Source organism: Streptomyces sp. SCSIO 30461, assembly GCF_037023745.1.
GTDB lineage: Bacteria > Actinomycetota > Actinomycetes > Streptomycetales > Streptomycetaceae > Streptomyces.
In genome coordinates this window covers 746493-977178 of sequence record NZ_CP146101.1, presented here as the reverse complement: position 1 = coordinate 977178, position 230686 = coordinate 746493, and the positions used below count along the sequence as shown (strand labels likewise).

184 protein-coding genes, 2 tRNA genes and 6 pseudogenes (1 of these 192 running past the window's edge) are annotated in these 230686 nt (G+C 69.4%); 97 read left to right on the top strand and 95 right to left on the bottom strand.

From position 1 onward, the window contains the following. Window positions 1-338 precede the first annotated feature (338 nt). Together V1460_RS04485 and V1460_RS04480 are read right to left on the bottom strand one after the other, a co-directional pair. The gene (locus tag V1460_RS04485; protein WP_338672270.1) at window positions 339-2144 is read right to left on the bottom strand and encodes a hypothetical protein; all 1806 of its coding nucleotides are present in this window, start codon (window positions 2142-2144) and stop codon (window positions 339-341) included. 182 nt (window positions 2145-2326) lie between these two features. After that, on the bottom strand, window positions 2327-4135 hold the full coding sequence (locus V1460_RS04480; protein WP_338672268.1) for a hypothetical protein: 1809 nt from the start codon (window positions 4133-4135) through the stop codon (window positions 2327-2329). Between the two features lie 589 nt (window positions 4136-4724). Between V1460_RS04480 and V1460_RS04475 the strand changes: the two genes are divergently transcribed. The 3 genes from V1460_RS04475 to V1460_RS04465 all read left to right on the top strand — a co-directional run bounded on the left by V1460_RS04475 (window position 4725) and on the right by V1460_RS04465 (window position 7724). Further along, window positions 4725-6011, top strand: a complete 1287-nt coding sequence (locus tag V1460_RS04475) for an IS1380 family transposase (protein WP_338672266.1) — start codon at window positions 4725-4727, stop codon at window positions 6009-6011. Between the two features lie 53 nt (window positions 6012-6064). Next, the gene (locus V1460_RS04470) at window positions 6065-6547 is read left to right on the top strand and encodes a GNAT family N-acetyltransferase (RefSeq protein WP_338672265.1); all 483 of its coding nucleotides are present in this window, start codon (window positions 6065-6067) and stop codon (window positions 6545-6547) included. A 154-nt stretch (window positions 6548-6701) separates the two neighbouring features. Beyond that, a complete protein-coding gene (locus V1460_RS04465; protein WP_338672263.1) occupies window positions 6702-7724 on the top strand; it encodes a peptidase in 1023 nt (340 codons plus the stop codon). Between the two features lie 105 nt (window positions 7725-7829). On the opposite strand, the gene V1460_RS04460 is transcribed toward V1460_RS04465, so the two are convergent. After that, the gene (locus tag V1460_RS04460) at window positions 7830-9092 is read right to left on the bottom strand and encodes a helix-turn-helix domain-containing protein (RefSeq protein WP_338672262.1); all 1263 of its coding nucleotides are present in this window, start codon (window positions 9090-9092) and stop codon (window positions 7830-7832) included. 148 nt (window positions 9093-9240) lie between these two features. On the opposite strand from V1460_RS04460, the gene V1460_RS04455 reads away from it, so the two are divergent. Further along, complete coding sequence (locus tag V1460_RS04455) at window positions 9241-10425, top strand: lactate 2-monooxygenase (protein ID WP_338672261.1); 1185 nt, start codon at window positions 9241-9243, stop codon at window positions 10423-10425. After that, window positions 10422-11429 (top strand): NAD(P)-dependent oxidoreductase, encoded by a 1008-nt coding sequence (locus tag V1460_RS04450; RefSeq protein ID WP_338672260.1) that lies wholly within the window; start codon window positions 10422-10424, stop codon window positions 11427-11429. The genes V1460_RS04455 and V1460_RS04450 overlap by 4 nt, the downstream gene beginning before the upstream one ends. Window positions 11430-11686: 257 nt before the next feature. Here V1460_RS04450 and V1460_RS04445 read toward each other — a convergent pair. Continuing rightward, window positions 11687-11848: pseudogene (locus tag V1460_RS04445) on the bottom strand (nitrilase); the annotation flags it as partial. Here V1460_RS04445 and V1460_RS04440 point away from each other — a divergent pair. From V1460_RS04440 to V1460_RS04415, 6 genes are all read left to right on the top strand, one after another. Next, a complete protein-coding gene (locus V1460_RS04440) occupies window positions 11817-12080 on the top strand; it encodes a hypothetical protein (RefSeq protein WP_338672259.1) in 264 nt (87 codons plus the stop codon). The pseudogene V1460_RS04445 and the gene V1460_RS04440 sit on opposite strands and share 32 nt — an antisense overlap. Window positions 12081-12087: 7 nt before the next feature. Beyond that, window positions 12088-12576 carry a DUF4265 domain-containing protein gene (locus tag V1460_RS04435; RefSeq protein WP_338672257.1) on the top strand — a complete coding sequence of 163 codons (489 nt, stop codon included), beginning with the start codon at window positions 12088-12090 and terminating at the stop codon, window positions 12574-12576. Window positions 12577-12801: 225 nt separating this feature from the next. Then, a complete protein-coding gene (locus V1460_RS04430; RefSeq protein WP_338672254.1) occupies window positions 12802-13509 on the top strand; it encodes a YwqG family protein in 708 nt (235 codons plus the stop codon). Then, window positions 13509-14741, top strand: a complete 1233-nt coding sequence (locus V1460_RS04425; RefSeq protein WP_338672252.1) for a hypothetical protein — start codon at window positions 13509-13511, stop codon at window positions 14739-14741. Before V1460_RS04430 ends, V1460_RS04425 begins: the two co-directional genes overlap by 1 nt. 36 nt (window positions 14742-14777) lie before the next feature. Beyond that, a complete protein-coding gene (locus tag V1460_RS04420) occupies window positions 14778-15482 on the top strand; it encodes a hypothetical protein (protein WP_338672250.1) in 705 nt (234 codons plus the stop codon). After that, a complete protein-coding gene (locus V1460_RS04415) occupies window positions 15482-17299 on the top strand; it encodes a hypothetical protein (protein WP_338672248.1) in 1818 nt (605 codons plus the stop codon). Before V1460_RS04420 ends, V1460_RS04415 begins: the two co-directional genes overlap by 1 nt. A gap of 230 nt (window positions 17300-17529) precedes the next feature. Here V1460_RS04415 and V1460_RS04410 read toward each other — a convergent pair. From V1460_RS04410 to galU, 7 genes are all read right to left on the bottom strand, one after another. Further along, window positions 17530-17603, bottom strand: a tRNA-Ala gene (locus V1460_RS04410). A gap of 105 nt (window positions 17604-17708) precedes the next feature. Beyond that, window positions 17709-18737 carry a hypothetical protein gene (locus tag V1460_RS04405; RefSeq protein ID WP_338672246.1) on the bottom strand — a complete coding sequence of 343 codons (1029 nt, stop codon included), beginning with the start codon at window positions 18735-18737 and terminating at the stop codon, window positions 17709-17711. A gap of 142 nt (window positions 18738-18879) precedes the next feature. Further along, window positions 18880-19485, bottom strand: coding sequence for a GNAT family protein (locus V1460_RS04400; RefSeq protein WP_338672245.1), 606 nt, complete (start codon window positions 19483-19485; stop codon window positions 18880-18882). A gap of 17 nt (window positions 19486-19502) precedes the next feature. Beyond that, window positions 19503-20030, bottom strand: a complete 528-nt coding sequence (locus tag V1460_RS04395; protein ID WP_338672244.1) for a MogA/MoaB family molybdenum cofactor biosynthesis protein — start codon at window positions 20028-20030, stop codon at window positions 19503-19505. Continuing rightward, window positions 20027-20530: a cyclic pyranopterin monophosphate synthase MoaC gene (gene moaC, locus V1460_RS04390; protein WP_338672243.1), complete on the bottom strand. Its 504-nt coding sequence runs from the start codon at window positions 20528-20530 to the stop codon at window positions 20027-20029. Before moaC ends, V1460_RS04395 begins: the two co-directional genes overlap by 4 nt. 55 nt (window positions 20531-20585) lie before the next feature. Further along, window positions 20586-21932, bottom strand: coding sequence for a gephyrin-like molybdotransferase Glp (glp, locus tag V1460_RS04385; RefSeq protein WP_407077593.1), 1347 nt, complete (start codon window positions 21930-21932; stop codon window positions 20586-20588). Between the two features lie 103 nt (window positions 21933-22035). Then, window positions 22036-22947, bottom strand: coding sequence for a UTP--glucose-1-phosphate uridylyltransferase GalU (galU, locus tag V1460_RS04380; protein WP_338672241.1), 912 nt, complete (start codon window positions 22945-22947; stop codon window positions 22036-22038). A gap of 95 nt (window positions 22948-23042) precedes the next feature. On the opposite strand from galU, the gene V1460_RS04375 reads away from it, so the two are divergent. Beyond that, a complete protein-coding gene (locus V1460_RS04375; protein WP_338672240.1) occupies window positions 23043-23654 on the top strand; it encodes a 5-formyltetrahydrofolate cyclo-ligase in 612 nt (203 codons plus the stop codon). A 96-nt stretch (window positions 23655-23750) separates the two neighbouring features. Here V1460_RS04375 and V1460_RS04370 read toward each other — a convergent pair whose 3' ends face one another. Beyond that, on the bottom strand, window positions 23751-26561 hold the full coding sequence (locus V1460_RS04370) for a penicillin acylase family protein (RefSeq protein WP_338672239.1): 2811 nt from the start codon (window positions 26559-26561) through the stop codon (window positions 23751-23753). 258 nt (window positions 26562-26819) lie between these two features. Between V1460_RS04370 and V1460_RS04365 the strand changes: the two genes are divergently transcribed. From V1460_RS04365 to V1460_RS04345, 5 genes are all read left to right on the top strand, one after another. After that, on the top strand, window positions 26820-28334 hold the full coding sequence (locus V1460_RS04365) for a potassium/proton antiporter (protein WP_338677886.1): 1515 nt from the start codon (window positions 26820-26822) through the stop codon (window positions 28332-28334). Window positions 28335-28735: 401 nt separating this feature from the next. After that, complete coding sequence (locus V1460_RS04360; RefSeq protein ID WP_338672238.1) at window positions 28736-30007, top strand: MFS transporter; 1272 nt, start codon at window positions 28736-28738, stop codon at window positions 30005-30007. A 68-nt stretch (window positions 30008-30075) separates the two neighbouring features. Further along, window positions 30076-30402 (top strand): FmdB family zinc ribbon protein, encoded by a 327-nt coding sequence (locus V1460_RS04355; protein ID WP_338672237.1) that lies wholly within the window; start codon window positions 30076-30078, stop codon window positions 30400-30402. Window positions 30403-30536: 134 nt separating this feature from the next. After that, complete coding sequence (locus V1460_RS04350; RefSeq protein WP_338672236.1) at window positions 30537-31433, top strand: S-methyl-5'-thioadenosine phosphorylase; 897 nt, start codon at window positions 30537-30539, stop codon at window positions 31431-31433. Window positions 31434-31787: 354 nt separating this feature from the next. Further along, a complete protein-coding gene (locus V1460_RS04345) occupies window positions 31788-32399 on the top strand; it encodes a hypothetical protein (RefSeq protein ID WP_338672235.1) in 612 nt (203 codons plus the stop codon). A gap of 64 nt (window positions 32400-32463) precedes the next feature. Here V1460_RS04345 and V1460_RS04340 read toward each other — a convergent pair whose 3' ends face one another. Continuing rightward, window positions 32464-32676: a hypothetical protein gene (locus V1460_RS04340; protein WP_338672234.1), complete on the bottom strand. Its 213-nt coding sequence runs from the start codon at window positions 32674-32676 to the stop codon at window positions 32464-32466. Window positions 32677-32836: 160 nt separating this feature from the next. Here V1460_RS04340 and V1460_RS04335 point away from each other — a divergent pair, with 160 nt between their 5' ends. The 3 genes from V1460_RS04335 (at window position 32837) to V1460_RS04325 (ending at window position 36384) form a co-directional block, all read left to right on the top strand. After that, on the top strand, window positions 32837-34063 hold the full coding sequence (locus V1460_RS04335; protein ID WP_338672233.1) for a low temperature requirement protein A: 1227 nt from the start codon (window positions 32837-32839) through the stop codon (window positions 34061-34063). A 216-nt stretch (window positions 34064-34279) separates the two neighbouring features. Beyond that, window positions 34280-35308 carry a P1 family peptidase gene (locus V1460_RS04330; protein WP_338672231.1) on the top strand — a complete coding sequence of 343 codons (1029 nt, stop codon included), beginning with the start codon at window positions 34280-34282 and terminating at the stop codon, window positions 35306-35308. 191 nt (window positions 35309-35499) lie between these two features. Next, window positions 35500-36384, top strand: a complete 885-nt coding sequence (locus tag V1460_RS04325) for a DUF6227 family protein (RefSeq protein ID WP_338672230.1) — start codon at window positions 35500-35502, stop codon at window positions 36382-36384. Window positions 36385-36509: 125 nt separating this feature from the next. On the opposite strand, the gene V1460_RS04320 is transcribed toward V1460_RS04325, so the two are convergent. Further along, window positions 36510-38135: an MFS transporter gene (locus V1460_RS04320; RefSeq protein WP_338672228.1), complete on the bottom strand. Its 1626-nt coding sequence runs from the start codon at window positions 38133-38135 to the stop codon at window positions 36510-36512. 63 nt (window positions 38136-38198) lie between these two features. Here V1460_RS04320 and V1460_RS04315 point away from each other — a divergent pair, with 63 nt between their 5' ends. Then, on the top strand, window positions 38199-39191 hold the full coding sequence (locus V1460_RS04315; RefSeq protein ID WP_338672227.1) for a YafY family protein: 993 nt from the start codon (window positions 38199-38201) through the stop codon (window positions 39189-39191). Between the two features lie 265 nt (window positions 39192-39456). Here V1460_RS04315 and V1460_RS04310 read toward each other — a convergent pair whose 3' ends face one another. Beyond that, complete coding sequence (locus V1460_RS04310; RefSeq protein WP_338672225.1) at window positions 39457-40461, bottom strand: sigma-70 family RNA polymerase sigma factor; 1005 nt, start codon at window positions 40459-40461, stop codon at window positions 39457-39459. Between the two features lie 582 nt (window positions 40462-41043). Here V1460_RS04310 and V1460_RS04305 point away from each other — a divergent pair. Continuing rightward, window positions 41044-41490, top strand: a complete 447-nt coding sequence (locus tag V1460_RS04305; protein WP_338677885.1) for a MarR family transcriptional regulator — start codon at window positions 41044-41046, stop codon at window positions 41488-41490. Between the two features lie 200 nt (window positions 41491-41690). On the opposite strand, the gene V1460_RS04300 is transcribed toward V1460_RS04305, so the two are convergent. Together V1460_RS04300 and V1460_RS04295 are read right to left on the bottom strand one after the other, a co-directional pair. Beyond that, window positions 41691-43226, bottom strand: a complete 1536-nt coding sequence (locus V1460_RS04300) for an MFS transporter (protein ID WP_338672224.1) — start codon at window positions 43224-43226, stop codon at window positions 41691-41693. Window positions 43227-43448: 222 nt separating this feature from the next. Beyond that, window positions 43449-44135: a TetR/AcrR family transcriptional regulator gene (locus V1460_RS04295; protein WP_338672223.1), complete on the bottom strand. Its 687-nt coding sequence runs from the start codon at window positions 44133-44135 to the stop codon at window positions 43449-43451. Window positions 44136-44443: 308 nt separating this feature from the next. Here V1460_RS04295 and V1460_RS04290 point away from each other — a divergent pair, with 308 nt between their 5' ends. Further along, window positions 44444-45718, top strand: a complete 1275-nt coding sequence (locus V1460_RS04290; protein WP_338672222.1) for a M6 family metalloprotease domain-containing protein — start codon at window positions 44444-44446, stop codon at window positions 45716-45718. On the opposite strand, the gene V1460_RS04285 is transcribed toward V1460_RS04290, so the two are convergent. After that, entirely contained in the window at window positions 45707-47401 is a 1695-nt protein-coding gene (locus tag V1460_RS04285) for a class I adenylate-forming enzyme family protein (protein ID WP_407077397.1), read from the bottom strand. The two genes, V1460_RS04290 and V1460_RS04285, sit on opposite strands and share 12 nt — an antisense overlap. An 83-nt stretch (window positions 47402-47484) precedes the next feature. Then, entirely contained in the window at window positions 47485-47934 is a 450-nt protein-coding gene (locus V1460_RS04280; RefSeq protein ID WP_338672220.1) for a redoxin domain-containing protein, read from the bottom strand. A gap of 53 nt (window positions 47935-47987) precedes the next feature. On the opposite strand from V1460_RS04280, the gene V1460_RS04275 reads away from it, so the two are divergent. Beyond that, window positions 47988-48764 (top strand): MazG nucleotide pyrophosphohydrolase domain-containing protein, encoded by a 777-nt coding sequence (locus V1460_RS04275; RefSeq protein WP_338672218.1) that lies wholly within the window; start codon window positions 47988-47990, stop codon window positions 48762-48764. Beyond that, window positions 48755-48827 (top strand) — tRNA-Arg (locus V1460_RS04270). The genes V1460_RS04275 and V1460_RS04270 overlap by 10 nt, the downstream gene beginning before the upstream one ends. A gap of 47 nt (window positions 48828-48874) precedes the next feature. Here the strand turns inward: V1460_RS04270 and xerC are convergent. Continuing rightward, complete coding sequence (xerC, locus tag V1460_RS04265) at window positions 48875-50548, bottom strand: site-specific integrase (RefSeq protein WP_338672217.1); 1674 nt, start codon at window positions 50546-50548, stop codon at window positions 48875-48877. Then, on the bottom strand, window positions 50545-51231 hold the full coding sequence (locus V1460_RS04260; RefSeq protein WP_338672216.1) for a helix-turn-helix transcriptional regulator: 687 nt from the start codon (window positions 51229-51231) through the stop codon (window positions 50545-50547). Before V1460_RS04260 ends, xerC begins: the two co-directional genes overlap by 4 nt. Before the next feature lie 94 nt (window positions 51232-51325). On the opposite strand from V1460_RS04260, the gene V1460_RS04255 reads away from it, so the two are divergent. The 5 genes from V1460_RS04255 (at window position 51326) to V1460_RS04235 (ending at window position 57130) form a co-directional block, all read left to right on the top strand. Then, window positions 51326-51556 carry a hypothetical protein gene (locus V1460_RS04255; RefSeq protein ID WP_338677884.1) on the top strand — a complete coding sequence of 77 codons (231 nt, stop codon included), beginning with the start codon at window positions 51326-51328 and terminating at the stop codon, window positions 51554-51556. Between the two features lie 233 nt (window positions 51557-51789). Continuing rightward, entirely contained in the window at window positions 51790-53118 is a 1329-nt protein-coding gene (locus V1460_RS04250; RefSeq protein ID WP_338672215.1) for a DUF3631 domain-containing protein, read from the top strand. Window positions 53119-53587: 469 nt separating this feature from the next. Next, the gene (locus V1460_RS04245; protein WP_407077592.1) at window positions 53588-54514 is read left to right on the top strand and encodes a DUF2637 domain-containing protein; all 927 of its coding nucleotides are present in this window, start codon (window positions 53588-53590) and stop codon (window positions 54512-54514) included. 334 nt (window positions 54515-54848) lie between these two features. Continuing rightward, window positions 54849-55418, top strand: coding sequence for a MobC family plasmid mobilization relaxosome protein (locus V1460_RS04240; RefSeq protein WP_338677883.1), 570 nt, complete (start codon window positions 54849-54851; stop codon window positions 55416-55418). Further along, complete coding sequence (locus V1460_RS04235; RefSeq protein WP_338672213.1) at window positions 55415-57130, top strand: relaxase/mobilization nuclease domain-containing protein; 1716 nt, start codon at window positions 55415-55417, stop codon at window positions 57128-57130. Before V1460_RS04240 ends, V1460_RS04235 begins: the two co-directional genes overlap by 4 nt. A gap of 6 nt (window positions 57131-57136) precedes the next feature. On the opposite strand, the gene V1460_RS04230 is transcribed toward V1460_RS04235, so the two are convergent. The 7 genes from V1460_RS04230 to V1460_RS04200 form a co-directional block, all read right to left on the bottom strand. Then, window positions 57137-58270 carry a hypothetical protein gene (locus V1460_RS04230; protein WP_338672212.1) on the bottom strand — a complete coding sequence of 378 codons (1134 nt, stop codon included), beginning with the start codon at window positions 58268-58270 and terminating at the stop codon, window positions 57137-57139. Window positions 58271-58358: 88 nt separating this feature from the next. Next, a complete protein-coding gene (gene fxlM, locus V1460_RS04225; RefSeq protein ID WP_338672210.1) occupies window positions 58359-60440 on the bottom strand; it encodes a methyltransferase, FxLD system in 2082 nt (693 codons plus the stop codon). A gap of 21 nt (window positions 60441-60461) precedes the next feature. Continuing rightward, window positions 60462-61736 carry a lanthionine synthetase C family protein gene (locus V1460_RS04220; protein WP_338672208.1) on the bottom strand — a complete coding sequence of 425 codons (1275 nt, stop codon included), beginning with the start codon at window positions 61734-61736 and terminating at the stop codon, window positions 60462-60464. After that, window positions 61733-64687: a lantibiotic dehydratase gene (locus tag V1460_RS04215; RefSeq protein WP_338672207.1), complete on the bottom strand. Its 2955-nt coding sequence runs from the start codon at window positions 64685-64687 to the stop codon at window positions 61733-61735. The genes V1460_RS04220 and V1460_RS04215 overlap by 4 nt, the downstream gene beginning before the upstream one ends. Before the next feature lie 216 nt (window positions 64688-64903). Next, entirely contained in the window at window positions 64904-65083 is a 180-nt protein-coding gene (locus tag V1460_RS04210; RefSeq protein ID WP_016825826.1) for an FxLD family lanthipeptide, read from the bottom strand. Between the two features lie 189 nt (window positions 65084-65272). Then, window positions 65273-65401, bottom strand: coding sequence for a hypothetical protein (locus V1460_RS04205; RefSeq protein ID WP_407077396.1), 129 nt, complete (start codon window positions 65399-65401; stop codon window positions 65273-65275). Between the two features lie 287 nt (window positions 65402-65688). After that, the gene (locus V1460_RS04200; protein WP_338672205.1) at window positions 65689-66135 is read right to left on the bottom strand and encodes an ATP-binding protein; all 447 of its coding nucleotides are present in this window, start codon (window positions 66133-66135) and stop codon (window positions 65689-65691) included. A 246-nt stretch (window positions 66136-66381) separates the two neighbouring features. On the opposite strand from V1460_RS04200, the gene V1460_RS04195 reads away from it, so the two are divergent. The 3 genes from V1460_RS04195 to V1460_RS04185 all read left to right on the top strand — a co-directional run bounded on the left by V1460_RS04195 (window position 66382) and on the right by V1460_RS04185 (window position 69506). Further along, window positions 66382-67665 carry an XRE family transcriptional regulator gene (locus V1460_RS04195; RefSeq protein ID WP_338672204.1) on the top strand — a complete coding sequence of 428 codons (1284 nt, stop codon included), beginning with the start codon at window positions 66382-66384 and terminating at the stop codon, window positions 67663-67665. Further along, window positions 67662-68201 carry a GNAT family N-acetyltransferase gene (locus tag V1460_RS04190; RefSeq protein WP_338672203.1) on the top strand — a complete coding sequence of 180 codons (540 nt, stop codon included), beginning with the start codon at window positions 67662-67664 and terminating at the stop codon, window positions 68199-68201. Before V1460_RS04195 ends, V1460_RS04190 begins: the two co-directional genes overlap by 4 nt. A 204-nt stretch (window positions 68202-68405) precedes the next feature. Continuing rightward, a complete protein-coding gene (locus V1460_RS04185) occupies window positions 68406-69506 on the top strand; it encodes a DUF3644 domain-containing protein (protein WP_241714158.1) in 1101 nt (366 codons plus the stop codon). 428 nt (window positions 69507-69934) lie between these two features. Here V1460_RS04185 and V1460_RS04180 read toward each other — a convergent pair whose 3' ends face one another. The 3 genes from V1460_RS04180 to V1460_RS04170 are packed head-to-tail and all read right to left on the bottom strand — an operon-like array spanning window position 69935 to window position 76061. Continuing rightward, window positions 69935-73078 (bottom strand): type I restriction endonuclease, encoded by a 3144-nt coding sequence (locus V1460_RS04180; RefSeq protein ID WP_338672202.1) that lies wholly within the window; start codon window positions 73076-73078, stop codon window positions 69935-69937. Then, window positions 73078-74319 carry a restriction endonuclease subunit S gene (locus tag V1460_RS04175; RefSeq protein ID WP_338672200.1) on the bottom strand — a complete coding sequence of 414 codons (1242 nt, stop codon included), beginning with the start codon at window positions 74317-74319 and terminating at the stop codon, window positions 73078-73080. The genes V1460_RS04180 and V1460_RS04175 overlap by 1 nt, the downstream gene beginning before the upstream one ends. After that, a complete protein-coding gene (locus V1460_RS04170; RefSeq protein ID WP_338672199.1) occupies window positions 74316-76061 on the bottom strand; it encodes a class I SAM-dependent DNA methyltransferase in 1746 nt (581 codons plus the stop codon). The genes V1460_RS04175 and V1460_RS04170 overlap by 4 nt, the downstream gene beginning before the upstream one ends. 505 nt (window positions 76062-76566) lie before the next feature. Here V1460_RS04170 and V1460_RS04165 point away from each other — a divergent pair. Both V1460_RS04165 and V1460_RS04160 read left to right on the top strand, forming a co-directional pair. Further along, a complete protein-coding gene (locus V1460_RS04165; RefSeq protein ID WP_338672198.1) occupies window positions 76567-78222 on the top strand; it encodes a tyrosine-type recombinase/integrase in 1656 nt (551 codons plus the stop codon). After that, window positions 78212-78493, top strand: coding sequence for a hypothetical protein (locus V1460_RS04160; RefSeq protein WP_338672197.1), 282 nt, complete (start codon window positions 78212-78214; stop codon window positions 78491-78493). The genes V1460_RS04165 and V1460_RS04160 overlap by 11 nt, the downstream gene beginning before the upstream one ends. A 67-nt stretch (window positions 78494-78560) precedes the next feature. Here the strand turns inward: V1460_RS04160 and V1460_RS04155 are convergent, their stop codons facing one another. The 7 genes from V1460_RS04155 to V1460_RS04125 form a co-directional block, all read right to left on the bottom strand. Beyond that, on the bottom strand, window positions 78561-80966 hold the full coding sequence (locus tag V1460_RS04155; protein ID WP_338672195.1) for an AAA family ATPase: 2406 nt from the start codon (window positions 80964-80966) through the stop codon (window positions 78561-78563). A 66-nt stretch (window positions 80967-81032) separates the two neighbouring features. After that, window positions 81033-82532 carry a MobF family relaxase gene (mobF, locus tag V1460_RS04150; protein WP_338672194.1) on the bottom strand — a complete coding sequence of 500 codons (1500 nt, stop codon included), beginning with the start codon at window positions 82530-82532 and terminating at the stop codon, window positions 81033-81035. 866 nt (window positions 82533-83398) lie between these two features. Next, complete coding sequence (locus V1460_RS04145) at window positions 83399-83740, bottom strand: hypothetical protein (protein ID WP_338678377.1); 342 nt, start codon at window positions 83738-83740, stop codon at window positions 83399-83401. A gap of 132 nt (window positions 83741-83872) precedes the next feature. After that, a complete protein-coding gene (locus V1460_RS04140; protein WP_338672193.1) occupies window positions 83873-84016 on the bottom strand; it encodes a hypothetical protein in 144 nt (47 codons plus the stop codon). Window positions 84017-84057: 41 nt separating this feature from the next. Further along, on the bottom strand, window positions 84058-85569 hold the full coding sequence (locus tag V1460_RS04135) for an FG-GAP-like repeat-containing protein (protein WP_338672192.1): 1512 nt from the start codon (window positions 85567-85569) through the stop codon (window positions 84058-84060). Window positions 85570-85932: 363 nt separating this feature from the next. Further along, complete coding sequence (locus tag V1460_RS04130) at window positions 85933-87474, bottom strand: trypsin-like serine protease (protein WP_338672191.1); 1542 nt, start codon at window positions 87472-87474, stop codon at window positions 85933-85935. Between the two features lie 257 nt (window positions 87475-87731). Next, on the bottom strand, window positions 87732-88250 hold the full coding sequence (locus V1460_RS04125) for a hypothetical protein (RefSeq protein ID WP_338672189.1): 519 nt from the start codon (window positions 88248-88250) through the stop codon (window positions 87732-87734). Between the two features lie 415 nt (window positions 88251-88665). Between V1460_RS04125 and V1460_RS04120 the strand changes: the two genes are divergently transcribed. Continuing rightward, window positions 88666-92310 (top strand): hypothetical protein, encoded by a 3645-nt coding sequence (locus V1460_RS04120; RefSeq protein ID WP_338672188.1) that lies wholly within the window; start codon window positions 88666-88668, stop codon window positions 92308-92310. 566 nt (window positions 92311-92876) lie between these two features. Here V1460_RS04120 and V1460_RS04115 read toward each other — a convergent pair. Continuing rightward, window positions 92877-93095 (bottom strand): annotated as a pseudogene (locus V1460_RS04115) (ISAs1 family transposase); the annotation flags it as partial. On the opposite strand from V1460_RS04115, the gene V1460_RS04110 reads away from it, so the two are divergent. The 9 genes from V1460_RS04110 to V1460_RS04075 all read left to right on the top strand — a co-directional run bounded on the left by V1460_RS04110 (window position 93010) and on the right by V1460_RS04075 (window position 102237). Further along, window positions 93010-94707 carry a hypothetical protein gene (locus V1460_RS04110; RefSeq protein WP_338672187.1) on the top strand — a complete coding sequence of 566 codons (1698 nt, stop codon included), beginning with the start codon at window positions 93010-93012 and terminating at the stop codon, window positions 94705-94707. The pseudogene V1460_RS04115 and the gene V1460_RS04110 sit on opposite strands and share 86 nt — an antisense overlap. A gap of 191 nt (window positions 94708-94898) precedes the next feature. Then, window positions 94899-95477 carry an SMI1/KNR4 family protein gene (locus V1460_RS04105; RefSeq protein WP_338672186.1) on the top strand — a complete coding sequence of 193 codons (579 nt, stop codon included), beginning with the start codon at window positions 94899-94901 and terminating at the stop codon, window positions 95475-95477. 188 nt (window positions 95478-95665) lie between these two features. Beyond that, on the top strand, window positions 95666-96904 hold the full coding sequence (locus tag V1460_RS04100) for an IS701 family transposase (protein ID WP_338671805.1): 1239 nt from the start codon (window positions 95666-95668) through the stop codon (window positions 96902-96904). Next, the gene (locus tag V1460_RS04095) at window positions 96901-97155 is read left to right on the top strand and encodes a hypothetical protein (protein ID WP_338672185.1); all 255 of its coding nucleotides are present in this window, start codon (window positions 96901-96903) and stop codon (window positions 97153-97155) included. Before V1460_RS04100 ends, V1460_RS04095 begins: the two co-directional genes overlap by 4 nt. Window positions 97156-98329: 1174 nt before the next feature. Then, a complete protein-coding gene (locus tag V1460_RS04090) occupies window positions 98330-98854 on the top strand; it encodes an ALF repeat-containing protein (protein WP_338672184.1) in 525 nt (174 codons plus the stop codon). Window positions 98855-99002: 148 nt separating this feature from the next. After that, window positions 99003-99542 (top strand): DddA-like double-stranded DNA deaminase toxin, encoded by a 540-nt coding sequence (locus V1460_RS36225; protein WP_407077395.1) that lies wholly within the window; start codon window positions 99003-99005, stop codon window positions 99540-99542. Then, window positions 99539-100036 carry an Imm1 family immunity protein gene (locus V1460_RS04085; RefSeq protein ID WP_338672183.1) on the top strand — a complete coding sequence of 166 codons (498 nt, stop codon included), beginning with the start codon at window positions 99539-99541 and terminating at the stop codon, window positions 100034-100036. Before V1460_RS36225 ends, V1460_RS04085 begins: the two co-directional genes overlap by 4 nt. Window positions 100037-100353: 317 nt before the next feature. Next, window positions 100354-101703, top strand: coding sequence for an ISL3 family transposase (locus tag V1460_RS04080; RefSeq protein ID WP_338671528.1), 1350 nt, complete (start codon window positions 100354-100356; stop codon window positions 101701-101703). Between the two features lie 30 nt (window positions 101704-101733). Further along, window positions 101734-102237: an Imm1 family immunity protein gene (locus V1460_RS04075; RefSeq protein WP_338672182.1), complete on the top strand. Its 504-nt coding sequence runs from the start codon at window positions 101734-101736 to the stop codon at window positions 102235-102237. Window positions 102238-102589: 352 nt separating this feature from the next. Here the strand turns inward: V1460_RS04075 and V1460_RS04070 are convergent, their stop codons facing one another. The 3 genes from V1460_RS04070 to V1460_RS04060 form a co-directional block, all read right to left on the bottom strand. Beyond that, a complete protein-coding gene (locus V1460_RS04070; RefSeq protein ID WP_338672181.1) occupies window positions 102590-102748 on the bottom strand; it encodes a hypothetical protein in 159 nt (52 codons plus the stop codon). A gap of 189 nt (window positions 102749-102937) precedes the next feature. Then, window positions 102938-104362, bottom strand: coding sequence for an IS1380 family transposase (locus tag V1460_RS04065; protein WP_338672180.1), 1425 nt, complete (start codon window positions 104360-104362; stop codon window positions 102938-102940). Between the two features lie 112 nt (window positions 104363-104474). After that, window positions 104475-110060, bottom strand: coding sequence for an RHS repeat-associated core domain-containing protein (locus tag V1460_RS04060; RefSeq protein ID WP_338677882.1), 5586 nt, complete (start codon window positions 110058-110060; stop codon window positions 104475-104477). Window positions 110061-110637: 577 nt separating this feature from the next. On the opposite strand from V1460_RS04060, the gene V1460_RS04055 reads away from it, so the two are divergent. The 4 genes from V1460_RS04055 (at window position 110638) to V1460_RS04040 (ending at window position 116916) form a co-directional block, all read left to right on the top strand. Continuing rightward, entirely contained in the window at window positions 110638-113664 is a 3027-nt protein-coding gene (locus tag V1460_RS04055) for a VCBS repeat-containing protein (RefSeq protein ID WP_338672177.1), read from the top strand. 92 nt (window positions 113665-113756) lie between these two features. Continuing rightward, window positions 113757-113951 carry a hypothetical protein gene (locus V1460_RS04050; RefSeq protein ID WP_338672176.1) on the top strand — a complete coding sequence of 65 codons (195 nt, stop codon included), beginning with the start codon at window positions 113757-113759 and terminating at the stop codon, window positions 113949-113951. 336 nt (window positions 113952-114287) lie between these two features. Further along, complete coding sequence (locus V1460_RS04045; RefSeq protein ID WP_338672175.1) at window positions 114288-115235, top strand: hypothetical protein; 948 nt, start codon at window positions 114288-114290, stop codon at window positions 115233-115235. A gap of 151 nt (window positions 115236-115386) precedes the next feature. Further along, window positions 115387-116916 (top strand): amino acid permease, encoded by a 1530-nt coding sequence (locus tag V1460_RS04040; protein WP_338672174.1) that lies wholly within the window; start codon window positions 115387-115389, stop codon window positions 116914-116916. A gap of 120 nt (window positions 116917-117036) precedes the next feature. Here the strand turns inward: V1460_RS04040 and V1460_RS04035 are convergent, their stop codons facing one another. Beyond that, window positions 117037-118065 carry an adhesin gene (locus V1460_RS04035; RefSeq protein WP_338672172.1) on the bottom strand — a complete coding sequence of 343 codons (1029 nt, stop codon included), beginning with the start codon at window positions 118063-118065 and terminating at the stop codon, window positions 117037-117039. Between the two features lie 223 nt (window positions 118066-118288). On the opposite strand from V1460_RS04035, the gene V1460_RS04030 reads away from it, so the two are divergent. Next, window positions 118289-119182 (top strand): MerR family transcriptional regulator, encoded by an 894-nt coding sequence (locus V1460_RS04030; RefSeq protein WP_338672171.1) that lies wholly within the window; start codon window positions 118289-118291, stop codon window positions 119180-119182. Between the two features lie 131 nt (window positions 119183-119313). Here the strand turns inward: V1460_RS04030 and V1460_RS04025 are convergent, their stop codons facing one another. Beyond that, complete coding sequence (locus tag V1460_RS04025) at window positions 119314-121035, bottom strand: MFS transporter (protein WP_407077591.1); 1722 nt, start codon at window positions 121033-121035, stop codon at window positions 119314-119316. 163 nt (window positions 121036-121198) lie between these two features. Further along, window positions 121199-123439 carry a hypothetical protein gene (locus V1460_RS04020; RefSeq protein ID WP_338672168.1) on the bottom strand — a complete coding sequence of 747 codons (2241 nt, stop codon included), beginning with the start codon at window positions 123437-123439 and terminating at the stop codon, window positions 121199-121201. 338 nt (window positions 123440-123777) lie between these two features. Here V1460_RS04020 and V1460_RS04015 point away from each other — a divergent pair, with 338 nt between their 5' ends. The 3 genes from V1460_RS04015 to V1460_RS04005 all read left to right on the top strand — a co-directional run bounded on the left by V1460_RS04015 (window position 123778) and on the right by V1460_RS04005 (window position 126293). Next, on the top strand, window positions 123778-124497 hold the full coding sequence (locus V1460_RS04015; RefSeq protein ID WP_338672167.1) for a GPP34 family phosphoprotein: 720 nt from the start codon (window positions 123778-123780) through the stop codon (window positions 124495-124497). 501 nt (window positions 124498-124998) lie between these two features. Beyond that, window positions 124999-125856 carry a helix-turn-helix transcriptional regulator gene (locus V1460_RS04010; RefSeq protein ID WP_338672166.1) on the top strand — a complete coding sequence of 286 codons (858 nt, stop codon included), beginning with the start codon at window positions 124999-125001 and terminating at the stop codon, window positions 125854-125856. 236 nt (window positions 125857-126092) lie between these two features. Next, entirely contained in the window at window positions 126093-126293 is a 201-nt protein-coding gene (locus V1460_RS04005; RefSeq protein WP_338672165.1) for a DUF397 domain-containing protein, read from the top strand. 118 nt (window positions 126294-126411) lie between these two features. On the opposite strand, the gene V1460_RS04000 is transcribed toward V1460_RS04005, so the two are convergent. Further along, window positions 126412-127230, bottom strand: a complete 819-nt coding sequence (locus V1460_RS04000) for a hypothetical protein (protein ID WP_338672164.1) — start codon at window positions 127228-127230, stop codon at window positions 126412-126414. A gap of 102 nt (window positions 127231-127332) precedes the next feature. On the opposite strand from V1460_RS04000, the gene V1460_RS03995 reads away from it, so the two are divergent. Continuing rightward, the gene (locus V1460_RS03995) at window positions 127333-128115 is read left to right on the top strand and encodes an SDR family oxidoreductase (protein WP_338672163.1); all 783 of its coding nucleotides are present in this window, start codon (window positions 127333-127335) and stop codon (window positions 128113-128115) included. Window positions 128116-128230: 115 nt separating this feature from the next. Here V1460_RS03995 and V1460_RS03990 read toward each other — a convergent pair whose 3' ends face one another. The 3 genes and pseudogenes from V1460_RS03990 to V1460_RS03980 all read right to left on the bottom strand — a co-directional run. Beyond that, complete coding sequence (locus tag V1460_RS03990; RefSeq protein ID WP_338672162.1) at window positions 128231-129343, bottom strand: ADP-ribosylglycohydrolase family protein; 1113 nt, start codon at window positions 129341-129343, stop codon at window positions 128231-128233. Window positions 129344-129741: 398 nt separating this feature from the next. Continuing rightward, entirely contained in the window at window positions 129742-132354 is a 2613-nt protein-coding gene (locus V1460_RS03985) for a bifunctional FO biosynthesis protein CofGH (protein ID WP_338672161.1), read from the bottom strand. A gap of 56 nt (window positions 132355-132410) precedes the next feature. After that, a pseudogene (locus tag V1460_RS03980) lies at window positions 132411-132764 on the bottom strand (benzoate/H(+) symporter BenE family transporter); the annotation flags it as partial. Between the two features lie 220 nt (window positions 132765-132984). Here V1460_RS03980 and V1460_RS03975 point away from each other — a divergent pair. From V1460_RS03975 to V1460_RS03955, 5 genes are all read left to right on the top strand, one after another. Beyond that, window positions 132985-133404, top strand: a complete 420-nt coding sequence (locus V1460_RS03975) for an SseB family protein (protein ID WP_338672160.1) — start codon at window positions 132985-132987, stop codon at window positions 133402-133404. After that, a complete protein-coding gene (locus tag V1460_RS03970) occupies window positions 133401-134012 on the top strand; it encodes a hypothetical protein (RefSeq protein ID WP_338672159.1) in 612 nt (203 codons plus the stop codon). The genes V1460_RS03975 and V1460_RS03970 overlap by 4 nt, the downstream gene beginning before the upstream one ends. Then, window positions 134012-138697 (top strand): putative T7SS-secreted protein, encoded by a 4686-nt coding sequence (locus V1460_RS03965; protein ID WP_338672158.1) that lies wholly within the window; start codon window positions 134012-134014, stop codon window positions 138695-138697. The genes V1460_RS03970 and V1460_RS03965 overlap by 1 nt, the downstream gene beginning before the upstream one ends. After that, window positions 138694-138996: a hypothetical protein gene (locus V1460_RS03960; RefSeq protein WP_338672157.1), complete on the top strand. Its 303-nt coding sequence runs from the start codon at window positions 138694-138696 to the stop codon at window positions 138994-138996. Before V1460_RS03965 ends, V1460_RS03960 begins: the two co-directional genes overlap by 4 nt. A gap of 440 nt (window positions 138997-139436) precedes the next feature. After that, complete coding sequence (locus tag V1460_RS03955) at window positions 139437-140672, top strand: cytochrome P450 (protein WP_338672156.1); 1236 nt, start codon at window positions 139437-139439, stop codon at window positions 140670-140672. A 49-nt stretch (window positions 140673-140721) separates the two neighbouring features. Here the strand turns inward: V1460_RS03955 and V1460_RS03950 are convergent, their stop codons facing one another. Continuing rightward, complete coding sequence (locus V1460_RS03950) at window positions 140722-140937, bottom strand: hypothetical protein (RefSeq protein ID WP_338672155.1); 216 nt, start codon at window positions 140935-140937, stop codon at window positions 140722-140724. Between the two features lie 213 nt (window positions 140938-141150). Further along, the gene (locus V1460_RS03945; RefSeq protein WP_338672154.1) at window positions 141151-141570 is read right to left on the bottom strand and encodes an ATP-binding protein; all 420 of its coding nucleotides are present in this window, start codon (window positions 141568-141570) and stop codon (window positions 141151-141153) included. A gap of 136 nt (window positions 141571-141706) precedes the next feature. Here V1460_RS03945 and V1460_RS03940 point away from each other — a divergent pair, with 136 nt between their 5' ends. Both V1460_RS03940 and V1460_RS03935 read left to right on the top strand, forming a co-directional pair. Then, window positions 141707-142573 (top strand): helix-turn-helix transcriptional regulator, encoded by an 867-nt coding sequence (locus V1460_RS03940; protein ID WP_338672153.1) that lies wholly within the window; start codon window positions 141707-141709, stop codon window positions 142571-142573. Next, complete coding sequence (locus V1460_RS03935) at window positions 142570-142824, top strand: DUF397 domain-containing protein (RefSeq protein WP_338672151.1); 255 nt, start codon at window positions 142570-142572, stop codon at window positions 142822-142824. The genes V1460_RS03940 and V1460_RS03935 overlap by 4 nt, the downstream gene beginning before the upstream one ends. 25 nt (window positions 142825-142849) lie before the next feature. Here V1460_RS03935 and bla read toward each other — a convergent pair whose 3' ends face one another. Then, on the bottom strand, window positions 142850-143782 hold the full coding sequence (gene bla / locus V1460_RS03930) for a class A beta-lactamase (protein WP_338672150.1): 933 nt from the start codon (window positions 143780-143782) through the stop codon (window positions 142850-142852). 110 nt (window positions 143783-143892) lie between these two features. Here bla and V1460_RS03925 point away from each other — a divergent pair, with 110 nt between their 5' ends. From V1460_RS03925 to V1460_RS03915, 3 genes are all read left to right on the top strand, one after another. After that, entirely contained in the window at window positions 143893-144783 is an 891-nt protein-coding gene (locus V1460_RS03925; protein WP_338672149.1) for a LysR family transcriptional regulator, read from the top strand. After that, window positions 144780-145694 (top strand): serine hydrolase, encoded by a 915-nt coding sequence (locus tag V1460_RS03920; protein WP_338672148.1) that lies wholly within the window; start codon window positions 144780-144782, stop codon window positions 145692-145694. Before V1460_RS03925 ends, V1460_RS03920 begins: the two co-directional genes overlap by 4 nt. A 99-nt stretch (window positions 145695-145793) precedes the next feature. Further along, the gene (locus V1460_RS03915) at window positions 145794-145958 is read left to right on the top strand and encodes an excalibur calcium-binding domain-containing protein (RefSeq protein WP_407077590.1); all 165 of its coding nucleotides are present in this window, start codon (window positions 145794-145796) and stop codon (window positions 145956-145958) included. 40 nt (window positions 145959-145998) lie between these two features. On the opposite strand, the gene V1460_RS03910 is transcribed toward V1460_RS03915, so the two are convergent. Then, window positions 145999-146832 (bottom strand): LLM class F420-dependent oxidoreductase, encoded by an 834-nt coding sequence (locus V1460_RS03910; RefSeq protein ID WP_338672147.1) that lies wholly within the window; start codon window positions 146830-146832, stop codon window positions 145999-146001. A gap of 192 nt (window positions 146833-147024) precedes the next feature. On the opposite strand from V1460_RS03910, the gene V1460_RS03905 reads away from it, so the two are divergent. Beyond that, window positions 147025-148557 carry a CehA/McbA family metallohydrolase gene (locus V1460_RS03905; RefSeq protein ID WP_338672146.1) on the top strand — a complete coding sequence of 511 codons (1533 nt, stop codon included), beginning with the start codon at window positions 147025-147027 and terminating at the stop codon, window positions 148555-148557. Here V1460_RS03905 and V1460_RS03900 read toward each other — a convergent pair. Next, complete coding sequence (locus tag V1460_RS03900) at window positions 148554-149006, bottom strand: hypothetical protein (RefSeq protein WP_338672145.1); 453 nt, start codon at window positions 149004-149006, stop codon at window positions 148554-148556. The two genes, V1460_RS03905 and V1460_RS03900, sit on opposite strands and share 4 nt — an antisense overlap. 201 nt (window positions 149007-149207) lie before the next feature. Here V1460_RS03900 and V1460_RS03895 point away from each other — a divergent pair, with 201 nt between their 5' ends. Continuing rightward, entirely contained in the window at window positions 149208-149462 is a 255-nt protein-coding gene (locus V1460_RS03895) for a hypothetical protein (RefSeq protein WP_338672143.1), read from the top strand. An 86-nt stretch (window positions 149463-149548) separates the two neighbouring features. Here V1460_RS03895 and V1460_RS03890 read toward each other — a convergent pair whose 3' ends face one another. The 5 genes from V1460_RS03890 to V1460_RS03870 form a co-directional block, all read right to left on the bottom strand. Beyond that, window positions 149549-151018 (bottom strand): aldehyde dehydrogenase family protein, encoded by a 1470-nt coding sequence (locus tag V1460_RS03890; protein ID WP_338672141.1) that lies wholly within the window; start codon window positions 151016-151018, stop codon window positions 149549-149551. After that, a complete protein-coding gene (locus V1460_RS03885; protein ID WP_338672139.1) occupies window positions 151015-152754 on the bottom strand; it encodes a D-aminoacylase in 1740 nt (579 codons plus the stop codon). Before V1460_RS03885 ends, V1460_RS03890 begins: the two co-directional genes overlap by 4 nt. A gap of 154 nt (window positions 152755-152908) precedes the next feature. Continuing rightward, window positions 152909-154030, bottom strand: coding sequence for an LLM class flavin-dependent oxidoreductase (locus V1460_RS03880; RefSeq protein ID WP_338672137.1), 1122 nt, complete (start codon window positions 154028-154030; stop codon window positions 152909-152911). A 133-nt stretch (window positions 154031-154163) separates the two neighbouring features. Beyond that, entirely contained in the window at window positions 154164-154925 is a 762-nt protein-coding gene (locus V1460_RS03875) for an SDR family NAD(P)-dependent oxidoreductase (protein WP_338672136.1), read from the bottom strand. Window positions 154926-154942: 17 nt separating this feature from the next. Next, on the bottom strand, window positions 154943-155866 hold the full coding sequence (locus tag V1460_RS03870) for an LLM class F420-dependent oxidoreductase (RefSeq protein ID WP_338672135.1): 924 nt from the start codon (window positions 155864-155866) through the stop codon (window positions 154943-154945). Window positions 155867-156140: 274 nt separating this feature from the next. On the opposite strand from V1460_RS03870, the gene V1460_RS03865 reads away from it, so the two are divergent. Beyond that, complete coding sequence (locus V1460_RS03865) at window positions 156141-156953, top strand: inositol monophosphatase family protein (RefSeq protein WP_338672133.1); 813 nt, start codon at window positions 156141-156143, stop codon at window positions 156951-156953. 284 nt (window positions 156954-157237) lie between these two features. On the opposite strand, the gene V1460_RS03860 is transcribed toward V1460_RS03865, so the two are convergent. Next, entirely contained in the window at window positions 157238-157651 is a 414-nt protein-coding gene (locus V1460_RS03860; RefSeq protein WP_338672132.1) for a PaaI family thioesterase, read from the bottom strand. 207 nt (window positions 157652-157858) lie between these two features. Here V1460_RS03860 and V1460_RS03855 point away from each other — a divergent pair, with 207 nt between their 5' ends. Further along, on the top strand, window positions 157859-159022 hold the full coding sequence (locus V1460_RS03855) for an amidase family protein (RefSeq protein WP_338672131.1): 1164 nt from the start codon (window positions 157859-157861) through the stop codon (window positions 159020-159022). A gap of 19 nt (window positions 159023-159041) precedes the next feature. Here the strand turns inward: V1460_RS03855 and V1460_RS03850 are convergent, their stop codons facing one another. After that, entirely contained in the window at window positions 159042-160391 is a 1350-nt protein-coding gene (locus tag V1460_RS03850; protein ID WP_338671540.1) for an IS110 family transposase, read from the bottom strand. Window positions 160392-160628: 237 nt separating this feature from the next. Between V1460_RS03850 and V1460_RS03845 the strand changes: the two are divergent. Then, window positions 160629-160799: pseudogene (locus tag V1460_RS03845) on the top strand (amidase family protein); the annotation flags it as partial. A gap of 85 nt (window positions 160800-160884) precedes the next feature. Here the strand turns inward: V1460_RS03845 and V1460_RS03840 are convergent. Further along, a complete protein-coding gene (locus V1460_RS03840) occupies window positions 160885-162108 on the bottom strand; it encodes an amidohydrolase family protein (protein WP_338672129.1) in 1224 nt (407 codons plus the stop codon). A 225-nt stretch (window positions 162109-162333) separates the two neighbouring features. On the opposite strand from V1460_RS03840, the gene V1460_RS03835 reads away from it, so the two are divergent. Together V1460_RS03835 and V1460_RS03830 are read left to right on the top strand one after the other, a co-directional pair. Continuing rightward, window positions 162334-165345: a BTAD domain-containing putative transcriptional regulator gene (locus tag V1460_RS03835; protein WP_338672127.1), complete on the top strand. Its 3012-nt coding sequence runs from the start codon at window positions 162334-162336 to the stop codon at window positions 165343-165345. Between the two features lie 197 nt (window positions 165346-165542). After that, the gene (locus tag V1460_RS03830; RefSeq protein WP_338672125.1) at window positions 165543-165719 is read left to right on the top strand and encodes a sigma-like protein; all 177 of its coding nucleotides are present in this window, start codon (window positions 165543-165545) and stop codon (window positions 165717-165719) included. A gap of 229 nt (window positions 165720-165948) precedes the next feature. Here V1460_RS03830 and V1460_RS03825 read toward each other — a convergent pair whose 3' ends face one another. Beyond that, complete coding sequence (locus V1460_RS03825) at window positions 165949-167508, bottom strand: FadD3 family acyl-CoA ligase (RefSeq protein WP_338672123.1); 1560 nt, start codon at window positions 167506-167508, stop codon at window positions 165949-165951. A 62-nt stretch (window positions 167509-167570) separates the two neighbouring features. Between V1460_RS03825 and V1460_RS03820 the strand changes: the two genes are divergently transcribed. The 3 genes from V1460_RS03820 to V1460_RS03810 are packed head-to-tail and all read left to right on the top strand — an operon-like array spanning window position 167571 to window position 170049. After that, window positions 167571-168719, top strand: a complete 1149-nt coding sequence (locus tag V1460_RS03820; protein ID WP_338672122.1) for a lipid-transfer protein — start codon at window positions 167571-167573, stop codon at window positions 168717-168719. Window positions 168720-168736: 17 nt separating this feature from the next. Continuing rightward, complete coding sequence (locus V1460_RS03815; protein ID WP_338672121.1) at window positions 168737-169186, top strand: OB-fold domain-containing protein; 450 nt, start codon at window positions 168737-168739, stop codon at window positions 169184-169186. After that, the gene (locus tag V1460_RS03810; RefSeq protein WP_338672120.1) at window positions 169183-170049 is read left to right on the top strand and encodes an enoyl-CoA hydratase/isomerase family protein; all 867 of its coding nucleotides are present in this window, start codon (window positions 169183-169185) and stop codon (window positions 170047-170049) included. The genes V1460_RS03815 and V1460_RS03810 overlap by 4 nt, the downstream gene beginning before the upstream one ends. A 184-nt stretch (window positions 170050-170233) precedes the next feature. Here V1460_RS03810 and V1460_RS03805 read toward each other — a convergent pair whose 3' ends face one another. Further along, on the bottom strand, window positions 170234-172858 hold the full coding sequence (locus V1460_RS03805; RefSeq protein ID WP_338672119.1) for a PQQ-binding-like beta-propeller repeat protein: 2625 nt from the start codon (window positions 172856-172858) through the stop codon (window positions 170234-170236). A 232-nt stretch (window positions 172859-173090) separates the two neighbouring features. Beyond that, a complete protein-coding gene (locus V1460_RS03800; RefSeq protein ID WP_338672118.1) occupies window positions 173091-174035 on the bottom strand; it encodes a VOC family protein in 945 nt (314 codons plus the stop codon). Between the two features lie 290 nt (window positions 174036-174325). Here V1460_RS03800 and V1460_RS03795 point away from each other — a divergent pair, with 290 nt between their 5' ends. Next, complete coding sequence (locus V1460_RS03795) at window positions 174326-174973, top strand: TetR family transcriptional regulator (RefSeq protein WP_338672117.1); 648 nt, start codon at window positions 174326-174328, stop codon at window positions 174971-174973. Window positions 174974-175105: 132 nt separating this feature from the next. On the opposite strand, the gene V1460_RS03790 is transcribed toward V1460_RS03795, so the two are convergent. Together V1460_RS03790 and V1460_RS03785 are read right to left on the bottom strand one after the other, a co-directional pair. Next, entirely contained in the window at window positions 175106-175612 is a 507-nt protein-coding gene (locus tag V1460_RS03790; RefSeq protein ID WP_338672115.1) for a nitroreductase family deazaflavin-dependent oxidoreductase, read from the bottom strand. Further along, window positions 175609-176835, bottom strand: coding sequence for an acyl-CoA dehydrogenase family protein (locus V1460_RS03785; RefSeq protein WP_338672114.1), 1227 nt, complete (start codon window positions 176833-176835; stop codon window positions 175609-175611). The genes V1460_RS03790 and V1460_RS03785 overlap by 4 nt, the downstream gene beginning before the upstream one ends. 167 nt (window positions 176836-177002) lie before the next feature. On the opposite strand from V1460_RS03785, the gene V1460_RS03780 reads away from it, so the two are divergent. The 6 genes from V1460_RS03780 to V1460_RS03755 all read left to right on the top strand — a co-directional run bounded on the left by V1460_RS03780 (window position 177003) and on the right by V1460_RS03755 (window position 184058). Continuing rightward, window positions 177003-178181: a thiolase C-terminal domain-containing protein gene (locus V1460_RS03780; RefSeq protein ID WP_338672113.1), complete on the top strand. Its 1179-nt coding sequence runs from the start codon at window positions 177003-177005 to the stop codon at window positions 178179-178181. Window positions 178182-178312: 131 nt separating this feature from the next. Beyond that, complete coding sequence (locus V1460_RS03775) at window positions 178313-178738, top strand: pyridoxamine 5'-phosphate oxidase family protein (RefSeq protein WP_338672112.1); 426 nt, start codon at window positions 178313-178315, stop codon at window positions 178736-178738. Window positions 178739-178748: 10 nt separating this feature from the next. Then, window positions 178749-179474 carry a pyridoxal 5'-phosphate synthase gene (locus V1460_RS03770; RefSeq protein ID WP_338672111.1) on the top strand — a complete coding sequence of 242 codons (726 nt, stop codon included), beginning with the start codon at window positions 178749-178751 and terminating at the stop codon, window positions 179472-179474. A 536-nt stretch (window positions 179475-180010) separates the two neighbouring features. Continuing rightward, window positions 180011-181627, top strand: a complete 1617-nt coding sequence (locus V1460_RS03765) for an alpha/beta hydrolase (RefSeq protein ID WP_338672110.1) — start codon at window positions 180011-180013, stop codon at window positions 181625-181627. A 428-nt stretch (window positions 181628-182055) separates the two neighbouring features. Next, window positions 182056-183393 carry a radical SAM protein gene (locus V1460_RS03760; RefSeq protein WP_338672109.1) on the top strand — a complete coding sequence of 446 codons (1338 nt, stop codon included), beginning with the start codon at window positions 182056-182058 and terminating at the stop codon, window positions 183391-183393. 113 nt (window positions 183394-183506) lie between these two features. Beyond that, on the top strand, window positions 183507-184058 hold the full coding sequence (locus V1460_RS03755) for a GNAT family protein (protein WP_338672107.1): 552 nt from the start codon (window positions 183507-183509) through the stop codon (window positions 184056-184058). Here the strand turns inward: V1460_RS03755 and V1460_RS03750 are convergent. Beyond that, window positions 184042-184455, bottom strand: coding sequence for a Zn-ribbon domain-containing OB-fold protein (locus V1460_RS03750; RefSeq protein ID WP_338672106.1), 414 nt, complete (start codon window positions 184453-184455; stop codon window positions 184042-184044). The two genes, V1460_RS03755 and V1460_RS03750, sit on opposite strands and share 17 nt — an antisense overlap. Window positions 184456-184624: 169 nt before the next feature. Between V1460_RS03750 and V1460_RS03745 the strand changes: the two genes are divergently transcribed. The 3 genes from V1460_RS03745 (at window position 184625) to V1460_RS03735 (ending at window position 189032) form a co-directional block, all read left to right on the top strand. Beyond that, a complete protein-coding gene (locus V1460_RS03745; RefSeq protein ID WP_338672105.1) occupies window positions 184625-185887 on the top strand; it encodes an NAD(P)/FAD-dependent oxidoreductase in 1263 nt (420 codons plus the stop codon). A gap of 119 nt (window positions 185888-186006) precedes the next feature. Further along, on the top strand, window positions 186007-188229 hold the full coding sequence (locus V1460_RS03740) for an acetate--CoA ligase family protein (RefSeq protein WP_338672104.1): 2223 nt from the start codon (window positions 186007-186009) through the stop codon (window positions 188227-188229). Continuing rightward, window positions 188226-189032 carry an enoyl-CoA hydratase-related protein gene (locus V1460_RS03735; RefSeq protein WP_338672103.1) on the top strand — a complete coding sequence of 269 codons (807 nt, stop codon included), beginning with the start codon at window positions 188226-188228 and terminating at the stop codon, window positions 189030-189032. The genes V1460_RS03740 and V1460_RS03735 overlap by 4 nt, the downstream gene beginning before the upstream one ends. Before the next feature lie 279 nt (window positions 189033-189311). Here V1460_RS03735 and V1460_RS03730 read toward each other — a convergent pair whose 3' ends face one another. Together V1460_RS03730 and V1460_RS03725 are read right to left on the bottom strand one after the other, a co-directional pair. Next, the gene (locus tag V1460_RS03730; protein ID WP_338672102.1) at window positions 189312-190079 is read right to left on the bottom strand and encodes an NPP1 family protein; all 768 of its coding nucleotides are present in this window, start codon (window positions 190077-190079) and stop codon (window positions 189312-189314) included. A 176-nt stretch (window positions 190080-190255) separates the two neighbouring features. Continuing rightward, entirely contained in the window at window positions 190256-190894 is a 639-nt protein-coding gene (locus tag V1460_RS03725; protein ID WP_338672101.1) for a phosphoribosylanthranilate isomerase, read from the bottom strand. Between the two features lie 217 nt (window positions 190895-191111). On the opposite strand from V1460_RS03725, the gene V1460_RS03720 reads away from it, so the two are divergent. After that, a complete protein-coding gene (locus V1460_RS03720; RefSeq protein ID WP_338677881.1) occupies window positions 191112-191726 on the top strand; it encodes a flavin reductase family protein in 615 nt (204 codons plus the stop codon). A 1-nt stretch (window position 191727) separates the two neighbouring features. On the opposite strand, the pseudogene V1460_RS03715 reads toward V1460_RS03720, so the two are convergent. After that, window positions 191728-191953 (bottom strand): annotated as a pseudogene (locus V1460_RS03715) (MFS transporter); the annotation flags it as partial. Between the two features lie 2 nt (window positions 191954-191955). On the opposite strand from V1460_RS03715, the pseudogene V1460_RS03710 reads away from it, so the two are divergent. Beyond that, a pseudogene (locus tag V1460_RS03710) lies at window positions 191956-192309 on the top strand (helix-turn-helix domain-containing protein); the annotation flags it as partial. Here the strand turns inward: V1460_RS03710 and V1460_RS03705 are convergent. The 3 genes from V1460_RS03705 to V1460_RS03695 are packed head-to-tail and all read right to left on the bottom strand — an operon-like array spanning window position 192231 to window position 195370. After that, on the bottom strand, window positions 192231-193280 hold the full coding sequence (locus V1460_RS03705; RefSeq protein WP_338672100.1) for a Zn-dependent alcohol dehydrogenase: 1050 nt from the start codon (window positions 193278-193280) through the stop codon (window positions 192231-192233). The pseudogene V1460_RS03710 and the gene V1460_RS03705 sit on opposite strands and share 79 nt — an antisense overlap. Further along, window positions 193277-194455: an acyl-CoA dehydrogenase family protein gene (locus V1460_RS03700; protein WP_338672099.1), complete on the bottom strand. Its 1179-nt coding sequence runs from the start codon at window positions 194453-194455 to the stop codon at window positions 193277-193279. The genes V1460_RS03705 and V1460_RS03700 overlap by 4 nt, the downstream gene beginning before the upstream one ends. Window positions 194456-194464: 9 nt before the next feature. Then, entirely contained in the window at window positions 194465-195370 is a 906-nt protein-coding gene (locus V1460_RS03695) for an SDR family oxidoreductase (protein ID WP_338672098.1), read from the bottom strand. A 108-nt stretch (window positions 195371-195478) separates the two neighbouring features. On the opposite strand from V1460_RS03695, the gene V1460_RS03690 reads away from it, so the two are divergent. Then, window positions 195479-196423: a cyclase family protein gene (locus V1460_RS03690; protein WP_338672097.1), complete on the top strand. Its 945-nt coding sequence runs from the start codon at window positions 195479-195481 to the stop codon at window positions 196421-196423. A gap of 253 nt (window positions 196424-196676) precedes the next feature. Here V1460_RS03690 and V1460_RS03685 read toward each other — a convergent pair whose 3' ends face one another. The 3 genes from V1460_RS03685 to V1460_RS03675 form a co-directional block, all read right to left on the bottom strand. Further along, window positions 196677-197258 (bottom strand): ATP-binding protein, encoded by a 582-nt coding sequence (locus V1460_RS03685; protein WP_338672096.1) that lies wholly within the window; start codon window positions 197256-197258, stop codon window positions 196677-196679. Window positions 197259-197665: 407 nt separating this feature from the next. Further along, entirely contained in the window at window positions 197666-198598 is a 933-nt protein-coding gene (locus V1460_RS03680) for an acyl-CoA dehydrogenase family protein (RefSeq protein WP_338672095.1), read from the bottom strand. Window positions 198599-198603: 5 nt separating this feature from the next. Then, the gene (locus tag V1460_RS03675; RefSeq protein ID WP_338672094.1) at window positions 198604-199737 is read right to left on the bottom strand and encodes an acyl-CoA dehydrogenase family protein; all 1134 of its coding nucleotides are present in this window, start codon (window positions 199735-199737) and stop codon (window positions 198604-198606) included. Between the two features lie 143 nt (window positions 199738-199880). On the opposite strand from V1460_RS03675, the gene V1460_RS03670 reads away from it, so the two are divergent. Next, window positions 199881-201425, top strand: a complete 1545-nt coding sequence (locus V1460_RS03670) for an AMP-binding protein (RefSeq protein WP_338672093.1) — start codon at window positions 199881-199883, stop codon at window positions 201423-201425. 82 nt (window positions 201426-201507) lie between these two features. Here the strand turns inward: V1460_RS03670 and V1460_RS03665 are convergent, their stop codons facing one another. Both V1460_RS03665 and V1460_RS03660 read right to left on the bottom strand, forming a co-directional pair. Continuing rightward, entirely contained in the window at window positions 201508-202020 is a 513-nt protein-coding gene (locus tag V1460_RS03665) for an EF-hand domain-containing protein (protein WP_338672092.1), read from the bottom strand. 110 nt (window positions 202021-202130) lie between these two features. Continuing rightward, window positions 202131-202532, bottom strand: a complete 402-nt coding sequence (locus V1460_RS03660) for an STAS domain-containing protein (RefSeq protein ID WP_338672091.1) — start codon at window positions 202530-202532, stop codon at window positions 202131-202133. Window positions 202533-202742: 210 nt separating this feature from the next. Here V1460_RS03660 and V1460_RS03655 point away from each other — a divergent pair, with 210 nt between their 5' ends. Both V1460_RS03655 and V1460_RS03650 read left to right on the top strand, forming a co-directional pair. Then, the gene (locus V1460_RS03655; RefSeq protein WP_338672090.1) at window positions 202743-203348 is read left to right on the top strand and encodes a sigma-70 family RNA polymerase sigma factor; all 606 of its coding nucleotides are present in this window, start codon (window positions 202743-202745) and stop codon (window positions 203346-203348) included. Beyond that, entirely contained in the window at window positions 203345-204640 is a 1296-nt protein-coding gene (locus tag V1460_RS03650) for a maleylpyruvate isomerase N-terminal domain-containing protein (RefSeq protein ID WP_338672089.1), read from the top strand. The genes V1460_RS03655 and V1460_RS03650 overlap by 4 nt, the downstream gene beginning before the upstream one ends. A 51-nt stretch (window positions 204641-204691) precedes the next feature. Here the strand turns inward: V1460_RS03650 and purU are convergent, their stop codons facing one another. Both purU and V1460_RS03640 read right to left on the bottom strand, forming a co-directional pair. Then, window positions 204692-205543, bottom strand: coding sequence for a formyltetrahydrofolate deformylase (gene purU / locus V1460_RS03645; RefSeq protein WP_338672087.1), 852 nt, complete (start codon window positions 205541-205543; stop codon window positions 204692-204694). Window positions 205544-205616: 73 nt separating this feature from the next. Continuing rightward, window positions 205617-206063 carry an SCO4402 family protein gene (locus tag V1460_RS03640; RefSeq protein WP_338677880.1) on the bottom strand — a complete coding sequence of 149 codons (447 nt, stop codon included), beginning with the start codon at window positions 206061-206063 and terminating at the stop codon, window positions 205617-205619. A 181-nt stretch (window positions 206064-206244) separates the two neighbouring features. Here V1460_RS03640 and V1460_RS03635 point away from each other — a divergent pair, with 181 nt between their 5' ends. Continuing rightward, on the top strand, window positions 206245-207540 hold the full coding sequence (locus V1460_RS03635) for an ABC transporter substrate-binding protein (protein WP_338672086.1): 1296 nt from the start codon (window positions 206245-206247) through the stop codon (window positions 207538-207540). 126 nt (window positions 207541-207666) lie between these two features. Here the strand turns inward: V1460_RS03635 and V1460_RS03630 are convergent, their stop codons facing one another. Together V1460_RS03630 and V1460_RS03625 are read right to left on the bottom strand one after the other, a co-directional pair. Continuing rightward, window positions 207667-209283 carry a hypothetical protein gene (locus V1460_RS03630; protein WP_338672085.1) on the bottom strand — a complete coding sequence of 539 codons (1617 nt, stop codon included), beginning with the start codon at window positions 209281-209283 and terminating at the stop codon, window positions 207667-207669. A 111-nt stretch (window positions 209284-209394) separates the two neighbouring features. Then, a complete protein-coding gene (locus V1460_RS03625) occupies window positions 209395-210780 on the bottom strand; it encodes a transcriptional regulator (protein ID WP_338672084.1) in 1386 nt (461 codons plus the stop codon). A 325-nt stretch (window positions 210781-211105) separates the two neighbouring features. Here V1460_RS03625 and V1460_RS03620 point away from each other — a divergent pair, with 325 nt between their 5' ends. After that, window positions 211106-211801: a bifunctional DNA primase/polymerase gene (locus V1460_RS03620; protein ID WP_338677879.1), complete on the top strand. Its 696-nt coding sequence runs from the start codon at window positions 211106-211108 to the stop codon at window positions 211799-211801. A gap of 150 nt (window positions 211802-211951) precedes the next feature. Here the strand turns inward: V1460_RS03620 and V1460_RS03615 are convergent, their stop codons facing one another. The 3 genes from V1460_RS03615 to V1460_RS03605 form a co-directional block, all read right to left on the bottom strand. Then, entirely contained in the window at window positions 211952-212530 is a 579-nt protein-coding gene (locus V1460_RS03615) for a S26 family signal peptidase (RefSeq protein ID WP_338672083.1), read from the bottom strand. Then, complete coding sequence (locus tag V1460_RS03610; RefSeq protein ID WP_338672082.1) at window positions 212531-213148, bottom strand: hypothetical protein; 618 nt, start codon at window positions 213146-213148, stop codon at window positions 212531-212533. It lies immediately after the preceding gene. Window positions 213149-213228: 80 nt separating this feature from the next. Then, window positions 213229-214410, bottom strand: a complete 1182-nt coding sequence (locus tag V1460_RS03605) for a hypothetical protein (RefSeq protein ID WP_338672081.1) — start codon at window positions 214408-214410, stop codon at window positions 213229-213231. A 493-nt stretch (window positions 214411-214903) separates the two neighbouring features. Between V1460_RS03605 and V1460_RS03600 the strand changes: the two genes are divergently transcribed. The 3 genes from V1460_RS03600 to V1460_RS03590 all read left to right on the top strand — a co-directional run bounded on the left by V1460_RS03600 (window position 214904) and on the right by V1460_RS03590 (window position 218362). Further along, window positions 214904-215758, top strand: coding sequence for an ABC transporter ATP-binding protein (locus V1460_RS03600; RefSeq protein ID WP_407077394.1), 855 nt, complete (start codon window positions 214904-214906; stop codon window positions 215756-215758). Next, entirely contained in the window at window positions 215755-217410 is a 1656-nt protein-coding gene (locus tag V1460_RS03595) for a transporter (RefSeq protein ID WP_338672080.1), read from the top strand. Before V1460_RS03600 ends, V1460_RS03595 begins: the two co-directional genes overlap by 4 nt. 517 nt (window positions 217411-217927) lie before the next feature. Beyond that, a complete protein-coding gene (locus V1460_RS03590) occupies window positions 217928-218362 on the top strand; it encodes a subtilase-type protease inhibitor (RefSeq protein ID WP_338672079.1) in 435 nt (144 codons plus the stop codon). Window positions 218363-218457: 95 nt separating this feature from the next. Here the strand turns inward: V1460_RS03590 and V1460_RS03585 are convergent, their stop codons facing one another. Next, entirely contained in the window at window positions 218458-219327 is an 870-nt protein-coding gene (locus V1460_RS03585; protein ID WP_338672077.1) for an alpha/beta hydrolase, read from the bottom strand. Window positions 219328-219795: 468 nt separating this feature from the next. Then, the gene (locus V1460_RS03580; RefSeq protein ID WP_338672076.1) at window positions 219796-220488 is read right to left on the bottom strand and encodes a metal-dependent transcriptional regulator; all 693 of its coding nucleotides are present in this window, start codon (window positions 220486-220488) and stop codon (window positions 219796-219798) included. Window positions 220489-220671: 183 nt separating this feature from the next. Here V1460_RS03580 and V1460_RS03575 point away from each other — a divergent pair, with 183 nt between their 5' ends. Then, window positions 220672-221424 carry an SIS domain-containing protein gene (locus tag V1460_RS03575; RefSeq protein ID WP_338672075.1) on the top strand — a complete coding sequence of 251 codons (753 nt, stop codon included), beginning with the start codon at window positions 220672-220674 and terminating at the stop codon, window positions 221422-221424. Window positions 221425-221496: 72 nt separating this feature from the next. Here the strand turns inward: V1460_RS03575 and V1460_RS03570 are convergent, their stop codons facing one another. Together V1460_RS03570 and pdxH are read right to left on the bottom strand one after the other, a co-directional pair. After that, the gene (locus V1460_RS03570; RefSeq protein ID WP_338672074.1) at window positions 221497-222966 is read right to left on the bottom strand and encodes a PAS domain-containing protein; all 1470 of its coding nucleotides are present in this window, start codon (window positions 222964-222966) and stop codon (window positions 221497-221499) included. A 416-nt stretch (window positions 222967-223382) separates the two neighbouring features. Further along, entirely contained in the window at window positions 223383-224063 is a 681-nt protein-coding gene (gene pdxH / locus V1460_RS03565) for a pyridoxamine 5'-phosphate oxidase (protein WP_338672073.1), read from the bottom strand. 240 nt (window positions 224064-224303) lie between these two features. Here pdxH and V1460_RS03560 point away from each other — a divergent pair, with 240 nt between their 5' ends. Continuing rightward, window positions 224304-225404 (top strand): citrate synthase 2, encoded by a 1101-nt coding sequence (locus tag V1460_RS03560; RefSeq protein WP_338672072.1) that lies wholly within the window; start codon window positions 224304-224306, stop codon window positions 225402-225404. Between the two features lie 148 nt (window positions 225405-225552). On the opposite strand, the gene V1460_RS03555 is transcribed toward V1460_RS03560, so the two are convergent. From V1460_RS03555 to V1460_RS03535, 5 genes are all read right to left on the bottom strand, one after another. Further along, on the bottom strand, window positions 225553-226614 hold the full coding sequence (locus tag V1460_RS03555) for a 2-oxoglutarate and iron-dependent oxygenase domain-containing protein (protein WP_338672070.1): 1062 nt from the start codon (window positions 226612-226614) through the stop codon (window positions 225553-225555). 421 nt (window positions 226615-227035) lie between these two features. Then, entirely contained in the window at window positions 227036-227614 is a 579-nt protein-coding gene (locus tag V1460_RS03550) for a TetR/AcrR family transcriptional regulator (protein WP_338672068.1), read from the bottom strand. Beyond that, window positions 227602-228336: an enoyl-CoA hydratase family protein gene (locus tag V1460_RS03545; RefSeq protein ID WP_338672067.1), complete on the bottom strand. Its 735-nt coding sequence runs from the start codon at window positions 228334-228336 to the stop codon at window positions 227602-227604. Before V1460_RS03545 ends, V1460_RS03550 begins: the two co-directional genes overlap by 13 nt. Then, on the bottom strand, window positions 228336-229937 hold the full coding sequence (locus V1460_RS03540) for a 4-coumarate--CoA ligase family protein (RefSeq protein ID WP_338672066.1): 1602 nt from the start codon (window positions 229935-229937) through the stop codon (window positions 228336-228338). The genes V1460_RS03545 and V1460_RS03540 overlap by 1 nt, the downstream gene beginning before the upstream one ends. A 56-nt stretch (window positions 229938-229993) precedes the next feature. Then, window positions 229994-230686 carry the 3' portion of an acyl-CoA dehydrogenase family protein gene (locus V1460_RS03535; protein WP_407077589.1) on the bottom strand. It continues 453 nt past the right edge of the window, so only the last 693 of its 1146 coding nucleotides appear in the window; the start codon falls outside the window, past its right edge — the gene reads right to left on this strand; its stop codon occupies window positions 229994-229996.

Below are 230686 nucleotides of genomic sequence, written 5' to 3'. Positions count from 1 at the left end.
GCAGCACACGGCGGCCCGGATGCCGGCGCGGGTGCGGACATTCCTTCGCTTCCAGCGGCCGCAGCAGCTGAGGCCGGGGCGGCGGTCGCGGTGATCTGCCCGGTCAGGGCATGGTGGTGCCAGGGAAGATGGCAGGGAGGGTCTCTCAGTGAGAGGCGCGCGCAGGGGATTCCGTGACCGGTACGGAGCGGGAATTCCGGCCGTCCGAAGAGGGTCGGAGGCAGGAACCTCCGGTCCTCTCGCCATACCTCCGCGCGGTAGCCGCCCACAGGGCGTCGGAGCCGACGCCGCGGTGCAGGGCCTGAGGCTTCAGTTCTCACCTGCGCAAACGTCAGGATCTACCGGGCATCGCACGAGAGTTCGTCTGCATATATCGCGTCAGCGATGCGGATCACCTCCTGGGGGTGAAGCGTCGCCAACACCGGCAGCGGCGTCAGCCACGCCCCCAGCGCGAATGCTTCCCCCATCAAGTGACCGGCCCGCGGCAGACCGACTACCTTTGCCACCTCGGTCAGCGCCCAGGCCTGCTGGCCCGGGTCGGCAATGGTCCGGGCGACATGCTCGGCGCTGGTGGCCAGTTCGCAGGCCCGCGCAGGGTCACCGGCCGCGGCCAGCGCCCTCGCCACCCCGACCAGCGCCCAGGCCCGCTGGTCCGGGTCGGCAATGGTCCGGGCGACATGCTCGGCGTCGGTGGCCAGTTCGCAGGCCCGCGCAGGGTCACCGGCCGCGGCCAGCGCCCTCGCCACCCCGACCAGCGCCCACACCTGCTGATCCGGGTCGGCAATGGCGCGGGCAAGTGCTTCGGCCCGCGCAGGGTCACCGGCCGCGGCCAGCGCCCTCGCCACCCCGACCAGCGCCCACACCTGCTGATCCGGGTCGGCAATGGTCCGGGCGACATGCTCGGCGTCGGTGGCCAGTTCGCAGGCCCGCGCAGGGTCACCGGCCGCGGCCAGCGCCCTCGCCACCCCGACCAGCGCCCACACCTGCTGATCCGGGTCGGCAATGGCGCGGGCAAGTGCTTCGGCCCGCGCAGAGTCACCGGCCGCGGCCAGCGCCCTCGCCACCCCGACCAGCGCCCACACCTGCTGATCCGGGTCGGCAATGGTCCGGGCGACATGCTCGGCGTCGGTGGCCAGTTCGCAGGCCCGCGCAGGGTCACCGGCCGCGGCCAGCGCCCTCGCCACCCCGACCAGCGCCCACACCTGCTGGCCCGGGTCGGCAATGGTCCGGGCGACATGCTCGGCGTCGGTGGCCAGTTCGCAGGCCCGCGCAGGGTCACCGGCCGCGGCCAGCGCCCTCGCCACCCCGACCAGCGCCCACACCTGCTGATCCGGGTCGGCAATGGCGCGGGCAAGTGCTTCGGCCCGCGCAGAGTCACCGGCCGCGGCCAGCGCCCTCGCCACCCCGACCAGCGCCCACACCTGCTGGCCCGGGTCGGGGAGGTTGTGGGCCGGTGCTTCGGCCCGGTCGGGTTGGCCGAGGGCAGCCCACACCGCGGGGAGGCCGGCAGGGATGCGGGCGTTGCGAGATTCGAGCCGGCTGCGCTGGTGGGACAGTCTGGCCAGGGCGTACAGGTCCGGTTGCGGGCTGGCCAAGAGCAGGTCCTGGCAGGTTTTGATCTCGGCGAGGGCGGCGGTGTCGCCGCCGGAGAGCTCGAGCATCCGGTCGTGGCGTGCTGAGCCGAGGGCCAGCAGGGTCAGGCGGTGGCTGTCGCCGGTGACGGCCAGCATGCGCGGGTAGCTGGTCAGCAGGTATTCGGGTGTGTGCGGAGGCCACGGCAGGCCATCGGTGGGGGTGCGGTAGCTCTCTGCCCAGGCGTGCAGCCGGTCCCGGTAGTGGGTCAGGCGGTCGTGGCCGAGGTAGTGGCAGGCGGCGCTCTGGAGTTCTTCGTGGCCGAGCAGGTACACCTGCGGCCCGTCGTCCGCGAAGGCCGGGAGCCGGCGGGTGATGATGCGCCCGGCCACGGAGTGCAGGATCTCTTCCACGGCCACCAGGTCCGCACCGGTAAGCTCCCGCAGGTCGGGGATGGACAGACCGCCGCGGGCTGCGGTCAGCAGGCCTAGCAGATCCTGCTCGAGGGGGCCGCCCTTGAGAAGGCACGCAGCGACGGCGGCTTCCTCCGGCGACTCTGGGTTCCTGGTCATGGTGATGGGCCTTTTCACGTTCAGGAGGCCTGGTCCGCCCCCCCTCGGGGGACCGGCGGGGCGGACCAGGCTGTCATTGGGGCGGTCGGGAGCGACCGCCGAATGGCGGGCAATCAGTCAAGTCCCCCGGCAGCGGCCGGGTACGGACGACTCGGCCGCCTGTCCTTGCCGTGATGGCGGAATCACTTGGGTTCGAGAACGTGCTCTTCCAGGTGCATGTTCTTGAAGATTTCGTCCGCCCGGCCCAGCTGGGTCCGAGTGATGCCGCGGAGCCATTCGCCCTTCTCACCACTCTGATGAATGTACAGGTAATAGTGTTCGGAGGTTCCCTTGGGACGTACCCATCGTCCACCCTTCACTTCCGACATACCCTCTGTATAGCCGTCCTTGGTGATCCTGCGCCCGTTCCAATTGGCCGCACCCTCACCGTAGTCCGGCATGACCGCCTGCCAAACGGCGTTCTTCCCGTTCTCGGGCTTACGCAGCCTCCCCCACACTTTGGTGTCGAGAATACTGAAAGCCACGTACTGCTCGTCTTCCGTCGAAGCGCGTTGGTCCGAATCCACGACGTCACCCGCATGCGGGAAAAGCTTCTGCACCTGAGGACGGGCGCCGTCCGACTTGTCAGGATCTGACAGCACCTGATACAGGGAGGGAATCATCTGGGCCAGGTCGGCTCCCTTGACCCCGCCTGCCAGATCATCGCCGGTGACCAATTGAGCCGGGGTGACCGGAAGCCATTTCACCACCAGATCGGCGATCGGCTGAAAAGCGATCGCGATCAGGTCCTGGCCGAATTCAGGCTTGTATTCCATCATGCGGAACTGATCCGCCGCATTGCCCAGGAGTTCACCCTCCATGAGTGCATCCCGAAGGCTTTCCTTCGCATCCTTGGCGAACTCCGTGAGAGCTTCTCCCATCGCCTCCTTCAGGGGTTTGCTCGATGATGCCGCACTGCTGATGCGCTCCTTCATCACCTCTATCCGTCGATCCAGCCATGCGGATACACAGGACTGGATTCCCGCACTGATAAAGGTCCAACCCGGGATGGTCTCACCGGCGATTCCGATCGCCAGCATCGCCGTCTCGACATTCGCCTTGATCCTGACATTGAGGAACTTTGCCATCATCAGTGGATCACTGTCGAACTCCGCGAATACCGAATCCACCAGATTGTCTTCGGAGTACTTTTCCTTGGCGTCGGCCAGGTACTTCGCGACGGCAGCGCGGTCTGCCGCATCCCGCAGGAAATTGACCAGCCCCGGAATCCAGCCCAGGCCAGGCGGGGCGAACCCGCCGCCGAAGCCGACGGCAAACTTCGCCGCTGCGTTGATCTTCTCGACCCTCTCCATCTCGGAGGTCTTGTTCTTCGTGAAGTACGCATCCAGGGCCGCGCTGGTGATAAGCGCCGGGATCTCCTTATGGACGTCTTCCATGTCCTGAGAAGCCTGCCTGATGACTTCCATCCAATTGGCCGCATTCACCTGGGCATCGAGGACTTCCTTGCGCTTGGAAGCCAGGTCCCCGGCACTCTGCAGCCCCTGCTTGGCCCTCTCGAGCTGCTCCAGATTCTGCACGATCTTGGTCAGGTCATTTTCGATGCGCCCGACATAAGCACCGATACTGAGAAACTCGAAATCCTTGATACCGGCCAGGAAGAGCTGAGCCTGCTCCACGTGCTCCTTACGGTACTTGTACTGGTCCAGCACGTAGTCCATCACCGCGACAAGGGCATGCGCATCCTCTGTTAACCTCTCCGTCACGGCGGCCTCGGCTACACTCTTCGCCGACTCCGTCGAGAGCCCTTCATGGTCGTGCAGCAGCTGCGCGTACTCCGCGATTACGGCCTCGCTGTGCTTAGCGAGGGCGCCGGTCTTGTACTCCTCAGAAAGCCGCCTTACCATTTCGCGCCCGAGGTCGACCTTCTTGGCTTCTTCCACCTTTGGATCGAGATGAAAATTCGCCATCTCGATGCTGGAGTTTTCAGTCATGGGAATGCCTCTCCTTCGCTTCATGGCCGTTTTCCGCAGGCCGAGAGCCCTCGCAGGCCAGATAGATCGATTCCATTTGACGGAGATTCCGGAGCCAGCTTGTTTTCGCCTCTCCGCTTCGTCGTACGAACACGCTAACGCGAAGCTCCTTCCCGATGGAAGGAGGTCCCTATTAAGGATTGCCTGTGAAACCCTTCCGGCCGAGTACTGATCTATTGATCAGAAGCGGTTCGGTTTCCGGGTCGTTGAAGGGGGGAGCGATCTGGTGGGGGATGCGCGGCATCTGTCGTCGGCAGCGCAGGGGACCCTGCGGCTGCGGGCGATGGCCACGTGGGTGGCGGGGCGGGACCGACGCCACCGGAAGCGCCGGGCAGGCCGCCGCGGCCGGACGGCCCAGACCGCTCGGTGAACCCTGGCTATTCAGCGGAATTGGGCGACCTGACGCCCCGATAGCAGAAAGGTGCCGTTGACCTGCAAGGATGTGAGTGTCGAAGTCATATCCGCCGCAGAAGTCAGGGCACCTTTCTGGTGATTGAGCGTACCGGGTGGGACCGTCGGCTGTCCGTGGTGGCTGATTGGGAAGCGGCTGGTGGGGCATGCCGGGGCGGTGCTGCTGCGCCGGTGTGCGGACCGCACGGGACTGACGGACGCGCTGGCGAAGGTGCTGCCGTCCAGCACCGTGGCCGGCTGGCGGGATCGTGCGGCAGTGCTGGTCCAGCTCGCGGTCGCGATCGTGCTCGGGGCAGCGAGCCTGCCGGAGGCCGAGCAACTCCAGTTACATCACCGGCCGTTGTTCGGGTCCGCGGCCTCGGACTCCACCGCCCGCCGGATGCTGGCCGCACTCGACGAGGCGAGCCTGGCGGGGATCGCGAAGGTGCGGGCGCGGGTCCGCCGGCACGTGTGGAGCCTGCTGCATCTGCGGCCGGGCGGCTTCCCGTGGCTGACGGTGACGGGCAAGCGGCTGACCGGCTGGATCGTCATCGACCTCGACGCCACCGTCATCACGGCCGCATCGAAGAAGGCCGGGGCTGCGGTCACCTTCAAGAAGACGTTCGGGTTCCATCCGCTGGCCGCGTGGTGCGCGAACACCACCGAGTCCCTGTCCATGCTGCTGCGGCCGGGGAATGCCGGGGCGAACACGGTGGCTGACCACATCGCCGTGCTCAGCGAGGCGCTCGCGCAGATCCCCGGCTCCTCGGCCGCGAAGATCCTGGTACGGGTGGACGGCGCCGGGGTCACCCACGGGCTGCTGGAACACCTGGAAGCCCTGAACACCACGCGGCGCACGGTCCGCTACACCGTCGGCTGGAAGATCACCGACGCCGACGAGCAGGCCATCGCCAAGCTGCCCGAAAGTACCTGGGAGACCTCCCTGACACAGGACGGCAGCCTCCAGGAGGGCTACTTCGCCGCGGAACTGACCGGGCTGAACACCCGCGAGGGCTGGCCGGAGAAGGTACGGCTGATCGTGCGCCGTGTCCGCCCGTCCCGGCGGCATCTGAAGAAGCTGACCGCGTTCGAGCAGAAGACCGGATGGCGCTACTGCATCACCGCGACCAACATCCGCCACATGCGGGGCATCGCCGGCTCGGGCCACAGCCAGTTCCTGGACGTCCTGCACCGCTCGCACGCGGGGGTGGAGGACCGCGTGCGCACCAACAAGGCCATGGGCCTGGACAACCTGCCCTCCGCGGACTGGGCGGTCAACCGCGGCTGGATGCTCGCCGCCAACCTCGCCAGCGACCTCGACGCGTGGGTGCGGCTGCTGGCCCTGCACGACTTCGACGGCCTGTCCGGCGCAGCGCCGGACACCATGCGCTTCCGCCTCTACCACCTGCCCGCCCGCTTGGCGGACCACGCCCGCCGCCGCTGGTGAGCATCTCGGCACTGTATCCGAGACACCTCGTGCACAAATGTACGATCGCTTGCATGGAATTCCGGCCGACCGTCTTCGACCATCCCGACGCCGTCAAGCTCAACGACGAGGTCCAGCTCGAGTACGTCGCACGCTACGGCGGAGACGAAGGCGACGCGACTCCGCTCGCCGCCGAAATGTTCGTCCCGCCGCGCGGGCTCTATCTGCTCGCGTACGACGAACGGGGGCTGCCGGTGGCCACGGGTGGCTGGCGCAGCCAGGACGAGAACGACGAGGGGTACTCGGACGGCGACGCCGAGATCAAGCGCATGTATGTGGTGCCCGCGGCACGCGGCCTCGGCCTCGCCCGGCGGACGCTGGCGCTGCTGGAGGCCGACGCGCGTGCGGCGGGGCGCAACCGGATGGTGCTGGAGACGGGCACGGAGCAGCCCGAGGCGATGGCGCTCTACACATCGAGCGGCTATGAGGCATGCACGAAATTCGGCCACTATCGCCACACCGACCTGAGTCGCTGTTTCGCGAAGCCGCTCAGGTGAGACGCGCGCCTGAAGGCGCTCTTTGCGTGCATCGCCCACGAACCGAGAATGTGACGCGCTCCTGACAGAACCGGTGCCTCCGTGGCACTCTGCCTCACGCACGGCATTCCGCACCGCTCTCATCCCCCACCTGCCCCGGCAGAAGGAGACATGCGTGAGACGCCATCGCACAGCCGCAGGGATTCTGTTATCCGTCGGAGCTCTGCTCACCGGCGGCCTGACCACCGCCGCCACAGCCAACGCCGCCGACTCCGCCGCAGCCCCCGTGCCGGCCCGTGGCGCATCGGCCGCCGAGCAGCAGCAGGCCCGCGCCTTCTGGACCGCCGACCGCATGCGCGGCGCCACCCAGCTCGACCTGCTCCTCACCCCGAGCCAGGCGAAGAAGCTCAAGGCACCGAAGTCGACCGGTCATCCGACCGCCGTCGCCCCGACGGCCGCCACCGCCTCCTCCTCGGCATCCCCGCTCTCCCCGTCCGGCGCAGCCGCTCCGAACGCCTTCCCGCAGACGGGCGGCGCCTGGACCGGCGGCGGCGCCGTGGTGAAGACCTCGGGGCGGGTGTTCTTCACCTTCCAGGGCCGCACGGCATCCTGCTCCGCCAATGCCGTGACCAGCCAGAACGCCAGCACGGTCATGACCGCCGGGCACTGCGTCAAATACCAGGGCAGCTGGCACACCAACTGGATCTTCGTGCCCGCCTACGCCAACGGTCAGGCGCCCTACGGCCAGTGGACCGCCTCCAAGACGCTGACCACTCCGCAGTGGGAGGCCACGGAGGACATCAACTACGACATCGGCGCCGCTGTCCTCGCCCCGCTGAACGGCCAGAAGCTCACCGCGGTCACCGGTGCGCAGGGCCTCCAGTTCAACGGCGGCTACAACCAGAAGATGTACGCCTTCGGCTTCCCGGCCGCATCCCCGTACGACGGATCGAAGCTGATCTACTGCAGCGGCAACAGTTCGAAGGACTGGCTGTTCACGCAGGACCACGGGGTCGCGTGCAACATGACCGGCGGATCCAGCGGCGGCCCCTGGTTCGCCGGATTCAACGAATCGACCGGCACCGGCCTCCAGGCTTCAGTGAACAGCTTCGGGTATATCTTCATCCCGAACCGCATGTTCGGCCCGTACTTCGGCAACGACGCGAAGACGCTGTACGACAAGGCGCAGGTGTCCTGAGGACCTCGGCGCCCGAGGACGTGCGGACCTGAGAACCTCGGCAACCGACAGGCGCAGCAGGCCGGTGGGAATCCGTTTCCCGCCGGCCTCACCTTTGGGCAGGTGTCAGGCACCCGCCGGCGATCCGAACCCGGTCATCACCGTACGGGCGATATCGAGCGTGAGCCGCTGCCAGGGGTCACGCGGATCGCGCCCGGTGAGCTCGCGGATGCGGCGCAGTCGGTAACGCAGGGACTGCGGGTGCAGATGCAGGGCACGGGCCGCGGCGGTGGCCGATCCGGTGTCGACGTACGCGGTCAGGGCCACCAGCAGATGCCGCTGCCCGGCGTGGGCGAGGGGACCGAGGACGAGGCGGCCGATCCTGTCGGGGGCCGCAGCGGGGTGCCCGGCCAGCAGGGCGAGTACATGTGCGTCCGCCTCCGTCAGGATCCGTTCCGGATGATGGGCGTGCGCGGGAGCGGTGTCCAGGGCATCCGAGGCGAGGCGGTGGGCGACGGCGATCCGGTCCAGGCTCTCGCCCCCGACGGCGCAGCCGCGCCAACCGCGTTCGCGCAGGGCTCCGGGGGCGCCGCCGATGGCGTCGGCGGGCAGCAGCAGTACGGCGCGCGGCCCTCGGGTCGTCGCGAGCGACGTACTCCCGCCGGTGCGCGGCGTGGTGAGTGCCGCGAGCAACCCGCTCGCCGCGTCCTGAGTCAGGTACGGCCCGCCTTCCCGCACTCCCGACCCGCCAGGCCCGCCAGGCCCCGTCGGCTCGATCAGCCCCGTCGGTTCGACCGGCTCGGCCACCAGCAGGCAGTAGGGGTCCGGAAGTTGGATATCCAGCCGGACCGCCCGGTCGGTGAGCGCCCCGACCGACGCGTGGCGCCCGGCGATCAGATCGTCGAGCAGCAGCCGCAGGGCCCGGTCGCGGTCGCCCGCCAGATGCTCGCTGGCCGTCGCGTACGCCGTGGCCATCACCTCTGCCAGCGTGTCGAGCGCCGCCAGCAGCTGTCGGGTGAGCGCGAAGGCGTCCCCTGCCGTGAGCCGGGGCGCATGGGCGGCGATCTCGTCCACGACCACCGCTGCCGCCACCCGGTAGGCGCGCAGCACGGCCTGCACCGGACGGCCGTCGGCGGCGCGCGCCGCCGCGATACCGCGGAACCGCCTCAGATCCGCGGGCCCCAGCTCGCCGCCGTCGGCCCACAGCCGAAGCAGCCGCTCAAGCGCCCAGGCCGCGATGGCGCGCAGTTCAGGGAGTCTGCTGCCGTCGAGCGCGGTGTACGCGGGGACCTCCCGGTGCACCGCGTCGACAATCCGCTGCACCACCCGCTCGGCCGCCCGTGGATCGGCGACCAGCTCGGCCGCGACCCGTTCCCGCTCGCTTATCACCTGGTGATAATCGCAGCGGCTCGATGTGCGCACCACCCTGGCCGCGTATGGACGCCTCTTGTCACTGTCGCCAGGATCGGCATGCACAGCACCACGCACTTGCCCACCACCCTCAGCGGCTCTCAACGACGAGAGGCAGACCGTACATATGGCCACGCACTGGGCAGACTTCCAGTACGAGATCTATCTCAACGGCATGACGGGGGCCGTACCCCGGCTGCCCACCGATCTGAGCAGGCTGGAGGAACTGGCCGAACACCGCCTCGGCCCCGGCCCCTTCGGCTATGTGGCGGGCAGCGCGGGCAACGGCAGCACCGCCCGGGCCAACCGTGCCGCGCTGGACCGGCGGCGTGTCGTGCCGCGGATGCTGCGGGACGTGCACGAGCGCGACCTGTCGGTGGAGCTGCTGGGGCGGGAGATCCCGGCACCCCTGGCGCTGGCTCCCGTGGGGGTGCTGTCGATCATGCACCCGGACGCCGAGTGCGCCGCGGCCCGCGCCGCGGCCGCGCGCGGGGTGCCGTACATCCTGTCGTCGGCGTCGAGCACACCCATGGAGCAGGTCGCCGAGGTCATGGGTGACGGCGAGCGGTGGTTCCAGCTCTACTGGGCCAAGGACCGCGAGGTGACCGCCAGTTTCCTGGCGCGGGCCAAGGCAACCGGATTCACGGCGCTGTTCGTCACCCTGGACACCCCGCTGCTGGCCTGGCGTCCGCGCGATCTCGACCAGGCCTATCTGCCGTTCCTGCACGGGGTCGGCACCGCCAACTACTTCAGCGACCCGGCCTTCCTGGCAGGTCTCGCCAAGCCCGTGCACGAGGACCCGAACGCGGCCGTGACGCACTTCGTGGGCATGTTCGCCGATCCCGCCAAGACCTGGCCGGACCTGGCCTTCCTTCGGCAGCACTGGGATGGGCCGATCGTCCTGAAGGGGATCCTGCACCCCGACGACGCACGGCTCGCGGCGGACGCGGGCATGGACGGTGTGGTGGTCTCCAACCACGGCGGACGACAGGTCGCCGGGTCGGTGGCCGCCGCGGACGCGCTGCCCCGCGTGGCGGCGGCGGTCGGCGACCGGCTCACCGTGCTTTTCGACAGTGGCATCCGCACCGGTGACGACGTGTTCAAAGCCCTGGCACTCGGCGCCCGTGGGGTTCTGGTGGGCCGCCCGTACGCCTACGGGCTCGGACTTGACGGCCAGGCAGGTGTGGAGCATGTCATCCGCTGCCTGCTCGCCGAGTTCGACCTCACGCTCGCCCTGTCCGGTCATTGCCACCCCACCTCACTCAGCCCCGACGACCTCGTCTGCGACGACCCCGTGGAGGAATCCGCATGACCGCCACCACCCCGCCCTCTCCCGCCTCCGTATCCACCGGGAAGAACATCCTCGCTGTGGTCCCCCCTCATATGGGCGGCCGTGCCGCGGGAGCCGCGCTTGCCGGGCTCGTCCCCGGGGCCGATGTCAAGGTCGTGGAGGCCACGGACGAGGACCCCACCGCCCTGCACGAAGCGCAGGTCATCATCACCGGCCTGGCACCGGTCACCGCGGAGCACATCGCCGCAGCGCCCTCACTCGAACTGGTGCAGTGCGCGAGTCACGGCTACGACTACGTCGACAAGGACGCGGCACGCGCCCGTGCCATCCCCGTCTGCAACATCGGCTCCAGCGGCGCGGAACGGCAGAACGTCGCCGAGCAGGTCTTCGCCCTGATGCTCGCTCTGGCCAAACAGCTGGTCCCGGCCCACACCGCCCTTGCGGACGCCGACTGGGCCCTGCCGCGGCTCCAGCAGTCGATCACCGAACTGTCCGGCAAGACCCTCGGCATCGTCGGCCTGGGCCACATCGGCCAGGAAGTCGCCCGCCGCGCGCTCGCGTTCGACATGACCATCGTCTACACCGGTCCGCGCCGGGTCTCACCGGAGATCGAGACCCGCCTCGGCAGCGCCCGGCACGTCCCCTTGGACGAACTACTGCGCAACTCCGACTACATCAGCCTCCACGCGCCGCTGAACGACGAGACACGACACCTGATCGACACCGATCGCCTCAACCTCCTCAAGCCCACTGCCTTTCTCATCAACACCGCCCGCGGCGCCCTTGTCGACCAGGACGCCCTCGCCGACGCCCTGTCGGCCGGTGGCCTCGCGGGCGCCGGAATCGACGTCTTCGACCCCGAGCCCCCTACAGCCGCCCTGCGTCTGCTGAAGGCACCGAACGTGGTGCTGTCGCCCCACGTAGGCGGTGCCACCCGGGAGACCCTGGTCCGTATCGCCCTGGCGGCGCTCCAGAACGTCATCGACTACCTGGACGGCAAGCCACCGCGCGATGTGACTCCCTGACTCCAGTGGGGCGCCCACGTCACACGACCGGTCCCGGGGATCCCTGGTCGAAGCAACCCGAGCCGGTCCCGAGACCGCCCTGGTGAAGGAGCCGAGCCGGTCCGGGGGCCGCCCTGGCGGAGGGACCCGGGCCGGCCCCCGTGCGGGTCAGGGCAGCGGAACCCGGCGAGCCGCCGGCCGGATCGCACAGCAGTCGCCGGACCTCTGTGGCCGTCTTCGCCGTCTTCGCGGTCACCTCGTCCCCTCCGCTCCTCGCCTCAAACGCTGCCCATGGCACGGTCCAGCGCGATCTCGACGAGTATGCGATCGGGGTCGGGGCCCGGCGTACGGCCGTATCTCTCCGCATACCGCGCCACGGCATCGGCGACGGCTTCAGGCTCGGTGCGGATGCGCGCGACGCCTTCCAGTGTGGCCGACCGCGCCCAGGCCGAGAGCGGCTGGTACGGGCACTACATGCAAGTCCTGCGATGGTTCCTCGCCTACAACGGCATAGACGAGGGTCAGGCCCGGGAGATCGTCGAGAATGCGGTCGGCGGCCGGTTCGGCAGTTGGATCGCGCCTGACGTTCCGGTGGTCGACGCGGTGAGCTCTCGGTTCGCCAGCGGCATGGGCGAATATGGGCTCGCGGGCTCGTGGAAGTGGCGTGGATGATGGCGCCGTGACGAACATCAGTGACGACCACGTGAAGGTCCACTTCCGGATGGACATTGACGAGGACGGCTGGCCGCCGGCGAGCGTAGAGAGCCTGTGGGCCGTGGACCTCGGCGACGGCACCGTGCGGCTGGACAACACCCCATGGTTCGTCCGTGGCGTCGCCAGCGACGACATCATCCGGGTTGAGATCGACGATGAGGGCATCCGCTGGGCTGGAGAGACGGTCCGACCTTCGGAGAACTGCACGATCCGGCTGATCGTGCTCAAGGACGGCGGATCAGCCGCAGCCCGGCAGAGCGTTCTGGAGATCTTCCACAAGCTCGGCACGACAGGCGAAGGCATCGAGAGATTCCGGATGGTCGCACTGGATGTCCCGCCGGGGGCGGACCTGCCGCGGATCCGAAAGCTTCTGGAACACGGTGCGGCGGAGGGCTGGTGGCATTGGGAAGAAGGGTGCGTTACCGCTGCTTGGAGGTCCACGGCCACGGACTGAGCGGCCGCGTGTGCAGCCGGAGGGCCGCCGAGGTCTCTGTCAGCGGCGCCGTGGATGATCGGGCGCATGACATATGGTTCCCGAGAGGCCCTTCGATCCCTCGCCTTGCAGCACCTGTCGCCCGAGGATGCCGAGAAGTGGCTCGGTCTGCTTCGCCCTGGCGTGCGTCTTGAGGTAGCGACTGGCACTGACGACGCTGTGGGTCGACTTGGCGGCCTCCCCACCTTGCCGGCCATCGCGGAGTGGCCTGAGTGGGAGGGGCATGGGCCGCTCTCCTTCGTCGCCTCGATCGACTGCGCGCGTCTGCCGAGGGCCGCGTTGGACATCGATCTGCCCGAGGCGGGAACGCTGCTGTTCTTCTACTTCGACGGTCAGCTGGACGACGGCGAGGCCCTCGTTCTGACCGAGGACCAGGAGAGCTGGGTGGGCGCCCGTGTGCTCTACGTGACGGCCGACGAGGAGGTGGCGGAGCGTGGGGCGCCTGCCGGGCTGAAGCCGTATCCGATGGTGTCGCTGACCGCCCGGGAGGAGATGACGGCGACCATGCCCTGGCATCCGTCCGTCCGCGCTGCCTTCGCTCCAGGTGCCCCTCTTGGGAACCGCTACGACCATCCCGTCTGCTCGCAAGAGTTCCTGGACGCGCTGTGGGACCTCGACAACGAGGTAGGGCACCAGATCGGCGGCCACGCTCACTCGGTGCAGAACCCGGTGGAGATCGAGATCGCGGAGGCGGTCCTGGACGGTGAGGTGTCCTGGGACGACGCTCGGCTGTCCGAGGAGGCGGGCAACTGGGTGCTGCTGGCGCAATTCGACAGCGAGGACGCCGCGGACATGATGTGGGGCGATGCCGGAGCCCTGTATTGGCTGATCCGCCCGGAGGACCTGGCCGAGCGGCGCTTCGAGCGGGCGATGTTCACCTGGCAGTGCAGCTGATGGCCGCGATCCCTCCCGCCTGGGGAGTCCAGTACACGCTGAGCCTGCCGGATGAGGATGCTGCGCGGGCTGCCGCCGCCGAACTGGCCGGGATGGGTCACCGTCTGACGGCAGTACGGGTCCACGATCACTTCCGGTTCGTCCCGTCGAGCTTCTGGTACGGCAAGCCATCGATGGATCCCGAGTTGGAAGGGTGGTGGCAGGTCTCCTCGTTGGCCGTCTACAGCGGGCACGAACGCATGGTTCTCGAGCCGTTCCTTCGGAGTGAACGGATTCGGGTGGCGCAAGTGGCCCGTGCCCACGGCGGTTTTCAGCAGGGAGGCAGCGAGGGGCATGCCGCGACCCTGGAAGGCGTCTTCACACGGGACGGCCTGGTCCATGAGCAAGCCGGTGCCGAGGTCACCCCTCCCGTTCCTCTGCCCGAAGATCCCGCATCTCCTCCGGCCGGCCCGCCGTGGAAGTGCGGCGGAGTCGGTGCGCCCGCAACGGTGGTCCAGGCCGTGGTGGCGGTCGCAGAGCGCATGTACGGCAGCGCGGAGGACGCGCCGGATGCCGTGTCCTGGCTGCTCGATGAAGAGTTCGCGTTCGGCGAGCCCTACGGGACGACTGGCGAATTCCTCGGCGATCTCGCGGATGCCGTCGCTCACCAGGGCACCTGCACCGACACCACGGTCGAGGCAGTTCCCTTCCTCACAGAGCTGATCTGCGACAACGACATCGCTCCTGGCAGCCAATTGGTTCTGCTCTGCGACCTGTTGCGGTTCGCGGCTTCGGGGCCGGCGGCAGCAGTCTCCCTCGCCGACCGCATCACCGCGCTCGGGGGCATCTGGGAGGAGTCCGCTGCCGAGTACCTGACACGGCGCGCCATTGGCAGGGAGCTACCCAGGCTGTGGTCCCGCCGGGGCGACGAGAGAGATGCAGTTCAGTTCGCGCTCGCAGCCCTCACGGCGCTCTGTGGCGTCCATGACCAGTGCGTACTCTCGGATCTGGCCGCGTTCCCGGCTCCGGCAGGCAGCTCCCGCGCCGACATCGTGGCGCTCGTGGCAGCACTGCTCAGTGGGGACCGGGAAGGCTCGGTAGCTGCACTGGACCGGCTGGCTTCCTGGCGGCCGAGCGTTGCCGAGAAGGCCGCCAGCCCGAACGTGGATCTTCAGAATCTAGGCATGTCCATCCTTCCGGATCTCGTCCTCGAAGACGTGGGGCCAGGGATCAGAGAGGAACATAACCGCTGACAGCCGGCCAGTGACCGTTTCCTGTCAGCAAGCGGAGTGACCATCGACCGGTTCGTCCTGTCCGGGCTGGCCGGCCGGCCCGGAGGCACCATCCAGTCGTGCCGTTCCTGGCTTCGCCGTACGCGGGAAGCGGTGGTGTGGGTTCAGCGGGGCGAGGCCCCGCCGATCCGGATCAAAGCCGACCGTTCGCCCCGGCCCCCGTACGAGGAGCACGAGCTGGCGGCTCTGCGCCGGTGGGTCGAACTGCTACCGGGCAGGGCCCGGCTGGACGGTCTCGCCCTGACGGCTATGGCCGCCGGGTGCGGACTGGCCCCCGGCGAGCTCCGCGCGGTACGCGGCCGCGATCTGCGCGCCCTGCCGCAAGGTGTGGTGCTGGTCGACACGCCATGGCTGAACCGGCTGGTGGCCTGCCGCGCGGAGTGGGAAGAAACCCTCGCCGAACTCGGCGAACTGGCCGAAAATGCCTTCCTGTTCCGCCCGGGAAGGAAGGCCGAGGCCGCGAAGAACCTGGTCAGTTCGTGGTCGCTCCGGCACCGCCCGCACGCGGGGCTGCCCCGACTTGAGGCACGTCGGCTGCGGACCACCTGGATCGTGAGCCTGCTGCGGCAGCGCATCGACCCCGTGCTGATCGCACAAGCGGTGGGAATGGGCTCGGCAGCAGCCCTGGGCCCCTACTTCCACTGGGTCCCCCCGCTCTCCCCTGAACAGGCGGCCGACCTCCTGCGGAGCTCGCGCCCGTGATGCGGCGTCAGCAGGACCTGGGCGATGCGGACGCACGGATCCGGTTGCTGCGCCCCAAGCCGCCACTGAGCGGGGCGATGAGGATCCCCAGCTCCAAGGTGGGCCAGCTGCTGACCCTTCTGGACCGCTCGGGTGTTCCCCAGGAGTTGGAAGAGCTCTTGGGGGACCGGCCCGGCCCCAAGGGGATCCGCCCCCGTGTGGTGCTGGCCGGACTGCTGCTGTCGGTCTACTACACCGGCCGCGCCACCGTCACCGACGCATGGCGATGTCTGCACTACAGTCTGGAGCCCCGGGCCCGCTCGTGGCTGGACATTCCCGAACATCCGCCCAAGGGCCCCTACCAGCGCATTGCCACCAGCAGGCGCCTCTACCGGGGCCTGGACGCCATCACCACCGCGCTGGATCCGGTGCGCCACGACCGCCGCTCCCGACTGCCCCTGCGGCACGCCGACTTCCACGTCGCACTGTGGAAGACCCCTGAGAGCCGCGCCGCCGCCGACCGCCTTCAGCACCTGGTCAACCGCCTGGTCCTGCCCACCCTCCGCATGGCTCAGCAGCGCGGGCACCTGTGTGGCTGGAACGGCGACGTCGGCATCGACGCCACCGGCGTCCCCGTGATCGCTCGCCACGACAGCCCCTGGCGCGGCACCGCCTCCGTCGAGATCACCGCAGGCTGGCACGCCAAGGGCGGCACCGGAGAGAAGACCTTCGGCTACAGCGCCACCCTGGCCATCGCCGCCCACCACCGCGACACCGACGACAACCCGCCCAAGACGTACCCACAACTGTGCCTGGGCTTCGAGCTCGACACCCCCACCGTCCGCACCGGCCCCAACGCGGTCAACGTCCTCACCCAACTGGCCGGACTCGGCCTGCCCGCCGGCATCCTGGCCGCCGACCGCGCCTACACCAACTGCGCCGCCGCCACCTTCCAGACCCCCGTCCGACGACTCGGCTACCGGCTCGCCCTGGACTACAAGGTCAAAGAACGCGGACGACAGGGCAGCTGGCACGGAGCCCCGCTCGTCGACGGCTCGCTCATGTGCCCACTCACCCCCGCCCCGCTCATCGACGCCACCAACAGCGCCGACGACGACACCATCCGCGCCCCCAGCGACGCACTTGTCGAGAAGATCGAGGCCCGCGAGCCGTACCACTTCAAGCTCAAGCAGGGACCCGACGCCCGGGGAGCGATCCGCCTCCAGTGCCCGGCCGCCGGCCCGTCCCCCTCGGTCAACTGCGCCCGCCGCGACCGGCTGCGGCCCCGCACCCCCGCCACGATGCCCACCCGGATCGTCGACCTCACCACGCCCCGGGTTCGAACCGCCCACACGGCGACCCGCCCGACCGTCCAGATCCCCGACGCCGAACACTTCGCGCCGCCGCCGAAGAGGACGCTGCCCGAGGTGTGCTGCGTGGGCTCCATCACCGTGCCCGCCGACGCCGAAGCGGCCGACTGGCGCCTGGCCAAGTACCGCCAGGACGTCCACTACCTGCACACATCGTGGATCAACGCCTACCGGCCCATCCGCAGCCACAACGAAGGCGCCAACGGGCGCTTCAAGAGCGGGAAACTCGACATCGGCAACCCCAAACACCGGCCCGCCCCCGGCCAGGTCACCCAGGCACTTCTCCTCGCCGTCATGCTCACGATCGCCAACCTGACCCTCCTGGAAACCTGGCTCACAGAACGCGACGGCCCCGACGAACTCACCACCGTCGACTTCGACGCCAGCGGCCCCCTGCCGCCACGCACCGATCCCGATGTGCCGCATGCCCTGCCCACGGGACGCCCGCCACCGCCCCACACCCGCTGACCGAGCCTGCGCGGAACAACCCCACATCGTGGAAGCACGCCGATCACCACGATCGGCGTGCTTCATCGTGCCCGGAGACAGGTAAGCACGCGCAACACGCTCGCCACACCACCCCGCCACCCGCACGCAGACCTCCCGACGAGCCCAGAAACGACGAAATCCCGCCCGATCGAAGTGATCGGACGGGATCTCGTGAACCGTCTACGAGCTAACTCGTGAACAGCCCGTTGTGGACCTGAGGGGATTTGAACCCCTGACCCCCTCGATGCGAACGAGGTGCGCTACCAGTCTGCGCCACAGGCCCTTGCAACGAGTGAAACCTTAGCACCCCGATCGGGGTGCTTGGAAATCCGTTCCTGGCTGGTCACCCGAGGCCCGGTTCCCAAGGTAGCCGGGCCCTCGGTGAGGGTCACTCGTTGGCCGCGCGGGGGCGGTCGTCGTCGGCGTACTGGTCGAAGAGGGGGGTGCGGCCGTGGTCGCGGGTGCGGCGTGTCGCTGGGGTGGTCCGCTGGCGGGGCGGGGCGGGTGCGGGGGTGGGATCGGCCGTGGAGGAGCGGGAGGCGCTCCAGGTGTCCGGGTCCGTGACGTCGATTCCGCCGCCTGCACGCGGGGCTACGGGGGCGGTCACGTACGTGGGGAGCGGCACCGGCACCGGGTCCCAGCTGTCTCCGCGGGCGGGGCCCGGGTCGCGCTGCTGGTCGACCCACTCGGCGTGGTCGGTCTGCTCGACCAGGGCCCGGCGGCCCGCCTCCTGCGGGGAGATCCTGAGAGCCGGCTCCGGTACGGGGTGCTCCTCAGGCTGCTCGTCCACCTCCACGGCCGCGGGGGGCCGGAGGCGTGCGCCCTTCTCGCGCAGACGCTGCGCGGCTGCCTCGGCACGCCGGCGGTCCATGACGTAGACGTACCGGCGACGCTCCTGGGCCCGCAGATGGGCGATGTAGGCGCTGAGCAGGATCGCCGGAGCGGCGGGCGCCCAGAGGAAGCCGAGTCCGCCGACCGCCGCGACGATCGCGCCGATGGTGAAGGCGAGGAAGAGCAGCACCGTGGTGCGCCGACGACGCGCGAGGGCCTTCGAACGCCGGGCCCGTGCCGCGGCCGTCCCGCTGGGGCGCGGGCCACGTGCCGGAGGCTGGATGCGTGCCTCGGTGCGGGCCGGGGGCGCGGCGAAGGACCGGACGTCGACGGAACTCAGTGGGTCCGTCCCGGCGTCCGGTTCGGCGTCGGTGGTCGCCTCATCCTCCTCCGCGGGGCGATCGCGCAGCTCCTTGGCGTATCGACGCTCCATTCCCGCCCGCCCGGACAGGAGCCGGATGGCCGTGCTGAAGCGTTCCGTAGGACGTGCCTCGTTGAGCTCGTCCTGCCTGCGGAGCCACATGGGCACCAAGTAGGCGGCCCAGGCCCCGACGATGACTGCGTAAATGAGGCCGCTGCTGCTCACGCCTCTCACCGTAGAGGGGTTCGCGCGACGGCATCGGCCAATTGGCCCGGTGTGTCGCACGATCTGGCTGATATCACTGACTTTTTTTGTGATTCTTCAGATCGCATGACGATCGAGTGGCCCATAAATTCGAACAAGTTTTTTATTTCTCGCGGTGACTCATACGTCCCCGGTGCCAGCGGCGCAGCAGCCCCTCCGGCACCTCCTCGGCCGTGAGGGCGAAGACCAGATGGTCCCGCCACGCGCCGTCGATATGCAGATAGCGGGGCCGCAGTCCCTCTTCGCGGAATCCGAGTTTCTCCACGACCCTGCGGCTCGGCACGTTCTCGGGCCGAATACAGACCTCGATACGGTGCAGCCCGATGCCGCGGAAGCAGTGGTCGACAGCGAGCGCCACGGCCGTCGGCATCACCCCCCGGCCGGCGACGTCGCGGTCCACCCAGTAGCCGACATGCCCCGAGCACATCGAGCCCCAGGTGATCCCGGCCACCGTCAGCTGCCCGACCAGCCGACCCCGGTACTCGACCACGAAGGGCAGCATCCGGCCGGAGTGGGCCTCGGACCGCAGATGACGGACCATCTGTCGGTAGGTGGGGCGCTGTGCCATCGGCGCGCCTGGCGCGGGGGGCGGGATCGTCGCCTCCCAGGGGCGCAGCCAGTCCCTGTTGCGCTGGTTCACCTCGCGCCAGGCCCGTTGGTCGCGCAGCTTTATCGGGCGGAGGGTGACATCACCGTCCGTCAGGACCACGGGCCAGGTATGGGTGTTCAGAGCGAGCTCCCGGAACGGCCCGAGGTTCTCGCGTGGTCACCGCCGTGGATCTGGTCCACGGCGTGCGGCAGGATCCGGGCGAGGACGTCGAGCCCGTCCCGTACTCCGCCCGTCGAGCCCGGCAGATTGACGATCAGGGTCCTGCCGCCCGCGACACCGGCGATGCCGCGGGAGAGCGCCGCCGTGGGGACCTTGGCCAGTCCCTGGGCGCGGATCGCCTCGGGGATGCCGGGGATCTCGTAGTCGAGCACCCGGCGGGTGGCGTCGGGGGTTCGGTCGGTGGGGGAGACGCCCGTGCCGCCGGTGGTGAGGATGACGTCGTACGCCGCCGCGACACCTTCGCGCAGGGCCGCCTCGACCGGGTCGCCGTCGGGGACGACCGTGGGGCCGTCGACCGCGAAGCCCATCGCAGCGAGGCCCTCGGCGAGCAGCGGACCACCCCTGTCCTCGTACACACCGGCGGAGGCGCGGTTCGACGCTGTCACGACCAGTGCGCGCCTGCCGGGGCGGGGATCGGCGCTCACCGCCCGTCCTCCTCAGCGGCCTCCGGGCGCGACCAGTCGCCCGACTTGCCTCCCGTCTTCTCCTCGACCCTGACATCGGTGATGACGGCCGCCTTGTCCACGGCCTTCACCATGTCCACCACGGTCAGCGCCGCCACCGAGACCGCGGTCAGGGCCTCCATCTCGACACCCGTCCGGTCCGTCGTCTTCACGGTCACCCGGATCTCCACGGCATCATCGGCCACCGAAAGGTCCAGCTTCACGCCGGAGAGCGCCAGCGGATGGCACAGCGGAATCAGCTCGGGGGTGCGCTTGGCTCCCATGATGCCCGCGATTCGGGCGGTGGCCAGGGCGTCGCCCTTGGGTACGCCCTCACCGCGCAGCAGCTCCACGACGTGCGGCGCCACGAGGACCCGGCCGCTTGCGCGAGCGGTGCGCGCGGTGACGGCCTTCTCGGAGACGTCGACCATGCGGGCCGCCCCCGCCTCGTCGATGTGGGTGAGTCCTTGCTGCGCGCTCATTGCTGTGGCTCCCGGTCGCTGTGTGGTGAGACACCGTACCGCCACGATGCGGCGCTCAGCCGAGCAGCACTACCTCCGTCTCCGTGCCCGGCTCGACGGAGGTGACGGCCTCGGGGACCACGATGAGCGAGTCGGCCTGAGCGAGGGCCGCGACCAGATGGGATCCGCTGCCGCCGACCGGGGTGACGGTGCCCTTCTCCGCATCGTAGGCGCCCCGCAGGAACTGGCGCTTGCCGGCGGGGGAGGACAGTGCCTTGTCCGCGCGCAGCTCGGCCCGCACCCGCGGGCGGTGGATGTCGTCCAGGCCCATCAGGGTGCGAATGGCCGGGCGTACGAACAGTTCGAAGGACACATACGACGACACCGGATTGCCCGGCAGCGCCAGCAGTGGGGTGCGGTCGGGGCCGATCGAACCGAAGCCCTGCGGTTTACCGGGCTGCATGGCGAGCCTGCGGAAACTCACTCCCGTGTGCCGATGGTCCGTACCGTGCTCATCCGCGTCGGCCGGCCCGTCCGCGTCGGCGGTCCGGCCGGGCGTCGCGTCGCCGAGCGTCGACAGCGCCTCCTTGACGACGTCATACGCGCCGACACTGACCCCGCCCGTGGTGACCATCAGATCAGCGCGGACCAGTTGGTCCTCGATGGTGGCGCGCAATTCGTCCGCGTCGTCGGTCACCGCTCCGACGCGATAGGCGATGGCACCCGCATCCCTGGCCGCCGCGGTGAGCGCAAAGCTGTTCGAGTCGTAGACCTTGGCTTCGGCCAGCTCCTCCCCCGGCTGCACCAGCTCACTGCCGGTGGAGAGCACGACCACACGTGGCCGCGGGCGCACCCGGACGGCGCCTCGGCCGATCGCGGCGAGCAGACCGATCTGCGGAGGGCCGAGCACCGTGCCTGCCGGCAGGGCGAGGGCACCGGATCGCACATCGCTGCCGCGGGCCCGGACATGCGCCCTGGGGCCGACCGACCGGTGGATCCTGACCTCGCCACCGGCGCCTTCCGGAGCGTGCCCGGCCGGGCGCATGGCGGTGGCGGCTCCTTCGCCGGTGCCTCCGTCGGTCCACTCGACCGGTACGACGGTCTCGGCACCGGGCGGGAGTGGCGCACCGGTCATGATGCGGGCGGCCTGCCCAGGCCCCACTTCGCCACCGCCGCTGAGCCCGTCGCTGCCCGCCGCGACATCGCCGATGACCGTGAGGACGGCGGGGAAATCCTCGCCGGCACCCGCGATATCGGCCACCCGCACCGCGTATCCGTCCATCGAGCTGTTGTCGAAGGGCGGCAGATCGACGGGCACGGTGATGTCATCGACCAGGACGCAGCCCTGGGCATCGAGCAGTTGCAACTCGATGGGATCGAGCGGGCGGATCGTGGCGAGGATGTCCTTCAGGTGCTCGTCCACCGACCACACCGCGCTCGCGTCCCCCGCGCCCGCGGGCGCTCCCGTACGGTCCTTGGGGGCGCCACCCTGGCCGGCTGACGGCGTTGCCGTACTGCTCAAAGTGCTACATCTCCTCGGTGACGTAACGGCGAAGCCAGGCCCGGAAGTCCGGTCCCAGGTCCTCACGTTCGCACGCGAGTCTGACAATGGCACGCAGGTAGTCGCCACGGTCTCCGGTGTCGTAGCGGCGGCCCCTGAAGACGACACCGTGCACAGGACCGCCGAGCTTCTCGTCGAAAGCGAGCTTCTGGAGTGCGTCGGTCAGCTGGATCTCGCCGCCGCGACCCGGCTTGGTCTGCCGGAGTATCTCGAAGATGGCGGGGTCGAGCACATAGCGGCCGATGATCGCGTAGTTGCTCGGCGCCTCGGCCGGGTCGGGCTTCTCCACCAGTCCGGTCACCCGGACCACGTCGTCGTCTCCGGTGGACTCGATGGCGGCGCAGCCGTAGAGCCCGATCTGGGACGGCTCGACCTCCATGAGGGCGATGACACTGCCGCCCTCGCGCTCCTGGACTTCCACCATGTGGGACAGCAGCGGGTCGCGCGGGTCGATCAGGTCGTCGCCCAGGAGCACGGCGAAGGGCTGGTCCCCCACGTGCGGCGCCGCACACAGCACGGCGTGGCCGAGGCCCCTGGGGTCGCCTTGGCGCACATAGTGCATGGTGGCGAGGTCGCTGGACTCCTGCACCCTGCCGAGACGCTGGGCGTCGCCCTTGCGGCGCAGCGCCTCCTCCAGCTCGTAGTTGCGGTCGAAGTGGTCCTCAAGGGGCCGCTTGTTTCGGCCGGTGACCATGAGGATGTCCGAGAGGCCGGCCTCCACCGCCTCCTCGACGACGTACTGGATGGCGGGCTTGTCGACTACCGGCAGCATCTCCTTGGGAGTGGCCTTTGTCGCGGGCAGGAACCGTGTCCCCAGGCCTGCCGCGGGGATGACAGCCTTGCTGATCCTGGAGCTGTTCCTGTGCGACTCAGTCATGTGAAGCACCCTATCCGGTGACCTTGGAAGCAGGATGGGCGTCCCGATAACTTTCCCCTCATAAAGGCGTATTGACTGAGGTTTGCGAGGCCACCATGGAAGGCGATTCATCCGATCTGCCCGAAAAGGGCACCAAGAGCTCCTTGCGGCGCGAACTGCTCGACGCACGGCGCGGACTGACCCCCGAGGAAACGGGGGAAGCCGCCGCGGCTCTCGCCCGGCACGCGCTCGAACTCCCTGAGCTCACCTCTGCCCGAACCGTGGCCGCCTACGTGTCAGTGGGGCGCGAGCCTGGAACCCGCGCGCTGATCGACGCGCTGCGCACTCGGGGGGTACGGGTACTGCTCCCCGTACTGCTGGCCGACAACGACCTCGACTGGGCGGAGTACCGGGGCGGCGACCGACTGGCACCCGCCGGGCGCGGGCTGCTGGAGCCGGACGGGCCTCGGCTCGGGCCGGGGGCCGTCCGGGAGGCGGACGCCGTACTGCTGCCGGGGCTCGCGGTCGACGAGCGGGGCATGCGACTCGGCCGCGGCGGGGGCTCGTACGACCGCGTCCTGGAACGGCTCGAAGCCGCGTCCACGCACCCCGCCCTCGTCGTGCTCCTTTACCCGAACGAGGTGGTCGCCCGGGTCCCGGAGGAACCGCACGACCACCCCGTACACGCGGTGGTGACACCACAGGGCGTCCGCCGGTTCGCGGCGTGAGGTGCCGGCCGGCCCGGGCGGCACCTCACATGCCCAGGCCGCCCGGGCGGTCCGTCCGGGAGCCTGTGGCGCCCGGGCTCCGGGCTGAGCCCGCCGTCACGGACTCAGGGTCAGCGTGTCCTCCGTCTTGCCGGTGACCGCCTGCTCCCCGTACGCCCAGTCCAGCATCTCGCCCCTGGCCCACTTCTCCGTCTGGTCGGTGTAATACGGGCTGTAGGCGTGCCCGGAGGCCCCGGCCAGATTGATCCAGCGTGACTTGTCCCAGTCGCCGACGTTGACGATCATCCGCATCGAGGGCACCCAGATCACCTCGTAACCACCCGCCGCGTTCCAGCCGGTCGCGTTGACGGCGGCCTCGCCTCCACCGAGGTTCCAGGGGCCCCGGTTGAGCATCCACTGCAGCGCGCCCGGGCCGCTGGTGCCGAGGGTCTGGTTCTTGAGCATCAGTTGGTGCAGTCGGCCCCAGGTCCAGCCGGAGACGTCCTTGCCGAGCTTGGCCGTGAGTTCCCAGCGGGCGTCGTCCATGGCGCGCGCCAGCAGCTGGTCACGGGTCGCGGTGGCGGTCTCCTGGCGGTTCGGGGGGGTCTGCCACCATTCGCTCGCCTCGTCCCTCAGCAGCCCTCGGACCACCTCGTACCAGCGGTCGCCACCGTCCGGCTGGGCCGAGTCGGAGTCGCGCTGACCGCACTCGCGTACGAGGCGGCTCAGATCGTCCACCGGGCCCGTGCTGTCGGCCGGACGGACATTGAGGCACTCGCCCTTGACCCTGAGCTCCTTGGGCAGCTTGTTGCCGAAGGAGAGCTTGAGGACGTTGCGCCAGACCGCGTTGAAGTAGGCCGCGGCTCCGGAGTCCGACTCCTGCGTGTAGTCCCAGCCTTCGAGCAGCTTCTGCGCCTCGCGCACATAGGGGTCGGAGACGTCGACCTTGAGCAGGTACGGGGTGAGCAGCTTGGCGATCTCGCTGCTGTTGTCCATCTGCATGGTCCGCATGTCGTCCGTCGAGATCTTCCCGCCGTCCTTGATCTTCGACTCGATGAGAGCGTTGATCCGCTGGCTGCGGGAGCCGTAGCCGTAGTCCTTGGTGATCAGGTGCGGGTACGTCCTGGAGTCCACGACGGCCTGGTTGGCGGTGACGATGTAGCCGCGCTCCGGGTCGTACTCGTACGGCAGCTCGTCGAAGGGGACGTAGCCCTTCCAGTCGGATGTCGGGTCCCAACCGGGTGTCGGCATCGAGCCGTCGTACTTCTCGGAGCGTACGGGGATCCTGCCGGGCGCCTGGTAGCCGATGTGGCCCTTGGTGTCGGCGTAGATGAGGTTCTGGGACGGCACCTCGAAGTCCTTGGCCGCGGACCTGAAGCCGTTCCAGTCCTTGGCCCGGTTGATCTTGAAGACCGCGTCCATGGACTTGCCCGGGTTCAGCGCGGTCCACTTCAGCGCCACGGCATAGCCCTCACCGCGGTCCGGGGCGGCGCCGTCGATGGGGGCGCGCTTGCCGACGGCCTCCATCTCCTCGCTGCGGTCGGAGATCAGCGGGCCGTGCTGGGTCTCGCGGACCAGGATGGTGTGGCTCGCGCCGTCCGCGACCTTGATGGTCTCCTCACGGGTCGTGAACGGCTTGACCTTGGTCCCGGCGGTGTAGCCGTCCGCGGTGACGCGTTCCAGGTAGAGGTCGGTGACGTCGGCGCCGAGGTTGGTGAAGCCCCAGGCGATGTCCTGATTGTGTCCGATGATCACACCCGGCATGCCGGAGAAGGTGTAGCCGGCGACGTCGAAGGTGCAGGCATCGGAGACGGTGCGGCAGTGCAGGCCCATCTGGGACCAGATCGACGGCAGCTGCGGCGCGAGGTGCGGGTCGTTGGCGAGCAGCGGCTTGCCCGTGGTGGTGAGGTCTCCGGAGACGACCCAGGAGTTGGAGCCGATGCCGTTGCCGCTGGGACCGAGGGGGGTCGGGACCTCGTCGAGGGAGTCGGCGAGGGTGGACAGGGAGGAGATCACCGAGGCCGCGCTCAGCTGCGACTGCGCGCCCTCGCCCTGACCGCCCTGTGACGACCCGGAGGCGCCGGATCCCGCTCCCGCCCCGGTGCCGTCACCCGCCCCCGAGGACGAGTCCGCATCGGGGTCCCACTTCCCGCTTTCGCTGTCCACGGCGCCGCTCTGGACGATCGGCTGATGCAGCTCGTACGGGTAGTCGGGATACAGATCCTTGATCTGCTTGTCATTCAGCCTGCTGCTCATCAGCGACCGGTCGATCTCGTCCTGCATATTGCCGCGCAGGTCCCAGGCCATGGCCTTGAGCCAGGCCACCGAGTCGACCGGTGACCACTTCTCCGGCTTGTAGTCGTTGGCGAAGCCGAGCGCGGCGTACTCGACGGAGATGTCCTTGTTCTCCCGCCCTGCGAGATACGCGTTGACCCCGTCGGCGTACGACTGGAGGTACTTCTTGGTGTCGTCCGACAGGACGTTGTCGTACTCCTGCTGGGCCACCTTGCGCCAGCCGAGCGTCCGCAGGAAGGCGTCCGCGTCCACCTGACTGGAGCCGAACATCTCAGAGAGCCGCCCGGCGGTCACGTGGCGGCGGACGTCCATCTCCCAGAAGCGGTCCTGGGCGTGCACGAACCCCTGCGCGCGGAACAGGTCCTCATCGCTGCTCGCATAGATCTGCGGGATCCCGTTGCCGTCCCGCTTGACCTCGACATGACCCGACAGCCCGGGGAGCTTGATCGTCCCGGTCGTCTGCGGGAACGAGGCGCGCACCGTGCTCAGGCCCCAGTACGAGCCCCAGCCGACGGTCCCGATCAGCGCCAGCACCAGCACCAGCACGATCAGACGGGCGCGTCGCCCCTTCTTCTTGGCGGGCTTCTCGGCCGCCGGGGCGGCTGCCTCTGGGGCGGCTGTGGAGGAGGGCATCGCTGTCCTTCAAGGGGCAGGGTGGTCCAGGGGAGTGCTGGAGCAACCATAGGCGCAGCGCGAAACCTGCCCGGACGCGGTATCAGTAACGCCATATCGGCATCACCATCAGACCCCCTTCTATCGAACTGGCGATCCAGTTGATCGATGGGGCGTCAAGAAAGCGTTAACGATTAGGTAAGGTAACGAAGTGTCTGGCGAGATGTCGACCCCGAAGGAACGTTCCGGCGGGGCGGACATGAGGGGAAGGATCGGCCACTGACTGTCCACCAGCTCAATGAACTCCTGCTCGTCTGCTCGCTCGTCCTGCTCATCGCCGTGGCGGCGGTGCGCGTCTCGTCCCGGAGCGGGCTTCCGAGCCTGCTGCTGTACCTGGGCATCGGGATCGCCATAGGGCAGGACGGGTTCTTCCACGTCAAGTTCGACAACGCCGAACTGACCCAGGTGATCGGCTATGCCGCACTTGTGGTGATCCTGGCCGAGGGTGGCCTGGGCACCAAGTGGAAAGAGGTGAAACCGGCACTTCCGGCCGCCGCTTCGCTGTCGCTCGTCGGCGTCGCGGTGAGCGTCGGCATCACCGCCGCGGGGGCGCACTACCTGGTCGGACTGGAATGGCGTCAGGCGCTCATCATCGGCGCGGTGGTCTCGTCGACGGACGCCGCCGCCGTCTTCTCCGTGCTGCGGAAGGTGCCGCTGCCCTCGCGCATCACGGGCGTGCTGGAAGCCGAGTCGGGCTTCAACGACGCCCCTGTCGTCATCCTCGTCGTGGCCTTCTCCACGGCCGGCTCGGTGGAGGACTGGTACGTCCTCATCGGCAAGATCATGCTCGAACTGGCGATCGGCGCCGCGATCGGCCTGGCCATGGGATTCCTGGGCGCCTACGCCCTGCGCCGCGTGGCACTCCCCGCATCCGGCCTCTACCCGATCGCCGTCATGGCGATCGCCGTGACGGCGTACGCGGCCGGTGCCATCGCCCACGGCAGCGGATTCCTCGCCGTCTACCTGGCCTCCATGGTGCTCGGCAATTCCAAGCTCCCGCACTGGCCAGCGACCCGCGGTTTCGCCGAGGGGCTCGGCTGGCTGGCCCAGATCGGCATGTTCGTGCTCCTCGGTCTGCTGGTGACACCACACGAGCTCATGGACGACTTCTGGACGGCGGTCACCATCGGCCTGGTGCTGACCATGGTGGCGCGGCCGCTGTCCGTGTTCGTCGGCCTGCTGCCGTTCAAGATGCCTTGGCAGGAGCAGACCCTCATGTCATGGGCGGGCCTGCGCGGCGCGGTGCCCATCATCCTGGCGACCATCCCGATGGTCTACGAGGTCGAGTACAGCAGGCGGATCTTCAACATCGTCTTTGTGCTCGTCGTGGTCTACACCCTGGTGCAGGGGCCGACGCTGCCCTGGCTGGCGAAGGCGCTGCGGCTCGGCGACGGAAGCGAGGCGGCCGACCTCGGGATCGAGTCGGCGCCCCTGGAGCGGCTGCGCGGCCATCTGCTCTCCGTCGCGATCCCGGCGAAGTCGCGGATGCACGGCGTCGAGGTCGCCGAGCTCCGACTGCCCGCGGGTGCCGCCGTCACCCTTGTCGTACGCGAGGGCAAGAGCTTCGTACCGATGCCGTCCACCGTGTTGCGGCGCGGGGACGAGCTTCTGGTGGTGGCGACGGATCCGGTACGGGACTCGGCGGAGGCGCGGCTGCGGGCCGTCGGGCAGGGCGGAAAGCTCGCCGGCTGGCTGGGGACCGGGCGGGGGAACTCCGGGCAGGGCCGCAGCTGAAGTCCCCTACCCGCCGGAATCCGGGGCCGAGCCTGGCCCCAGTCCCGGATTCGTCCCGATCCTGTGCAGCGCCTGGTTCGTCCGGGCCCTGCGCAGTCCCGGGTTCGTCGGCCTTGTGCGGGGCCGGCTTCGTCCGGCCCCGTGCAGTCGGCGGCCCGGCCAATCCGAGGAATCCTCCCGATACATCAAATACTTCCGAGGAGGATCTCCTCTCAGCCCTGTATCATGAAGGCACACAGTACGACCAACTCTGCCTGACGCAGAGCTGGCGCGACCGTATGGCGACCGAGTCTCCCTTGCAGCGGGCACCGGTATCTACCGCAGTTACGCGCAAGAGGACAGCTCTCGGCTGCTCCCCGGCACCCCGGGTAGCGCTACCAGGCGGCAGAAAGGCAAGGACCGTGGCGTCCACGGTCTCCCCTGACGAGCGCCCCGGCTACGGGCAACTGCTCCGCACCCCCGGAGCATGGACATTCCTGCTTCCCGGTTTCGCGGCCCGGCAGCCTTTCGCGATGCTCACGATCAGCATCGTGCTGCTGGTCCAGCACACCACCGGTTCCTACGGCAGCGCCGGAGCCGTGGCCGCGGTCACCGGTGTCTCCATGGCGCTGTTCGCCCCCCAGAGCGGCAAGCTCGCCGACCGCCGAGGTCAGCGGGCCGTACTGCTGCCCGGGGTGGTCGTACACGCCGCGTCCGGCGCGACGCTGACCGCGCTGGCGCTGGCGGACGCTCCACTGTGGGCGCTGTTCGCGGCGGCCGTCCCGACGGGCGCGTCGGTACCCCAGATCAGCCCCATGGTGCGGGCTCGCTGGGCGGCGAAACTCGGCGGCTCACGCCTGATGCCGACGGCGGCGGCCTTCGAGTCCGTCACGGACGAGTTCACCTTCGTGGTCGGTCCCGTGCTGGCCACGGCGCTGTGCACCGGAGTCCACCCCGCTGCCGGCCTGATCACCGAAGCCGCGCTCACACTGGTCGGCGGAGTGCTGTTCGCCGCCCAGCGCCGCACCCAGCCGCCGTTCGGCCGCCCGGACGCCGGCGAGCAGGTGCGGCATGTCTCCGCACTGTCCGTGCCGGGCGTACGGGTGCTGGCCGTGACGTTCCTCGGTATCGGCTCCGTCTTCGGCGGGATGCAGGTTTCACTCGCCGCGTTCACGGAAGAGATCGGCCAGCCGGGCGTGAACGGCCTGCTGTACGGCATGTTCGCGGCCGGCAACATGCTGGCCGGTATCGCCGTGGGCGCCATCGCCTGGAAATCCGGACCGCGCCGCCGACTGGTGGTCGGGTATCTGGGCCTGACCGCGGCGGCGTCCGTGCTGTGGACAGCCGATTCGATCATCGCCCTCGGCGTGCTCGGCCTGGTCGTCGGCCTGTGCATCGCACCCGCGCTGATCGCCGGCTTCACGCTGGTCGAACCGCTGGTACCGGCCTCGGCCCGTACCGAGGCCTTCACCTGGTTGACCGGCGCGGTGGCCCTCGGCCAGGCGGCGGCGGTGACGGTCGCCGGGCAGTTGGCGGACGCGCACGGTTCGGGCACCTCGTTCCTGGTGCCGCTGGTGGGAACGGCACTCGCGCTGGCCACCCTGGTCGCGCTGCGCTCACGGCTGGTTCCGCAGGCGTCGAGCAGGACCGTCGCACGTGGCGTCGGTCACCGCGTGCCCGTGGCAGTGGACTGATCCGTCGGAATACGTCACTATGGATCGTCGTTAGCACTCATCGAGTGAGAGTGCCAGGAGGAAGACAAGTGCCGACCTACCAGTACCAGTGCACCGAGTGCGGCGAGGGCCTCGAGGCGGTGCAGAAGTTCACCGACGACGCGCTGACGGAGTGCCCGAACTGCAAGGGCCGCCTCAAGAAGGTGTTCTCGGCGGTCGGCATCGTCTTCAAGGGCTCCGGCTTCTACCGCAACGACAGCCGCGGTTCGTCGTCGAGCAGCTCGCCCGCCTCCTCGGCGAAGTCGGCCCCGGACTCGAAGCCCGCCTCGTCCGGCGACTCCGGGTCCTCCGGGTCCTCGGATTCGGCGGGCAGCTCCAACAGCACGCCCGCTGCCAGCGGTTCGTCCGCCGCTTAGCCACGCGCCGCGCCTGATCCGCTTCGGCGGTGCGCATACGGCCCACGGTCATTCCAAGGCCCCATCCGTTGTCGAGCATTCGTTTGCGACGGGTGGGGCCTTCGGCTTGTGGCGGCACGGCTACTGTGATCGCCATGGCCAACGCAGAGGACGCACAGCGAGCGACCGCCCGAGAGACATCCGTTCACGCAGAGAACGGCGTTCATGCCGAGATCGGTGTGATCGGCGGCTCGGGTTTCTACTCGTTCCTGGAGAACGTGACCGAGGTGGCGGTGCCGACCCCCTACGGCAGCCCGAGCGACTCGCTCTTCTTCGGCGAGCTAGCGGGTCGGCGCGTCGCGTTCCTCCCCCGGCACGGGCGTGGCCACCACCTGCCGCCGCACCGCATCAACTACCGGGCCAATCTGTGGGCGCTGCGCTCGGTCGGGGTACGCCAGGTACTGGCGCCCTGCGCGGTGGGCGGTCTGCGGTCGGAGTACGGGCCGGGCACGCTGCTGGTCCCGGACCAGCTCGTGGACCGGACGAAGTCGCGCACCGACACCTTCTATGACGGCGAGCCGCTCGCGGAGGGCCCGGTGCCCAAGGTGGTCCATGTGTCACTGGCCGACCCCTACTGTCCGGTCGGGCGGCAGGCAACCCTGGGGGCGGCCCGGGGACGCGACTGGGAACCGGTCGACGGCGGCACGCTGGTGGTCGTCGAAGGCCCGCGTTTCGGTACCCGCGCCGAATCGCGCTGGCACGCGGCCATGGGCTGGTCCGTGGTCGGCATGACCGGGCACCCGGAAGCGGCGCTCGCCCGTGAGCTTGAGCTCTGCTACACGTCGATGGCCCTGGTGACGGACCTCGACGCCGGGGCCGAGACGGGCGACGGCGTCTCGCACGGGGAAGTGATGGAGGTCTTCGCCGCGAACGTGGACCGGCTCCGGGGGGTCGTGTTCGACGCGGTGGCGGGGCTTCAGGCGACCGGTGAGCGCGCCTGCCTGTGCTCGAAGGCGCTGGGTGGCGTGGATACCGGCATAGAGCTGCCCTGACGATCCTTTGCTCACCCCGCGTTCACCCCCCCGGGGTGAGCGAGTTGTCCACAACTCTCCACCGATCCACAGGCCCGGACGGAACGGCGGTGGAACGTGGATCGTGAGGGGCGTGCGGAACGGCTCCGCAGCACCCTCGCATAAGGCGGTCCGATGATGACGCCGTTCTCCGACCACCAGGAGTACGAAACCTCACCGGCGGCACGGGAATCCCTGTCCGACCGGGGCACGCACCAGGAGGGCCACAGGCACGAACCGGTGCACGACCCCGGGCACAGGCACGAACCGGGACAGCGGCCTGGACACGACCCCGGACGCAAACGCGTGCCGCCTCACGGCTCCGATCAGGGGTCCGTGTCGTTGCCCGTACCCGGCTACGGGCAACGACATCGGCACCGGTCGGTGCTGGGCGATCCGACTCTGCCACCGCCCTCACCGGCGCCCGAGCCGCTGGGGATGCCGTGCTTCCCGCCGTTGTCGGTGCGGTCCGGTTGGCGGCGACCGCGACTGCGACGCGCGCTGCGCCGACGGCGGCGTGCACTGGCCGCCGGGCTCGCGGTGACCGCGGCGGCCCTCGCGGCATGGGGCCCCGAAGCCCTCGGCAACGCCGTCGGGCCGACACCGCACGCGGACGCGGTCATGGGGAACGCGACGCACCGGCCGCCTCCGGTGCGGTTCGTCTCCGCCCCGGTGCGGATCGCGGACGCGGAAGCCGTGCGCCTGCTGCGGCCCGGCGATCGCGTCGACGTGATCGCCGCCACCGAGTCCACCGGCTTCGGGCCGGGCGCTCCGCCTGGCGCCCGCGCCCATGTCGTCGCGACCGGCGCGACGGTGCTGCGGGTTCCGCGCCCCGAGACGGCTGTGCCGGACGGTGGCGCGCTGGTGGTGCTCTCGGTCTCGCGTCCCGTCGCCTCGGCACTGGCCGGCGCGGGTGCGACATCCCGCCTGGCGGTGGTGCTGTGCTGAGGGCTCAGCAGCCGAAGGACCGGACGCCGACGGCTCAAAGGCCGGGCACTCGGAGCTCGCAGCCTCAGATGTGGTGTGGAGGCTTCTCGTCGAGGAAGCGCGCGAGATCCGCGGCGCCGGTGGCGCCTGTCGTCGAGGGCCGCTCGCCCCATCCGCGGTCCGTGTCGTCGGATGACTGCTGGTCCAGCGGATCATCGAAGATCAACGCCGCTGCGGGACGGGGCTGCTGCCCCGGTGTGTTCGGATCGCGCGGTCGGGGGCTCGGAGCGGTGCTCATACGCCCAGAATATGCCGGGCGGGGATCCGGGAGCCGCCATGCCCATGACGGGCACGTTCCCAGAACGTGCTCGACGGGACCGCCGCGTGGGGAGAGCGAGCAGCCCGAGGGGAGCAGAGCCCAAGACTGCGAACTCAGCCCTTTCTGCTGTGCTGGACATATGACGTCCACACCCGCCTCGACCCAGGACGACCGGTTCAAGCCCGTGCGCCGTATGCGTGCACGCCGCCGGGACGAAGCTCATCGCTCCGCCACCCCCCTCGAGCTGTTCTTCGACCTCTGCTTCGTCGTGGCCGTAGGACAGGCCGGGATCCAACTGGTGCACGCGCTCGCCGAGGGCCATGTCAGCGACGGCATCATCGGCTATCTGTTCGTCTTCTTCGGCGTGTGGTGGGCCTGGATGAACTTCACCTGGTTCGCGTCCGCCTATGACTGCGACGACGTGCCCTACCGGATCGCGACGCTGGTGCAGATCTGCGGGGTGCTGATCTACGCGGCCGGTGTGCCCAGGGCGTTCGCCGACAATGACTGGGCCATCGCCGTCGTCGGCTATGTGGTGATGCGCATCGCGCTGACCGCACAGTGGCTGCGGGCAGCCGCCTCCGAGCCTCCGGGGCCTGCCCGACGCACCGCTCTCACATACGCCAGCGGCGTGATTGTCTGCCAGGCAGCCTGGATCGCTCTGCTGAGCGCTCCGGAGGACGCCAAGCGCTGGTTGTTCGTGCTTGCCGCCGCAGCCGAACTGCTCGTGCCGCTGATCGCGGAGCGCGGCCATCAGACGCCCTGGCATCCGCACCACATCGCGGAACGCTACGGACTGTTCACCATCATCGTGTTGGGCGAGACGATGTTCGCGGCCACGATCGGAGTGCAGTCCGTACTGGGCGAGGTAGAGGAGTTCGGCGAGCTGGTGCCGATCGCGGCAGGCGGCATCCTGATCATCTTCGCGGCCTGGTGGATCTACTTCTCGGTCCCCGTGCACGAAAGGCTCAGGGGCAACCGCGAATCCATACCGTGGGGCTACGGGCACTTCCTGATCTTCGCCTCCGCAGCCGCGATCGGGGCAGGTCTGGAGGTCGCCGTGGAGCAGTCCGCGGGCAAGGCGCACATCCCCGTGCTCGGTGCCGCGGCAGCGGTCACGGTGCCCACGGCGCTCTACCTGCTCACCGTCTGGTACCTGCACGCCCGGCACTTCAAGCGGACCACCGCACAGCAACTGCTGCTCCCGGTGTCGGTACCGCTCGTACTCGCCTGCACCTTCGCCGGTCACTGGGCCGTGCTCGCCACCGGGCTGGTGATGGCGGCGGTGGTGACGGTCGGTGTGATCCTGGCGAGCGGACACCCGGAGACGGCGGGCTCTCCGGGCCTACCGGAGCTGGAGGTGTGAGACCGGCCCGCGCGTATAGCCGACGACGGTCGACGGCACCGCCACCCCGCCCCCGGCCACGTGTCCAGGACCACCGTGTCCGAATCCCTTCCTTGGTTTCCCTTGCTTCCCTTGGTTCCACGCGCGCCTGGCTCCAAGCGCGGCTGGCCGACAGAATTCCGGCAAGGTGGGCACAGGGCAGGGCAGTTGGCCCGAGTCGCGTGATACGCAGAAGGCATGGCATTCAACGACGCACTCACCGACGTGCACGGCCTGCGGGTCGGACATGCCCGCCACCCCGGGCCGGGGGCGCTCAGCGGGACCACGGTCGTCCTGGCTCCGGAGGGCGGGGCGGTCGCCGCCGTCGACGTGCGCGGCGGCGGTCCGGGCACCCGGGAGACCGATGCACTCGACCCGCGCAATCTCGTGCAGCGCGTCGACGCGGTCGTGCTGACCGGCGGCAGCGCCTACGGGCTGGACTCCGCGTCCGGTGTCATGGCGTGGCTGGAGGAACAGGGCCGCGGCGTCCAAGCCGGGCGTGAGCCGGGGCAGGTCGTTCCGGTGGTACCCGCCGCGTGTGTCTACGACCTGGGCCGGGGAGGCGACTGGCGGGCCAGGCCCGGTGCGGAGACGGGGCGGGCCGCGGTGGAGGCAGCGGCGGACACGGAGGCGGGTGCCCCTGTTGAGGAGGGCTGCGTCGGTGCGGGAACCGGCGCGGTGGTGGGACGTGTCAAGGGCGGGGTCGGCACGGCGAGCACACGGCTGCCCGACGGGACGGTGGTCGCCGCGCTCGTGGTCGCCAATGCCGCCGGTTCCGCGATCGATCCGGATACGGGCGTGCTCTACGGGGGGTACTTCACGGGGCAGCGGCCCGACTACCCCACCGCGGAGACCCATGCGGCGGCCCTGCACCGTCTCGCCGGGGCGGCGGACGCGATGGGGGCGCCTCCGCTGAACACCACGTTGGCCGTCGTCGCCACCGACGCCGGACTGACGCGCGCGCAGGCGCACAAGCTCGCCGGGACGGCTCACGACGGAATCGCGCGCGCCGTGCGCCCGGTCCATCTACTCAACGACGGGGACACCGTGTTCGCCCTCGCAACCGGAGAGCGTCCGCTGGGCGACGCCCCGCTGGCCCTCAACCCCGTGCTCGCGGCGGGCGCGGACGTGGTGACGCGGGCGATCGTGCGCGCGATGCTGGCGGCACGGACGGCAACCGGCCCAGGGGGCGACTTTCCCTCGTACCGGGAGCTGTACGCGTGTTGAGCCAAGCAGCGGACCCACGTTGAGCTGAGGCGCAGCGGAGCAAACGAGAAGGAGCAAACAACGACACGCGGAAACTTTGCGCCATGCCCCGTTCGTTTTCCCGAACCCGGGACGCGATGTCCGACCCAGGGACTACGTTAAGCAGTCACCAAGTGACGTGTGGCAACGGCCTGGAGATCCGGAGAACCACCTTGAACGATCCGTACGAGACAACCGAGACGCAGCTCGAGCGGCTCCTGGGTCGGGCACTCAACTCCTTCGACCTTCCCGACACCATGGTCGATCGGCTCGAATCCGCGCTGGCGCACGCCAGTTCGCTGCATTCCTCGCTGCACAGCAGGGGGCTGCACCGGTCGACCTACCGACATACGTATCTGCTGGCCGACGGTTCGTCCCTCACTCTCTGGGAGCTCGTGCACAACAACGGGCGGGACGGCATCGAGCAGCACGAGGTGTACGCGGAGGAGACGGAGGCACGAGTCGCCGCGTCCCGGCTCAGGGCCATGCGTCCAGGGAGGTCCGACGGCGCGAGCGGCCCAGGAGGCTCGACCGGCGCGGACAGCACCGACGGTCCCGGGGGCAGCACCGGCGGCACGACCGGGCCTGGCGGCAGGTGCGCCGAGGGCGACGGCACCGCGGACGGCCCCGCCGACACGGACGGGGCGGTGGACGATCTGGACGCCGATCTGGAGCTGCTCGGCAAGTTGCTGGCCGGCCCCGGGGCCGCGCCGCCACGCACCTACGAGCCGGACAACTCCCCCGACCATGCCCGCCGGTTACTGCGCAGGGCCGAGAATCGCGATCGGCCGGGCGAGGACACGGCGCTGCTGCTGCGGTCCGCTTTCGCCCACCACATCAGCCAGGCCTTCGGCCGCCAGTGCTTCATAGGCGGCCGAGGCTCGGGCTTCACGCTCTACGAGCACGCGTTCCTACTGCTCGACGGGACCGAGCTGAGCCTGTGGGAAGTGGAGCACACAGCGACCCCGGACGGCCGCCATATGTGCGAGGTCTACAGCGACGAGCGCACGGCACGCGGCGCGATCGAGCTCCGTGCCGCCCGTGCCCGGGTGCGCTGATCCGGGACGGGACTCGACCGTTCCGGATCGCCCCACCACGGCAGCGGCCCGGCGCCGGAAGGAGTGCTCCCGGGGCCGGGTCCCGCGCGGCCCTCGGGTGAGCTTCGCCCACCCCGCTTCGCCGCTCAGCCGGTCTTGGTCGGCGACTGCTGCTTCTGCCTCTGCTCCGGAAGCCCGGTGGGCGCTCCCACCTCCGCATCGGCCGTGTCCTCCAGCGCCCCGGATTCCATGTGCTGCTTCGGCCGGGCCGGCAGGGCGAACATCACCAGGAAGATCACGCCCAGGACCGCGGCGACCCACCACAGCGAGTGCTGGAAGGCATCGGCGAAGGCAGTCCCGACCGCCGCCGGTGTCGTCGGCCTCGCATCGTCGATGACACCGAAGAAGACCACCGCGACCAGTCCGAGACCGAGCGCGTTGCCCGTCTGCATGGTGGTGTTGATCAGGCCTGAGGCCGATCCGGCGTGCTCACGCGGCACATCGGACAGCACCGCGTCGGTCAGGGGCGCCACGATGAGGCCCATGCCCAGCCCCATGACCACCAGCGGGGCAGCCATCTGCCAGGAGCTGATACCCATGCCGTACCGGTCGGCCTCCCAGATGTAGAGCAGCAGCCCGGCCATCATCGTCAGCGCGCCCGCCTGGAGCACCTTGCGTCCGAACCGCGGCACCAGCTGCTGCACCGACAAGCCGGCCGCCAGGGACACCGCGATGGAGAACGGCACCCCGGTCAGTCCCGCCCGCAGTGGGCTCCAGCCCAGGCCCACCTGCATGTACAGCGTCCAGACCAGGAAGAAGATGCCCATGACCACGCCGAAGGTCAGCTGCACCGCGATTCCCGCGGCGAAGCTCTTCACCCGGAACAGCGACAACTCCACCAGCGGTGAACCGTCCTTGCGCGTCTTGTAGCGCTCGTAGACCACGAACACGGCGAACATGAAGGGGCTCGCGACCATGCTCAGATGCCCCCACAGCGGCCAGTCCAGCTCACGGCCGCGCGTCAGCGGGTAGATCAGCATCAGCAGCGACACCGTGGCGAGCACGACACCGACCAGATCGAGTCGAAGGGCCTTCTCGGCGCGGGACTCGGTGATGAACTTCCGGCCCAGGATGACGCCCGCGATGCCGACCGGGAGGTTGATCAGGAAGATCGGCCGCCACTCCAGGCCGAAGAGGTTCCACTGGGTGAGCAGCGCACCGAGCAACGGCCCGGACACCGCGCCGAGCCCGACGATCGCACCGAACATCCCGAAGACCTTGCCGCGTTCGTGCGGCGGGAAGGTCACATGGATGATCGCGAGCACCTGCGGCACCATCATCGCCGCCATCGCGCCCTGGAGCAGCCGCGCCCCGACCAGCATCTCCGTACCCACGGCGAACCCGCAGAGGGCGGAGGCGAGGGTGAAGCCCGAGATGCCTATCAGGAAGAGCCGCCTGCGGCCGAAGATGTCGCCGAGCCGCCCGCCGGTGATCAGGCCCGCCGCGAACGCCAGCGCATAGCCGGCGGTGATCCACTGGATCGCCCCGAACGACGCCTCGAGGCTGCGCTCGATGCTCGGGATCGCTACGTTGACGATGGTGACGTCGACCAGGTCCATGAAGGCCGCGGTCATCACGATGGCCAGGGCGATCCAGCGACGCCGGTCAGCCGTTCGGTCGGCCGACGGATCCGGCGCGTGGCCGGATTGGGCTTCGGGATCGGGTGCGGAGTGGGACGTGGCCGTTGCGGGCACGGCGGCTTGGGAACTCATGCCGGGAAACCTACGCCCGATATAGGTCAGGCGATGTCCTAGACGACTGGCAGTGTGGCGCATATGACAGACACCCCGGCACGACTGCTGAATCTGCTGTCTCTACTCCAGACCCCGCGCGAATGGCCGGGCAGCGAGCTGGCAGAGCGTCTCGACGTCAGCCCGCGCACCATCCGCCGGGATATCGACCGGCTGCGCGACCTCGGTTATCCGGTCGAGTCCACGAAGGGGTCCGCGGGCGGGTACCGGCTGGTCGCCGGAGCGGCCATGCCTCCCCTGCTGCTGGACGACGAGGAGGCGGTCGCCATCGCGGTGGGGCTGCGGGCCGGGGCCGGTCATGCCATCGAGGGTGTTGACGAAGCGTCCGTGCGAGCCCTGGCGAAGCTGGAGCAGGTGCTCCCGTCGCGGCTGCGCCACCGGGTCTCCACCCTCCAGAGCGCGATGATCCCGCTCACCCGGGGCGACGGCGCCACGGTGGACCCGCACACGCTCACCGCCATCGCATCGACGGTCACCGGCCGGGAGCGGCTGCGCTTCGGCTACCGCTCCGGAGACGGGGCCGAGTCGAGAAGACTGGTGGAACCGTATCGGCTGGTTTCGACCGGGCGGCGCTGGTACCTGGTCGCGTACGACACCGCGCGGGAGGACTGGCGCACCTTCCGGGTCGACCGGATCACCGAGCCGTTCGCCACGGGCGCCCGCTTCACGGCGCGCACGCTGCCGGCGGAGGGGGACGCCCAGACGTTCCTGGCTCATTCCATGTTCCGCAACCAGCCCGAGCACACGCTCGATGTGAGCTTCGACGCCTCGGCGGAGCACATAGCGGGCCGGCTTCCGGGCTATCTCGGCACGCCGGAACCGACGGGCCCGGAGAGCTGCCGTCTCCACGCTCGCGCACAGGACTCGCTGGAGTGGCTGGCGCTGCGACTGGCCTTGTTGGACTGCGAGTTCACCGTCCACGGCCCCCCTGAGCTGTCCGGCCACCTCACCAGGCTCGGCGCCCGGCTGACCCGGGCCGCGGAGCGCGGTTCGCGAGCGTCCCGTGCACATCCATGAGACGACGTGCGCGAGCCGCCTGTCCACATCCATGAGAGGTGCGCGAGCCGACCGTACACGTACATGGGCCGCATGGGCGGTTCGCGATCCCCTCGCCGGCGCACCCGGCCGGGTGTGCGGAACGCGTACCCGCAGGGTGCCCGGCCAGAGGGTGAGGGCCGCACGGAAAGGACCCCGGCACCGGGGGGGAGGGTGCCGGGGTCCGCTCATGGGCTGCGCGCCGCCTCCTCGCGTCGCGCCACCGCGCTGTCACGGTGCCGGGCTGTCACGCCGCCGCGTCGAACCCGGTGTCCCGAGCCATCCGCTTCAGCTCCAGCAGCGCGTGCTTCTCGATCTGGCGTATGCGCTCGCGCGTCAGACCGTGCTCCTTGCCGACCTCGGTCAGCGTGCGCTCGCGACCGTCCTCGATGCCGTAGCGCATCCTGATGATCGAGGCCGTGCGGTGGTCGAGCCGGTCGATCAGGTCGTCGAGCTCCTCACTGCGCAGCAGCGTCAGCACGGACTGCTCCGGTGAGACCGCCGACGTGTCCTCGAGCAGGTCCCCGAACTGGGTCTCGCCCTCGTCGTCGACCGACATGTTCAGCGAGACCGGATCACGTGCCCAGTCGAGCACGTCCGTGACCCGCTCCGGTGTCGAGCCGAGCTCCCGCGCCACCTCCGCCGGCTCCGGTTCCCTCCCGTGCTCGCGGTTGAACTCGCGCTGCACACGGCGTATCCGGCCCAGTTCCTCCACCAGGTGGACGGGCAGCCGGATGGTGCGGGACTGGTCGGCGATGGAGCGGGTGATGGCCTGGCGGATCCACCATGTGGCATACGTCGAGAACTTGAAGCCCTTGGTGTAGTCGAACTTCTCGACCGCGCGCACCAGACCTGCGTTGCCCTCCTGGATCAGGTCCAGCAGCGGCAGCCCACTGCGCGGGTACCGCCGCGCCACGGCCACGACCAGGCGCAGATTCGACTTGATGAAGACATCCTTGGCGCGCTCTCCCTCGGCGACGAGCACCTCGAGCTCCTCGCGCGTGGCACCGCCCGCCTTGCTTTCGGCCTCACCATCGAGGATCTGCCTGGCGTAGACGCCCGCCTCGATGGTCTGGGAAAGCTCGACCTCCCTGGCGGCGTCGAGCAGGGGCGTGCGCGCGATCTCGTCGAGATACATGCCGACCAGGTCGCGGTCGGCGATCTCCCCGCCCACGGCGCGAACGCTGTTTGCCCCATCAGACCCAGCCCCGCTGGTGGCGGACTGACGACGGGCGACGGCACGGGTTGCCATGCGTGCTCCCTTACTGAGTAGGTACTGAGTAGGTCGCGGCACCCTTCAGAGCCTTCCGGGTGCCCTGCATCCGAGGGAGACAACGACTGGAAACCGGACAGAATTCCCATGCGCCTCAGGGATTTTTGTGATCTTGCAGTATCCTGCACCGCCGGAGGAGCGGGCCGATACTGCAACAGCACACGGATGCGCAGGTCAGAACAGGTTCGGAGGGCCGACCTCCCAGCCTTCGCCGAGCTTTGCGGCCGCCACGTGCACGAGGCGGGTCACCGCCTTCGACACCACCGCCCTCACACCCGAGCAGCGCCACCCCGGCCGCACTCCCACCCCTGAAGACGCCCCCCGTCACCCTCTGGTTGCCTGTGACACCCACCCCGTCCATTTAGTCAAACTTTCAATAAAAGTCTCGTAGACTGGATGCATGACCACGGCGTCCATCCCGGGTGAACCCCACTGACTCGACCCCGACGAGCAGCGTGTGTGGCGTTTCTACCTGCACGCCACCCGGCTCCTAGGGCGTGTTGCGAAAGTCCCTCCTGACCCGCGACGCCTGGCACGCACGCTCGCTGCGTTGTCGGAGTCATCCAAGTACGTCCACTTTCGCAACACGCCCTAGAGGACAGTCTCGATCGCCAGCTGCAGCGGGACGCGGGCATGCCGCACCTCTACTACGGCCTGCTCGTCCGGCTCTCCGAAGCGCCACGTCGGCGGATGCGGATGACGGAGCTCGCCAAGGACGCCAAGATCACCAGGTCGCGGCTCTCCCACGCGATCGCGCGCATGGAGAAGAACGGCCGGGTGCGCCGGGAGGACTGCGCCTCCGACCGCCGGGGCCAGCACGCCTGCCTCACGGACGAGGGATACGAGGTGCTGGGGAAAGCCGCACCCGGCCATGTGGCCGCCGTACGGCAGGCGATCTTCGACCGGCTCACACCGGACCAGGTGCGGCAGCTCGGCGAGATCACGCACATCATGTGCGACGGCCTTCAGCCCGACGGCAGCGGAGCCGACCTCCCCTGGCTGCGCTGACCCGCACCCGGCGCCAAAGCACCCCACACCGCCTCCGGCGGCAGCCCCTTCGACCCAGCACGCAGTCCCGGGCACGCCGAGCCGACACGCACAGCCTCCGCGGCACGCGGGACATGCCGGAACGGCACTGACCCGGCGGGCTCAGCCCCACCGGGTCAGTGCGCGTTCGGCTCACCACTCGCCCACGGCGGGGCGGCGGCTCAGTGCGCGACGACCGGGATCCTCACCTCGCCCTCGACACCGTCCACGCCGTCACCGGACGCGGCCCCCATCGGCGCCCCGCCGTCCGGCCGCCCGGCGTTGATCAGCACAAGGGCGATGACCGCCGCTCCCGTCAGGATGCCGACGGCCCACCAGATGGCGCTCGAGTAACCGTGCACCATGCCCTGGAGCTGGAGCAGCTTCTGCGCCCCTGGAGTCGTCGCGGCCGCCGTATGCGAGGTGATGTACGAGGTGGTCGCGGACGCGGCGATGGTGTTCAGCAGAGCCGTACCGATCGCGCCACCCACCTGCTGCGAGGTGTTCACCATCGCGGAGGCGACACCCGAGTCACGCGCCTCGACCCCGATCGTCGACAGCGACATCGCGGGCATGAACGCCGTACCCATACCGAGCCCGAGCAACAGCTGCGCGGGCAGGATCAGCGTGCTGTACGAGGAGTCGATCTCCAACTGCGTCAGCAGCAGCATGCCCGTCGCCGCGAGAAGGAAGCCCGGCCCCATGAGGAGCCGTGCCGGCACCCGGGTCATCAGCCGGGCACCGATCTGCGTGGAGCCCGTGATCATGCCCGCGATCATCGGCAGGAAGGCGAAGCCCGTCTTGACCGGGGAGTACCCCTTCACGACCTGGAGGTAGTACGTGAGGAACAGGAACAGGCCGAACATCGCGATGACCGCGAGCCCGAGCGACAGGTAGACGCCACCGCGGTTGCGGTCGGTCAGCACGCGCAGCGGAAGCAGCGGCGAGCGGACCATGTACTCGGTGACCACGAACGCCGCGAGCAGCACGACCGAGGCGACGAAGAGCCAGATCGTCGTCGAGTGCGTCCAACCGTCCGACTCGGCGCGGGTGAAGGCGTAGACGAGCGTCACCAGGCCGAGGGTCGACAGCACCACGCCGGGGATGTCCAGTGACGAGCGGTTGCGGCCACCGGCCGGTTCGCGGATCACGAAGTACGCGCCCGCGGCGGCGACGATGGCGAAGGGGATGTTGACGTAGAACGTCCAGCGCCAGTCGAGGTACTCCGTGAGGAAGCCGCCGAGGATCAGACCAACCGCGCCACCGCCGCCGGCGATCGCACCGTAGATACCGAAGGCTTTGGCGCGCTCCTTGGCGTCGGTGAACATCACCGCGAGCAGCGAGAGCGCCGCGGGCGCCAGCAACGCGCCGAACACACCCTGGAGGGCACGCGAACCGAGCAGCATCGCCTGGCCGGTGGCGGCTCCACCGAGGGCGGACGCGGCGGCGAAGCCGAGCAGGCCGACGACGAAGGTGCGCTTACGGCCCCAGAGGTCGGCTATGCGCCCACCGAACAGCAGGAGACCGCCGAAGGCGAGGGCATAGGCGGTGATGACCCACTGCCGGTTGCCGTCCGAGATCCCGAGGGCGTGCTGGGCTGAGGGCAGGGCGATGTTCACGATGGTCGCGTCGAGCACGACCATCAGCTGGGCGAGGGCTATGAAGACCAGCGCTTTCCAGCGACTGGGATCGGGAAGGGTGTCGTGCGTTTTTGACATGCGTGAAGCCACCTGTGGGTGCGTGAGCGTATGGAAGCCGGAAGTCGGATGGAGTGGGGGCCGGGAGGGAACTCGGGAAAACCAGGAGAAGAGAGTCGGGGCGAAGGCAGGCACCGGGGAGGGCTGGCCGATGCGGGAGAGAAGAGGAAGAGAAGGACCGGAAAGGGAGGGAGCCGGCAGGCCGCCGCCCGGTCAGACGGAGGACAGATCAGCTCCCGCGCCTCACGACACCGTCCGCAGATCCTCCAATGTCGCCGGTGAGCCCGGCAGTTCGGAGCGGGAGGGTGCCGCGAACCCATCCATCAGCAGCTGGACATGCCGGTGCACGAACCGGTCGAAGTCCGGGCACCCCGATCCGGGCAACGGACGGGTGAGCTGCGAGAGCGCCACCAGCAGGTCCCCGACCCCGACATCCGGCCGCAGCCTTCCCGCCGTCCGGGCCCGCTCGAAGAGCTCCTGCACGGACGTTTCGAGCCGGTGGCCTTCGGCGAGCAGGTCGGGGTGGTCCTTCTCGACCGCGCCGGAGAGGATCGGGCACAGTGCGCCGATCCGCTCGTCGGCCGCCGCGTGCACGAAGCGCACCAGCGCGGCGAAGGGATCCGCTTCGGCGGCGGTCGCCTCCTCCACCCGCGCGGTGGTACGCCGCATGACGCTGAGCACGACCTCGTGGACGAGGGCGGGCCGGTCGGGAAAGTTCCGGTAGAGGGTGGCGTTGCCGACGCCGGCGCGCCGGGCGACCTCGTCGAGCGGCACCTCCGGCCCGAACTCGACGAACATCTCACGCGCCGCCGCCACGATCCGCTCCCTGTTGCGCAGGGCATCGGCCCTGGGCCGGGTGGTGCGGCGTTCCGCCGTGACGGCAGTCGCAGCCGGGGTCGTGGCAGTAGCCGTGGCGCTGGCGCTGCTCATCGCCCGCCCCCTCCCTCTCGCTCTCCGAACATCACCGAAAGTCCCCTCGCCACCGCAACCGGGGACTGGCTCCCCGTTTCGCGGTGACACCGATGCAAACGGGGAGCCAGTCCCCGGTTATTTCGGATCGGCGGGGAATTCCCCTGTGATTCAGGTCACGTGTTCGAGTTCGCCCGCGCCCTCCCCCGCATCGGGCGTGTCCCACGATCGGCTCACCCGGCGCGCGCCCGACCCGCCCCCGACCCACGCTGATCGCACGGAGCGCAGCCGAGGACCGGCCGGCTGCCGCGTACCCGGAAGGCGATCGCATGCATCAGCCCCGCCGCCGGATACGCAGGCCAAGCACCCTCGGCGCCCTCGCGGCACTGACGCTCGGCGCCCTGGCCACGGCGAGCTCGCACCTTCCCGGCTCCCACCGCACATCGGCCGGCAGCCCGGTGACGACGGCCGAGGAAGCGGCGCTGGGTCCCTGCCGCATCACCGCCACCATGGGCGTGCAGATGTCGGAGGGGATGCCGACGCCCACGGGGTACGTCCGCTCGACGGGCGAGGTCCGAGCCCTCAACCTCATGATCGACTTCCCCGACGCGGAGGGCCAGGGCACGGCGCTGCAGCGCTTCGCCGAGTTCTTCCCCGCCACCCAGAAGTGGTTCGCGACCAGCTCGTACGGACGGCTCAGCTACCGCGCAGAGACCCCGCTGGCGACCTGGCTGCGATTGCCCATGCCATTCGCCGCTTACGGGATCGACCGCGGTTCGCCGTACGAGCCGGGCTATCGGCAGCTGGTGGAGGACATCATCACCACGGCCGATCCACACGTGGACTTCAGCGCGTACGACCTGGTCAACGTGCTGGTCACACCGAACGCCGGGCCGTCGGCGCTGGACACCGTGCTGTCCGTGACCTTCTCCGGGAACCACGACGCGCCCTACGCGGACGGGGTGCCGCTGGCGAACACCTCTTTCGTCTACAGCCGCCAGGACGACGGCTCCGGGTCGTTCGACAAGAACGGCTTCCGGGTGCTCCCCCACGAGAACGGCCATGTCTTCGGCCTGCCCGACCTCTACACCGCGGAGGGCGGCGGCGCGGTCGGCCACTGGGACATCATGTCCGAGGACTGGGGCGCCAACAACGATCTGCTCGGCTGGCACAAGTGGAAACTGGGCTGGCTGGACAACAAGCAGGTCAGCTGCGCCGCCGCCAGTGGGACCAAGGACTACGCGCTCACCCCGCTCGCCACCACCGGCGGCCGCAAACTGGTCTTCGTACCACTCGGCACCGAAGCCGGGTACGCCGTCGAGGTCCGCACCAGGGAGGGCAACGACGAGGCGGTCTGCGAGCCGGGCGTCCTGATCTACCGCGTCGAGTCGGACGTGGACACCGGACAGGGGCCGGTGCAGGTCGCCGACAGCGACCAGGACAGCGGGGGCTGCACCAGGCGCCCCAATGTGCACGCGGAGCTGTCGGACGCGCCGTACCGTCCGGGCGAGTCGTTCGAGGACGACCACAACGGCATCCGCATCACCGTCCTGTCGGAGGACAGCGGTAAGGGCACCTACCGGGTGCGGGTCTCACGCGCCTGAGCCGGGCGGCATTCCGGCCCGCAGTTCCCGCTTGAGGATCTTGCCGGTGGCATTGCGGGGAAGCGGATCGTCCCGGAGCACCACATGCACCGGCACCTTGAACGCGGCCAGGGACCGGCCGACGTGCGCGCGCAGTTCGTCAGGTGTCGGGGCCGCCCCGTCCCGTGGCACCACCACCGCCGCGACCTCCTCGCCGAGTACGGCGTGCGGCACCCCGAACACGGCCGCGTCGGCGACGTCCGGGTGATCGTGCAGTACGGCCTCGACCTCGACGCAGTACACGTTCTCACCGCCACGGATGATCATGTCCTTGATACGGTCCACGATCGTGATCAGACCGCCGTCCCGTACGGTCGCGAGATCACCCGTACGGAACCAGCCGTCCTCGGTGAACGCGGCGGCCGTGGCCTCCGGATCCCGCCAGTACCCGCGCACCAGTGACTGCCCACGCAGCCACAGCTCGCCGACCTCGCCCTCCGGCAGCGCCCGACCGTCCGGCCCTGCGATCCGCGCCTCCGTGGCAGGCGTGGCCCGCCCGACGCTTCCGGGGTGCCGGCGGTACTGGGCACCGAAGTTCGCCGTCACTCCGCCGCAGGTCTCCGTGAGCCCGTAGCCGTTGCGCGGCTCGACGCCGGGCCCGTAGCGAGCCATGAGCCGGGCGACGATACCGGGCGGAGCAGCGGCGCCGCCGGTGTTGAGGTGCGTGAGGCTCTCCAGCGCCACCCCGTGCCGCTCGGCGGCGTCGAGCAGTTGAAGCGCGGTGGTGGGCACGCCGGAGTAGTGGGTGACTCGGTGCCGCTCGATCAGTGACAGTGCCTGCTCCGCGTCCCACTTCCGCATGAGCACGGCCGTTCCGCCGACGGACATCAGCGCGTACACGGTGGTGAAGGCCGCCGCATGGAAGAACGGAAAGGTCATCAGGTTCACCGGCGCGGGCCCCTGCCCCGGAATCATGCCCTTGGCCAGCGCGGACACGGCGGCGGTGTACCGGGGGTTCATCACCGCACCGGCCTGCGCGAGCTGGGTGGCGACGGCACCCTTGGGCCGGCCCGTGGTACCGGACGTATAACTGATCGTCGCGTCGTCCTCGGGCCGTATGCCGACCGTCGGGGGCGCAGGAGTTCCGGCGGGATCGGGCACGGGCAGGTCCTCGTACCGCTCACAGCCCTCCCCGAGGTCCCCTACGGGTCCCTCGTGGTGGAACACCACGACCCGGGCCCTGCCCCGTGCCCACTTCTCGACGCGCGGCAGCCGCTCCCCGTCGACAAGCAGCACGGCGGGGGCGCAGTCGCCGAGGGCGTACGCGAACTCGTCCTCGGTCCACCAGGCGTTGAGCGGCACCGTCACCAGCCCTGCGAGCTGCGTCGCCCAGAAGGCGATCTGCCACTCGGGGTGATTGCGCATCGCGACCACGGCCCGGTCGCCCTGCCGTAGTCCGTACACGTCGATGAGGCGGTTGGCCAGTGCGGAGGCGGCGGCGAAGAACTCCCCGTACGTGTAAGTCCCGGTCTCGGCGACCAGGAACGGGCGCTCGCCGAACGCCCAGGTCGTCTCAACGAATTCGCGCAGCGTGCGAGGCCCCGACACATAGACGCCGTCCTCGACGGCGAAGGGCGCCCCGGGCGCGGTGAGGAAGCCGAAGTCGGCATCGGAATCGGAGTCCGCCACGCCAGCCCCCTCCATAGCGCCGACCAAGCGCTCGCTCGGCCCGGCGCTCGACCCTAGGCTCCGCTCAGCCACCCGGTCAAGAACCATGCACTGCCCACCTATCCGGCGATCCCGCTGTTCGGCCGGCCTTCCGCGAGCTCAAGCAGCCGCTCCAGCACGAGCGCAGCATGCCGCTCGGGTTCGGGTACCGGATGCACCAGTGACCGCACCCGCCCCGCACGGTCCAGCACGACGCCGGCCCGGGTGAACAGCCGCCGCTCCCCGACCCGCACCTCGGGCACACCCAGCGCCCGCCCGAGCTCCAGGCCCTCGTCACCCACCAGCGGGTAACCGAGCTCTCTGGCCGCAGCGAACTCCGCCAGACAGCCGGGAGCGTGCGCACTGACACCGAGCACCCTGGCCCCCGCCCGGGCGAAGGAGGCGGCCTCGTCCCGTACGGAACACAGACCCGTGGTACAGCCTGCGAGCTCCGGCAGCACCTCCCCGATGCCCGGTTCGGTGATGAAGAACAGCACCGTCCACGAGTGCTCGGCCGAGGGCACGGACACGGACCCCTCCGTGGTCTCGACAACCTTCCGCAGCACAGCGGCCCCCTCAGCCCATGATCGAAATCTCGCCGGACACCAGCATCGGCCGGATGCATCCCTCCGTCCAAGATCTCGTACGGGACTTCCACCGAGCCTTCGCCCTCTGCATCGCGCCCACACCTGCCGCTCCCAAGCGCCAACTGTCTCTGCACCGTCAGGACCTGATGTCGGAGGAGGTAGCCGAACTCGCCGAGGCATCCACGACCGGCGACCTGGCACACATCGCCCAGGAACTCGCCGACGTCGTCTACATCGGGTACGGCACCGCCCTGGTCCACGGCATCGACCTCGACGCCGTCATCGCGGAGGTACACCGCGCGAACATGTCCAAACTCGGCCCGGACGGCCACCCGGAACGCCGCGCCGACGGCAAGATCCTCAAGGGCCCTTCATACCAGGCCCCCCGACATCGCCGCCGTGCTCCACCGCCAGGGCTGGTCCCCCGAGGCCGGTACGGCAGCGGAATGACCGCAGCGCCCGCGTCCCCGTTTCCGTCCGCCCCTCAACCGCTCACACACAGCCAGGCGCGGCACGCCCGCCACCCGTCCACTCCTCGCAGCCTTCGCCCACTGAAGCTCTTGCCACCGAGGCTCGACGCGTCTGGAACCGGCCACCGCAACACCACACCTACAGGCCGGTTACCGAAGCCCGAGCCGGCCGAGGTCCACTCGCCGCCCTTACTCAGACCCCGACCAATCACCACCCGCTACACTGATTCGGCGGTGACCGACCTCCACGGCTCGGGCGCCGCGCTGTCGGCCAACGTTTCCGACAGATCCCCGCCTCCGTAGCTCAGGGGATAGAGCACCGCTCTCCTAAAGCGGGTGTCGCAGGTTCGAATCCTGCCGGGGGCACAACGCGTTACCGCTCTGACCTGGGGTTTATCCCCCAGGGAGGCACTCTATTCGGCCTCGGACTCCTCGTCCGGGGCCGTTTGCGTGAGCGGTGCGTGAGCGGACGGAGAGTTGATCTCCGGAATTCCTCCCAACGGATCAGCATCATCCGGCACGGACTCCGGGCCGGGATGCTCCGCGTCGTCGGGCTCGGCCTCCGCTTCGGAGGCGGTGTTTTCGGAAGTCGTGCGGGCGCGTGGGACGAGCCGGGCTGCGGCCTCGGCGATCGCCAGGTCGGCTTCGGGGAGCAGGCTCGTGTACGTGTCGGCCGTGATGGTGATCGAGGAGTGGCCGAGCATCTCCTGGATGTCCTTCAGGTCGGCCCCCGCCGCGTGGGCGAGGGTCGCGGCACCGTGGCGGAGGTCGTGGAGCCGGACCGGCGGGAGGTCGATCTCCTCGTACAGCTCGATGAACCGACGCGTGACGTTGGCGGGGTGAAGCATCTCACCGTTCTCCTTGGTGAAGACGCGTCCGGTCTCCACCCAGGCGTTCTCCCACTCCTTACGGTCCTTGTCCTGCTGGGCGCGGTGCCGCGTGAGGGCCTGGACCGTGTCGGAGTCGAGCGCGATGGTGCGCGCGCCGGCATCGGTCTTGGGGTCGTCCTCGTACACCTCCCAGCCGTCCACGACGAGCTGCTTGGCGACGGTGATGAGACCGGCGTCCAGGTTGGTGTCGGTCCACTTCTGCCCGCACGCCTCGCCCCGCCGCAGCCCGCGGAACGCGATCAGGTGGAACAGCGCGTACAGGCGGTCCTCCGCGACATGGTCGAGGAAGAGGCCGGTGTGCTCCGGCGTCCAGACCATCACCGACGACGGCTTCTCGCCGGTGCGCTTCCAGTGGAGGATGCGCTCCTCGGTCCATACGAGGGCCTTGGGTCGCTTGCCCGCCTCCAACTCAACGTGGGCGGCCGGGTTGAAGGTGATGAGCTGCTGGGCGATCGCGGCGTTCAGTGCGGCCCGCAGAGTGGAGCGGACGCGCTGGCGCGTGGCCGGACCGACGATGCGGCGGTAGGGCTCCATCTCGGCGATGGCCGCCTTCATCGCCTTGCGGCGGGCGCGGGGCTCGCGGCCCTTCCAGGGGATCTGAGCGAGGTCCTCGAACGCCTTACGGCGGGCCGCGTTGCCTTCGGCGATCTCGACGTTGGCCTCGGCAATGGCCTCGAACATCTCCGACAGGTGGGCGACCCGGAGGCGGTCGAGCCGGTAATGCCCGATCCGTGGTTTGAGGTGCACCCGGATGTTGCTCTCATCGCGGCTGATGGCGCTCTGCCGCCCCTTCTTGCCCGCCAGCCACATGTCCAGCCACTCCCCGACCGTGAGCCTGCTCGTCAGGTCCAGGCCGTGGCTGAGGCGCCTGCGGGTCGCCTCGATGTTCGGCAACGGAGCCTTCTCGTCGGCCACCTTCTCCAGCAAATCGGCTATCTGGGCAAGGCCCTCGGCATCGTCTGTGTCGGCGAGGCCGACAAGCGCGCGCACGTGGTCAAGGTCCGTCTGAGCGGCCTTGAGGGAGTCGTAGCCGGCGCGGCTGAAGGAGCGGCGGGTGCCGTCTTCGCGAGGCGGGAGCTCCTGGCGTATGGAGTACGAGCCGTGCTTGCGGCTGGAGAGCTTGGGGCACTTCTTGCCGAGCGGCTTGCCGGTCTTGGGGTCACGGCAGTAGCAGCGGCGGTGGGTGGAACCCTTCAAAGATCGTTCTCCTCGGTGGTGTTGGGGGCGATTTCGGGTGGGTCGACATCGGCGAGTTCCGGCGGCAGGTGCGGTGGTGTGCCGCCGTCTTCGCGGATGAAGGCGCGGGCGCTGCGAAGCCGGTACTTGGCTTCCAACGCCCTTTCCGCGTAGTCGGCTTGGGCGAGGAGAGCTTCCTCGCGTTCGGCTTTGTTGGGTGCTGTCTCCGCTTTCCAGCGCTCGTGCTTCTCGCCTTTCAGGGCGGCCAAGGCGGCGCGCTGGTGGCGGATGTGGGCCCGGAAGGACTGGAGCATGGCGTCTTCCCTGCCGAGCTCCTCCCTGTCGCCGATGAACCAGCGCATGGCATCCCAGGTCCGTTCGGAGTGCTGCAGGGGGAGGCGCTGGACTCGGTCGACGTAGCCGGCCGGGTAGAGCAGGCAGATCGGGTAGGTGTCCAGGGCTTCGGCGAGGACGATGACGTCGACCAGGGGCAGGTTGGCGCGGCGGCCGGACTCCATGTTGGCGATCACGTTGCGCGGGATCGGGTGGCCGATCTCCTCGCAGCGGTCGGCCAGGTCCTGGGCGCTCATGTGCAACTCCTTCCTTCGTCTGCGGACCTCGGCGGCCACGGTGGCCATCACCTGGTCCACCCACTCCGGGACGTCGTCCTCGTCCCTTCCAGCATCGAAACCGTGTTGTGTCATGAAGACACATTAACTTCCCTACCGTTGATTCCACGGCCTGGAGACGAGCGTGATCGTCGTGTTCGCCGAGGGCTCAGCCATGGATGGAGCGCGTATGCGCGAGAACGGACCGGCCAGCCGGGTGAAGGGCATGAGCCGCGAGGAGCTGCTGGAGCTTCCCGCCACCGTTGACCTGGAGACAGGCAACCGGGCGCTGGGGCTCGGGCGAAGCAAGGGGTACGAGCTGGCCAAGCGCGGCCAGTACCCGTGCAAGGTGCTGCGGTTGGGCAACGCCTACCGGGTGGTGACCGCAGACCTGTTGGCCCTGCTGGGCCTGGCCGCATGAGAGCGGGGAACCGTAGCAGACCGTTCTGCGCTGAGCTGACACAGAAACGCTGGACTGTTGCCGGGCGTAGACGTACGGTCCGTGTTCCCTCGCGATCACCGAACGCTCGCGAGAAGAGGGTGGGCCCCCGGCGGTGCAACGCCGGAGGCCCGAGCAACCCCGAACGGCCCTGGAAGAACCAACCCGGCGGCAAGGGCGTGCGAGCCCGCCACCGCCAGACGAGGAGCTGCCGAGTGCAACCCGAGAACCCCGAACCCTATTCCGCCCCCGCGCAGGCCATCTGGCCCGCAGCGGCCATCCCCGGCCGACCCGGCGCCCACCTTCACGCCACGCAGGCCGACGACGCCGATCCGAGCCCCAGCAGTGATGCCGACGCCCGCAGCACCGACGAGGCGAAGACCCCGAGCGGGCCGGAGGAAATATCCGATGCGGAGCCGACGTACGGCTCCGCACTGCTGGACGAACTGCGCGGGCAGATCGCTCAGTTCGTGATCCCGCCCTCCCAGGAGGCCCTCGACGCGATCACCTTGTGGGTGGCAGCGACGCACCTACAGCCTGCGTGGCAGCACGCCCCGCGCCTGGCGGTGGTGGGCCCGGCGAAGCGATGCGGCAAGTCGCGGCTGCTGGACGTGCTGACCGAGACGGTCCACGAACCGATGCTCACCATCAACACCACCCCGGCGGCCATCTTCCGGTCGATCACCGAGGACAACCCGCCCACCCTCTTGGTGGACGAGGCAGACACCATCTTCGGTACCCCGAAGATGGCCGAGAAGAACGAGGAGATGCGCGGCCTGCTCAACGCCGGCCACCAGCGCAACCGCTACGTCACCCGCGTCGTCGGCAACGACCACACCCCGCACCGCTTCGCGACCTTCGCCATGGCGGCCATCGCGGGAATCGGTGACCTGCCCGACACGGTCATGGACCGGGCGGTCGTGATCCGCATGCGGCGCCGGGCCGAGGGCGAGAAGGTCAAGCCCTTCCGCTCCCGCCGCGACATCCCGGCCCTGCACGATCTGCGCGACCGCATCGCCGCCTGGGCCAGGCCGCTACTGGACGAGGCCGCGAACCTGGAGCCGGACATGCCGGTCGAGGACCGTGCCGCGGACACCTGGGAGCCCCTGGTCATCGTCGCCGACCTGGCAGGCGGGCACTGGCCCCGGCTGGCGCGCCTCGCGTGCGCGCGGATGGTCGCCGCCGAAACGGCGGCCGAGGAGGACCACCCCAGCGGAGCGCGGATCCTCGCCGACATCCGCCGGGTCTTCCACGCCCAGCGCGAGGTGGACAGCCTCTCCACCGAGGAACTCCTCCACCACCTGCGCCAGGACGCGGAGGCGCCGTGGGCGGAGTGGGGGCGGAGCGGGCTGACCGCCCGTGAACTGGGCAGGATGCTGCGCGAGTTCGAGATCAGGCCCGGCAACGTGCGCATGGCCGACCGGACCCAGCGCAAGGGCTACATGCGCAACAAGTTCCTGGATGCCTGGAGCCGGTACTGCCCCACCGTCCACTCAGTGGACCCCCCAGGCGGCCCGCCCGGTGAACCACCCGCCGTTCACTGAGTGAACGCCCTGCCCGGCGAACTCGACGCGGGCTGAACCCCGCCCCCTTGTTGCCGTCCCTGCCGTCCCTGCCGTGATCTCGCAGGTCAAACGGCATACCGGCAAGACGGCAACCGGGGCCAAGACGGCAACGCGATCCACCATCGCAGCCCTACCGCCAAGACGCCGCCCGCATCCGTCTTGCGCCGTCCCCCACCGTCCTGCCGTATCAGCGCAGGTCACAGCACCGCCCACCGGGACGGAAGACGCAACGCCACCGTCCCGCCTTGGGGCACGGCCACACCGGCACCAGGCCCGCCAGGATGCGCCGACGTCGTGTTCCGACTCGGAACACGACGTCGGCGGCACACGCCAGGACGGAAGGCCGAGGCGGTTGCCGTACCCGCTGTGACCTGCGCTTGCAACGGCCAAGACGGCAAATACGCACCACACAACTACGCCAGGAGTACCCCGCTTGAAGGCCCCTCTCATGTCCCGTCGCCGAGACCGCCCGCCGCGCGGCGACCAGCCCGGTCAGAAGCAACCAGCGAAGGCGAAGCTCCCCGCGGAGCAGTACGTGCTCCGCGCGGCCGGCATCGTCATCGTGGCCCTTACCGCCGGTGCGTTCTGGCTCTCCTACGCCCACCTGGCCGAGGTCGCCGCCCAGCACGGACTCCGCGACTCTCCGATCCGCCGATGGGCGTGGCCCGCGACGCTGGACGCGTTCATCGTCGCGGGCGAACTCCTCATGCTCCGTGCGGGCCTGCGCCGCGTCACCGACAACTGGGCCATTGGCGTCACCGCCATCGGGTCGGTCGGCTCCATCGGGCTCAACGTGGCCGGGGTGACCGGCACACGCGACGTCGGCAGCGTGCCGTTGCTCGACTACGTGGTCGCCGCGGTTCCCCCGGCCGCCGCGATGGTGGCCTTCGGCGTGCTGATGCGGCAGATCCACGAGCTCGTCGCGCAGCCTGTAGTCGACCATTCGGTTCCTGATTCAGCGCAGGTGCCGGAACCACCGGCTGCCACATCCGTCCGGCTCGCCGAGCATTCGGTCACTGCTGTCGGCCAGTCCGCCGGGACTCCGGCTGAGGGCGTCCGGCCTGCCGACCTACCGCTTCAGCCCGGCCCGGCCGCTGAGCCGTCGGCCGCCGTTTCCGTCCAGCCGCCGGAATCACCCGCCGACGCTGCAGCAGGCAGGTTGCGCGGTGGCCGTCCGCCCGGCGCCCCACTCCAGGTGCTCGTGGAGATCGGCCGGGCCGCTGCCGCTGAACAGGGCAAGCTCACCCGGGCCGTCGTCCGGACGGCGGTTGAGGACAAAGGGCTGACGGTCGGCAGTAAGCGGCTGACCGAGGTGATGGACATTCTCCGGCCCGAACTCGAACCCTCGGCCGAGACCGATCGGCCCGGCGACTGACCGTAACCGCCACCGGGTGACCGGAACCCTTCCGGTCACCCGGCCCGCCGGTCACCACCCCGGGCACCACGCAATCGTCCACACCCGTGGATGAGACGGCAGCCGCCCGAACTCCGCCGTGACCCGCACGCCCTCCCCACCCCTCTCCGGAGAACCGTTTATGACGCACGACCCACTCAACCCCGAGAACGCCCCCGACGAGCTGCCGCAGCTGAGGAAGTCCCCTACGCTGATGAACCGTCTGCGGCGGGCGTTCGGACAGGGTGCCCCTGGCGGAGCCAGTAGTACCCCGAGTCCGACTCACGGCCGGTCTTCGGGGGTCTCCACCCCGGGGGTGGCGGAGACGGCCCAGCGCCAGGGGGCGCCAGGCCAGGACGTCGGGGCCGAGGGCGGCCCCGACGAGGACATGCTCCACGCCGTCCAGCGCGAGACGCTGCGCCCCGTACGCACCACCGACACCGCTGAGAGCGTCGGCGGTGAGCCTGTCGTGAAGAGCGTCCAGCCCACCATCCGCCGCTTCACCGGCACCAAACGCGTCGTCCGCGTCGGCCCATTGCGCTTCACCGCCGATCAGCTCTCGCTGCTTCAGGACTCCGCTGCCGAGCACGGCTACAAGGGCGACTCCGGGTTCGCCGCCGACATCGTGCTCGCCTTCGTCACCGGCCGGTTCACCGCCAACCTGCCCCTGTCCGAGGACCGCCGCCGTACACACATCTTCCGCGCCCAGGTCCTGCGCCAGCTCAACCGGATCGGCGTCAACGTCAACCAGATCGCCCGCACCCTCAACAGCGACCGCACCCCACCCGACATCCGCCAACGCCTGACCGAACTCCACGACCTGCTGGAGCTGATCGCCGAAGCCCTGCGTCAGCCCGCCGACCCGGAGACGGAGGCAGCCGCGTGATCGCCGCCATCAAACCGGCCGGGTCCAACACCCGAGGGCTGCTCGCCTACCTCTACGGCCCCGGCGACCACGACGAACACCTCGACCCGCGCATCGTGGCCGGCTTCGCCATGCTCGGCATGCCCGACCCCGGCCGCGACGAGAACGCCACCCTCACCGAACTCGCCCGCTACCTCGACGAGCCCGTACGGCTGCGCAACGGCGAGTTCGGCAAGCAGGTCACCGACCATGTCTGGCACTGCCCTGTCCGCGCCGCCCCCGAGGACCGCTACCTCTCAGACGCCGAGTGGGGCGAGATCGCCCAGCGCATCGTTGAAGCGGCCGGCATCGCGCCGACCGGTGACGACCTGGCCTGCCGCTGGATCGCCGTACGCCACGCCGACGACCACATCCACATCCTCGCCACCACCGTCCGCGAAGACGGCCGCCGTCCCAAACTCCACGGCAGCGGCATGCGCGTCGGTGACGAGTGCCGCGCGATCGAGAAGGACCACGGGCTGCGGCAGTTGAAGAAGGGGGACGGAACCGGAAGCCGTCGCCCGACTCAGGCCGAGATGCACAAGGCCGAACGTCTCGGCTGGGACCAGCCCAGCGCCGAGTGGCTCCAGGACCGCATCCGCGCCGCCATCCCCCATGTGACCAGCGCCGAGGAGTTCGTCGCCTACCTGCAAGCCAGCGGCGTCGAGGTCCAGGTCCGGCGCGGCCCGTCAGGCGACCTCCTCGGATATGCCGCCGGCCGACCCGGCGACGTCAACGAGGCCGGCGAGCAGATCTACCACCCCGGAAGCAAGATCTCCTCCGACCTCTCCCTGCCCAAAATCAAGGCCCGCCTCGAATCCAGCCGACCTGAAGAACACCCCACCGCCCGCCGCAACCACCCCAGCACCCCGTGGCACCAAGCCACCGACGCCCTCGACACCCTCCACACCGACTTCGCCGAAGACTCCCAAGCCCAAGCCCACATCACCGCCCTCGGCGAACTCCTCGAAGCCATCGCCCAGACGGCACCCGCCCATCTTCAGGCCGAACTCCAAGGCGCCTCAAAGGCGTTCGCCCGGGCCCAGCGCTCCCAGATCCGGGCCGAAGACCGCGCCGCCCACGTCCTGCGCAGCGCGGCACGCGACATCGTCCACACCGCCACCGGCCCCGACGGAAGCGCTTTGGCCGCCCTGGTCGCAGCCCTCGTCTGGGCCACCATCGTCGCCGCGCGCTGGCACGATGCGAAGAACCACGCCCACCAAGCAGAGGCCGCCCGCCAGGCCGTCCAGCACCTCCAGACAGCCGCCGACCTGGCCCTAGCCCCGACGCTCGCCGAACTCACCGCCCGACCGCCCAGGGAACAAGCGCGCCGCGTTCTGGTCGGCGACGTGCGAGCAGCCGTCCCCGATCACGCCGAGCGCATCCTCGCCGACCCGGCCTGGCCCGCCCTCGCCACCGTCCTCGCCGATGCGGAAGCCCGCGGCCACCAGCCCCACCAACTCCTTCGGGAAGCCGCTGCCCAGCGCGAGCTGACCACCGCCCACCAACCCGCCCGCGTCCTCATCACCCGCATCCAGCACACCGGCCGCAACCCGGCACCCAACCGCCGAGCCGAAGCCGCCCGTCGCCGCTCCACCCTCGCAGCCTCGGTTCGAGTCCGGCAGACCCACGACGGTCAGTTTCCGTCGGCTGCTACGACGCCTACCGAACAGCAGCGCCGACAGCGCCGATAGGCACCGTCAGGCCCCCAGGGGTTGCGTTCGTCCGGGATCGGAGGAACGTGTGAGGCTTTCCCGGATCACGCTGTCGCTGGCACGCAGAGCCGACGTCAGTTCTCCTCGCAGTTCGTCCGGGAGGACCCCTGTGCCGAGGGAGCAGGCGCGCACCAGCGTGCGACAGTCCTGCACTTGCCGGTCCGTGGCGATCTCGGTGAACAGGGGATGAGCCAAGGTCTCGCGGGCCGCGTAGCCGTCTTCGGCGTCCATCGTCCTGCGGTGGAGGTCCTCGACAATGCGGTGCGCGGCGAGCGCCCCGGCGGAACCGATCGCGTCGAGGACTGTGAGTCCGAGCCGGGTGTTGAAGACGGTCATCCCGGGTTCGGTCTTCCGTCCGAGGTAGGCAGTCACCAGGTCCGCCAGGTGGCCGTCGATCGGCTGCCCGGCGTCGCGGCGGCATAGAACGGTCAGGCATGCCGTGACAGCTTGCTCCCACGGATCGCCGGGCATCGTGTCGGCAAGGAGGACGGTTGCCCACGCGGTGTCACCCGCAACCAGGGCGGCGAGTACGGCGACCTGTCGACCGTCGAGCATCCGCTTTCCGATGCCCTGGTGGGCTTCGATGTGCGCCAGCGCCTCGGCCCATCGCCCCTCGGTGGTGAGGGTGCGCGTGCCGTCGGCGAGGAGGACGCGCCACAGCCATGCGCGAACCTCCTGGCGGTTTTCGACGGTCGAAGTGAGGTCCGCGGGTACGTTGACGCCCTCGAACCGGGCGGCTGTGCCCGCCTCGACGGCTTTGTGCAGGTTGAGGAGTCGATGACGGCCGTCATCGGCGTGGCCGGCGCGGATCTGGAGGCGGGCGAGGTTGACGACCGGTTCCAGTCCTCGGATCGCGCTCATGCCGGGCAGGGGGCAGGCATGGAGGTAGGCGGCGGCGTGCTGGTGGCACATCTCGCGTGCGAGGTCGGGGAGGGCGAGGTCGGAGGCGATGAGCGCGGCCTGGTTGTAGACGGCCGATGCACGCCCCTGGTCGGTCTCTTCCACCGCAGTGTCGGCCAGATCGACGAGCGCCCTTACGCGTTCAGGCAGGGGCAGGCAGGCGGGGCGGAATCGGGCGACGAGTGGGAAGCGCTGGGCTGTGGGGCCGTGTGGGTCCATGGATCCCCCGGGGCGAGAGTGAGGACTGCTGAGGCGACGGTGTCCGCCAGCCGTGTGCCGACGGGCACCGTCCGCTAGGGGTGGGGCGTCATCGCCAGTCGACGACGATGCGGTTCAGCGGGGTGTCGAGGGCGAAGAGACCAGGGCGCTGCTCGATCTCGGGGGCGTCAAGGGGCTGGATCTCGAACGTAGCCTCACGGTCGCGGTAGTCGCGATCCCAGGTGCGGATGGCGTCGGCGACCCTCGCGACCAGTTCGTCACTGCCGGGGCCGTGGCCGATGACGCCGAACTCCCAGAGCCTGTCGCCGTCGTGGGTCTTCTCCTTCGACAGGCGCCGGGCGAGGTAGGTGACGGCACCCTTGTCGACGACCGCGGTCGACGAGGGGTAGGGGTCCTCGGTGAGCAGAGTGCCCTTGGCGCTCTGGGGGAACAGCATCCGGATCAGACCGGAGGGCAGGGAGCAGGTGACGAACAGTTCCATCCACTCCGGTGACTCCATGGCGCGGACCGTCATACCGGTCCACTCCTCGGTGTGCGGCTGGTCAAGTACACCTGCGAGGGCGTCGGCGTCGATGTTGAGGCCGGCGGGGGCCTGGAGTCGTACGGCGCCGTCTGTGCTGAGAGGGATCACTCGGCGGTCGTCGTCGGCGATGCCCCGCCGAAGCGGCATGAAGGTGTTCATCTCGCTGCCGAGGGACACCCACCGGCCGTCGCGCTGCTCGTAGGCGATGGAGCGGGAGACTGTGCCCTTGAGGCGCTGAGGGACGAGGAGCCGACCGCCGGGTGCGAGCTGCTGCAGCCAGGCGTGCGGTACGCCGTGGGCGCCGACGGTGGCGATGATCCGGTCGTACGGCGCTGCTTCGGTGTAGCCAAGCGCGCCGTCGCGGGTCACGGCTTGGACGTTGGTGATTCCGGCGACGGCGAGGTGCGCACGGGCGCCTTCCACGAGGTCGTCGTCGACGTCGAGGGTGGTCACGTGTCCGCTCTCGCCGACCAGGTGGGCGAGGAGACCGGCGTTGTATCCGGTGCCGGCGCCGAGTTCGAGGATGCGTTCGCCGGGCTGGGCTTCGAGCTGGTCCAGCATGAGGGCGACGACGCCCGGCTGGGAGGCGCAGGAGATGGAGGTGCCGTCGGTGTCGTACTTGATGTGCACCGGTGCGTTGGCGTAGGCGTCTTCGAGTGACGCCTCGGGCACGAACACGTGGCGGGGCACGGTCCGCAATGCGGTCTCGACGGCGGGTGTGCGGGCGTGTCCGGCCGCGCGGAGCTGGTCGACCAGGGCGTTGCGGAGGCGCTCGGCGTTCGCCGTGGGGGTGGTGATCGTGTCGGTGTTCACTGCGCTGACGCTATCGATGTCGGCTGTTGCCTCGGTGGGCGACGCGGTGTGGTCACTCGTTCCCATGACTACCTCTCGTGCGATGTGGGACAGGGCGCTCTGGTCGTCCCGGAGGAGACCGGCGCGGTTGGCGTGGAAGATCACGTGGTGGACGATGACGGCTCGCAGGCCGCGGGTGAGGGCGCCGCGGCCTGCGAGGTCGGCGAGGGTGGCTCCGGCCCGTTCGAAGGCGGTCACCCATTCTTCGTGCGCGTGGAGTGGGCCGCCCAGGCGGCAGAGGCTGTGGGCGTCAGCGGTCATGAGCTTCCGCATAGCCGGGGCCAGTTCGGCGGCTCGTTCGGATGGCTGTGGAGCGGTGGCCGGTCGAAGGGCTGCGACCTTCGCCCATACGTCACCCTGTTCGAACCAGTCGAGTCCAGCACCGCGCATCATGACGCTCGCCAGCAGGACGGCGGTCTCCCGGCGTCCCAGGTGTACCGAGCTCGGCTGGTAGGTGAGCAGGTGGCGGGAGTCGCTGTGGAACAGTTCGTGGGCCGCGTCCATGGCCTCGGGTCCGCCGAACGTGTCGGTCTCGGGCTCGTAGATGCCGGGCAGGCACGACACGGCCACGCCGTCGCCGATGAGATCGCTCAGGAGCGACTCGATGGCTGGTGAGGGCTTGTCGGCGAGGTAACGCAGCGGCCAGGGCTGCTTGTTCATGAACCACCAGCCGGTGAGCTGCCCGTCGGCCTCGGCCTCGATCAGGGCGGGACCGAGGCGTTCGGCGATGGTGCGCCGTGCCATCTCGCGGTCGACGAAGGTGATGTTGTGCTGCTGCCAGCGGTCGGGAGGCATAAGGGTCCTTCGGTCGGTGGATCAAACGATGAGGAGGCATGCGTCCCAGGCGGACTGGGGTGGTGCGGCGGTGCTGGGCGCGAGGAGGGCCAGGGCTATGCCGGCGGCGCCGTCGAGTAGGCCGGGGCCGGCTTGCTCGTCCTGGATGAGCGCTGTGGCCATGAGTTCGGGGTCGGTACCCGGCGGGGTGATCTCAGCCAGGAGGGCCGGGATCGCGGCGCGGAGTCTTCCCGCGGTCGAGGGGTGGGCGTCGTCGGCCGTACGCGCGGCAGTGTGGGCGAGGCCGGCGAACCCGTGGCAGAGGCCGTTGTCCGTCGTGGCCTTCAGCTGCTCGGGATCGGTGAGGGCGGCCACGAGCGCGTTCTCCGCGTCAATCTGACGGCCGGTGTCGCCGAGGGCGAGCGCGGCAAGTTGCTGAGCGCGGGCGAGGCCGGCGGTGCCGTAGCACCAGGAGGGCCGCCTGGGTGCTGACGAGCCGAGACGCCCCCTGCGCAGCTCGTCCTGAGTGACCCAGTACGGCCAGACCGGTCCGCCGTCGGCCTTCTTCTTCCAGCAGTCCAGCCAGGCCAGGATGGTGCGCAGCGCTGCGTGGTGTCCGTCGGTGATGGAGCCGCTCCGAGCTGCGAGGGCCAAGAGCGCGAGCACGCCACCAATGCCGTGCGCCATACCCGTGTTGGCGTGTCCGCCAGGGAATCGGGCGTCCGGGCTGCCGGATGGCCCGGTCTCCGCCCACCAGCCCGGCACAGTCTCGCCGTGGTGGGTGATCGGTTCGGTGAGGCGCACGCAGTAGTCGAGAACGGCGCGCATCGTGGAGCTGCCGGGGTTTCGGCGCAGTAGGTAGGCGCCGTATCCGGTGAGGCCCCGGACGGCGTCGAACTCGGCGAGCTGCGGTAGGCGTCCGGCGTCGATGCGGCGGTGTGCGGCGTCGAGACGGCGTCCGACGTCGACTGCGATCTGTCCGTCCATCGCGTCGAGGGCGCGCTGGTAGGAGCCGGGAAGGTGGTCGGCGGCACAGGTCAGGGCATGGGCGAAGGCGGGCACTCCGTAGAACGGGTGGCTGGCCGGGCCGCTGGTGAGCGGCTGTCGGGAGGCGGCGGTGAGCCAGTCGTGGGCGCGGTGCCACGGACCGAGGCCGTTCGCGGCCAGCTGGATGTGCAGGAGCGCCATTCCGGGAGGGCCGTAGGCAAGGTGCTGCCGGTCCGAGGACAGCGTCCTGGAACCGAGGGGCACGGCGTCGGGGTCGGCGAGCTGGGTGGCGATGGCGTCGACCAGGCCGAGCGCGGGGTGGGGGGTCACGACGCCGTCCTCTTGGTGCGGGCGGTCCAGGCCAGGGCAGCGGCGCGCGCCAGGTAGAGGCACACGTCTTCCTCCGGGAAGTTCACGGCGACGTGGCGCACGAAGTGAACGTGCAGCAGGGAGGTCAGGACGTCGTCGACGGCGATGCCCTGGGTGTCCGGGCCGGGCAGGTGCGGCCGGTACGCGGCGAGTGCCGCTTCCCGGTCGGCCCATCCGGACACGATGGCGTCTCCGCCCGGGACGCTACGCAGGGCTGACCAGTCGTCGCTCGGGTCGGCGAGCCGTACGGCCTCGGTGAACTGGGGGCGTGGGACGGGCACAGGGGCTGTCGGCGGGACGTGGTCGATCAGCCACTTCATTCCGTCCTCGATGGTGCCGAGGAACGCGGAGGTGATGGCGACCGTGTGGGCCGCTACCAGCGTGCGCGGTCCGGGACGCTGTGGCTGCTTGAGCTGGGCCAGGATGGCGCACGAGTCCGCCCGGAACACATTCTCGGCTGCCTCCCATGCGGAGCCGGAGCCCCAGCGGCCCATCTCCCGGTAGGAGGTGGGATAACGCAGATCGGCCAGCAGGCCGATGCTTCGTAGCTCGTCGGCCCAGGCGCTCACCGTTCGGGCCGTGCTGGCAAAAGCTTCCGGGTCGGGGAGGGCGATGCGTACGCGGAGGTGTTGGTCCGGGTCGCGGAAGCGGATGAACCACCACGGCGGGTTGCCAAGCTGTTCGAAGAGGCCAGGCAAGTGCCGGGAGAGCAAGACGTCTTGGCGGCGGGGGTCACCATAGAGGGCGGCCAGAAGAACCGAGGAAGAGGCAGGCGTCTGCATCTGGTCCGTAGACAGGGCACGGGCCCGGCTGGGGACTGGCAGTGGCGGCCATGTCGACGGCCTGGTTGCTTTGAGTGGCACCACGACCTCGTGGGCCCGCCCGCCGCACCAGCCGTACGCCTCTGGTTCCGGAGCCTCGACGAGTACGGCCAGGCGCGTCCGGTCGAGGTGTCTGCGCAGGAGCGCACGGTGGCCAGCCTCGTCGAGGTCGAGGAAGAGGCGCCGGTCGTCCTCTATGAGATGGACGCGGCGCGGCAGCCTCCGCCGGGCACGCCAGTCGCTGAGCGCGGCGTCCCACTCGACCCGAGGGCGCGCAGGGCCGGGCAGTTCGGACGCTTCCAGCTGCCAGCGTGCCGGGGCCAGCACGGTCCGGCCGTACCGCAGACGTGGAAGGAACGGCATCGCCACTGCGGCGCCCCAGTCGAAGACGGTGACCTGCGCGCACTGCGCGCGGGACAGCTCGGTGAGGAACCGCACCAGAGGCGGGGTGTGGGCGCGCAGGTTCAGAGCGTGCATCCCGACGGCCTCCACGCGGTGCCCGCGCTCGGGGACGGCGAGGTACATACGGCGGCCGTCGCACCCCACAGCCAAGTCCTCCGGGGTTAGGACAGTGTCCTGCGGGGCGCGGTGCTCCTGAAGGCTGATCGCGATGGGCAGGACCTGCGGGGAGCGGGTGACGTGGGCGCTCTCGGGGAGCAGGGGCGGGAAAGAGAGCTGTGCGGGCATGGTGTTGCCGTCTGCGGCCGGGAGGTCAGCAAACTCGGCGGCCACAGCCTCGCGGTCAGCGGGGGCCAGCACGCTGAGGAACCGGCCCGTGGAGACGCCGACACCACGGGACACGCTCATGACCTCCAGCCGGAACCGCCCCCGCTGCAACTCCTCCAGGCTGGCCGCGTGCACCCGCACCCCGATCTCCAAGTGCGGCAGCAACCGAGGCTCGTCGGGACCCACGTCCAGGGCCTCAATCTGCTCGTCCGTGAGGACCACTTCGTCACGGCCGTCGAGAGTGGCGGCCTGAGCCAGTCGTACGAGGGCGTCATCCCGAGCGGAGACGCGGGGCCTGCGTGCGCTGGCCGGAGCGCCTGGGTAGCCGTCGGGATAGCCGGTGCCGCTGTCCGCTACGGCCTCCAAGAGCGGCACCATCGTGCCGATGCCGTACCGCTCGTAGAACCGCTGGTGGTACTCGTTCCACGCGGCGGTCCCGTACGGGCGGATGCTCAAGCGGGTCAGGATGAGAGCGGCGCGCTCGATCTCTTGGGCGACCGCTTCCGGCAGAACGATCTGGGCGTCCAGGCGGAGGTCGAGCGCGACGGGGTGGCGGCGCAGTCCGGGGAAGAGGTCTCGCATCCGCGCCGCAACGCTGTCCCGGCCGCCGTGCGTGGCGCACTCCTCCAGGCCGGCCCGGACCGTGTGGAGTTCGCGTACGGTCCCCGCGATCCGGGCGAGGCTTCCGGCGTCGATCCCTTCGAGTTGGCCGACCAGATACCCGAGGGCGTCGGTCTCGGTGCTCGGAGCGTGCAGGCTCGTGATCAGCACCCGCCGCCGGATCAGCTCCGCCAGCAGTTGACGCACCTTCTCGGGACCAGCTTCGGGGAACTCCGCCTGGAGCTTGTCCACGAGGGTGCCGAACCGGATCGGCAGTCGGGTCGCGGCAAGGACCGCGCGCACCGGTCCGGTCAGGGCCAGAGACGCCTCGACCGCGCGAATCCGGTCGTCCTGGACGTCGGGCTGGAACGGCACGATGAGCCGGTCTCCCCGGTACGTCACAGTGTTGTTGATGACGACGGGCAGCCGTTCGAGGAGGTCCGGGCATGACTCCAACCGTGCGACCAGGACCGCCAGCCACTCTGCCCCCGCGCGGCCGACGGCCACGTGCTCCTCGCCCCAGTCGGCCCGCGCCTGCGGGCCGAACTTCGCGGTGGCCACGCCGGCGAACAGGCCGAATGGCGTAGCCCGGTGCAGGGCCCGCAGCAGGTAGCGGGCCACGGACAGCGCCGCGCGCTGCACGTCCCGGAGGGCGGGATGCTCGGCCGTACACAGGGCGCGTACCTGCGCGGCCAAGACCGGGCTGGAGTGCTGGAGTGCCTCGGCGACGTCCTTGTCCGCCCAGACCGTCCGTAGCCACGCCACACGGGCAGACGAGCCACTGGGCGAGCAGTCATCGAGGTCAGGGCATGGAGGAAACGGCAACGAGGGACGGGCCACCGCGCGCACGAGAGCAGTGGAACCGGCACGGAACGCTGCGGGCGGAGCACCCACCAATTACCTCCATAGGTGAGGGGACGGGCGGCTGGTGCCGCCGCGCAGATACGCGGCGGCACCAGACCGGAGTAACTGGGGCCCAGGTCAGGCGACGTTGGTGGTGCAGGCGCCGCAGGTGGACCCGCAGTTGTCGTCGGTCAGGTTGACCAGGCCCGCCGGGTCGGCGATCTCGACGAGAGAGACGTCCAGGTCGAAGCCGTCCGACGCCCCCGGGATCTGCGGGCGTACTTCGGTGCGGCTAGGAACTACGGTGCTGCGCGTCATGCTTGAACTCCTCGTAATCGTTGTGGTGTTACTGGGCTTAAGCGCCCACCAGGCGCCGTCACGGGAGCGTCGCCAGACGGCTGCTCCCCGGACAGCTCCTGGCCGCCCGGCACGAGGAGACGGGCTCCGCGTAGGTAGTCCTCGCGGGGTGCCTGCCTCACGCCGGGAAGTCGTGTGCTGGAACTCTGATCAAGCGGATGCCGGTCGCCGCTCCATGAAGTAGGCGACCGCCTGAGCCTTGAGGCGGTCGAGGCACGGCTCGCATGCGTAGAAGGGGGCGTGCTGCCCGTCCCACTGCACCGGGCCGAGCCAGATCACCAGGACTCCGGTACATTCGCAGCCGAGCCAGCAATCACCGGTGATCCACGGCCACTCCATGGAGGGGTGTCCCCTTTCTCAGCTGGTCGGGATAGTCGATCTGGCGGTCTGACAGTTGGGAGCGCAGGCCCAGAGCTGGAATGGCAGGCCCCGGTGGCGTATCTCGCCCAGCCGTCGACCGCTCGCTCCCAGTGGGCGGACGCAGAGGGCGCAGTCCATGGCCATCTGCTGGCGGGGTCGGAGTCGGGTGAGATCCGGAAGGGGCGAGGGTGCCGTGGCCGGGATGCTCACTTGCCGCCCTCGGTGCGGAGTTCCGCCCAGACCTCTTTGCCCCAAGGGCGTCTGTCCGAGCCGTGCAGGTCGTAGCCCCACCGGTCGGCGACAGCATCGACGAGGAGCAGCCCGCGCCCCGACTCGTCGTCGTCAGCCACCTGGCTGAGTATCGGCAGCCGCGTTGGTTCCCGGTCCACGACCCCGACACGCAGTCGTGTCGCGCTCGGCCGCCCGACCGTGAGTCGGATCTCGGGACACGGAGTGTGCCTGGAGGCGTTCGCGATCAGCTCCGTGACGATCAGCGCGGCTCGGTCGGCGAGGCTGTCGAGGTGCCACACGCCGAGGACTCCTCGGACGAGTTCACGGCCGATCTCGGCCGTGGACGGCTCGCACGGGAAGGTCTGGCTGTACATGGGGTGGCCGACGGAGATGGCCTCAACTGGTGTTCTCAGACTCGTCATTGGGGTGGAGCCTTCGTGTCGTCTCGGCGCCCGGCCCACCCCCGCGGGGGAACCTCAGGGGCGGGGCGGGCCGGGCCGTCAACAGCCGCCCGCACGGTGGGGTGCAGAGGGCGACCGGTACCAAGAGAACTCCCTTTCCCAGCAGGTTGGTTAGGACGTTCAGGCACCCAGTCGACGGACTCGCCTAGGACGTTTTGACCTCTCCTTTACCTGGCGGGTGGGGATCGCGCGGACTACCGTGCCCGCATGGACACCACCCGCAACACCGTTCTTGAGGCGTGGATGACCGAACACGGCTACAGCTCCAACAGCCTCGCCGAGGCCGTAAACAGGGCCATTGAACGGTTGACCGGACGCCTTGGAGGACTCGATGGCTCATCGGTCCGGGCATGGAAAGCGGGCCGGGTCACGTGGCCGAAGTCAGCTGCCCGCAAGGCACTTGAGGACGTCACCGGACTGCCCGCCGTCGCTTTAGGGTTCGTGCCACGGGGCCGGCCTTCGTCCACCCCGGCCCCACCGCAGCAGGAGGACCCCGACATGAAGCGCCGTACCCTCGTCGGCAGCATCGCGGCGGCTGCCGCCGCAGCAGCCGCACCCGGCACCGCATCGCCGCGCCGTATCGGCATGAGCGACGTCAACCGCCTCAACAAGCGCTTCGCCGAGATCATCGCCAGCGACCACCGCCATGGGGGACAGCTCGGCATCGAACAGCGGGCAGCCGCCCTCGCCGACGAGGCACTCAACCTCCAGAACGCGGGCAGCGCCACCCAGCGGGTACGCAGCAACCTCTACGCCTCAGCAGCCGCTTTCCGATCCTCCGCGATGTGGGCCGCCATCGACGGCCGGCGCTACGACGTCGCCAAGGCGCACATGCGCGAGGCCCAGGCCCTCGCCGAAATGTCCGGCGACCAGGCGATCAAGTTCCGCATCTGGAGCCACGCGGGCACCATGTACCGCCACATGGGCCGACCGGCGGACGCGTTCGCCGCCAACGACGTCGCCCGCAACCTGCACCTCACCCGCCGAGACCCCCTGTTCGCCTCCCTCGGCCTGGCCCGCCAGGGCGCCATCCACGGTGCGGCGCAGGACCGCACCGGCATCCGTCGGGCGTTCGATCAGGCGCAGGACACCATGCTGCGTGCCGACCCCGCCGACTACAGGCCGGTGTGGATGCTCGCCTTCTACGACCAGGCCGAACTGGACTCCCTGGCCCTGTCGGCGCACTTGGCACTCGGCGACTACTCCACCGCCGAGTACCACGCCCACCGCTGCTTGTCCGCCCTCCGGCCCCACATGATCCGCTCCCGGGCCATCACCACGACCCGGCTCGCCCACGCGCAACTTGCCCAGGGCGCTCCCGAAGCCGCCACGGTCACCGCGATTAAGGTCCCGGCCGAGGCTGCTACCCAGCACGCCCGGGTGACGCGCATGCTGCAGGAGTTCGGGGCCGCACTGCGCGCCACCGCGCCGGGCAGCTCCACCGTGCAGACCTGGACCGAGCACACCGCCACCTGGAGGATGGCCGCATGACCACGGCGCCCGCCATCGAACTGCGCACCTTCACCACACTCGACACCGCCCGCGGCGACCTCCTCGACGTGTACGCCGACGTGCGCGCCCCCCTTCTCCACCTGCCGAACTACGCGGTCACCGCGTTCGGCGAACGCCTGGACCGGCACGGTACCGAGCCGGGGTTCACGGCCGTCCTCGCGTACGCGGACGGACATCCGGTCGGCTACGCATACGGCAACACCATCGAGCACGGCGACCGGTACTGGCAGCGCGCCAGCCCGACGCCGGCCGAGAAGTACACAGAACGCCCGGCCGTGGCCCTGAAGGAGATCGGCGTCCGCCCGACCTGGCGGAAGACCGGCACCGCCCGCCTTATCCACGACGCCCTCCTCGCCACGCGCAACGAGCCGTACGTGACACTCATGGTCAACCCGGCTGCCGGGGACGGAAAGGTCCACGCGCTCTACAGATCATGGGGGTACGAGGACATCGGGCAGAGCCAGCCGTCACCGGCCTCACCGGTCCTCACCGTGATGATCCGCAACACCCGCTGACCCCAGAGGCGGGCAGTGCAGGAATTGACCCTCAGGGCCCAGTCTCGGAGTACGTCCAGCGGGGCCTCGTTGAACAGGTTGGGCGCACAAACGGGGCGTCCGAGCGGGGCCGGTGCTCGTCGTAGCATCTACCAGCCCGTAATGACAGGCAACCTCTACCCTGGACACCGATTGTCTGGTGCGTCTGGAACGTGAGGGCTGCGAGTGAGACTTAGGCAAGAGGCTCGTGTCCTCAAGGAGAAGGCCGTTTCTTCGATGGTTGCGGCGGCCGAGGCATTCAACTCGCCGCACGACCGAGGGCGAGAAACGAAGGTACTTCTGCACCTTCAGCACTCCTTCGAGATGCTGCTGAAAGCCGCGCTCGTCCAGAAGGGCATTAGCGTCTTCGACCCGGCTCTGGGCCGGTCACTCGGATTTGAGACCTGCGTACGCAAGGCTGCCGAACACCCGGACATCAAGCTCAGCGAGCCTGACGCAGGAACGCTCAGAGCCATCGACGCCATGCGCGATGACGAGCAGCACTGGTTCAACCAGGTTTCCGAGCAGCTGCTGTACGTGCATGCCCGAGCTGCCGTGACACTCTTCGACGACCTGCTCAGGGGCGTATTCAAGGAGTCGCTCGCTGACCACCTGCCCGACCGCGTACTGCCGGTGTCGGTTGACCCGCCCCGTGACCTTGCGCTCCTCCTGGACGAGGAATACACACAGATCGCAGCCCTACTCAAGCCGGGCCGACGCGCGACGCACGAGGCGCGAGCCAGGATTCGAACCTTGTTGGCGATGGAGGCCCACACCGGGCCGGAGACCCGCGTCTCGGGTAAGGACGTCGATCGCGTTCAGGCCGGCATACGTGGGGGAGCGACGCGCTCGGAAGTCTTCCCTCGCTTGGAGGAGCTGGCCACTGCTACGGACGGTGAGGGACTGCTGGTCAAGGTGCGCTTCGTTAAGAACCAGGCGGCTCCGCCAGTGCGCTATGCGGCTGATGAATCCGTGCCGGCGGCCGCGATCCGGGAGGTGGATCTCCAGGCCAAGTACCACCGCTCGGCGGCCGAGCTCGCCGAGGCCCTTGACTTGACCCAGCCGAAGTGCCTCGCGTTGCGGCGACACCTGGGCATCGACGCTGATCCCGCGTGCAGCCACGAGTTCGTCTTCAGCTCCCAACGCCTGAAGCGCTTTTCCGACAACGCCTTCACCCGCATGCGCACCGCGCGCGACACGTTGGATCTGGAAGCCGTCTGGCGAGCTCATAACCCGTCCGCCCGCCAACTGGAGTCCTGCAAAGTGCCCGGCTGTCGAGCTGGGTGACCGTCGCGACGCACGGCGATCTTTGACTACTTGCGGAGACCATCGTGCTCTGGACGTCGGAGTATCGCCACCAACGATTCTCGAGTGCCCTGCTCGTGTCAGTGGGCTGCACTAACCTGCATCCGCCCTGCCGCTGTCGCCGCCGAAGGCGCAGCCTCATCCACCGGGCACTGAGGGGAAGCGATGCGTCAAGAAGAAGTCACCGAAGACTGCCCTGGGACAGGACAGGACGGGTACATGGACGAAAGTGCACCAGGCGACGAGTGGTACGTGATCTGCCCGGTCTGCAGGATGAAGTGGGCAGGAGGCAGCACCCTCATCGAACCCCACAAGGACTGGCGGAAGCGCTGAGGGCGGTGGCTCGCAGTAGGCGAGCGGGCCTTGACCCAAGACCCGCTTGCTGGGGCGCGACACGCGTGCTGCCGTATCTATGAATCCACCTGCTGATCGATCGCTGCTTCGTAGAAGGCATCCGCGAGGGCAACGATGATCGAGTTGATGGCCGGCCCGTCGGTGAAAAAGTAGTCAGCCATCGTGTTGTGGGCGTCCTGGTTGTCTGCGACCGCTTCCGTAACGGCGGCTTGGAAGTCTGGTGACTCCAGGAACTGCTTCTTGGAGTTCACCTTGGTCTGCCTGATCAGGTTCGGGTCGGCGAGCAACCGCTGGACGAGTCCCTGCACGAACTCCCTGACCTGGTACTCGGCGAACGATTCGGCACCGAAGAGGTCATTCATCTTGTCTATGACGACCTGGAGCGCGACGTACTTCGGATCCTTCTTCATTCCCGTGCCGGCTGCGCTGATGCCCTTCAGCTGCCCGTCGCCCACAAGTGAGATGTCGACCTGGATTGCCTTGTTGTGCTTGACCCCGACCAGCACCACGTCGGAAAGGTCCACGTCGGCCGTCCAGGCGGACTCGGCGATGACCTTCTCCAGCAGACGCAGGAAGATCGAGAGCATCTCCATGTAGGGGTCGCCGTAGTCGACGATCTGGGACATGAAGTCATAGAGACGTACGTAGGTGGAGACATCCTTGCGGAACAGGTCGAGCTCGTGGAGCGTGACCTTGTCCTCCTCCTCGATCGCCCGCGCGTAGCGGCGCCGGAAACCGTGCTGCGCCGGGCTGATCGCCGCCGAGAGCGCGTTGTTGCCCTTCCGAGTCACCCACAGCTCGGCGACCTTGCGAACGTCGTCCTCGGTGTAGATTCCGGCCTGGGCAAGCTTGTTAGCCAAGTGGACAACGACGTATGGATCGGTCTCGGTCTCCAGGGTCGCGTTCTTGAAGTACGGCTCGAAGGCTGCCTTGATGTCCTCGGGCTTGTTGGCGAAGTCGATGACGAATGTCTTGCGCTTCTGCTCCCCACCAGCGGTGCGGTGGGTGCGGTTGAGCCGCGAGAGCGTCTGCACCGCGGTGACCCCTGACAGCTTCTTGTCTATGTACATGGCCGAGAGTAAGGGCTGGTCGAAGCCGGTCTGGAACTTGTTGGCGACCAGCATGATCTTGTACGTCTCGCCCTTAAATGCGGCTGCCAGATCAGCCCCGGCACCGGGGTTCATGTTGGCCTCGGTGAACTCGTCATCCTTCGACGGCTGCGGGCCCCAGTCGCTGTGCCAGGTTTCGTCCTCGGTCATCGTCACCCCGGCAGAGAAGGCGACCAGGGTGCGGTAGTTGTACGAGGCGTCCTCGGTGCGGCGCCTGGCAATGTAGGCGTCGATGGCCAGCTTGTACTTCACTGCGGACTTGCGCGAGTCGGTCACCACCATCGCCTTCGCCTTGCCTTCGAGGAGGTAGGCGACGTTGGAGTGGAAGTGCTCGACGATGATCTGCACCTTCTGGCTGATGTTCGTCGGGTGGAGCTGCACCCACCGCATGAGACCCTTGCGGGCAGCGGCCTCCTCGACCTCTCCCCCATCACCGCTCTCGGCCCTGCCGGCGATCTTCAACGCCGTGTCGTAGGACTGATAGCCCTTGAGCACGTCGAGGATGTAGCCCTCCTCGATCGCCTGCTTCATCGAGTACAGGTGGAACTCGCGCGGCTTCCCGTCGGCACCCTTGCGGCCGAACAATTCGAGGGTCTTGTTCTTCGGCGTCGCGGTGAAGGCGAAGTAGGAGATGTTCTCCGACTCGGCCCGCTCTGTCATCTCCGAGGCCAGCACCGACTCCACATCAACCTCGCCCCCCTCCTCGATCTCCTTGACCTCCTCGGCCGTCAGCACCTGCTTCAGCTTCGAGGAGATCTGACCCGACTGAGAGGAGTGCGCCTCATCGGCGATGACGGCGAACCGCTTGCCCTTGAGGCCAGCGTCGGTCCGGATCTCGTTCAGCGCATGCGGGAAGGTCTGCACCGTCACGGCGATGATTAGCTCACCGTTCTTCAACGCTTGCGCCAGCAGGCCCGACTTCGACTTCGCGCCAGCCTTGCGGACGTCTTCGGGGCTGATAGTCGCGACGATCTTGCCGGTGCCGTCGATCTGCCGGATCGCATCCTGCAGCTGGGAGTCAAGCACGGTGCGGTCCACAACCACGATGACCGAGTCGAAGACTTTCCGGTCATCGACATGCAACCGCGCCAGCCGGTGAGCCGTCCAAGCGATGGTGTTCGTCTTCCCCGACCCGGCCGAATGCTCGATCAGGTACCGCTGCCCGACACCCTCCTCCTTCACCGCCTCGACGATGCTCGTGACGGCCTCCCACTGGTGGAACCGTGGGAAGAGCATGCTCGCACGCCTCACCGACGTGCCGGTGGTGACGTCCCACTCCTCCTTGGTCTGCACGATCATCAGCCGCCCGATGATGTTCAGCCAGGCGTGTTTCTCCCAGACGCGTTCCCACAGGTACGCCGTCGACGACCGTCCGTCCGCGCCGGGCGGGTTGCCAGCACCGCTGTCGAAGCCGACGTTGAACGGCAGGAAATGGGTCCTCTCCCCCTCCAGCCTGGTGGTCATCGCCGCGAGGTTGTTCGAGACCGCGAAGTGGACCAGAGCGCGATGTCCGAAGGACAGTAGCGGCTCAGGCCGCCCCTTAGTCAGTGGGTTGCGGTCCTGCTTGTACTGGTTGATCGCCTCGTCCAGCGACTGGGTGAAGTCGGTCTTCAACTCCACCGTGGCCACCGGAAGACCGTTGACGAAGAACACCAGATCAAGGATGCGCTGGTCAGCGGTCGAGAAGTGCACTTGCCGCACCACCCGCACCCGCATCGCCTCGTAGTGCGCCGTGCTGGTCGCGTTGAGCGAGGTCTCGGGGCGGAACTGCGCCATCTTCAACCGACCGCCACCGATGTACTGCACCCCGTTGCGCAGGATGTTCAGTGTGCCCCCGCCATGCTCCAGCGGCCTGTCCAGCGCCGCGGTCAGCACGTCGAGGAACTTCGTCTGCGAGCCGGCCGCCTTCAACGCCTTCTCGTACGCCGGCTTCTGTGTCTCCTCCAGCCACGCGTACAAGTCGTTCGGGAATAGCGCCCGCTCCCGGTCGTACTCCCCGCCGTCACGGTCGTTCTCCGAGTACAGCCAGCCGTGATCCCGGAGGTACTCGCAGATCTCCGTCTCGAAGACCACCTCGTTGTGGTCAGCCATCACGCTGCCTCTCGTACGTCGATCTGCCCCGTCACCGCCGCCGTGATCAACGCCGACCGCCGCTCCCTGGAGAGCTCAATGAACCGCTCGGCCTCGGCGATGAGCGTGTCGATCTTTGCGGTCTGCTCATCCAAATACGCAGCGATCCGCCGCTGCTCATGGATCGCCGGAAGCGGGATGGGTGTCCGGGCCAAAGTGCCGAGGTTCAGTCGGCGGAACGTCGCGCCCATGATCTGGTAGTCCCAATACTCAGCCGTCTGCCGTGACAGCAGCGCCCACACGAAAAATCTCGTGTCGACCAGATCCGGCCGCAGTGCAACTCGCACCGTATCTTGCGTCAGATTCGCACCAGCCAAGTCATCCGATACGACGGCCACCTTCCCGTACGCCGGGCCGATCGAAACGACCACGTCACCACCCTTGAGAACTGACCGCTTGTACGCGCTCGCGATTTCAGGTGTTGTCGTTCTCAGGGCATCCCTATCCGGGGATTGGCCCTCGCCCTGAATGTCCGACGGTCCGATGTAGACAACCCCACCGTCGACCGGCTCACCACACTGCAGAATGCCGTAGGTCATCGGCCGATCGTGATCGACCAGTCGGCGCACCTGGGTCCGCTCGTAGCCGTCCAAGGTCTCAGCGACTGTCGCCACGCGACGCTCGCTGAGCATCTCGATCAGCCGCCGCTGCTCCTCGATGAGCGTGTCGATGCGGGCCGTCTCGCGGTCGAGGTAGTCGGCGATGACGCGCTGCTCCTGCGTCGATGGCAGCAGGATCGGCATGAGCCTGAGCTGATCGTTGTCGATCTCTGCCTGTCCGATCCGGACACCCCGGGAAAGCAAGCCGTAGCCATTCGTGTAGGCCGTCGAACGCAGCAGCCAGTTGAGGTACCGGTTGTCTTCGCTGTGGCGAGGAGCGAAGCAGATGTAGTGCCCAGAGACGATGCCCCGGAGAGAGGAGATTCCCACCGAGCCCTGCCACGCCTTCATGCGGTTGGCGACGAGCCAGCCTGGATGCACCAGCTGGTAGATGCTGCGGTTCTCAGCGGTCTTATTGAGATTGTCGCGAGAGTCCTTCGCGACGACCCCGAATTCGCGGAAAACGGAGAGCATCTGCTCTTCCGGGTGGTCGACATCCTTGATCCGCTCGAACATCGACCACAGAGGCTTCGTCTTCCAGCCAGTCGGCACGCGACCGAGCCACGGCACACCAGAGTCGACCAGATCCGTGCGTGACGTCATCCCTCGACCTCCCGCAGGAGATCCAGGATCTTGGCGACCTGCTTCTCCAGGTCGGCGTCGATCTCGGAGAGCGGGCGGGGCGGGGTGTACCTGTAGAAGTAGCGGGTGAAGGGAATCTCGTAGCCGGTCTTGGTCTTGGTCCAGTCGATCCAGGCGTCAGGAACGTGCGGTTTCACGTCCGCGTCGAAGTACATCTGGATGACTTCGCGCTCCCCTGCCGCGCTGGTGGTTGAGCCGCCATAGGTAAAAGGCACGTTTTCGGTTTCACGCTTTTTCGAGTCGGGCTTCGGCTTGCCCTTACGGTCGACGACAGGGTTCCCGTCCTCATCGAGCAGGGGACGCTCGACGGTAATGGTCCAGTAGCCGAACTCTTCGTTGCGCAGCACCGTAGAAAGGTCGGGATCAGCGTCCTCGAAGTCGGCGTACAACCGCACGACCTCGGCGCGGTCATCGTCGCTAATCTCGCGTCCCTTTGACCCCAGGTTCTTGCGCATCTTGGTCCAGAACGACGTGCCGTCGATGAGCTGGACCTTGCCCTGGCGGTCGGGGTGCTTGGTGTTGTCGAGGATCCAGATGTAGGTGGCGATGCCGGTGTTGAAGAACATGTTGGTCGGCAGTGCGACGATCGCCTCGACCAGGTCGTTCTCCAGCAGCCACCTGCGGATGTTGGAGGGGCCAGATTCGGCGGCGCCGTTGAAGAGCGGCGAGCCGTTCATGATGATGCCGACGCGGCCGCCGCCATCCTCGGGTGCGCGCATCTTGTGGGCCAGGTGGAGCAAGAAAAGCATTTGGCCGTCCGAGGTCGCAGGGAGTCCCGGTGCGAATCGGCCGTAGGGGCCGGCGGAGTCGCGCTCCGCCTTGACCGCCTTGGCGTACTGCTTCCAGTCCACCCCGTAGGGCGGGTTGGACATGCAATAGTCGAACTGGCGGCCCTTGAAGGCGTCGTCGGTGAGCGTGTTACCAAAGGCAATGTTGGTCGCGTAGTGGCCCTTGGCGAGCAGGTCGGACTTGCAGATGGCGTACGACTGCGGGTTGTACTCCTGGCCGTACAGGCTCAGCTTCGCCTCGGAGTTCTGGGCGAGCAGGTGCTCCTCTGCCAAGGAGAGCATGCCGCCGGTGCCGGCGGTTGGGTCGTACAGCGACCGGATGATGTCGCCCTCGGAGAGGTCGACGTCCTTCTCCGCGAAGAGCAGGTCGACCAGCAGCCGGATCGCGTCGCGCGGCGTGTAGTGGTCTCCGGAGGTCTCGTTCGCGGCCTCGTTGAACTTGCGGATGATGTACTCGAACGCATCCCCCATGTCGGCGTTGGACACCACTTTGGGATGCAGGTCGACGGCGCCGAAGGACTTGACGATCTCGCGCAGCAGTCCAGCCTTCTCCAGGGCCAGGATCTCCTTCTTAAAGTCAAAATACTCGAACACGTCCACATCGGCCGAGAACCGGTCAATGTAGTCAGCGAGGTTGTCCGCCAGCCCATCCGCATCGGCCAGCAGGTTCGCGAATTCGTAGTTGGAGGTGTTGTAGAACGTCCGCCCCGTGGCCTTCTTGACCTCGACCTTGAGCCGGTTCGGGTTCTCGTACCTCGCAGCCAGCTCTCGTACCACCGCACGGTCCGGCTCAAGTACGCAATCGAGCCGTCTCAGGATCGTGAACGGAAGGATCACAGTCCCGTACTGGTTGGGGCGATAGGGCCCCCGAAGCTGGTCAGCGATCGACCAGATGAAGCTACCGAGCGTACTCACAAGGTTCCTCACGAGAATCGTCTAGCAGTGACGATCACTTTGCCAAAGGGAGCAGCCAGCATCCCATGGTTCAGCCAAGAAGCTCCTCGACGTGCTCATGCCAATCAGCGCGGGTGCTTGCGCATGTTGCCGGAGCGGCAACTCCGCAAGGCGTTGGAAGGCCGCAAGAACGAACCGGGTCCCCGCAGACTCCACTACGAAGAGATGGAGATGCGCCAGCACGACACCGAGGCACCTCAGTGCGTGAGCGATGCGTGAGCGGACTGCCCGATACAGGGCCGCATGAGCCGGACCAAGTGGCTCGCCGAGCGGTTCTGACCAGGGGAAACAGCATCGCACGGCAGCGCCAGGCACCCCCCGGCAAGGATTCGATCCCACTCCTAAAGCGGGTGTCGCAGGTTCGAATCCTGCCGGGGGCACAGTGTCTGACCAGCGCGTTTACCTCTCTGAGGTAGGCGCGCTGTTCGTCATAGCCGTGGCATTAGCCGTCAGTAGGTTCCGCAGCATGACGAACACCAAGGTCGAAGCCCCTCAGCGAGGTCGCATCCGGCGCAACGGATCCGGCTACCAAGCGAGCGTCTACGTCGGACGCGATCCGCTCACAAAGAGGAAGATCTACCTCTACGAGCAGGCCGCAACGCTCCCCGAAGCGGAGAAGGCCCGCACCAAGCTCCTCCACCAGGTCGACGAGCAGCGCCACCCCAAACGCGCGGTCACCATGTCCTTCCTCCTCGACCGCTGGCTCGACGTCGCCGAGCTCGACGAGGACACCTCGCACGAGCGGGCCGAGGGCATCATCCGCAACTACCTCAAGCCGACCTTCGGCGACATGAAGGCCAACAAGGTCACCGCCGAGATGCTCGAGCTCTTCTACTCCCGGCTGCGGAAGTGCCGCGAGCAGTGCGAAGGCCGGCGCAACGGGAAGACCGACCCGAAGACCAAGGAGAAGCACGTGTGCGAGCCGCTGGCCGCGAACACGGTCCGCAAGATTCACTTCATCCTGCGCCCGGCACTCGAACGCGGCCTGCGCTGGGGCTACGTGACCACGAACGTCGCCGCCCTCGCCGAGCCGCCTTCCCAGCCACAGCCGAACCCGGACCCGCCGACTCCCGAGGAGGCGGCCCTCGTCCTCAACACCGCCTGGCAGCGCGACCTGGACTGGGGCACGTTCCTGTTCATGACCATGGTGACCGGCTCGCGCCGCGGCGAGATGTGCGCCCTGCGCTGGTCGGACATCGACCTCGACCGGCTTGAGCTGTTCGTGAAGCACTCGAACAACGGCCGCCGCATCAAGGACACCAAAACGCATCAGCACCGCAAGCAGGCCATCGATCTCATCACGCGCTCCGTTCTGGCCGCCCACCGCGATCGTGCCGAGGAACGCTGCAAGGCGCTCGGCGGTGAACTCGCCCGCGACGCCTTTGTGTTCTCCGGTGAGGGCGACAGCTCGACCCCGCTCATCCCGGCAACCGTCAGCCAGCGATACCGCCGCCTGGCAAAGACGCTAAAGATCCACACCCATCGCCTGAAGGACCTCCGCGCGTACAACGTGACCGAGCTCCTGGGTGCCGGAGCCGACGTCCGCACCGTCGCCGGCCGCGTCGGACACGGCGGTGGCGGAGCGACGACGCTCAAGCACTACGCGGCGTTCCTGCCCACTGCGGATCGCAAGGCCGTCACCATCTTCGCCAAGCAACTCCCCGTACCCGAAGGTCTGGTGACCGAGCAGCCGGTCACCACTGTCGTCAACGGACTGCGGCTGCTCTGCGAGTGCGGCAACGAATCACTGTGGGCGATGCTCGTGGTCACTGCCGACGGAGCCGAGGCCCTGTGCGGTCAGTGCGAGGCATCCGTCGTGGCCCGTCCGGACACGGAGGTGGGGCCCATCGGCCGCGTCATCAAGGCCGAAGCGGCTCCACCCCGCGAGCTCGCTCCCTGGGAAACCATCGCCCAGGAGCTCGCCGAGGCCATCAAGGACGGCACGATGCTTCCCGGGGAGGACGTGCCCACGATCGGCGACATCGCCCAGGCGCACGGCGTCTCTGTTGGTACCGCCCACCGCGCCTTCAGTCAGCTCAAGAAGGACGGGCTGATCGAGGTCAGCCGGGGTCGGCGCGCCATCGTCCGTCAGCTCCAGGAGGAGGCCGTCGATGCCGCGTGAATCACACACCCTCCGCGCTCCCTCCCCTCCTGTCGCCGATGCCGCGTACCGTGGGGTGCGGGACCCGCGACGACTGTCGGAGGCCGCCGCGAGTGAGCGGCTGTCGCTCGCGCTCGCGGCGGCCTGTGAGGACCCGATCGGTGCGACGGAGCCGTACGGCGAGGACGACGGTGTCGTTCGGATGCTCGTGACCGAGCACGCCATCGCCGTGCTCCTGGTCGGTCAGATCACCAAGACGCTGACCGTGCTGCAGCTCAGTTTTACCGGCTGAGAGTGGAGCCGATACCCGCGAAGGCGTTTCGGGCCCACCATCCCGTGGGCCCGAAACGCTCTGTCCGTCAGCGCGTCTGATTCCGCTGAGGTTGTGGCGGGGACTGCTCGGCGGCAGTGGACTGACCGTCGTCGGGCACCTGCTGCGGTGTCGGGGCCTCACCTTGTCCCCGGCTCTGGTTGAGTCGAGCACTCTCCTCTATGTCGTGAAGCTCAGGGTGCCGGGTTGCAATCGTGTCGCGTAGGGCCACTTCGGCCTGCAGCTCGGTGGCGACGCTTCGAAACCGCTGGACGGCCTCCCGTTCCCTCGCGGCGCGTTGATGGGCGGAGGCCAGCTCCGTCCTGGCCCGCTTGTCCAGGTCGTGGCCGAGCCTGGACGCTCTGTCGCACAGCTCAGCGAGTTGCGGGCCAAGATCCTGCGGTGCTTCCGCAGGGTCCTGCGGTATGCCGAGTGCGCCGGCGAGGTCGCTCGTGCGGATGGCCTCCCAGGCCTCTCTTGTCGCTTGTGAGCCATCACCTGACTCGGACCGGTCGTCGTCGGCCAGCAGCTCACCGACCTGGTCCACGAGGCGGTGGAGTTCGACGGCGTAGGCCTCCCCTCGTGTCTGTCCGGTGGTCCCCTCCGCTGCCAGCCGCTCGCTGAGGAGCCGCTCAGTCTCGATCGCCTCCGCTACCGCCAACTCGGCGCGACTGGCCCCGTGTTCAGCATCGGCAAGCTGCCGCGCCAAGCCCTCGACGCTCAAGGATCCGTATGGACGTGCCGTAATCGGGAGGATCGCTACCCGCTCCAACTTCAGCCGCATCTGACCGAGTTGCTCTCTCTGTTCGCTGCTCAGCTTGTACCGCTTGCGCTCCACTGCTTCCAGGCGTGCGTCGAATTCGCTGACCCGTTGCCGGGTCCGGGTGATCGCTTCCTGGGCTTCGTCGACCGTGTGCGGCGGCAGTTCGATGCCGTATGCCGTGGCGAGCGCGCGGGTCAGTACGCCCTGGTCCTGGCTGCGCAGTTTCGTGATGGCGTCGGCCATGATGGCTTCCCACTTCGAGTCCGGCCGGGCATGGGAGGCCTGACGCCTTCTGTGGGCCTCGCGTTCGGCCTGCTCGACGGCGGGTGTGAGGGAGCTCCAGGGTGGGGCCCGGTGCGGTACGCGTTCGGTGGCCCGGGCTTCCGTAGCCGCGGGTTGGGCCGGAAGCTGCGCGGGTGCCGGCCGCTCGCGGAGCAGGTCGGAGATCATGTGGTCCGGCTTCGACTGGCCCAGGAACCGGGCGAAGGCGAGGACCGCACGCGGCAGCAGCTCCTTCTCGCTGCGGGCCGTGCCGAGGCGGGCCTGGGTCTCCTCGTCCTCGATGACCGCCAGGGGTAGCCAGATGTGGTTGGCCCGTCGAGCGCGCGTGATGCCGGGGTAGGTGGCGAAAGCATTCGCTCCGTGTCCGTACATCAGCGAGGTGTGGCAGGTCAGACCTTGGCTCGCCGCGATCGTCATGGCGTAGCCCAGCGACAGCGCTCCGGAAGCGATCCGCTCGGGCTTCACCCACGCCGACTCGTACCGGTAGCCGGCCTCGGCCGTGACGTCCTTGACTCTCCAGGTGATCTTGACCCGGTGTTCCGCGTCCATCGCCGTGATGACGGCGCGGTACCCGTTGAGCACGTCCGGTCCTTCGCCGCGCCGGGAGCGATAGTCGTTCGCTCGTACGCGCACCAGGTCGCCGACCGCGAGGGTGAGGGTGTCGCCGCCGGGGAGGGCGTAGGTGTGTTCGTCGCCGAGTTCGCCGGCGGCGCGGCGGATCTGCTGCGCGCCGAGGTTGAGGGCGTCGACGTGGGAGTTGCGGGCGGCGAGTACCGCCAGGTTCGCGGCCAGGTCCTGTGGGTTGGGCCAGTGGCTGCGGATCTCGTCCCAGGTGGTGAGGATCTGTGAGCGGGCTTCGTCGGCGGTTTCAGCGGCGTGTACGCGGCCGCCCTCGGCGAGCATCCGCAGGGCAAGTTCGTGGTCGCCGGTTCGCCAGATGTCCAGTGCGGCGCGTTCGGCGGCGTCCTCCTGGCGGCGGTTCTCGGTGAGGGTGAGCCCGTTGACCAGGTAGTGGGTCTCGCGGAACCAGCCCCCGGGGCCGATCGCCTGGAGCTGCAGGTGGTCGCCGATCGCGATGATTTTCGTGCCGGTGCGTGCGGCCTCGGTCATCAAGCGGGCGGCTGCACGGTCGTCGACCATGGTCGCTTCGTCGATGCACAGCACGTCCACGCCGCGCAGGCCCTTGCCGTTCTCGATCTCGTGCAGCCATGCCGCGACCGTCTTGGACGGGATGCCGGAGGACTCGGTGAGGTTCTTCGCCGCCACCGCGCTCAGGCACGCCCCCGCGTAGGTGATGCCGGAGGCGTCCCAGGCGATCCGGCAGGCGTCCATCAGCGTCGACTTGCCCGCGCCCGCGGCTCCGACGGCCGCCTCGATGCCGTGTCCTTCGGTGAGCATCCGGATGACCACGGCCCGCTGCTCCTCGGACAGCGGGAAGCCGCAGGCGATCTCGAAGATGCCGATGGCCGCGACGGCCTAGTCCACGCTCAGCTTCGCCGAGCCGTCGCCGACCCTAGCGAGTGCCTGGGTGGTGACGACGTTCTCGGCGTTGAGGATGTCCTGCGTGGTGTAGCGGTCGATGGACGACATCAGGGTGGAGCCGACCGACGGCACCCGCACCGCGTACCCCTCGACGGCGAGGACTTGGTCGGCGAGTTGCTCCAAGCGGTCCGGATCGGCGTCGATGCCGTACTCAAGACGGTTCGCGACGGCCGCCAGGAGCTGCGCGCGGCTGAACGACTTCTCGTGGGCCGTCAGTCCCGTCGCAGGAGCGAAGACCATGGCGGCGAGTTCGTCCGGCGGCGGAATGCGCGGGCCACCGTCCGGCCCAATTCCTGCGCTCTGCGGTCCTGGTGGCCCGGGAGCGGCTGCGGTCACCATCGCGTCGACGTCGACTCCCATCGCCTCGGCGCGTTGGCGCCAGCTGGCGCGCATCACGGTTGCGTCGGCATCGAGCTTGTCGCGCTTGGTCGCCAGAGACACCGCAGCCTTCTCCTGGCGGCTCGCGTCGGCGCCGGCCTTCTCGTCCACGAGCGCGGCGCGGCGGGAGTACGCGTCGCGCAGCTTGGCGGGGATGCCGCGGATCTCCCAGGCGCCAGTGCGCTCGTTCAGCTCGCGCCGGACCCCGAACCGCTCATAGGTCAACGCCCTGAACCGCGCCTTGAAGTAGGCGTCGGCGGCGGAGGCGTGCCGGTGGAGGTCGGTGCCGGAGTTGGCTATGGAGCGCCACTTGCCGTCCTCGCACAACGCGAGGTTGGCGATCACCAGGTGCAGATGCAGATGAGGGTCGCCGGGCTCCCCGGCCCGGACGGGCCGCGCGCTCTCGTGCATGACGACCCAGCCCATCAGCCCACCGATCTCGAGCCGAATCCGCTCGCCGTCCTCGCTGCCGACCGCGTACGCGCACCACCGCTCCAGCTGTCCGACCGTGTCGCGCATGGCCTGGATGGCCAGGGAGCGAAGGTCTTCCGCGTCCAACAGGCCTACGAGGCCATGCAGCAGGCTGTCGGATTTCGGCAGGTCGAGGACCACATCCCAGCCGCGGACACGGGAGTCGACACGGCGGTCCTTGTGCGCCCAGGCATCTGCGAGCTCCTCCTCTCCGTAGATGTCGGTGAGGGAGAGGCCGGCCGCTCGGACCAGCTTGTGCAGCGTCCCCACTTGCATGCGGTGGGCCTCGCCCCGGTGGTGCACCATCCGCTGCATCCGCTCAAGGACTCGCTGCTGGTTGGGCTTGCCCTCCAGGAGGACGGAGGGTTCGACGCCCCTCCTCTCGGCGACCGCCACCAGGGCTGCGACCGTACGGGCCGTGGTCAGCTGGGACTTCGGATGAGCTTGGAGCGAGTTGCGCGAGCCGAGCAGTCGAGCCCCGGTCGCCGGGTGACACCCGTTCATCAGGCAGCGCGCCGCGTTCTTGCCCTCCTCGTCCAGGACCTCGCCGTCGACCAGGCCGACGAGGTGGAGACCGGCCCCCACCCAGACCAGCTGAGTACCCCCTCGGGACGCAGGCGATAGTCGACCGTCTCGTCTCCGTCGTCGATGACGGCTGTCTGCTCGACCACAGCACACCCGGCCTGCTGCCGCAGCCGGTATTCGACCTGCTCGTCGGTACGGATCTTGGTCAGCCAAGCCACGGGGATCCCCCTGTCGTGGGGGCCGTCGCTGCATCTGCACTCGTGGCTGTCGAGGTTCGGCGGCGTGCGGATCGTCTGTGATCAAAGAGAAGGAGATCAAAGAGAAGGAGAGGACGAAGGGGGTTACCCTCGCGGGCAACCCCGGCCAGCCGGGGCAACGCGGCCGCATCCGGGCCGCTCGGAGTGGTAAGTCGATATGGCATGGGGCTTCTCCGGTGGAGTTCAGGCAGCGGCTGTTCCCGCAACTCCATGCCGTCGTACGACTCCTGCGACCGCCGTGGCCCGGGCTGCTTCCGCTTCTCCCGCCGGGCGGGTGTGGATCTTGAAATCCGGTCCGCCCGGCGGGACAGGCGCTCGCAGCCGAGTCGAGTTGCTGATCTGGCGGAGCTTGCCGTGGGGCGTCTTTGGGGCGGGTGCGTGCAGTCGCTGCTCGCAGCGCAGCCCTTGCTCCAGTGCAGAAACGCTCCGTGACGACCAGGGTTCGCTCCCCGCCACGGACACCCCAACCCGACAGGGATTACAGGAGAAATCGCTGACCTGCGAAAACGGCGACAGGGATGAGCGCAGGCAATGACAGGGATTACAGGGTTGAACGTTCAACCCTGTAATCCCTGTCATTGCCCTGTAGGCCCGGACGGGAACGAAACTGCTGGTCAGCGATTTCCCCTGTAATCCCTGTCGCTCGACTTTCGCCGTTCTGACCAACCGTCATGCCAAGTCTGTGCTGGCTGCGGCCCATGCCTCCTGGACGGCGCGGATTTCGGTATCGGTGGGCTGACCGGCGTCGATGGGCATAAATCGGGCTGCGATGATCGTCCGGCGGAGCTTGGCGGCCATGTCGGAGAACGCCGGGTGCGTCTTGGTGACGTACCACGGGGCCCGTGTGCGGTGCCCTGCCGTGTCGTGGGGGTGGTGGCCGTGCAGCGTGTACCAGATGACGGTGATGGTGTAGCAGTACAGGCCGAACGGCACGGTGCGTTCGATGGCGTGTCGGGTGCGGCTGCACGCCTGGCCGGCCCCGAGCACCTGACGTGCCTCGGCGAAGGTCACCTCGATGGACCACCGCCACGCGGTACGACAAGACCCCCGACAGCTACCTCGCCGGCCTCCACCTCCGCGCCTCGATGATCTGGCTCAGAGAGCTCACCCGGACCACCTGATGATCACAACCACATACGCTCCCTAGTCGGGCCACAGGGTGCGGCGCTCGCCGACGAGGGCGCCATCGGTGTCGCTGGGGTAGCCGCAAAGGACGCCGTCGTCTGCCTGAACGGCGAGGCCATCCCTCCCGGTGGAGTCGACCTTGTAGGGGTGACGGCCGCGCACGGCTCTCCCGCTCTTGCCGCGTGCAGCTGGTTACATGCGGGTCAGGTGGTGGGGGCCGGGGTGACGATGGGGGTGCTGAAGCTGCCCTTGTCGTTGCCGGGGTAGGCGTAGATGCTGCCGTTGGTGTGGATGGCGATCAGGTCGCTCTTCTGGTCGCCGTTGAAGTCGGCTTCGGAGATCAGTCGCATGTTCTGCCAGCCGCCGCCGGTCTTCTTAGCCGTGTCGAAGGTGCCGTTGCCCTTGCCGGAGTACAGGTACAGGTCTCCGCTGGTGTGGACGGCGTAGATGTCGGTCTTCCCGTCGCCGGTGAAGTCCCCGGCGGAGAGCATGCGCATGTTCTGCCAGCCAGCGCCCGTCTTGCTGGCCGCGTTGAAGGTGCCGTTGCCCTTGCCGGAGTACAGGTACAGGTCTCCGCTGGTGTGGACGGCGTAGATGTCGGTCTTCCCGTCGCCGGTGAAGTCCCCGGCGGAGAGCATGCGCATGTTCTGCCAGCCGGTGCCGGCCACGGAGGAGCCAGTAATGCCGTTCTTGCCGTTGCCCGGGTAGAGGTAGAGGTTGCCGTTGGTGTTCACGGCGAGGATGTCGGCCTTGCCGTCACCGGTGAAGTCGTTGGCGCCCAGCAGACGCATGTTGGTCCACCTGCCCTGGTTGACTTTGACACGCGTGCCGAACTTGCCCTTGCCGTCGCCAGGCTGGGCGTAGAGGTAGTCGTCGGCCGCATCGATCGCCAGCAGGTCGGCCTTCTTGTCACCGTTGAAGTCGGTGGCGGTCATCAGCAGCGCCCATGACCGGCCCGCGGTGGTGGCGATCCAGTCGGCCACATCATCGGTGCGTGTGGCCATGGCGTCGGTGCGGGTCTCGCTCTCGCCCAGACAGCCGCCCTGGCGTGAGCGGGTGGCGATGCCCACAAGCGCGACGCCTTCCTCGGTCTCGCGCAGCAGCGGAGCGCCGGTGTCACCCTTGCACAGTGCGTCGTTCGCGGTGGCACCGGCCATCGTGAGCTCGGTGTCGGAGAGCGCGCCGACCTTCATCGATGCGACATGGGCGGCGCCGGGCACCCATTCAGTCTTGGTGCGGCCGAAGCCGACGGCCTGCAGGGTGTCACCCTCGCCGGCGGGGGAAGCGGACAGGGGGAGGAGGGCGATGCCGTTGGTAGGTGTCGCGAGGCGCGCCATGACCAGGTCGCGGCTGGGGGAGGGCACGAGTTCCACGACTTCGGCGACGTGTCCCCCGGTCCCGGTCAGGGAGCTCCGGCCGATGGTCGCGGTGGTCTTGAGGACCGGCTTGCCTGCGGCGATCTGGGTGGAGTTGGCGGGGTCGTCGGCGAAGCAGGCCGCGGCGGTCAGTACCCACAGGCGGTCGACCAGGGCACCGGAACAGGAACGGGAGGTATCGCCTTCACCGATGTGGAGGCGCGCGACGGGTGCCTGGGTGCCAGCGAGGGCGTCGGAACCGGTAGCGGCTACGGCAGGTATGCCGGTGAGGGCGGCTGAACTGGCGGCCGCGGCCAAGACCGTGGTGAGTACGGCGAGACGGGTACGTGTACGGGACACGGTGGCGACCATCCTTGCTGCGGGTCGGAAGGTGACTGCGATGGGGCCCTCAGCCGGTGAGGCGTCCCCCGGAATCTGGATACAGGGGTACAGAAGAACAATGTCACTGAACAAGATCAACACTGCCGCGCGGAGGCGGCCGCGTCCGGGTCCTGCTGTGCGGGGTTACGGCTGGGTGACGACGGGGCGGAGAAGTTGCCCTGGCCGTTGCCCGTGAGGTGCAGAGGGAGGCGTCGTTGCGCACGGTGACGGGGTCGGCCTTGCCGTGGATGTTGACCCAGACCAGCACGATCGGCGCCTTGAGGAGCACTGCAGCCGCGAGGGCACAGCTGTCGGCTGTGCCCTCGCGGTGTGTGCGGGTGGTCAGCTGGCTGAGGTGGTGGTGGGCCACATCAGGCGGCCGGGTGCGATGGTTCCGGCGCCGTCGCCGGCGTACCAGTACAGGCCGCCCGTCTTGACGCGGCCGAGGAGGTCGCCCTTGCGGTCTCCGTTGACGTCGCCGGCGAGGACGGTCTCCATGCCGGACCAGCTGGCGTCGTGCCAGAGCAGGACGGCAGCGCCGAGCGTGTGCTTGGAGTTGCCGGGGTAGAGGTGCAGTTTGCCGTTGGCCGCTACGGCGATCATGTCGTCGTACGTGTCGCCGTTGAGGTCGCCGGCGGCGATGAGGCGCTTGTCCCACGTCTTGTCGGGCCACAGGCTGAGGCGCTCGCCGGTGAGGACGCCGTCGGTGTTGCTGGGGTAGCCGTACAGGGCGCCGTCGTCTGCCTGAACGGCGAGGCCGTCACGGCCGGAGGAGTCGAGCTTGTAGCGGGCGATGGGCCGCGTGCTGCTCCAGGTGTTGTCCTTCCACATGGGGCGGCTGTCGCCCAGCTTCCCGGTGGTTCCGGTGCCCGGGTAGAACAGGAGCGCACCGGCGGCGGAGATCGCGGCGATGTCTCCCTTGCCGTCGCCGTTGAAGTCACCGCCGATGATCTTCTTGACGCTTCCCCAGCCCTTGTCGCGCCAGAGGTCGCGACCGTATTGCAGGGTTCCGTCGGTACGGCCGTAGAAGGCTCTGAGGGAGCCGTCCTCGAGTACCGCGGCGACGTCGAGGCGCCCGTCTCCGTTGAAATCGGCGGAGGTGATCACTTCGGTGACGTTCTGGACGTGGGGGGCCAGGCGCAGTTGCTGGATCCAGGGAGCGATGTCGTCGGTGCGCGTGGCAATGGCGTTGTTGCGCGTCTCGGTCTCACCGAGGCAGCCGCCCTGCCAGGACCGGCTGGCAACGCCGACGAGGTAGGTCTTTCCGTCCTTGGTGCGCAGGAGCGGAGCTCCGGTGTCGCCCTTGCAGATCGCGTCGCCCGCGGTCTTGCCCGCGATCTTGACTTCGTTCTGGGTGGCCGAGTTGACCGTGAAGGCGGAGGTATGGAGCTTGCGCGGGACCCACTCGTCCTTGGTGCGCCCGTAGCCCGGGACGGTGATCGTGTCGCCCTCGGCCGCAGAACTGGTGGTCACGATGGCGGCGGTGATGCCGGAGGTGGGAGTCTCGAGGCGTGCCATGACGAGGTCGCGGTCGGTGCGGGGTACGAGTTCGACGACTTCGCTGACGTGACCGCCTGTTGCCGTGAGGTCGGCGCGGCCGATGGTGGCTGTCGTCTTGTCCGCCGGCTTGCCTGGCTTGAGTTCGGTGAGACCGCCGGTGAAGCAGGATGCGGCGGTGAGCAGCCACTGGGGGTCGACGAGGGTGGCGGAGCAGGACCTGGTCTTGTCGCCCTCACCGATCACCAGCCGTGCGGCGAACTCGTACGAGCTGTCCGTAACCGCAGGGCCGGTTACGGCAGACGCGGAGGCAGCGGACAGCACGAGTGGTCCCGATATGAAGGCCGTGGCCACCGCAAGAAGGCGCAGGGATCTGGCGTGTCGCAAAGCTTTGTTTCCTTGGTGTGAGCCGCGCCCAGGTACGGGCACGCAGAGAGGCGGTGTTGACTGTGGGCAACGCCAGGGCGAGGCGTCGGACCACGGCAGCGTGTGCCGATCTTGCCGACGATGCCGTGGAAAGTCGCACGACGTCACGGGGGTGGGTCTAGCCTTCAAGGGGCGTCTACCGTGGTAGCGCATCATGATCGCGGCCGAAGCACAGTTCTGGTTCAGAGATGCGCGCCTGGCAGTCGCCTGGTTGGCGGTTAGCCGGTGACGCGGAGTTCGACCAGAGTCGTCATGGGCTTGCCGAGTCCCTGGCCGACACTCTCGAAGTCGTCCTTGGCAACGTTGACGGTCTGGGAGTCGCCGGCGTCCGTGGTCAGCTTCGCCGACACCGGGTGGTCGGCGGTCTCGATGTAGAACACGCGAGGCACTTCGAGGGCGAGGAAGCCGTACTTGGCGGTGGCCCGGAAGCAGAAGAGCTTGGGCTTGTCCTGCTCGTCGGGGCCACGGGTGACCTGGACGTTGATCTGCGCCTTGTCGGAGCTGTCGCAGTCGGCGAGGACGATGTTGCCATCACCGCGGATCAGCTTGATCATCTTCTGTTCGAGGATCTGCGCGGCGTTGGGGTACTCGAAGGTCTCGACGGCGTACGGCATCGACGCGTCGGCCACGGGCGAGTCGGCGGCGGGTGGCGAGGCCAGGGCGGGAACGGCGAGGGTCAGGGCGGCGGCACCAGCGAGGGCGGCGCCGATCATCAGCTTGCGGGCATGCGTGAACACCTGAGGGCGTCCTTCCGGGAAACGGCTGTGGTCATCAGCCGTGAATCGAGCGATAGGAAACTCGCAGCGCCACACGCGGAGTCAGAAACTCATCAGCGAATCCCAGTTGACAAGAAAACACTCGCGTACAATGTCTGTCAATTCCGCATAAGGTGAACTAGATCACCGCACCCCGGCGCCATGAGTGATGGTCAAGGTGGGGTAATGTGCGGCGAACTCGGACCATGTGCACCCAGTCGCCATCGGCAACCTCCGGTCGACCTTCGACTCTGGCGCCACACGCCGCACACGCCGAGTGGGGGGCGGATCGCGTTCGCTAATTTTGAACGCGAACATTCAAATCTTTGAACTTCTCAGCCGCTCCCTCGATCCGGATTCCGGCGATGGTGTGTCGTCGGCGATGAGATGAGTGATCTTGAGGCGAAGACTGCGTGCACCCCGGCACGCGAATAGAGCGTGGCGCACCCTGCGGGCGCTGCTGGTGAGCCTGCTGCCGGTTGCCCTGGTCGTAGGGCTCATGGGCTCCGCACCGGCTGTGGCCGACGATGGCTTCGACGACGAGAGCCCGGTCAGCGCGATACCCGCCACCGACCGTGGCAAGGTCGTCGAGCTCTGGAAGGAGGGCGGACCTGGCGTCAAGGCTGCCGCCGAGGTCGCCCTCACCGGCAGCGACGCCGAGGTGAAGGACTTCCTCGACAATGTGGCCCCCGGGCTCCAGGTCGACGACGACCGCGTCTCCGTGGCGCAGATCGCCACGGTGGGCGGCGTCAACGTCCAGGAAGCGGCCCGCAAGGCGCTGTCGGCGTCCGACGCGGATCTGCAGGCGTTCCTCAAGGACGGGTGGAAGCATCCGCTCGAGGAGGACCAGCGGCTCCGTGTCGCCCAGCTGATGGACGCCGGCGGGCCCACTGTCCAGGAGGCCGGCAAGGCCGCGCTCAACGGGTCGGCCACCGACGTCCAGGCCTTCCTCAACAAGGGTCAGTACACGGCGCGCGAGGATGACGAACGACTGCAGCTGGCCCAGATCCTGAGCACCGGCGGGCCGAACGTACGGGCCGCGGGCAAGATCGCCATGAAGGGCAGCCCGGCCGACATCCGCGAGTTCCTGGAAGTGGGCCAGCACATCGCCCGCGACCGGGACCGCGAGCACGCCACGATCGCCGAGCTCTCCGCGCAGGCCGTCGAGGCCGGACGCCAGGCCCTGGTGGAGACCAAGGCCGCGGAGGAGACTTCCAAGCGCGCCATCGCGGCCGCGGCGCTGGCCAAGACGGCAGCCGAGAAGGCGGCCAAGGAGACCGAACTCGCGCGCAACGACGCGCTCAGCGCCGCCGCTGCGGCGGGCCGCGCGGCCAAGGCCGCCGACCAAGCCGCCTCCGCGGCCCAGCAGGCCATCAGTGCCGCACGGGCCGCCAACAACTCCGCCCGCATCGCCGCCAACGCCGCGGCCCAAGCCGCCTCGGCAGCCGCAGGCGCCGCCAACGCCGCCTCCAACGCACGCGGTGCGGCGGCCGCCGCCGCGGTCAACGCGAGCGACGCGGCCAAGGCACGTACCGCCGCGGAAAACGCGCGGGCCGCGGCTCAGGGCGCGGACATTGCGGCCGATGCCTCCGACCAGGCCAGCATCGCCGCGGACCGCGCCGCGGACGCCGCCAACGCCGCCAGCCAGGCCGGTGCCAACGCGCAGAACGCGGCCAGCGCGGCCAAGAGTGCCAGCGACTTCGCCGACCAGGCCGGTGTGCACTCCCAAACGGCCAGGGACGCCGCTGCCCGCGCCGACCGCCAGGCCAAGGAGGCCTCCCGAGCCGCCCAAGAGGCCAGGAACCTGGCCCGCAAGTCGGCCCAAGCGGCCCGGGACGCGCGCGACGACGCCCGCTCGGCGGCCACGCACGCCCGCAACGCCGCCAAGGCAGCGGACGAGGCAGCCGAACACGCCGGTGACGCCGCCAAGGCGGCCGCGCAGTCCACCGCTCACGCCAAGGCTGCCCAGGAGGCCGCCACCCGCGCGTCGGACGCGGTCGCCAAGGCCGTCAAGACCCACGAGCTGGCACTGCAGATCGAGAAGGAGGAACGCGCCGAACGGGCGAACAGCGGCATGGAGAAGGCCATCGCCCTGGCCGACTCCACCGCCGCCTTCGACCAGGCGCGCAAGGACGCCGTCAAGGAGGCGCAGGACCTGGAGACCGAGGCCAGGAAGCTGGCCGCGGAGGCGAACGCGCCCGGCGCCGACGCCAAGGACGTCGCCCTCAAGGCCCGCAAGATCGCCATCAGCGCGATGAAGGTCCGGGGCCCCTGGAGCCGGACGGCCGCCGAGGTCGCCCTCGCGGGCACAGACAAGGACGTCACCGACTACATCCGTACCGGATGGACCCAGGCCGCCCAGCAGGACGACCGCACCCGGGTCGAGAACCTCGCCCTCCTCTCGGAGATCGAGCCGGTCCGGGCCCAGGCGGTGACCGCGCTCTCCGGCGACGCCATCAAGATCACCTCCTTCCTGGAGACGGGCCAGTACGCGGCCGCGTCCGACGACTTCCGCGTGCAGATCGCCCAGATCATCAGCAAGGGTGGACCCAACGTCCAGGAGAGCGGCCGCGCGGCCCTGAACTCGGGCTCCGAGGAGAAGTACCGCCAGTTCCTCGTCACCGGGCAGTTCACCGCGCAGTACGACGACGACCGCCTCATCGCCGCGGGCCTCGCCGACGGGGGCTCCACGGCGCCCGACAAGTGCTCTGTCAGCGAAGCGACGGTCGCCGCCTGCATCGCCCTCAAAGCCCCAGCCCAGGCCCTGCACGAGTTCGCCCTCTTCGGCCAGCTCAAGGCCAAGCGCAAGGACCTGCTCGCGGCCACTCACGACCTGCAGATCAGCAAGCTGATCCAGGACGCCGCCAAGGTCGCGGCGACCGCGCAGGAGAACGCCGACCGGGCCCAGGCCGTCGCAGCCGACGCCCGCAAGGCCGCCACTGAGGCCGACAAGTACCGCAAGCAGGCCGAGGCCTCGAAGAACAAGGCCCAGGGGTACGCCAACCAGGCAGCCGAGTCGGCCAAGCAAGCCACCGAGTCCGCCAACCGCGCGGCCGAGTCGGCGAAGAAGGCCACCGAAGCCGAGGCACAAGCCAGGCAATCCGCCCGTGAGGCCAGCCACTCCGCGGCCCTCGCCGAGTCCTCCGCAACTGCCGCGCGCGGTTCGGCCGACGAAGCCTGGTCGTACGCCAACGAGGCCAAGCAGTCGGCGATCGCGGCCGGCAAGGACTCCGACGCGGCTGACAAGGCGGCCAAGGACGCCTTGGCTGTGTGGATGAGCAAGTCCCGCGAGGAAGCGGAGGCCGCCCGCGAGGAAGAGAACCGCGAAAGTCTGGCCGCCCTCCAGGAAATGGAGGAGGCCATGGCCGACGCGGCGGCCGACGACGAGACAAGCGTCTGGGACGTGCTCTCAGGCGTCGGACACACGGCGCTCGACGTTGCAGGCCTCATCCCAGCAGTCGGCGAGGTCGCCGACCTGGCAAACGCAGGCTGGTACGGACTCGAAGGCGACGCCCTCAACGCCTCCCTCTCCGCAGCCGCAGCCATCCCGGTCGCCGGCTGGGGCGCCACCGGCGCCAAATGGGGCAAGAACGCCTACCACGGCGCAGAAGCCTTCATGAAGGCAGAACGGGCCAGCGGCGCCGTCCCAAACATTTGGGGGGCAAAGACGAAGAAGGGGAAGGTCAAGACCCCACCGGTTCAGAATGCACTCGATCACTGGAATAGTCACCGCGCAGAGTTCCCTGAACTACAGAATGCGAAGCAGTACGTCGAAAGGGCTCACTCCTACCGCGCCGTGTACCTTGCCGATAAGAAGCCTGCCGGTTATCGCGTCTGGGACCGGAAGAACGGATCGGACCAAACCGGTTACGTCGTCTATGAAGAGAGAACAAACACTCTCACCTCATACAACAAGGATGGCGTACCGAACACGATGAACCGACCGGCCCCGAAGAGTGATTCAAATCCACGTGGTTTCGATACCTCTCGATACCCTACACTCAAGGATTACCTGAACGACCAGGGCGTCGAGCGTAAGTAGACCGACTCCGCCTGGAAAATAGTTGAGGAAGGTATACATGCGAAGCCAGGAAGACGAGGATATCTGCCGAGTCTGCGGCTACAGCGACGGTGAACTCTTCTACGAGGACACATGGGCTACAAATGCCATCTGCCCCTGCTGTGGCGCCGAGTCAGGTATCCAAGCTCTCAGCTTGCAGGGTGCTCGCGAGTATCGCGGATACTGGACTGGCCACGGAGCTCGCTGGTTCCGCCGAAAGGAGCAGCCTCCGGGCTGGGATTTGGTGAAGCAGCTCACCAACATCCCCAGAGAATGGCGCTAGCGAGAAGCTGGCTCCTCTAGTCCACCCTCGCTGGGAGGACGGGCGCCGGATCGTCCGCCCTCCCAGCTTCCCTCAGCAGTACGGAAAGGCATTCGGTGTACTGTGCCGGGCTCCCGCCCGCTATGCACTGCGAGCACGGCCAGTTCCGAAGGGCCAGTGGGTCGTTCTTGAGGATGTGCTTCCGCATCCGAAAACGTAGCGTGATCAAACAGACGGTCAGGACTGACTACAGGGCCCCGGCGTTTGCCCGGGTCGTCCGGTTTGATCATGTGATGCCGTAGAGGCTGAGGACGAGGGTGCGTTCGGTGTGGGCCCGGCGGCCGGCGGCGGTGTTGACGTACCCGGCAAGCTTGAGCGCGCTGCGGATCAGGTCGCGGACGGCGGCGAGGACTGGGGGCGTGTTGTGGGTCCTGACCTGGGACTTGTCCTCGTTGAAGGTCACATCCCGACACCAGTGGACGGTGTTCTCCACGGTCCGGGGCCCCTGGAGCCGGACGGCCGCCGAGGTCGCCCTCGCGGGCACAGACAAGGACGTCACCGACTACATCCGTACCGGATGGACCCAGGCCGCCCAGCAGGACGACCGCACCCGGGTCGAGAACCTCGCCCTCCTCTCGGAGATCGAGCCGGTCCGGGCCCAGGCGGTGACCGCGCTCTCCGGCGACGCCATCAAGATCACCTCCTTCCTGGAGACGGGCCAGTACGCGGCCGCGTCCGACGACTTCCGCGTGCAGATCGCCCAGATCATCAGCAAGGGTGGACCCAACGTCCAGGAGAGCGGCCGCGCGGCCCTGAACTCGGGCTCCGAGGAGAAGTACCGCCAGTTCCTCGTCACCGGGCAGTTCACCGCGCAGTACGACGACGACCGCCTCATCGCCGCGGGCCTCGCCGACGGGGGCTCCACGGCGCCCGACAAGTGCTCTGTCAGCGAAGCGACGGTCGCCGCCTGCATCGCCCTCAAAGCCCCAGCCCAGGCCCTGCACGAGTTCGCCCTCTTCGGCCAGCTCAAGGCCAAGCGCAAGGACCTGCTCGCGGCCACTCACGACCTGCAGATCAGCAAGCTGATCCAGGACGCCGCCAAGGTCGCGGCGACCGCGCAGGAGAACGCCGACCGGGCCCAGGCCGTCGCAGCCGACGCCCGCAAGGCCGCCACTGAGGCCGACAAGTACCGCAAGCAGGCCGAGGCCTCGAAGAACAAGGCCCAGGGGTACGCCAACCAGGCAGCCGAGTCGGCCAAGCAAGCCACCGAGTCCGCCAACCGCGCGGCCGAGTCGGCGAAGAAGGCCACCGAAGCCGAGGCACAAGCCAGGCAATCCGCCCGTGAGGCCAGCCACTCCGCGGCCCTCGCCGAGTCCTCCGCAACTGCCGCGCGCGGTTCGGCCGACGAAGCCTGGTCGTACGCCAACGAGGCCAAGCAGTCGGCGATCGCGGCCGGCAAGGACTCCGACGCGGCTGACAAGGCGGCCAAGGACGCCTTGGCTGTGTGGATGAGCAAGTCCCGCGAGGAAGCGGAGGCCGCCCGCGAGGAAGAGAACCGCGAAAGTCTGGCCGCCCTCCAGGAAATGGAGGAGGCCATGGCCGACGCGGCGGCCGACGACGAGACAAGCGTCTGGGACGTGCTCTCAGGCGTCGGACACACGGCGCTCGACGTTGCAGGCCTCATCCCAGCAGTCGGCGAGGTCGCCGACCTGGCAAACGCAGGCTGGTACGGACTCGAAGGCGACGCCCTCAACGCCTCCCTCTCCGCAGCCGCAGCCATCCCGGTCGCCGGCTGGGGCGCCACCGGCGCCAAATGGGGCAAGAACGCCTACCACGGCGCAGAAGCCTTCATCAAGGCCCAGAAAGCACTCGGAGGGGCTCCTCACATCTGGGCCGCGAATAAGAAGTTTCCGCACGCGCAGAACGCTGCTAAGCACTGGTCGAAGCACAAGTCAGAGTTCCCTGAGCTTGCAAAGGCACGCGACTACGTCGAGCTGGCACATGCCCATCGAGGTGCTCTCAGCACACCCAAGCCTCCTAATACTCCAGCTGTAGATCGTGATCTTGCTGGGGGCGTGATCGAGAGCCTCAGCTGGCCGATGTGCGTGTTGTGCTGAGGGGTCTGGGGCGTTGGGCCAGTCTTGAGCCCGTCGGGACCGTAGCAGTGGGCCCGCGCCCCAGGTGTCGGTGGCTGCACGTACGGTCTGCGCATGACTGATCAGTGGTGGGCGTGCGTCAGCGGCTCGAGGCGGCGGGTGCAGGGCCTTCCGGCAGCAAGGTGTTTGGGGCATTGGGGCACAGGTGGATCGTGGAGGACCCGCTTACCCAGGGTGAGCTTGCCGAACTCGAGGCGCAGACGGGCGTGCGGCTGCCGGAGGAGTACCGGACATTCCTGCTCCACGTCGGTGCGGGTGGCGCCGGCCCCGCGTACGGCCTGTTCCCAGTTCGGCGCGTGCAAGGCCGCTGGCGTTGGGAAGGCGACGGCGCGGACCTGGCCGACCTGACGAGACTTGCCGCGCCGTTTCCCGACCAGGGCCCGGACCCGAAACTGCTCGACGACCTTCTTGCCCAACGCCCCGAGGAAGAGGACTTCGACGACATCGAGGACTTCGACGACGCCATCGAGGCTTGGGACGAGCGGTGGGAGGCCATCATGTTCGCCCCGGAGCGCACCGCCGGCGCCATCGTGATCTCCCACCTGGGCTGCGCCCAGAGAGAATGGCTGGTCATCAACGGCAGCCACCGTGGCACGATCTGGTCCGATTGCCGGGTGGACGACGTCGACCTCGCCCCGCTGCTCGACGACGACGGTACGCCGGTGACGTTCGCCCGCTGGTACACCGACTGGCTGGAGAAAGCCGAGCGCACAGCCCTGTCGGCACCGTAGGCCCATCGGCCTGTGCTGTTGAGCGTTACGGTGAAACGGGCTAAGCAGGGCCCTCAGCCAAGGTGGGCCGGTGTGGAGACGGGTGCGGCCACCGTTGATCATCGTGACTTGTGTGGAGTAACGATGAGACGGTGGCCGCAGGTCACAGCATAGATCCCGTCCGTTGGCGGGATGCGTTCGAGGTGGCCATGGGTCGGATCGCGGGCCGGTTCGTCCGGGTCGAACCACGGATGCGGGCCGGGCGGTTGGTGCTGGGCCTGCTGGCGGACCTGCCGCGCAAGAACTGCTGGACGATCGCGGAGTGGGCCGGGGAGGCCAGCCCGCACGGCATGCAGCATCTGCTGTGCCGAGCCGTTTGGGATGCCGACGGCATCCGTGACGACGTGCGCGAATACGTCGTCGAGCACCTCTATGACGAGGCCGCGGTCCTGGTTGTCGACGAGACCGGCGACGTGAAGAAGGGCACCCACACGGTTGGGGTCCAGCGCCAGTACACCGGAACGGCTGGACGGATCGAGAACTCCCAGGTTGCGGTCTACCTCGTCTACGCCGGGATGCGCGGGCACGCGGCGGTCGACCGGGAGCTGTACATCCCGCGCTCCTGGACGTGCGACCCGGACCGCTGCCGGGCAGCCGGACTCGGCCAGGACACCGTCTTCGCGACCAAGCCGGAACTGGCCCGCACGATGATCGAACGGTTCCTGGACGCCGGACACCACGTCGGCTGGGTCACCGGGGACGAGGTCTACGGCGGCAACCCAAGACTCCGTACGGCTCTGGAGGAACGCGGCATCGGCTATGTCCTCGCGGTGGCCTGCTCGGCCGAAGTGCCCACCGGCGCAGGCAAGTTCCGCGCCGATGCCCTGGCGGCGAAGGTGCCGAAGCGGGCCTGGCAGAAGCTCTCGGCCGGACACGGCGCGAAGGGGCAGCGATTCTACGACTGGGCCGTCATCGACCTCGCCGAGGCAGCCCCGGGCCACCACCAGCTGCTGATCCGCCGCAACCGCAGCACCGGTGAACTCGCCTACTACCGCTGTCACTCCACCACGCCGGCATCCCTGGCCACCCTGGTCAAGGTCGCAGGTTCCAGATGGCGGGTGGAGGAGACCTTCCAAACAGAGAAGGGACTGGCCGGGCTGGATGAGCACCAGGTCCGCCGCTACCCCTCGTGGGCCCGCTGGGTCACCCTCGCGATGCTGGCCCACGCCTTCCTCGCCGTCGTCCGCGCCGACGAACACGCACACCGACCCACGCCGGACGACCTGATCCCGCTGTCCTGCAACGAGATCTGCCGCCTGTTCATCGCGCTCGTCGTCCGGCCCGTCCTCGACGCGGCCCACCGGCTTGCCTGGTCCGACTGGCGCCGCCGCCACCAGGCACGATCACGCACCAGTCACTACCGGCGGCAAGCCGCATCCCAGACATGAAGATCACGATCTACAGCTGGAGTACTAAGGGATATCGCGCGTGGGACCGACTGGACAAGAGCGGTAATGTGAACGGCCATGTGGTGTATCACAAGGAAACCAACACCTTGGTCGCCTACGATGCGGACGGAGTTCCCAAGACTATGAACCGCCCCTCTGGACCGAGGAGCGATAAGAATCCCAACGGGTGGCCGTCGCAGTTCAAAACACTTGAGGAATATCTCAGTGCTCAGGGCCAGCGAGAACGCTGAAAGGCCAGGCCATGAACGACAATGAACAGCTGGATGAATATCCGACACCAGGACCCGACGAGGAGACCTTTTGCCGCGTATGCGGATACGACGACAATACTCTCTTCTGGGAAGGTGGCTGGCCTACGGCAGAAATCTGCCCATGCTGCGGTCACGAATCTGATGTGGGCGACGGAAATCTCGAGTACATCCGCACGATCAGAGGGGAATGGGTTGGGAAAGGTGCGGCATGGAGCTCTCCCAGTTGGAGGCCCAATGGTTGGGACCTGTTGAAGCAGATCGCACATCTGCCAGCAGAATGGCGATGACACCTCCCACGGTTCGTTTCGACTAGTCCAGGGATCCACGCCCCTCTTTCTGCTTAGGGCTCCGTTCAATCGATGCTGATCTTGGTTTCTGAAGGTCAGTGGCCGGTGTGGTGAGGCGTCCTTCAGGCCGTCAAATTCGGCCTCCTTCACTCGGAGAGCAATGGGGAGGGTCGCCCCTGGGGTCCCCTGGGGTCGTGCGACCACCAAGCACGCCTCTGGGCTGGGGCTTGGTGAAGCAGCTCGCGAACATCACCAGAGAATCGCGCTAGCCTCGCTCTTGCATGAGGGTCCGTCAGCTTGCTGACGGACCCTTTCTTTCGTTCGTGGTGGCCTTTTGTGGGTCTTCGAAGTTGAGACGTCGTTGCATTTGGCATGGCCGGTAGGGTTCGTGCGTGACGATCACGTAGCGTCTGGTGCCTGACGGACTGTGGGAGTTGTTCCAACGCGCGGTGCCGGTGGCGCCGGTGCGTCCGCAGGGCGGTAGCCGCCGCGTCAGCCGCTCCCGACTGGCTGCGAGAGGTCCCCGCCGTCGGCATCCTGCGGACAGTGTGGCTGCAGCAGTTCCAGCGGACGGTCACGGGCGGGGTGCAGGAGGTGGCCTGACGGGGGAAGAATAATCTCCCGCCCAGCAGAGCGAGGATCACCTCGCCTTACGACCCCGACCCCGCAACGCCGCCAAGGCAGCGGACGAGGCAGCCGAACACGCCGGTGACGCCGCCAAGGCGGCCGCGCAGTCCACCGCTCACGCCAAGGCTGCCCAGGAGGCCGCCACCCGCGCGTCGGACGCGGTCGCCAAGGCCGTCAAGACCCACGAGCTGGCACTGCAGATCGAGAAGGAGGAACGCGCCGAACGGGCGAACAGCGGCATGGAGAAGGCCATCGCCCTGGCCGACTCCACCGCCGCCTTCGACCAGGCGCGCAAGGACGCCGTCAAGGAGGCGCAGGACCTGGAGACCGAGGCCAGGAAGCTGGCCGCGGAGGCGAACGCGCCCGGCGCCGACGCCAAGGACGTCGCCCTCAAGGCCCGCAAGATCGCCATCAGCGCGATGAAGGTCCGGGGCCCCTGGAGCCGGACGGCCGCCGAGGTCGCCCTCGCGGGCACAGACAAGGACGTCACCGACTACATCCGTACCGGATGGACCCAGGCCGCCCAGCAGGACGACCGCACCCGGGTCGAGAACCTCGCCCTCCTCTCGGAGATCGAGCCGGTCCGGGCCCAGGCGGTGACCGCGCTCTCCGGCGACGCCATCAAGATCACCTCCTTCCTGGAGACGGGCCAGTACGCGGCCGCGTCCGACGACTTCCGCGTGCAGATCGCCCAGATCATCAGCAAGGGTGGACCCAACGTCCAAGAGAGCGGCCGCGCGGCCCCACGCTCAAGGATTACCTGAACACCCAGGGCATCGAGCGTAAGTAGACCGACTCTGCCCGAAAAATAGTTGAGGAAGGTATACATGCGAAGCCAGGAAGACGAGGATATCTGCCGAGTCTGCGGCTACAGCGACGGTGGACTCTTCTACGAGGACACGTGGCCGACAAATGCCATCTGCCCCTGCTGTGGTGCCGAGTCGGGGATCCAAGCTCTCAGCTTGCAGGGTGCTCGCGTGTACCGCGGATACTGGACTGGTCAGGGAGCTCGCTGGCGCTACCCAAAGGACCAGCCTCCGGGCTGGGACTTGGCGACGCAGCTCACCAACATCCCCAAAGAATGGCGCTAACGAGAATCTGACTCCTCTAGTTCCACCCTCGCTGGGAGGACGGGCGCCGGATCGTCAGCCAGAACGACGCGGATACAGCTGGACTCTTCGCCTATCTGAAGTCAATAGGCTACCCGATGCATCCGAAGCAGACGGGTCTGCACGGAGATACACACGCGGAAACGAAGCTTGCATACAAAATGTGATGGGCGACATTGAGCAGGCAGAAATTGTCATCAATAACAACAAGGGCGTATGCACGGGCCGAGGCAGTTGCTCGATCCTGGTAAAGGCAATCCTGCCTAAAGGATGGACACTGACGGTACACTACCCGGGAGACACGAAGCGCCTGGTGGGCGAAGGGCCTGGGAGAAAGAAATGATCGTAGAATACTGGCTTGACGGCGAGGCGTATCATGTCTCAGCGAGGAGAGATATTGATAGCGCCATCACTAAAGTCATAGAGGCATTGGAGTGGGAGCGTCCGGTCCCCGTTGGCTTCTTTCCGGGGACTGTCGGAGAATTCCACGTCTTTAACGTGTCGGAAATTTCTGAAATCCCACCCTATGCAGAAAATTCTCTGCGGATCGGAATCAACAAGGAAACCAAATTCGGTGGAATGACCTGGTCGGGTGAAGATTCCGAACATTCCGACCATTTCCACTGGATCACCAAGAACGACTCTCCACCAGATTTCGACCCAAGGGTCACGTCGGACGACGGACACCCACTCTGGTATGACAGAAGAAATGTTATTCCCATCGAAAAAATAAGAACAGCAATCGAAGAATACTTCTTCAACGGCGGGCTCCGTCCTCCAAGTTTGGAATGGGAGCCGGGCACTGTTCACGGGCAGCGCCTCGATGCCAAGTACTAGGTGAGTGCTAGATGTGGGGGCAAGTCGGAAATTCCGGCTTGCCTCCACATCGAGTTCTGCAGCGATCGTTGGCGATTCACGGATGGAGAACGTTGCGAGATCGATTTTGTCGGCTGCGCATCGGGTGGGATAAGCGGGCCGCTCCGCGAGTGATTTAGGGGGTCTTCGAATTTAGTGGGGGGTGCGGCGGTGACGGGCGCGCTCGCCGGTCACGCTGTGTGAGGTGGTTGGGGTGCGGGCGCCCTGGACGCAAGGAGCCCGCGGGCCTTCGTGATCATGGTTGTTGTCTAGGCAACCGATCATGAAACCCCACGGGCTTGAACAGCGACGATACCGGCATCAACGAAGCGGCAACGCGACTTCTGGGGCTGGAGGGGGTGAGTGTGACGCAGGTCAAGGACGACGGGGCGGGCGGTTCGACGGTGTACGTGGTCACGAGCGAGGACTCCGCCCGGGCCTGCCCCTCGTGCGGGGTCTTCGCCACCCGGCTGAAGGACTACCGCACCACCCGGCCCCGGCACCTGCCCTGCGGTGGACGCCCTGTGAGTATCCGGTGGCGCAAGGCACGCTGGTACTGCGCCGAACCCGCGTGCGAGCGCGGCTCGTTCACCGAGGCGATCCACGCGGTGCCCGCCGGGATGCGCACCACCACCGCCCTGCGCCGGGCGGCGGGGGCCGCGGTCTGCGACGGATCCCGCACCGTCGTGCAGGCCGGCCGCGACCTGTCCTTGAGCTGGCCCATCGTGCAGCGATGCTTCGAGGACTACGCCGCGACGGTCCTGCCCGAGACGCCGCCCGCGACCGAGGCGGTCGGGATCGACGAGACCCGGCGGGGCAAGCCGGTCTGGGCCCAGAACCCGGCCACGCAGAAGTGGGAACTGGTCGCGGACGCCTGGCACATCGGCTTCGTCGACGTGATCGGCGGGCAAGGACTGTTCGGGCAGGTCGAAGGCCGCAACGCCACCTCGGTCGCCGACTGGCTCAGCTCCCAGCCCGCATCCTGGCGGGCACAGGTGCGCTACGTCGCCATCGACCTGTGTTCCACCTTCCGCGCCGCCGTCCACCGTGCCCTGCCGCACGCGACCGTGGTCGTCGACTGCTTCCACATCGTGCAACTCGCCCAGCGCCACCTCGCCGACCTGCGCCGACGCCTCACCTGGCGGCAGCACGGCCGCCGGGCCCGCAAGGGCGACGGCATCTACACCGTCCGCAAACTCCTGCGCCGCAACAAAGAAGACCTCACCGAAGACCAACGCCTCCTCCTGAAGACCGAGTTGGAGTACATGGGCACCTACGGCCGGCAGATCCACGCGGCCTGGCAGGCCAAGGAACTCCTGCGCGACCTCCTCGGCCTGGCCGTCAGCCGCACCCACCACGCCCCCGACCGCTCCGCGATCTCCGCCGCCCGCCACCGCTTCTTCACCCACGTCGCCGACCACGCCCACCTGCACGAACTCCTCACCCTCGCCGAGACCATCGAGCAGTGGTGGGACGGCATCGAGACCTACCTGACCACCGGCATCACCAACGCCGCCTCCGAAGGCAACAACCGCCTCATCAAGCTCGAAGCGCGTAACGCCTTCGGCTTCCGCAACCGCGCCAACCAGCGCCTACGCTCACGCTGTGCGACCACCCGCCGGAGCCGACGGCAGGCGCACCCCCACTAAATTCGAAGACCCGATTTAGGTGGTGACAGCATGATCGTTCTTGCGAGCACGCATGCCGGGGAGGTTTACGCCCACTCCGAGCATCAGATCGATTCTCTCATAGATCACATCATGAGCGATCTCGTCCAGAAGGGGGAAACTGACGACGGTTTCGAGATCGTACCCGAGAGGGCCGTAGTCAGTATCGCCAAGGGGAAGTACCCGGAAGAAACCGACGAGAGATGGGCAACCAACTACCTCTATGTCTCGGTGAATACCAGAAACGGGTACGGGGCGCTAAAGTGGTGGACCAGCGAGATTCCGGAAGGGGCGCCTAATGAGGATGTCTCACGCTTCATCTGGACTTCGGGAAATCCGAATCCCCCGTCTTTCGACCCTGAACTGGTCGCGGATCCTGGAAACCCCACATACTACCCCCGCGAGGCCGCCATTCCCAAAGCGCAAGTACGCGACGCCCTCAAGGAGTTCTGCAGCGCGAGAACAGGACAGAGGCCGAAATGCATTCCATGGCTCCTTCTTGATCAAACTGTGTGAAATCTGAGCGTACGCCTCGCATCCCAATCTTGACCGAAGATGCGAGGCGTACACCTTCGTAGAAGTAGAAAATCAGCTCCCAAGCGTCGGAACACGGCCTGTAGCCCAGGGCGATTGCAAAGTCATGGTGATCTCTCGGATGTGCAGGTCACGGCGGTATGACGATGCTGGTCGGGTGCGCGACCGGACGCAACGAAGTCGCCCCGGCCCCTGGCGGGCCCGCCCCGTGTACTACAGCACCGATCAACCGTCACAAGATCTGCTGCTGTAGTACACGGATCCGAGCTGGTCCCCCACCCCGGCATTCGGCCCGCAGCTACTGAGGTTGAACTCGCGATAGCGGGCGGGTTGGTCATGGCGGTTCGATGAACAGGCCGGTCTCGGCGAGGCAGCCGTCAAGCAGGTGCGGGCGGTACTGGATCTTCTTCAGCTTGCGCTTCATGACGCGGACGAGGTGATCGAGGTTGGCGGCGGCGAAGTTCTCCAGCGACCGTTTGAGCAGCGACCACACTCCCTCGGCCGGGTTGACCTCGATCTGTCAGCGGTGATCGCTGCCGGGTAGCGTCTTCGGCTCGCCCTGTTTGTCCCGCGTATTGGCGGGTGGGGCCGTCGCGTGTCGCTGCGGCTGCGCCGGGTTCCACGGTCCCGGTGGTGGTGCCGGTCTCTCCTTCCTGGTCTTCGTCGGGGCGGGGTCCGCGCGTCAGGTGACGGCGGAAAGCTCGGTCAGACGCCGCCAGGCCGTGGCGAATGCCCTGGCCCAGGGCCAGTCGGCAGGGAGGCGGAGGTGCCGGCGGCGGGCGTGGTGGGCGAGGCGGGCGGGCAGGTGGTAGATCCGAAAGCGCATGGTGTCGGGTTCGGCGTCGGCGAGGCCGTCCTGGTCGTGGAGGGCCAGGAGACGGAGCCAGGCGTCGAGGTCGGCCGCGAGGTTCGCGGTCAGCATCCAACTCGTGTTGTTCTGCCAGGATTTCGAGGGCAGGTTGTGCAAGCCCATGGCCTTGTTCGTGCGCACGCGGTCTTCGACCACGGCATGGTGGCGGTGCACGGCGTCCAGCCACTGGATCTGGTGGGAGCCGACGACCCGGGTCATCTTGTTGATGTTCGTGGCGATGACCGAGTACTTCCAGCCGGTCTTCTTCTCGAAGTCGGTCAGGTTCGCCAGGTGGCGGCTGGAGGGTCTGACCCGGCGGACGATCAGCCGCAGGCCCCGGCTCCAGCCCTCGCGTCCGTTCAGTCCGCTCAACTCGGCGACGAAGTAGCCCTCCTGGACGCTGCCGTCCTGGTTGAGGGATGCCTCCCACGCTGCCTCGGGCAGTTTCGCGATGGCCTGCTCGTCGGCCTCGGTGATGGTCCAGCCGGTGGTGAAGCGGACCGTGCGCCGACGCGTGTTCAAGCCGAGGAGATGTTCGTGCAGGCCGTGGGTCGCGCCGGCCCCGTCGACCCGCACGAGGATCTTCGCGCGCGAGGAGCCCGGGATCTGGGCGAGCGCATCGGCGAGCACCGCCTTGTGGTCGGCGACCGTGTTCGAGCCCGCGTTGCCGCTCCGCAGCAGCATCGCCAGACACTCGCCGGTGTTCGCGCACCACGCGGCCAGAGGATGAAACCCGAAGCTCTTCTTCCAGGTCGCCGCCGCGCCCTCTTTCTTCGAGGCGGCCGTGATGATCGTTGCGTCCATATCGACGATCACCCAGTGGTGCAGGCGTTTCCCGGCGATGGTCAGCCAGGGAAATCCGCCGGGCCGCAGCGCCAGCCACGACCACACCGTACGGCGGATCCGCGCCCGGGCCCGGTTGATCGCCGCGATCCGGTCGGCGTCACACAGGTTCAGGGTGCGGTGCACCGTGGAGTCCGAGACGCCCGGGCCCATCACCCGCTCATGGTGCCAGGCGAGCTGTCCGGCCTCGGCCACACTGCGGGCGCCGAGCGCGATCGATATCGCCAGGTGGACGAGGACCACTGCCCGGTCCCGCCAGCCCGGACCGCCGGTCGGGAACACCCCGGACAGGGCCCCGGTCAGCCCCGACCGGTCCGCAAGGCGCCGCAGCAACACCACCCCGGCATGCCCGACCAGGCCTTTCCCGTCAGCCCTCACGACCAGGCCCCGGTCCCACCCTGTACGCTCGCTCACCAGAAAGGTGTCCTGACTCCTGCACCCGATGCTTCCTCGACAGTCGCATCCTCGCAGTTCAGGGCACCTTTTCTGCTACCGGGCCGTCAGATCATCGAATTCCGCTGACTGTTCAGGGTTGGTTCCAGACGTACTTGCCGTTTTTCTGGGTGTAGTAGCCGGTGGTCAGGCCGCGGTCTTGGGCCCAGTAGTAGTCGGACGCGCCGAAGCCGCCGGGGCCGTCGGGGCGGAGGCCGTCGGGGTCGGACTTGGTGACCGGGTTGTTGTGGCCGTAGCTGTAGGCGTGCATCTGGGCGGGGTCGTCGTGGTCGATGATGGGGTCGACGGAGATGAAGGCGCCGAGGGTGGGGTCGTATTCGCGTGCGCCGAGGTGGGTGAGGCCGGTGGGGTCTTGGGTGCCGCCGACGAAACCGCGGGTTCCGAAGGCGGTGGACTGTCCTGACCTGAGCTGGCCGAAGGGGAGTTGTTTGCGGCGGGTGACGGCCTGACCGGTTGCTGCGGCCACTGCGGTGAGGGCGGTGCCTTGGTGGTCGCCGAGGAGGAAGGTGAAGCCGCTGGTGGGGGTGCGCATGGCGATGGCTTCGCCGCCGTGGGTGTAGTACCGGGTGGCGGTGGTGGTGCCGTCGGCGTTGAGTGCGAGTTCGTTGCCTTCGGGCAGGTAGAGGGTGGCGGTGTTGTTGGAGTTGCGGGCCAGGAGGCGGTTGCCTTCGGTGTCGTAGACGTAGTCGGTGGACTTGCCTGTCTCGGCGATGGTCTGGAGGTGGCCTTCGGGGTCCCAGGTGAGGGTCTGGTTCTTGCCGCCGGACTTGCGGGTCTTCATGTTGCCCGCTTGGTCGTAGGTGAAGGTGTCGGTGCCACCGCCGGTGGTGGTCACGGATGTGGTGGCGTGCGGCCGGTCGGCGCCGGGGGCCGGCTGGGTGTAGGCGCGGGTGGTGTCGGTGGCTTGCATGCCGCCGACGGCCTTGTGGTTGACCTCACTGGTGCGGTTGCCGATGGCGTCGTGGGTGAAGCTCTGCCAGTAGGCGTCCGGGCCGCCCACGGTGCTGGCCGAGGGGGTGGTGGTGGAGCACTGGCTCTTGGTGGTGGTGAATGCCTCGGTCAGCCGGCGCAGGGCGTCCATCTTGAAGCACTGGCGGTCGGTGGTGGCGGTGTCGTCCTGGCCGGAGACGGTCTTGATGGAGGTGATGCTGCCCGCCGCGTTGCGGTAGTAGCTGATGTCGTCGATGCGCTGCGGGGCGGTGTCGCGGTCGGTGGTGGTGCGGGTGAGGTCACCGGTGTGCTCGTCGTAGGCCTGGGTCTTGTAGACCTTCTTGCCGAGCAGGCCGTATTCGGTGCGTACCGGGCGGGCGTGCACGTCGTACTGGGTGGCGTTGGCCAGGATCATCTGCCCGGCGGTGGTCTTGTAGGGAAGGTCGCTGTCGGTGAAGACGGTGGTGACGCGCTCGGAGGTCAGCCCGCCGATCGCCGGGTTCATGGTCCATTCCCTCAGGCCGGTTTCGTCGTCGTAGCCGTAGGTCCAGGTGTAGGTGCCCTGGAGCTGGCCTGCCGCGGCCGGGATGGTGAGGGTGGTGGAAGTGGGCTGGTAGCGGTCGTTGTAGCCGCCGGCCTGGGTGGTGTACTCGGCGCCGCCTGCGTAGCGGGTGCTGCTGGTCACCAGCCCCTTGGCGAGGGTGTCGTAGGTCCACTTCGCCAGGGTCGTGGTGCCGTGCTTGGTCGCGGTCTTGCGGCCGAGTTTGTCGTACGTGGTGGCCAGCGTTGTGCCGCGGGCGTCGGTGACGGTGGCGGCGCGGCCGAGGTCGTCGTACGTGGTGGTGGACAGGCCCTTGTCCGGGTCGTCGGCTTTGATCCGCTGGCCGCGGTTGTCGAACGTGTACGTCCAGGTGTTGCCGGCCGGGTCGGTGACCGTGGTCGGCTCGTCGTACTTGCCGTAGCCGTAGGTCGTCTTCTGGGAGGCGGTGCGTTCGGTGTTGGTGTACTGGAGGAGTTCGGTGGTGCGGCCCCTGGCATCGGTGACCGTGGTCGTGGCGGTGCCGCCCTTCGGGGGTATCACCGTGATGCGGTCGCCGTCGTACTGGGTCGTGGTGCGCTTCTGCTCGTCGCCGTACTTCAGCGACTTCGCCACGGTGACTCGGCCCAGCCCGTCGTACTCGTTCTCGGTCGCGGCGGGGACCTGGTTGACCGCCGAGGCGGTGAACAGCGTCGAGGACGGGGCGACGGCGGCGTAGTACGGGTTGTACGCCTTCCAGGACCAGCCGCGGGTGTCGTAGTGGGTCTCGGTCACCACGGCGTGCTGGGTGCCGATGGCCGGTGCCTGGGTCTGCCGCTCGCGCAGCAGGCCGTCGTAGAGAGCGTAGGTGGTGCGGTGGTCGCCGTTGCTCTTGAGCGTCTTGGTGGTGACGGCGTTCGCCGCGGTCTTGGAGATCTTGTAGCTGTATTCCACCGACGGCTTTGCTTCGTTGCCGGTCTTGGGCCAGCCCGGCTGCCACACCTTCAGGGTGCGTCCGAGGCCGTCGTGGACGGCGTCGGTGCGCTTGTTGTTTGCGTCCACGGCCGCGGTGGCCGTGCCTCGCGTGGGGTCGTAGGTGGTCGTGGTCGTGTGTCCGAGCGCGTTCGTGACCTTCATCGAGGTGGGTGCCTCGATGGTCTCGGGGGTGTAGGCGGTCGTGGTGGTGTTGTTCAGCGCGTCGGTTTCGGTCAGCTCGCGGCCGTGCTGGTCGTAGGTGTGGGTGGCCGTGGTCAGGTAGCCGGTACCGGCCTCGTCCTGCTCCTCCAGCCGGGTCACGTCGCCCTTCGTCGGGGCTGCGGTGAGGCTGGTGGCACCGTCGTAGTAGCGGCGTTCGACCGAGACCAGGTCCCTGGGGAGGGACGGGGTGGTGCCGCAGGCCTTGGCGACCGTGGTGATCTCGGCGGTCAGGGTGAGGATGTTCTTCGCCGTGTTCTGGGCGTAGGCGGTGGTGGTGCACTCCTCGTCACCGGACGTGGCGGTGTCGCCGAGGTCGGATTCGGTCAGCGGCTGGCCCAGGTCGTCGAAGGTGCGGGTCTTCTGGGTGGTGCGCCAGCCCGCGCCGACCGCGGTGCGCGTCTTCTCCGACTTGCCGCCGGTGGCGTATGAGTACCGGGGCGGGAGTCCCTCGGCCCGGGTCTCGGTCACTGTCGCGGCCGACCGCCAGGGCTCGTAGCTGGTGGCGCTCTCCAAGGGGCCGCCGTCGCCGTTGTAGGTGGCCTCCTCGCGCGTCATGCCGGCGAACGCCTCGCGGTCGGTGATGCCGATGCCCTCGGAGTCCTTGACCTCGGCGCCGTCGATGCCGCGGAAGTAGCGGTATTCCTTCAGCGTTCGTGCGTCGGTGCCTGCACCGGTGCGGACCTGGAGGCGGCCGTAGCCCTTGCGGTCGCTGTAGGTGAGGTGCTTGGCCTTGGTGAACTCGTCGTCCTTGGACTTGGACCAGGCCATGCCGCCCAGATAGGTGTAGTCGGTCTGCTTGACCGGTGCGCCGCCGGTGTTGTCGCTCTCCAGCACCTGGGTGACCACGTAGCTGTGGAACCAGTCCAGATAGGGCTCGTAGTTGTCGCCCGGTGCGTCGGGCGGGGACCAGATGACCGGGTAGCAGCGCCGGGTGTTCGACGAGGGTGAGGGCACGTCACCGGCCGCGCAATCGGTCGGCGAGTAGGTGACGCCGATGGTTCCGCCGGTCTCGGTGTCGATGCCGTAGACGCGGTAGCGCCACATCGGCGGAACCGGGTCCGGTTCCCCACCGGTGGTCGCTCCCTCGACCCGGTTCGGCAGCGTCTGGCCTCGGAAGGTCACGGACGGCATGGAGACGTCACCGGTACCGGTATGGCCGGTGCGGGTGATCGACGCCAGCCACAGCGCCGGGTCCGTGCCATCCCCGGTGCTCGGGAACTGGTGCGTGAGCGTCCAGGTGTCGACCGGCTCGTAGGAGCCGCCGGTCAGGATCGAGGTGTCGATCCGGGTGAGCCGCTTGCGGGTCCAGAACGACGGCGAGTAGCGGTCCTTGCATTCCGTGCTGGGAGCGCAGTACTGGTCGAACGGCACGTCAGGCCAGTTCTTGGCATGGGTCGCGTCGAAGGTGCCGCAGTCTGTGAGGCAGCGTTCGGAGACGGTGAAGTCGATCTTGCCGGCGGCCTTCTTGCCGTACATCGTGCTGGAGCGCAGCCCGTACTCGATACGGGAGAGATATCCGCCTCGGTCGTAGGGAGTGGCAGTGGACGCGCCGGTGTCAGGGTTGACGTTACGGCCGTAGTGGTTGGCCTCCTTGGTCCAGTAGTACGCCATGGCATCCGAGTGCGTGTCCACGACGTAGTCGAGGTTCCATCGCCAGGCCTGCTGGCACCAGGAGTCCTTGAACGCGGCCGCGTGGCATTCCTCGCCGGAGTGGTTGCCGAACACCGGCACGGTCCAGGTGGAGTTCGTCTCCGGCTTGCCCTCGGCCCAGCCCGGCAGACGGTTGTATCCGAAGTAGTAGCGGGTCCCGTCCGGGGTGGTCACCCGCCAGTACTCACCGTTGTTGTCTCCGTTGCCGCGGCTGGAGCTGGTGAGCTTCTCCGCCTTGGTGCCGTCGTCGCTCTCCAGATGCCACTCGCCGGACTCGGTGTCCCGCACAAGGGTGTTGGACTGCCCACCCAGGTTCAGGACGGCGTTGTCCTTCTTCCAGCACAGGTCACCGACTTTGGCTGTGGTGTTGTTGCTGTCGGTCTTGTCATCCGTGCAGGAGATGTACTGGCGCTCGATGTAGCCCGGCTCCATCGACCAGCCGTCGCCGATCCAGTTCGCCTGGTTGTTCGTCGCAGCCGTACGCCCGTCCACCGACTGCGAGGAATAGCCCAGGCTCAGCTCGGGTGCCGTGCCGCCTGGCACCGCCGGGCTGTCGATCCCGTAGCTCCAGCTGAACCCGCCGCTGGATCCGCCTGCGGACCAGGAGGCCGACGGGGCAAGCGATGTCGCGCCGAAGTTGCCCGACGCGCCCGAAGCCGCGGCGGTCGCGGCCAGGAGCACCGTGCCGGATCTGACCGACATGCCGGTCGCGGATCGGGCGGCGGTCGGTGCCTTGGTCACCGGTGCCGATGACTCGGGCGCCTCGGTGCCGGCGGGCAGGGACACCGCGGCCGTCAGAGTTCCGGCCTCGGTGTCGTTGGTGGTCGTGAGTTCCGTGCCCTGGGTACAGCCCTTCGCCTTCGGTGTGGTCAGAGCGCACGACGGAAGCTGCCGAAGCGTCAGACGCGAGGCCCAGTCACCACCGTAGGCGTGCCGGAAACCCGAGTAGTCGACGTCGACCGAGACGGGACCCTTGGCTCCGTCCGTGGCACGGACGGCCAGAACAAGCCCCTCAGTACCCAGGGCGTCTGCTGTCTTGCGGTCAAGGACCTGCACCTGAGCCCGCTGCGGCCCGGTCGCCTTCTTGCCCTTGACGTCGGCGCGCCCCAGCTTGACCGGCAGCGAACCCGCCTCGACGGCTTTGCCGCTGGCCGGCACGGCCACCGCGGCTGTGCCGGGCGCAGGCCACGCCACCTTGGGGGCCTTCTTCCATGCGTTCTTCGCGGCATGGTTGGTCCGGGAAGCCTTCTTCGGCTTCACCTTCGATGTCGGCACCGGATCCGGCTTGTTCAACCCCAGCAGATCCAGCTCCGCCGCCGCAGCGACAGGACCACCGAGAAGTCCTGCCAGCAGGTAGACGGCCACAGCCAAGGCGACCGTCCTGAACGCACGCACGCGTCTGCGAGCCCACCAGCGGACTCGGGGCGTCGCTGAGGGCACACCGAACACAGATCCCCCCACGGGATATCCACAATTTTGAAGAACTTCGTGAGCCTAGCCCCGATCATTACTCTACGAAAGAGACGTTGATAAGTTTGTTACCTTTCAGTAGGCCCGTCCGTGCATACACCTCCCCGGTGAGCACACAAGGGAGGACGGGACGCTTGTCGAAATCGATACTTAGCGGCACCCCATCGGGCTTGACCTGTGCCAATGTGCAATTCAGCCCCGGAAAGCCCAACTCGACCAGCCCTGAAGAGTTTCCGGCTGAAGACCGGTCGCGAGGAATACCGCCCTCGTGATGCACGTGACCGCCGCCTCGCGTCAGCCATCGCTGATGGATGCGATAGAAACGTGGAGAACTTGCAAAGGGAGCACGATAAAGAATGTCCGTTACGGCGCAAGACATCCATATAGGCGCCGTTTCTCAGTAGCCACGGCAGCGGCGTTGGTGCTGGCACCGCTCGTTGTCGCACTGCCGGCAGCTGCGCAAGCGGCCGGGGTGCCTGCGTCCTCGGAGACCACATCGGGCACCGGGTCCGGTACGGACCAGGTGCAGCGACTGACCGACGCCGCCTCGGAGGAGGCCGTGGACACCGGCGAACGCGTGGAAGTCACGGCCCTGCGCACGGAGACGGCCGAGACCTACGCCAACCCGGACGGCTCGTTCACCACTGAGCAGTACGCACTTGCCCAACGGGTTCGCAAGAACGGCAAGCTGGTCGGCCTCGACACCAGCCTGGCCCGCAACACCGACGGCAGCTTCTCCGCCAAGGCCACCGAAGTAGGGGTGACGTTCTCCGGCGGAGGATCAGGACCGCTGGCCACGGTGGAGCGGGACGGGCGCAGCATGTCCTGGTCCTGGCCTGAACCGCTGCCGACACCCGAGATCGATGGCGACACCGCCCTGTACCGGGACGTGCTGGACGATGTGGACCTGAAGCTGAAGGCGGGTACGGCCGGATTCGGTCAGCTGCTGATCGTCCACAATGCCAAGGCGGCCGCGAACCCGGTCCTTTCGAAGATCAGGCTGCCTCTGTCCACCGACGGTCTCCACGTCGACGCCGACGAGCACGGCAACCTGCGCGCGGTCAACCCGGCCGGCCAGGAAGTCTTCACCGCCCCGACCCCGCTGATGTGGGACAGCACGAAGTCCCAGGCCTCGCCGAGCAGCGAGGTCACGGCTGGACCGCAGCGCCTCCTCAGGAGCCAGGCCACGCCCCCTCCGCCGCCCCCTGCCCACGAGTTCGAGGCGCCATACGGTGCGCAAGAGGCAGCCATGGGCGTCGATGTCACCGACACTCAACTCACCCTGACGCCGGACAGGGACGTCCTTGCCGGGCCCGACACTCAGTACCCGGTCTACATCGACCCGGCCGTCTCCGGTTCCCGGGAAGCCTGGACCATCGCCTACAGCAGCTCGCCGGGCACCGCCTACTACAACGGCAACGGCTGGGACGAGGGCGACGGCAACACCACCACCAAGTACGCCCGTGTCGGCAACCCCGGCGACGGTACCTCGCGGTCCTTCTTCCGGATGGACACCAACAACCTCTGGAACACCAACAAGGTGATCTCCAAGTCCACCTTCCGGATCAAGAACAGCTACTCCTACTCCTGCACCCACCGTGAGGTGCAGACCTGGCTGACAGGATCCATCAGCTCCTCCACCAGCTGGTCCAAGCAACCGACGTGGGCGACCAAGCTGGACCACGTCAGCGATGCCAAGGGCTGGAGCTCCACCTGCCCGGCGGGAAACCTCGCCTTCGACGTCACCGCCGGCGCCAAGCAGGCAGCGTCCGACAAGTGGAACAACATCACCCTCGGACTGCGTGCCGCCAGCGAAGGCGACAAGCTCGCCTACAAGCGGTTCGACGCCGGCACCGCGGTCCTGTCCACCGACTACAACACCATCCCCGACCCGCCAACCAGCCTCGACACCATTCCCAGCACCGGATGCCCCCAGATGGCGTCGTCCTACCCGGTCATCGGCAACACCGACGTCTACCTGACCGCCAGGGTCAAAGACGCGGAGGGCGGCACCGTCAAGGCACAGTTCCGGCTCTGGGGCAACAACAGCTACGCCGGCGGCGCCGAGATCTTCAACCAAGTCGTCTCCGTCACCTCCGGCACCGTCGCCAAGGTGAAGGTTCCCAAGACGACCCTGCAAGCCGCCCTCACCCAATCCGGCGGCGTCTTCGGCTGGAGAGCCCAGACCCTGGACTCCACCGACGCCTCACCTTGGGCTCCCGCGAGCACCTGCCGCTTCAAGTTCGACCCCAACCGCCCCAGCAGCCCGCCCGGTGTGACCTCCACCAAATTCCCCGACGGCAGCGACGGCTGGCCCAGCAACACCTCATCCGTACGCACCGAGGGAACCTTCAACTTCACCAACGGCGGCGTCCCCGACGTCACCAAGTACGAGTACTGGTCCGACACCGATGCCACTCGCCGCACCACCACCCCGGCCAGCCAGGGCGGCAGCGCCAGCGTGAAAATCACCCCTACGGCGGCCGGCGCCAACCAGCTGTACGTCAAGAGCTTGGACGCGGCAGGCAATTCCTCTGACACCGCCACCTACCTGTACTACGCCAACGGCCCCACCACCCCGGACAAGGCCGGCGACATCAACGGCGACGGCTACGCCGACATGTGGGCCATCGACTCCGGCGGCGACCTGCGACGCTTCTACGGAGCCGGAGACGGCACCATCGCCGAGAACTCCAAGACCGCCAGCGACTTCTCCTTCAACGACGTCAAGATCACCCACCGCGGAGACTGGACCAACGACGCCTACGAAGACCTCATCGCACTGCGCCACGACACCACGACCGACGCCCACCGGCTGTGGGTGCACCCGAACAACGGCCTCGGCTTCGCCTGCACCAGCTGCAACGACGGCACCCAGCGCCAGGAACTGACCGTCTACGACGACACCAACAACCACTGGAAGAACGGCGCCAAGCAGATCCTCGCCATCGGCGACGTCGACGGCGGTCTCGACATCGACGGCGACGGGACCGTAGGCCCCGACGACCTCCCCGGCTATCCCGACCTGCTCGTCAACGACGGCCAGTTCCTCTGGCTGTACTACGGCGCTCCGGACAACCGACTCGACTCCTACCGCGACCCCGTCCTTCTCGCCTCCGGCGACAGCATGAGCTCCCAGTCCGGCGGCACTCTGGACAAGATCACTCTGGCCGCGCCCGGCGACTTCACCGACGACGGCCACATCGACCTCGTCGCCCGCTTCGACGCCGGCGGCCTGTTCCTCTACGACAGCATCGACCCCGACGGCCCCAACGGCCCCGACCAGGTCACCCCCGACCACCGCATCCAGATCGGCTCCGGCTGGAACACCCTGCCCCTGCTCACCGCAGCCCCCGACGCCAACAACAACGGCAAATTCGACCTCTGGGCCACCGACACGACCGGCACCGTGCGCTTCTACGGCGACTACACCACCAGCGGCAGCAAACCCTGGACCACCGCCACCACGGGACTCGGCGACTACCAATCCATCAGCTGAAAAAAGCCGCCCGGAACGGCCACGTGGACAACGGCCGCCACCGGTTCACCACCGCCCGCCATTTGGCGGTGGTGAACCGCAGCCGAGCCGACATGACATCTGTAGCTTTGATCGTCGAACCGGGCCACGCTCGACACTCTCTGGACGGCGCCGCACTCCCGTCGGGCGCGAGCACGGTCACCGGCAGCCCGTCCCGCCAGGGCGTCACCGCCAACCCCGGCACCGATGTGGGCACCGTTCCTGTCGCGGTGTGGGGCCTCTCCGTCGCGTCGGCAAAGGATGGTTGACCGTGCAATCACGTGAGCGGCAGCGCGCGGCCCCGTCCTGGCGAAGCCCGACGAGGGTAGATGTAACCAACATCACTCTGGCGATTCACCTGTGGCAGGTGTGAACCAAGAGATTTTCCATCAGTCTGGTGACCCCCGCGACACGCTCCGTTAGCCGCGGGCCCGCAAGTGTGTTCACGAGTGGTTTCGCAAGGCTGCACATGTCGTTGGTGTCGATCAGTTCATCCACGGAGTCAAGGTGTCCTCGGCCTTATCTGTACGGCTGGCACAACCCCTGAGCCCCACGGCGGGTACATCCACCGCTGACATACCGGCCGCATTCTCCCCGGTGCCGTCATGAGTGGTCGCAAAAGCTCGGCTCTCGACCGGCATCCGGCCCGCGACGACACCCGGCTGCGGGCCGTGGTGGAGGACGCGACGATGGGGCGCTGGGAGGGCGCCCGGGAGCTGCTGAACTCCACCGGCGCGGACTGGGACCGGCGGATCTTCCGTCTCCAGGTGCTCGCCCGGGCAGGTGCCCGGCTGACGTTCGCGGACACCTGGGCCCAGGCGGAGCCGCGATCCGGGCACGCCCTCGCTCTGCTCGCCAACGTACGGGCGCTGCGGTCCATGGCCGACGGCCGGGGCCGTGGACGGGGCGACGCCCTGGAGGAGGCGTGGGCCACCTGCGACGCCGCGTCATCGGCGATACCGGACGACCCCGCGCCGTATGTCGTCATGATGGCGCTGGCGCGATTCCACTCGCCGCCAAGGGACCGCGAATGGCGCGTGACCGTGGGACAGTTGTGGACGCAGGTGAAGCAGCGCGACCCGTGGAACCGGGAGGCGCACCACGAGCTCCTCACCTATCTGTTCCCGTCCTGGCACGGCAGTGGGGGCGACATGTTCCACTGGGCGCAGGAGGAGTGCACCAAGGCGCCTTCCGGACTGCCATTGCACATCCTGCCACTGGTCGCGCTCGCGGAGTCGCACCGTCAGCGGCTGGAAGCGGACGACAACCGCTACAGGCTCGCCGTCCACCCCTGGACGGACAACCCGTCGACCTGGCACGCCTGGGAGAACTGGTGGGTCCGCCGGGACCCGCACCGTCCGCACGCCGCGTTCCACGAGGACGCCAACTACCTCGCACACGCTTTGTCGTTCGCGAGCCGGCACCAGGAGGCGGCCCAGGTCTTCGCCGCCATCGGGCCGTACGCCACCGACGTGCCCTGGAGCTACTGCGGGGACGCCGTCATGCTCTTCAACCGTCACCGCGCCTGGGCGGCGGAAGCCGCGGCGCCGTAGTCGACGACCGGGCCCGGGCCGGTCCGACCCGGGCTCGCTCTTCCCCGGTACCGGCATTTCCACTCGCCCCGGTTCGACCCGTCACACCCGCTTCGTGCGTCCCGCCTGCCCCATCCCCCCACCGCTCACCTCGATGAAAGAGGTCATTCGAATGCCCTTGGACATACCGAGCGTCACACCTTCGGAAGAAGAACGCCTCGCGGAACTCGGCATCACCCAGACCCTGGACCGCTCGATGTCCGGGCGGCAGAACTTCGCGGTCTCGTTCACCATCATCAGCATCCTGTCCGGCTGTCTGACCATGTACGGCTTCGGGATGAACACCGGCGGACCGGCGCTGATCATGTGGGGCTGGGTCATCGTCGGACTGATGACCCTGTTCGTCGGGCTGGCCATGGCCGAGGTCTGCTCCAGCTACCCGACCAGCGCCGGGCTCTACTTCTGGGCCCACAAGCTCGCCCCCCGGAAGTCGGCCCCGGCGTGGGCCTGGTTCACGGGCTGGTTCAACACCCTGGGGCAGGTGGCCGTCACCGCGGGCATCGACTTCGGCGCCGCGTCGTTCCTGAACGCGTATCTGAACCTCCAGTTCGGCTACGCCGCGACGCCACCGCACACCATCCTGCTCTTCGGCATCATCCTCGTGCTGCATGCCCTCGTGAACACGTTCCGGGTGCGGATCGTGGGCTTCTTCAACACGGTGAGCGTCTGGTGGCATCTGATCGGTGTGGTCGTGATCGTCGGTGCGCTGCTGTTCATCCCGGACCGCCATCAGTCCCCCACCTACGTGTTCACCGAGTTCGTCAACAACACCGGGTGGGGTTCGGCCGTGTACGTCGCCCTGATCGGTCTGCTGATGGCCCAGTACACCTTCACCGGTTACGACGCCTCCGCCCATATGACGGAGGAGACGAGGAACGCGTCCGTCGAAGGGCCGAAGGGGATCGTGCGCTCCATCCTCGTGTCCTGGGCGGCCGGACTGGTCCTGCTGTTCGGGCTGACCTTCGCCATCCAGTCGTACAGCGGCGCCCTCGACTCCGAGACCGGCGCGCCCCCGGCCCAGATCTTCCTGGACGCTCTCGGCGCGACCACCGGCAAGCTGATGCTGCTGGTCGTGATCGGTGCGCAGTTGTTCTGCGGTATGGCATCGGTGACCGCCAACAGCCGGATGATCTACGCCTTCTCGCGTGACGGCGCGCTGCCGTTCTCGTATGTCTGGCACAAGCTCCACCCGGGGACGCGCACTCCCACCAACGCGGTCTGGCTCGCCGCCGGCGGCGCCTTCGTCCTGGGCCTGCCCTACCTGGTCAACGTCACCGCGTACGCCGCCGTCACGTCCATCGCGACGATCGGCCTCTACATCGCCTACGTCATCCCGACGCTGCTGCGCCTGCGCCAGGGGGACTCGTTCCACCGCGGTCCATGGCACCTGGGCCGCTGGTCCAAGCCCGTCGGTGTGATCGCGGTTGTCTGGGTCGGCGTCATCACGGTGCTGTTCATGCTGCCCCAGGTCGCACCGGTGACGGGAGAGACCTTCAACTACGCGCCCGTCGCGGTCGGTGTGGTGCTCCTCTTCTCCGGCACCTGGTGGTTCACCTCGGCCAAGCGGTGGTTCCTGAATCCTGACCATCCGAAGCACACCGCTCCCACCGCACCCTCGGTGTCGGAGCGGGCGGTGCGCTAGCCGTTCCGTCCCGTGGCCCGTGTGCGACGAAGTGGTGCACCGCGGAGCCGCCGGAGTCTTCCTCCGGTGGCTCCGACGCCGTACAAGGCCTCGGTGATCACCGGGTCCTTCCGGAGCTGTTCACGGCTTGCACGTCAGTTTCATCTGTGCCGCCGCGTGATGCGCCCCCACCTTGGCCGCCTCGCCCCAGTCCCTTCCGCGGTCGATGAGTTGCACGGCGAATTCGGTGCCGCCCTTCACCTCGTAGCTGCCGACGGGCACCAGGCTGCCGCGGTGGGCGGTCTGGCGCACGCCGAAGCCGGTGTAGCCGGAGCCGGTGTCATCGGGATCGGCGAGCACGCGGTAGAACGTCGGGTCGCCGGCGACTTCCGTGGCACGACTGGTGCCGGGCACGTACACCGCGAGCGAGCAGCGCGTGTACTCCCGGTCGAGCCTCCAACTCCACACCGCTGACGAGGTCGCGTCCCGAGTCTCGCTGCCGGACATGGGCACGGACGAGAAGCGTCCGTCACAGGAGTCGTCGTCCTGACCTCCGGACCCCACGGTGTACCAGGCGGCAGTGCCGTTCTCGAAGCGCCCGATCTCGCGGTAGGCGCCGGTGGTGCAACCCGGCCCCGCCCATTGCGCGAAGCCGTCGGCGGTACCGGACGGATCGGGGAGCGCCGTGGGGCCGAGGCGGGTCGGGAGGCCGCGGTCCGCGATGTCGTCCTCACTGGCCTGCGCACCCGCGCCGCCTTTGCCGCCCTCGCTGTCGTCATATGATCCTGTGAGCAGGACCGCCGACGTCACCAGGCAGCCGACGAGCGCCACGGCAGCCGCGGCGAGCAATCCCTTGCGGAGGCGATTCGCCGGCAGCGGCGCCGCGGTGTCCCCGCCCACCCCACGCTCGGCGTCGTGGTCGCCGGGACCGCCACTCTCCACGGCGCCGGCCCAACGCGCCCATTCCCGGTCGAGGTCAGGGCCGGGGTCGGTGCCCTCGCCACCACCCTCACCGCTGCCCTCGTCATGGCCGTCATGGCCGTCACGGTGGTCACGGTGGCCACAGCCGTTGTCGTCGTCGCCGCTCAGCGCCACCCCGAAACCGCACTCGGGACACGTCGTACCCGGCAGCGCTCCATACCGGTCGCTGCCACATCTCTCGCACGCCATGGGAGCTCACTATGCATGAACCGGACGTACCGCGGCGGACAAATCATCCCAGCTCGAACGACCCCGTACTCGGGGAAAACACATGGTCACAGGCGGTAGATGATTGATCTGGCAGCGGAGTGTTCGACCTTGCCCCTGGGGCAGGGACCACTGTGCTCGCACCGGGCGGACACGGTGCACACAACCGAGGGGACGCGCCGCCCGGTGACGGAGGATGAGGACCGTGCACGACGACGACCTGAATCACGCCCCGGACAACCCCCCGGACGGCGAGCCACTGCTGACGATCGGTGCCTTCGCGCACCGCGCCCGGCTGTCGCCCAAGGCGCTGCGTCTCTACGACCGCCTCGGGCTGCTCGACCCCGCCCGGGTGGACGAGGCCACCGGCTACCGCTGGTACCGCGCCGACCAGGTGGAGCGCGCCCGGCTTGTCGCCCTGCTGCGGCAACTCGACATGCCGCTCGCGTTGATCGGCGACGTGGTCGGACTGCCCGGGACCGACGCCGCGCAGGCGGTGGCCGATCACTGGGCGGAAGTCGACGCGCGCAGGGCCCGGCAGGCCGCTCTCGCGGCCCACCTCCGTGACCGGCTATCGGGCAGGAGGCCCACGATGTTCGAGATCAAGACATGTGACATACCGGAGCAGACCGTGCTCGCCGAACGCAGGCATCTGGTCGCCGACGAACTCCCGCGCTGGATCCCGGCGGCCGTCGATCGGCTGATCCGGGCGGCGGCGGAGTGCGGCGGCGTCGCGGGGATTCCGTTCGTGGTCTACCACGCCGAGGTGACCCCTGACAGCGACGGCCCGGCGGAGGCCTGTGTTCCGGTCGCCGACGCGCGAGCGGCTGAGAAGTGGATGGCGGCGAACAGCCGCGGCGGCGTGGCGGTGCGGGTGGAGCCCGCACAGCGGCTCGCCTACACCCGGATCACCAAGGCACAGGTCGCGCACCCGCAGATCCTCTCCGCCTTCGACGCGGTCGAGGACCACATCGCGCGCGAAGGCCTGACCGTCGCCGGGCCCTGCCGCGAGGTGTACTTCGCAGAGGACTGGGACGCGGCTTCGCCCACGGACGAGGTGTGCGACATCGCCTTCCCCGTGAGCTCCCGGCGGCGCTGACCCCGAGGGCCCGTGGACCCGTTCGGGTTCGGGTCCTGTCCCGGGCGCCAGGACCAGGTCCGGTCCGCCGGGTTCTGCCTCCGTCCGGGCCTGTTCCTGCTCGCTCGCGCCTGTTCGTGCCGGCTCGGGGCCTATTCGGCGTCGCGCCAGGGCGTCAGCTCTTCGGGACACGGCGTCCCGCGCGGCACCTGATACGGGGCGGCGAGCCGGTACACACCGGGCCGGGGGGCGATGAGTTCGGTCCACTCGTCGCCCTCCGCGTCCTCCTCCGCCGGTGCCAGGCAGCCCGCCACGTTCACGAAGACACGCGCCCCCGGCCCCTCCGCCCCCGTCTGCCGTGGCTGCTCGACGCCGCGGCCTTGCGCGTCGACCAGGCCGAGCCAGGGCGAGTAGGGGACCCGGATCAGCACCCGGCCCGCCGATCGGACGCGTAGCGTCAGTTCACCCGCCGCCGCCCGGTCCACCGTCGCCGGTGGGTCGGCCAGCGGCTTCGGCTCCCGCACCGCGAAGAGCTGCCAGTTCGCGTCGGACCAGACCGGCCGGAGGTAGGGCTGCCCGCGCTGGACCAGCTCCGCCTCCTGGCTGCCGCCGGCATCGGGGGCGTCCTTGGGCAGCACGACGAAACGCACCGCCCAGCGGTCCAGCCACGCGCGGTAGTTGTCGGCGTCAAGCGTGTCGTCGTAGAAGAGCGGGTTGCGCTCCATGTCGGCCTGGCGGTTCCAGCCGCGGGCGAGGTTGACGTACGGCGCGAGCGCCGACGCCTCCCGGTGGCTCCTGGCCGGGACCACCTCGACCCGCCCCTTGTCAGCGCCGGCTTGCTGGAGCTGGTTGACCAGCGGGGCGAGTTCACGCGCCCACGAGGCGTCCGGGGCGGTGCGCACGATGTCCACGACGCTGTTGGTGGCGATCCAGGCGTTGAACCCGGCGAAGACCAGCAGCACCGCGTACCACTTGCGGCCGCGCCGACCACCTGTTCGACCACCCCGGTCGTGCGCGTACGGCAGCGCGGCGAGCAGCACCACCCCGGCGAACAGCATCGCGAACCGCGAGACGTTCGAACCGACCTGGGAGTCGACCAGGAAGGTGAGGAGCGTGCCCGCCGCATACACCGCGGCCGCGGTGCGGACCGTACGCCACTGCTTCGGTACGAGCAGTGCGACCAGTACCCCGAAGAGGAACGGCAGCGAAGCCGACGCCACCGACATCGGCTGGGTGCCCGAGAAGGGGAACAGCCACGCCGAGAGACCCACCACCGCCACCGGGGCCAGACCCAGTGCGTACGCGGCGGGGCGCCGCTTGTTGAGGAACAGCGCGGCGGCGACCACCCCGAGGAACAGCCCGGCGACCGGACTCGACGCGGTCGCCAGCCCCGCGAGTGATGCGGCGGCCACGGCTTTGGCCCAGCGGTTCCGGCGACGGCGGCAGGGCCGGCCGAACACCACGGCGACGGCGCAGAGCGCGAACAGCGTGCCCAGGCCGAAGGTGACCCGCCCGGACAACGCGTTACACAGGAAGGCGAAGACGGCGGCGAGCGCGCAGGGCAGCGGATTGCGGACGGCACGCACACGGATGAGGATCAGCGCGGTCAGGGTCGCCGACAGTGTCCCGGCGACCATCATCGTGGTGCGCACGCCGAGGGCGGACATCAGATAGGGGGACACCACGCTGTAGGACACCGGGTGCATTCCGCCGTACCAGGCGAGGTTGTACGCGGAGTCGGGGTGCCTGCCCACGAACTCGGCCCAGGCATCCTGGGCCGCGAGGTCCCCGCCGCTGTTCGCGAAGACGAGGAACCACACGACGTGCAGCACGAAGGCGCTGAGGGTCGCCGCCACCACCGGGTGCGCGAGCAGACGCCAGGAGCGGCCGTCGGCATACTCCGACGGCGCCGCTGTCGGCTCGGCAGTGGTCACTTCGCTGCTCCCGGTCCGTCCCAACGGCCCTGGTGCGGGAGTCGTCCTCCCGTACCAGAGCCGTGGGCGCGTCGTCGGTTCGATCCTCGGCTCGGTCCTGGGCTCAGCCGACGCGGGTCAACTTCTCCCCCGCGCCCGGCTCGATCAGGTCCGACTGCAGCGCGACCGGCACCTTCACCTGGCTGGCCCCCTCGCCGACGGTCAGTGTGCCGACGGCCGTGCCCGCCTTCGCCGCGTGCGGCAGCGTCTTGCCGCCGTCCGTCAACTTCAGTTTGACGGTGAGGCCGGACCAGCCCACGGCCGTCACGTCCTCGGTGGCGACGACCGGGACCGAACCGCCGAGACCGTCCTGGACCGATCCGACGACCTGGCCCTTCTTGACGATGGTCGCGTTCTTCAGCGCGTCCTGGGTGGCGAGCATGATCTCCTTGCTCGCATTGATCGCCGTGCCGAGGATCGGCACACCATACTGCGCGAGCACGGCGCCGACGATCAGCTGGTCCGTGTCACCGACCATCTTGTGGGCGGCGAAGAGCAGGTTGCCGCCCGCCTTGGTGGTGCTGCCGGTCTTGATGCCGAGCGAGTCGTCGTACGGGACCAGATCGTTGTAGTTCCGCCACTCCCTGCCGGTGTGGTCCTTCCACTTGGGCAGTTTGGTGATATCCATCAGCGCCGGGATCTCCACCAGCTTCAGGCCCAGCTTGACCTGGTCCTCGGCGGTGCTGACCGTCGTCGCCTGCAGACCGGAGGGGTCCGTGTAGGTCGTGTCGGCCATGCCGAGTTCCTTGGCTGCCGCGTTCATCTTCTCGACGAACGCCGCCTCGGAGCCGGAGTCCCAGCGGGCGAGCTGACGTGCGATGTTGTTCGCAGACGGGATCATGATGGCCGACAGCGCGTCCCTCAGGCTGATCTTGTCGCCTTCCTTGACGGTGTTGAGCGTCGACTCGTTGTCCGTCTTGTCGAGCTGGCCCTCCTGCTCACCCTTGGCGTCGATCTCGATCATCGGACCGTCCTCGCCGCGCTTGAGCGGGTGGTCCTTGAGGATCACATACGCCGTCATCGCCTTGGTCACGCTCGCGATGGGCACCGGTTCCTGCTCCCCGTACGTGCCGAGCGAGCCGAGCCCGGCCGCCGACATGGCCGCCTGACCCTCGCTGGGCCAAGGGAGCTGGGGGGCCGAGCCCTCGAAGGTGTAGGTCGGATTCGCGGTCAGCGAGAGCGTCGGGTTCGGGAGCGGGCGCACCATCTGCACGATCGCGAAGATGATCAGCAGCAGTACGGCCAGCGGTGTCCAGATCCGAACCCTTCGCAGCGCGGTGCGCAGCGGAGTCTGCGGGGGTGGCGGTGTGTTCGTCAGCTCGGCGAGCAGGTCGAGCGGAGGCTTCGGCGGCAGGGGCTGCTGCTTGGTCCGCTCGGGCTCGGTGAGGGACGCGGGGATCTGGGCAGGCGAAGCGGGCGGGGCAGTCGCCGTGGCTGCCGACGAGGGCGCCGAAGCCGATGAGGCCGGCGAATCGTCACGGCGCAGCGGCACGAACCTACTGGTCCGCTCGCTCGCGGGCTCCGCATCGGGCGTGGAACCGGATTCCGGCTTGGCAGCGGGATTCGTGATCTTGAGCGCGGTGGTGGGCTGGTCCGCGGTCCGCCGGGTGGGCACCTTGAACACAGCGGTCGGCTGATCGACCGGCCTGTCGGTGTCGCCGCTCTCGGCGGCCGCTGTCGGAGCCGACGCCTCCTGAGGGTCGTCCTCGGTCTCGGCGTCTTCCACGGCCTCCGCGGCCTGTGCCTCGTCCGTGGCGGCCTCGGCGTCCGCATCGGGGGCTTCCGCGCCCGCGGCGAGGTCAGCGGAATCCACGGACTCGCCGTCCGCCTCCGCCTCCTTGTCCTCGACCTCGACCTCGACCTCGACCTCGTCCTCGGAACCGTCGGCGCCCTCCACGGCCTCGGCGTCGTCAGCGCCTTCGGAGCCGGCGGGGTCGGTGGACTCGCCGGGCTCGCCGTCCGTCTCCGCACCATCGGAACCATCGGCGTCCTCGGCAGCAGGTTCCTCCGCGGCCTCGGCTTCCGCCGCCGACACCCAGGAGGCCACGGCCTTCCGCAGCCGCGCGTCGTCACCCTCGTCCCCGCTGTCACTGCCGGAGGCGCCCGCATCCGCGGCAGGAAGCCCGTCGGGCTCATCGGCGCCTTCGGATGTCTCGGATTCCCGGGACTCCGTGGACTTTTCGGGCTCATCCGACATATCGGCACGCTCGGCGGATGCCGGGGTATCGGACGCCGACTCCGCGCCGTCCTCGCCGTCGGCGTCACCCTCGCCCTCGACGTCAGGCGTCGAGGGAACCCTGAACACCGCCGTCTCCTGATCGCTACGCCCCTCCGCCCGCGACGGAACCCCCGCCGCACGGATCATGGCAAGCCTCGGATCACGTTCGCCCGAAACCGTCTCCCCCGACGACTTCCGCTGCTCCGACCTGTCAGGGGACTCGCCCGCCACCGTGCCTCCTCCATGCCTGCTCGCCGCGCTGCGACGCTTGTCCGAACCATCTACCAGTGTCCCGTGTGACCAGTTGGCCCCCGTGCTAGACGAGAACGACATACCTACTGGTTCCAACACGAAGCACCCAGGCACTCTCGACAGACCAATGTGAGAGGCGTCACCCTGTCATTCATCCACGCGGGGAGGCATGGATGGGCAAGAGCCGCAGAACAATTCCGGAGGAGCTTCTGCTGCTCGCTCTGGACCCGGCCACGGGTACCACAGCGCAGCCGCAGTCGCTCGACCTAGGCCTGGCCGGAGCACAGCTAGTGGAGCTGGCCCTGGCAGGACGGATAGCCCCTGACGGGGATCGTATCGCCGTGGTGATGCCACGGCCGACAGGAGATCCGACATTGGACTCCGCACTGGAGCTGCTGCGCAGGCGTGGCAGTCCGGTCCGGGCCGTCCACTGGATCGGCGGACCCCGGTTGGGACTCCGCCAGACGTACCTCTCACATCTGGAGCGCTGCGGCATGGTGCATGCCGTGGAGGGTCAGATGTGCGGGGTACTGCCGACGACTCGCTACCAGGCGACGGACACGACCATCAGCCGGGAGATCAGGGCCCGGCTGGACAGCGCGATCCGGACCGGCGTACCACCGGACCCGCGCACCGCAGCGCTCGCCGCACTGGCGCACGCGGTCGGCCTCGGCAAGCACCTGTACCCGGGGAACGAGGGGCGTTCGTCGCGCTCCCGGCTCCGGGACCTGATCAGGCACGACCCCATGGGCGGACTGGTGGCGCACGCCGTCATGGACGTCCAGAGCGGTGTGGCCGCACAGCCACGCCGTGGCGCCGCCGGGGGCAGCCGTCAACCGGCCGCCACGGTGCCGTCCCGCCGGGGAGGCATGGCCCGAGCCGCCGTGCACTGACCTCGCAGCCGAGGCATCGCCACAGCAGCGCACCACCACGCGCTCAACCACCGCATCACGCTCAACCACCGCATCACGCTCAACCACCGCATCACGCTCAACCACCGCATCACGCTCAACCACCGCATCACGCTCAACCACCGCATCACGCTCAACCACCGCATCACGCTCAACCACCGCATCACGCACCAGCACCGCATCACGCACCAGCACGACACGGCGCATCACGACACGGCGCGGCACATCCGAACCGCCGCACCACCGAACCGCCGCACCACCGGACCACGTCGGCATCACGCGCACAGGACCCGGTTCGGGAGCCGCAGTGGACGCGCGGAGCAGTCATGGCGACTGCCCCGCGCGTTCGCATTGCCACGGGGTCGCCATTGTCGTCATTCTCCAGCGCGGCCGGCGGAATCGGTGGCAGTCTGCTGAGAGCTGGATACGCACAGCAACGCATGACAACGTACAGCAGTATCAGCAGCCGGAGGTGCAGTTCTCGTGGCGTCCAATATCAACCCCACTGTCAGGCGGCGCCGCTTGGGCCAGGAGCTGCGCCGGCTCCGCGAGCAAAGGGGGATGACTGCGGAGGAGGTGGCGGACCGCCTGCTCGTCTCGCAGTCGAAGATCAGCCGCCTGGAGAACGGTCGGCGCTCCATCAGTCAACGCGACGTTCGCGACCTGTGCGGGGTGTACGAAGTCGAGGATCAGCGAATGGTCGATTCACTCATGCAGATGGCCAAGGACTCCCGCCAGCAGGGCTGGTGGCACGCCTTCGGCGACATCCCGTACAGCGTCTACATCGGCCTGGAGACCGACGCTGCCTCACTGCGCGTCTACGAGCCGCAGGTCGTACCAGGGCTGCTCCAGAGCCGGCAGTACGCGGAGGCCCTTATCCGCGGCGCACTGCCGGAGTCGCCGGTGAGTGACGTCGAGAAGCGGGTCCAGGTCAGGATGCGGCGGCAGGAGCGCATCACGGCGCCCGAGAGCCCGCTGCGACTGTGGGCCGTCGTGGACGAGTCGGCGCTGCGCCGGGTGGTGGGCAACGAACAGGTGATGCGGGACCAACTGGAGTACCTGGTGGAGCAGTCGCATCTGCCGCACGTCACGGTGCAGGTGCTGCCGTTCAGCATGGGCGCCCATCCGGGGATCACGGGACATTACGCCGTGCTGGAATTCCCGGACGCCGCTGATTCGAGCGTGGTCTACATCGAGGGTGTCACCAGCGACCTGTACCTCGAAAAGGCGAACGACGTACACAAGTACACGATGATGTACGAGCACTTGCGCGCGCAGGCGCTGAATGTCGAGCAGAGCCGGGACTTCATCTCGGACGCCGCCAAGAGGTACGCCAGATGACACCCGGAAGAGGGCACCCGCCGCTGCGGTGAGTCGGCGGGGGCGGGCACCGTACACGGTGGATGCCGTTCCCCGTAAGGGCATCCACGAATATGCCATCCGGTCGGGTGACGGGCCGTTCTCAGCCCCCGAGCCCCGCCAGTAACGTCCTGATCACGCCGTCAAGCAGCGCCCGGAACACCGGTGAGCAGCGGCAAGCACCGACGGCGACGACCGACCTGGAACCGGAGAAACACATGGCTATTCGCAAGGGCGCCCTGCACACCTGGACCAAGTCCTCCTACTCCGGAGGGAACGGCGCATGCATCGAGGTCAAGTCCCCTGCGGTGGAAGCGATCGCGGTGCGGGACTCCAAGGTCCCCGCCGGCCCGTCCATCACCTTCGTCCCGGACTCGTGGGACGCGTTCATCCACGAGGTGGGCAAGGGGTCGCTCTAACCACCCGAAAAGCCCGGGGAACATAAAGAGTTCGAAGACAGAGCCCCCTCGACTGGTCCGCCGTCCCGGCCGAGGGGGCTCGGCCTGTCTGCCACCGGGCCCGTGCGGCCCCTTCGGATCACTCGCCGCGTAGCTCATCCACATAGCGGTCGGTGCCCGGCAGCGTCGGAATGAACGGCGCCGCCAGCTCCACACGCGCCGGCACTCCCCACTCCCCCGCCTCTCCCGCGGCCAGGTCGGCGAAATACCCGTCCCAGCAGTCCCGCGGATCCTGTTCCAGGAACCAGAGCAGCGTCAGCCGCGTGTCGACGCCCTCCACCTGCTTGACATACGTCATCCGATCCAGCGGCAGTGGTGTCGGCCTGAAGATCGTCACCATCGCCGCAGGGGAGCCCGCGAGCCGCCGCGGCTCTTCCACGTCGATGACCTCGACCACCAGGCCGCGGTAAGGGTGGTCCAGCGCGTGGTAGTCGCGCGGCCCTGCCGCCCCGTCCCGGTAGACGGTCGCCACGTGGTCCTGGAAAGCGGTGAATACGTGTGTACGGGCCTGATGGACCCGGCGGTCTCGGTTCAGCCGCTTGTTGATGGCGACGGTCCACTTCATGTGGTCGTCGTAACGGCCGTCGGTGATCCAGTACGTGGAGATGTAGCAGCCGGCTGTCACCGGCTGGGCGACCGCGGACTTCTCCGGATATCTGAGCAGCTGCAGTTCGCGGGTCGCCACCCAGCGCCGCCCCGCGAAGATCCAGGGCATCGCCATCGCACCCGCGTAGTAGTGGTCGTCCTCGTACCAGCGGTTGTAGGCATACTCATGGCCGGGGTGCGGCTCGACCATGGTGATCAGGGCGTGGCCGGGGTGGACTCCGTACGGGCCGACGGCGGCCAGTTCCGCGTACGCCTCGGACCGGGTGTCCTCGCTCTCGCGGTATTCGCTCATGCGTTCACTCCCTCTACTCCCCCGGCTTCCTCTTCCTTCCTGCGGTGGAGGGACTTACTCTGACGGTTCGTCAGATAGATGACCAGAGCCGGGAGCCGTCGGATGCTGCTTCAGGGGAAGACCGTCATCGTGTCCGGAGTCGGCGCCGGTCTCGGGCACCAGGTCGCCGCCACCGTCGTCAGGGACGGCGGCAATGCCGTGCTCGGCGCGCGCACCACCGCCAACCTCGCCAAATCAGCCGCGCAGATAGACCCCACGGGCAGCCGCACCGCACGCCGCCCCACCGACATCACCGATGAGGGACAGTGCGATGCGCTTGCGGCGCTGGCGGTCGAGCGCTTCGGGCGGATCGACGCGGTGGTCCATGTGGCAGCCTGGGACAGCTACTTCGGCGGACTGGAGGATGCCGACTTCTCGACCTGGCAACAGGTCATCGACGTCAACCTGCTGGGCACGCTGCGGATGACCCGGGCCTGTCTTCCCGCGCTCAAGGAGCGCGGCGGCTCCGTCGTCATCATCGGCACGCAGTCAGCCGTCGCCGCGCCCTCTCAGGTGCGGCAGGCGGCGTACGCGGCGTCCAAAGGTGCGCTCACCTCGGCGATGTACTCCCTGGCCCGCGAGTTGGGTCCGCACCGCATACGGGTCAACACCGTACTGCCGGGCTGGATGTGGGGACCGCCCGTGGAGGCGTATGTGCAGTTCACCGCGCACACCGAGGGCCTGCCGGAATCCGAGGTGCTCGACCGCCTGAACGCGCGTATGGCGCTGCCCGAGCTGGCCACGGACGGGGATGTCGCCGACGCTGTGGCGTTCCTGGCGTCCGACCGGGCGCGGGCGATCACGGGGCAGTCGCTGCTGGTGAACGCGGGCGAGCTGATGCGCTGAGCCCGGCCTCGGGCCGGGGTCAGCGGTCGCGGTTCGAGGTCGGGTTCACCGTCAGGGACACGGGGCAGAGGTCGGGGCCAGGCGTACGGGTCGGGGTCAGACGCACGGGTCGGGGTCAGACGCGCGGATAGCGCAGCAACCAGCCCTGGGACGACGCGGTCGGTCCGTGCAGGGCAGGCCCCTGCGTCATCTCCATCGCGAAGTCATCAGCGATTTCGAGCATCGTGGCCCGGCCTTCGAGCTCCACGAGCCAGCCCGGGGGCAACGCCGTCTCACCGTGCATGACACCGAGGAGGGCACCCGCGAGCGCACCCGTCGTATGCGATGGACCGTCGTGGTTGACGGCGAGGCCGAGGCCGTGCCGCACGTCCTCGCTGACGAGCGTGCAGTAGACCGCCACGGCGATGGCGTCCTCGGCGTGCTCGGGGTCGCCGAGGGCTGCGATCCTGGCAGGGCTGGGGATGCCTTGGCGTACGGCGCCGAGCGCCTGCTTGAGCGCGTCGGTGACGGGTTGGTGGCCGGGGCGGGAGGCGAGCAGCGCCAATGCGCGCTGGACGCAGGCGTCGACGGTCTCACCGCGTGCGAGCCCGTGGACGATCACGGCGAAGGCACCGGCCGAGAGATACGCGGTGGGATGTCCATGGGTCTGTGTGGCGCATTCCACGGCCAGCTGGCACACGAGCTGCGGCTCCCAGCCCACCAGCAGGCCGAAGGGCGCCGACCGGAGCACGGCGCCCGCGTCGCGGGCGGTGGGGTTCTTGGGCTTGTCGAGCGTGCCGAGTATCTCGTCGGCGAGGCCGCTGAGGGTGGCCGGCTGGGGATCGCGGCGGGTATAGAGCCACTCCTCGCAGGCGAGCCATCCGTTGTCCTTGCGGCGCTCGTCGGGGCCCCAGTCGCGTTGGGTGGCCGCCCAGCGCAGATAGGCCCGGTGCACGTCGGTGGGGGGATGCCAGGCGCCGGCGTCCTTGCGCACTTGGGCCCGTATCAGACCGTCGACGGTGAAGAGGGTGAGCTGGGTGGCCGCGGTGACGGCACCGCGGCGTCCGTACGCGGGGACGAAGTCACCCACACCGTCGACGCCGTACGCGGCGCGTATCTCGTCGGCGGACTGTGCCGCGACACCAGCGCCGAGCGCATCGCCGATGGCACTCCCGAGCAGGCAGCCGCGTACCCGGGCCCGGAAATCCTGCTGCTCGGCCCGGCCCCAGATGGCGGCTGCTGTGGTCACGCGGTGTTTCCTCCTCGCTCGTGCGCAGCACTGTAATCGACCTGGAGAAATCACTACATGGGCACAATCAAGCCGGAACTGTGGGTAATCGATCCGCCTGTGCGTAGGTTCCGATCATCGACGGCTCACCGAGCATGTCGCAACAGCCCAGGCAGCCCGGCGGCAGGACCCGGTCCGGCGGCCGGCCGGGCAACGGGGCCACCGGCCGGACGCGGTTCCGGCCCCTTCGGAGAGGGGCTCAATACCGACCCTGCACCGGTCCATACGGGCCGATCACTCGCGACCTCCCCAGGACCGGCACGGGCTGAACCCGACGGCGCCGGATCAGCCCGTGGACAGCGCCCACCCCGGCAGCACCGGCTCAGCCCGTGGGTAACCTCCGCCCCGGCAGCACCGGCTCAGTCCGTGAGCACCGGCAGCAGCTCCGGCAGGTGGCCGTCCGACGCCTCCGCCGCCGCGATCCGCTCCCGCGACACCTCGCCGTACAGCGTCGTCCGCGGCTTCGCCGGGCGCCCGGCCGCCTCCGCGATCGCGGTCAGGTCCTTGACCGAGCGGTACGAGCCGTATCCGGAGCCGGCCATCCGCGAGATGGTCTCTTCCATCAGGGTGCCGCCCAGGTCGTTCGCGCCGGAGCGGAGCATCTCCGCGGCACCCTCTGCACCCAACTTGACCCAACTTGTTTGGATATTGGCGATATGCGGGTGTAGCAGTAGCCGGGCCATCGCCGTCACGGCCCGGTTGTCGCGGGTGGTCGGGCCCGGCCGGGCGATCCCCGCGAGGTAGACCGGCGCGTTGGTATGGATGAACGGCAGGGTCACGAACTCGGTGAAACCGCCCGTCTCCTGCTGAACACGGGCGAGCGTACGCAAGTGCCCGAGCCAGTGCCGGGGCTGGTCGACATGTCCGTACATCATGGTCGAGCTGGAGCGGATGCCCAGCTCATGTGCCGTGCTGATGACCTCGATCCAGGTGGCCGTGGGCAGCTTGCCCTTGGTCAGCACCCAACGCACCTCGTCATCGAGGATCTCGGCGGCCGTCCCCGGGATCGAGTCGAGACCGGCCTCCTTCGCGGCCGTCAGCCACTCGCGGATCGACAGCCCGGTCCTGGTGGCGCCGTTGACCACCTCCATCGGCGAGAAGGCATGGACGTGCATCCCCGGTACGCGTTCCTTCACCGCCCGCGCGATGTCGAAGTAGGCCGTCCCCGGCAGGTCCGGATGGATTCCGCCCTGCATGCACACCTCGACGGCGCCGACGTCCCAGGCCTGCTGCGCCCGGTCCGCGACCTGGCTCAGCGACAGTGTGTAGGCGTCGGCGTCGGTGCGGCGCTGCGCGAAGGCGCAGAAACGGCAGCCGGTGTAGCAGACGTTGGTGAAGTTGATGTTGCGGGTGACGATGTACGTCACGTCGTCGCCGACGACGGCCCTGCGCACGTCGTCCGCGATACGGGTCAGCGCGTCCAGCGCGGGACCGTCCGCGTGCAGCAGCGCCAGCGCCTCCGCGTCGGTCAGCCTGGTCGGGTCGTCGGCCGCCGTCGCGAGGGCGGCGCGTACGTCGGTGTCGATCCGGGACGGCACCATGCCGGGCGCCGCAGCCTCGCGCAGCGCCTCCCAGTCCCCGTACACCTCGTCGAAATCGTCCCGCCGGTCGCCGGTACGCCCTTCGGTGTCGATGGTGTGATGCAGGTCGGTACGGCCTGAGGGGGTGAAGGCCTCCTCGGGCTCCTGCCAGGGCCGCCCGGAGGGCATCGCACTCTCGTCGGCGAGCCCCGTCTCCGGGTCGGCCAGCGCCCGTACATGCGGCAGCAGCCGCGGATCCAGCCAGGGCTCACCGCGCCGCACGAACTCCGGGTAGACCGCCAGCCGTTCCCGGAGCCGGAAGCCGGATGCCGCGGAACGCTCGGCGAGGGTGTCGATCTGCGGCCAGGGCCGCTCCGGGTTGACGTGGTCGGGAGTCAGCGGCGACACCCCGCCCCAGTCGTCGATCCCGGCCGCGATCAGCCGCCCGTACTCCTCGTCCACCAGATTCGGCGGCGCCTGGATGCAGCCCGAAGGGCCCATGATGTGCCGCGCCACCGCGATCGTGGCGATCAGGTCGTCCAACTCGGCGTCCGGCATCCCGCGCATCGCCGTGTCCGGCTTGGCGCGGAAGTTCTGGATGATCAGCTCCTGGATGCCGTGGTACGCGCGTGCCACGCGGCGCAGCGCGAACAGCGAGTCGGCGCGCTCCTCGTAGTTCTCGCCGATCCCGATGAGCAGCCCGCTGGTGAACGGCACCGAGCTGCGCCCCGCGTCCTCCAGCACCCGCAGCCGCACCGCGGGCTCCTTGTCGGGCGAGCCGTAGTGCGGACCGCCCGGCTCGCTCCACAGCCGCTCGGCCGTGGTCTCCAGCATCATCCCCATCGACGGCGCGACCGGCTTGAGCCGCTGGAAGTCGGTCCAGCTCATCACCCCGGGGTTGAGGTGGGGCAGCAGCCCGGTCTCCTCCAGGATGCGGATCGCCATCGCCCGTACGTACGCGATGGTGTCGTCGTATCCCTCGGCCTCCAGCCACTCGCGCGCCTCGGGCCAGCGGTCCTCGGGCTTGTCCCCGAGGGTGATCAACGCTTCCTTGCAGCCCAGCGCGGCGCCCCGGCGGGTGATGTCCAGCACCTCGTCCGGCGACATGAACGCCCCCAGGCTCCGCCTGGGAGGTGCCCCCTCCGCAGCCCGCGCGCGGCGCAGCTTGCCCGGCACGGTGGCGAAGGTGCAGTAGTGGCATTTGTCGCGGCAGAGCCGGGTGAGCGGGATGAACACGCTCTTGGAGTAGGTGATGACCCCTGGCCGGCCCGCCGCCTCCAGACCGGCGTCCCGCACCCGGGCGGCGGAGGCGCACAGGTCGTCGAGATCCGCCCCGCGCGCCTGCAACAGCACAGCGGCCTCAGTGACATCGAGCGCCACGCCGTCGCGTGCTCGCTTGAGGGCGCGCCGCATCGCGTTCTCGGTGGGACGTCCGGGCTGGTGAGCAGTCATGGTCCGAGCATACGAGCGCGCACCGGCATCCCTGCCAGGGCGCCTCTTCGCCATCCTCAGCGCCGCTTCAGCACGAGGTGGGCGGTGACTCCGAAAACCAACCCCCAGAAGGCGGAGCCCACACCGAAGAGGGTGGCACCGGAAGCGGTGGCGAGGAAGGTGATCAGGGCCGCCTCCCGGTCCTTCTCCTCGGCGACCGCCCCGGTCAACCCGCCGGCCAGCGCGCCGAGGAGGGCCACTCCGGCGTTGGCCGCGACCGGTCCCTTCGGCAGCCCGGCGAAGAACACCACCAGCGTCGTGCCGAACGACCCGATCAGCAGATGGAACGCCCCGCACGCGACCCCGGCGACATAGCGGCGCCTGGGATCGCTGTGCGCCTCGGGTCCGGTGCAGATCGCGGCGGTGACAGCAGTTCGAGGCGGGTCTACTCATCACGCGATACCGCCGACTCAAGGCTCGAAGGTTTCAAGCCAACTTCCCTGTGAAGGGGGCAGTGGATCCTGCCACCCGCACGAGCGTTCGTATAGCGTCTTGCGTTTCGCCTACGCAACGGATCCACGGGGGGCGCACATGAACGCGTTTCCGCACGCTCAGACACGTGCAGGTCGACTGCGCGCCCGAGTACGGGTGTTGACCGAACCGGACGCACCGGGAGGTCTCCGGGATTCGCGGGCGGCACTGGGCGAGTTCCGGCGGGCCGAGGTTCTGGTGCCGGTGGTGGACGGCGGCTTGCTGTCCGCGCCAAGCGGGGGCATTCGCTGGATATTCGCGTTCACGAGTCTGGAGACTCTGCGGCAATTCGCCGCGCAGCGCGGCGAGGCCGTCGACGAGTGGGTGCCGGTCTATGGCGCGCACATACTCGACCGGATGATCCCTGGCATCGAGGGGCCGACCGGGGTCGCGCTGGATGCGGGGAGTCCTGCGGGGTGGTTGCTGCCCCCGGTGGTGGGGATCGTGCCGGACGCGGTGGCGGTGGATCTAGCAGATCCAGCCAAGTCAGCCCACCCGGTTGACTCGGCCGGCCCGGTGCGCGCGGAGGGAGCCGCGTGAGCGGGGGCGGCTACCAGTTCGACCGTGAGGCCCTCGACCAGATCACCAAGGGCATCGACCTGGCCATGGACGAGCTCAAGGAGCTCGGTTTCGATGTCGAGGCGAATCTGGGTCGCGGCTTCGACGAACTGGAGCTGGACGGGCTCGAGGTGGGAGACGACGCCCTGACGCAGACGTTCGCGGCCTTCTGCGAGAACTGGGGTTGGGGGGTGCGGACGTTGATGCAGGACGCGAACGAGTTCGCCAGGCGGCTCGGGCTGTCGGCGGGGATCTACCACGAACAGGAGCAGTACGCCTCCAACACCCTGAAGAACGCGTGGACGGCAGGCACGGGCAATCCACACCTGACTCAGGAGGAGATCAACGGCCGGTCCTGGGGGGACACCTTCAAGGACAACAACTTGTCCCACATACAGAACGCGGACTTCAGCCCGGAGTCGGCGCAGGCCGGGTTCCAACAGGCGGAGCAGGCCTGGGCACAGGCCGGCGAGGACGTACGGACGTCGACGGTGACACCGGGCGCGCTGCTCGACGACGACACCGAATGGCAGTGGGACGGCCCGCCCGAGCAGCAAGCCGGATCCGGCGCGGGCGGGGGTGAGCGTTGATGGGGATCCTGGACGGCATCGGCGAGGCGGCCGAGGGCGCCCTCGACACGGTGAAGCAAGGTGTCGGCGAGGCTACGAACTTCGTCACAGACAAGACGGCCGACGGATTGAACGCGGTCGGCGCCGAGGGCGCGGCCGAGGGAGTGCGCGACTTCGGCGAGGGTGTGAACAACCGACTCGGCGGCACCGTCGAGGAACGCCGGCTCGGCGAGAGCGACGACCCGAAGGAACTGGTCCACGGCAGCGCCCCGGCGCTGGAGGAGCGGGCCAGGCACCTGCTCGACTTCGCCAAGGCCTTCGAGAGCGTCGGCGGTGGTATGCGCAACCTGACCGGCCATGGCTGGCAGGGTGAGGCGGCTGATGCGTTCCGTGCCAAGTTCGACATGCACCCCAAGCAGTGGTTGAAGGCCGCTGACGCCTGCGAGGAAGCGGGCAAGGCGCTGCAGGCGTACGCGGACTCGGTGGTCTGGGCACAGGCTCAGGCCGGCATCGCGATCGGGATGTACAGGGACGCGCAACGCGCCACCGAGCAGGCCGCCTCGGCATACGACGCCCGGGTGGAGACCTACAACCGGGCGGTCGCCGACTACAACCTCATGGCCCTCCGGGGCGGCGACCCGGGATCGAAGCCGACCGACCCAGGAGACTTCACCGACCCGGGAGTCGGGGGCCGCCAGGAGGCCCAGGAGATCCTCGACGACGCCCGCCGCCAGCGCACCGACGCGGCGCGGGACGCCCAGCGGAAGGTGGCGGCGGGGCTGGCGCTGGCGCCGACGAAGCCGGATTTCACCGACCGGCTCACCGCCGACCTCAAAGACGGCGCGGTCGGCATGCATCTCAACGCGGCGCACGTGGGAGGTGGTGTGGTCAACGGCGTCGCGGACATGGTGCGGCTGGCCCGCACGGTCAACCCCATGGACCCCTACAACCTCACCCACCCCGGTCAGTACATGGGCGCCTCCAGCATGGTGCTGGCCGGACTCGTCGGCACGGCCGCACACCCCGAGCGGCTGCCGAAGGCGATGATCGGCACGGGCTGGGGCAGCGACCCGGGCAACGCGCTGGGTGTGCTCCTCTCGAACGCGGTCGGCGGCAAGGGCGTGGGGGGTGCTGCGAAGAGCGCGGTGCGGGCAAGCGCCAAGGAAGCGGTCACGGGCGCGGCACGCAGCGGTGTCAGGACATCGATTCGGGACGTGGCCCGCAAGACCTGGTGCAAGACCTTCGGCGGCGACCCCATCGACATGGCCACCGGCCGGATGGCACTGCCCCAGACCGATGCCGCACTGCCCGGTCGGCTCCCCTTGCGTTTCTCACGCCAGTTCGAGTCGTCGTACCGGGCCGGGCGGTGGTTCGGCCCGTCCTGGGCGTCGACGGCGGACCAGCGCCTGGAGATCGACGCCGAAGGCGTGATCCTGATCGGCGAGGACAACTCGCTGATCCCCTTCCCCCACCCTGCGCCGGGAGTGCCGGTGCTGCCCCTGGCGGGCGAACGCCACCTGCTGTCCATCGACACACACGGCGACTACACGTTGACCGATCCCGTCGCCGGCCGCGTCTGGTACTTCGCGGGGCCCGGCGGGGACGGCGACGGCATCGCGCGGCTGGAGCAGACGGCCGACCGCTCCGGGCAGTGGATGGCCTTCGGCTACGACTCCGAGGGCGCGCCGACGGAGATCGCGCACAGCGCCGGCTACCGGCTGAAGCTCACCACGGACGGGGGCCGCATCACGGCTCTCCACCTGGCGGGTGACGACGGCCCGGACGGTGACGGGCAGGACATCGAACTGGTCCGGTACGCATACGACGACCGCGGCCACCTTTCCTCGATGACGAACTCCTCGGGTCTGCCCACCCGCTTCACCAACGACGGCCTGGGCCGCATCACCGCGTGGACGGACACCAACGGCTCCTCCTACGAGTACGTCTACGACGACCAACACCGCTGCACGTACCAGACGGGCCAGGACGGCCACCTGCGGAACACGTTCACCTACGACGGCATCGACTCCGCGACCGGTCTCCACGTCACCGCCAGGACCGACTCCCTCGGCCACACCACCCGGTATCTGATCGACGAGCGGCTGATGGTGGCCGGGGAGATCACCCCGGACGGAGCGACCACCCGGACCACATACGACGACGGCAACCGCCCCCTGACGGTCACCGACCCGCTGGGTCGCACGACGAGCTGTGCCTACGACCCGGCGGGCCGCCCCCTGATGATCGTCCGCCCGGACGGCCGCTACACGAGCATCGGCTACGACGACCAGGGCCTGCCCGCGTCTGTCGTGGGCGCGGACGGCTCCCGGACCCACCAGCAGTTCGACGAGTGGGGCAACCGGACGTCGGTGACGGACGGGACGGGCGCGACCACGCTCTTCACGTACGACGATCGCGGCCATCTCACCTCGGTCACCGACGCGTTGGGAGCCACGACATCGGTCCGCTGCGATACGGCGGGTCTGCCGCTGCGCATCACGGACCCGCTGGGCGCGGTGACCTCGTACGAACGGGACGCGTTCGGCCGCCCGGTCACGGTGACCGACCCGCTGGGTGCGGTCACCCGGCTGGAATGGACGGTGGAGGGCAGACTGTCCCGCCGTACCGCTCCTGACGGGACCGTGGAGTCCTGGACGTACGACGGCGAGGGCAACTGCACCTCCCACACGGACGCGATGGGTGCGCTCTCGCGCTTCGAGTACACCCACTTCGACCTGATGTCGGCCCGCACAGGCCCGGACGGCGTGCGCTACGAGTTCGAGCATGACACCGAACTCCGCCTCCGCAAGGTCACCAACCCCCAGGGCCTCACCTGGAGCTACACCTACGACCCGGCCGGGCGCCTGATATCCGAGACGGACTTCGACGACCGCGTGCTGGCCTATCGGCACGACGCCGCGGGCCAGCTGTCCTCACGCACCACCGCCTCCGGCGAAGTGATCAGCTTCGAGCGCGACATGCTCGGCCGCACGGTGGCCAAGGACGTGGCCGGGGTGGTCACGGCATACGCCTACGACGAGACCGGGGGCCTGGCCCGGGCGACCAGCCCGGACGCGGACCTGACGCTGGTGCGCGACGAGGCCGGCCGCGTGGTCGCGGAAACGGTGAACTCCCGCACACTCACGTACACCTACGACAGGTTGGGCCGCCGGACGGGCCGAGTGACGCCCACGGGCGCGGCCAGCACCTGGACCTATGACGCGGCAGGCAACCGCACCCGACTCACCACGTCAGGCCGCACCATCGCCTTCGCCCACGACGACGCGGGCCGCGAGACATCCCGGCACATCGGCGACACCCTGGCCTTCACCAACACCTACGACCCCCTGGGCCGCCTCACCAAACAAGAACTCTTCGGCCCGACACAACAGCCCATCCAGCACCGCACCTACACCTACCGGGCCGACGGAAACCTGATCGGCCTCGACGACCACCTCAACCTCAACAGCTCACGCCGATTCGACCTGGACACGGCCGGACGAGTCACCGCCGTACACGCGGCACGCTGGTCCGAGACCTACGCCTACGACGAGGCAGGCAACCAGACCTCGGCCACCTGGCCGACCTCCCACCCGGGCCAGGAAGCCACCGGCCCCCGCACCTACGCGGGCACCCGCATCCGCACGGCAGGCGCGGTCCGCTACGAACACGACGCTGCAGGCCGCGTCACCCTCCGCCAAAAGCCCCGCCTGTCATGCAAGCCGGACACCTGGCGCTACGAATGGGACCCGGAAGACCGCCTCATCTCGGCGACCACACCGGACGGCACCCTCTGGCGCTACCAGTACGACGCCCTCGGCCGCCGCATAGCCAAGCAACGCCTCGCCGACGACCGGCAGACCGTCGTGGAACAGGTGACCTTCACCTGGGACGGCACAACACTCTGCGAACAGACCACCGAGAGCGCCGACCTCCCCAACCCGGTGTCACTGACCTGGGACCACCAAGGCCTGCACCCCCTCGCGCAGACGGAACGCATCCTGTCGGCGGACACCCCGCAGGAAGCCATCGACGACCGCTTCTTCGCCATCGTCACCGACCTCGTCGGCACCCCGACCCAACTCATCGACGAATCCGGCAACCCGGCCTGGCGCACCCGCAGCACCCTCTGGGGCACGACGACCTGGGCGAAATCCAGCACCACATACACGCCACTCCGCTTCCCCGGCCAGTACTTCGACCCCGAAACCGGGCTGCACTACAACTACTTCCGGCACTACGACCCGGAAACGGCGCGGTACCTGAGCCCGGATCCGCTCGGACTCGAACCTGACCCCAACCCTGCCGCGTACGTCCACAACCCGCACACGTGGACTGACCACCTGGGGCTTTCAGCATGCCCTCCTGAGGACGGCGCCACACAATCAATCTGGAAGGCTCCCCAGCGGGGGCAGGGCGACTTCCAAGAGCACTACGGGTACTTGAAGGAGAATTTCCCGGGCGGCCCAGATGATCCATACCTCAACGGCCTCGTATACTTTGCGAAGGAACGAACCATCCCCGATACGAAATACGCACCGTTCTACGGCGAAGGCGTCATTGAAATAAGAATCCCGAAGTCCGAGTACGAGGCACTCTTCGCTCGCTACGAAAAGCCTTACGAAGGAGGTCCAGAAATCGAACTAGAAATTCCTAATACGATCGTTGAAGAACTCAACAAGTACCCAAGGGAGCGCCATCGGTGACACGCGATACAACCTGGAAAGAGACCAAGGAAAGGTACCCGATCGGCTCCATCGCCAGCGGAGTCGTCGAGGCGAAGTTCGCGTTCGGCGTATTTCTCAAACTCGACCATGCATCAAACGCAAAAGGCTTCATCGATCTCATCTCCTACAACCCACCGGGGCTTGAGAAAGTACCCGGAAATGAGTTGCCAGAAATTGGCGAAACGGTTACCGGCACCGTTGTGGAACTAGTCGATCGAGACCGGCAGATCAGACTCCGCGTCGGCAAACCGTTCTGGGACGAAGTAAAAAGAACCTGACCAGCATGTCCACCTGCAGGGGCAGCCCGAAGGCACCCCACAGGGGGTCCACTATCTTGAGCTAAGGGCTGCGCAGCACGTATGCCTGTAGTTGATGGGACCACCGCCGTGTTCCGGTTCGCGCAGTCGGCCGTCGGCCGTCATCCTGGTGGTGGAGCCGGCGGACCAGACTCTGTCCCTTGTTCTCCTTGTGGCAGCGCGGGGACCGGGGAGGGATGAGCCGGCGTGCTCCACCTGTCGTGGGCGGACGGCGGTCCTTCAGTAGCTGACGGGACCGACAAGGATCACCAGGGACGCCCTGCGGGGGTCCTCCGCAGGGCCACCGTGCGGTCCATCACGCCCTACGGCCGTGAACCGTACGACTGCCTCCCCCGAGCCCCACGGCACACCGACGGAACCGACGCCCGGCACCGACGGCCAGGGGCATCCAAGGACTCGTCATGACGCAACCGTTGATACGGCAGATCCTCGACTATGGCAACCGAGCGAACCCCTATCCTCTGTACACCAAGCTCCGCGAGACGCCAGTGCTCCACGACGGCCACGGCACCTACGTGGTCAGCACCTACTGGGAGATCCTGAGCCTCTTCCACGACCCGAGGGTCAGCTCCGACCGGCGCAAGCGCACCGTGAAGGACATCTACGGCCTGACCGAGGAAGGCAGTGAGGACTCGATCCTGCCCACACCGTTCCTGCGCCTGGACCCTCCGGAGCACGACCGGCTGCGTACCGTCACCAACCGCGCCTTCGGGCCGCCGCACTCGCCCCGGCGCGTCCTGGAGATGCGCAGCGAACTCGAAGCGGTCGTCTCCGGCCTCATCGACGACATCGAGGACACTGGACGGATCGACCTGGTCGAACAGTTCTCGTACCCGTTCCCCGTGACCGCGATCTGCCGCCTCCTGGGCGTCCCGCGCGAGGACGAAACACGCTTCCACACATGGGCGGACGCTCTCGCGGCCAGCCTGGACCCCATGGCCGGGGAGGACCCGACGGAACGCAACCGACGAACCCGCGAGGCCCAACTGCAACTGGGTGGGTACCTCGCAGAACTCATCGAGAAGCGCCGCAGCCAGCCAAGCGACGACATGCTCTCCGAACTTGCGAACGACTCCGGGACGGATGATCCGCTGTCGACGATAGAGGCCATCACCACGGCGGCCCTGCTGCTGATCGCCGGCCACGAGACCACCGTCAACCTGATCACCAACGGGATGCTCACCCTGCTGCGCAACCCGCAGATCCTCCGGCGGCTGGCTGACGATCCCCGGCTGGTCCCGCGCATCGTGGAAGAACTGCTGCGTTACGAGCCGCCGGTGCAACTCCTCCCGAACCGCACCGCCGTGGCGGACATCGACATCGGTGGTGTCACCATCCCCAGTGGCTCCGCGCTCTGGGTGGTGTTGGGTTCCGGAAACCGGGACCCCCGGCGCTTCGCCGACCCCGACCGGTTCGACCCGGAACGCGGGGACAACCAGCACCTGGGCTTCGGCAGCGGCCTCCACATCTGTTTCGGCGCACCGCTCGCACGGCAGGAGACACAGCTCGCCCTGAGCCACTTGGCGCGCAGACTGCACAACCCCCGGCTGCTGGAAGACCCCCCGACCTATCGCCACAATGCGGTCCTGCGCGGTCCCCGGCATCTGATCATCGCCTGCGACGACATCCGGCCCTGACGCGAAGCCCCGCGCTCCCGGGGGTTCAGGCGTTTCACGCGGCGCACGATCAGCCGGGCGGTGGTGTGGAACGCCCTCTTCTTGCTGGTGAACGCGATGAAGGGGACTTCGGGATGTCGACGAACACCACCTTGTCCGTCTTCGACACCAGGCCGGTGTGCGCGGCGAGCCTCCAGGTGAACGCCCGTGTGGCGGAATCCAGTAGGCGCACCTGTCCCCAGGCGAAGGCGCGCGGGAAGGTGCCGACGGTGGATGGTGCACGCACCCCGCCGAACAGGCGGGCGGCCCGGCATGCGCGAGCAGGTCGGGGTCGTCGAACGCGGCGAACAGCCCAGCGGGCCAGCGCGAGAATTCCACTTCAGAGGTGCCTCGCCGATCGTGCGTGCTGGAAGCGTGGAAACTCCCACCATCGCAGCTCAGCGGACACCCCTTCCTATTCCTCTGCCCACAGACCGACTATCACGCGGTGGATCGAGGCTCAGGACAGCGGCAGCTCGGCCCACACCGTTTTGCCGACGACTCGCCGCGTCGTGCCCCAGTCCGCCGCGAGCGCCTCCACCAGCAGCAGGCCGCGGCCCGTCTCGGAGTCGGCGGCCGACGGCACGGCCACCACCGGGGTGCGCTCGCCGCGGGCGTCCGCGACCTCGATGCGGAGGCTGTCCGAGCCGAGCAGCAGGCGCAGCTCGAAGTCGCGGCCCGCGACGCGGCCATGGGTCACCGCGTTCGCGGCGAGCTCGGCAACGATCAGGGCCGCGTTGTCCGAGAGTTCGCTGCCGTACGGGATGCCCCAGGTGTGCAAGCGGTGCACCGCCAGATGGCGGGCCAGACGGGCGCCCCGGCGGGTGGAGCTCAGACGCTGGGTGAACTCATTCTTGAGGGTGGCGATTTCGGCCTTCATGTCACCGAGCGTTGCTGGTTGTGCGTACGCTTTCCAGGACTGGCGGCACGACGGAGCGTAGCTGTGCGGGTACAGCGGGAGCTGTGTGCGGGACGTCGACCGTGACCACTGCGGCTGAGCAAGGGCGGTACGGGGCATGGCTGAATCGGAACGTGAGGAGCGGCCGGAGCGGCCCGTCGAGGAGGACGGCACAGCACTCCTGTTCAGTTCGCTGGGCAGGCAGATCAAGGCGCTGCGCGAGGCCGCCGGGCTCAGCCAGAAGGAGCTGGCCACGGCGACGCACTGCGGGGAGTCGCTGATCTCCGCGATGGAACGGGGGGTCCGCACTCCCCAGCCGGAGTTCCTGCTGCTGGCGGAGCCGGTGGTGGATGCGCGGGGAGTGCTGAAGGCCGCGATCCCGGACGTCGAGAAGGCGCTGGCGAAGGCGCGGGTACGGCACCCGGACTGGTTCCGGGACTTCGCGGGGGAGGAGGCGAAGGCCGTCGCCCTGCACTACTACGAGAACCAGGCTATCCCCGGACTGCTACAGACCCCTGAATACGCGCGGGCCGTGTTCACCCAGCGACGTCCTCTGCTCGATGAGCAGACCATCGAGAAGCGCCTGGTCGACCGGCTGTCCAGGCAGGACGTCTTCGAGCGCTGGCCCGCGCCGACCATGACCTTCGTGCTGGAAGAGTCCGTGTTGCTCCGACCGATCGGCGGGCGGGCCGTTCACGAGCGACAGTTGCGGCGGCTCCTGGAGGCCGGACGGCTGCGCACCGTGGAGCTCCAGATCATGCCGTTGGGCTGCGAGGAACACCCAAGTCTGGATGGCACGTTCACCCTGCTGACGCCCAAGGGACGGGGACAGGTGGCGTATACCGAGAGCTACGGCCACCCCAGGCTGATCACGGACCAGGATGAGGTCCGGGTCTTCAGCGAGCGCTATGGGATGATGCGGGGCCAGGCTCTCGCTCCCCGGGAGTCGCTGGCCCTGATCGAGAAGTTGCTGGGAGAGCGATGAACACCGCAGAACTCGACTGGTTCAAGAGCAGCCACAGCGATGCAGAGGGCGGCAACTGCCTCGAAGTCGCCTACGCCTGGCGCAAGTCGAGCTACAGCAGCGGAGAAGGCGGCAACTGCCTCGAAGTCGCCGCCTGCCCCGCCGCCGTCCATGTGCGCGACTCCAAGGTCCCCGCCGGTCCCCGGATCGACCTCGCTTCCGCGTCCTGGGCCGTTTTCGTCGGGTACGCCGCCGGCCAGGCTCAGCCGTAGCCCTGGCGGGAGCCCGTCGGCCCCGTCACCTCGACCGCACGACCACCGATGCAGCGTTCGCGATCAGTGCGTCGTTCGCCGGCGCGTCCTCGTCGGCGCGGCGTGACAGGAGCGCCATCACGATGGGCTTCCCGCCGCCTTCGGGCCACACCACGGCGATGTCGTTGCGCGAGGCATAGCGGCCGAGTCCGCTCTTGTCCGCGACGGTCCAGCCCTCGGGGACGCCCGCCTGGATCAGCTTGGAGCCGGTGGTGTTGGTACGCATCCACTGGGTCAGCTGGACGCGCTCGGCGTTCTTCAGGGACTTGCCGAGCACAAGCGCGCGGAGGTCACGGGCGAGTTGGCGCGGTGTGCTGGTGTCGCGCGGGTCGCCGGGGGCGGCCTCGTTGAGTTCCGGCTCGTAGCGGTCCATCTGGGTCACCTTGTCGCCGAGGTGCTTCTCCAGGATGGCGTCCAGCTGCTTGGGGCCGCCGAGTGCGTCGAAGAGCATGTTGGCCGCGGTGTTGTCGCTGTAGCGGGTGGCAGCGTCGCAGAGCTCGCGCAGGGTCATTCCGGTGCCGGTGTGCTTCTCGGTGACGGGCGAGTAGGTGACCAGGTCGTCCTGCCCGTACCGGATCAGCTTGTCGAGTCCCTTGCCGGTGCCGTACTTGCGCAGCACTTCAGCGGCGATCAAGGCCTTGGAAGTGGAGGCGTACGCGAAACGGTCGTCGGCCCGATAGGCGACTTCGCGGCCGGTGCCGGTGTCGATGGCGTAGACGCCGAGTCGTGCGTCGTACTGGCGCTCAAGCGCCTCGAACTCCGCTGGGGCCTGCTGCGAGGGGGTGGCAGCGGGTAGGGATGCCGCCACCGTCGACAGCGCGGAGGTGTCGGCCGTCCGGCCGCATGCGATGAGCGGGGCGAGGGCGAGGGTGACGAGCGCGCCGAGGGCGGCGCGGCGGGCGGGAGTCTGGTGGTGCATCGTGCGGACCTCCGTTGATCTCGTGTCGGCTCAGCCTCACCCACCTGCGCATATGCGGTCCAAGACGGGAATGCGCGGTTCCATGCCGTTTCGGCATAGGGTCGGAGCTCATGGATGTCGTCGCAGCGTGCCGTGCCTTCGTCAGCGTCAGCGAGCGCGGGAGCTTCACCGTGGGGGCTGCTGCCGCGCGGATGTCGCAGTCCGTCGCCAGCCGCCGGGTCGCCGCGCTGGAGAAGCACTTCGGCGAGCGGCTCTTCGAGCGGACACCGAGACGGGCGACGCTCACCCCGTTCGGGCGGGACATGCTGCCGGTGGCACGGCGACTGGTGCTGACCGCCGACGACCTGGAGCGCGGGGCGGAGGCGGCCAAACGCAAGCCGGTGCGTCTGGCCGTGCCTGAGCTCGGCTCGACCGGGGATCTCGCCCGGCTGGTCGCCGATGCGCGCGACGCCGGCGTCGCACTGGAGCCCCACGTCGCCGGGCCTGCGGAACGCGCCTCGCTGGCCCGCTCCGGTGAGGTGCGGGCCGCGCTTGTGGCCGTACCGTCGGACCAGGCGGTGTGGTGCGTGCCGCTCGGGCTCGCGAGCGCGCGGGCGCCGCGCACGAGACGGCGCACCTACCTCGACTCGCTGCGGGTCGGACGGGGCGACACCGCTCCCCCGCGCCGGGTCTGGATGCAACCGGAGGACGATGTGGCGCATGTCCGGGATCCGCTCACACGGCAGTGTGAGGCGGTGGGGCTTCGGCCCGCTCAGCTCGTCCTGGCGCCGAGTCTGACGCTGGCCGTGGCGGAGGTGCTGCGCGGTGCTGATCTGCTGCTGTGTTCGGCGGCGCAGGCGGCGGGGCTCGGGCTGCACTGGCGGCCCATCGGGGAGACCGAGCCGACGCGGGGCTACGCGATCGCAGCGGCTGCGGCCGGGGATCCGGAACGGCTGCGTAGCAGGCTCGGGAAGGCAATCGGGGCCTGCCTGGGCGCGGAAGGTACGGAGGTGGCGCGGTGAACAGCGGAAGTGAAGGGCTGCTGGCGGAGCTGCGCGAGGAGCTGGAGGACGGTGGGCTCGCCGGTTCGTTCCTCGTACGGGACCTGCACACGGGAGATGAGCTCGGCATCGAGCCCGACACCGAGCGGCCCGTGGCCTCCCTCACCAAGATCCCGCTCGCGCTGGCGACTCTCGAACGCATCCGGCGCGGCGAACTCGACGGATCGGCCGCCATCGACGTGCAGCCGGGGCGTGTCACCGCCCCCGGGCCGACGGGTCTGAGCCGCTTCCGCCATCCGGCGCGGGTGGCGGTCGACGATCTGCTGTATCTCAGTGTCTCGCTGAGCGACAGCACGGCGGCGGACGCACTGTTCGCGCTCACACCGCCCGAGCAGGTGGCGGACGTCCTGCGGGAGTTGGGGCTGCATCACGGTCTCACGGTGCGCCATACGATGCGCGAACTGGCCGACACCCCTGCGGAGCACCTCGGCTCGGCACAGGGGCATCTCGCCCAGGCCCTCGCGATCGACGCGGGCACGGGCGGTGGCGGTCACCGGCTGCCGCAGCTGGATGTGACCCGGGCCAACACGGGGACAGCGCGCGCTTTCGCGGATCTGCTGGGGGCCCTGTGGACGACGCCGTCACCGGTCGATCCCTGGACGGCCGAACAGGCCAGGACCCTCATGGCGAACAACGTCCTGCGGCAGCGGCTCGCACCGGACTTCAGCTCCGACGCCTCCACCTGGTCCTCCAAGACGGGGACGCTGCTGAACCTCCGCCACGAGGTGGGTGTGGTCGAGCACGCCGACGGCCAGGCCTTCGCCGTGGCCGTGCTCACCGAGTCCCGCGTCCCGGCCAGCAGTCAGCCGGGGGCCGAGGCACTGATGGCACAGGTGGCGCGGCGGCTGCGGGACGAACTGCGGCGGTGGTGAACGGACCGCGGTGATATCGAGTGACACGGCCTTGGGGCGCACGGACACTGGGCGGCGGTCGGCGCCGCGGAGGATCCGGAGCTCAGAGGGTCGTCCCGGATTCCCGGGAGCGCGCCGCCGGACGACGGGGGCGGCTCGGGCGACGGCGCCTACTACCGGAACTGCGACGCCGCCAGGGCGGCCGGTGCCGCACCCGTGCGCGTCGGGGACCCGGGGTACGGACGCCACCTCGACCGGGACGGCGACGGAGTCGCCTGCGAGTGAGACCGTCCGGCCGTTGCGCCGGCCGGACGGCGCAACGGCCCTATCCGAGGTACGCGGCGTAGTCGTCCAGCACCTTCAGGACCTTCCCCTCGCCCTCCGGCGGCAGTTGCAGCACGACCTCTTCGCACCCCAGCTCCGCGTAGTAGGCGAGCTTCCCCGGTGACGGCAGCACCGCGTAAGGGACGATCTGAAGGGCCTTCGGATCGCGTCCCGCCTTCTCCCAGGTCTCGCGGAGCACCGGGACCGACTCCGAGAGCCCACGGCCGCCGATCGGCAGCCAGCCGTCCGCGTAGTCGGCGATGTGGGCGAACAGCTTCGGGCCCGCGCCGCCGCCCACCAGGGTGCGTGGGGCGCCGCCCGAGTGGGGCTTGGGGTGGGCGTACGAGGCACGGACGGACGCCAGGTCACCGTCGTAGGCGGTGGGTTCGTCGGCCCACAAGGCTCGCATCAGCCGCATCCGGTCACGGCCGAGATCACGGCGGGTGCGCCATTCGACGCCGTGGTCGGCGGCCTCCTCCCTGTTCCAGCCGAAGCCGACACCGAGGGTGAACCGGCCTCCGCTGAGATGGTCCAGGGTCGCGATCTGCTTGGCGAGGGCGATCGGGTCGTGCTGGGCGACGAGGGTGACGCCCGTGCCGAGGCCGAGTGTGGAGGTGACGGCCGCGACCTGCCCGAGGGCGACGAACGGGTCCAGGGTGCGGCCGTACTCGGGCGGCAGTTCGCCGCCCATCGGGGCCGGGGTGGTGCGTTCCACGGGGATGTGCGTGTGCTCGGGGAGGTACAGCCCGGCGAAGCCGCGTTCCTCCAGCTCCCGCGCCAGGCGTACCGGCGTGATCGTCTCGTCCGTGAGGAAGATCGTGGTCGAGATACGCATGCGCGTCCTCCGTCAGCTCAGCGGTTCGGGTCAGCTCAGCGGTTCAGCGGGTCCAGCCGGTCCAGCGGGCTCGGCAGCCCAAGGTATGCCGTACGGGGCGCGGATTCGAGAGTGCCGCGATCTGCCCTTGCCGTCGCGTCGGTGCCTCGGTAGGAGGTTGGTAGCGCGCAACCGACCCGGGGAGCAGACGGCATGTGCCACTCGACCGACTCGACGCACTCGTTCAGCAGACGCGGACTGTTCGTGACGGGAGCCGCCGCCGCGCTTACCTTGGGCAGTGTGAGCTTCGCGGAAGCAGCGGCACGGGGGCCCGGCGGCACCGCAACCGAGGTGGTGCGCGGCACTCTGCCGCCCGGGTCGCCGGACTTCGTCCACCTGCCCGTGGAGGTCCCGCGCGGAGTGTGCGGGATACGGGTCTCCTACACATACGAGCGACCGCAGGTACCGCCCGGCGCCCAGGGCAACGCGCTGGACATCGGCATCTTCGACGAGCGCGGTACGGAGCTCGGCGGCGAAGGGTTCCGGGGCTGGTCGGGTGGGGCGCGGACGGAGTTCTTCATCCGGGGCGACGAGGCCACACCCGGCTATGTCGCCGGGCCGGTACGCGCCGGTACCTGGAACATCGCGCTCGGCCCTTACACCGTGGCTCCGCAGGGCCTCGCCTACGAGGTCACCATCACGCTGACGTACGGGCCGACGGCCAGGACCCCGAAGCCGGTGTACCCGCCCGAGCGGGCCAGGGGGCGTGGGCGCGCCTGGTACCGGGGTGACTGCCATCTGCACTCCTGGTATTCGGACGGGCGCCGTACCCCTGCCGAGATCGCCGCGCTCGCCCGCGCCGCAGGGTTGGACTTCATCAACAGCAGTGAGCACAACACCCATGCGGGCCACGGGGCCTGGGCGGATGCGGCGGGCGACGACCTGCTGGTGCTGCTCGGCGAGGAGGTCACCACACGCAACGGGCATGTCGTCGCGATCGGCACCGATCCGGGGACGTTCACGGACTGGCGCTACCGGGCGCGCGACAACCGCTTCGGGCACTTCGCACGCGCGATCCGGCGCGCGGGCGGATTGGTCGTCCCTGCCCATCCACACTCCAACTGCATCGGCTGCGCATGGAAGTTCGGCTTCGGCGAGGCCGACGCGATCGAGGTGTGGAACGGCCCCTACACCCCGGACGACGAGGTGGCGCTGATGGACTGGGACAGCACCCTGGTGACGGCGGTTCGTTCAGCCGGAGCGATGCGCTGGATCCCGGCCATGGGCGGCAGTGACGCCCATCGCGACCCGGACGCGGTGGGCACCCCGCAGACCGTCGTGCTCGCCGACGATCTGACCCGGGCGGCGATCCTCGACGGCATCCGCGCGGGGCGTTCGTATGTCGCCGAGTCATCAGCGGTCTCGCTGTCCTTCGGCGCGGTGGACGGGCGGGGCCGCCACGCGGGCATCGGCGAGCGGCTGCGGACCCGCGGCGCGGATGACCCGGTGACGGTGCTGCTGGAGGTCACGGGCGGCCCGTCCGGAGGTACGGCTCGGATTGTCACCGACCAGGGTGTGCTGCACACCGCCACCCTACCCGGGGACGGCGCGGGCACCGTGGAGTGGCGCACGACGGCGGCGTACGCGGCGTATGCACGGGCCGAGGTGCGCCATCCGCCGGTGCTGCCGATCCCCGGCTTTCCGGGGCCGCCGGCGGCGCTCACCAATCCCGTGTTCCTCGGCTAGGACGGCGAGCGGCGCCGCCCGCCGACGCCCGGCCCGGTCGTCATCTGCCGGCTACGGGCTTGGTGTCCGCACCCTGCCACCCCTGCTGCACCTGCTGCACCAACCCACAACGCGTTGCCCGGCAGCGGCCCGTATTCGTCGACGGCACGCTGGAGCGAGGGGCCGGGCACATACTCGGACGCGTACCAGGGGCGTCGCTCGTCGACCCCGGCGTCCACCACCGGCACCGTGCCCGCGCCGCTGACGCTCCGGACCGCCTCCACCTCACGCCGGAAGCGGTCACGGAACCCGGGTACCGCCGCCATGTCGCCGTGGATCAGCTTGAGCGCGACGGAGCGCCCGCCGGTGTTCCGCGCGAAGTAGACCCGGCCCATGCCGCCTTCGCCGAGCCGCCCCAATACGCGGTGGTCCCCCACCGTGCGTGGATCCCGCGCGTCCAATGCCTCCATCGACCGTTCCGCCCCCGAATCGGTAGTCGCTGTCGCAGAGTTGGCATTCTCGCACGCGTGATCACCGCACGAGCGTGCGTGATCACGGAAGCTTCACCTTCCGGATCGGCACCGGAACGAGATCGGATCTTCCTTGTCCACCGGATACCCGCGAGTTAGGGTCACCTGGCATTTATCGGGGGATCACGGGGAGTGGGGGACATGGCAGGGGGAATCGGCGTGCCCGCGCAGAGCGCGACGAGCGGCGCACAGGTCCCGACGGAGACGCGGAGCCCGAAGGGCGGCAAAGGCGCGAACGAGTGGGGCCAGGCCGTCGCGGCCCTGGTTGTGGCGGGCTCTCTCGCCGTCGGTCTGGTGCTGTTCCAGAAGGGATCGTCCACGGAAGGCGACTTCGGCGACACCGTGCCCGCCGGGCGCTGGAGCTTCGACACCGGCGGGCTTGTCCGCTACCGCTGAGCAGGGCTTGACCGTGCGGCGGAGTCCTGCTGAGGAGACGCCGCCTTGACGGTGAGCGCGCAGTCCGGACCGGTGCGGCGCCCCGCTCAGCCGCCCGGCCAGACGATCGCCTGTGTCTCGCTGTACGCGTGCAGCGCGTAGGAACCCACGTCCCGGCCCACGCCGCTCTTCCTGAATCCGCCGAACGGAGCCTCCATGTTGCGGCCGATGGTGTTGATCCCGACGCCTCCGGACCGCAGCCGCCGCGCCACACGGAAGGCGCGTGCGGCGTCGCCGGACCACACGTAGTCGATCAGGCCGTAGTCGCTGTCGCCGGCCAGCGCGATGCCCTCTTCCTCGTCGCCGAAGGGGACCACGACGACCACCGGTCCGAAGATCTCCTCCCGCACGATCCGCATCTCGCTGGTGCAGTCCGCGAACAGCGCCGGGGCAACGTAGAACCCGCGTTCGAGGTCGGGGCGTTCGCCGCCCGCGACCAGGCGGGCGCCTTCCTTCTTGCCGAGTTCGACGTACGACTCGATGCGGTCGCGGTGCGCCGCGGAGATCACCGGTCCGACCACCGTGCCGGGTGCCGCCGGGTCGCCCAGCTTCAGGTAGCCCATATAGGCGGTGAGCTTCTCGATCAGGCGGTCGTAGACGCCGCGTTGGGCGATGACCCGGGTCGGCGCCGTGCAGATCTGCCCGCTGTAGAACGAGAAGGTGGTGCCGATGCCCATGACCGCCGAGTCCAGATCGGCGTCGTCGAAGACCAGGGCCGCGCCCTTGCCGCCCAGCTCCATCAGCTGGCGCTTCATGTCGCGTCCGCAGACCTCGCCGATGCGCCGCCCGACGGCCGTGGAGCCGGTGAAGCTGACCATGTCGACGTCCGGTGAGTCCACGGCCGCCTCGCCCACCTCCGCACGGGAGCCGCTCACCACATTGACCACTCCGGGTGGCGCACCCGCTTCCTCCAGCGCCTCCGCCATCCGGTACACGGACAGCGGGTCCTGCGGGGCCGGCTTCACCAGGACGGTGTTGCCCATGGCGAGGGCGGGGGCGACCTTGCCCGCCGGGTTGGCCCAGGGGTTGTTGTACGAGGTGATGCAGGTGACCACACCGACCGGGCGGCGGGCGGCGATGGCGCCGAAGATGCCCGCCTTGCCCATCGGACCCGCCTCGTTGATCTGCGGGGGCAGGCCCTGCTCGACCGGCTCCAGAGCGCCCCTGGCGTAGCGGCGGAAGCGGGACACCCCCACCGCGACCTGCATTCCGCGTGCCGTGCCGGTGGTGGCGCCGGTCTCGGCGCGGGCGAGGTCCGCGTAGGCGTCGAACTCGCGCTGGATCACGTCGGCGGCCCGGTCCAGGATCGCGGCGCGCTGCTCGGGTGGTGTACGGGACCACGAATCGAAGGCCTCCCGGGCGGCTGCCGCCGCCGCGTACACCTGCTCGCGGCTCGCTTCCGGCGCGAGGCCGACGGGGCGCTCGGTGGCCGGGTCGATCACCTCGTAGTGTCCGCCGTCCGGTTCGGTCCACTCACCCCCGATGTACAGGCGCTGGACGTCGCGTTCACGGGTCACCTGGTGCTCACCGTCCTCGTGTCACGGCCCGAACGCAGCACCTTGCCCGGGATCGCTCCGGTCACCTGGTCATCGCGGATGGTCTCGACTCCGTTGACGCGTACGGACACGATGCCGACCGCCCGTGAGTCAAGGCGCGGGCTGTCGCCCGGCAGGTCGTGGACGAGGGTCGCGGGGCCCGCGTCGATCCGCTCGGGGTCGAAGAGCACCAGGTCGGCGTGGTGGCCTTCGGTGATCCGGCCGCGCTCGCGCAGTCCGAAGAGCTGCGCGGGGTCGTCGGTGAGCATCTTCACCGCCTGCTCCAGTGGGAGGAGCTTCCGGCCGCGCAGGCAGTCGCCGATGAAGCGGGTGGTGTACGGAGCGCCGCACATCCGGTCCAGGTGCGCCCCTGCGTCCGAGCCGCCGAGCATGACGTCCTCGTGCTGCCAGGTCTCGGCGCGCAGTGCCCAGGACGCCGGGTCGTTGTCGGTCGGCATGGGCCAGAGCACGGTGCGCAGCTCGTCGTTGGCGCAGATCTCGGCCAGGCACTGGAAGGCGTCCTGCCCGCGTTCGGCGGCGATGTCGCGGACGACCCTGCCGCTGAGGCCCTCGTTCTCCGGGCAGTACGTGTCGCCGATGACGTAGCGCTCGAAGTGGGCGAGGCGGCGGAAGACCCCCGCCTCCTCGGAGGAGGCGCGGCGCAGCATCTCGGCGCGTACGTCCGGTTCCCGGAGCCTGGCGATCCGTTCGGGGACGGGCAGAGCGAGGATCTCACCCCAGCCGGGGATGAGGTTGAGGGCGCAGAAGGTGCCCAGCGACATGTTCATCGGGGTGAGTATCGGCATGGTCAGGGCGACGATCCGGCCGCCTGCCTTGCGGGCACGTTCGCTGGGCAGCAGCTGCCGCGGGACACGATCGGGTACGGCGGCGTCGATGGTGAGCACGTTCCAGTTGAGCGGGCGTCCTGCTGCGGCGCTCATCTCCACGAACAGGTCGATCTCCTCGTCGCCGAACTGGTCGAGGCAGCCCGCGACGATCGCTTCGAGCTGGGTGCCCTCGTGGTCCCCGACGGCTCGGGAGAGTGCGAGCAGTTCGACGGCGCCGGCGTGGCGGGAGGCCACGGGACGGCCGTCGCCGTCGGAGTGGGTGGACGACTGGGTGGTGGACAGGCCCCAGGCTCCCGCCTCCATCGACTCGTGGAGCAGCCGGAGCATGGCGTCGAGTCGGGCGGGGGTGGGCGTGCCGCCGATCGCATCCGGGCCCATCACATGGCGGCGCAGTGCGCAATGCCCGACCATGAAGCCGGCGTTGACGGCGATGCGGCCTTCGAGTGCGTCGAGGTACTCGCCGAAGGTGTGCCAGTTCCAGGGTGCGCCTTCTTCCAGGGCGACCAGGGACATGCCTTCGACCTTGGACATCATCCGGCGTGTGTAGTCGGCGTCTTCGGGTCGGTCGGGGTTGAGCGGTGCGAGGGTGAATCCGCAGTTCCCGCCCGCGACGGTGGTCACTCCGTGGTTCATGGAGGGGGTGGCGTACGGGTCCCAGAACAGCTGGGCGTCGTAGTGGGTGTGCGGGTCGACGAATCCGGGGGTGAGGATCAGCCCGGTCGCGTCCTCGCTCGTCCCTGACTCTTCTGCGACGGTGCCCGGTTCGGCGATGACGGCGATACGGCCGTCACGTATGCCGACGTCGGCGGGGTAGGCGGGGGCGCCGGTCCCGTCCACGACGGTGGCACTCTTGATGAGGTGGTCGAGCATGACCTGCGTCCCTTTCCGGTGCGGTGGCTTGGTCAGTGCGTGTGGCCCGGCCGGAGGGCGTCGCGGCCGGCCGCGACCGCGTTGCCCTCCGGCCGGGCCGGGTGCGGGTGGCGGTCCGGGAAGCCACCGCCCGCGGTCCTCACGGTGTTCCCCTTCAGACCGCCGCTTCTCGGAGGCGGGTGGTGCGGTGCACCGGATCGGTGTCGATCTTCGGGATGACGTGTTCGCCGATCAGCTCGATCGTCGTCATCGTGTCCTCGTACGAGACGCCGATCGGCAGGCCGAACGACAGCTGGTCCGCACCGGCCTGGTCCCAGCGCTTGCACTGGGCCAGCACCTCGTCCGGGTCGCCGCAGATCATCAGCTCCTCGGCGATGAGCAGCTCGATGATCTCGGCGCTGTAGTCAGGCAGCAGCTCGGGCCACTCGGGGATGCCCTCGGGGCGGGGGAACGTGTCGTGGTAGCGGAAGAGCAGCGACTGGAGGTAGTTGAGTCCGCCGCCGACCGCGATCTCCACGGCCTTGTCATGGGTCTCGGCACAGATCGCGGTGGAGGTCACCATGACGTTGTCGTTGACGAAGCCGCCCACCGGACGCGCGTCCTTGACGGCTGTCTTGTACGACTCGACGACCCACTCCATGTCGGAGACCTTCTGCACGCTGAAGCCCAGCACACCGAGGCCCTTGTGTGCGGCCATGGCGTATGAGGACGGCGAACCGGCCGCGTACCACATGGCGGGGTGGGACTTCCCGTACGGCTTGGGGAGCACCTTGCGCGGTGGCAGGGACCAGTGCTTGCCCTGGAAGCCGGCGTACTCGTCCTGGAGCCACATCTTGGGGAACTCGGCGATGGTCTCTTCCCAGATCTCCTTGGTGTGGTTCATGTCCGTGATGCCGGGCATGAAGCCGAGGATCTCGTGCGAACCGGCCCCCCGTCCCGAGCCGAACTCGAAGCGCCCTTCGGAAAGATGGTCGAGCATGGCCACCTTCTCGGCGACCTTGACCGGGTGGTTGACCGGGGCGAGCGGGTTGAAGATCCCGGAGCCGAGATGGATGCGCTCGGTGGCGTGCGCGAGATAGCCGAGGAACACGTCGTTGGCGGAGAGGTGCGAGTACTCCTCCAGGAAGTGGTGCTCGGAGGCCCAGGCATACTTGAAGCCGGACTTGTCGGCCTGGATGACGTACTCGGTCTCCTCCATCAGCGCCTTGTGCTCGGCGAGCGGGTCGGTCTCGGCGCGCTTGCCGAGGTATCCCTGTACGAACAGTCCGAACTCCATGGAACCCACCACCGTCTCGTGCCCAGCGACCTTCTGACGCCGTTTCTGACGATGCGTCAGATCCGAATGCACCGACTGTTCCACCGAGCCCGCGAGGCGTCAATACCTGATGAGTCGTCAGACGCAGGCGCTGTCAGAACAGACTCACCCCGGCCAGCCAGCCCCCGTCGATGACGAACGGCTGCCCCGTGATGTACGCGGAGTCCTCGCTGCTCAGGAACATCGCCAGCCGGGCCACCTCGGCGGCCTGCCCGACCCGCCCCAGCGGCACCAGCTTCCGGTACACCGTGTCGAGCGCCTCCACGTCCGCGCCCCCGGGATTGCTCATCGGTGTGTCCACCGCTCCCGGGCACACCGCGTTGACCCGTATCCGCTTCGGCGCCAGCTCCAGCGCCGCGACCCGGGTCAGGCCGAGGACGGCGTGCTTGGTCGCCGCGTACGCCCCGACGCAGCGCATACCGGTGAGCGCGGTGTACGAGGCGGTGTTGACGATCGTGCCACCGCCGGCCGCCTCGATCTCGGGGGCGACCGCCTTGATGCCGAGGAACGTACCGATCTGGTTGACCTGGATGATCTGCTGGAATTCATCCAGCGGGGTGCTCACCAGCTCGTTGAAGCGCAGGATGCCCGCGTTGTTCACCAGCCCGTCGATCCGCCCGAAGGCGTCCTTCGCGGCATCGACGGCAGCGGCCCAGTCCTCCTCCCGGCCGACGTCCAGGCGCACATAGCGCGCCGCGGCCTCGCCCAGTTCCTTGGCCAGGGCCTCCCCCTGGTCGTCCAGGACGTCGGCGAGGACCACCCTGGCTCCCTCGGCGGCGAACAGCCGGGCTTCCTGCTCGCCCTGGCCGCGCGCGGCACCGGTGATGACGACGACGCGCCCATCCAACTTGCCCATTGTGCACTCCTGTTCATCTATTCATCGAGGTGAGGAGCCACTTCGGCAGCGAACGCAGCCATCTGGTCGATGAGTTCCGCACGGCTCCGACTGCGGAACCGGACCTGGATCTGGTCCACCCCCATCGCCCCGTACGCGCGCAGCGACTCGGCGACGGCCTCCGGCTTCCCGGTGACCACCCGGCGACCGACGTTCCAGGCGGCGTCCCCCACGTACAGCGGCTCGGTGATCGCACCGACGACAAGGGGCCGGACGATCCCGGCCTCCTCACGCAGCGCCCTGAGCTTCGCGATCCGGGCGGGCAGCCGGTCTCGCGGATCGCCCTGCGGCAGCCAGCCGTCCCCCTTGAGCGCCGCCCTGCGCACGGCGGCCGGGGACGAACCCCCGACCCAGAGCGGTACCTCCCGCTGAGCGGGGCGCGGCAACTGCCCGAGTCCGCCGAAGGCGAAGTGCTCGCCGCTGAAGTCGGGGAACTCGTCGGGCCCCAGGGCGGCTCTGAGCGCGTCGATGGTCTCGTCGAGTACGGCTCCACGCCGCTCGAAGTCCACGCCGAGGACCTCGAACTCCTCCCGCACATGCCCGGCGCCGACACCGAGGATCAGCCGCCCGGCCGAGAGATGGTCGAGCGTCGCGTACTGCTTGGCGGTCAGCAGCGGATGCCTCAGTCCCACGACGGCGACATGGCTGAGCAGCCGCACCCTCTCGGTGGCGGCGGCGAGATACGAGAGGGTGGCGACCGGGTCGTACCAGACGGTGGACATGGCCCCGGCGAGCCTGCGCGGGATGGCGACGTGGTCGCAGCTCGCGACGTAGTCGAAGCCCGCGCGGTCCGCGGCGCGGGCGATGGCGAGGAGGTCGGCGGGGCCCGCGGAGACCTCCCAGGACTCGGCGTAGATGGTGCTCTGCGACTGGACTGGGAGCTGCATCCCGTAGACCACCATGTCGGTCTCCTTCGCCGCACACGGATGACGGAGCCCGCTATCTGACGATCCGTCATATCAGTTGGGCCACCATGGTCTTGGCTGGACCGGCGTCGGGCAAGGGGCTGTGCACGGTCGTCCGGGACTTCGGGTCGCGGCGATGCGCCGCCGCCCGTGGAGCCGTGCCGGCGCCGCCTTCCCTGGGCGTGCGGTGCGCCCGCCCGCCTGACAGCCGGAGGCGTCGCGGGGCGGCTCGGTTCAGCCACGCCACTCGCACCTCGATACCGTGCACCGTGTGACCGACTCATACGGGGAACCAGACGACACCGCGGTGGCCATCGCCGCCGCCCGCGCCGGTGCCGATGTCGTACGAGGCATGTACGGGCAGCGGCTCGGCCGGATCGACAAAGGAGGAGGGGACTTCGCCACCGCCGCCGATGTGGAGGCGGAGAAGGCGATCACCTCCGTCGTCCGTGCCGCCCGGCCGGAGGACGCGCTTCTCGGCGAGGAGGGCGGACAACAGGGGACGCACGGGGCGGTGCGGCAGTGGCTGGTCGATCCGCTGTGTGGCACCCTGAACTACGCCGTGGGCAGCATGCTGGTGGCCGTCAACGTGGCGCTTCGTGAGAGGGCCGGGGCGGTCACGGCGGCGGCGGTGGCGGACCCGTTCGGCGGCGAGGTGTTCCACACCGATGGTGAGACCGCGTGGGTGCGCGGTACCGAAGGCGACGACACGCGGCTCGCGCCCACCGCCATGACCCGGCTGGTGGATGTGAACCTGGATCCGCCGTTCCCGAACGCACCCGCGTTCCGGGCCGTGGACATGCTGGCCGATCCCGGGTTCGTCGAGTCGTTCCGACCGCGGGTCATCTCGACCACGCTTGCGCTGGCCTGGGTGGCGGCCGGTAGGCGCGCCGCCTACGTGACCGATGGCGGCGACCTGTCCGCAAGCGTGCACTTCGCCGCCGGTATCGCGCTGTGCCGGGCCGCCGGGTGCGTGGTCACGGGGATCGACGGCACCCCGGTCGGGTCCGCCGGCCGCGGGCTCGTGGTGGCCGCGGACGCCGAGACGCACGGGCGGCTGATGTCGACGATCCGCACGGTCTGAGGGCCTTCGCCGCACAGGCCGGACACCCGAGGGCTGTCGGCCGCATCTGCGCACGGAAACCCCGAAGGCTCCGAGCACAGAAGCTCGGGTGCCGGACGCGCACCACGGGTTCGAGACGATCGACCACACCCCCGCGGCACTTGAGGCCGTGCGGCGCGCGGTACGGTCCGTGCTCAGGTGGCTGCGGGAGTGAGCGGCATCGGCTGCCTCCCGTCATGCGCCACGTGGGGTCGTCGGGCGGTCGGGCCGGACCAGGCCGCCCTTCGGACCTGGCGGGTCTCCGGTCAGCCCAGCAGGGCATAGACCGTCGACGCGCGGGCAGCCGGTTCCTCCTCGCCCTCGGCGGTCATCGTGATGTCCACGAAGGCCATCCGCTTGCCCAGCTTGGAGATACGGGCCTCGACCAGCACGTCCGCACCCGTCACGGCCCGCTGGAAGGTGGTCGACTGCTGGACCGTCGTCATCGGCACGAAGGCACCACGCGCCGACGACACGGCGATCACGGTCGCCGTGTCGGCCGCTGCCATCAGGGCCTGACCGCTGAGTGCGCCGCCCTCCCGGGCGAGCCGGTCGGACCAGGGCAGGCGCAGGACTGCGTGGCGCTCACCCGTCTCGGCCACCGTGAGACCGAGGTCGAGCACCCAGGGGGCGAAGTTGTCGGACAGAACCTTGTCCGCTGCAACGAGCGAGAGCGTCATGGGTCGATGGTGCCGGGTCCAGGCGTCGATGGGTACGGGGCACCAGCGTGTCACGGCACCGGTTGGTACGGCTCCGGGCCCACGGCGCCACGGCTACCGGGCTCCCGGCTCCGGACCCCCGGTGCGGACGCCAGACTTGGGGTGAGCCGGACACGGACACCGGACCGAGTGCGCCCAGGGCCACGGACACAGCTGGGGAGGGCTGCCATGACCGCACCGAAATCCGATCACCGCCGGGGAGCCGGCATCGGCGACGGCCTGATGACGGCCTGCGAGATCGCCGCCGCCGTGCACACGGGCGAGCTCTCGGCACGCGAAACGGCAGCGGCGGCGCTGGAGCGGATCGCCGGAAGCTGCGACACCGGCGGCACGGGGGGAGGCGGCGATGGTGGCAGCGGCCGTGGCCCTGGTGGCGGACGCGGTGACACGGTAAGGGCGTTCACCGAGTGGTGGCCCGACGTGGCCACCGCCCAAGCGGCCGAGGTGGACCGGCGTGTCCGGGCGGGCGAGCGGCCACCGCTGGCCGGGGTACCGCTCGCGGTCAAAGCCACCGAGGGGCTTTCCTCGTACCAGACCCGGCGCCTGGTAGCCGCAGGCTGTGTCACCGTGGGCGCGACCTCCACCCCGGGTCCGGGCACCCGATGGCAGACCTGGGGGGCCACCGACCGGGGGCCCACCCTCAATCCGCACGACAGGCGCTGGAGCCCCGGTGGCTCGTCAGCCGGTTCAGCAGCCGCCGTGGCCACCGGAATGGTGCCGCTGGCCACCGGCAGCGACGGGGCCGGGTCGGTGCGTATACCGGCCGCGTGGTGTTCCGTGATCGGGCTCAAGCCCACCAACGGCGCGGTCCCCGCCCGCGACCGGGCAGGACTGAACATCGCCGGACCGCTCGCCCGGACGGCTTCCGACGCCGCCGCCTACCTGGACGCTCTCACCGGCGGCGCTCTGCGGGGGCGCCTCGCGCCCCCCGAACACCCCTTGCGCACCGCGTGGTCGGAGACGCTCGGCTTCGCCGACACCGCCGCCCCGATCGCCGCCACCGCCTTCGGGACCTTGCAGTCCCTGGCCGTCGCCGGGCCGGTGGAACTCCGTCATCCGCCGATCCGGCTGCCCGATCCCGCACCCTGTTGGGAGGCGCTCCGGGGCCGCTCACCGGTCGATCCGGATGACGTCGTACGTCGGCGTGCGAGCCTCGTGCGGCGACTGGACGCGCTCTTCGCGGAAGTGGACCTGATCGCGACTCCTACCACGCCGAACCCACCGCACGGGCACAGCGGACCGGGCACCACGATGAGTGTGGCTCTGACCGGAAAACTCGGGGGTTCGACGGGCATGGCGATGTGGCCCCTGGGGCTGTGCCGACGGGGTTGAGGGGCGGTGCGGTGGTGTGTCAGGCGCCTGCCGGGGTGAGGGTGACGTCGTGGCCGAGGGCGGTGAGCTGGCGGACGAGGTCGCGGGTCTTGCGGGCGGGATCGAGGTTCTTGGTGTGCCAGTCGGGGCCGAGGTCGCGGTAGCGGGCGGTGGGGTCGTTCAGGAGGTGCCAGACCGTGACCAGGATGGAGCGGGCGACGGCGACCAGTGCTTTGAGGTGGCCTCGGCGTTTGACGATGCGGCGGTAGCGGGCGCCGAGGAAGGTGTCGGTGCGGGCGGCGGAGATGGCGGCTTCGCCGAGTGCTCCGCGCAGCCAGGGGTTGCCTTTGCCGGCGGGTCCGGAGGTGTTCTTCGGGCCGGACTGGAAGGTGCGTGGGGATAGGCGGGCCCAGGAGGCCAGGTGGTCGGCGGTGGGGAACACGCTCATGTCGGTGCCGATCTCGGCGAGGATGACCTGGGCGGTGGCCGGTCCCACCCCGGGGATCTCGTCCAGGCGCTCGACGTCGGTCAGCGGCATCAGCATGCCCTGACCGGGCCGGTCGTCGTCCCTGTCACCGTCCCTGTCGTCGTGGGTCGTGGACAGCTCGGTGAGACGGGTGGTGATGCGGGCGGTGAGCTTGTCGATCTGCATGGTGAGGTAGTCGACGGTGTCCAGCAGCATCCGCAGCATGAACGCGTGGTGTTCCTCGAACCCGCCCGCCAGTGCCTCTTGAAGGGCCTGGGGGCTGGCTTTGATGGTGCCGTGTGCCAGGTCGGCCAGGGCCCTGGGGCTGCGTTCGCCCGCGATCAGCGCCTCGAGCATCGCGCGGCCGGAGACGCCGAAGATGTCGGAGATCACCGAGGACAGCTTGATCTGCGCGTCCTCCAGGAGCTTCTCCGCGCGCTGCTTGTGCCGGGTGCGCTCGTGGGTGAGGACCGCGCGGGAACGGGTCAGGTCCCGCAGCTCCCGCACCGGCTTTGGCGGCACGAACGAGGCTCTGAGCATGCCGCGTTCGGCGAGCTTGGCCAGCCACACCGCATCGAGCCTGTCGGTCTTCGGGCGGCCAGGCACGTTCTTCACGTCACGCGCGTTGACCAGCCAGCATTCAAGCCCCCGCGCCTCCAGGAGAAAGAAGAACGGCTTCCAGTACGTCGAGGTCGCTTCCATGACCACCCGGGTGACGCCCTGGCATATCAGGTGGTCCGCGAGATCCAGGATGGCGCCGCTGGTCGCGGCCACGTGCCACACACGCTGTACTCTCCGGCCGGGCTTGTCCTCGTGCGGCACCCGGGTGCACACCATCCCGGATGCCTTGGCGATATCGATCGCCGCGACCCGCTCCACCAGCTCCGGTCCCTGCTCGCTCTCCTCGGCATCCGTCTCCGCCACGGGCGCGTGCCCCTTCCCCCTCGTTCCGTTCGTACAGGCGGCGCCCGCCCCAAGGGGCCACGGGGAAGACGAAATCTGACCGGCGTGCTCTACGGCAACAAGGCAAGGCCCCGCAGCGGCCCCTGCACCAGACTGACCTACGGGCTTGGTGTCCCAACGAGCAACCGGAGTCGGCGAGCGGGCGCCGCGATCATGTTTTCACGCCGGCAAGGCGTTCCCCGACAGGGACCAGAAGGGCTGACCTGGGCGTTCAACATCACCGGCCACCCGGCCATCAGTATCCCCGCGGGGCTGACCGCTGCCGGGGAGCCGGTCGGCCTGCAGCTGATCGCCCGGCACCACCGCGAGGCCGATCTGCTCGCCGTCGCCGCGGCGCTGGAGCGACTGCGTTCAGCCGAAGAGGTCTGAAGGCATGGGGCTCACCGCGGATCCGAGGCTCCTCTTCGAAGAGAGCGGCTCCGCGGTCCCCCGTCGACCCGGTGGGTGCACCCGGTCACGCCGCCCCGGGCCACAGCCCCTCGGGGGTGAGGCCCAGCAGTTCGATGGCGTTGCCCCGGACGATCCGCTCCACCACATCCGCCGCCAGGTGCCCCATCTGCGCCTCGCCGACCTCCCTCGACTTGGGCCAGGTCGAGTCCGAGTGCGGATAGTCGGTCTCGTACAGGACGTTGCCGACCCCGATCGCGTTCAGGTTCCGCAGCCCGAAGGCGTCGTCGAAGAAGCAGCCGTACACATGCCCTGCGAACAGCTCGGACGGTGGGCGCAGCACCTTGTCGGCGACGCCGCCCCAGCCGCGGTTCTCCTCCCAGACCACGTCGGCGCGTTCCAGGATGTAGGGGATCCAGCCGATCTGGCCCTCCGCATACATGATCTTCAGTGTGGGAAAGCGCTCGAACTTTCCGCTCATCAGCCAGTCGACCATCGAGAAGCAGCAGTTGGCGAACGTGATGGTGGAGCCGACGGCCGGCGGGGCGTCCGCCGACGTGGACGGCATCCTGGACGAGGAGCCGATGTGCATGGCGATGACCGTGCCGGTCTCGTCGCAGGCGGCGAGGAACGGATCCCAGTCGTCGGTGTGGATGGACGGCAGACCGAGGTGCGGAGGGATCTCCGAGAACGCCACCGCCCGCACCCCGCGTGCCGCGTTGCGGCGAACCTCAGCCGCGGCGAGTTCGGCGTCCCAGAGCGGGATGAGGGTGAGGGGGATCAGCCGTCCGCAGGCGTCCGGCCCGCACCACTCCTCCACCATCCAGTCGTTGTACGCCCGCACCGAGAGCAGCCCCAGCGCACGGTCCTTGGCCTCGGTGAAGGTCTGGCCGCAGAAGCGCGGGAAGGTGGGGAAGCAGAGCGCGGACTGGACGTGGTTGACGTCCATGTCGGCCAGCCGGTCGGGTACGGAGAACGAACCCGGCCGCATCTGGTCGTAGGTGATGACCTCCAGCCTGATCTCGTCCCTGTCGTAGCCGACGGCGGTGTCCAGGCGGGTGAGCGGGCGGTGGAGATCCTCGTACACCCACCAGTCGCCGATCGGCCCGTCGTCTCCCGGAGCGCCCATGACCGGTGCGAACCTGCCGCCGAGGAAGGTCATTTCCTTCAGGGGGGCCCGGACGATGCGCGGGCCGGACTCCCGGTACTTCGACGGCAGCCGGTCCCGCCAGACGTGCGGGGGCTCCACCGTGTGGTCGTCCACCGAGATGATCTTCGGGAAGTTCTCCATGCACTTCACGGTAGCGCCAATCTGACGATGCGTCAGCTGCCCTGTGGAGGGCTGTTCACCGCCGTGCAAGCTGCGGGGTTTCCCATCGTCACCGTTCCCCCACAGAACCGTGCGGCGAGCGACCTGCTGCTGACGAGGCGGCTCGCACAAGGCAGACTGTCGGGGGCGACACCGGCGGGACCGGCGGCATGAGCGGACATGAAGCGGTACGAGCAGGGAGTAGCTATGGACCGAGGGGACGGGTCCTCCGAGCGGCACACGGATGTACCGGAGCAGAGCGCTCCGGAACGCGGTGTTCCAGTGGCTTCGGGCGGTGAGAGCGACGCCGGTAGCGGCTCCGGCGGCAGCGGCCTGCGTTTCAGCGTGCTCGGACCCGTACGCGCCTGGGGCGAAGACCGCGTCCTCCCCTCGGGGTCCCCGCAGCAGCGTGCCCTGCTCGCGGCACTGCTGATGCGCGAGGGACGCACCGCCACGGCGGCCGAGCTGATCGACGCGCTCTGGGGTGAGGACCCGCCCTCGCAGGCACTCGCGGCCGTGCGCACCTATGCGTCGCGACTGCGCAAGGTGCTCGGCCCCGGTGCGCTGGTCAGCGAGTCCGGCGGCTACGCCATCCGCACCCCGCCCGACGCGCTCGACCTCCGTGTCGCCCAGGAGCTGGTCTCCGCGGCCGAGAGGGCTCGGGAGAAGGGGGACCGCGCCCAGGCCCGGGCGCTGACAGGCGAGGCGCTTGGCATGTGGGACGGCGAGGCGCTCGCCTCCGTGCCCGGCCCCTACGCCGAGTCGCAGCGGGTGCGCCTGGAAGAGTGGCGGCTCCAACTGCTCGAATCACGCCTTGAGATGGACCTTGAAGTCGGGCACCACGCGGAGGCCGTGTCCGAGCTGACCGCCCTGACCGCCGCCCACCCACTGCGCGAGCGGCTGCGTGAACTCCTGATGCTGGCGCTGTACCGCAGCGGTCGGCAGGCAGAGGCACTGGCCGTGTACGCGGACACCCGGCGGCTGCTCGCCGATGAGCTGGGAGTGGACCCGCGACCCGAACTGTCCCGGCTCCAGCAGCGGATCCTCCAGGCGGACGAGGAGCTGGCCGGGCCTGCCGAGGAGGCGAGGCCAAGCACGTCAGGGCGCCGAAAGCCGGCGCAACTGCCCGCGACCGTTCCCGACTTCACCGGCCGCGCCTCACTCGTACGGGAACTCGGCGAACAACTCGCCGCTTCCGAGGGATCGGTGATGGCGGTCTCCGCGCTCGCCGGAATCGGCGGGGTCGGCAAGACCACTCTCGCCGTGCATGTGGCGCACGACGCGCGTCCCCAGTTCCCGGACGGGCAGCTCTACGTGGACCTCCAGGGCGCCGGACACCGGCCCGCCGAGCCGGAGACGGTACTCGGGGCGTTCCTGAGGGCACTCGGCACGCCCGACACGGACATCCCCGACTCACTGGACGAGCGCGCCGCCCTCTACCGCTCCGCACTCGACGGTCGCCGGGTGCTCGTCCTGCTGGACAACGCCCGGGACGCCGCCCAGGTCCGGCCGCTGCTGCCGGGCACACCGGGTTGCGCGGCTCTGCTCACCAGCCGGATCCGCATGGTGGACCTGGCGGGCGCACATCTGGTGGACCTGGATGTGATGTCCCCGGAGGAGGCGATCCAGCTCTTCACCCGGATCGTGGGTGAAGAGCGGGTCCGCGCCGAGCGTGAGGCGACCCTGGACGTGGTCGCCGCCTGCGGCTTCCTGCCGCTGGCGATCCGTATCGCCGCCTCCCGCCTCGCCGCGCGCCGCACCTGGACGGTCTCCGTGCTCGCGGCCAAGCTCGCCGACGAGCGTCGTCGGCTGGACGAACTGCAGGCGGGTGACCTCGCGGTCAAGGCGACGTTCGAACTCGGCTACGGCCAGCTTGAACCGGCCCAGGCGCGCGCCTTCCGGCTGCTGGGGCTCGCTGACGGTCCGGACATCTCGCTGGCGGCCGCCGCGGCCGTACTGGACCTCCCGTCGCACGACGCGGAGGACCTGCTGGAGGCGCTGGTCGACACCTCGCTGCTGGAGTCAGCGGCGCCGGGGCGCTATCGCTTCCACGACCTGGTGCGGCTCTACGCGCGCTCATGCGCGGAGCGGGACGAGGAGCCGGCGGAGGAGCGCGAGACGGCGCTGTCGCGGTTGCTGGACTTCTACCTGGCGACGGCGGCGAGGGTGTTCGCGATCGAGCGGCCGGGTGACCGGCTTGTGGCCCACCTGGAACCCACAGCGTATGCGGGACTCTCCTTCGCCGACCGCCAGGAGGCTCTGGACTGGCTGTACGCCGAGGCCAATTGCCTGCTGGCATGTGCACGCCAATCCTTGGGTGGTGAACGGCTCCGACGGGCGGTGGATCTACTCTGGGCGGCGAAGGACTTGGGCGAATCCGGCGCCAACTCAAAGCAGTACGCGGCAGCGGCGCTCGCCGCGCGCGATGCCGCCCAGTCGGACGATGACGCACGTGCTGAGGGACGCGCCCGCACGGCCCTCACCAATGTCCATCTGGTGGCCGGGCGTTACACCGAGGCCGAAGACGAGGCACGCGCCGCGCGGCGCTTGGCGGTCGCAACGGGTGACGCGGCACCGGTGTACTGGGCGGACAACGACCGCGGCATCATCGCGCTTGTCGAGGGACGGCTGGAGGAGGCAGAGCAGCACCTGCTCGAAGCGCTTGAGGGCTCCCGCACCGACGGCAATCTGCCCGGTGAGGCCAGTGCACTGTGCAATCTCTCGCGGGTGTACGTGCTCATCGGACGCGAACCGGAGAACGCCATACGGCTCGCCAGGAAGGGCGTCGCGATATACGACCGGATGGGCCTGCCCCTGAGGCTGGCCAACGGCCACTACGCACTGGGGATCGCGCTCTCTCACGCCGGCCGGCAGTCCGAGGCCCTGAAGGAGTTCGATGAAGCCCTGGGCATCTTCGGCAAGAACCGCCAGCGCCTCTGGGAAGGAGCCACCCACTTCCGCATTGCTGAGGCTCATCTCGCTGCGAACAGACCGACTCAGGCAGCACAGCACGCCGAGCAGGCACTGGCACTCGGCTGCATCGGCGGAGACCGTACGCGGGGAAACACCCTGACGGTGCTTGGAAAGGCCCTGGAGTGTCTACGCCAAGGCGACCGGGCCCGGGCGTGCTGGCGCGAGGCGGTCGACATCTACCGGAAGCTCGGCTCCACCGAAGCGGATGACGTTCAGCTGCTGATCACCGCCGTTGCAGCCGCCTGACCTGATGCCCTGCGCGTTCAGCGTTCGTTTATGCGCATCCGGCATTCTCGTGTGCATCGGTCCTTACAACGGGGGCGTGGGGACCGACTTGGCTCATCGTTAAGGTGAGCGGTTCCGAAGGTCCGTTCGGCGATTCTCGGGGGAGTTGCCGAACGGACTCAACCGAACTACGGCAACTCGAGGGGGAGCTGACGACGATGAGCGGCACGAAGAAGAACGAGGACATCACGACCATGGGTGACAACCACGCACCCGTCCCGCCCAAGGACGCCCCGCTCACCACCATGAGCGACAACCACGCACCCGTCCCGCCCAAGGACGCCCTGCTCACCACCATGGGCGACAACCACGCACCCGCCCCGCCCAAGAATTAACCACAAGCCGAACACGACGGGGTACGGCCGCGGCGGCGCGGAGGGGGAGCCGTCGCAGCCGCGCAACGCCAGGGCCGCGACGGAGGGGGACCCGTCGCGGCCCTGGCATGCGTACCGCCGTGTGCTCCGTGCCGCCTCGTGCTCGCGCACTCCTCATGCCCCGCGCGGGCTTCGCGTGCGCGGGGCGGCGCCCCTCACACGAGCCGGGCCCAAGCCCGGCGAGCGGAAGTCAACGACGTCTCCTCAGCTCTCCCTTCAGCACCTTCCCGCCCGCGTTCCGCGGGAGCTCCGCCACGAACTCCACCGACCTCGGAACCTTGTAGTTCGCCATCTCCCGCCGCGACCACGCGATCACGTCGTCAGCCGTCAGCGTCGCGCCCGCCCTGCGCACCACATACGCCCTGCCGACCTCGCCCAGCCGACCGTCCGGAACACCGATCACCGCCACGTCAGCGATATCGGGGTGCAGTCCGAGGAGTTGCTCGATCTCGGCCGGATAGGCGTTGAAGCCGCCGACGATGAACATGTCCTTGATCCGGTCGGTGATCCGCAGGTTGCCGCGCTCGTCCAGGACGCCCACGTCTCCGGTGTGCAGCCACCCGTCCTCGTCGATCGCCGCCGCGGTGCCCTCCGGGTCCTCGAAGTAGCCGCTCATCACGTTGTGGCCGCGTACCAGGATCTCGCCCGGCTCACCGAGCGCTCCGGACATCACGCGGACCTCCGTGTCCGGGATGGCACGGCCTGAGGTGGTGGCGATGGTCTCGGAGGGGTCGCCGCGGCGGCACATCGTGACGATGCCGGATGCCTCGGAGAGGCCGTACGCCGTCAGCACGGTGGCGATGCGCAGCTCGCCGCGCAGCCGCTCCACCAACTGGAGCGGCACCACCGCAGCGCCCGTCACGACCAGCCTCAACGCCGACAGGTCGTGGGCGTCGCGCGCCGGGTGGTCCAGCAGCGACTGGTGCAGGGTGGGCGGGCCAGGGAGTACGGAGATGCGTTCGGCGGCGATGTTCGCGAGCACCGTGTCCACGTTGAACACCGGCTGCGGCACCATCGTCGCGCCGCGCATCAGACAGGCGATGATCCCGGCCTTGTAGCCGAAGGTGTGGAAGAAGGGGTTCACGATCAGGTAGCGGTCCCCCTCGCGCAACCCGGCGAGCTCGCACCACGTGTCGTAGCAGCGCAGGGTCTGGGCATGGGTGATCACCGCACCCTTGGGGCGGCCCGTCGTGCCCGAGGTGAAGACGATGTCCGAAGGCGACGATGGGACCACGGCGTCGGCCCTGGCCCGTACCTCCGCCGGCGACACCGTGTCCCCGGCCGCCAGGAAGTCCTTCCAGGTGCGGTAGTCCTCGGGGGCGCTGTCCGCGAACACCACCACCTGCTCCAGGTGCGGCAGCGGGACATCCGCGCGGCGCAGGGACGCCACGTACGAAGTGCCGAGGAACGTGCCCGTGATGAAAAGCAGTTTCACGCGAGTTCGTTCCAGGATGTACGCGGCCTCGGTGCCCTTGGAGCGGGTGTTGAGCGGCACCAGCACCGCGCCCGCCGACACCGCGCCGAGCGCGCTGACGATCCAGTCGAGTGTGTTGGGCGCCCATATCGCCACCCGGTCGCCCGGCTCCACGCCGGCCGCGACGCAGCCCGCGGCGGCCCGCTCGACCCGTTCGCCCAGCTCGCCGTACGAGAGCCGGGTCCGCCCGTCGGCAACGGCTTCCCGCTCCCCGTAGCGCTCGGCGGCGTCGCGCACCAGCCTCGGGATGGACATCCACTCCAGGTCGCCGCGCATCGCCGCTCCTCTCCGTGGCCCAGTACCTGACTATCCGTCAGATTAGCTGTACCCTCGCCCGCATGGCGACCCTCAAGGACGCGACAGCGATAGCCGGAATAGGTCAGACCCCCTTCGCGAAACACCTCCCCGAATCCGAGAAGACGCTCGCCTGCCGCGCCATCATCGCGGCGCTGGACGACGCGGGCATCGCACCCGGCGAGGTCGACGCATTCGCCTCGTACACGATGGAGGAGACCGACGAGGTCGAGATCGCCAAGGCGATCGGGGCCGGGGACGTCACCTTCTTCAGCAAGGTGGGCTACGGCGGCGGCGGCTCCTGCGCGACCGTCGGCCACCTCGCCGCCGCCATCGCCACCGGGCAGGCGAGCGTCGGGGTCGCCTGGCGGTCACGCAAGCGGGGCTCGGGGCCGCGCCCCTGGAAGAACACCGCCGCGCAGTTGCCGACCCCCGGGCAGTGGACTCGCCCCTTCGGCCTGCTGCGGCCGGCCGACGAGATCGGGATGCTCGCCAGGCGCTACATGCACGAGTACGGAGCCACTCGCGACCACCTCTTCAACGTGGCCCTCGCCTGCCGCAACCGCGCCAACCAGAACCCCGCCGCGATCATGCACGAGCGTCCGCTGACCCGCGAGATGTACATGACGGCGCGCTGGATCAGCGAACCGCTCTGCCTCTTCGACAACTGCCTTGAGACGGACGGCGCCCTGGCCTGCGTCGTGGTGTCCGCCGAACGTGCCCGCGACTGCCGCAGCAGGCCCGTCTACGTCCACTCCGCCGCCCAGGGCCTGCCCGCCCAGCACCACGGCATGGTCAACTACTGGAACGACGACCCGCTCACCGGCCCCGCCTGGACCGCTGCCCGCCAGTTGTGGAAGACCGCCGACTTCGGGCCGCAGGACATCGACGTCGCCCAGATCTACGACGCGTTCACCCCGCTGATCCCGCTGTCCCTGGAGGGCTACGGCTTCTGCGGGCGCGGCGAAGGCGCCGCGTACACGGAGGGCGGGGCCCTGGAGACAGGCGGGCGGCTGCCGATGAACACCGGCGGCGGCGGTCTCAGCGAGGCGTACGTGCACGGCTTCAACCTCGTCAACGAAGGCGTGAAGCAGCTGCGCGGCACCTCCACCGCCCAGGTACCGGACGCCGCGACCTGTCTGGTGACGGCGGGCGAAGGCGTTCCGACCTCGGCACTGCTGCTGCGGAACTGACCAGGGAAGTGGGAACGATGACAGACCACGACGGTCACTACCTCGCACCCGTAGCCGACGAGGACGGCGCACCCTTCTGGGAGTACGCGGCGCTCGGCGAACTGCGCGTCCAGGGCTGCGCCTCCTGCGGCCGGCTGCGCTTCCCGCCGCGCCCCTGCTGCCCGCACTGCCAGTCGTTCGAGAGCCACTGGCAGCCGATGGACGGACGCGGGCGGATCTGGTCCTATGTGCTCCCCCACCCGCCTCTGCTGTCCCCCTACGCCGAACAGGCCCCTTACAACGCCGTCATCGTGGAGCTGGCCGACGCGCCACACATCCGGCTGGTCGGCAATGTGGTGGCCGACGCGGACGCCGACCTCGACTCCGTCGACCCCGCGCGGCTGCGCATCGGGGCACCGGTGCGGGTGGCGTTCACCAAGCTCGCGGACGGGACGACCGTGCCGCGCTGGCTGCTGGAGCGATCATGAGCGGTACCGGCGGCCACGGCATCCGCGTCGAAACCGACAAGGACACCGGAGTCGCCGTCGTCACCCTCGACCGGCCCGCGAGACACAATGCCATCGACCTCGCGATGGCGGCCGGACTCGCCCGCGTGTGGCGGGGGTTCCGCTACGACGACACCGTGCGGGCGGCGGTGGTGACGGGCGCCGGAACACGAGCGTTCTGCACCGGGATCGACCGGGACGCCGAGGTGCCGCAGCCCTCGTCCCCGTACTCGATCGACGATCCACTGCTCAGCATCGGCCCCAAGGCCAACGACCTGTGGATACCGGTGATCGCGGCAGTGCGCGGGCTGGCCTGCGGCGGGGCCTTCTATCTGCTGGGCGAGGCGGAGTTCGTGATCGCGGCGGATGACGCACAGTTCTTCGACCCGCACACCGGCTACGGGATGGTGAGCGCCTACGAGTCGGTCCACATGGCGTTGCGCATGCCGTTGGGCGAAGCCGCCCGAATGGCACTGATGGGTACGGCCGAGCGTGTCTCGGCGCGCCGGGCGTATGAGACGGGACTGGTGAGCGAGGTGGTGGCGCCCGGAGACGAGCTGCCCGCCGCCGTACGCTGCGCCGCCGTGATCGCCTCGTACCCGACGGAGGCGGTGCAGGGGACGGTACGGGCGGTGTGGGCGGCGAACGAGGCGGTACGGAACCAGGCATTCGCCCATGCCCAGCAGCTGATCGCCCTCGGGAATCTGCCCGCCGACCGGCAGGCGGAGCTGTTCGCGAACAGGCGGAGTGCGGGGGCGGTCGCCGGTGGGGGGCCGGGTGGCGGTGCGACCGCGGATGGTGGTGCGAGCGAGGCAGGGGGCGGGCCCGGATACCGGTTGCGGTGAGTCCCGCCCCGCCTGGTTCAGCGAGAAATCGCCGTGCTGGCGGCGTACGAGATGTTGCACTCCCTGAGCTCGGTCGCCCTGGCCGGGCCGCTGTGGTCGACGGTGACGGTGTCATGGCCCCGAATTGACGAGCGCACGTCACCATAGTGACGGTGTGGACGACCGCCGCCACGCGGCCGGAACCTCAGCGCGCCGCCCCCGCCGCACCGGACCCCGGTGCCGGTCCCGTGCCGGTCGCCGTGCCCTTCACGGCGTCCAGCGCGTACACACAGCGGTCCTTGGAGCACGCGTACACCACGCCGCTCCGCACCACCGGCGACCCCGTGATCTCGCCACCGGTGGCCAGCTTCCAGCGCAGCTGCCCGCCGCTCGCGTCCAGGGTGTAGAGCACATGGTCGGCGGCGCCGAAGTGCACCCTCCCGTCCGCGACCACCGGTGCGCCGATGACCTCCCCGGCCGCCGCGAAACGCCACTTCGGGGTGCCGGTGACCGCGTCCAGTGTGTACAGAGCGCTGCCACTGCCCACATGCACGTTTCCATCGGCGACCAGCACGGGGTCGATCGAGGTACGGGACTCGGTGGCGATCCGCCAGCGGTCCTTTCCGGTCGCCGCGTCGATCGCGTACACCGTGCCGAGGTAGTCGGCGAGATACACCCCGCCCCCGGTCACCGCCGGACCGGGCACGAAGGCGGGCGGCGACAGGAATACGGCGGGCGCCTCGAAGTGCCAGCGGACGAGACCGCTCGCCGTCTCCACGCACAGCACCCGCGTACCGGCCGCGACATATGTGCAGCCGTCCTCCCCCTGGTGCACCCTGACCGGCACGCCGCCGCAGGAGGCCGCGTCGCCGACCGGATACGACCAGCGTTCCGTACCGCTGCGGGTGTCCAGCGCCTGGAGGCGGGCATCGCGCCAGACGTAGACGGTGTCGCCGGCGAGGGCGGGACCGGACTCCGGAGTCTCGAAGTCGGTCTGCGCTCCGGTGACTTCCCAGAGCTTCTCGCCGGTTGCCGCCTCCCATGCCTGCACACCACCGCCGCGGGTGCCGGTGACGACCGTGCGGCGGGCGGCCTTGAGCGAGTACACCCAGGCGTCCGCCGACAACCGCCACAGCTCGTGGCCGTCCGCGGCGTCGAGCGCGTAGAGCGTCGGTCCGTCGGACGCGTGGATCCGACCGCTGTCGAGCGCCATCGACCAGGCCACGTCACGCGTCTTGAACTGGCGCCGACCGCTGGCCACGTCCAAGGCGTGCACCTCGAAGGACGTGACGTAGAGCAGATCGCCGTCGACGACGGGGGTGCCCCAGACGTCGTTCGACATCCGGAACCGCCAGGGGCGCCAGCGGGCCGGTTCACCCGAAGCAGGCGGAACGGTGGCCGCGGCTGTGACTGCGGGGGCCGCGGCAGGCTGCTGGGCGGCCTCACCGACGGTGCCGCCGCCAGGGGCGCGGAGCCACCCTGTGGCCGGGCCGGTGTGCGCGGCGAACGCGGTGCGGGTGTCGGCGACGCGAGGACCCGGGCCGATCGGGACCCTTGCCCCGGCGAGGCGCACCGGGCTGCTCTCGGGCGCCTGCCGCGGGTGCGAGGCCGGACCGGCGACGGGGTGGGCCGGTACGGGGCGGGCGTGCCCTGGTCCCGGGCGGCCGGGTCCCGGGCGGGCCTGGCCGGTGCGGGGGTCGGCACCGCCACGCCGGGTGGCGTCCCAGTCGGTGCCCCCGCCCACGTCCGGAGCGCGGTCCGGCCTGGGGGGTGCGAGATGCGGCTCGGGGCGCCAGCCCCCGTTCGCGCCCCCTCCCGCTCCCGCCGCGAGCGGGGCGCCCTGGTTCCGCTGCGGCTGGTTCGCCGACTGCCCCTGGTTGGCCGCGTGCCCCTGGTTGGCCGCGTGCGCCTGATTGGCCGCCTGTGTCGTACGCCCGCCGCCCCTGCGCTGCTCGATCAGCCCGACGGCCCTGGCGGGCAGCCACGCCGAGGCCGTTCCGCTGTCGTCGTCACCGCCCGACGAGAAGAGATGCGGCGCGAGCTGCGTCTGGAGGTCTTCGGGGCTCGGCCGTCTGCCCGCGTCCATCCCCATGCACGACTCGATCAGGGGACGCAGCTCATCCGGCAGTCCCGTCAGATCGGGGCCCTCGCGCAACAGCATGAACACGGTCTCGACCGGGTTGGCGCCGCGGAAGGGCGCGTGTCCGGTGGCGGCGAACACCAGTGTCGAACCGAGCGAGAACACATCGCTGGCACCGGTCACACTGCGTGAGTCACGCGCTTGCTCGGGCGACATGTAGGCGGGGGTGCCGACGGCGACGTTCGTCATGGTCAGCCGGGTGTTGGAGACGCCCGACGCGATACCGAAGTCGATCACCCTGGGGCCGTCCTCCACCACCAGGACGTTCGACGGCTTCAGATCGCGGTGCACGAGCCCGGCTCCGTGGATCGACTGGAGGGCCTCGGCGATGCCTGCCGCCAGCCAGCGCACCGCCTGGGCCGGGAGCGGCCCGCACTCACTCACTATCTCCTCGAGCGAGGGTGCGGGGACATAGGCGGTGGCGAGCCACGGCACGGCCGCCCGCGGGTCGGCGTCCACCACGGCCGCGGTGTAGAAGCCGGACACCGCTCGCGCCGCCTCCACCTCGCGGGTGAAGCGGACGCGGAACAGTTGGTCCTCGGCGAGTTCCGTACGCACCGTCTTGATCGCCACACGCCGGCCGGACGCCGAGCGCGCCAGATAGACCAGCCCCATGCCGCCGGCCCCGAGCCGTCCCAGCACCTCGAAGGGGCCGATTCGCCTCGGGTCGTGCTGCGTCAGCTGCTCCACTTCGCTGCCACCTCCCCGTACGGGCCATTCAGATACGGCCCCGTCGCCCCCTGATTGTTCCCCCCGAACGGCACGGTTGCGAACCCGGGGGCGTTCCGGGGTGTCTCAGGCTATTTTGGCGCCTTTCCCGGTCGGGTTCGCGACGCCTGGGGAGTCTGTGATGCCTGCGTTATCCGGAGTCTTCTGAAGCCATCTGAAGCCATCTGCGCCACCTGTGCGCGATATGGACCCTTCATGGCTTTTGCGGATCAGGTTTTCCCTGATCGACTGCTTCCTCGCGGGACTCCGCCTCCCGGGACTCCGTCGGGGACTTCTCCCGGGATCCGCCCGGCGACTCACCCCGAGGCCCCTCTCGCGATCCCTCCCACCCCCCGCCGCCCGCCGCCCTCGGCTGGGCGAGCACCGCGAAGGACGCCCCCTGGTTGTCACTGAGCACCGCCATCCGCCCGTACGGGATGTCGAAGGGAGGCGCGGTGATCCGCCCGCCGAGTGCGATCGCCGCCTCCACCGTCCGATCACAGTCGGCCACGGCGAAGTAGACGAGGAAGTGGCCCGGCATTTCGGCGGGGAAGGCCGCCGTGATCACACTGCGCGCACCGATCGCGGTGTCCTCCCCCGGTTCCGCACCGGCGGGTGACCACATCAGATAGTCCACCGTGTCGTCCGGCAGCGGGGTCCCCTGGAAGCCGAAGACCTCGGCATAGAAGCGGTCCACCGCCTCCTTCTCCCGGGTGTAGTCCTCGGCCCAGCAGTAGGCCCCCGGCACCGACTGGATCTCGAAGCCCGAGTGCCGCTCGCTCTGCTGCCAAACCCCGAACACCGCACCACCCGGATCGGCCGCCAGAGCCGCGACTCCGAAGGGCCCGACCGGCATCGGCGCCATGATCACCTGGCCGCCCGCCTGCTGGATGGCCCCCGCGGTCCTGATGGCGTCGTCGGTGGCGAAGTACAGACCCCAGGTCGTGGGCATCCGGCCGTCCCGCTTGGGCACGAGGGCCGCGACCCGCCGCCCGCCGAGGTAGGCCTCGGTGTAGTGGCCGTACCGCTCGGCCTCGCCGCCGCTCCCGTATCGGCCGTATGTCCACCCGAACAGCTCGCCGTAGAAGCGCTTGCCCGCCTCCAGGTCGGGCAGCTGGGCGTCCACCCAGCAGGGCATGCCCTCCATGAAACCGGCCATGGCCCGGCCCCTTCCTCGACGCGGGGTGCGACTCGCGCGATTCCATTCATAAACGCGCAAACAACCACAAACAGTCAAGCGGAGTGGACTACGCGCCGCACGCAGGGATGGGCTGTCCGTTGTGTTGTGCGCCGCCCGCGGACGGGCGAGCGGACTCAACGCGGGTTGTGTTGTGTTGTCCACTGAAGTTATCCACAGGCTGTTGATAACAACATTGCTCCATTCGAGGGACGCACCCCATTTGCAGTCGGCCGAATCGCGCGCCGATCACCCCTCGGTAAGCTGACGGCATGACAGGACAAGTACGCACCGTCGACGGCCGCGTGGCCGGACGACGCGGCCAGGCGACGCGGCAGAAGCTGCTCGACTGCCTCAGCGAGATGCTCAGCTCCTCGCCGTACCGGGACGTCAAGGTCATCGACGTGGCCCGCAAGGCGGGCACATCGCCCGCCACCTTCTACCAGTACTTCCCCGACGTCGAGGGCGCCGTCCTCGAGATCGCGGACGAAATGGCGAGTGAAGGCGCCGCGTTGACCGGTCTCGTGGCGGACCGCTCCTGGGTCGGCAAGACCGCGTGGGCGACGTCCGAGGAACTGGTGGAGGGATTCCTCGACTTCTGGCGCAAGCACGACGCGATCCTGCGCGTGGTGGACCTCGGCGCCGCCGAGGGAGACAAGCGCTTCTACAAGATCCGGATGAAGATCCTCACGTCGGTCACCAACTCCCTCGCGGACGCGGTCAAGGAACTCCAGTCCAAGGGCAAGGTGGACAAGGACGTCAGCCCGGCGGCGGTCGCCGGTTCACTGGTCGCCATGCTCGCTTCGGTCGCCTCGCACCAGAAGGGCTTCCAGACCTGGGGCGTCAGGCAGGCCGAACTCAAGCCCAACCTGGCGCTGTTGGTGCACCTGGGCATCACCGGCCGCAAGCCCACCAAGTAGCCGACGGGACGCGATCCGGCGCGCCGCGCCACGTCCTGTCACTGAGGCGCGCCCGCACCTCGCACCCACCGATCCCCGCACCCAGCACCCAGCACCCAGCACCCAGCACCCAGCACCACCCGTATCGGGCACTCAGCACCGCACGTCTCGGCGCACCAGACGGAAGAGCCGGATCTCACGGTCCACCCTCGCCTGGTATGCCGCGTACGGCGGCCAGAACACGAGCGCGGCCTGCCAAGCCTCGGCCCTTTCACGCCCGGCAAGCAGCTCGGCGCGCACCGGGATGTCCTCACCCTTCCAGTTGATCTCGGCGTCGGGGTGGGCGAGCAGATTGGCCGTCCACGCCGGGTGGGCGTCCCGGCCGAAGTTGGAGCCGATCAGAATCCAGCTGCCGGGCGCCGCCTCAGGCGGTTGGGGCGCCCCGGACGCTTCGGGCATACAGGCGAGCGGGGTCCGCCTCGGCAGCCCGCTCTTCGCACCCCGGGCGGTCAGGATCACGCCCGGCAGCATCTGTGCGCTGAGCAACACTTTTCCCCGAGTGAGCCGGTGCACCGCGCGGTCGAGGGCGGGGATGACATGCGGGGCGGTCCTGGCGAAGGCCCGGCTCGACGACACTTTCTGCACCAGTCTCGGCATCATCGGACACCCGCCGTCTCTCGCACGGTGAACAGCCCCGCCGAACGCGCCGCCCGCTCCCGCAGCCGGTGCACCGGGCCGAGCAGCAGTTCGTCGGACGCGGCCCGTTTGAAGAAGTGATGCGCCTCGTGCTCCCAGGTGAAACCGATACCGCCGTGCAGTTGGATGGCCTCCGAGGCGACGTTGCGCAGCGTCTCCAGGCACTGGGCGAGCGCGAGAGCCCCGGCGTCCGGGTCCCAGGCGGCGTAGTAGGCCGCGGAACGGGCTGCCTGGACGGCCGCGTAAAGGTCGGCCAACCGATGCTTGACCGCCTGGAACGAGCCGATGGGCCGGCCGAACTGCTCACGCTCCTTCGCATACCCGACGGTGCGCTCCAGGGCGGAGGCGGCGGCACCGACCGCTTCGGCGGCGAGCAGCGCGGCGGCGGTGCGTCCGGTGGCGGTGAGCGCGTCGGACACCGCGTCGGCGCTGTCCTGTCCGAGCAATTCGGCTGGAGTGTCGCGGAGTTCGATGCGGGCATGGGGCCGGGTCTCGTCCAGCGCGGTCCAGCGGGCCCGGGTGAGCCCCGGCGCGCTGCCACCTCCGTCGGCTCCGTCCGCTGCGTCCACTGCGTCCGCCCGGACGAGGAACAGGAGCGTACGGGCCCGCGGGAAGCCGCCCGTGTGCGCGGCGACGAGCAGCAGCGGGGCACTGTGCCCGTCGAGCACCTGGCCGACCTCGCCGTACAGCAGCCAGCCGCCACCACCGGGCGCGGGCCTCGCCTGCACCCCACCGGCCCGCCCGCCTCCCGCCCACAGCCCGTCGGCAATGTCCCCGGGCTCCCCGGTGAGCCCCAGCGCGGGCGCGAGGCTCCGCCCCGGGACGGCGAGGGCCGCGGTGAGCGAACCGTCCGCGAGCGCGGGCAGCAGCTCGGCGCGCTGCCGCCCGTCCCCGAGTGCGGCGATCAGGGGTCCGGCCAGCGCGGCAGTGGCGAGCAGCGGGGTCGGCACCAGCGCCCGCCCCAACTCCTCGAAGGCGAGGGCCAGATCCATCGTGGCGCCACCGACGCCGCCGTACGCCTCGGGCAACGCGATTCCGGGCAAGCCCAGTTCGGCGGCGAGCCGGGCCCAGAGCCCCGGGTCGAATCCGGCGGGGTGCGCCGACGGACCCGGGGGCGCCCCCTTCGAGAGTGCGGTGCGCAGGGTGCGGCGGATGGCGGACTGCTCCGGAGTGAAGGCGGCGTCCATGGGCTCGGCTCCCGTCCGTGACCGACGGCATGGCTGACGGCATGACATGACATGCGGGACATGACTGACGGCATGTCACATCAGGCCGCACGATGCTAGGACGATGGCCGCCAGAAGCACAGATCCACGCCACCACCAACGAAGAATCTGATGTACCGTCAGATGCCATGTCGTCCAGTCAGCGCCGCACCCACCGCAAGGTCGCCGTCGTCGGCATAGCGCACTCCGACTGCGGCCGGGTCGAAGGACCCACCTCCTATGCCCTGCACGCCCAGGCCGCCCGCCGAGCGCTGGCCGACTCCGGGCTCGACCGCAGTGCCATCGACGGCTTCGCTTCGGCCGGTCTAGGCACCCTCGCGCCCGTCGATGTCGCCGCTCATCTGGGCCTGCGCCCCACCTGGGTCGACTCGACCTCGGTCGGCGGCGCCACCTGGGAGGTCATGGCCGCCCACGCCGCCGACGCCATCGCCGCGGGCCATGCCGGCGCCGTGCTCCTCGTCTACGGCTCCACGGCACGCGCCGACATCCGCGCCGGCCGCCGCACCGCCAATCTGTCCTTCGGAGCCGGCGGCCCCCTGCAGTTCGAGGTGCCCTACGGCCACACCCTGATCGCCAAGTACGCGATGGCCGCCCGCCGCCATATGCACGAGTACGGCACCACACTGGAGCAGCTCGCCGAGGTCGCCGTGCAGGCGCGGGCCAACGCCTCCCGCAATCCCGACGCGATGTTCCGGGAGCCGATCACCGTGGACGACGTGCTCTCGGGCCCGCTGATCGCCGATCCGTTCACCAAACTGCACTGCTGCATCCGCAGCGACGGTGGCTGCGCCGTGCTGCTGGCAGCACAGGACCTCGTACCGGACTCGGCGAAGGCCCCGGTGTGGGTGCTGGGCACCGGTGAGCACGTCTCGCACACCACCATGTCGGACTGGGCGGACTTCACCGTCTCCCCGGCGGCGGTCAGCGGACGCCTGGCGTTCGAACGGGCCGGGGTGCGCCCGCAGGACATCGACATCGCCGAGATCTACGACGCCTTCACGTACATGACCCTGGTGACACTGGAGGACCTCGGCTTCTGCGCGAAGGGCGAGGGCGGCGCCTTCGTGGCGAAGGGCCGGCTGCGCTGGGACGGCGAACTCCCGGTGAACACCGACGGTGGTGGACTGTCCGCCTGCCATCCCGGTATGCGCGGTCTCTTCCTGCTGGTCGAGGCGGTACGCCAGCTCCGCGGCGAGGCCGGCGCCCACCAGGTGCGCCGGGCTGACGGCAGCGTGCCCGAGCTGGCGGTGGCGTCGGGCACGGGCGGTTGGTTCTGCTCGTCGGGAACGGTGGTACTGGGTCGCTGACCGCGCCGAGCCGCACGCGGGCCTCGCCCCGCCCGCCAACGGCGGCTGCCCGCGTGTGTCACCGTGAAATGCGCCCCGCGAGGCTGCGACAGTGGAGCAGTCCTTCCCGCAGCAGCGCAGAGGAGCCTCCCGTGCCACTGTCCCGTGAGGAACGCGAGCAGTTCCTGGCCGAACCCCATGTCGCGGCGCTGTCCGTGGCCGGTGAGGAAGGGCGGGCACCACTCTCGGTGCCCGTCTGGTACCAGTACGAGCCGGGCGGCGACATCTGGGTCCTCACCGGGCTCGGCTCCCGCAAGCACCGGCTGATCGACGCGGCCGGACGCTTCACCCTGATGATCGACCGACTCGAACCCACCATCCGATACGTCTCCGTCGAGGGCGCGGTGACCCGCACATCGCCGGGCACCCGCGAGGTGCTCCGGGAGATCGCGGCGCGCTATCTCCCGGCGGAGAAGGTGGACGGATATGTCGAGTTCGCCGAGAAGAACCACGGCGACTCGATCGTGATCCATATGCACCCCGAACACTGGGTGTCGTCGGACCTGGGGTCGCTGTGAAGATCGCCGTATGAACCACGGTATGAAGCCCGGCCCCGAACACCAGCACCAGCACCAGCACCAGCACCAGCACCAGCACCAGCACCAGGCGTTTCACGAGCTGCTGCGGTCGCTGCGGGTCTGGGACACCGAGCTGCCCGGATTTGAACCCGGCACCGCCCCCGCCGAACCCCTGCCGCTGTTCCACCGGTGGTTCACGGAGGCGGCGGCGGCCGGGCAGCCCGAGCCGCACACGATGACCCTGGCGACCGTGGACGAGGACGGACGCCCCGATCTGCGGACGCTGATGCTGCATGACGCCGACGAACGCGGCTGGCACTTCGCCTCCCACACCACCAGCGCCAAGGGCCGCCAGCTCGCGGCACGCCCCGAAGCGGCCCTGGGCTTCTACTGGCCCGCCCAGGGCCGCCAGATCCGCGTCCGGGGCAGCGTCACGATCGGTACCCCCGATGAGGCGTATGCCGACCTGCACGCCCGCTCCATCGGCGCGCTGGCCGCCGCTCTCGTCGGTCGGCAGAGCGAAGTGCTGCGCTCCGAAGCGGAGTTGCTGGCGGCGAGCGAAGCGGCCTGGGAGCGGGCGGGCGCCGAGCCTGAGGCGATGGCCGACACGTGGACGGTGTACCTCCTGGAGCCCACCGAGGTGGAGTTCTTCCAGGGCGACCCGCTGCGCAGGCACGTACGCCTGCGCTATCGCCGTGAAGGGCACTCCTGGCAAAGGGAGTTGCTCTGGCCCTGAGTCCACCGGGGCGGTGGCCCGGCAGACCGGTCGGCATCGGCGAGTACACGGTCCGATGTGCCGGGTGTCCTGCCCCTGCGGGATGATGAGGCACTTTCATGACAGCAGGGAGTCACTGAAGCTCACTGGGGGTTGGGGTGGGCCGGGAAACCGATCAGGGTTCGTTCGACGCGCTGGTGGAAGGGGATCCGCCGGCGGTCGGGCGGTACCGGATCGTCGCGCGGCTGGGTGCCGGGGGAATGGGCCGGGTGTATCGGGGCCGGTCGCCCGGCGGCCGTGCCGTGTCGGCGCCGAGGCGTTCGTCATGCGGTGCGGAGTGGAGAGCGGGCGCGGCCACCCGACGACGCGTCCCGCCCGGCGGACGCGAAAAAGCGGGTCGAGGATGTACTACTCACGGACCATCTCCGCCGCCACCCGGTCCACCCACGGGCGGAGCACACATCACGCCCGGCGGCGGATTCGCCCCAACCACCGCGTAAGGGAAGGTAAGTGCGGTCACATCCGCACAAGATCCCGAACCTAAGGACCTTCCCCACGTGCGCAGAAAGCGAATAGCCGTCCCCTTCCTGGCGGCGAGCGCCGTCGCCTCCCTGGTGCCCGCGCTGGCCCCGGCCGCCACCGCCACCGCAGCCGAGAACCCCCTGGCGCGGTTCCAGGAGCAGAAGCCCTCATGGAAGCGCTGCGGCAAGGACATGCCTGCCACGCTCCGGTGCGCCACCATCAAGGTGCCGCTCGACTACGGCCGCCCGGGCGGCAAGACGCTCGACCTCGCGATATCGAGGGTGAAGACAAGCACCGGGAAGGAGCGCCGCGGTGTGCTCCTGACCAACCCGGGCGGCCCGGGTGGCACGGGCGTCGAGATGCCGACGTTCCTGGCGAGCGAGCTGCCGAAGTCGGTGACGGCGAAATACGACCTCATCGGCTTCGACCCGCGCGGTGTCGGCCGGAGCTCCCCCGTGAGCTGTGGCCTCAAGACCTCCGAGCGCAACTGGGAGCGCCCGTACAAGGCCGCCACGTTCGCCAAGGACGTGAAGTGGGCCAAGACCGTCGCCGAGAAGTGCGATGCCAAGCAGGGCGACAAGCTGCGCCACATCAGCACCCGCAACACGGCCCGGGACATGGACGTCATCCGTGCCGTGCTCGGCGAGAAGAAGATCTCGTACCTGGGCTACTCGTACGGGACCTACCTGGGCGCCGTCTACACCCAGATGTTCCCGAAGCGCGCCGACCGCTTCGTACTGGACAGTTCGGTGGACCCGGACAGGGTCTGGCGCGGGATGATCCAGGTGTGGGCGGAGGGCGCCGAGCCGGCGTTCGCCAACTGGACCAAGTGGACCGCCAAGCGGCACTCCGAGTACAAGCTCGGCAAGACCCCGGAGGCCGTGGGCAAGACCTTCTGGGGCTTGGTCGCCCAGGCCGACCGCAAGCCGATCGACGACGGCAGCGGTGTGCCGATGAACGGCGATGACATCCGCATGTACATGCGCGGCATGGTCTTCAACGTGGAATGGGCCGCCAACACGGTCAAGGACCTGAAGAAGGCCGCCGCGGGCAAGAAGACCACCCCGGCGCCCACCCGGTCCGGCACCCCCGAGCGCACCCCTGCCCCGCCCGCGTTCGGGAGCACCGCCGCCAAGATGAAGGTGCCGTCGGACAACCAGGACGCCAGCTTCTGGGCCGTGGTCTGCGGCGACACCCGCGCCTGGCCGACCGATCCGGAGCAGTACCGCCGGGACGCGATCAAGGACAAGAAGAAGTACCCGCTCTACGGGGACTTCGCGTCCAACATCAAGCCGTGCGCGTTCTGGAAGAAGCAGGGCAGCGAGCCCGCAACCGTGATCGACAACAAGGTCGGCGCGCTGCTGCTGCAGAACGAGTGGGACTCCCAGACCCCGCTGGTCAGCGGCCGGGGTCTGCGCAAGCACCTCAAGGGCTCGAAGATGGTCACGGTCGCCGGTGGCATCGGCCACGGCATCTACGGCAGCAAGTCGTGCGCCGACAAGACGGCCACGGCCTACCTGACCACGGGCAAGCTCCCGGCGAAGGACATCACCTGCAAGGCGAAGCCCCCGGCCGAGGGAGGGCGCAGCGGCACCAGCCCGCTGCCGATCCCGACGCCCCGGGGTGTCCCGGGCATGGTGAGCCGCTTCTGAGCACCCACGGGTGAGCCGGATCGACGTGGGGCTTCCGCTGAGCGGGGCCCCACGTTCGCGCCCGGGCCATGAAGGCATCGACCAACCGGTTGCCCCCTTCGGGCTTGGAGATCAAGGTCCCCCCTGTGCCTCCGTGTACCCCGGATTCGCCCCGCCGCACACGGCAACACCCATCCCCTGTCCAGGTCCGCAGGGCCACCGGTCGCCGGGGTGTTCGCCGATCCGGACCTGCTGTTCGCGGTGTGACCGCGCAGCTGTGCGTGGCACCCGGAGGGTGACGCGGGGACCGGTGCCGCCGCCGGGGGAGGACGGGCGTACGCACCCGTGCCGAGCGCGTCGGCACACCCCGGCCCGAGGCCCCCGGCACAGCCCGTGCCGAGGGGGCATACGGTGAGGGGTCGAACGCCTGAGTCGGGAGGAGACACGGGATGGACAGCCGCACCGCACTGGTCGAGGATCTGATGGAGAGGTTCCCGCACGTACCGCGGGAAGCCGTCTTCAAGGAGGACCTGCTCCGGGGCGGGGTCGCCTTCGACGCGTCCGCGCTCTCCGACAACGAGGGTGGTGAGGTCAAGCCGAAGTCGTACTTCATCTTCTCCTTCGACCACGGCACCCTGCCCGAGCTGGGCGAGGCCGCGCTCAGGAGGCCGCCGGAGGAGATCATCCTCACCGGCGGGCCTTACGACCTGCGGCGCACGGTCGTCTCGGTGCGGGTGAACCCGTCCTCGCCGTACCGCGTCGCGGCCGGCGACGAGGGGCTGCTCGGGCTCTACCTCGACGGCAAGCGGATCGCGGACGTCGGTGTGCCGCCCATGCCGGAGTACTACCGGCACAAGCTCTCCAATGGGAAGTCCGTGATGGAGGTGGCGCCCACCATCCAGTGGGGCTACCTCATCTATCTGACCGTCTTCCGGGTCTGCCAGTACTTCGGCGCCAAGGAGGAGTGCCAGTACTGCGACATCAACCACAACTGGCGGCAGCATAAGGCGGCCGGGCGGCCCTACACCGGCGTGAAGGACGTCGACGAGGTGCTCGAAGCCCTGGAGATCATCGACCGCTACGACACCGCCAAGGCATCCACCGCCTACACCCTCACCGGCGGCGCCATCACCAAGACCGTCGGCGGACGCGACGAGGCCGACTTCTACGGCCGGTACGCCAAGGCCATCGAGGAGCATTTCCCCGGCCGGTGGATCGGCAAGGTCGTCGCCCAGGCCCTGCCCAAGGACGACGTGCAGCGGTTCAAGGACTACGGCATCCAGATCTACCACCCCAACTACGAGGTCTGGGACCGCCGGCTCTTCGAGCTGTACTGCCCCGGCAAGGAGCGGTACGTCGGCCGCGACGAGTGGCACAAGCGCATCCTCGACTCGGCGGACGTCTTCGGCGCCCGCAATGTGATCCCGAACTTCGTCGCGGGTGTCGAGATGGCCGAGCCGTCCGGCTTCACCACCGTGGACGAGGCCATCGCGTCCACCGCCGAGGGGCTGCGCTTCTTCATGTCGCACGGGATCACTCCCCGCTTCACCACCTGGTGCCCCGAACCGACGACGCCGCTCGGCAAGGCCAACCCGCAGGGAGCGCCGCTCGAATACCACATCCGTCTGCTGGAGGTGTACCGCGCCACCATGGACGAGTTCGGACTCTCCTCGCCTCCCGGCTACGGACAGCCCGGGCCCGGCCGCGCGGTCTTCTCGGTCAGCTCGTTCATGGACAGCCTGCCTGCCGTGGAGTCAGCGGAAGCGGAGGAACCCGCGGAAGCGTGAGTCCGGGCGCGTGGCTCGGGGGGTGCCGCCGTGCGGTCGGCCGCGGAGCACTCCACGGCCGGCCGCCGCGTGATACTTGCCGCAGCACTGGCCATGTGAAGGGGAGGCCCGGATTGTTCTCGCTGCCGCTGCACCACAACGCCCATCTCGAACCGCTGGAGGTCTGGCACGCCGAGGAGTTCGCCGCGCATCTGGACCGCGCCCGGGAGCACATCCGCCCCTGGGTCGGGGCCGGGTTCGTCACCACCGATGTCGACGGTGCACGGGCCACGCTCGGACGGTACGCCGAGCGCCAGGCGGCCGACGGCGGGCGCCTCTACGGCATCCGGCGGGACGGGGTGCTGATCGGCGGGGTGATGTTCACCGGCTTCCAGGCCGATGCCGGCACCTGCGAGGTGGGGTGCTGGCTCGAGCCGTCGAGCGAGGGCAGCGGGCTGGTCACCAAGGCCTGCGGCGCCCTGCTCGACTGGGCGTTCACGGTCCGGGGGCTGCACCGGGCCGAGTGGTACTGCCGGGCTGACAACGACCGCAGCTCGGCGGTGGCCAGGCGGCTCGGCATGACGCTGGAGGGGACTCTGCGCGAAGCCTGGCCGTACGAGGGGGTGCGCTACGACAAGCAGATCTGGGCAATCCTCGCGCGTGACTGGCTCAGGCGGACGGCTTAGCGCGGCTCGGCCGGAACACCGGTACCGCGATCCCCTCCGTGCCGTCGCCTTCCTTCCGGAAGGCCACCTCCAGGTCCATCCCCACGCGCAGGTCGGTCTCCGGGCAGTCCACCACCTCGGTCATCATCCGCGGCCCTTCGGCGAGGTCGACCACTGCCGCCGCGTAGGGGGCACGGTCCGCGAACGGCGGCAGGTCGTTGCGGTGGACGACGGACCAGGTGTAGAGCGTGGCCCGGCCCTCGGCCCGTTCCCAGCCGACGTCCTCGCTCCAACAGTGCGGGCAGAACTCGCGAGGGTAGTGGTGCGCCTCGCCGCAGGACCCGCAGCGCCGTATGAGCAGCCGGCCGTCGGCTGCCGCCGCCCAGTACGTTCGTGTGAAGTCGTCGGCCTCGATCATTCGCGGACTCCCTCTCCCAACCGACCTCGCCACATCTGACGATGCATCAGTTCAGCGGACGGGGTCGTACAGGCGCAAGAGCCCGGGACGGACACCCGTGACCGATTCGCAATCGATTCCCGTCTCGTCCGAGACCCGCCAGGTGATCGGGCCATTACGCTCGGCGTTCATGAACGATGCCATACGCGCCGCTTTCGCCCGTGCGAACGACTTCACGGACGACCGCCCCGTGTACGTCATCGGCGCGGGACCCGGCGGCCTCGCCGTCGCCGCCGCGCTGCGGGAGCGCGGGGTGCGTGCGGTCGTGCTGGAGAAGTCGGGGGCGGTCGGAACCTCCTGGCGCGGGCACTACGACCGGCTGCGACTGCACACCACCCGGAGGCTGTCGTCCCTTCCGGGGCTCGCCATGCCGCGTACGTTCGGCCGGTGGGTGTCCCGGGACGACCTGGTCCGCTACCTGGAGGAGTACGCGGAGTTCCACGAGCTGGAGCTGATCACGGGCGTGGAGGTCACCCGCGTGGACCCCGCGGGCTCCGACTGGGTGTTGCACGCGACCGGCGGGCGGCGACTCACCGGGCGTGCGGTCGTCGTGGCGACCGGCTTCAACCACACACCGCGACTGCCGGACTGGCCAGGTCGCGAGGCGTACCAGGGGGAGTTGCTGCACGCGTCGGCGTACCGAGCGCCAGGCCCGTACACGGGCAAGGACGTGCTGGTCGTCGGGGCCGGGAACACGGGCGCCGAGATAGCCGCCGACCTGGCGGTGGGCGACGCCGCACGGATACGCCTGTCCATCCGCACCACTCCGCACATCGTGCGCCGCTCCGTACTCGGCTGGCCCGCGCAGCGCGCCGCGATCCTGTCCCGCAGGCTGCCGGTCCGTCTGGTGGACCTGGCCGCCCGGGCGCTGTCCCGGGTCGCGGTGCCCGACCTGACGGCGCGCGGACTGCCGCGCCCGGACACCGGCCTCGGCTCCCGAGCACGGCTCGGTGCCGTGCCGGTGCTGGACGTGGGTCTCGTCGACGCCGTACGCAAGGGCCGGGTGGAGCCGGTCGCGGCGGTTGAGTCGTTCGACGGGGACACGGTGGTACTGACGGACGGCAGCCGGATCACCCCGGACGTGGTGATCGCGGCGACGGGCTACCGGCGGGGCCTTGAGGGTCTGGTGGGGCACTTGGGCGTACTGGACGACCGGGGACGGCCGGTGGCGGGCGGCCGCCCGAAGCGGGGTCGAGCGGCGCACGAGGTGCCCGGACTGTACTTCACGGGCTTCACCAACCCGATCAGCGGGATGCTGCGCGAACTCGGCATCGACGCACGGAAGACCGCGAAGAGACTGGGCCGCCTCTCGGCGAAGGAAGCGGCGAGGGCGGCCACGGAGGCATCGGGGGTGCCGGAGAAGGCACACGGCGGGCGCCGGTCCCGGAACTGAACAGCTGGACCGCTCCGCGTCCGCGCTGCACAACTGTTCCTGACGTGCAGCCAGTTCAGCTAATCTGACAGTGCGTCAGGCAGCTCTACCGGACGACGACGAGCAGGAGCGGCGTAGCGATGCTTGGATCGACCCACGGCAGCCTCACCACCGACCTGCGCGCCCGCGTCGTGGCTTGTGGGGAGCAACCAGGACCCACTGTCCACGGTACCGCCGCCAGCGAGGGCGACCTCGATGTCAGCGGGCGTCCGCTGTACGCGCCCGTACCGGATCTCGACCGGTTCTTCCGGCCCGAATCGGTCGCCGTCATCGGCGCGTCCGACGCCGAAGGGCGGCCCAACACCGGGATCACCCGCCAGCTCATCGCCTGGGCCGAACGCGTCGGCGCCCGGCTGCATCCCGTGCATCCGCATCGCAGCACCGTGTTCGGGCTGCCGTGCGCGACGTCCGTGGCGCAGCTGCCGGAGGCCGTCGATCTCGCCGTGCTGCTGGTCGCCGACCCGCTGCCGGTGATCGAGGAACTCGGCCAGGCGAAGGTGCGGTTCGCCGTGGCTTTCGCTTCCGGCTTCGCGGAGACCGGCGAGGCGGGGGCTGCCGCGCAGCGGCGGCTGGCCGCCGCCGCCGAGCGGTCCGGATTGCGGCTGCTCGGCCCCAACACCAACCTGAACGCCTTCGAGAGGTTCCGCGACGACCTCGAAGGGCCCGCGATCGCGCTGATCACCCAGTCCGGCCACCAGGGCCGGCCGGTCTTCACCCTCCAGGAGCTCGGCATCCGGCTCTCCCACTGGGCGCCGACCGGCAACGAGGCGGATCTGGAGACCGCCGACTTCCTCTCGTACTTCGCCGGACGGCCCGAAGTCGGCGCGATCGCCTGCTATGTGGAGGGGCTCAAGGACGGGCGCTCCTTCCTGCTCGCCGCCGACCGGGCGGCACGGGCCGGGGTGCCGGTGGTGGCGGTGAAGGTGGGCCGAACCGAGACGGGCGCGCGCACCGCCGCCTCGCACACCGGCAAACTTACGGGCGCGGACCAGGTGGTGGACGCGGCGATGCGGCAGTACGGGGTGATACGTGTCGACGGCCTCGACGAACTCCAGGACACAGCAGCCCTGTTGGCCAGGGCCCGCACTCCGCGTGCGGACGGTGTCGTCGTCTACTCGATCTCCGGTGGCACCGGAGCCCACTTCGCGGACCTGGCGACGGAGGCCGGACTTCGGATGCCGGCGTTGTCCCCCGCCAAGCAGGACGAGCTGCACCAATGGATACCGGAGTATCTGAACGTCGCCAACCCCGTGGACAACGGCGGCCACCCCGTCGGCGACTGGCGCGGCCGAAAGATCATCGACGCGATACTCGCCGATCCGGCGGTCGGGGTGCTGATCTGCCCGATCACCGGCCCGTTCCCGCCGATGAGCGACAAGCTCGCACAGGACCTGGTGGACGCGGCCGAGACGACGGACAAGCTGGTGTGCGTGGTGTGGGGTTCGCCGGTGGGGACGGAGGAGGCATACCGCACGACACTGCTGGGCTCGTCCCGGGTGGCCACGTTCCGCACCTTCCGCAACTGCGTCACGGCAGTGCGGGCCTATCTGGACCACCACCGCTTCACGGCGTTCTACCGCTCTCCGTTCGACGAGGCCCCCCGCTCCCTCTCCCCCTCCTTCCGCAAGGCGGAGGCACTGCTGCGACCGGGCCACCGGCTCAGCGAGCACGCGGCGAAGCAGCTGCTGCGGGCGTACGGGATACGGGTGCCGCGCGAGCAGTTGGTGACCAGCGCGGCGGCCGCGGTGCGGGCGGCGGGCCTGGTCGGCTATCCGGTGGTGCTGAAGGCGTCGGCGCCGCGGCTCGCGCACAAGACCGAGCTCGGGCTGGTGAAGGTCGCGCTGACCTCGGCGAGCCAGGTCCGTGACACTTACCGCGAGCTGACCGACATCGCCCGCTACGAGGGCATCGAGCTGGATGGCATCCTGGTCTGCCAGATGGTCGAGCGCGGCGTCGAGATGTTCGTCGGCGTCACCCAGGACGAGCTGTTCGGCCCGACGGTGACGGTGGGCCTGGGCGGAATCCTGGTCGAGGTGCTGCGGGACTCGGCGGTGCGGGTACCGCCGTTCGGCGAGGAGCAGGCCCGCTCGATGCTCGCCGAGCTGCGCGGGCGGGCTCTGCTGGACGGAGTGCGGGGCGGACCGCCCATGGATGTGGACGCGCTGGTCGAGGTGGTGCTGCGGGTCCAACGGATGGCACTCGAACTGGGCGGGGATCTGACCGAGCTGGACGTCAACCCGCTGATGGTGCTGCCGCGCGGGCAGGGCGCGGTGGCGCTGGACGCGCTGGCGGTGTGCCGATGAACGCCGACGGCGCTGCCGAAACGGTGCTGCACCGCACCGAGAACAACGTCTCCTGGATCACGCTGAACCGGCCCGAGGCAATGAACGCCGTCACCTGGGACCAGCGCGAGCGGATCATCGCCCTGCTGACCGGCGCCTCCGCCGACCCGGGCGTGCGGGCCGTGGTGATCACGGCGACGGGCAAGGGTTTCTGCGCGGGCGCGGATCTGCGCGGCGCGCCCACGAGTGAGGGCGAACGGATTCCCGGAGATGTGGCCCGTACGATCCGGCGCGGCGCACAGCGCCTCATCGCGGCGGTGCTGGACTGCGAGAAGCCGGTGATCGCCGCGGTGAACGGTACGGCGGCGGGGATCGGTGCGCATCTGGCGTTCGCCTGCGACCTGGTGCTGGCCGCCGAATCGGCCCGTTTCATCGAGGTGTTCGTACGTCGGGGCCTGGTGCCGGACGGCGGCGGGGCGTATCTGCTGCCCCGGCTGGTGGGTCCGCAGCGGGCGAAGGAGCTGATGTTCTTCGGCGACGCTCTGGCGGCGGCGGACGCGCAGCGGCTGGGGCTGGTCAACAGGGTGCTGGCAGCGGGCGACTTGGAGAAGACCGCGCGTGAGTGGGCCGAACGCCTCGCTCAGGGCCCGACCAGGGCGCTGGCGCTCACCAAGGAGCTGGTGAACGCCTCACTGGACGCCGACCGTGCGGCGGCGTTCGCGGCAGAGGCCGCCGCGCAGGAGATCAACATGACGACGAGCGACGCGAACGAGGGCGTCGCGAGCTTCGTGGAACGGAGAGTGCCGAGATACCGGGGTCTGTAGAGCCCGGCGGGAAGCAGCACGGCCGCCGTCCGCTCCTCTCAGAGGGACCGGTCCGGCACGACTCCGCCGCACCGCTGGGAGGCGGTGCGGCAGAGAGGGCAGCTCACCACGGGGCGCCGCCGGGGCGGTGGCCGTGACCGGAACGGCCGATGGTGCTGCCGCGCGGACCGCGCGCCGCGGCCCGGGACACGGCGACACGGCCCTCATGAGAGGGCCGAGCCTCGGTTGCCCGACGGCGCGGCGCACACCCGAAAGCCTGTCCGCGGCGCCGGGTACCGGTCACGCGTAGGGGTCGAACGCGATCCCCGACGGCTTCGCCTCCGCGATGTTGCTCTCGAAGCTGCCGTCCTTGATCCCGAAGTGCGCGCTGCCGAAGTCGGCCGCGACGAGCTTGTCCCGCAGACCCGCCGGATAGCCGTTCCAGCCGACCAGCGCCGGGTACTGCCAGGTGCGCTGGTGGTTCTCCGGGGGCTCGTCGTTGGAGTTGGCGGGACGGAAGCAGTGGGTCCTCAGACCGTCCTTGTGGTACACGATCTTCGGGTGGGTACCCTCCCAGCGGATCTTGTCGCGCGGGTAGACGTTGAAGTCCCCGTGGGCGGAGGTGGCGACGTACTTCGCCTGGTTGTCCTGCACCCAGACCACGACGTGCTCCCAGTCGTGCCGGTGCCCGAACGGGTCCCAGACCGGGACGACCTGGTCCTTCTCGAAGTAGGAGCTGTACATGATGGCGCACCAGCCGTTGTTGCACTTGGAGCGCGAGTACCCGTTGGTGTTGACGAGATCCGAGGCGTCCCGGCAACTGCCGCTGAGGGACCCGGTGGTCTTCAGACCACCGTTGATCGATCCGTCAGGGCCGATGGCGGGCACCGCGTAGCAGCCGTCGGTGTCGTAGTCGTATCCCGGCTGGAACGTCCGGTCCAGAGTGTCCGCGTTGGCCGGAAGTGCGGGCGGCGGGGCGGCGAAAGCGACGTTCGGGACGGCGATCACCAGGGCGAACGCTCCCACGACGACGAGCGGAACCCTGCGGATTCGTGCGCTCTTCAGCACCAAGTCCTCCTGGAGGCCACGGTTGTGGAGCACGTCACTTTGACGTGTACACCGCAGCCTCCAGGGTGATGGGCCGACAAGCCAAGAGGTAGGTGATGAATATTCGGGAATCTTCCTGACCCGCATCGGAGAGCCCGTCATCCACCGTGCCGACGAAGGCCCCGAGGATGTGACGTCTACGCCGCTTCGCGAGCCGCGCGGATGAACGCCTCGATCAGCTCGGGGCTCTTCACACCCCGGCTGATCTCGATCCCACTGGACACGTCCACACCCCAGGGCCGCGCCGAACGCACCGCGTCAGCGACATTGCCCGGATCGAGCCCCCCGGCGAGCAGCCACATCTCGCCTGGCCCGGGCAGCCTCACCCCTGTCCGGTCCCAGGCCTCCCCCGCGCCGGGCACGGGCGCGTCGAGCAGCAGGATGTCCTCGCCGCATTCGCCGAAGCGCGGCACGTCGCCGCGTACCGCCGCGCCCCGGATCAGGGTGCGCCCGGACGGGCGCAGGGCGTCGTAGTACGCGGAGCCCTCGTCCCCGTGCAACTGCGCGGCGCGCATCCCGGTCGCCTCGATGAGCCCACGCACCTCGTCCAGCGGTTGGTCACGGAAGACACCGACCGTCATGATCCGTTCCGGTACGCGCAGCGCGAGCCGGAGCGCGGTGTCCGGGTCTACACGGCGCACGCTCTCGGCGAAGACAAAGCCGATCGCGTCGGCCCCGGCGGCCACGGCCGTGTCGACGTCCCGCTCGGTCCTCAGACCGCACACCTTGATGAACACGGAGGATCGCCCTGCTTCCGTTCGCGCTACCTCTGCCATGGTCCCCCCTCGTCGGGCACGCGAGAGGCCGCCGCCCGCCCGTCGGCCCATTCTGCCGCGCCGGACCGGCACTCCTCGGCAGGGCCGACGCGATACCCCCGCCTTCGGCCGCTCCGTGGCACCCGAATGCAGCGGTCAGCGTCGTGGTGAGGCCCCCCAGGGGTTCACTTCTGACGATTCGTCAGTTTCAATGGACACCGTGATGGGTCACGCAGCGATGGCGGTCACCGCCGTCCGCTACCTCAGGTCCACCGGCGCCGCCGCGGGCACCACGGCCGCCACAGCGCCCCACACAGCTCTGCCACGCCCCGCGCTCAGGGCGGTGGGCGCGGACGAACGGCCGCCGGTCGACCCGGGCGAGTTCCGGCGCGTGCTCGGACACTTCGCGAGCGGTGTCACCGTCATCACTGCATACGACACCGCGGACGAGGGCCGCGGACCCGCCGGGTTCGCCTGCCAGTCCTTCGCGTCACTGTCGCTCGATCCACCCCTGGTCGCCTTCATGGTGGCCCGCACGTCCACGAGTTGGCCGCGCATCGCCCGAGCCGGAGCGTTCTGCGTCAACGTACTCGGCGCGCACCAGGGCGAACTGTGCCGGGCGTTCGCGGTGAGTGGCGCCGACAAGTTCGTCGGAGTCGTCCACCGTCCCGCGCCCGTCACGGGGTCACCGCGGCTGGACTCCGTGCCGGCCTGGATCGACTGCACGATCCAGGCCGTGCACACGGGCGGTGACCATCTGATCGTGGTGGGCCGGGTGGAGGCACTGGGCGCGGAACGAGACGGCGAGCCGCTGCTGTTCCACCAGGGGCGCTTCGGACGGTTCCTGGCATAGGCGAGGCCGCTCGTCGACGCGCCGCAGATCGCGAACGTACCGGCCGGCAGCCGGAAGGGACGGCTACGGGCGGCCGAGAACAGCACACTCAGCGTGCGGCGGGCGGCACCCGGGAGCGGGGCGGGCTTGGCGACGAACTCCTCGGCGCCGTAGGGCGGGAGTCCGACGTCCGCGGGGTGGTCACGCAGCAGCCAGACGAACGGGACCGCGACCAGTGCGGCCAGGGTGCCGTTTCCGCGAAGAGGCCGGGGTCAGTCCTGGGCAGTGGCTCACCCGGCAGCGTGTGCAGCGCGCACGGCCGCTGCCGGAGAGCACCGATCTGCCGATGGACCCGGTGGCGCGGGACGCGGGCCTCGGCACCGCCCAGTCGATGCGGCAGCATCTGCTGGGCTCGCTCGGAGTGACGCCGACGGCTTACCGGCGTACGTTCCGGGCCGAAGCGACGCGGTGGACGTGCCGGGAGTCGCGACGGAGAGGATCTCGCCTGACGCGGCACCAGGTCACTCAGAACGTGAGCACTCCACGCGCCACCCTGCCCTGCTCCGCGTCCTCGACCGCGACCGCGAAGTCCTCCACCGGATAAGTCCGCGTCACCAACTCGTCGAGCAGCAGTCGCCCGTCCTCGTACAGCCCGGCGTACAGCGCGATGTCGTGCTGCGGCCGCGACGAACCGTAGCGGCAGCCGAGGATCGCCTTGTCCAGGAACATCGCCGCGGGCAGGAAGGCCGCCTCTGCCGTCGGTGCGGGCATGCCGAGCAGCACCGCCTGGCCACCACGGTCGAGCAGGTCGATCGCCTGGCGTACCAGTGTCGTGTGCCCGACGCACTCGAAGACATGCCGGGCGCCGTCGGGGAGGATCTCCCGCACTCCGTCCACGGAGGTGAGGAAGTGGGTCGCGCCGAAGTGGCGGGCGGTCTTCTCCTTGGCCGGATTGGTGTCGACGGCGACGATCGTGAGCGCGCCCGCGATCCGGGCGCCCTGGAGCACGTTGAGGCCGATGCCTCCGGTGCCGATGACGACGACCGTGTCGCCGATGCCGACCCTGGCCCGGTTGAGCACGGCTCCGACGCCGGTGAGCACACCGCAGCCGATGACGGCCGCCGAGGCGAGCGGTATGCCCGTGGGGATCTTCACCGCCTGAACGGCCCGGACGACGGTGCGCTCCGCGAAGGCCGAGTTGGCGGCGAACTGGTACAGCGGTCGGCCGCCGCGGCTGAACGGCTGGCCGGGCCGGCCGACCGAGCTGCGGCACATCGTCGGGCGCCCCTGGTCGCAGGCCGCGCAGGCACCGCAGTTGGCCAGCGTGGACAGGGCCACATGGTCACCGGGCGCGACATGTGTGACGCCCGCGCCGACCGCCTCCACGGTGCCCGCGCCCTCGTGGCCGAGTACGACGGGCGAGGGGAAGGGGATCGTGCCGTCGATCACGGACAGATCGCTGTGGCACAGCCCGGCAGCGGCGATGGCGACCAGCACCTCACCGGGGCCCGGTTCCCGAATCTCCAGGTCGTCGGCCACCTCTGCCCGCCGGCCGTCGAAGACGACACCTCTCACCGCTGCTCCCTGGGTAGGCCGAGCACCCGCTCGGCGATGATGTTGCGCTGGATCTCGTCCGAGCCGCCGTAGATCGTGTCGGCGCGGGTGAAGAGGAACAGCCGCTGCTGTTCGTCGAGTTCGTACGCGGGCGTCCAGGCGCCGGGGCCGGAGGCGGCCGCGGCGCCGCCCACCTGCACCGCGAGCTCGCCGAGCCGCTGGTGCCAGCCGCCCCACAGCAGTTTGGCGACGCTGGGGGCGCCGGGGTCGTTTCCGGCGCCGCCCAGGGTGCGCAGGGCGTTCCAGCGCATGGTGCGCAGCTCGGCCCACTGGCGCACGAGCCGCTCACACAGCACCGGGTCACCGACTGCCGCGCCGCTGTCCACGGCGAGGGCGATCACTCGGCGCAGCTCCTCCTCGAAGCCGATCTGCTGTACGAGGGTCGAGACTCCGCGTTCGAGGGCGAGCAGTCCCATCGCGACCTGCCAGCCGTTGCCTTCGCCGCCGACCACGTCAACGGCGCGGGCGCCGTCGAAGAACACCTCGTTGAACTCGCTGGTGCCGGACATCTGCCGGATCGGCCGTACATCGATACGGCCCGGCTGGTCCATCGGCACCAGCAGGAAGGACAGCCCCCGATGGCGGACAGAGCCAGGCTCGGTGCGAGCCAGCACGAAGCACCAATCGGCGTCCTTGGCGAGCGAGGTCCAGGTCTTCTGGCCGCTGACCCGGTGCCCCTCACCTTCACGTGTCGCGCTGGTGCGGACCGACGCCAGGTCCGAGCCCGCGCCCGGTTCGCTGTATCCCTGGCACCACAGCTCATCGCCGTGTGCGATGCCCGGGAGATAGCGGGCCTGCTGTTCCTTGTCGCCGTACGCGATCAGGGTGGGGGCGAGCAGGTTCTCGCCGATGTGCCCGAGCCGCCCGGGCGCCCCTGCGCGGGCGTACTCCTCGGCCCAGACGACCTGCTGGGTGAGCGTGGCCCGCCGGTTGCCGTGGTCGGCCGACTCCCAGCCGAGCCCGATCCAGCCGTGGCGGCCCAGCTCGCGTTCCCAGGCGAGCCGCACCGCCGTGTCCTCGTGCTCCCGTCCCGGTCCGCCGCCCGCGGTGCGGTACGGGCCGATGAGGTGGTCGGCCAGCCACTGGCGAGCCTCGGTCCGGAAGTCCTCGTCGTCCGGTCCGAACGCGAAGTCCATGGCCGTTCCCTAGCTGTTGGGGCGGTCGCCGGACGCCGCCGCCTTCGCCATGGCCTCCAACTGCGCCAGCATGGGCATCGGGTCGATGCCCACGGTCCCCGGCAGGAAGTCCGCGATCTTCTCGGGAGTCCAGGAGCCTTCGGCGTATCCGGCGCGCAGCTCACGAGGCTGCGCCCAGACGGCGATCTTGGGGCCGGCGATCGTGTAGACCTGCCCGGTGATGTCCCTGGCGCGGTCGGAGAGCAGGTACACGACGAGCGCGGCGACGTCCTCGGGCTCGCCGATCTCCTTCAACTCCATGGGGACGTTCGCCGACATCCGGGTACGGGCGACGGGCGCGACCGCGTTCGCGGTCACCCCGTACTTGTGCAAACCGAGTGCGGCGCTGCGGACGAGGGAGATGATCCCGCCCTTGGCGGCCGAGTAGTTGGCCTGGGCCACCGAGCCCTGGTGGTTGCCGCTGGTGAAGCCGATGAGGGTGCCACCGCCCTGTTTGCGCAGCACGGCGGACGCGGCGCGGAAGACGGTGAAGGTGCCCTTGAGGTGGGTGGCGACGACCGGGTCCCACTCATCCTCCGACATGTTGAACAGCATCCGTTCGCGCAGGATGCCGGCGACGCAGACGACCCCGTCGATACGTCCGAATTCCGTCAGGGCCGTGTCGACGAGGCGCTGTCCGCCCGCCATGGTGGCGATGTCGTCGGCCACCGCCACGGCGCGGCCCCCGGCGGCCTCGATCTCCTTGACCACGGCTTCGGCCACCTCGGATGTGGGGGCACCGCCCTCGATCGAGACCCCGTGGTCATTGACGACGACCCGCGCTCCTTCGGCGGCGCACGCGAGGGCGACAGCGCGCCCGATACCGCGCCCGGCGCCGGTCACGGCGATCGTCTTGCCTGCCAAGAAGTTTCCCATGTCGGCCCCTTCCCGCATTTTCTGACGGACCGTTAGATTTTATGGGGCGCCGGACGCCCGAACACAAGCCCCGGGAGCCCTGGACCTATACCGCCCCCAGGAGGAGCGATGGCTCAGCCGACCCAGCCGTCTCTGCCGCAGGAGTTCCACGACATCGCCAAACGGATCAGCAACTGGGGGCGCTGGGGCGCCGACGACGAGATCGGCACGCTGAACCTGGTCTCGGACGAGGTGGTGAGGGCCGCCGTCGCCGAGGTACGCGGCGGCCGACGGGTGCCGCTGGCCCTGCCGCTGCGGCAGGACGGGGTGCAGACCGGGATGATCCCGGGGCGGGTGAACCCGCTGCACACCATGGTCCAGATCAACCAGGAGCTGTTCGGCCCCGGCACGGTGGCCACCAGCGACGACTGCGTGACCATGGGGCTCCAGGCGGCGACCCACTGGGACGCGCTCACCCATGTCTCGCACTCGGGCCGGATCTACAACGGCCGCCCCGCCGACACCATCACCGCCCACGACGGGGCACGGTTCAGCGGCATCGACAAGGTGCGGACACTGATCACCCGCGGGGTGCTGCTCGACGTCGCCCGCGCCAAGGGCCTGGACCGGCTGCCCGGCGACCACGCCGTCACTCCCGACGACCTCGCGGAGGCGGAGGAGTTCGGACGGGTGCGGGTGCGGCCCGGTGACGTGGTGCTCGTACGGACCGGGCAGTTGCAGGTGTACCTGGCCGGGGACAAGCACGCCTACGCCTATCCGTCGCCGGGCCTCTCGGTACGCACACCCGAGTGGTTCCACAGCCGCGATGTCGCGGCCGTCGCGAACGACACGCTCACGTTCGAGATCTTCCCGCCGGAGATCGAGGACCTCTGGCTGCCGGTGCACGCCCTGGACCTGGTGGAGATGGGCATGCTCCAGGGCCAGAACTGGAACCTGGAGGAGCTGTCGGAGACCTGCGCGCAGGAAGGCCGATACGCCTTCCTGCTGTCGGCGACCCCGGAACCGATCACCGGTGGGACGGGGACGCCGGTCGCGCCGGTGGCGGTGCTCTGACGCTCGACCGAAGCCGGAGGCCCCCGCCGGAGGTCCCCGGCGGAGGTCCCCGGCGGGGTCGGCCGGACTCCACGCCCTAGGGTGTGTTGCGAAAGTAGCTCCGTCCGCCCGCAGGGCGGGGCCTGCGGCGTCTGGTGCGTGCGATCGCAAGGCGGAGGATCATCCTCGTACTGGACGTACTTGGATGACTCCGACAACGCAGCGAGCGTGCGTGCCAGACGCCGCGGGTCAGGAGGGACTTTCGCAACACGCCCTAGGCCGGGATCGCCGGGGCGGTCGTCGCCGTGGTCATCGTGGTGGGACCCGCGGGCGCGGCACGTGCGGCGGGCGGGGCGGGTGCGACGGTCGGTGTGTGCGGTGTGGGCGATGTGGGCGGGACAGCGCCGGCGAGGGACACGGGCGGCACCGGTGCAGTGGACTGCAAAGGCGGCTCCACGCAGCGGTCGACCTCGCACCAGATACTCTTGCCCGAGCCCTCGGGCTGCCAGCCCCAGCGGTCGGCGAGCCCGTCGACGAGTTCGAGCCCGCGGCCGTTGGTGTCCTCGCGGTCCGCGCGCCGCGGACTCGGCGGGCAGGCGCTGATGTCCGCGACCTCCACCCGTACCGTGCCCGCCGCGGACTCGCCCGCCCCGAACAGCATGCGCAGCACGGCGGGGCAGCCCGTGTGCACCACGGCGTTGGTGACCAGCTCCGAGATGAGCAGCACCAGCGTCTCGGCGAGCGGCTCGTCGTCTCCTATCCCCGATCCGGCGAGCCGCGACCTCGCCCATCTACGGGCCCGCCCGACCTCCGCGGGATCGGGGCCGACCTCCATCTGAACCAGAAGCACCTGCACCGCTCACACCATCCGAACCGGCGGACACAACGCCTCGCGCCTGAAAGCTGTCACGGAACGTGATTTCCTTGCGTGACAGCATGGTTGACGTACAGTCACCGCAACAAGCGCTTCGGGCATATTCCAGCGCGAAGGAGTATGCGTGGTGCATACTGTGCGACGCACGCTGCGGATAGTCGAACATCCTGTGCGAGCGGCGCGTTCGAGCCCGGTGGCCACGTTGGTGTCCGACCGGAGGTTCGGGGCCCCTGCCCCGCGACAGCACGCATCTCGCACCCGACGGAGCGTACCGGAGGGCGGGGCGACTGCGGCCCGTGACGAGTCCGCCGAAGGAAACAACCCGATATCGGCGCCCGAACGGCAACGCTCAGTGACGCTCTACGGTGTGATAGAGGGAGCCTGGCGCGCTACAGTGCGGACGCGAGTGCCTCTTCCGTACGTTCTGCCGTCTGCCACAGTCGCGCACGCACCCAGGCGCGTTTCAGGTGCAGATGCACATCGGCTTCCCAGGTGAAGCCCATCCCGCCGTGGACCTGGAGGCAGTCGCGTGCCCCCTGCACCGCGGCCTCGTCGGCGAGCAGCTTGGCACCGGCGATCTCCAGGGGGTCGGCGGTGACCGCGGCGGCGTACACGGCGGCGCGGGCGAGTTCCGCGCGCACGAACATCTGCGCGCAGAGGTGCTTCACCGCCTGGAAGCTACCGACAGGCCTGCCGAACTGCTCCCGCTCCTTGGCGTATCGCGTCGCGAGCTCGATGGTACGCAGGGCCGAGCCGAGCTGCTCGGCGGCGGTGAGGAGTGCCGCGTAATCGACGTAATCCGTTTGCGTCTCGTCATGTACACCGCGCACAGCCGCACCGCGCACCCGATGCAGCGGTGTCAGCGGATCGACGGACCGCAGGCGTACGGCGCCTGCCGCAGCCGCTTCCCCCATCGCACCCGTCCGGTCCAGCACCGCGTCCGCCTCGTCCAGCCAGGGCACCAGCGCGCCGTCCGACATGGTCACCACCGCCTGGCCGGTGGACGCGCCGGTCACCACACCGGCCGCGAGATGGGTCGCGACCAGGGGACCCGGCAGGAGCATCCGCCCGGCCTCCTCGAACACCAGCACCGCCTCCGGGAGTCCGAGGCCCACCCCGCCCGCCTCCTCTGGCAGCCGCAGCGCGAAGAACCCCGCGTCGCCGAGGTCCCGCCACAGCCCCCGGTCCAGCCGGGGACTGGACGGCGTCTCACCGGGTTGGTCCACGGCGGTACGCAGGGCGTCCCGGTCGAAGCGGGCCGCCAGCAGCTCCCGCACCCCCCGGCGCAAGGAACGCTGGTCTTCGCTCAGTCGGAAGCGCACACCCCTCAGCCCCCCTTCGGCAAGCCGAGTATCCGCTCGGCGACGATGTTCTGCTGGATCTGCGACGTGCCGGCGGCGATGGTGTACGAGAGCGAGGAGAGCCGGTCCAGGGTCCACTCCCGGGACACGTCGAGCGCATCGGGCCCGAGCACCTCGGCGGCCGTGTCGTACAGCTCCTGGCGAGCCTGCGAGTAGCGCAGCTTGAACACGGAGCCGCCCGGCCCCGGTGGACCCCCGCCACGCTCCCCCTCGCTGACGTTCCACTGGATGAGCCGCCACAGGGCACCGAACTCCGCCGACAGCCGCCCGAGTCGGCGGCGCAGTACCGAGTCGTCCCAGCGGCCGTTCGCGCGGGCGGTCCTGGCCAGTTCACCGAGGGTGCGGCGGCAGGCGACGACCTCGCCGACGAAGGCGGTGCCCCGTTCGAAGGACAGGGTGACCATGGTGACCCGCCAGCCGTCGTTCTCCTCGCCCACTCTGTTGCCCACCGGCACCCGCACCTCGTCCAGGAAGACCTCGGCGAACTCGGTGGACCCGGCCAGGGTGCGCAGCGGGCGCACGGTGATTCCGGGTGCGTCCATCGCCATGGCCAGCCAGCTGATGCCCCGGTGCTTGGGGACATCGGGGTCGGTGCGGACGAGCAGTTCGCACCAGTCGGCGACTTCGGCGTGCGAGGTCCAGATCTTCGAACCGGTCACGACGTAGCAGTCGCCGTCGCGTACCGCCCTGGTGCGCAGCGAGGCAAGGTCGGAACCTGCGTCGGGTTCACTGAAGCCCTGGCACCAGATCTCGTCGCCGCGCAGGATAGGCGGCAGCCAGCGCTCGCGCTGTGCGGGGGTGCCCTCGGCGGCGATGGTCGGCCCGGCGTGCAGCAGCCCGACGAAGCCCGCGCCGACGTAGGGCGCCCCGGCCTTCTCCGTCTCCTCCAGGAAGATCAGGCGCTTGGTCGGGGAGGCGCCCCAGTGCACGTCCCCGTAGCCTGCGTCGTGGAGTGCGCGCTGCCAGCCGGTGTCGTAGGCCCGCCGCGCCGGCCAGTCATCGGGCGGGGGCTTCGGCGGCAGCTTCGGCAGCACGACGGACAGCCAGTCGCGCAGCGCGGCCCGGAACGCCTCTTCCTCGTCCGTGTACGCCAGGTCCACCGCGGGCCTCCACTTCTGACATACCGTCAGATGATTGCCAGCAGGCTACCCGCCTCCCTCTGGACCGGCAAGGCGGGCACCCCTACGCTCTGCACATGATCTGACTGACCATCAGCTATGTGCCGAACCGGGAGGCCACGCACGTGAACGCCACCGCCCACGCCCTGAGCGGCTCCCGTACCCTCTGGGAGCTGATCGACCGACGCGCCTCACTGACCCCGGACCGCCCGGTACTGATCCAGGACGACCGGCGACTGACCTTCGGCGAGCTGCGTGAAGGCTGCGAGCGGGTTGCGGCCGGGCTGTACGGGCTCGGCGTACGCCCGGGCACGGTCGTCGCCTGGCAGCTGCCGACCAGGATCGAGAGCGTGCTGCTGTCCGGGGCGCTGGCCCGGATCGGCGCCGTGCAGTCCCCCGTCATCCCCTTCTACCGGGACCGCGAGGTGGGCTTCGCCCTCAGCGCGTCGAAGGCCGACTTCTTCGCCGTACCCGGCGAGTGGCGCGGCTTCGACCACACCGCGATGGCCAGGCGGCTGGGCGCGCGCGGCGTCCTCGACGTGTACGAGCCGGGCTCGCTCCCCGACGGCGACCCCTCCGTACTGCCCCCGCCGCCCGGCGATGGCACGGACGTGCGCTGGATCTACTGGACCTCAGGAACCACATCGGACCCGAAGGGCGTACTGCACACCGACCGCTCCCTGATCGCCGGTGGCTCCTGCCTGGCCCACGCACTGGGGCTGACAGCCCATGACGTCGGCTCGATCGCGTTCCCCTTCGCGCACATCGGCGGTGCCGACTACCTGGTGATGCTGCTGCTGTACGGCTTTCCCGCCGTGCTCTTCGAGCAGTTCGCGCTGCCGGACGCCCTGGAGAGCTACCGCAAGCACGGGGTCACGACGGCGGGCGGCTCCACCGCCTTCTACTCGATGTTCCTGACCGAGCAGCGCAAACAACCGGGCGAGCCGCTGATCCCGACCCTGCGCCTGCTGGCGGGCGGCGGCGCCCCCAAGCCGCCCGAGCTGTACCACTCCGTGGTCCGCGAGATGGGCGTCCAGCTCACCCACGGCTACGGCATGACCGAAGTCCCGATGATCACCATGGGCGCCCCGGACGACACCCCCGAGCAACTGGCCACCACGGAGGGCAGACCTCCCGAGGGCATGGAGATCCGGATCGTGGACGGTGAGGTCCGGCTGCGCGGAGAGGCGGTCTGCCAGGGCTACCTGGACTCCGGGCAGACGGCTGCCGTCTTCGACGCCGACGGCTTCCTGCGCACCGGGGACCTCGGCCGTCTCACCGAGTCGGGCCACCTGGTGCTCACCGGCCGCCTGAAGGACGTGATCATCCGCAAGGGGGAGAACATCTCCGCCAAGGAGATCGAGGACCTCCTCCACACCCATCCGGCCGTCGGGGACGCCGCGGTGATCGGCCTGCCCGACCCCGAACGCGGCGAACGCGTCTGCGCGGTGCTCGAACAGCCCGACGGGGCGGCTCGGTTGACCCTCGCCGAGGTCACGGCGTATCTGCGCGACGCGGGGCTCTCCGCGCACAAGTTGCCGGAGCAGCTGGAGGTGGTGGCGGCGCTGCCGCGCAACGAGACGCTGCGGAAGGTGCTCAAGTACAAGCTCCGCGAACGCTTCGGCGGGGACACGGGGGACGCCGCGTTTCGTCTGTACGGCGGCGGCTGAACACCGCTCGTGCGCCTGAAGCCCCGTCGAGACGGCGGGGCTTCGCAGGCCGCTCGGATCATCGGCCGCCGCGTGCCGCTGTCTACGGCTCGGGCGTGACGTAATAGGCGGCGAACGCCTCCAGGATCTGATCCTCGCTGATCCTGCCGTCGCCGTCCGCGTCCAGTGCCGCGGCCACCAGGGCGCACCGCTCCTGGTCGACACCCAGGACGCGGAGCACCCGCTCGGCGCTGTCCAGGGTGACCCCCGTGCCGTCCTGGTCGGCGATGCCGATCAGGGCGTGGAGGAAGGGCCGCGCGATCTCGGCGAAGCGGTGCGGGTTGTCGCGGAGCCGCTTCACCGCGCCGGTGATGAACTCCTCACGGGTGACCCGCTGGTCACCGTCCACGTCGGCGATGCCCGCCATGCCCTGCCAGAACGCCTCGGCGCCCGAGTAGAGGGCCTGCCCCTTCTCCGAGCGTGCCGTCGTGCCGAACTCGGCGAGGATCGCCTTGGCCGCCTGGTTGAAGTCCGCCCTGTCGATGTAGCCGTTGCCGTCCTGGTCGAACTCGGCGAACCGGTGGGCGACCTTCCGCTCGTATTCTGCGCTGTCCATGCGGGGAGACTACGACGTTCCGGGCCGGTCGCGCTCATCTTCCACCGACCTGCGGCGATGCTGAGACGATACGACGACAATCGGGGCGGCCCCGACACCCGCCTCCCCGCTTAGGCCGAGAGCGGTTCCGCCTCGTCGTCCACAGCCGCCAGGGCACTCTCGTACACCTCGAAGAGCCGACGCACACCGAGCGCCGCGAGCACTCTGTTCACATGCGCGCCCTGGACCCCGGCGGCGTTTTCCGCGCCCCCGGCGGGGAGGATGAGACGCAGTCGGCCACGGCAGGAGCGCAGGAGGCGGCGAGCCGCGATCAGCACGCCGACCCCGCTGGAGTCACAGAACACCACACCGGACAGATCGAGCACCACATCACGGCGGCCCCGGGCCACCGCCTCGTGCACATGGCGGCGGACCACGGGTGAACTGACCAGGTCGAGCTCACCCTGCATGCGCAGCACGGTCCACGGACCGTGTGCGATTCCCTGGAATTCCTCGACTTCGACCTCGATCATCACACATCCCGCGATCCGGAGGTTCGCCTTCCAGACGCCGCTTCCCAGCCGCCACGGGGCCAAACCCGCGGGGGCGGACTTGCCGCAAAGACGCGTGGTGCCGTGATGCGGCCCACTACATTCGAAGCAGCGAGGACGACTGGCGAGTAGCATTCTGGAATATCCCGGAATGCCTGATTAGTCCATAACGGGCGGAGGTTGGGGCGCCGGATGGCCAAAGACACACCACCCCGCTGGGACCGCAAGATGCAGCAGCGGCTGGCACGCGGCGAGGCAGCCGCGCTCGGCGAGCTGTACGACCGGTTCGCCTCGCTCGTGCACAACCTGGCCCACCGGGTGCTGGACGACAACGAGGCGGCGGACCAGATCACCCGCGAGGTCTTCGGCTATGTCTGGGAGAACCCGGACGCCTACGACCCCAAGCAGGGCTCCATGCGCTCCTGGGTGGCCAGGCTCACCCACAAGCAGGCCGTGCACCGGCTGCGGCAACAGGAGGCCGCGGCCCATGCCGGCAACGGCGGCGGCTCAGCCGACGAGTTGGAAGACCTGGAGGAAAGGGTGCGCCGCGCGTCGGTCGCCGCACGGGCCGACTACATCGTGACGTCGATGCCCTCCTCCCTGCGAGCCGCGCTCCAGCTGGCCTACCGCGAGCGGCGCGACTACCGGCAGGCCGCTTCGGACCTCGACATCTCGGCGGACGAGGCACGCCGGAGGTTGAGGCTGGGGCTGCAACTGCTGTCCACGGCGCACACCCGCCCGCTCCCCGGCGGCTCGTCGCCCCCCGGCCCACAGCCCGGTCGCGGACGTACCCGGTGACCGGCCCGCTCGGCGGCGGCCGAGGCCCCGGCGGGTCCGATGACGGACCGGGCGCCGTGCCGCGCATCCCTGGTCCGCGGGCGGCGGGGGACGACCTCGATCCGCCACCCGTCCTGCCGCCACCGGTGAGTCCGGTCACTTCCGTGACCGTGCCCCAACTGCCGCACAACGTGCTGAAGTCCCTGCTCGGCGCCTGGGCACTGGCGGCCTGCTCCGCCGAGGAGAGCGCCGCGGTCGACGCGCACCTCACGGAGTGCGCGCCCTGCGCGGACGAGGCACTGCGGCTGCGCGACGCGGTCGGGCTGCTGCACAACGACGTCGAGCTGGACCTCGATCCGCTGCTGCGCTCCCGCGTGCTGGAGAACTGCCTGGGCCGCCGTGCCGCGCGGATCCCGGTGCCCACCTGGGCGGCCCCGTACGACGCGGAGACCGCGCGTCTCGACGCGCTGCTGCGCGACTTCGGCGACGCGGACTGGGACACACCCCTGCGGTTGAAGTGGTTCGACGGCCTCGAGCCGGTGAGCCGCGGGACCACCGTCGCCGGGGTGATCGGCCACCTGCTGTCCGTGGACGGGTTGGTGGCGTCGGCGCTCGGTCTCGACGACCCGGTGGCTCCGTACACGACGAGCGGGGCACCGCCGGATCCGCACTCGGCACACATCCCCCACTCCCCCGCGGAACGCACTGATCGGTTCTGGCACTCCGCGCAGATCCCGGCCGCCCGGGAGGTCCGCGCGTCCTGGCGTGATCAGGCCCACACCCTGGTGCGTACGGTGTCGTTCGCGGGGCGGGGGGTCGCGGAGCTGTCGGTACCGTACGGGGACTTCACGCTTCCACTACGCGACGCACTGCTCGACCGCGCGTTCGAGTGCTGGGTGCACGCCGACGACATCGCCCAGGCGGTCCATTACCCGTACGCCCCGCCGAGCGGCCCACATCTGCACCACATGATCGAACTTGCCGTACGCCAGCTCCCGGCCGCGCTCGCCGCCAGGCGCCGCGCGGGGCTCGCCGGGCCCGCCCGCCGCCTGGTCACGGCGGGCTCTCCGGGCCGCTCCCTGCATCTGGAGGTCGAGGGCGCGGGCGGCGGCCACTGGCACATCCCGCTGGACTCCCCGGGCGCGATCGGCGACCCGGAGCAGTCCGTGGCCCAGATCGCCTTGGACGCCGTCGAGTTCTGCCAGCTCGTGGCGGGGCATGTACCGCCCGCGGAGGTCGCGGTGGGCCAGGACGGGGACCGCGAGGCGATCCAGGACGTGCTGTTCGCAGCGGCGTCGCTGTCCCGGCTGTGAGACGGGCCAGGGCCTTTCGTTCTGATCAGGCGTGATCCGAACGAAAGGCCCTCAAGCGAAGACCACCGTGCGGCGGCCGTTGAGCAGGATGCGGTGTTCGGCGTGCCACTTCACCGCGCGCGCCAGCGCCTGGCACTCCACATCGCGCCCGACGGCCACCAGCTGCTCCGGAGTCACCTCGTGGCCGACCCGTTCGACTTCCTGCTCGATGATCGGGCCCTCGTCCAGATCCGCCGTCACGTAGTGCGCGGTCGCCCCGATCAGCTTGACGCCCCGCTCATGCGCCTGGTGGTACGGCTTGGCGCCCTTGAAGCTCGGAAGGAAGGAGTGGTGGATGTTGATGATCCGGCCGCTGAGCTGCTTGCACAGGTCGTCGGACAGCACCTGCATATAGCGGGCGAGCACGACCAGCTCCACGCTCTCGGACCGCACCAGCTCCAGCAGCTCGGCCTCCGCCGCCGCCTTGGTCTCCCTGGTCACCGGGATGTGGCGGAACGGGATGTCGTACGAGGCCACGAGCTCGGCGAAATCGGTGTGGTTGGACACCACGGCCGCGATGTCGACCGGCAGCGCACCGATCCTGGACCGGAAGAGCAGATCATTCAGGCAGTGCCCGAATTTGCTGACCATCAGCACCACCCGCATGCGCTCGTCAGCGCGGTGGATCTCCCAGTCCATCTGGAACGAGTCCCCCACGGCGGCGAAGCTGGCTCGCAGCTTCTCCACCGTCACCGGAGCCTCGGCGGCGAAGTGGACCCGCATGAAGAACAGACCCGTGTCCCGGTCTCCGAACTGCCGACTGTCCTCGATGTTGCAGCCGGTGATGAAGAGGTAGCTGGAGACGGCGTGCACGATGCCCTTTTTGTCGGGGCACGAGAGCGTCAGGACGTACTGATCGGTCATCCTCGTAGCCTGCCACACCCCAAGGGTGCCGACGGCGCCGTGTCCGTCAGACGGACCGCGTCGCCGGGAGCCGTCAGGCGGAGCGCGTCATGATGCGCAGCACTTCCAGCGTGCGCGGAGGCGTGTCCGGGTCCTCGCCGTCGTTGACCGCGAGCCGTATGTGCGCCTCGCGCGCGGCCCGTACCGCCTCCGGCCAGCCGTGGTGCTCGATGTACGCGGAAACCGGGGCGTCCGCGCCCACCTGGTGCATGATCCGCAGCACCCGCAGCACGGCGACATCGACCAGAGCGGCCTCTCCGGAGTCCCGGAAGATCGTTCCGACGTACTTCTCGGCGGACCAGTTGTCCAGCCAGGTGTCCTCGACCAGGCGGTACACGGCGTCGGTGACGTCTCCGTACCCCTCGTGACCTGCCAACCAGACGTCCTGGTGGAAGGTGGGATCGGAAAGCATGTGCAGCGCCGAGCGCACATTGCTGCGCCAGCGCCACCAGGGCATGTCATTGAGCGGCATGTCGCCCATGGTGGGGGAGCGACGGCCGCGACGGGAAGAGTTCATTGACGTTCACCTCGGGAGCCTCTGCGGTCGATCGTACGGCCCGCGCACTTCCGCGGTTCCGGCCCCCTGGAATTCACCCCGGCGTCACCCACCGTTGAAGCCCGCTCACTCCGGCGTTACCCACGGGGCGGAAGTGTGCGGGTGCATGACCGGATGGCGCCGCACCCACACACCCCGTCACTACAGGACCTTCGTGGCCCTCGCCCTGTCAACGGCGGTGGTCGGAACATCACTCCTGCTCACCGCATGCGGAGCGCTCCCGGGCATCTCGGACGACTCCCGGGAGCCGGTGACCGTGATGACCTTCGCCCCCGAGGAGACGAGGGCCACGAACATGCCGGGGATGCCCGCGCTGGCACAGGCATACGCCAAGTACGTCAACGCACTCGGTGGGATCGACGGTCACGAGCTTCGGGTCCTCACCTGCAACGAGCACAACACCGGAGTGGGGGCCGCCGAGTGCGCCCGCCGAGCCGTCAGGGAGGGCGCGGTCGCGGTCGTCGGCTCCTACAGCCAGCACGGCCGCGCGTTCATGCCGCCGCTGGAAGCGGCGGGCATTCCGCACATCGGCGGCTTCGGGATCTCCGACGAGGAGTTCTCGAGCTATCTCTCGTACCCGGTCAACGGCGGTGTGGCCGCGCTTCTCGCCGGCAACGGGCGGCAGCTCGCGGGCAGCTGCCGGAAGGTCTCGTTGGTGCGGCCCGACAACATACTCGGTGACGCCCTGCCGGCTCTTCTCAACGCGGGCCTGTCCGAGGGCAAGCGGAAGCCGTCGTCCGACATCAGGGCGGCCGACGACTCCTCCGAGTACGCACGGCAGGCCGAGCAGGCGCTCGAAGCGGCGGGCGGCGAGCGGGGCTGTGTGACCGCCGTGCTCGGCGAACGCACCGAGACCTTCGTCGACTCCTTCCGCCGGGTGCGCGACTCGGGTGGCACCGGCGGCTCGGAGGTCCGGATCTCCTCCGTGCTCAGCTCTGTCGACCAGCCCCTGATCGACCGCACGGGCGGCGCGAACGGGCCCTTCGAAGGAGCCCTCATGACCGGCTGGTACCCGGTCTCCGAGGACCAGCGCTGGGGGCTGTTGCGGGAGGTGATCCGCGAGAACGCCTTCGGGGACAACCGGATCGACGCCGCGGACGCGGGCGTGCAGACCACATGGATCGCCTACACCGTGCTGCGGAAGGTCATCGAGTCGCTCGACCGCGCCGAGATCACCCCGGGTGCCGTAGCCCACGCCCTGGACAACGGCGTGACCGTCGACACCGGGGGGCTCACCCCGGACCTGCGCTGGCGTTACGACGACATGCTGGGGGTGACAGGGCTACCCCGGGTGGTGAACCGGAGCGTGACGTTCCAGGTGGTGCTGAAGGGGAGGCTGGTTGCCCAGCGGTCGGGGTTCGTGGACGTCAGCTCCACCATGCAGAACGCGAGCACGGTGTAGGCGCCAGCACGGTGCAGGAAGGTACCGCCAGGCCCCAGGGCGGTTGGCACCCTCGTGACACGCGCCGAACGGGCAGGGGCCTTCGCGGTTTCGCCGTGCCCCCGTGCGGGTGCACGGCGTACCGAGTCAGAGCTGCGTAGCCGCGCGCTTCGTCAAGGAGTACTTCGTGGCGATGGCGTTCCACAGGCCTGAGGCCTCATGCTTGGCCGCGGTCGCCTCGCCGCTCTCCCGGTTGCCCAGCATCGCGTTCTTGCTCTGGCGGGCCTTGCCGTCACGGCAGCCCTTCTTGCCGTCGACGTCCTTGGCCCACTGCGCGTAGTGGTCGTCCGCCGACGCGGAGGCTTCCCATGCCTCGGTGAGTGACTCGGTGAGCCGCTCGTGGTTCTGGAGCTTGTCGACTTCCACGTCCTTGAGGCGGGTCACCAGGCTCCGCCGCTGCTCGGCGGCGGCACGGAGGTCGGAGGCTGCTTGGTCGAGGTTGTCGCAGCGCTTGATCGACTCGACCGAGCGGATCACCGCGGCGCGGCTGTCGTTGCTGTCGGCGAGCAGCTTGTCGAGCTCCTCGGCCTGGGCCTTGGCCGGATCGTCAGCCGCTGCGGCCTTGGTCGGGGCCGCGGCCTCCGGCGTGCTGGCGGCGGCCACAGGAGTCTTGTCGGTGCCCTTGTCGTCCTCGCCGCCGAACACCAGTGCACTGACACCGAGGCCGACCACGGCGCAGCCCACGACGACCGCGGCGATCAGCGGAAGACGGGAGGAGCGGCGCGCCTGCGGCTCGTCATAGCCGGGGTGACCCGAGTGGTCGGGGTGACCGGTGGGACCGTAAGGGCCGGTGGGGCCGGTCGGATACGAGTGCTGCGGGTGCTGCGGGGTGGCGGCGTACAAGGGATGCCGCTGTTGCCCCGTGGCTGAGCGCGGTGTCTGCGGGGGCGGCGAGTCGCTGCGGAAGAGGTTCTCGAACCCGGCGGGAGGCTGCGGCTGCGGCCCGGCGGGGGTCCCGGGACTCGCCCCGTAAGGGCCCCCGGCCGGCGGGGGCGGCGCGGTCTGCCGCTGGGGTACGGGCGGCAGGAACTGCGTGGCGGCGGCGTCGCCCGTGGCCGGAGCCGAGGTCGGGGTCTGGGCCGGGGCATTGGCCCGAGGTCGCAGCCCGAGGTATTGAGTCGACTCGGCGGGCGCCTCGGGCGGCAGCGGCCCAGGAACGCCCGGCACGGGCGGAATGTACTGGGTCGCCGCGACATCGGCACCCCCGGCACCGGCAGACGGCACCGGCGGAATGTACTGGGTCGCCGCGACATCGGCACCCCCGGCACCGGCAGACGGCACCGGCGGAATGTACTGGGTCGCCGCGACATCGGCACCCCCGGCACCGGCAGACGGCACCGGCGGAATGTACTGGGTCGCCGCGACATCGGCACCCCCGGCACCGGCAGACGGCACCGGCGGAATGTACTGGGTCGCCGCGACATCGGCACCGTACGGCTGCTGGGGTCGCGTCTGCGGGTGCGTCCCCGGCTCCGGCCCGGAAGGCACCCCCGGCGGTTGCGGCTGCCCCTGTCCCGGACCCCACGGCGCCCCCCAGGCCGCGCCGCCGGTCGGGGCTGGCTGCTCCCCGCCGGTCCCGGGTATCCAGGGCCCGTTGCCGTCTGCGGGCAGCACGACACCTTCGTGCGCGGGCAGCGCGGCGCTCCCGGCGCCGGGAGCGCCGCCGGAGTGCTGCGTCTCGTCACCCTGTCCGCTTCGCGTCACCGGGACTCCTACACGTGTACCTACGGAACCGTCGGCTCACGCTACCGGGTGGACGAAGGGGTCCGCACATACGTGTGGTCCCCGTAACAAGAAGCGGCGGTACGGCGCTGATCACGGGGCGGTCCGCAGCGCCACCCTCTCCCCGAACTCCCTTACCGCGGACTCGTCGGCGAACGGTTCGAGCCGGTGGCGGAGGTCCTCCACGTACTCCACGCCCCGGCTCGACCGGAGGGAGCCGAGCAGTTCCACCGCCCGGGTCCCGGTGTGGCACGCGGCCTCCACCTCGCGCTGCTGGACCTGGGCTGTCGCGAGCAGCACCAGGCCGATGGCACGGCGCCGGGCTCGGGACTCGGGGTGCCCTTCGAGGGATTCTGCGGCACGGCGGGCCGCTGCCTCCGCCTGGCCCAGGTCGCGGTGGCAGTGGGCCAGCTCGTCCGCGAGGTAGGCGTGGTCGAAGTGCGCGATCCACACCGGATCGTCACCGGAGGCCGGATCCGCCCGCTCCAGGGCCGTCAGCGCCTTGCCCGCGATCTCATGGCAGGCGCGGGCGTCCCCGAGCAGGGCGTGGCCGCGTGCCTCGGCGGCGAGGAACATGGCCTCGGCCCGTGGCGTCACCTGCCCCCTCGCCCCCTCCTGCGCAGCCCTGGCGAGCTGGGCGATCTCCCTCGGGTTGCCGAGCTCCGCCGCGAGGTGGCTCATCGAAGCCGCCAGCACATAGCCGCCGTAGGCCCGGTCCCCGGCTGCCTGCGCCAGCCGCAGCGCCTGGATGTAGTAGCGCTGGGCGAGCCCGGGCAGGCCGCTGTCCACAGCCATGTACCCGGCCAGTTCGGTGAGTCGGGCCACGGCGGCGAACAGCCGACGGCCTACCGGTTCGCGGTACGAGCCCGAAAGCAGCCCGGAGACCACGCTGTTGAGGTAGTGCACCACGACGGGACGTACACGTCCGGCCCCGAAGCGGTGGTCAAGCACCTTGAGCGCCTCCGTCATGGCCTCCACGGCCTCGACGTCCGCGACGCCCACCCGGGACCCCGCCGTGCGCTCCACCAGCGCGTCGGCCCCGGTGATCAGCCAGTCGCGACTGGGCTCCACCAGCGCCGACGCCGCGACCGTGGAGCCGGAGAGGAAGTCACGGCGACCCACATCACTGCGCCACAGCTCACAGACCTGCTCGATGGCGCCGAGCACGGTCGGGGCGAACTGGAGCCCGACTCCCGATGCCAGGTTCTTACCGTTGGCCATGCCGATCTCGTCGATCGTGACTGTGCGGCCCAGCTTGCGGGCCAGCGCCTCCGCGATGATCCCGGGCGCCCTGCCGCGCGGCTGCTGTCCGCGGAGCCAGCGCGCCACCGACGTCTTGTCGTACCGCAGATCCAGTCCGCGCTCCGTCCCCACCATGTTGACCCGGCGCGCGAGTCCGGCGTTGGAGCACCCGGCCTCCTGGATCAGCGCTTGCAGCCGTTCGTTGGGCTGGCGGGCGACAAGTGGCCTCGCTGCCATGACAACAACCCCCTGTACCGGACGTACCGGACCGCCCAGCGAGCGATCTCCCATTGATCGCTTCCCGGTGCCAATCCGGAGAATGCCGATGAGCTCGGACGATTACGGGTGAATGCCGCTACAGCACAAGGGGTTACCCCTCCACCGGGTCCGTTCCGCACGCGCGCCCCCGTCCGTGCTTCCGTGCGCCCCGATCGCAGGGGCGATGCGCCGTGCTCCCGGCCATGTGCGCCCGTAACCCGTACCAGTGACGGGAGTTGACCCGATCGTGAACAAGACCGACAAGGCCGAGAAGACCGACGAGACCATCGCAGAGATCGCCGGAGTGCCGACGGGGCGAGCCGCCGCCGACCCGGTCACCGCGCCGGGCACCGGGCTGATCCCCCAGCAGCGCGGTGAGCAACTGCTCGACTGCGCCGTGCGGTACGCGGACGAACGGCACTGGGACGTGTTCCCCGGCACCTGGCTCCGGATCACCGACGGCATGGAGCACTGCTCCTGCGGTGCGGCCTCCTGTGCCGCCCCGGGGGCCCACCCGGCGCGCCCGGACTGGGCGGACCAGGCGACCGGCAGCGCGGCAGCCGTACGTCTGGCGTGGGGGCGGCAGCCCAGAGCGTCGATCCTGCTGCCCACGGGACGGACCTTCGACGCCCTGGACGTCCCGGAGTCGGCCGGTTTCCTGGCACTGGCCCGGATGGAGCGGATGGGGATCACGCTCGGTCCTGTGACCTGCACCCCGGACCGGAGGATGGTCTTCTTCGTGCTGCCCGGTACGGCAGCAAGGGTCCCCGGGCTGGTACGTACGCTGGGCTGGGCACCGGACTCCATCGATCTGACCGCGCACGGCGAGGGCCACTACATCGCTGCCCCGCCGACCAGGATCGGCTCCCGTGGCGCGGTGCAGTGGGTGCGGCGCCCCACGGTCGCGAACCGCTGGCAACCGGACGCCGAGGAACTGCTCAGCCCGCTGGCGTACGCCTGTGGACAGGAGGCACCGGTCGGGCGTTCCCGCCACATCTGAACCGCGCACGGCTCCCCCGCCTGCACCGCGCACGGCGCCCCGGACCGCGCGGTTCGTGACCACGGCGTCCGGCCACGGCTGTGGATGCGGCATACGACAGCGCGGCACTGAGACAGCCTCCGACTCCCGAGGTGCATGACTCGTCTCCGCCTACCGCTCGGAAAGGGCCGCCTCCTGGGGACGGCGCGGTGCGGGCAGGCGCAGTGCCGCCAGGCGTGCCGTGGTCAGCAGGGACAGGGACGCGATGGCGAGTGACGAGTAGTGGTGTTCCCGCCACCACATGAGGGGAAGTCCGACCGCGGGAACGCGGAGCCGGCCGAAGCCGAGCACCTGGGCCAGCGGGACGGGTGTGGAGTCGGGCCGCTGGTTGGCGTCACCCGCGGTGATGATGCGGTTGTCGGGCAGGATCTTGCGGACGCGGTGGGACAGCAGCCGCGAGGGGTTGGCCGGGTCACGGACGAGCACGACCTGACCGCGCAGGGGCGCACGGCCTCCGAGCGGCTGGTAGAGCACGACGTCACCGCGCAGGATGCGCGGCCGCATCGACTCACTCACCACCAGGGTCGGCCGCCAGTCGAGAACGAGCGGGGGCAGGTGCGCCCAGATGAGCAACCCGGAGGCCGCGGCAAGCACGGTGCGTGCCGCGGCCGATGTCACGAGCCTGATCCACGAGCCGGCCCGGGCCCCGCCCGGCGGGTCGGTTTCGACCCGCCCTGACGGTGTGGCCATCTAAACCGTCTGGGCTTCCCAGTTGAAGCTCACGTTCGGCGTGCTCCCGCCCTGGGTGGTGTCGGGCGCCGAGGCGCTGAACGTCCAGGAGATGCGGTAGCTGATGGTCTGCGGCGGGTTGCCCGCTACCGCCCACGGGCCCACACCGTTGGCGTAGTTCGTGCGGTTGGAGAGGAAGTCGTCCAGGGTTCCGGTGTAGTCGGACGGACCGCTGGGAGTGAATCCGGCGCAGCTGCTGAAGGTGCCGCCGGTCCCGTCCTCGATCGTGATGGTGATGTACGGGCTGATGTCGTTGGCCGGTACGGCCGCATGGGAGCTGTAGAGCTTGATGTCGGACGGGAGAGTGGAGGCCGATGTGATGGCGATGCAGCGTGACCCGGACTGGCCGGGCGTCATATTGGTGACCTGGAACATCGGCGATCCGCCACTGTCGTTCGTCAGGTTCAGGGAGCCCGCGTTCCAGTGGTTTCCGGAATTGCTCGTCACTCCGGCGAAGGCGGCGTGTGAGGCCCGCCAGACCATCCCGCCGCTGAGCGCGAGCCCGAGCGGGACGGGCAGGGCATAGGCCACCATCTTGGCCCAGGGCAGGTGCCTCACACTTTCGCGCAATCCATGCATGCCTCCATGATTCCCATCGCCGGCGGACGCGCGCGGTGTGCGGGAGGCGAATCACCGCAGAACACTCGAAGGAACCACAGTCATCCGATCAGAAGCACACTCGATGCGGTCGGACCGGTCGCGAGCGGGCGGCCCGTGACCCCCGGCACCTGGACGGGGCTGGTGCGGTTGGTGGTGTTGCCCTGTCCCAGCTGGCCGGTGGCGTTGTTCCCCCAGCACCACACGGTCTGCGCGGCGCCCACAGCGCAGGTGTGCGCGGCGCCCCCCGTCACGGAAGCCCAGGTGGTGGCGGTACCGACCTGGACGGGCGTCGTCCGGTTGGTGGTGTCACCCAGCCCCAGCTGACCGGAGGCGTTGCTCCCCCAGCACCACAGCACCCCATTGCTCCGGATGGCGCAGGTGTGCGCGGCGCCCCCCGTCACGGAAGCCCAGGTGGTGTTGGTGCCGACCTGGACGGGCGTCGTCCGGTTGGTGGTGTCACCCAGCCCCAGCTGACCGGAGGCGTTGCTCCCCCAGCACCACAGCGTGCGGTCCTTGCGGATCGCACAGTTGTGCGCGGAGCCTGCCGCCACAGCCGACCAGGTGGTGTTGGTGCCGACCTGGACCGGCGACGTGCGGTTGGTGGTGTCACCCAGCCCCAGCTGACCGAAGGCGTTGCTCCCCCAGCACCACAGCGTGCGCTGCCGGCGCACTCCACAGGTGTGCTCGGCGCCCGCCGTGGGACCCACCCAGCCGTTGTCGCTGCCGACCTGGACCGGCGACGTGCGGTTGGCCGTGTCACCCAGCCCCAGCTGACCGGCGTTGTTCCTGCCCCAGCAGCGCAGTGTCCCGTTGTTCCAGGTGGCGCACGTGTGGTTCTCACCGGCGACGACGCGGGACCACGTGGTGGCGACACCTGCCTGGGTGTAGTTGATGGTGTCCGTGGTGTTGCCCAGCCCGAGCTGCCCATACGTGTTGGATCCCGAACACCACAGAGTGCCCGTGCTCTGGCGCGCGCAGGTGTGGGCTCTGCCCACGGCGATGCGGGTCCAGGTCGTCGACGAGCCGGCCTGTGTGGGACTGCGACGCTCGGTCCTGTCCCCCAGCCCGAGCTGTCCGCTGCTGTTGTCGCCCCACACGAACAGCCTGCCGACGCCGAAGTTCTCCACCACGCTCCAACTCGCCGCCGTCGAGGTGACGACGGAGAATGCGGCGACGGCCGCGGGAACTGTCGACAACCCCGCGACAGCCCCGCAGACGACCAGCATCATGACGGCTGCCATGCGCCACGGTGCCGACCGGCATCGTGATCGGTTGATCGATCCCACACTGCCAACACCTATCCGTGTTACCGGTAGTTGACATGCATCGGCGCGACCGCGGAGAACGGGTTTCACCCGGATGACCCACCGTGCCCCCGAGCGGGCGACCGGTCACGCTCGGGAGATGACCTCCGCGCGAAGTCGCTCGTACTCAGCGCCGGCGACTGGCTCGCCATCGGGGCATCCCACAGCCCGGGACCGTCTCTCTCCACCGCACGTCGGGCCGCTCGGGGAACCGCAAGAAGACCCCGTCCACGGTCGTGATGACCTCCAGGGACCGGATACTCAGCGCCAACACGGACCCCTGGATGATCACTCACCACTTTTCCGCTCGCCGTGCTGATGATCTGGAAACAGCGAACGATCACGCTGCCACCCGCAAGCGACTGCAGTGTCCGTCCGTGCATCGGCTTGACTTGGTCAGAGAAGCACAGGACTACCCAAGGGGGACGCGATGCCGGACCAGGCATCAGCACACAACGGTCACACCGAGCCCACCGCATCGGCGACCGGAGGCATGCCGGACACGGCCGCTCCGCCGCCGGCCGTACGTGTCGAGGGACTGTGGAAGCGGTTCGGCGAGCAGACCGCGGTGGCCGGAATCGATCTGACCCTGCCCGCGGGCCAGTTCATCGGCCTGCTCGGGCCGAACGGGGCGGGCAAGACCACCACCCTGTCCATGGTGACCGGGCTGCTCCGCCCCGACCAGGGGCGCATCGAGGTGGTCGGCCATGACGTATGGCGTGATCCAGTCGGGGTCAAGGCCAGGATCGGGGTGCTGCCCGAAGGGCTGCGGCTCTTCGAGCGGCTCTCCGGCCGTGAACTGCTGGCCTATACCGGACGGCTGCGGGGGCTGCCGGGCGAGGAGGTCGACAGGCGTGCGGCGCAGTTGCTCGACGTGCTCGATCTGGCGGGTTCGCAGAACAAGCTGGTGGTCGACTACTCGACCGGTATGCGCAAGAAGATCGGTCTGGCCGCGGCGCTGCTGCACAACCCGCAGGTGCTGTTCCTGGACGAGCCCTTCGAGGGTGTGGACCCGGTGTCGGCGCAGACGATCCGCGGAGTTCTGGAGCGGTACACGGCGTCCGGGGCGACCGTGGTGTTCTCCAGCCATGTGATGGAGCTGGTGGAGTCGCTGTGCGACTGGGTCGCGGTGATGGCGGCCGGCCGTATCAGGGCGCAGGGCACGCTGGACGAGGTGCGGGGCTCGGCGGCCTCGCTCCAGAACGCGTTCCTCGAACTGGTCGGCGCCAACGGGCGGGACGCGGGGCAGACGCTGGACTGGCTGGGCGGCGGCGAGGCGCGATGAGTACCGCGGTCTTCGACGCCCCGACGGCCGCCACCGGCGGTCCGCTCGGGCCCTCGTCCGGATCACTGACCTCGATCTTCGTGCGGCTGAAACTGACACTGCTGGCGAACGGGCTGCGGCAGTCGTCGGGCCGCAGGGCGGCCTTCGTCTCGTCCGCCGTCCTCACGTTGCTGCTCGCGGCCGGTCAGCTCGTCGGACTGGCCCTGCTACGCGGAAGCGCGCACGCGGGCTCGCTGGTGGTGCTGCTGACCGGGGTGATCGCACTCGGCTGGACGTTCCTGCCGCTGTTCTTTCCCAGCGGCGACGAGACACTCGATCCGACCCGCCTGGTGATGCTCCCGCTGCGTCCGGCTCCGCTGGTACGGGCGCTGCTGGTCGCCTCGTTGGCGGGGATCGGACCACTGTTCACGCTCTGCCTGGTGCTGGGCGGCGCGCTGGCTCTGGCGCACGGCACGGTGGCGGTACTGGTGGCGGTGGTCGCCGTACCGCTGGCGCTGCTGGTGTGCGTGGCGCTGGCGCGGTCGGTGGCCGCGGCGAACACCCGGCTGCTCACCTCCCGCAAGGGCCGCGACCTCGCGGTGCTGAGCGGTCTGGTGATCGCGGTCGGCATTCAGTTCGTCAACTTCGGTGCCCAGCGGCTCAGCGAGGTGGGTGGTCTCGCCACGCTCGGCCCGATCGCGGCGGTGGTGCGCTGGGTACCGCCCGCGTCCGCGATCGGCGCGATCGAGTCGGCGAGTACCGGGGCGTACGGGACGGCGCTCGGGCAACTGGCGCTGTCCGTGGGTGCGCTCTTCGCTCTGCTCCACACCTGGCGGCACAGCCTCACCCGGTTGATGACCGCCCCCGACGGCTCCACCCTGGCCGCGGCGTCGGAGCCGAGCCGCCGTGAGAACGCGACGTCCGGGGCGGGGTGGCAGCGGCTGCTGCCCGGCGGGCGTACGGGTGCGGCGATGCAGCGCACCCTGCGCTACATCTGGCGTGATCCCAAGACGAAGGCAGCCTGGGTGACCTCTCTGGTGGTCGGTCTGATCGTGCCGCTGGTCAACGCCCTCCAGGGCACCGGCTCGATCTATTTCGCCTGCTTCGCGTCGAGCATGCTCGGCATGCAGATGTACAACCAGTTCGGGCAGGACTCCTCCGGGTTCTGGATGGTCGCGCAGACCATCTCGACGCCCAGGGACGCGTATCTGGAACTGCGCGCACGTGCGCTGGCGACGCTGCTGATCACGCTCCCGTACACAGCCCTTGTCACGGTCGTGACAGCCGCTCTGCTGGACGACTGGCGGGCGCTCCCGGAGGCTCTGGGTCTCGCGCTGGCGCTGCTGGGCGCGATGACGGGGACTGGCGCGGTGGCGTCCGCCAGGTATCCGTACTCGATCCCGCAGGAGGGGCACAGGAACATCGCCGCGGGGCAGGGCGGCCTCGCGATGCTCTCGATCTTCGGCGGAATGCTGGGATCCGCGTTGCTGTGCGCGCCGCTCATCGCCCTCACGATCCGGCTGAACATGGCCGACGCCGAGTCCGCGCTGTGGCTGTTGCCGCCGCTGGGACTCGTATACGGCGCGTTGATGGTCTGGGGCGGTCTGCGGCTGGGCGGACCGCGGACCGCGGACCGGCTGCCCGAGATCCTGGCGGCGGTCAGCAAGGGCTGAGCCGGCAGCGCTGGGCTCGTACGGGCCGAGCCCAGCCGGGTGAACTGGCGCCCGCACGGCATTGTGTGAAGATTTCACCAACCATCCGGCAGCGGGCGGACTCGCGTTCATGCGGGTCCGCCCGTTTGCGTGTAAGGGGCACTGACAGCGCAGCAGCGAACACCAGTGAACGTCAGGGTGGGCCGGGGCTCGACGGGGGCACACTGGACACGTGTAGAACGAGTCTTCGAGCGACGCTTTCCGGTCGAACAAGTCTGCGGAGGGTTAATCCGCCACAGGCGCCACCCCTCGGCAACTGCCAGCTCAGACGGCTTCTTTCGATCAGGCCGGTTGGTTCAGTCCAGATACCGGACACCCGTTCACCGTGCCCGCGTACCCCTTCCGAGCTGCCCGAACGACCATTCGGTTGAGTAAGTGGATCGTATGCGGCCGGAAACGGGTCCTGAATGTGCGATCACTGAGTGCATCAGCAAGACTCCCGACCGCAATCACCGCCCAAGCGAAAGGGATTTCACCAATGCGTTACACGGCCACCACAATCGGCGCCACACTCTCCACCGCCGCCCTCCTGCTGGCCGCAGGCGCCACCGCCAACGCGGCCCCCGCGTCGCCGGAATCGCTCTACGCACCCTCGGCCCTGGTGCTCGCGGTCGGCCATGGGGACGACGCAGCGACCGCCGGTGTCGAGCGCGCCGTAACCCTCAGCTGCGCACCGACCCCGAGCGGAAGCCACCCCGACTCTGCCGCCGCCTGTACGGAACTGAACTCGGTGGACGGCGAGTTCGGCCTGCTCGGCAGCGCACCCACCACCCCCTGCACCCGCCAGTGGGACCCGGTCACGGTCACCGCGGCCGGTGTCTGGCAGGGCAAGCGGGTGAGCTGGACGACCACCTACGGCAACTCCTGCGAGATGCGGGCACGGCTGGCTGACAGCGCGGTCTTCTCGTTCTGACGGTCCCGAACGTGCCTGCTACGCCGGGGCAGGCCGGGTCATACGACGACCCGGCTACGCCCCGGCAGGCCCAACCGGCATGGCCTCGAAGGCGCCTACGGCCGGACTGCCGGCACACCGTCCAGGAACGGCTCGATCGCGGCACGCCAGGCGGCCGGTTGGTCGTAGTGCACAAGATGGCCGGCGTCCGCCACCTCTGCGTACCGCCCACGCGGGAGCACCCGCACCATCTCCTGCGCCTCCGCCCGCCCCAACTCCCCGTCCAGACCCCGCACCACCAGGGTCGGGCACCGCACCTCGGCCAGGGAGTCCCAATGCGCGTCATGGACCCAGGTCTCACGGGAGGCCAGCATGTGGCGCCGGGAGAACACCGGACGCCAGCCGTCCGACTTCTCGGCCATCACCTCGGCGAAGAACTCACCGCGACCGGGACTGGGAAGTTCCACCCAGGGGTCGTCCGAGCCGAACCATCTGCGCACATCGGCGAGGGTGGCGAAGGGGACGGGCCAGGTGCGGAACCAGTCCTCCCACTCGCGCTGCGAGGCCGCGCCCAGCGCGGAGGCCCGCATATCGCAGATGACCAGCGCCTGTACCAGGTCCGGTCGCTCGGCGGCCAACTGCCAGGCCGTGAGAGCCCCCATGGAGTGCCCGATGAGCGTCACCGGGCCGAGCCCCAACTGCTCGACGGCCGCAGCGGCGTCCTGGACATAGGCCTCGCGGGTGAACAGCCCGTCAGCGGGCCGTTCACTCCGGCCATGCCCCCGCTGGTCGAGTGCCACGGCACGGTGGCGCCCGGAGAGCCAGCGGGCCGTGGCGGCCCAGTGCGACGCGCGCCCCATCAGGCCGTGCAGCAGTAAGGCGCCCGGCAGGGGGGCCACCTCGCTCCGCCCCTCGGGTGGAGCGGCGAACTCCCACGCGGCGAGGCGCAGTCCGCCCGCCCCGGTCACATCGATACGCCGCACCATGGTTGGCACCCCCTTGGATCCCCCACGGGTCTTCGAATGATGTCGAACGATGCGAGAGACTATCGAACTTCTATTCGAACATGCGGCTTCCGCGCCCAAGACCCCTCGTTCGAGTGACCGCACTCAAGGATTGACGCCCTTCGGGGCGGGGAGATCTCCAACGGGAGGCGGGCCGCTCGGGGAAGACGGTCCGAGGGGATTGACCCTGGGAGCTCGGGGCTCCGGGTCAGCACAGGGGAGGACAGGCCCCGGCGCCCTTCGGCGCCGGGGCCCCTCGTATCCGGAGGCGAGAGGTGCCGGCGCGGCACGCGGACGTACGTCATCTGCCCACCCCCAGTCATATGCCTCAGCTACAGCCACAGCGTGACACGCGGAACGCCCGGCCGCTGCCATTCCGGCCGGAAAGCGCTCGCAAGAGATCACACTCGGCCGGGATGACGCCGGGAGACTCAGGGACGACCCGAGAGCTCAGCGCTTCGCCACGAACACATGCGAGGCCACGTCGGCCTCCAGCTCCGCCGCCTCACCGCCGCTGCCCACCAGCACTCCGCCCGCGGACTCCGTCACGCTCACCACCGAACCCGGCTGGACACCGGCTCGGCGCAGTGTGTACATCAGCTGGGCGTCGGTCTGGATCGGCTCACCGATCCGCCGGACCACGACCGTCTTGCCCTCCGCACCGGCGTCGAGCTCGGCGAGGCTCACCATGGAGTCGTCCAGGAACGGATCGGCCTCGGTCTTCTCGCCCAGCTCCTCCAGGCCCGGAATCGGGTTTCCGTACGGCGACTCGGTCGGGTGGCGCAGCAGCTCAAGCACGCGCCGCTCCACCGCCTCGCTCATCACGTGCTCCCAGCGGCAGGCCTCGGCATGGACCTGCTCCCACTCCAGGCCGATCACATCGACCAGCAGGCACTCGGCGAGCCGGTGCTTGCGCATCACACGCGTGGCGAGCCGCCGACCCTCGTCGGTCAGCTCCAGATGCCGGTCTCCGGCCACCGTCACCAGGCCGTCGCGCTCCATCCGAGCCACGGTCTGGCTGACCGTCGGGCCGCTCTGGTCCAGTCTCTCGGCGATGCGGGCGCGCATGGGGACCACGCCTTCCTCTTCGAGCTCGAGGATGGTGCGGAGGTACATCTCCGTGGTGTCGATCAGTCCGGACATACGTGCCCCTCGATGCTGTGGAGAAGAATCGTGCGATGGCCCTGACTCAATTCTGACGCATGCCACCGACAACCGGGCCCACCCGGGTGAAGACCGTATTGACAGAGCAATGGTCCAGACCTCACCGTGATCCGCGAGACAACCGGAAGACGACGGGAACACGACGAGTAAGGGGCCACCGTCATGGGCGAGACCACCCCCGCCGAGCAGTTCCTCGACGCCGCGGTCGGCCTGCTGCAGCGGGTCCGCGAGGAGGAGGCGGCCCAGGTGGCGGCGGCGGGTGCCGCTGTCGCCGACGCCGTCACCGCGGGCGGCCGGCTCTTCGCCTTCGGGGCCGGCCATTCCTCACTCGCCGCACAGGACGTGGTCTACCGCGCGGGCGGCTTCGCCCTGATGAACCTGCTGGCCGTGCCGGGAACGGTCGGTGTCGACGTCAGACCCGCCACGCTCGGCTCCGCGCTGGAACGGGTGTCGGGGCTGGCGGGCGCCGTCCTGGAGTCCAGCCCCGCGCGGGCGGGCGATCTGCTGGTCGTCATCTCGCTCTCGGGCCGCAACGCCCTCCCGGTGGAGATGGCGATGAAGGCCCGGGACCTGGGCCTCACGGTGATCGGCGTCACCTCGGTGGCGTATGTGGAGGGGACGAGCACCCGGCATTCCTCCGGCACCCACCTCGTGGACCACTGCGACATCGTCCTCGACTCCAAGATCGCGGTCGGCGACACGGAACTGACGGCAGACGGTGTCGGAGCCCCATTCGCCCCCGCTTCCACGGTCGTCACCAGCGCGCTGATGCAGGCGGTGATGGCTACGGCGGCGGCGCACCTGGCCGCGCGCGGAGCGGAGCCGCCGCTGCTGCGCTCCGGGAACGTGGACGGCGGACGCGAATGGAACCACCGCGTGATGACCGAGCACGCGGACCGCATCTTCTACGCGTAACCGCTCCGCCGGTCTCCGGGGGCGATGCCCGGGGTGCACCCCGACCCGCAGGGCGGACCGGAGTGCCCGCACTCAGCCTCCCCCGGGCTTCGTCCGGGGGAGGCTCGGGTCGCCGACGCCCGCGAGATCGATCGCCGCGGCGACGCGCGTCGCGACGCACTCCGCGTACACCTCGTCCGCGCGCTCGAACGGCGGACGGTTCGCGGCACGCAGGAAGGTCAGGACACCGAGGTTGCGGCCGCGGCTGCGCAGCACCGTGCACAGGGCGTGCACCGCGTCGGACGGCCAATGACGGTCCGTGGCCCAGGTCTGCGCGCGGGCGTTGGGGCCGCTCACCAGGACCGGGCCGATCCGATCCAGCGCCTGGAGGGCCGGATGCCCGGGGGCGTACCGCACCGGCAGACCCGTCCCCGTGACCCGCGCGACAGGTCCCGGTGCGCCGGATGGTGTCGCGGCGGCGCGTACCAGTCGACCGCCCGCGACCACATCGAACAACGCGTGGTCCGCGAAGCCCGCCAGGGCGAAGTCCACCTGGGCTGTGGCCGCCTCCATCGGGTCCTCGCACTCGGCGGCCGCACGTGCCGCGCGGTGCAGCTGGCTGTACCTGAAGCGGAGCCGATCCGCCTGCTGCTCCCTGAGCTTGTCCTCGGTCACGTCCTGGAACAGCCAGCCGACACCGAGCGGCACCGGCTCTTCGGCGAGCGGCGAGGCCAGCCGTACGAAGCCGCTGCGCCAGCATCGCCTGGCACCCGGCACCCCCGCGCCCCTGGCAGCACTGGTGCGCAGCGTCAGCCACAGTTCGGCCGGAGCACTCGGCGGGCCGTCGGCGAGCACATGGTGCAGGGCGCCTTCGAGTTCCTCGACGCCCTGGACGATGAGCTCGCCGAGCGGCCGGCCGAGCGGCTCGGTCCGCCCGCCGGAACCGAGCATCCGCGCCGCCCGCCCGTTGACGACGGTCGGGCGCAGGTCCACGTCCACCAGGACGACGCCCCATGAGGCGTCATCGAACAGCGCCTCGCTGAGCGCGATGGAACGTTCCAAATCGATCTGCGCATGCGCCTCGCTGAACGCGCAGTACACCCCGGCGGGCTCGCCGTCCGCGCCGCGCACCCCCGCCGACTGGGTCCGCACCAGCACCCGCCCGCCGTCCTTGCGCAGCAGCACGAACTCGTGCACCTGCCGTCCCGGCGCGTGCATCGAGGCCATCAGCCGCCCCTGCACCTCGTCGGCGTCGGCGGTGCGGACCGCCCAGCCGTCGAACCCTCGGCGTCCCACGGCTTCGGCCGCCGACCACCCGAGGATGCGCTCCGCCTCCCGGTTCCAGTGGGTGAGGACGCCTTCGGCGTCGAACGCGCACAGCGCGGCGTCCATACCGTCCAGCAGCGCGGCGAGCAGCTCCGAACCGGGCCCCGGGCCCGGTTCCTGCCCCGACCCTGCCCGCCCGGGCCCGGACGGGGGCTCGGGTCCTTCGGGCCCCTGCCCATCAGGCCCTGGCCCGTCGGGACCCAGCGCGCTGGTGGTCTCGCTCCTGGAAGCACTCATCCTGGCACCCCCTGCCGGACGTGTCCGCACGTATCGACGCAGTCCGTGCCGCTCCGCTCCGTCGGCGGCACCCCGGCCATTCAACTGGAACGTGACACACGACACATGAATTTCGGCGAAATCGATGTGCTGTGCAGTCGCTCTCGAAAAGGAGTTGAGCGCGGCCCCAGAGGTTCCTAATGTGGGCCGCACGTTGGAAAGGAGGTGGTTCGGAAGTGATTTCTTACCGGACAAGCGAGGTGGCTGCGGGCTGACGCCCGTCGTCGCACTCTGTGCACCACGGCAGGCTTCCTGCCTAATCCAAGCAGTCACCGACCCGCGGGCTCGCCGGTATGTCCGGCCGGCCTCCTCTCCGGAGGAGACCAGAGCCCGCGGGTTTCTGCGTTGCCCTCGCGCCCAAGGGCAGTGCCACGAGCTCAGGGCGCGAGCCGCTCCACCCGCCAAACCGGATCCGGCTCATCGGGCGAGTCCGGCTCCCGTACGTACCTGAGGCGGTCGTGCAGCCGGTTCTCGTACCCCTGCCAGAACTCCACGGTCTCCGGGACGACCCGGTAGCCGCCCCAGTCCGTCGGCACCGGTACCTGCTCGCCCTCCGGGTAGCGGGCCGCCAGCTCTTCGTAGCGCCGCAGCAGCTCGGCACGCGAGGCGATCACGCTGGACTGGGGGCTGGCCCAGGCGCCAAGCTGGGAGCCGTGCGGGCGGGTGCGGAAGTACGCGGCGGTCTCGTCGCGGCCGATCCGGGCGGCGGTGCCGGTGACGATGATCTGGCGGGTGAGCGGATGCCAGGGGAAGAGCAGCGCGGCCCGCGGATTGGCGTCGAGTTCGCGAGCCTTCCGGGAGCCGTAGTTCGTGTAGAAGACAAAACCTCGCTCATCGAAGTGCTTGAGCAGCACCGTGCGCGAGGAGGGACGGCCGTCGGGGGTGGCCGTGGACACGATCATGGCGTTCGGCTCGTGCAGACGGCCCGCCGCCGCGTCCTTGAACCAGCGGACGAACAGCTCCATCGGCTCAGTGGGCAGATCCGCCTCTTCGAGTGGCGTCGAACGGTAGTACTCGCGCATGGCTGCGGGATCGAGAGCGTCGGTCACGGAAGCCATCCTGCCGCAGCGCCGCGGTTTGCCCGGCACCGAGTGCCGGTAGTCATGAGCGGCGGGATCAGCGCACTGTGCCGGATGTCACCTTCCACAGACCCAGGTGATCGATCAAAATCTTGTGCTGGGCCCACTGCGGCCCCTACGACGCGGCGCGGGTGACCACCGACCGCACGGGGCATTACCGGGGTGACCCTCCCGGGCCGAAGCCGAGCTTGACTCGCACACATCATGAGGAGCCGCCTGATGTCCGACTTCGTACCCGGACTCGAGGGAGTCGTCGCGTTCGAAACGGAGATCGCCGAACCCGACAGGGAGGGCGGCGCACTCCGCTACCGAGGCGTGGACATCGAGGACCTCGTCGGCCATGTCTCGTTCGGGAACGTCTGGGGCCTGCTGGTCGACGGCGCGTTCAACCCCGGGCTGCCGGCCGCCGAACCGTTCCCGATCCCGGTCCACTCCGGTGACATCCGGGTGGACGTCCAGTCGGCGATGGCGATGCTGGCGCCGGTGTGGGGCCTGCGGCCGCTGCTCGACATCGACGTGGAGCAGGCCCGCGACGACCTCGCCCGCGCCGCCGTGATGGCCCTGTCGTACGTGGCACAGAGTGCACGCGGCCAGGGCCTGCCGATGGTGCCGCAGCGCGAGATCGACAAGGCCGAGTCCGTGGTCGAGCGCTTCATGATCCGCTGGCGCGGCGAGCCGGACCCCAAGCACGTCAAGGCCGTGGACGCGTACTGGACCTCCGCCGCCGAGCACGGCATGAACGCCTCCACCTTCACCGCCCGCGTCATCGCCTCCACCGGCGCCGACGTGGCCGCCGCGCTCTCGGGTGCCGTCGGCGCCATGTCGGGACCGCTGCACGGCGGTGCGCCCTCGCGCGTGCTGGGCATGATCGAGGAGATCGAGCGCACCGGCGACGCCGTGGCGTACGTGAAGCAGGCCTTGGACAAGGGCGAGCGCCTGATGGGCTTCGGCCACCGTGTGTACCGCGCGGAGGACCCGCGGGCGCGCGTGCTGCGCCGCACGGCCAAGGAGCTCGGCGCGCCGCGTTACGAGATCGCCGAGGCGCTGGAGAAGGCGGCCCTGGAGGAGCTGCACAACCGCCGTCCGGACCGGGTTCTGGCGACGAACGTGGAGTTCTGGGCGGCGATCATGCTGGACTTCGCCGAGGTCCCGGCGCACATGTTCACGTCGATGTTCTCGTGCGCCCGCACGGCCGGCTGGTCGGCGCACATCCTGGAGCAGAAGCGCACCGGACGGCTGGTCCGCCCCGCCGCCCGGTACGTCGGTCCCGGTTCGCGCTCCCCGCAGGACATCGAGGGCTACGCCGACATCGCCGGCTGAGGCCCGCCTGCCGACCCCCGCTGCCCGATGGAGGCGGGGGCTGAGTCCTGTCCGGCCTGATCCGGGGGTGACCCCGCCTGATCCGGCCTCAACCCGCCTGATCCGGCCTCCGCCTGATCCGGACGAAGGGCTCTCAACCCGACAGGGCCTACGCCGCCCGCTCCACCAGCTCCGCGTGGTGGCGGGCGGCGACCAGCGGGTGCGCCCGCAGCTTGCCCTTGAGCTCGTTGCGCCCGTACTCCGCGAACAGCGGATTCGCCGGGTCGGCCGTGACACCGGGCGCGCCGGACGCTTGCGGGAACGGCACCGGGGCGATCCTGGCGTCCAACCGCGGGTTGTAGAAGAACGGCACCGAGTAGCGCTCGACGGCCCCGGGCGGGCTGACCACCCGGTGGTTGGTGGCGATCAGGTAGCCGTTGGTGGCGACTTCCAGCAGCTCACCGAGGTTCACCACAAAGGCTCCCGGCATCGGCGGCACGTCATGGAACGCGCCGTCCTCCCGCTGGACCTGGAGCCCGCCGACCAGGTCCTGGTGCAGCAGGGTGAGGAAGCCGTAGTCCTTGTGGGCGCCCACGCCCTGGTCGGCCCCGTCGCCCGAGCTGCCCGGGTAGCGCACCAGCTTGAGGTGCAGATGGGCCCGGTCACCGAAGATGTCGTCGTAGAAGTCGGGTGGGGCACCGATCGAGGCGAGCAGCTCGTGCAGCAGCTTGTGCGCGACACCGCTGAGCCGGTCGACCCATGCAAGCGCGGCGGTCCGCAGCTGCGGCAGCGCTCCGGGCCACTGGTTGGGGCCTTCCAGCCACCAGTACGCGGGCTCGCCCGGCGCCGGGATGCGGGCGGGTCGCTCCGCGCCGATGTCCAGCTGGTCACGCCAGTCGCGGCTGCCGCCGGTGCGCTCGTCGCCGATGCGGGTGTAGCCGCGGAAGTGCGGTGAATTCACGTTGTCGATGGCCAGCCGATCGGCCTCGGGGAGTGCGAAGAACGCACGCATGGCGTCCGTCAGCGCACTGGTCTCGGCCTGGGTCACCCCGTGCCCGACCAGCTGGAAGAAACCGACGCCATGCGCAGCGCGGTGCAGCTTCGCGTGCAGTGCGGCACGCGCCTCGGGTCCGCGGTCGGCCGCTGAGAGGTCGATGACCGGAAGCTGGGCGTAGTCGGCAGACTGCTGCGAGCCCTGTGAGCTCTGCGAGTGGATCAGGGAGAGAGACATGTATGCGTCCGCTGTGGTGTGCTCCGGCCACGGTCCCGTGATGGTGGGTGACTCGTACGACCGGCGGCGCCTGGTTGGGGCGGGGCCGGAGGGCCGGAAGGGGTGGGGTGGGGCTTGGATCAGGCTGGGTCAGAGGTAAGCCCGACAGCCCATGCTCGTGACGCGGAGGAAGTCCACGTGGCGGCGTCGTACGAGCGGAAGCATGCGGAAAGGATACGCCGCGCCGAAGGGGAACGGCGGTGACGCGGGTCACATGGGATCACACCGGGCCGCCGCCTGCGAATCCGCCGCGTCGGACCGTCCGCGACGCAGCCCGCGACCGGTCGCTGAACAGCCCGGTCATGCCGTCCGGCCGGTCCGCCGAGCGGTTGGCCGGTCGGCCATACCGTCCGGTCGGCCCCACGGCGCTGCCCTCGCCCTCTCAGCCGATGAGCTCTTCCAGCAGCGCCGCCCACTGCCCCACCACCCGCTTGCGCCGGGCCGTGTCGTCCGTCAGCAGGTTCGCCAGGCCCAGGCCGCGTGCCATGTCCAGCAGGCCCTGGACCGTCTCCCGCACACCGGGGACCGACTCGTCCACGTCCAGCAGCTCCACCGCGATGCGGTGGGTCTCGCGGCCGACACGGGCCTCCAGCTCGGTGACCCGGTCGCGGAGCTGGTCCTCGTTGGATGCGGCGACCCACAGTTGGAGGGCGGCGCGGAAGAGGGGGCCGGTGTAGAGGTCGACCAGGGCTCCGACGACGGCCGGACGATCGGTGACCGGGAGGGCGCGCAGGGCGCTGGAGCGCTGCTCGGCGACATACTCGACGGCTGCCGTGAAGAGGTCTTCCCGAGTCGGGAAGTGGTGTTGCGCCGCACCCCGTGAGACCCCGGCCCGCTCGGCGACCACCGAGACGGTGGAGCCCGCCCAGCCGCGCTCGGCCAGGCAGGCCACCGCGGCCTCCAGGAGCCGCTGCCGGGTGACCCGGCTGCGGTCCTGCTTGGGGGAGGTCACAACACCCATGCGGGGTCCCGTCGTTCGAGGAAGGCCGTCATCCCCTCGCGCGCCTCCGCCGAGGCGAAGAGCGAAGCCGAACGCTGGACCAGGTCCTCCGCGTCTCGGTCGAAGGTCTCCCGCACCCTAGCCGTGAGCAGCTGCTTCGTCGCGTCGAGGGCCACCGGGGAGGCCTTGCGGAAGCCGTCGAGAATGGGGGCCGCGGCGGCGTCGGCGTCCTCGTCCACCGCGGTCAGCAGGCCCATTCCGGCGGCCTCGGCGGCACCGAAGACCTCGCCGGTGAGGTAGTGGCGGGCCGCCGCGCGCGGTTCCAGACGGGGCAGCAGCGGCAGCGAGATGACCGCCGGTGCCACCCCGATGCGTACCTCGGTGAAGGCGAAGTCCGACGCCGACGAGGCCACCGCGATGTCGCAGGCGCCGATCAGGCCGAGGCCGCCGGCCCGCGCCCGCCCCGACACCCGCGCCACCACCGGCTTGGGCAGCTCGATGATCTGCCGCAACAGGGCGACGAAGGTGTACGGGCTGGGCGGCTCCTTCAGGTCGGCGCCGGCGCTGAAGGTCGTACCGGTGTGGGTGAGGACCACGGCCCGTACGGACGGGTCCTTCCCGCAGGCCGCCAGGGCGTCGGCGAGCTCACCGACGAGCCGGGCCGAGAGTGCGTTGCGGCTGGCCGGTGAGTCGAGGGCCAGAGTGGCTATCCCACGCTCGGACGCCTTGGCGACCAGGGTCATCAGATGTTCTCCTTCGCTTGCTTCTCGCGGTCGCTTTCACGGGTGCGCAGCTCGCGCCGGAGGATCTTGCCGGACGCGGCTCGCGGTATCTCGCCGGTGAACTCGACGCGGCGGATCTTCTTGTACGGGGAGACGCGTTCGGCCACATACCCCATCACGTCATCGGGGCTCAGCTCGTCGGCGGTGGGCTGGCGTACCACATACGCCTTCGGGATCTCGTTGCCGTCGTCGTCGTACACCCCGATCACAGCGGCGTCGGCGATGTGCTCATGGGTGAGGAGCAGCGCCTCCAGCTCGGCGGGGGCGACCTGGAAGCCCTTGTACTTGATGAGTTCCTTCACCCGGTCGACCACGAACAGCCAGCCGTCCCCGTCCACCCGCCCGATGTCACCGGTGTGCACCCAACCGTCGGCGTCGATCATCGCGGCGGTGGCGTCGGGGCGCCCGAGGTAGCCCTTCATCACCTGCGGTCCGCGGATGGCGATCTCGCCCTCGTCGCCGGGCGCGGCGTCGCGGTCCGGGTCCTCCAGGGACAGCAGCCGCATCTCGGTGTTGGGCAGCAGCTTGCCGACCGTCCCGGGCGGCGGTGCGGGCGCGTCCAGTGGTACGACATGGGTGCCCGGCGACAGCTCGGTCATGCCGTACGCCTGGAGCACTGGCGGCAGTCCGAGCCGGGCCGCACAGGCCTGTGCGAGCCGGGCGTCGAGCGGGGCGGCGGCGCTGACGATGTACTCGAGCGATGACAGGTCGTACTGCGCCACGGCCGGGTGCTTGGCGAGCGCGAGCACGATCGGCGGGGCGACGTAGAGTCCGTTGATGCGGTGCTTCTCGATCGCCGCGAGGAAATGGTCGAGGTCGAAGCGGGGCAGCACCACGACGGTGGCGCCGTGCTTGAGCGGGGCGTTCATCAGGGCGGTGAGGCCGTAGATGTGGAAGAACGGCAACACCGCGAGGATGCGGTGGCCGGGCTTCATGGGGATGAGCGGCTCCAACTGGGCCAGGTTGGTGGCGATGGAGCGGTGGGTGAGCATGACGCCCTTGGGGACGCCGGTGGTGCCCGATGAGTACGGGAGGGCCGCGAGGTCGTCGGCCGGGTCGATGGCGACCTCCGGCTCGGCCGCCGTGGATCCGAGCATGCCGAGGATCGATCGATGCCCTTCCGCCTCGTCGCAGACGAAGACCTCCTCGATGCCGCCGACGAGCTCGGCGGCCCTGCGGGCGGTCTCCAGCAATGGTGAGACCGTGACGATCCAGCGGGCGGAGGAGTCACGCAGCTGCTTGGCGAACTCCTCCGCCGTGGCGAGCGGATGCACGGTGGTGACGGCCGCGCCCGCGCGGGTGGCGGCGTAGAACACCGCCGGGTAGGCGACCGTGTTGGGGCTGTGCAGAGCGAGTACGTCGCCCTTGCGCACACCGGCCTCGGCGAGTGCCGCGGCGATGCGCCGGTGGAACATGTCGAGCTGTGCGTAGCTGATCGTCATCCCGCCCGCGGCGTCGATCAGAGCGGGTGTGTCCTCGTACTCGGCCGCACGGCCCAGAACGGCGTCATGGATGGGGAGGGAGACGACCGGGACGTTCGCGTACTCGCTGCTGAACACCATCAGGGCCCCTTCGCTCGGCGTTGAGTCGTGGCTCGTGGCCGCCAGGATGTCTCCTCTCAGTAGGACTTGGGGAGACCCAGGGACTGGTGGGATATGTAGTTGAGGACCATTTCCCGGCTGACCGGGGCGATCCTGGCCACCCGCGACGCGGTGATCAGCCGGGCCAGGCCGTACTCGCGGGTGAGGCCGTTGCCGCCGAGGGTGTGCACGGCCTGGTCGACGGCCTTCACACAGGCCTCACCGGCCGCGTACTTGGCCATGTTCGCGGCCTCGCCCGCACCGATGTCGTCGCCCGCGTCGTACAGCGCCGCGGCCTTCTGCATCATCAGTCGCGCCAGCTCCAGCTCGATGTGCGCCGTGGCGAGCGGGTGGGCGATGGCTTGGTGAGCGCCGATGGGGGTCTTCCAGACCTGACGCTCCTTGGCGTAGTCGATCGCCCGCGCGAGGGCGTAGCGGCCCATGCCGATACCGAAGGCGGCGGTCATGATCCGCTCCGGGTTGAGCCCGGCGAAGAGCTGGAGAAGCCCGGCGTCTTCATCTCCCACGAGTGCGTCATGCGGCAGTGCGACATCGTCGAGCACGAGCTCGAACTGCTTCTCGTAGCCGTCCAGTTGCATATCGATCTTCGAACGGCTGAATCCGGGAGCGTCCCGGGGGACGATGAAGAGGCAGGCCTTGAGGCTGCCGGTACGGGCGTCCTCGGCACGGCCGACGATCAGGGTCGCGTCGGCGATGTCGACGCCCGACAC

Bases quoted from the DNA above. Each gene is read 5' to 3' on its own strand.
- V1460_RS04085 (WP_338672183.1), top strand. From the start codon at position 99,539: ATGATCGTAGAATACTGGCTTGACGGCGAGGCGTATCATGTCTCAGCG.
- V1460_RS03575 (WP_338672075.1), top strand. From the start codon at position 220,672: ATGGGCGAGACCACCCCCGCCGAGCAGTTCCTCGACGCCGCGGTCGGC.
- V1460_RS03700 (WP_338672099.1), bottom strand. From the start codon at position 194,455: ATGGACTTCGCGTTCGGACCGGACGACGAGGACTTCCGGACCGAGGCT.
- V1460_RS04310 (WP_338672225.1), bottom strand. From the start codon at position 40,461: ATGGCAACCCGTGCCGTCGCCCGTCGTCAGTCCGCCACCAGCGGGGCT.
- V1460_RS03820 (WP_338672122.1), top strand. From the start codon at position 167,571: ATGGCGACCCTCAAGGACGCGACAGCGATAGCCGGAATAGGTCAGACC.
- V1460_RS04245 (WP_407077592.1), top strand. From the start codon at position 53,588: ATGTCCCGTCGCCGAGACCGCCCGCCGCGCGGCGACCAGCCCGGTCAG.
- V1460_RS03635 (WP_338672086.1), top strand. From the start codon at position 206,245: ATGACCGGATGGCGCCGCACCCACACACCCCGTCACTACAGGACCTTC.
- V1460_RS04260 (WP_338672216.1), bottom strand. From the start codon at position 51,231: ATGACACAACACGGTTTCGATGCTGGAAGGGACGAGGACGACGTCCCG.
- V1460_RS03780 (WP_338672113.1), top strand. From the start codon at position 177,003: ATGTCGTCCAGTCAGCGCCGCACCCACCGCAAGGTCGCCGTCGTCGGC.
- V1460_RS03945 (WP_338672154.1), bottom strand. From the start codon at position 141,570: ATGAAGGCCGAAATCGCCACCCTCAAGAATGAGTTCACCCAGCGTCTG.
- V1460_RS03605 (WP_338672081.1), bottom strand. From the start codon at position 214,410: ATGGCAGCCGTCATGATGCTGGTCGTCTGCGGGGCTGTCGCGGGGTTG.
- V1460_RS03995 (WP_338672163.1), top strand. From the start codon at position 127,333: ATGCTGCTTCAGGGGAAGACCGTCATCGTGTCCGGAGTCGGCGCCGGT.
- V1460_RS04350 (WP_338672236.1), top strand. From the start codon at position 30,537: ATGGCCAACGCAGAGGACGCACAGCGAGCGACCGCCCGAGAGACATCC.
- V1460_RS04375 (WP_338672240.1), top strand. From the start codon at position 23,043: ATGGAAGGCGATTCATCCGATCTGCCCGAAAAGGGCACCAAGAGCTCC.
- V1460_RS03545 (WP_338672067.1), bottom strand. From the start codon at position 228,336: ATGACCCTGGTCGCCAAGGCGTCCGAGCGTGGGATAGCCACTCTGGCC.
- V1460_RS04045 (WP_338672175.1), top strand. From the start codon at position 114,288: ATGAGTGGTCGCAAAAGCTCGGCTCTCGACCGGCATCCGGCCCGCGAC.
- V1460_RS03560 (WP_338672072.1), top strand. From the start codon at position 224,304: ATGTCCGACTTCGTACCCGGACTCGAGGGAGTCGTCGCGTTCGAAACG.
- V1460_RS03925 (WP_338672149.1), top strand. From the start codon at position 143,893: ATGGATGTCGTCGCAGCGTGCCGTGCCTTCGTCAGCGTCAGCGAGCGC.
- V1460_RS04485 (WP_338672270.1), bottom strand. From the start codon at position 2,144: ATGACCAGGAACCCAGAGTCGCCGGAGGAAGCCGCCGTCGCTGCGTGC.
- galU (WP_338672241.1), bottom strand. From the start codon at position 22,947: ATGACTGAGTCGCACAGGAACAGCTCCAGGATCAGCAAGGCTGTCATC.
- V1460_RS03830 (WP_338672125.1), top strand. From the start codon at position 165,543: ATGAGCGGCACGAAGAAGAACGAGGACATCACGACCATGGGTGACAAC.
- V1460_RS03815 (WP_338672121.1), top strand. From the start codon at position 168,737: ATGACAGACCACGACGGTCACTACCTCGCACCCGTAGCCGACGAGGAC.
- V1460_RS04415 (WP_338672248.1), top strand. From the start codon at position 15,482: ATGCGGCGTCAGCAGGACCTGGGCGATGCGGACGCACGGATCCGGTTG.
- V1460_RS03640 (WP_338677880.1), bottom strand. From the start codon at position 206,063: ATGGGCGACATGCCGCTCAATGACATGCCCTGGTGGCGCTGGCGCAGC.
- V1460_RS04230 (WP_338672212.1), bottom strand. From the start codon at position 58,270: ATGGACCCACACGGCCCCACAGCCCAGCGCTTCCCACTCGTCGCCCGA.
- bla (WP_338672150.1), bottom strand. From the start codon at position 143,782: ATGCACCACCAGACTCCCGCCCGCCGCGCCGCCCTCGGCGCGCTCGTC.
- V1460_RS04165 (WP_338672198.1), top strand. From the start codon at position 76,567: ATGACGAACACCAAGGTCGAAGCCCCTCAGCGAGGTCGCATCCGGCGC.
- V1460_RS03625 (WP_338672084.1), bottom strand. From the start codon at position 210,780: ATGGCAGCGAGGCCACTTGTCGCCCGCCAGCCCAACGAACGGCTGCAA.
- V1460_RS03745 (WP_338672105.1), top strand. From the start codon at position 184,625: ATGAACGATGCCATACGCGCCGCTTTCGCCCGTGCGAACGACTTCACG.
- V1460_RS36225 (WP_407077395.1), top strand. From the start codon at position 99,003: ATGCCATCTGCCCCTGCTGTGGTGCCGAGTCGGGGATCCAAGCTCTCA.
- moaC (WP_338672243.1), bottom strand. From the start codon at position 20,530: ATGAGCGCGCAGCAAGGACTCACCCACATCGACGAGGCGGGGGCGGCC.
- V1460_RS04255 (WP_338677884.1), top strand. From the start codon at position 51,326: ATGCGCGAGAACGGACCGGCCAGCCGGGTGAAGGGCATGAGCCGCGAG.
- V1460_RS03880 (WP_338672137.1), bottom strand. From the start codon at position 154,030: ATGGAGTTCGGACTGTTCGTACAGGGATACCTCGGCAAGCGCGCCGAG.
- V1460_RS03725 (WP_338672101.1), bottom strand. From the start codon at position 190,894: ATGGCAGAGGTAGCGCGAACGGAAGCAGGGCGATCCTCCGTGTTCATC.
- V1460_RS03870 (WP_338672135.1), bottom strand. From the start codon at position 155,866: ATGGTGGTCTACGGGATGCAGCTCCCAGTCCAGTCGCAGAGCACCATC.
- V1460_RS03550 (WP_338672068.1), bottom strand. From the start codon at position 227,614: ATGGGTGTTGTGACCTCCCCCAAGCAGGACCGCAGCCGGGTCACCCGG.
- V1460_RS04335 (WP_338672233.1), top strand. From the start codon at position 32,837: ATGACGTCCACACCCGCCTCGACCCAGGACGACCGGTTCAAGCCCGTG.
- V1460_RS04315 (WP_338672227.1), top strand. From the start codon at position 38,199: ATGACAGACACCCCGGCACGACTGCTGAATCTGCTGTCTCTACTCCAG.
- V1460_RS04455 (WP_338672261.1), top strand. From the start codon at position 9,241: ATGGCCACGCACTGGGCAGACTTCCAGTACGAGATCTATCTCAACGGC.
- V1460_RS03875 (WP_338672136.1), bottom strand. From the start codon at position 154,925: ATGGGCAAGTTGGATGGGCGCGTCGTCGTCATCACCGGTGCCGCGCGC.
- V1460_RS03690 (WP_338672097.1), top strand. From the start codon at position 195,479: ATGGCTCAGCCGACCCAGCCGTCTCTGCCGCAGGAGTTCCACGACATC.
- V1460_RS03795 (WP_338672117.1), top strand. From the start codon at position 174,326: ATGACAGGACAAGTACGCACCGTCGACGGCCGCGTGGCCGGACGACGC.
- V1460_RS04015 (WP_338672167.1), top strand. From the start codon at position 123,778: ATGGGCAAGAGCCGCAGAACAATTCCGGAGGAGCTTCTGCTGCTCGCT.
- V1460_RS03985 (WP_338672161.1), bottom strand. From the start codon at position 132,354: ATGACTGCTCACCAGCCCGGACGTCCCACCGAGAACGCGATGCGGCGC.
- V1460_RS03855 (WP_338672131.1), top strand. From the start codon at position 157,859: ATGACCGCACCGAAATCCGATCACCGCCGGGGAGCCGGCATCGGCGAC.
- V1460_RS03900 (WP_338672145.1), bottom strand. From the start codon at position 149,006: ATGGAGGCATTGGACGCGCGGGATCCACGCACGGTGGGGGACCACCGC.
- V1460_RS04090 (WP_338672184.1), top strand. From the start codon at position 98,330: ATGGAGAAGGCCATCGCCCTGGCCGACTCCACCGCCGCCTTCGACCAG.
- V1460_RS03615 (WP_338672083.1), bottom strand. From the start codon at position 212,530: ATGGCCACACCGTCAGGGCGGGTCGAAACCGACCCGCCGGGCGGGGCC.
- V1460_RS03580 (WP_338672076.1), bottom strand. From the start codon at position 220,488: ATGTCCGGACTGATCGACACCACGGAGATGTACCTCCGCACCATCCTC.
- V1460_RS03555 (WP_338672070.1), bottom strand. From the start codon at position 226,614: ATGTCTCTCTCCCTGATCCACTCGCAGAGCTCACAGGGCTCGCAGCAG.
- V1460_RS04075 (WP_338672182.1), top strand. From the start codon at position 101,734: ATGATCGTTCTTGCGAGCACGCATGCCGGGGAGGTTTACGCCCACTCC.
- V1460_RS03740 (WP_338672104.1), top strand. From the start codon at position 186,007: ATGCTTGGATCGACCCACGGCAGCCTCACCACCGACCTGCGCGCCCGC.
- V1460_RS03655 (WP_338672090.1), top strand. From the start codon at position 202,743: ATGGCCAAAGACACACCACCCCGCTGGGACCGCAAGATGCAGCAGCGG.
- V1460_RS03590 (WP_338672079.1), top strand. From the start codon at position 217,928: ATGCGTTACACGGCCACCACAATCGGCGCCACACTCTCCACCGCCGCC.
- V1460_RS03760 (WP_338672109.1), top strand. From the start codon at position 182,056: ATGGACAGCCGCACCGCACTGGTCGAGGATCTGATGGAGAGGTTCCCG.
- V1460_RS03665 (WP_338672092.1), bottom strand. From the start codon at position 202,020: ATGGACAGCGCAGAATACGAGCGGAAGGTCGCCCACCGGTTCGCCGAG.
- V1460_RS03955 (WP_338672156.1), top strand. From the start codon at position 139,437: ATGACGCAACCGTTGATACGGCAGATCCTCGACTATGGCAACCGAGCG.
- V1460_RS03750 (WP_338672106.1), bottom strand. From the start codon at position 184,455: ATGATCGAGGCCGACGACTTCACACGAACGTACTGGGCGGCGGCAGCC.
- V1460_RS03600 (WP_407077394.1), top strand. From the start codon at position 214,904: ATGCCGGACCAGGCATCAGCACACAACGGTCACACCGAGCCCACCGCA.
- V1460_RS04370 (WP_338672239.1), bottom strand. From the start codon at position 26,561: ATGCCCTCCTCCACAGCCGCCCCAGAGGCAGCCGCCCCGGCGGCCGAG.
- pdxH (WP_338672073.1), bottom strand. From the start codon at position 224,063: ATGGCTTCCGTGACCGACGCTCTCGATCCCGCAGCCATGCGCGAGTAC.
- V1460_RS03770 (WP_338672111.1), top strand. From the start codon at position 178,749: ATGAACCACGGTATGAAGCCCGGCCCCGAACACCAGCACCAGCACCAG.
- V1460_RS04340 (WP_338672234.1), bottom strand. From the start codon at position 32,676: ATGAGCACCGCTCCGAGCCCCCGACCGCGCGATCCGAACACACCGGGG.
- V1460_RS04450 (WP_338672260.1), top strand. From the start codon at position 10,422: ATGACCGCCACCACCCCGCCCTCTCCCGCCTCCGTATCCACCGGGAAG.
- V1460_RS04425 (WP_338672252.1), top strand. From the start codon at position 13,509: ATGGCCGCGATCCCTCCCGCCTGGGGAGTCCAGTACACGCTGAGCCTG.
- V1460_RS03570 (WP_338672074.1), bottom strand. From the start codon at position 222,966: ATGAGTGCTTCCAGGAGCGAGACCACCAGCGCGCTGGGTCCCGACGGG.
- purU (WP_338672087.1), bottom strand. From the start codon at position 205,543: ATGACCGATCAGTACGTCCTGACGCTCTCGTGCCCCGACAAAAAGGGC.
- V1460_RS04440 (WP_338672259.1), top strand. From the start codon at position 11,817: ATGCGCGCGACGCCTTCCAGTGTGGCCGACCGCGCCCAGGCCGAGAGC.
- V1460_RS03800 (WP_338672118.1), bottom strand. From the start codon at position 174,035: ATGGCCGGTTTCATGGAGGGCATGCCCTGCTGGGTGGACGCCCAGCTG.
- V1460_RS04180 (WP_338672202.1), bottom strand. From the start codon at position 73,078: ATGGCTGACCACAACGAGGTGGTCTTCGAGACGGAGATCTGCGAGTAC.
- V1460_RS04330 (WP_338672231.1), top strand. From the start codon at position 34,280: ATGGCATTCAACGACGCACTCACCGACGTGCACGGCCTGCGGGTCGGA.
- V1460_RS03860 (WP_338672132.1), bottom strand. From the start codon at position 157,651: ATGACGCTCTCGCTCGTTGCAGCGGACAAGGTTCTGTCCGACAACTTC.
- V1460_RS03840 (WP_338672129.1), bottom strand. From the start codon at position 162,108: ATGGAGAACTTCCCGAAGATCATCTCGGTGGACGACCACACGGTGGAG.
- V1460_RS04320 (WP_338672228.1), bottom strand. From the start codon at position 38,135: ATGAGTTCCCAAGCCGCCGTGCCCGCAACGGCCACGTCCCACTCCGCA.
- V1460_RS03810 (WP_338672120.1), top strand. From the start codon at position 169,183: ATGAGCGGTACCGGCGGCCACGGCATCCGCGTCGAAACCGACAAGGAC.
- V1460_RS03660 (WP_338672091.1), bottom strand. From the start codon at position 202,532: ATGATCGAGGTCGAAGTCGAGGAATTCCAGGGAATCGCACACGGTCCG.
- V1460_RS04035 (WP_338672172.1), bottom strand. From the start codon at position 118,065: ATGGCGTGCGAGAGATGTGGCAGCGACCGGTATGGAGCGCTGCCGGGT.
- V1460_RS04285 (WP_407077397.1), bottom strand. From the start codon at position 47,401: ATGGAGGGGGCTGGCGTGGCGGACTCCGATTCCGATGCCGACTTCGGC.
- V1460_RS03785 (WP_338672114.1), bottom strand. From the start codon at position 176,835: ATGGACGCCGCCTTCACTCCGGAGCAGTCCGCCATCCGCCGCACCCTG.
- V1460_RS04300 (WP_338672224.1), bottom strand. From the start codon at position 43,226: ATGTCAAAAACGCACGACACCCTTCCCGATCCCAGTCGCTGGAAAGCG.
- V1460_RS04200 (WP_338672205.1), bottom strand. From the start codon at position 66,135: ATGACGAGTCTGAGAACACCAGTTGAGGCCATCTCCGTCGGCCACCCC.
- V1460_RS04040 (WP_338672174.1), top strand. From the start codon at position 115,387: ATGCCCTTGGACATACCGAGCGTCACACCTTCGGAAGAAGAACGCCTC.
- V1460_RS03835 (WP_338672127.1), top strand. From the start codon at position 162,334: ATGGACCGAGGGGACGGGTCCTCCGAGCGGCACACGGATGTACCGGAG.
- V1460_RS04050 (WP_338672176.1), top strand. From the start codon at position 113,757: ATGACATCTGTAGCTTTGATCGTCGAACCGGGCCACGCTCGACACTCT.
- V1460_RS04175 (WP_338672200.1), bottom strand. From the start codon at position 74,319: ATGACGTCACGCACGGATCTGGTCGACTCTGGTGTGCCGTGGCTCGGT.
- V1460_RS04210 (WP_016825826.1), bottom strand. From the start codon at position 65,083: ATGACGCGCAGCACCGTAGTTCCTAGCCGCACCGAAGTACGCCCGCAG.
- V1460_RS03695 (WP_338672098.1), bottom strand. From the start codon at position 195,370: ATGGGAAACTTCTTGGCAGGCAAGACGATCGCCGTGACCGGCGCCGGG.
- V1460_RS03885 (WP_338672139.1), bottom strand. From the start codon at position 152,754: ATGCTCGACCACCTCATCAAGAGTGCCACCGTCGTGGACGGGACCGGC.
- V1460_RS04290 (WP_338672222.1), top strand. From the start codon at position 44,444: ATGCATCAGCCCCGCCGCCGGATACGCAGGCCAAGCACCCTCGGCGCC.
- V1460_RS03965 (WP_338672158.1), top strand. From the start codon at position 134,012: ATGGGGATCCTGGACGGCATCGGCGAGGCGGCCGAGGGCGCCCTCGAC.
- V1460_RS03905 (WP_338672146.1), top strand. From the start codon at position 147,025: ATGTGCCACTCGACCGACTCGACGCACTCGTTCAGCAGACGCGGACTG.
- V1460_RS03935 (WP_338672151.1), top strand. From the start codon at position 142,570: ATGAACACCGCAGAACTCGACTGGTTCAAGAGCAGCCACAGCGATGCA.
- V1460_RS04195 (WP_338672204.1), top strand. From the start codon at position 66,382: ATGGACACCACCCGCAACACCGTTCTTGAGGCGTGGATGACCGAACAC.
- V1460_RS03825 (WP_338672123.1), bottom strand. From the start codon at position 167,508: ATGCGCGGCGACCTGGAGTGGATGTCCATCCCGAGGCTGGTGCGCGAC.
- V1460_RS03735 (WP_338672103.1), top strand. From the start codon at position 188,226: ATGAACGCCGACGGCGCTGCCGAAACGGTGCTGCACCGCACCGAGAAC.
- V1460_RS03585 (WP_338672077.1), bottom strand. From the start codon at position 219,327: ATGGTGCGGCGTATCGATGTGACCGGGGCGGGCGGACTGCGCCTCGCC.
- V1460_RS03940 (WP_338672153.1), top strand. From the start codon at position 141,707: ATGGCTGAATCGGAACGTGAGGAGCGGCCGGAGCGGCCCGTCGAGGAG.
- V1460_RS04100 (WP_338671805.1), top strand. From the start codon at position 95,666: ATGGGTCGGATCGCGGGCCGGTTCGTCCGGGTCGAACCACGGATGCGG.
- V1460_RS04000 (WP_338672164.1), bottom strand. From the start codon at position 127,230: ATGAGCGAATACCGCGAGAGCGAGGACACCCGGTCCGAGGCGTACGCG.
- V1460_RS04470 (WP_338672265.1), top strand. From the start codon at position 6,065: ATGGAATTCCGGCCGACCGTCTTCGACCATCCCGACGCCGTCAAGCTC.
- V1460_RS03910 (WP_338672147.1), bottom strand. From the start codon at position 146,832: ATGCGTATCTCGACCACGATCTTCCTCACGGACGAGACGATCACGCCG.
- V1460_RS03720 (WP_338677881.1), top strand. From the start codon at position 191,112: ATGGCGGTCACCGCCGTCCGCTACCTCAGGTCCACCGGCGCCGCCGCG.
- V1460_RS04095 (WP_338672185.1), top strand. From the start codon at position 96,901: ATGAAGATCACGATCTACAGCTGGAGTACTAAGGGATATCGCGCGTGG.
- V1460_RS03895 (WP_338672143.1), top strand. From the start codon at position 149,208: ATGGCAGGGGGAATCGGCGTGCCCGCGCAGAGCGCGACGAGCGGCGCA.
- V1460_RS04275 (WP_338672218.1), top strand. From the start codon at position 47,988: ATGATCGAAATCTCGCCGGACACCAGCATCGGCCGGATGCATCCCTCC.
- V1460_RS03610 (WP_338672082.1), bottom strand. From the start codon at position 213,148: ATGCATGGATTGCGCGAAAGTGTGAGGCACCTGCCCTGGGCCAAGATG.
- V1460_RS04160 (WP_338672197.1), top strand. From the start codon at position 78,212: ATGCCGCGTGAATCACACACCCTCCGCGCTCCCTCCCCTCCTGTCGCC.
- V1460_RS03790 (WP_338672115.1), bottom strand. From the start codon at position 175,612: ATGATGCCGAGACTGGTGCAGAAAGTGTCGTCGAGCCGGGCCTTCGCC.
- V1460_RS04190 (WP_338672203.1), top strand. From the start codon at position 67,662: ATGACCACGGCGCCCGCCATCGAACTGCGCACCTTCACCACACTCGAC.
- V1460_RS04480 (WP_338672268.1), bottom strand. From the start codon at position 4,135: ATGACTGAAAACTCCAGCATCGAGATGGCGAATTTTCATCTCGATCCA.
- V1460_RS04005 (WP_338672165.1), top strand. From the start codon at position 126,093: ATGGCTATTCGCAAGGGCGCCCTGCACACCTGGACCAAGTCCTCCTAC.
- fxlM (WP_338672210.1), bottom strand. From the start codon at position 60,440: ATGCCTCCCGACCGCTGGCAGCAGCACAACATCACCTTCGTCGACCGC.
- V1460_RS03540 (WP_338672066.1), bottom strand. From the start codon at position 229,937: ATGGTGTTCAGCAGCGAGTACGCGAACGTCCCGGTCGTCTCCCTCCCC.
- V1460_RS03595 (WP_338672080.1), top strand. From the start codon at position 215,755: ATGAGTACCGCGGTCTTCGACGCCCCGACGGCCGCCACCGGCGGTCCG.
- V1460_RS04295 (WP_338672223.1), bottom strand. From the start codon at position 44,135: ATGAGCAGCGCCAGCGCCACGGCTACTGCCACGACCCCGGCTGCGACT.